This window comes from Pseudomonas entomophila L48, from assembly GCF_000026105.1.
GTDB lineage: Bacteria > Pseudomonadota > Gammaproteobacteria > Pseudomonadales > Pseudomonadaceae > Aquipseudomonas > Aquipseudomonas entomophila.
Map to the genome: position 1 here is coordinate 175172 of NC_008027.1, position 228249 is coordinate 403420.

At 65.0% G+C, this 228249-nt stretch carries 201 protein-coding genes and 1 tRNA gene (2 of these 202 only partly in view); 87 read left to right on the forward strand and 115 right to left on the reverse strand.

The genetic code is table 11. From position 1 onward, the window contains the following. Positions 1–168, reverse strand: the 5' portion of a protein-coding gene (locus PSEEN_RS00750; RefSeq protein ID WP_011531602.1) for an NfeD family protein. Its footprint begins 1176 nt before the window's first position; 168 of the gene's 1344 nt are visible here — the first part of the coding sequence; its start codon is at positions 166–168; its stop codon lies beyond the left edge, outside the window. 96 nt (positions 169–264) lie between these two features. On the opposite strand from PSEEN_RS00750, the gene PSEEN_RS00755 reads away from it, so the two are divergent. The 3 genes from PSEEN_RS00755 (at position 265) to PSEEN_RS00765 (ending at position 1734) form a co-directional block, all read left to right on the forward strand. Beyond that, positions 265–723 (forward strand): aminoacyl-tRNA deacylase, encoded by a 459-nt coding sequence (locus tag PSEEN_RS00755; RefSeq protein ID WP_011531603.1) that lies wholly within the window; start codon positions 265–267, stop codon positions 721–723. Between the two features lie 59 nt (positions 724–782). Continuing rightward, positions 783–1025 carry a DUF2789 domain-containing protein gene (locus PSEEN_RS00760; RefSeq protein WP_011531604.1) on the forward strand — a complete coding sequence of 81 codons (243 nt, stop codon included), beginning with the start codon at positions 783–785 and terminating at the stop codon, positions 1023–1025. A 70-nt stretch (positions 1026–1095) separates the two neighbouring features. After that, positions 1096–1734, forward strand: a complete 639-nt coding sequence (locus tag PSEEN_RS00765) for a hypothetical protein (RefSeq protein WP_011531605.1) — start codon at positions 1096–1098, stop codon at positions 1732–1734. A 3-nt stretch (positions 1735–1737) separates the two neighbouring features. Here PSEEN_RS00765 and PSEEN_RS00770 read toward each other — a convergent pair whose 3' ends face one another. From PSEEN_RS00770 to PSEEN_RS00785, 4 genes are all read right to left on the reverse strand, one after another. Further along, the gene (locus PSEEN_RS00770; RefSeq protein ID WP_011531606.1) at positions 1738–2175 is read right to left on the reverse strand and encodes a CBS domain-containing protein; all 438 of its coding nucleotides are present in this window, start codon (positions 2173–2175) and stop codon (positions 1738–1740) included. A 251-nt stretch (positions 2176–2426) separates the two neighbouring features. Next, positions 2427–4157, reverse strand: coding sequence for a dipeptidase (locus tag PSEEN_RS00775; RefSeq protein WP_011531607.1), 1731 nt, complete (start codon positions 4155–4157; stop codon positions 2427–2429). A 127-nt stretch (positions 4158–4284) separates the two neighbouring features. Beyond that, positions 4285–5136 carry an alpha/beta fold hydrolase gene (locus PSEEN_RS00780; RefSeq protein WP_083789142.1) on the reverse strand — a complete coding sequence of 284 codons (852 nt, stop codon included), beginning with the start codon at positions 5134–5136 and terminating at the stop codon, positions 4285–4287. A 55-nt stretch (positions 5137–5191) separates the two neighbouring features. Continuing rightward, positions 5192–5268 (reverse strand) — tRNA-Arg (locus PSEEN_RS00785). A 291-nt stretch (positions 5269–5559) separates the two neighbouring features. Here PSEEN_RS00785 and PSEEN_RS00790 point away from each other — a divergent pair. The 6 genes from PSEEN_RS00790 (at position 5560) to PSEEN_RS00810 (ending at position 12215) form a co-directional block, all read left to right on the forward strand. Continuing rightward, positions 5560–6309, forward strand: coding sequence for a GntR family transcriptional regulator (locus PSEEN_RS00790; protein WP_011531609.1), 750 nt, complete (start codon positions 5560–5562; stop codon positions 6307–6309). Beyond that, the gene (locus PSEEN_RS00795; RefSeq protein ID WP_011531610.1) at positions 6306–8057 is read left to right on the forward strand and encodes a fumarate reductase/succinate dehydrogenase flavoprotein subunit; all 1752 of its coding nucleotides are present in this window, start codon (positions 6306–6308) and stop codon (positions 8055–8057) included. The genes PSEEN_RS00790 and PSEEN_RS00795 overlap by 4 nt, the downstream gene beginning before the upstream one ends. Before the next feature lie 38 nt (positions 8058–8095). Continuing rightward, on the forward strand, positions 8096–8341 hold the full coding sequence (locus PSEEN_RS00800) for a 4Fe-4S dicluster domain-containing protein (RefSeq protein WP_011531611.1): 246 nt from the start codon (positions 8096–8098) through the stop codon (positions 8339–8341). 22 nt (positions 8342–8363) lie between these two features. Beyond that, the gene (locus PSEEN_RS00805; RefSeq protein ID WP_011531612.1) at positions 8364–9332 is read left to right on the forward strand and encodes a HEAT repeat domain-containing protein; all 969 of its coding nucleotides are present in this window, start codon (positions 8364–8366) and stop codon (positions 9330–9332) included. Then, positions 9329–9604, forward strand: coding sequence for a DUF971 domain-containing protein (locus PSEEN_RS25895; RefSeq protein WP_011531613.1), 276 nt, complete (start codon positions 9329–9331; stop codon positions 9602–9604). The genes PSEEN_RS00805 and PSEEN_RS25895 overlap by 4 nt, the downstream gene beginning before the upstream one ends. Positions 9605–9686: 82 nt before the next feature. Then, positions 9687–12215: a dermonecrotic toxin domain-containing protein gene (locus tag PSEEN_RS00810; RefSeq protein WP_011531614.1), complete on the forward strand. Its 2529-nt coding sequence runs from the start codon at positions 9687–9689 to the stop codon at positions 12213–12215. Positions 12216–12218: 3 nt separating this feature from the next. Here PSEEN_RS00810 and PSEEN_RS00815 read toward each other — a convergent pair whose 3' ends face one another. Further along, positions 12219–13082, reverse strand: coding sequence for an ABC transporter ATP-binding protein (locus PSEEN_RS00815; RefSeq protein ID WP_011531615.1), 864 nt, complete (start codon positions 13080–13082; stop codon positions 12219–12221). Then, on the reverse strand, positions 13079–14662 hold the full coding sequence (locus tag PSEEN_RS00820) for an ABC transporter permease (RefSeq protein WP_011531616.1): 1584 nt from the start codon (positions 14660–14662) through the stop codon (positions 13079–13081). The genes PSEEN_RS00815 and PSEEN_RS00820 overlap by 4 nt, the downstream gene beginning before the upstream one ends. 298 nt (positions 14663–14960) lie before the next feature. On the opposite strand from PSEEN_RS00820, the gene PSEEN_RS00825 reads away from it, so the two are divergent. Further along, the gene (locus tag PSEEN_RS00825) at positions 14961–16001 is read left to right on the forward strand and encodes an ABC transporter substrate-binding protein (protein WP_011531617.1); all 1041 of its coding nucleotides are present in this window, start codon (positions 14961–14963) and stop codon (positions 15999–16001) included. Positions 16002–16038: 37 nt separating this feature from the next. Continuing rightward, the gene (locus PSEEN_RS00830) at positions 16039–16944 is read left to right on the forward strand and encodes a TauD/TfdA dioxygenase family protein (protein ID WP_011531618.1); all 906 of its coding nucleotides are present in this window, start codon (positions 16039–16041) and stop codon (positions 16942–16944) included. A 65-nt stretch (positions 16945–17009) separates the two neighbouring features. Here PSEEN_RS00830 and PSEEN_RS00835 read toward each other — a convergent pair whose 3' ends face one another. Continuing rightward, positions 17010–17924 carry a LysR family transcriptional regulator gene (locus PSEEN_RS00835; RefSeq protein ID WP_044487552.1) on the reverse strand — a complete coding sequence of 305 codons (915 nt, stop codon included), beginning with the start codon at positions 17922–17924 and terminating at the stop codon, positions 17010–17012. A 192-nt stretch (positions 17925–18116) separates the two neighbouring features. Here PSEEN_RS00835 and PSEEN_RS00840 point away from each other — a divergent pair, with 192 nt between their 5' ends. The 6 genes from PSEEN_RS00840 (at position 18117) to PSEEN_RS26955 (ending at position 27767) form a co-directional block, all read left to right on the forward strand. Continuing rightward, positions 18117–20450, forward strand: coding sequence for a TonB-dependent receptor (locus PSEEN_RS00840; RefSeq protein ID WP_011531620.1), 2334 nt, complete (start codon positions 18117–18119; stop codon positions 20448–20450). 17 nt (positions 20451–20467) lie between these two features. Beyond that, a complete protein-coding gene (locus PSEEN_RS00845; RefSeq protein ID WP_011531621.1) occupies positions 20468–22141 on the forward strand; it encodes an aryl-sulfate sulfotransferase in 1674 nt (557 codons plus the stop codon). Between the two features lie 327 nt (positions 22142–22468). Then, on the forward strand, positions 22469–23911 hold the full coding sequence (gene gabD, locus PSEEN_RS00850; protein ID WP_011531622.1) for an NADP-dependent succinate-semialdehyde dehydrogenase: 1443 nt from the start codon (positions 22469–22471) through the stop codon (positions 23909–23911). Between the two features lie 183 nt (positions 23912–24094). Beyond that, positions 24095–25372 carry a 4-aminobutyrate--2-oxoglutarate transaminase gene (gabT, locus tag PSEEN_RS00855; RefSeq protein WP_011531623.1) on the forward strand — a complete coding sequence of 426 codons (1278 nt, stop codon included), beginning with the start codon at positions 24095–24097 and terminating at the stop codon, positions 25370–25372. Positions 25373–25509: 137 nt separating this feature from the next. Then, complete coding sequence (locus PSEEN_RS00860; protein WP_011531624.1) at positions 25510–26847, forward strand: response regulator; 1338 nt, start codon at positions 25510–25512, stop codon at positions 26845–26847. A gap of 140 nt (positions 26848–26987) precedes the next feature. After that, positions 26988–27767 carry a hypothetical protein gene (locus tag PSEEN_RS26955; protein WP_231845289.1) on the forward strand — a complete coding sequence of 260 codons (780 nt, stop codon included), beginning with the start codon at positions 26988–26990 and terminating at the stop codon, positions 27765–27767. A 39-nt stretch (positions 27768–27806) separates the two neighbouring features. Here the strand turns inward: PSEEN_RS26955 and PSEEN_RS00870 are convergent, their stop codons facing one another. Both PSEEN_RS00870 and desA read right to left on the reverse strand, forming a co-directional pair. Further along, entirely contained in the window at positions 27807–28796 is a 990-nt protein-coding gene (locus PSEEN_RS00870; protein ID WP_011531625.1) for a GGDEF domain-containing protein, read from the reverse strand. Between the two features lie 139 nt (positions 28797–28935). Further along, complete coding sequence (gene desA, locus PSEEN_RS00875) at positions 28936–30120, reverse strand: delta-9 fatty acid desaturase DesA (protein WP_011531626.1); 1185 nt, start codon at positions 30118–30120, stop codon at positions 28936–28938. 151 nt (positions 30121–30271) lie between these two features. On the opposite strand from desA, the gene dibA reads away from it, so the two are divergent. Then, positions 30272–32167, forward strand: coding sequence for a phosphodiesterase DibA (gene dibA / locus PSEEN_RS00880; protein WP_044487553.1), 1896 nt, complete (start codon positions 30272–30274; stop codon positions 32165–32167). Positions 32168–32246: 79 nt separating this feature from the next. Here the strand turns inward: dibA and PSEEN_RS00885 are convergent, their stop codons facing one another. From PSEEN_RS00885 to tcyJ, 9 genes are all read right to left on the reverse strand, one after another. After that, positions 32247–32891, reverse strand: coding sequence for a methionine ABC transporter permease (locus tag PSEEN_RS00885; protein WP_011531628.1), 645 nt, complete (start codon positions 32889–32891; stop codon positions 32247–32249). After that, positions 32881–33990, reverse strand: coding sequence for a methionine ABC transporter ATP-binding protein (locus PSEEN_RS00890; protein ID WP_011531629.1), 1110 nt, complete (start codon positions 33988–33990; stop codon positions 32881–32883). Before PSEEN_RS00890 ends, PSEEN_RS00885 begins: the two co-directional genes overlap by 11 nt. 1 nt (position 33991) lies before the next feature. Further along, on the reverse strand, positions 33992–34792 hold the full coding sequence (locus PSEEN_RS00895) for a MetQ/NlpA family ABC transporter substrate-binding protein (RefSeq protein WP_011531630.1): 801 nt from the start codon (positions 34790–34792) through the stop codon (positions 33992–33994). Next, positions 34785–36176 carry an LLM class flavin-dependent oxidoreductase gene (locus tag PSEEN_RS00900; RefSeq protein ID WP_011531631.1) on the reverse strand — a complete coding sequence of 464 codons (1392 nt, stop codon included), beginning with the start codon at positions 36174–36176 and terminating at the stop codon, positions 34785–34787. Before PSEEN_RS00900 ends, PSEEN_RS00895 begins: the two co-directional genes overlap by 8 nt. Continuing rightward, a complete protein-coding gene (locus PSEEN_RS00905) occupies positions 36176–37357 on the reverse strand; it encodes an SfnB family sulfur acquisition oxidoreductase (protein WP_011531632.1) in 1182 nt (393 codons plus the stop codon). The genes PSEEN_RS00900 and PSEEN_RS00905 overlap by 1 nt, the downstream gene beginning before the upstream one ends. A gap of 85 nt (positions 37358–37442) precedes the next feature. Beyond that, positions 37443–38684 (reverse strand): SfnB family sulfur acquisition oxidoreductase, encoded by a 1242-nt coding sequence (locus PSEEN_RS00910; protein ID WP_011531633.1) that lies wholly within the window; start codon positions 38682–38684, stop codon positions 37443–37445. 489 nt (positions 38685–39173) lie between these two features. Continuing rightward, entirely contained in the window at positions 39174–39935 is a 762-nt protein-coding gene (tcyN, locus tag PSEEN_RS00915; protein ID WP_011531634.1) for an L-cystine ABC transporter ATP-binding protein TcyN, read from the reverse strand. Position 39936: 1 nt separating this feature from the next. Next, positions 39937–40605 (reverse strand): cystine ABC transporter permease, encoded by a 669-nt coding sequence (gene tcyL, locus PSEEN_RS00920; protein ID WP_011531635.1) that lies wholly within the window; start codon positions 40603–40605, stop codon positions 39937–39939. Next, entirely contained in the window at positions 40602–41396 is a 795-nt protein-coding gene (gene tcyJ, locus PSEEN_RS00925; protein WP_011531636.1) for a cystine ABC transporter substrate-binding protein, read from the reverse strand. Before tcyJ ends, tcyL begins: the two co-directional genes overlap by 4 nt. A 350-nt stretch (positions 41397–41746) precedes the next feature. Between tcyJ and epsC the strand changes: the two genes are divergently transcribed. Both epsC and betT read left to right on the forward strand, forming a co-directional pair. Continuing rightward, on the forward strand, positions 41747–42679 hold the full coding sequence (epsC, locus tag PSEEN_RS00930; protein ID WP_011531637.1) for a serine O-acetyltransferase EpsC: 933 nt from the start codon (positions 41747–41749) through the stop codon (positions 42677–42679). Between the two features lie 330 nt (positions 42680–43009). Beyond that, entirely contained in the window at positions 43010–44971 is a 1962-nt protein-coding gene (gene betT, locus PSEEN_RS00935; protein WP_162042938.1) for a choline transporter BetT, read from the forward strand. Positions 44972–45048: 77 nt separating this feature from the next. Here betT and tauD read toward each other — a convergent pair whose 3' ends face one another. From tauD to tauA, 4 genes are read right to left on the reverse strand one after another with little or no spacing between them, the layout of a single operon-like run. Beyond that, positions 45049–45882, reverse strand: a complete 834-nt coding sequence (gene tauD / locus PSEEN_RS00940) for a taurine dioxygenase (RefSeq protein ID WP_011531639.1) — start codon at positions 45880–45882, stop codon at positions 45049–45051. 48 nt (positions 45883–45930) lie between these two features. After that, positions 45931–46770 carry a taurine ABC transporter permease TauC gene (gene tauC, locus PSEEN_RS00945; RefSeq protein ID WP_011531640.1) on the reverse strand — a complete coding sequence of 280 codons (840 nt, stop codon included), beginning with the start codon at positions 46768–46770 and terminating at the stop codon, positions 45931–45933. Beyond that, positions 46767–47546 (reverse strand): taurine ABC transporter ATP-binding subunit, encoded by a 780-nt coding sequence (tauB, locus tag PSEEN_RS00950; protein ID WP_011531641.1) that lies wholly within the window; start codon positions 47544–47546, stop codon positions 46767–46769. Before tauB ends, tauC begins: the two co-directional genes overlap by 4 nt. A gap of 13 nt (positions 47547–47559) precedes the next feature. Continuing rightward, complete coding sequence (tauA, locus tag PSEEN_RS00955) at positions 47560–48531, reverse strand: taurine ABC transporter substrate-binding protein (RefSeq protein WP_011531642.1); 972 nt, start codon at positions 48529–48531, stop codon at positions 47560–47562. Positions 48532–49150: 619 nt separating this feature from the next. Here tauA and PSEEN_RS00960 point away from each other — a divergent pair. The 8 genes from PSEEN_RS00960 (at position 49151) to PSEEN_RS00995 (ending at position 56395) form a co-directional block, all read left to right on the forward strand. Then, positions 49151–50503: an OprD family porin gene (locus PSEEN_RS00960; protein WP_011531643.1), complete on the forward strand. Its 1353-nt coding sequence runs from the start codon at positions 49151–49153 to the stop codon at positions 50501–50503. 164 nt (positions 50504–50667) lie between these two features. After that, positions 50668–51306, forward strand: coding sequence for a peroxiredoxin (locus PSEEN_RS00965; RefSeq protein ID WP_011531644.1), 639 nt, complete (start codon positions 50668–50670; stop codon positions 51304–51306). Between the two features lie 358 nt (positions 51307–51664). After that, positions 51665–52258 carry an NADPH-dependent FMN reductase gene (gene ssuE, locus PSEEN_RS00970; protein ID WP_011531645.1) on the forward strand — a complete coding sequence of 198 codons (594 nt, stop codon included), beginning with the start codon at positions 51665–51667 and terminating at the stop codon, positions 52256–52258. Between the two features lie 96 nt (positions 52259–52354). Continuing rightward, positions 52355–53320, forward strand: coding sequence for a sulfonate ABC transporter substrate-binding protein (locus tag PSEEN_RS00975; RefSeq protein ID WP_011531646.1), 966 nt, complete (start codon positions 52355–52357; stop codon positions 53318–53320). Between the two features lie 59 nt (positions 53321–53379). Next, the gene (ssuD, locus tag PSEEN_RS00980; RefSeq protein ID WP_011531647.1) at positions 53380–54528 is read left to right on the forward strand and encodes an FMNH2-dependent alkanesulfonate monooxygenase; all 1149 of its coding nucleotides are present in this window, start codon (positions 53380–53382) and stop codon (positions 54526–54528) included. Positions 54529–54539: 11 nt separating this feature from the next. Continuing rightward, positions 54540–55337 (forward strand): aliphatic sulfonate ABC transporter permease SsuC, encoded by a 798-nt coding sequence (gene ssuC, locus PSEEN_RS00985; RefSeq protein WP_011531648.1) that lies wholly within the window; start codon positions 54540–54542, stop codon positions 55335–55337. After that, a complete protein-coding gene (gene ssuB, locus PSEEN_RS00990; RefSeq protein WP_011531649.1) occupies positions 55337–56149 on the forward strand; it encodes an aliphatic sulfonates ABC transporter ATP-binding protein in 813 nt (270 codons plus the stop codon). The genes ssuC and ssuB overlap by 1 nt, the downstream gene beginning before the upstream one ends. Positions 56150–56179: 30 nt before the next feature. Then, entirely contained in the window at positions 56180–56395 is a 216-nt protein-coding gene (locus tag PSEEN_RS00995) for a TOBE domain-containing protein (protein ID WP_008095172.1), read from the forward strand. A gap of 96 nt (positions 56396–56491) precedes the next feature. On the opposite strand, the gene PSEEN_RS01000 is transcribed toward PSEEN_RS00995, so the two are convergent. The 4 genes from PSEEN_RS01000 to PSEEN_RS01015 form a co-directional block, all read right to left on the reverse strand. Continuing rightward, a complete protein-coding gene (locus tag PSEEN_RS01000; RefSeq protein ID WP_011531650.1) occupies positions 56492–57124 on the reverse strand; it encodes a TetR/AcrR family transcriptional regulator in 633 nt (210 codons plus the stop codon). Further along, positions 57124–58701 carry a glutamate--cysteine ligase gene (gene gshA / locus PSEEN_RS01005; RefSeq protein ID WP_162042903.1) on the reverse strand — a complete coding sequence of 526 codons (1578 nt, stop codon included), beginning with the start codon at positions 58699–58701 and terminating at the stop codon, positions 57124–57126. Before gshA ends, PSEEN_RS01000 begins: the two co-directional genes overlap by 1 nt. Before the next feature lie 237 nt (positions 58702–58938). Continuing rightward, a complete protein-coding gene (locus PSEEN_RS01010; RefSeq protein WP_011531652.1) occupies positions 58939–59322 on the reverse strand; it encodes a PaaI family thioesterase in 384 nt (127 codons plus the stop codon). Continuing rightward, a complete protein-coding gene (locus PSEEN_RS01015) occupies positions 59322–61649 on the reverse strand; it encodes a Tex family protein (RefSeq protein ID WP_011531653.1) in 2328 nt (775 codons plus the stop codon). Before PSEEN_RS01015 ends, PSEEN_RS01010 begins: the two co-directional genes overlap by 1 nt. 229 nt (positions 61650–61878) lie before the next feature. Between PSEEN_RS01015 and ompR the strand changes: the two genes are divergently transcribed. Further along, positions 61879–62619: an osmolarity response regulator transcription factor OmpR gene (gene ompR, locus PSEEN_RS01020; RefSeq protein ID WP_011531654.1), complete on the forward strand. Its 741-nt coding sequence runs from the start codon at positions 61879–61881 to the stop codon at positions 62617–62619. 94 nt (positions 62620–62713) lie between these two features. After that, positions 62714–64027 (forward strand): ATP-binding protein, encoded by a 1314-nt coding sequence (locus PSEEN_RS01025; RefSeq protein WP_011531655.1) that lies wholly within the window; start codon positions 62714–62716, stop codon positions 64025–64027. Between the two features lie 135 nt (positions 64028–64162). Here PSEEN_RS01025 and rimK read toward each other — a convergent pair whose 3' ends face one another. Both rimK and rimB read right to left on the reverse strand, forming a co-directional pair. Then, positions 64163–65068 carry a 30S ribosomal protein S6--L-glutamate ligase gene (gene rimK, locus PSEEN_RS01030; protein ID WP_011531656.1) on the reverse strand — a complete coding sequence of 302 codons (906 nt, stop codon included), beginning with the start codon at positions 65066–65068 and terminating at the stop codon, positions 64163–64165. Next, positions 65065–65547, reverse strand: a complete 483-nt coding sequence (gene rimB / locus PSEEN_RS01035; RefSeq protein ID WP_011531657.1) for a retropepsin-like aspartic endopeptidase RimB — start codon at positions 65545–65547, stop codon at positions 65065–65067. Before rimB ends, rimK begins: the two co-directional genes overlap by 4 nt. A 109-nt stretch (positions 65548–65656) precedes the next feature. On the opposite strand from rimB, the gene PSEEN_RS01040 reads away from it, so the two are divergent. Then, positions 65657–66058: an RNA-binding S4 domain-containing protein gene (locus tag PSEEN_RS01040; protein WP_011531658.1), complete on the forward strand. Its 402-nt coding sequence runs from the start codon at positions 65657–65659 to the stop codon at positions 66056–66058. A 68-nt stretch (positions 66059–66126) separates the two neighbouring features. Here PSEEN_RS01040 and PSEEN_RS01045 read toward each other — a convergent pair whose 3' ends face one another. Further along, on the reverse strand, positions 66127–66927 hold the full coding sequence (locus PSEEN_RS01045) for a phosphatase PAP2 family protein (protein ID WP_011531659.1): 801 nt from the start codon (positions 66925–66927) through the stop codon (positions 66127–66129). A 108-nt stretch (positions 66928–67035) separates the two neighbouring features. Between PSEEN_RS01045 and hslO the strand changes: the two genes are divergently transcribed. The 3 genes from hslO to PSEEN_RS01060 all read left to right on the forward strand — a co-directional run bounded on the left by hslO (position 67036) and on the right by PSEEN_RS01060 (position 70319). Next, positions 67036–67938, forward strand: coding sequence for an Hsp33 family molecular chaperone HslO (gene hslO, locus PSEEN_RS01050; protein WP_011531660.1), 903 nt, complete (start codon positions 67036–67038; stop codon positions 67936–67938). Positions 67939–68117: 179 nt separating this feature from the next. Then, entirely contained in the window at positions 68118–69659 is a 1542-nt protein-coding gene (locus PSEEN_RS01055) for a phosphoenolpyruvate carboxykinase (protein ID WP_011531661.1), read from the forward strand. A 225-nt stretch (positions 69660–69884) separates the two neighbouring features. Next, positions 69885–70319, forward strand: coding sequence for an acyl-CoA thioesterase (locus tag PSEEN_RS01060; protein WP_011531662.1), 435 nt, complete (start codon positions 69885–69887; stop codon positions 70317–70319). On the opposite strand, the gene PSEEN_RS01065 is transcribed toward PSEEN_RS01060, so the two are convergent. The 5 genes from PSEEN_RS01065 to fdhD all read right to left on the reverse strand — a co-directional run bounded on the left by PSEEN_RS01065 (position 70309) and on the right by fdhD (position 76005). Further along, positions 70309–70962: a response regulator gene (locus PSEEN_RS01065; protein ID WP_011531663.1), complete on the reverse strand. Its 654-nt coding sequence runs from the start codon at positions 70960–70962 to the stop codon at positions 70309–70311. The two genes, PSEEN_RS01060 and PSEEN_RS01065, sit on opposite strands and share 11 nt — an antisense overlap. A gap of 118 nt (positions 70963–71080) precedes the next feature. Continuing rightward, entirely contained in the window at positions 71081–71884 is an 804-nt protein-coding gene (locus PSEEN_RS01070; protein ID WP_011531664.1) for a CheR family methyltransferase, read from the reverse strand. 209 nt (positions 71885–72093) lie between these two features. Further along, entirely contained in the window at positions 72094–72573 is a 480-nt protein-coding gene (locus tag PSEEN_RS01075) for a glycine zipper domain-containing protein (protein WP_011531665.1), read from the reverse strand. A 250-nt stretch (positions 72574–72823) separates the two neighbouring features. Then, on the reverse strand, positions 72824–75169 hold the full coding sequence (locus PSEEN_RS01080; RefSeq protein ID WP_011531666.1) for an FdhF/YdeP family oxidoreductase: 2346 nt from the start codon (positions 75167–75169) through the stop codon (positions 72824–72826). 8 nt (positions 75170–75177) lie between these two features. Next, positions 75178–76005, reverse strand: coding sequence for a formate dehydrogenase accessory sulfurtransferase FdhD (gene fdhD / locus PSEEN_RS01085; protein ID WP_011531667.1), 828 nt, complete (start codon positions 76003–76005; stop codon positions 75178–75180). Positions 76006–76179: 174 nt separating this feature from the next. Between fdhD and lysM the strand changes: the two genes are divergently transcribed. Continuing rightward, positions 76180–76620 carry a peptidoglycan-binding protein LysM gene (gene lysM / locus PSEEN_RS01090; RefSeq protein ID WP_011531668.1) on the forward strand — a complete coding sequence of 147 codons (441 nt, stop codon included), beginning with the start codon at positions 76180–76182 and terminating at the stop codon, positions 76618–76620. Between the two features lie 109 nt (positions 76621–76729). Here lysM and yrfG read toward each other — a convergent pair whose 3' ends face one another. Then, positions 76730–77392 (reverse strand): GMP/IMP nucleotidase, encoded by a 663-nt coding sequence (gene yrfG / locus PSEEN_RS01095; protein ID WP_011531669.1) that lies wholly within the window; start codon positions 77390–77392, stop codon positions 76730–76732. Positions 77393–77456: 64 nt separating this feature from the next. On the opposite strand from yrfG, the gene nudE reads away from it, so the two are divergent. Together nudE and cysQ are read left to right on the forward strand one after the other, a co-directional pair. Next, positions 77457–78023 carry an ADP compounds hydrolase NudE gene (gene nudE / locus PSEEN_RS01100; protein ID WP_011531670.1) on the forward strand — a complete coding sequence of 189 codons (567 nt, stop codon included), beginning with the start codon at positions 77457–77459 and terminating at the stop codon, positions 78021–78023. Beyond that, positions 78020–78853, forward strand: coding sequence for a 3'(2'),5'-bisphosphate nucleotidase CysQ (gene cysQ, locus PSEEN_RS01105; protein WP_011531671.1), 834 nt, complete (start codon positions 78020–78022; stop codon positions 78851–78853). Before nudE ends, cysQ begins: the two co-directional genes overlap by 4 nt. 87 nt (positions 78854–78940) lie before the next feature. On the opposite strand, the gene PSEEN_RS01110 is transcribed toward cysQ, so the two are convergent. The 13 genes from PSEEN_RS01110 to PSEEN_RS01170 all read right to left on the reverse strand — a co-directional run bounded on the left by PSEEN_RS01110 (position 78941) and on the right by PSEEN_RS01170 (position 91208). After that, complete coding sequence (locus tag PSEEN_RS01110; protein ID WP_011531672.1) at positions 78941–79396, reverse strand: YiiD C-terminal domain-containing protein; 456 nt, start codon at positions 79394–79396, stop codon at positions 78941–78943. After that, the gene (locus PSEEN_RS01115; protein WP_011531673.1) at positions 79393–80805 is read right to left on the reverse strand and encodes a sigma-54-dependent transcriptional regulator; all 1413 of its coding nucleotides are present in this window, start codon (positions 80803–80805) and stop codon (positions 79393–79395) included. The genes PSEEN_RS01110 and PSEEN_RS01115 overlap by 4 nt, the downstream gene beginning before the upstream one ends. After that, positions 80802–82616, reverse strand: coding sequence for a sensor histidine kinase (locus PSEEN_RS01120; RefSeq protein WP_011531674.1), 1815 nt, complete (start codon positions 82614–82616; stop codon positions 80802–80804). Before PSEEN_RS01120 ends, PSEEN_RS01115 begins: the two co-directional genes overlap by 4 nt. Positions 82617–82655: 39 nt before the next feature. Further along, positions 82656–83516 carry a dTDP-4-dehydrorhamnose reductase gene (gene rfbD, locus PSEEN_RS01125; RefSeq protein WP_011531675.1) on the reverse strand — a complete coding sequence of 287 codons (861 nt, stop codon included), beginning with the start codon at positions 83514–83516 and terminating at the stop codon, positions 82656–82658. After that, a complete protein-coding gene (gene rfbC, locus PSEEN_RS01130) occupies positions 83513–84058 on the reverse strand; it encodes a dTDP-4-dehydrorhamnose 3,5-epimerase (RefSeq protein WP_011531676.1) in 546 nt (181 codons plus the stop codon). The genes rfbD and rfbC overlap by 4 nt, the downstream gene beginning before the upstream one ends. Further along, complete coding sequence (gene rfbA, locus PSEEN_RS01135) at positions 84055–84930, reverse strand: glucose-1-phosphate thymidylyltransferase RfbA (RefSeq protein ID WP_011531677.1); 876 nt, start codon at positions 84928–84930, stop codon at positions 84055–84057. The genes rfbC and rfbA overlap by 4 nt, the downstream gene beginning before the upstream one ends. After that, positions 84927–86012 carry a dTDP-glucose 4,6-dehydratase gene (gene rfbB, locus PSEEN_RS01140; RefSeq protein ID WP_011531678.1) on the reverse strand — a complete coding sequence of 362 codons (1086 nt, stop codon included), beginning with the start codon at positions 86010–86012 and terminating at the stop codon, positions 84927–84929. Before rfbB ends, rfbA begins: the two co-directional genes overlap by 4 nt. A gap of 64 nt (positions 86013–86076) precedes the next feature. Next, positions 86077–87222 (reverse strand): dTDP-4-amino-4,6-dideoxygalactose transaminase, encoded by a 1146-nt coding sequence (rffA, locus tag PSEEN_RS01145; protein WP_011531679.1) that lies wholly within the window; start codon positions 87220–87222, stop codon positions 86077–86079. After that, entirely contained in the window at positions 87219–87938 is a 720-nt protein-coding gene (locus PSEEN_RS01150) for a metallophosphoesterase family protein (protein ID WP_011531680.1), read from the reverse strand. Before PSEEN_RS01150 ends, rffA begins: the two co-directional genes overlap by 4 nt. After that, complete coding sequence (locus PSEEN_RS01155; protein WP_011531681.1) at positions 87919–88896, reverse strand: ATP-grasp domain-containing protein; 978 nt, start codon at positions 88894–88896, stop codon at positions 87919–87921. The genes PSEEN_RS01150 and PSEEN_RS01155 overlap by 20 nt, the downstream gene beginning before the upstream one ends. Continuing rightward, complete coding sequence (locus PSEEN_RS01160; RefSeq protein WP_011531682.1) at positions 88893–89744, reverse strand: NAD-dependent epimerase/dehydratase family protein; 852 nt, start codon at positions 89742–89744, stop codon at positions 88893–88895. Before PSEEN_RS01160 ends, PSEEN_RS01155 begins: the two co-directional genes overlap by 4 nt. Beyond that, positions 89744–90466 carry a class I SAM-dependent methyltransferase gene (locus PSEEN_RS01165; protein WP_011531683.1) on the reverse strand — a complete coding sequence of 241 codons (723 nt, stop codon included), beginning with the start codon at positions 90464–90466 and terminating at the stop codon, positions 89744–89746. The genes PSEEN_RS01160 and PSEEN_RS01165 overlap by 1 nt, the downstream gene beginning before the upstream one ends. Next, on the reverse strand, positions 90450–91208 hold the full coding sequence (locus PSEEN_RS01170) for a WbqC family protein (RefSeq protein ID WP_011531684.1): 759 nt from the start codon (positions 91206–91208) through the stop codon (positions 90450–90452). Before PSEEN_RS01170 ends, PSEEN_RS01165 begins: the two co-directional genes overlap by 17 nt. Positions 91209–91474: 266 nt before the next feature. Between PSEEN_RS01170 and PSEEN_RS01175 the strand changes: the two genes are divergently transcribed. Both PSEEN_RS01175 and aguA read left to right on the forward strand, forming a co-directional pair. Next, a complete protein-coding gene (locus PSEEN_RS01175) occupies positions 91475–94375 on the forward strand; it encodes an aminotransferase (RefSeq protein ID WP_011531685.1) in 2901 nt (966 codons plus the stop codon). Between the two features lie 204 nt (positions 94376–94579). Further along, positions 94580–95686, forward strand: coding sequence for an agmatine deiminase (aguA, locus tag PSEEN_RS01180; protein WP_011531686.1), 1107 nt, complete (start codon positions 94580–94582; stop codon positions 95684–95686). 556 nt (positions 95687–96242) lie between these two features. On the opposite strand, the gene PSEEN_RS01190 is transcribed toward aguA, so the two are convergent. Next, entirely contained in the window at positions 96243–98345 is a 2103-nt protein-coding gene (locus PSEEN_RS01190) for a TonB-dependent receptor (RefSeq protein WP_011531687.1), read from the reverse strand. 492 nt (positions 98346–98837) lie between these two features. On the opposite strand from PSEEN_RS01190, the gene PSEEN_RS01195 reads away from it, so the two are divergent. Beyond that, the gene (locus tag PSEEN_RS01195) at positions 98838–100157 is read left to right on the forward strand and encodes an OprD family porin (RefSeq protein ID WP_011531688.1); all 1320 of its coding nucleotides are present in this window, start codon (positions 98838–98840) and stop codon (positions 100155–100157) included. A gap of 30 nt (positions 100158–100187) precedes the next feature. On the opposite strand, the gene PSEEN_RS01200 is transcribed toward PSEEN_RS01195, so the two are convergent. Next, entirely contained in the window at positions 100188–101858 is a 1671-nt protein-coding gene (locus PSEEN_RS01200; protein ID WP_011531689.1) for an FMN-binding glutamate synthase family protein, read from the reverse strand. A gap of 351 nt (positions 101859–102209) precedes the next feature. On the opposite strand from PSEEN_RS01200, the gene PSEEN_RS01205 reads away from it, so the two are divergent. The 4 genes from PSEEN_RS01205 (at position 102210) to PSEEN_RS01220 (ending at position 106719) form a co-directional block, all read left to right on the forward strand. Further along, positions 102210–103268, forward strand: a complete 1059-nt coding sequence (locus PSEEN_RS01205; protein WP_011531690.1) for a putative 2-aminoethylphosphonate ABC transporter ATP-binding protein — start codon at positions 102210–102212, stop codon at positions 103266–103268. Between the two features lies 1 nt (position 103269). After that, complete coding sequence (locus PSEEN_RS01210) at positions 103270–104994, forward strand: putative 2-aminoethylphosphonate ABC transporter permease subunit (RefSeq protein ID WP_011531691.1); 1725 nt, start codon at positions 103270–103272, stop codon at positions 104992–104994. Positions 104995–105024: 30 nt separating this feature from the next. Next, on the forward strand, positions 105025–106047 hold the full coding sequence (locus PSEEN_RS01215; RefSeq protein ID WP_011531692.1) for a putative 2-aminoethylphosphonate ABC transporter substrate-binding protein: 1023 nt from the start codon (positions 105025–105027) through the stop codon (positions 106045–106047). A 120-nt stretch (positions 106048–106167) separates the two neighbouring features. Next, positions 106168–106719 carry a phosphonate degradation HD-domain oxygenase gene (locus PSEEN_RS01220; protein ID WP_373694283.1) on the forward strand — a complete coding sequence of 184 codons (552 nt, stop codon included), beginning with the start codon at positions 106168–106170 and terminating at the stop codon, positions 106717–106719. A gap of 66 nt (positions 106720–106785) precedes the next feature. On the opposite strand, the gene PSEEN_RS01225 is transcribed toward PSEEN_RS01220, so the two are convergent. Further along, positions 106786–108150 carry a GTPase/DUF3482 domain-containing protein gene (locus tag PSEEN_RS01225; protein WP_011531694.1) on the reverse strand — a complete coding sequence of 455 codons (1365 nt, stop codon included), beginning with the start codon at positions 108148–108150 and terminating at the stop codon, positions 106786–106788. Further along, the gene (locus PSEEN_RS01230; protein WP_044487556.1) at positions 108143–109534 is read right to left on the reverse strand and encodes a DUF2868 domain-containing protein; all 1392 of its coding nucleotides are present in this window, start codon (positions 109532–109534) and stop codon (positions 108143–108145) included. Before PSEEN_RS01230 ends, PSEEN_RS01225 begins: the two co-directional genes overlap by 8 nt. A gap of 54 nt (positions 109535–109588) precedes the next feature. Between PSEEN_RS01230 and PSEEN_RS01235 the strand changes: the two genes are divergently transcribed. From PSEEN_RS01235 to PSEEN_RS01250, 4 genes are all read left to right on the forward strand, one after another. After that, positions 109589–110104: a dihydrofolate reductase gene (locus PSEEN_RS01235; RefSeq protein ID WP_011531696.1), complete on the forward strand. Its 516-nt coding sequence runs from the start codon at positions 109589–109591 to the stop codon at positions 110102–110104. Between the two features lie 139 nt (positions 110105–110243). Beyond that, positions 110244–110771 (forward strand): RNA polymerase sigma factor, encoded by a 528-nt coding sequence (locus PSEEN_RS01240; RefSeq protein ID WP_011531697.1) that lies wholly within the window; start codon positions 110244–110246, stop codon positions 110769–110771. Then, entirely contained in the window at positions 110768–111745 is a 978-nt protein-coding gene (locus tag PSEEN_RS01245) for a FecR family protein (RefSeq protein WP_011531698.1), read from the forward strand. The genes PSEEN_RS01240 and PSEEN_RS01245 overlap by 4 nt, the downstream gene beginning before the upstream one ends. Positions 111746–111863: 118 nt before the next feature. Further along, complete coding sequence (locus tag PSEEN_RS01250; RefSeq protein ID WP_011531699.1) at positions 111864–114251, forward strand: TonB-dependent siderophore receptor; 2388 nt, start codon at positions 111864–111866, stop codon at positions 114249–114251. A gap of 109 nt (positions 114252–114360) precedes the next feature. Here the strand turns inward: PSEEN_RS01250 and PSEEN_RS01255 are convergent, their stop codons facing one another. Continuing rightward, on the reverse strand, positions 114361–115752 hold the full coding sequence (locus PSEEN_RS01255; protein WP_011531700.1) for an L-cystine transporter: 1392 nt from the start codon (positions 115750–115752) through the stop codon (positions 114361–114363). Between the two features lie 247 nt (positions 115753–115999). Here PSEEN_RS01255 and PSEEN_RS01260 point away from each other — a divergent pair, with 247 nt between their 5' ends. The 4 genes from PSEEN_RS01260 (at position 116000) to darG (ending at position 119453) form a co-directional block, all read left to right on the forward strand. Further along, complete coding sequence (locus PSEEN_RS01260) at positions 116000–117055, forward strand: HAD family hydrolase (RefSeq protein WP_162042905.1); 1056 nt, start codon at positions 116000–116002, stop codon at positions 117053–117055. 90 nt (positions 117056–117145) lie between these two features. After that, positions 117146–117727, forward strand: a complete 582-nt coding sequence (locus PSEEN_RS01265; RefSeq protein ID WP_011531702.1) for a DarT ssDNA thymidine ADP-ribosyltransferase family protein — start codon at positions 117146–117148, stop codon at positions 117725–117727. Then, positions 117724–118365: a type II toxin-antitoxin system toxin DNA ADP-ribosyl transferase DarT gene (darT, locus tag PSEEN_RS01270; protein WP_011531703.1), complete on the forward strand. Its 642-nt coding sequence runs from the start codon at positions 117724–117726 to the stop codon at positions 118363–118365. The genes PSEEN_RS01265 and darT overlap by 4 nt, the downstream gene beginning before the upstream one ends. Continuing rightward, positions 118365–119453 (forward strand): type II toxin-antitoxin system antitoxin DNA ADP-ribosyl glycohydrolase DarG, encoded by a 1089-nt coding sequence (darG, locus tag PSEEN_RS01275; protein WP_011531704.1) that lies wholly within the window; start codon positions 118365–118367, stop codon positions 119451–119453. Before darT ends, darG begins: the two co-directional genes overlap by 1 nt. A 58-nt stretch (positions 119454–119511) precedes the next feature. On the opposite strand, the gene ilvD is transcribed toward darG, so the two are convergent. Beyond that, complete coding sequence (gene ilvD / locus PSEEN_RS01280; RefSeq protein ID WP_011531705.1) at positions 119512–121353, reverse strand: dihydroxy-acid dehydratase; 1842 nt, start codon at positions 121351–121353, stop codon at positions 119512–119514. A 316-nt stretch (positions 121354–121669) separates the two neighbouring features. Here ilvD and PSEEN_RS01285 point away from each other — a divergent pair, with 316 nt between their 5' ends. Then, positions 121670–123343 (forward strand): DUF4153 domain-containing protein, encoded by a 1674-nt coding sequence (locus tag PSEEN_RS01285; RefSeq protein ID WP_044487557.1) that lies wholly within the window; start codon positions 121670–121672, stop codon positions 123341–123343. Between the two features lie 57 nt (positions 123344–123400). Here the strand turns inward: PSEEN_RS01285 and PSEEN_RS01290 are convergent, their stop codons facing one another. Then, the gene (locus tag PSEEN_RS01290) at positions 123401–124597 is read right to left on the reverse strand and encodes a class I SAM-dependent rRNA methyltransferase (protein WP_011531707.1); all 1197 of its coding nucleotides are present in this window, start codon (positions 124595–124597) and stop codon (positions 123401–123403) included. Positions 124598–124924: 327 nt separating this feature from the next. On the opposite strand from PSEEN_RS01290, the gene PSEEN_RS01295 reads away from it, so the two are divergent. Both PSEEN_RS01295 and mutM read left to right on the forward strand, forming a co-directional pair. Next, positions 124925–125743, forward strand: a complete 819-nt coding sequence (locus tag PSEEN_RS01295) for an HDOD domain-containing protein (protein ID WP_193383918.1) — start codon at positions 124925–124927, stop codon at positions 125741–125743. Between the two features lie 3 nt (positions 125744–125746). After that, positions 125747–126559: a bifunctional DNA-formamidopyrimidine glycosylase/DNA-(apurinic or apyrimidinic site) lyase gene (gene mutM / locus PSEEN_RS01300; RefSeq protein WP_011531709.1), complete on the forward strand. Its 813-nt coding sequence runs from the start codon at positions 125747–125749 to the stop codon at positions 126557–126559. 248 nt (positions 126560–126807) lie between these two features. On the opposite strand, the gene ggt is transcribed toward mutM, so the two are convergent. From ggt to PSEEN_RS01330, 6 genes are all read right to left on the reverse strand, one after another. Beyond that, positions 126808–128490: a gamma-glutamyltransferase gene (ggt, locus tag PSEEN_RS01305; RefSeq protein WP_011531710.1), complete on the reverse strand. Its 1683-nt coding sequence runs from the start codon at positions 128488–128490 to the stop codon at positions 126808–126810. Then, positions 128490–128741, reverse strand: coding sequence for a YfhL family 4Fe-4S dicluster ferredoxin (locus tag PSEEN_RS01310; protein WP_011531711.1), 252 nt, complete (start codon positions 128739–128741; stop codon positions 128490–128492). Before PSEEN_RS01310 ends, ggt begins: the two co-directional genes overlap by 1 nt. A gap of 108 nt (positions 128742–128849) precedes the next feature. Continuing rightward, entirely contained in the window at positions 128850–129329 is a 480-nt protein-coding gene (coaD, locus tag PSEEN_RS01315; RefSeq protein ID WP_011531712.1) for a pantetheine-phosphate adenylyltransferase, read from the reverse strand. Positions 129330–129440: 111 nt separating this feature from the next. After that, on the reverse strand, positions 129441–131039 hold the full coding sequence (locus tag PSEEN_RS01320; protein ID WP_011531713.1) for a GMC family oxidoreductase: 1599 nt from the start codon (positions 131037–131039) through the stop codon (positions 129441–129443). Positions 131040–131161: 122 nt separating this feature from the next. Then, positions 131162–131647: a hypothetical protein gene (locus tag PSEEN_RS01325; protein ID WP_011531714.1), complete on the reverse strand. Its 486-nt coding sequence runs from the start codon at positions 131645–131647 to the stop codon at positions 131162–131164. A gap of 13 nt (positions 131648–131660) precedes the next feature. After that, a complete protein-coding gene (locus PSEEN_RS01330; RefSeq protein ID WP_011531715.1) occupies positions 131661–133091 on the reverse strand; it encodes a coniferyl aldehyde dehydrogenase in 1431 nt (476 codons plus the stop codon). Positions 133092–133236: 145 nt separating this feature from the next. On the opposite strand from PSEEN_RS01330, the gene PSEEN_RS01335 reads away from it, so the two are divergent. Continuing rightward, positions 133237–133902, forward strand: coding sequence for a TetR/AcrR family transcriptional regulator (locus PSEEN_RS01335; protein WP_011531716.1), 666 nt, complete (start codon positions 133237–133239; stop codon positions 133900–133902). 35 nt (positions 133903–133937) lie between these two features. Beyond that, positions 133938–134792 (forward strand): sulfurtransferase, encoded by an 855-nt coding sequence (locus PSEEN_RS01340; protein ID WP_011531717.1) that lies wholly within the window; start codon positions 133938–133940, stop codon positions 134790–134792. 94 nt (positions 134793–134886) lie between these two features. Here PSEEN_RS01340 and PSEEN_RS01345 read toward each other — a convergent pair whose 3' ends face one another. From PSEEN_RS01345 to PSEEN_RS01360, 4 genes are read right to left on the reverse strand one after another with little or no spacing between them, the layout of a single operon-like run. Next, positions 134887–135879 (reverse strand): hydrolase, encoded by a 993-nt coding sequence (locus tag PSEEN_RS01345; RefSeq protein ID WP_011531718.1) that lies wholly within the window; start codon positions 135877–135879, stop codon positions 134887–134889. Positions 135880–135939: 60 nt separating this feature from the next. Next, complete coding sequence (gene rsmD / locus PSEEN_RS01350) at positions 135940–136554, reverse strand: 16S rRNA (guanine(966)-N(2))-methyltransferase RsmD (RefSeq protein ID WP_011531719.1); 615 nt, start codon at positions 136552–136554, stop codon at positions 135940–135942. Next, positions 136554–138044: a M16 family metallopeptidase gene (locus tag PSEEN_RS01355; RefSeq protein WP_011531720.1), complete on the reverse strand. Its 1491-nt coding sequence runs from the start codon at positions 138042–138044 to the stop codon at positions 136554–136556. The genes rsmD and PSEEN_RS01355 overlap by 1 nt, the downstream gene beginning before the upstream one ends. Continuing rightward, entirely contained in the window at positions 138037–139392 is a 1356-nt protein-coding gene (locus PSEEN_RS01360) for a M16 family metallopeptidase (protein WP_011531721.1), read from the reverse strand. Before PSEEN_RS01360 ends, PSEEN_RS01355 begins: the two co-directional genes overlap by 8 nt. Before the next feature lie 233 nt (positions 139393–139625). On the opposite strand from PSEEN_RS01360, the gene ftsY reads away from it, so the two are divergent. The 4 genes from ftsY (at position 139626) to rpoH (ending at position 143859) form a co-directional block, all read left to right on the forward strand. Further along, positions 139626–141200, forward strand: a complete 1575-nt coding sequence (ftsY, locus tag PSEEN_RS01365) for a signal recognition particle-docking protein FtsY (protein ID WP_011531722.1) — start codon at positions 139626–139628, stop codon at positions 141198–141200. Beyond that, a complete protein-coding gene (gene ftsE / locus PSEEN_RS01370; protein ID WP_011531723.1) occupies positions 141197–141868 on the forward strand; it encodes a cell division ATP-binding protein FtsE in 672 nt (223 codons plus the stop codon). Before ftsY ends, ftsE begins: the two co-directional genes overlap by 4 nt. Then, a complete protein-coding gene (gene ftsX / locus PSEEN_RS01375; RefSeq protein WP_011531724.1) occupies positions 141865–142893 on the forward strand; it encodes a permease-like cell division protein FtsX in 1029 nt (342 codons plus the stop codon). Before ftsE ends, ftsX begins: the two co-directional genes overlap by 4 nt. A gap of 111 nt (positions 142894–143004) precedes the next feature. Continuing rightward, the gene (gene rpoH / locus PSEEN_RS01380) at positions 143005–143859 is read left to right on the forward strand and encodes an RNA polymerase sigma factor RpoH (RefSeq protein ID WP_011531725.1); all 855 of its coding nucleotides are present in this window, start codon (positions 143005–143007) and stop codon (positions 143857–143859) included. A gap of 171 nt (positions 143860–144030) precedes the next feature. Here rpoH and mtgA read toward each other — a convergent pair whose 3' ends face one another. Beyond that, positions 144031–144741: a monofunctional biosynthetic peptidoglycan transglycosylase gene (gene mtgA, locus PSEEN_RS01385; protein ID WP_011531726.1), complete on the reverse strand. Its 711-nt coding sequence runs from the start codon at positions 144739–144741 to the stop codon at positions 144031–144033. Positions 144742–144805: 64 nt separating this feature from the next. On the opposite strand from mtgA, the gene PSEEN_RS01390 reads away from it, so the two are divergent. The 4 genes from PSEEN_RS01390 (at position 144806) to trmB (ending at position 147078) form a co-directional block, all read left to right on the forward strand. Continuing rightward, the gene (locus PSEEN_RS01390) at positions 144806–145177 is read left to right on the forward strand and encodes a DUF423 domain-containing protein (RefSeq protein ID WP_011531727.1); all 372 of its coding nucleotides are present in this window, start codon (positions 144806–144808) and stop codon (positions 145175–145177) included. A 102-nt stretch (positions 145178–145279) separates the two neighbouring features. Further along, the gene (gene thiS / locus PSEEN_RS01395) at positions 145280–145480 is read left to right on the forward strand and encodes a sulfur carrier protein ThiS (RefSeq protein ID WP_044488631.1); all 201 of its coding nucleotides are present in this window, start codon (positions 145280–145282) and stop codon (positions 145478–145480) included. A 53-nt stretch (positions 145481–145533) separates the two neighbouring features. Next, positions 145534–146346 (forward strand): thiazole synthase, encoded by an 813-nt coding sequence (locus PSEEN_RS01400; RefSeq protein WP_011531729.1) that lies wholly within the window; start codon positions 145534–145536, stop codon positions 146344–146346. 9 nt (positions 146347–146355) lie between these two features. Continuing rightward, a complete protein-coding gene (gene trmB / locus PSEEN_RS01405) occupies positions 146356–147078 on the forward strand; it encodes a tRNA (guanosine(46)-N7)-methyltransferase TrmB (RefSeq protein WP_011531730.1) in 723 nt (240 codons plus the stop codon). Positions 147079–147686: 608 nt separating this feature from the next. On the opposite strand, the gene PSEEN_RS01410 is transcribed toward trmB, so the two are convergent. From PSEEN_RS01410 to PSEEN_RS01450, 9 genes are all read right to left on the reverse strand, one after another. Beyond that, on the reverse strand, positions 147687–148013 hold the full coding sequence (locus PSEEN_RS01410; RefSeq protein ID WP_011531731.1) for a DUF3392 family protein: 327 nt from the start codon (positions 148011–148013) through the stop codon (positions 147687–147689). A 9-nt stretch (positions 148014–148022) separates the two neighbouring features. After that, positions 148023–149201 carry a radical SAM family heme chaperone HemW gene (hemW, locus tag PSEEN_RS01415; protein ID WP_044487558.1) on the reverse strand — a complete coding sequence of 393 codons (1179 nt, stop codon included), beginning with the start codon at positions 149199–149201 and terminating at the stop codon, positions 148023–148025. Further along, entirely contained in the window at positions 149198–149794 is a 597-nt protein-coding gene (rdgB, locus tag PSEEN_RS01420) for an RdgB/HAM1 family non-canonical purine NTP pyrophosphatase (protein ID WP_044487559.1), read from the reverse strand. The genes hemW and rdgB overlap by 4 nt, the downstream gene beginning before the upstream one ends. After that, a complete protein-coding gene (locus PSEEN_RS01425; RefSeq protein WP_011531734.1) occupies positions 149791–150225 on the reverse strand; it encodes a DUF4426 domain-containing protein in 435 nt (144 codons plus the stop codon). The genes rdgB and PSEEN_RS01425 overlap by 4 nt, the downstream gene beginning before the upstream one ends. A 25-nt stretch (positions 150226–150250) precedes the next feature. Further along, complete coding sequence (metW, locus tag PSEEN_RS01430) at positions 150251–150871, reverse strand: methionine biosynthesis protein MetW (protein ID WP_011531735.1); 621 nt, start codon at positions 150869–150871, stop codon at positions 150251–150253. A gap of 7 nt (positions 150872–150878) precedes the next feature. Beyond that, positions 150879–152018 (reverse strand): homoserine O-succinyltransferase MetX, encoded by a 1140-nt coding sequence (gene metX, locus PSEEN_RS01435; RefSeq protein ID WP_011531736.1) that lies wholly within the window; start codon positions 152016–152018, stop codon positions 150879–150881. A gap of 88 nt (positions 152019–152106) precedes the next feature. Then, positions 152107–152697: a YggT family protein gene (locus PSEEN_RS01440; protein WP_011531737.1), complete on the reverse strand. Its 591-nt coding sequence runs from the start codon at positions 152695–152697 to the stop codon at positions 152107–152109. A 10-nt stretch (positions 152698–152707) separates the two neighbouring features. Then, complete coding sequence (gene proC / locus PSEEN_RS01445) at positions 152708–153526, reverse strand: pyrroline-5-carboxylate reductase (protein ID WP_011531738.1); 819 nt, start codon at positions 153524–153526, stop codon at positions 152708–152710. A 38-nt stretch (positions 153527–153564) separates the two neighbouring features. Then, the gene (locus PSEEN_RS01450; protein ID WP_011531739.1) at positions 153565–154251 is read right to left on the reverse strand and encodes a YggS family pyridoxal phosphate-dependent enzyme; all 687 of its coding nucleotides are present in this window, start codon (positions 154249–154251) and stop codon (positions 153565–153567) included. A gap of 65 nt (positions 154252–154316) precedes the next feature. Between PSEEN_RS01450 and PSEEN_RS01455 the strand changes: the two genes are divergently transcribed. Further along, positions 154317–155309, forward strand: a complete 993-nt coding sequence (locus PSEEN_RS01455) for a type IV pilus twitching motility protein PilT (protein WP_011531740.1) — start codon at positions 154317–154319, stop codon at positions 155307–155309. Between the two features lie 126 nt (positions 155310–155435). On the opposite strand, the gene PSEEN_RS01460 is transcribed toward PSEEN_RS01455, so the two are convergent. Further along, on the reverse strand, positions 155436–156083 hold the full coding sequence (locus tag PSEEN_RS01460; RefSeq protein ID WP_011531741.1) for a C40 family peptidase: 648 nt from the start codon (positions 156081–156083) through the stop codon (positions 155436–155438). 158 nt (positions 156084–156241) lie between these two features. On the opposite strand from PSEEN_RS01460, the gene PSEEN_RS01465 reads away from it, so the two are divergent. Next, positions 156242–156667: an NINE protein gene (locus PSEEN_RS01465; RefSeq protein ID WP_011531742.1), complete on the forward strand. Its 426-nt coding sequence runs from the start codon at positions 156242–156244 to the stop codon at positions 156665–156667. A 38-nt stretch (positions 156668–156705) separates the two neighbouring features. On the opposite strand, the gene PSEEN_RS01470 is transcribed toward PSEEN_RS01465, so the two are convergent. From PSEEN_RS01470 to PSEEN_RS01480, 3 genes are all read right to left on the reverse strand, one after another. Then, entirely contained in the window at positions 156706–157410 is a 705-nt protein-coding gene (locus tag PSEEN_RS01470) for an SPOR domain-containing protein (protein WP_011531743.1), read from the reverse strand. Position 157411: 1 nt separating this feature from the next. After that, positions 157412–159148, reverse strand: a complete 1737-nt coding sequence (gene argS, locus PSEEN_RS01475) for an arginine--tRNA ligase (protein ID WP_011531744.1) — start codon at positions 159146–159148, stop codon at positions 157412–157414. Between the two features lie 227 nt (positions 159149–159375). Continuing rightward, positions 159376–161595 (reverse strand): primosomal protein N', encoded by a 2220-nt coding sequence (locus tag PSEEN_RS01480; RefSeq protein ID WP_011531745.1) that lies wholly within the window; start codon positions 161593–161595, stop codon positions 159376–159378. Positions 161596–161764: 169 nt separating this feature from the next. On the opposite strand from PSEEN_RS01480, the gene rpmE reads away from it, so the two are divergent. The 3 genes from rpmE (at position 161765) to PSEEN_RS01495 (ending at position 164252) form a co-directional block, all read left to right on the forward strand. After that, positions 161765–161980 carry a 50S ribosomal protein L31 gene (gene rpmE / locus PSEEN_RS01485; RefSeq protein WP_011531746.1) on the forward strand — a complete coding sequence of 72 codons (216 nt, stop codon included), beginning with the start codon at positions 161765–161767 and terminating at the stop codon, positions 161978–161980. Between the two features lie 2 nt (positions 161981–161982). Next, the gene (locus PSEEN_RS01490; RefSeq protein WP_011531747.1) at positions 161983–162804 is read left to right on the forward strand and encodes a thermonuclease family protein; all 822 of its coding nucleotides are present in this window, start codon (positions 161983–161985) and stop codon (positions 162802–162804) included. Positions 162805–162983: 179 nt separating this feature from the next. Next, the gene (locus tag PSEEN_RS01495) at positions 162984–164252 is read left to right on the forward strand and encodes a malic enzyme-like NAD(P)-binding protein (RefSeq protein ID WP_011531748.1); all 1269 of its coding nucleotides are present in this window, start codon (positions 162984–162986) and stop codon (positions 164250–164252) included. A 154-nt stretch (positions 164253–164406) separates the two neighbouring features. Here PSEEN_RS01495 and PSEEN_RS01500 read toward each other — a convergent pair whose 3' ends face one another. Then, positions 164407–166857: a penicillin-binding protein 1A gene (locus PSEEN_RS01500; protein ID WP_373694319.1), complete on the reverse strand. Its 2451-nt coding sequence runs from the start codon at positions 166855–166857 to the stop codon at positions 164407–164409. 172 nt (positions 166858–167029) lie between these two features. On the opposite strand from PSEEN_RS01500, the gene pilM reads away from it, so the two are divergent. From pilM to PSEEN_RS01555, 11 genes are all read left to right on the forward strand, one after another. Continuing rightward, complete coding sequence (gene pilM / locus PSEEN_RS01505; RefSeq protein ID WP_011531750.1) at positions 167030–167905, forward strand: type IV pilus biogenesis protein PilM; 876 nt, start codon at positions 167030–167032, stop codon at positions 167903–167905. Next, positions 167902–168441 (forward strand): PilN domain-containing protein, encoded by a 540-nt coding sequence (locus tag PSEEN_RS01510; protein WP_011531751.1) that lies wholly within the window; start codon positions 167902–167904, stop codon positions 168439–168441. Before pilM ends, PSEEN_RS01510 begins: the two co-directional genes overlap by 4 nt. A gap of 47 nt (positions 168442–168488) precedes the next feature. Further along, positions 168489–169439, forward strand: a complete 951-nt coding sequence (locus tag PSEEN_RS01515; protein WP_086009434.1) for a pilus assembly protein PilP — start codon at positions 168489–168491, stop codon at positions 169437–169439. Further along, positions 169372–170643, forward strand: coding sequence for a type IV pilus secretin PilQ (locus tag PSEEN_RS01520; RefSeq protein WP_373694282.1), 1272 nt, complete (start codon positions 169372–169374; stop codon positions 170641–170643). The genes PSEEN_RS01515 and PSEEN_RS01520 overlap by 68 nt, the downstream gene beginning before the upstream one ends. A gap of 4 nt (positions 170644–170647) precedes the next feature. Continuing rightward, the gene (aroK, locus tag PSEEN_RS01525; protein ID WP_011531754.1) at positions 170648–171166 is read left to right on the forward strand and encodes a shikimate kinase AroK; all 519 of its coding nucleotides are present in this window, start codon (positions 170648–170650) and stop codon (positions 171164–171166) included. Positions 171167–171263: 97 nt separating this feature from the next. Further along, the gene (gene aroB / locus PSEEN_RS01530) at positions 171264–172361 is read left to right on the forward strand and encodes a 3-dehydroquinate synthase (RefSeq protein ID WP_011531755.1); all 1098 of its coding nucleotides are present in this window, start codon (positions 171264–171266) and stop codon (positions 172359–172361) included. Between the two features lie 15 nt (positions 172362–172376). Then, positions 172377–173996 carry an AAA family ATPase gene (locus tag PSEEN_RS01535; protein ID WP_011531756.1) on the forward strand — a complete coding sequence of 540 codons (1620 nt, stop codon included), beginning with the start codon at positions 172377–172379 and terminating at the stop codon, positions 173994–173996. A gap of 374 nt (positions 173997–174370) precedes the next feature. Next, entirely contained in the window at positions 174371–178816 is a 4446-nt protein-coding gene (gene gltB, locus PSEEN_RS01540; protein WP_011531757.1) for a glutamate synthase large subunit, read from the forward strand. A 106-nt stretch (positions 178817–178922) separates the two neighbouring features. After that, positions 178923–180341, forward strand: a complete 1419-nt coding sequence (locus PSEEN_RS01545) for an FAD-dependent oxidoreductase (RefSeq protein ID WP_011531758.1) — start codon at positions 178923–178925, stop codon at positions 180339–180341. A 238-nt stretch (positions 180342–180579) separates the two neighbouring features. After that, positions 180580–181644, forward strand: coding sequence for a uroporphyrinogen decarboxylase (hemE, locus tag PSEEN_RS01550; RefSeq protein WP_011531759.1), 1065 nt, complete (start codon positions 180580–180582; stop codon positions 181642–181644). Between the two features lie 115 nt (positions 181645–181759). After that, positions 181760–182107: a NirD/YgiW/YdeI family stress tolerance protein gene (locus tag PSEEN_RS01555; protein ID WP_011531760.1), complete on the forward strand. Its 348-nt coding sequence runs from the start codon at positions 181760–181762 to the stop codon at positions 182105–182107. Positions 182108–182186: 79 nt separating this feature from the next. Here the strand turns inward: PSEEN_RS01555 and PSEEN_RS01560 are convergent, their stop codons facing one another. Next, positions 182187–183428: an MFS transporter gene (locus tag PSEEN_RS01560; RefSeq protein WP_044487561.1), complete on the reverse strand. Its 1242-nt coding sequence runs from the start codon at positions 183426–183428 to the stop codon at positions 182187–182189. Between the two features lie 110 nt (positions 183429–183538). Here PSEEN_RS01560 and PSEEN_RS01565 point away from each other — a divergent pair, with 110 nt between their 5' ends. Next, positions 183539–184432 carry a LysR family transcriptional regulator gene (locus tag PSEEN_RS01565; RefSeq protein WP_011531762.1) on the forward strand — a complete coding sequence of 298 codons (894 nt, stop codon included), beginning with the start codon at positions 183539–183541 and terminating at the stop codon, positions 184430–184432. A gap of 114 nt (positions 184433–184546) precedes the next feature. Here PSEEN_RS01565 and PSEEN_RS01570 read toward each other — a convergent pair whose 3' ends face one another. Genes PSEEN_RS01570 through PSEEN_RS01675 form a run of 22 tightly spaced genes read right to left on the reverse strand, consistent with a single transcriptional unit; the run spans position 184547 to position 203488 of the window. Then, positions 184547–184993, reverse strand: coding sequence for a hypothetical protein (locus PSEEN_RS01570; RefSeq protein WP_011531763.1), 447 nt, complete (start codon positions 184991–184993; stop codon positions 184547–184549). Between the two features lie 14 nt (positions 184994–185007). After that, positions 185008–185436 carry a hypothetical protein gene (locus PSEEN_RS01575; RefSeq protein ID WP_011531764.1) on the reverse strand — a complete coding sequence of 143 codons (429 nt, stop codon included), beginning with the start codon at positions 185434–185436 and terminating at the stop codon, positions 185008–185010. A 23-nt stretch (positions 185437–185459) separates the two neighbouring features. Then, the gene (locus PSEEN_RS01580; RefSeq protein WP_011531765.1) at positions 185460–186686 is read right to left on the reverse strand and encodes a beta-ketoacyl-ACP synthase; all 1227 of its coding nucleotides are present in this window, start codon (positions 186684–186686) and stop codon (positions 185460–185462) included. Then, positions 186686–187414, reverse strand: a complete 729-nt coding sequence (gene fabG / locus PSEEN_RS01585; protein ID WP_011531766.1) for a 3-oxoacyl-ACP reductase FabG — start codon at positions 187412–187414, stop codon at positions 186686–186688. The genes PSEEN_RS01580 and fabG overlap by 1 nt, the downstream gene beginning before the upstream one ends. Continuing rightward, positions 187407–187877, reverse strand: coding sequence for a hotdog family protein (locus PSEEN_RS01590; protein WP_011531767.1), 471 nt, complete (start codon positions 187875–187877; stop codon positions 187407–187409). Before PSEEN_RS01590 ends, fabG begins: the two co-directional genes overlap by 8 nt. Next, positions 187874–189067: a beta-ketoacyl-[acyl-carrier-protein] synthase family protein gene (locus PSEEN_RS01595; RefSeq protein WP_011531768.1), complete on the reverse strand. Its 1194-nt coding sequence runs from the start codon at positions 189065–189067 to the stop codon at positions 187874–187876. Before PSEEN_RS01595 ends, PSEEN_RS01590 begins: the two co-directional genes overlap by 4 nt. Next, a complete protein-coding gene (locus PSEEN_RS01600; protein WP_011531769.1) occupies positions 189064–189549 on the reverse strand; it encodes a hypothetical protein in 486 nt (161 codons plus the stop codon). Before PSEEN_RS01600 ends, PSEEN_RS01595 begins: the two co-directional genes overlap by 4 nt. Continuing rightward, positions 189546–190277 carry a class I SAM-dependent methyltransferase gene (locus PSEEN_RS01605; RefSeq protein WP_011531770.1) on the reverse strand — a complete coding sequence of 244 codons (732 nt, stop codon included), beginning with the start codon at positions 190275–190277 and terminating at the stop codon, positions 189546–189548. Before PSEEN_RS01605 ends, PSEEN_RS01600 begins: the two co-directional genes overlap by 4 nt. Further along, positions 190274–191521: an NAD(P)/FAD-dependent oxidoreductase gene (locus tag PSEEN_RS01610; RefSeq protein WP_011531771.1), complete on the reverse strand. Its 1248-nt coding sequence runs from the start codon at positions 191519–191521 to the stop codon at positions 190274–190276. Before PSEEN_RS01610 ends, PSEEN_RS01605 begins: the two co-directional genes overlap by 4 nt. Then, positions 191508–192665 (reverse strand): cation:proton antiporter, encoded by a 1158-nt coding sequence (locus PSEEN_RS01615; RefSeq protein WP_011531772.1) that lies wholly within the window; start codon positions 192663–192665, stop codon positions 191508–191510. Before PSEEN_RS01615 ends, PSEEN_RS01610 begins: the two co-directional genes overlap by 14 nt. A gap of 2 nt (positions 192666–192667) precedes the next feature. After that, on the reverse strand, positions 192668–194983 hold the full coding sequence (locus PSEEN_RS01620; RefSeq protein ID WP_011531773.1) for an MMPL family transporter: 2316 nt from the start codon (positions 194981–194983) through the stop codon (positions 192668–192670). After that, positions 194973–195605 carry an outer membrane lipoprotein carrier protein LolA gene (locus PSEEN_RS01625; protein WP_011531774.1) on the reverse strand — a complete coding sequence of 211 codons (633 nt, stop codon included), beginning with the start codon at positions 195603–195605 and terminating at the stop codon, positions 194973–194975. Before PSEEN_RS01625 ends, PSEEN_RS01620 begins: the two co-directional genes overlap by 11 nt. A gap of 47 nt (positions 195606–195652) precedes the next feature. Then, positions 195653–196078: an acyl-CoA thioesterase gene (locus PSEEN_RS01630; protein ID WP_011531775.1), complete on the reverse strand. Its 426-nt coding sequence runs from the start codon at positions 196076–196078 to the stop codon at positions 195653–195655. Further along, the gene (locus PSEEN_RS01635) at positions 196071–197615 is read right to left on the reverse strand and encodes an HAL/PAL/TAL family ammonia-lyase (RefSeq protein WP_011531776.1); all 1545 of its coding nucleotides are present in this window, start codon (positions 197613–197615) and stop codon (positions 196071–196073) included. Before PSEEN_RS01635 ends, PSEEN_RS01630 begins: the two co-directional genes overlap by 8 nt. Further along, on the reverse strand, positions 197596–198534 hold the full coding sequence (locus PSEEN_RS01640; RefSeq protein WP_011531777.1) for an LpxL/LpxP family acyltransferase: 939 nt from the start codon (positions 198532–198534) through the stop codon (positions 197596–197598). Before PSEEN_RS01640 ends, PSEEN_RS01635 begins: the two co-directional genes overlap by 20 nt. Further along, positions 198531–199265 (reverse strand): glycosyltransferase family 2 protein, encoded by a 735-nt coding sequence (locus PSEEN_RS01645; protein WP_011531778.1) that lies wholly within the window; start codon positions 199263–199265, stop codon positions 198531–198533. Before PSEEN_RS01645 ends, PSEEN_RS01640 begins: the two co-directional genes overlap by 4 nt. After that, positions 199258–200928, reverse strand: coding sequence for an acyl-CoA synthetase family protein (locus tag PSEEN_RS01650; RefSeq protein WP_011531779.1), 1671 nt, complete (start codon positions 200926–200928; stop codon positions 199258–199260). The genes PSEEN_RS01645 and PSEEN_RS01650 overlap by 8 nt, the downstream gene beginning before the upstream one ends. Beyond that, entirely contained in the window at positions 200925–201470 is a 546-nt protein-coding gene (locus PSEEN_RS01655; protein WP_011531780.1) for a COG4648 family protein, read from the reverse strand. The genes PSEEN_RS01650 and PSEEN_RS01655 overlap by 4 nt, the downstream gene beginning before the upstream one ends. After that, positions 201467–201721 (reverse strand): acyl carrier protein, encoded by a 255-nt coding sequence (locus tag PSEEN_RS01660; RefSeq protein WP_011531781.1) that lies wholly within the window; start codon positions 201719–201721, stop codon positions 201467–201469. Before PSEEN_RS01660 ends, PSEEN_RS01655 begins: the two co-directional genes overlap by 4 nt. A 9-nt stretch (positions 201722–201730) precedes the next feature. Beyond that, positions 201731–202003, reverse strand: a complete 273-nt coding sequence (locus tag PSEEN_RS01665) for a phosphopantetheine-binding protein (RefSeq protein WP_011531782.1) — start codon at positions 202001–202003, stop codon at positions 201731–201733. Continuing rightward, positions 201972–202790: a lysophospholipid acyltransferase family protein gene (locus PSEEN_RS01670; RefSeq protein WP_011531783.1), complete on the reverse strand. Its 819-nt coding sequence runs from the start codon at positions 202788–202790 to the stop codon at positions 201972–201974. The genes PSEEN_RS01665 and PSEEN_RS01670 overlap by 32 nt, the downstream gene beginning before the upstream one ends. Continuing rightward, positions 202766–203488, reverse strand: coding sequence for a beta-ketoacyl synthase chain length factor (locus PSEEN_RS01675; protein ID WP_011531784.1), 723 nt, complete (start codon positions 203486–203488; stop codon positions 202766–202768). The genes PSEEN_RS01670 and PSEEN_RS01675 overlap by 25 nt, the downstream gene beginning before the upstream one ends. A 317-nt stretch (positions 203489–203805) precedes the next feature. Between PSEEN_RS01675 and PSEEN_RS01680 the strand changes: the two genes are divergently transcribed. From PSEEN_RS01680 to PSEEN_RS01690, 3 genes are all read left to right on the forward strand, one after another. Next, positions 203806–204579: a ParA family protein gene (locus tag PSEEN_RS01680; protein ID WP_011531785.1), complete on the forward strand. Its 774-nt coding sequence runs from the start codon at positions 203806–203808 to the stop codon at positions 204577–204579. Between the two features lie 74 nt (positions 204580–204653). Beyond that, positions 204654–204962, forward strand: a complete 309-nt coding sequence (locus PSEEN_RS01685) for a type II toxin-antitoxin system HigB family toxin (RefSeq protein WP_011531786.1) — start codon at positions 204654–204656, stop codon at positions 204960–204962. Next, positions 204952–205308 (forward strand): helix-turn-helix domain-containing protein, encoded by a 357-nt coding sequence (locus PSEEN_RS01690; protein WP_011531787.1) that lies wholly within the window; start codon positions 204952–204954, stop codon positions 205306–205308. Before PSEEN_RS01685 ends, PSEEN_RS01690 begins: the two co-directional genes overlap by 11 nt. 18 nt (positions 205309–205326) lie before the next feature. Here PSEEN_RS01690 and trxC read toward each other — a convergent pair whose 3' ends face one another. From trxC to betI, 7 genes are all read right to left on the reverse strand, one after another. Continuing rightward, on the reverse strand, positions 205327–205761 hold the full coding sequence (gene trxC / locus PSEEN_RS01695; RefSeq protein WP_011531788.1) for a thioredoxin TrxC: 435 nt from the start codon (positions 205759–205761) through the stop codon (positions 205327–205329). A gap of 100 nt (positions 205762–205861) precedes the next feature. Continuing rightward, positions 205862–207322: a protein adenylyltransferase SelO gene (gene selO / locus PSEEN_RS01700; RefSeq protein WP_011531789.1), complete on the reverse strand. Its 1461-nt coding sequence runs from the start codon at positions 207320–207322 to the stop codon at positions 205862–205864. 155 nt (positions 207323–207477) lie between these two features. After that, positions 207478–210786: a mechanosensitive channel MscK gene (gene mscK / locus PSEEN_RS01705; protein WP_011531790.1), complete on the reverse strand. Its 3309-nt coding sequence runs from the start codon at positions 210784–210786 to the stop codon at positions 207478–207480. 37 nt (positions 210787–210823) lie between these two features. Continuing rightward, entirely contained in the window at positions 210824–212566 is a 1743-nt protein-coding gene (locus PSEEN_RS01710) for a potassium/proton antiporter (RefSeq protein ID WP_011531791.1), read from the reverse strand. 232 nt (positions 212567–212798) lie between these two features. After that, entirely contained in the window at positions 212799–214496 is a 1698-nt protein-coding gene (gene betA / locus PSEEN_RS01715) for a choline dehydrogenase (RefSeq protein WP_011531792.1), read from the reverse strand. 77 nt (positions 214497–214573) lie between these two features. Continuing rightward, a complete protein-coding gene (betB, locus tag PSEEN_RS01720; protein ID WP_011531793.1) occupies positions 214574–216046 on the reverse strand; it encodes a betaine-aldehyde dehydrogenase in 1473 nt (490 codons plus the stop codon). A 38-nt stretch (positions 216047–216084) separates the two neighbouring features. Further along, entirely contained in the window at positions 216085–216741 is a 657-nt protein-coding gene (gene betI, locus PSEEN_RS01725) for a transcriptional regulator BetI (protein WP_011531794.1), read from the reverse strand. A 536-nt stretch (positions 216742–217277) separates the two neighbouring features. Here betI and PSEEN_RS01730 point away from each other — a divergent pair. Together PSEEN_RS01730 and PSEEN_RS01735 are read left to right on the forward strand one after the other, a co-directional pair. Further along, complete coding sequence (locus tag PSEEN_RS01730; protein WP_231845310.1) at positions 217278–219224, forward strand: BCCT family transporter; 1947 nt, start codon at positions 217278–217280, stop codon at positions 219222–219224. 134 nt (positions 219225–219358) lie between these two features. Further along, positions 219359–224011 carry a dermonecrotic toxin domain-containing protein gene (locus PSEEN_RS01735; RefSeq protein ID WP_011531796.1) on the forward strand — a complete coding sequence of 1551 codons (4653 nt, stop codon included), beginning with the start codon at positions 219359–219361 and terminating at the stop codon, positions 224009–224011. An 87-nt stretch (positions 224012–224098) separates the two neighbouring features. Here the strand turns inward: PSEEN_RS01735 and PSEEN_RS01740 are convergent, their stop codons facing one another. The 4 genes from PSEEN_RS01740 to gpmI form a co-directional block, all read right to left on the reverse strand. Continuing rightward, positions 224099–224863 (reverse strand): divergent polysaccharide deacetylase family protein, encoded by a 765-nt coding sequence (locus PSEEN_RS01740; RefSeq protein WP_011531797.1) that lies wholly within the window; start codon positions 224861–224863, stop codon positions 224099–224101. 9 nt (positions 224864–224872) lie between these two features. Then, positions 224873–226204, reverse strand: coding sequence for a S41 family peptidase (locus tag PSEEN_RS01745; RefSeq protein WP_011531798.1), 1332 nt, complete (start codon positions 226202–226204; stop codon positions 224873–224875). Positions 226205–226292: 88 nt separating this feature from the next. Beyond that, positions 226293–227591 carry a murein hydrolase activator EnvC family protein gene (locus tag PSEEN_RS01750; protein WP_011531799.1) on the reverse strand — a complete coding sequence of 433 codons (1299 nt, stop codon included), beginning with the start codon at positions 227589–227591 and terminating at the stop codon, positions 226293–226295. Between the two features lie 186 nt (positions 227592–227777). Beyond that, a protein-coding gene (gene gpmI, locus PSEEN_RS01755; protein ID WP_011531800.1) for a 2,3-bisphosphoglycerate-independent phosphoglycerate mutase crosses the window boundary here: on the reverse strand, positions 227778–228249 show its end. The gene runs 1064 nt beyond the window's last position; only the last 472 of its 1536 coding nucleotides appear in the window; its start codon lies off the right edge, out of view; its stop codon occupies positions 227778–227780.

Genomic DNA, 228249 nt, shown 5'->3' on the forward strand with positions numbered 1-228249 from the left:
TTGTCCCTGCGCCTGCTCCAGGCCGCGCAGCAGATAATCGGCGCTGGCCGGGCCGATGGCGTCGTCGACGCTCAGCAGCCAGGCATCGGTGCCCGGCGCGGCCTGGCCGCTCGGGGCAAGACCAAGCAACAGCGACAGCAGCAACACGCGCCAGCCGTGAGCGATCACCTGTCGTCACCTCGTGCGGACCTGTTCCTGAAGTTTAGCCGTGCGTGACCGACCACGGCCTAAACTTGAGGGTGGGGGCTAAACCGGAGGTGCATCATGCGAATGGCCAAGACCCTTCAGCAGCGCCTGGACCAGGCCAACTGCGACTACGACATCGTTCCCCATCCACATTCGGCCACCAGCCTGGAGTCGGCGCGCACGGCCGGCGTGCCCGCCGAGCGGGTCGCCAAGTCGGTGATGCTCGACGACCGCCATGGCAACTACATCATGGCCGTGCTGCCGGCCAACCGGCACCTGGACATGACCGAGGTGCGCATGACCGGCGCCTGGCAGCTGACCCGCGAGAGTGCGTTGCCCAGCCTGTTCGGTGACTGCGAACGTGGCGCGATCCCGGCGCTCGGCGACGCCTACAACATCCCGATGCTGCTCGACCGCACACTGACCCGCCAGGGTGATGTCTACCTCGAGGCGGGTGACCACGATCACCTGATCCACATGAGCATGGAGCAATACTTGAAACTGGTGCCGCACGCCCAAGTGCGCGAATTGAGCTGATGCTCGCAACCAACGCCGGGCTGGCGTCGTGGACGACCGCCCGGCCAGAGGAGTGAACCATGGAAGCGCCGATCCACAAGTTTTCCGAACTGTTCAAGCAATTGGGGCTGCCGGACGATCCGCTGGGCATCGACCAGTTCATTACCAGCCATTCCCCGCTCAAGGGGGATGTGAAGCTGGTGGATGCGCCCTTCTGGAACGATGCCCAGCGGGGGTTTCTCAAGCAAAGCATCGAGGAAGATGCCGATTGGGCGGAGCTGTTCGATCAGCTCAATGAAGCCTTGCGTCGTCCACGAAAATAAAGCGCCGAGCGGCACCTGATGGGTGATCGGGCCGTTGCTATGCTCAGGAAAAACAACAGGGGATGGCGCGATGAAAGATCCCTACGCACCAGGTTTCTGGTGCTCCGTGACGATCCTGGGCACCCTGACAGCCGGCTACTTCTACGGTATCCGGCACACCCAGCAGATGAGCCAGGCCGTGCAGTTTCTGTATGCCGCCGCCGCGGTCACCGCGGCGGTGTCGTTGTGCGGGCTGGCATGGATCGCCTGGCAGCAGTTGCACCTGAACCGCCGTGAAGTGGCCCAGGGGCGAACACTGCTGACCATCTGGAACACCAAGGTCGCCCTGCGCCGGGTCGAGACGGTGTTCGACCGTTATTTCTGGGGCAGCTACTGGCATTCCGGGCGCACGTTCGAAGAGGTCATGGGCGAGCTCAAGGGCACCCCCCTGGAGCAGAGTCTGGATGCCCTCAAGCGCCAGTGCCGGGAGCTCGACCGGGAAGTGCATGATCACCATCACCATTGGCTGGCCAATGCCCGCGACCTGTCCAGCGTGGCCACGGCCATGGCCCGTGAACGCTACCAGCTGGACTTGTGCGACGCGCCGGTGCGCGACGGTGGCAACACCGCCGTGCTCAACCGTGACCTGGAAGTGCTGGTGTACACCTGGTCGGCGCGGCTGCGCAGCTTCGACCATCAGCTGGACGAGCTGGAGCGCGCCTACCACTGAGGGTCATTCGCCGCGAATGTACTGCTCCAGTTGCAGGATGAGGTTGGCCTGCTCGGCGATGGTTTCCTTCACCAGGTCGCCGATCGACAGCAGCCCGAGCAGCTTGCCGTTCTCCACCACCGGCAGGTGACGCAGGTGGCGGTTGGTCATCAGGTTCATGCAGTACTCGAGGTTCTGCTTGGGGTCCACGGTGACCACCGGCGAACTCATGATTTCGCGGACGGTCGTGAACGGTGAAGAGCGGCCCTTGAGCACCAGCTTGCGAGCGTAGTCGCGTTCGCTGACGATTCCGACCACTTGGTCGTTCTCCACCACCGGCAGGGCGCCGATGTTTTTCTCCGCCAGCATTTTCAAGGCATCAAGCACCGAATCATCAGGCGCGATGGTATAGACGGCCTGAGGTTGCGACTTGTTTTTCAGAATCTGTTCGACGTTCTTCATACGGGCCTCAGTGGGTGGGACTGCGATGTGTCGGAGTAAATAAAGCATCCGGCACGGCGCTCTGCACGGCAATGCAGGAAACGGCATGGAGGCGATTGAAAAACGTCATCAGGAAGCGGGGCTGGCGCGGCCGTTCTGAGGCCCGGACGGGCCCCAGTAGGAGCGGCTTCAGCCGCGAACACCGGCGCAGCCGGTGCTATCCATCGCGTCGTTTGTTTCGCGGCTGAAGCCGCTCCTACAGGGAGGCGCTTTCAGAGCTTCGGCATCTGACCGATCCGCGCCACCATCTCGCTGACGATCTGCAGGTCGAGCATGAACTGCTCCACGGTCTTGAACTCGTTGTCGTTGTGCCCGGTGTACTTCACGTCCGGCATGGCCAGGCCGAACTGCACGCCGTTGGGCAGGTCGTGCACCGAGGTGGCACCGGCGGAGGTACCGAACGCGTGCTTCATGCCCAGGTTCTCGCTGGCCACGGCCAGCAGGGCCTTGACCCACTCGCCCTCGGGGTTGCGATACATCGGCTCGTCGAGGGTGTAGTCGAAGGCCACCGAAGTGTGGCTGGTACGCGCCCAGTCACCGAGCTTGTCGGAGATCTCGGACTTGAGCGTCTCGAGCGACTTGCCTTTGGGAATACGCAGGTTCACCGCCAGCTTCAGCGCTTTGTCATCCAGGCCGACGAAGGTCAGCGAGGTGGTCAGCGGGCCCATGAAGTCATCCTTGAAGCCCACACCGAGCTTGTTGCCCAGGTAGTCCAGGCCCCAGTTATCAGCGGCGTAGCGGGCGGCGTCGGTGATGTGGTTGTGCTTGAGCGGCACTTGCTTCTGCACACCGTTGAGGAAGTCGAGCATGCGCGCCACCGGGTTGACCCCGGACTCAGGCTCGGAGGAGTGCGCCGACACGCCGGTCACGGTCAGCAGCACCTGCTGGCCATCAGCCTTGGCGTCGATGCTGAAGTCGCCGTTGTGTTGCTTGACGTACTCGGCACCAGCTTTCTCCAGGGCCTTGGCCACGTCAGCTGGTTTGTCAGCGATCAGCGTTGCCACCGAGCTGCCGGGGATCTGGTTGGTGGCCAGGCCACCGGTCAGCTTCACCACTTCGGCGCCTTGGCCGGTACCGGCGCGTTTGGTGAAGGTCGCCATGACGGTGCCGTAGCCTTTCTCGGCGATCACCACCGGGTAGCCGCCGTCCAGCGCCAGGTTGTAGTCGGGGGTGGCGTTGCGTGCGAAATAATAGGGGATCGCGTCGCCGGTGGTTTCCTCGGTGGTGTCCACCAGCAGCTTGAACTGGCGGGCCAGGGGCAGTTTTTCGTCCTTGGCCACTTTCAACGCGTAGAGCGCGACGACGATGCCGTTCTTGTCGTCCTCGGTGCCACGGCCGTACATGCGGTCACCCACCAGGGTGACCTTGAACGGATCGAGTTTGGTGCCGTCCTTGAGTTTCCAGTTTTCCGGGGTCACCGGCACCACGTCGGCGTGGGCGTGGATGCCGATCACTTCCTTGCCTTCGCCGAGGGAGATCTCGTAAACACGGTTGTCGACATTGCGGAACTGCAGGCCGAAGCCTTCGGCCAGGGCCTTGATCTTGTCGGCGATCTTGAGGAATTCCGGGTTCTCGTGCTGCGGCACGCCCTCTTTGCGCACCGTCGGGATCTCCACCAGTTCGCGCAGGGTCTGCTTGGCGGCCTCGCCGTACTTGATCCGGGTGTACAGGCCCAGCAGGCGGTTGACCTCGTCCTGCTGCTCGGCGCTCAGCGGCTTGCCGGCCAGGTACAGCTTGAGGGTGTCATCGAGCTTGTCGGCCTTGGCCAGGTCGCTGCTGGCGAGTTTGCCGAGGAACTGCTTGAAGTCGGCCGGGTTGCTGCCGTCGTAGGCCTTGATGATGGCGGCGGACTGTTGCTGGGAGAGGTTGGCGTGGGCCGGAATCGAGAACATCGCCAGGCTGGCCAGCATCACGGAAGCGGCGGAAAGCTTGGAAAATGGCATGGGCGTGCGCATTCCTTTGCAAGAGTGGGAGGTGCCCGTTTACGCAAACGGGAAGATGCCCACGCTAACACCAATGCACGCCTCCTTGGGAGAGGTGGCACCGTGCGGTCACGCACAATTTCGCTTGCTAGCGCCCATGCTGGCAGCGCACGGGCTCGGCGAGGAGGCCTGGCCAGCGCGCCGCCCAGTCACCACCATGACCCACCCCGGGAACCGCACGCACTTGCGTGCAGTCGCCCGCCACAGCCTGTGCGAATCGTTCGGCGATCATGCCAGGCACGACGCGGTCGGCGGTGCCATGGAAGTGAATCTGCGGCAGCGCGCGCAGCCTGGCAGCCTGGTCGATCGGGTTGAGTGACGCGGGCATGGGGGTGGTCCTGTGCAACCGGTTGAACTCGACGACATCGAGATTGCCCGCCACGGTGCGCAGGCTGGCCACGTCGCCCCGGCGCGCCGCCAGCAGTGCGGCGATGGCGCCGCCGCCGGAGTAGCCGACCAGGTGTAGGGGTTGCCCGGGCACTTGCCGGGCATAGTGATCGACCGCCTGGTTCATGGCCTGCACCACTTCTTCGGCGAAGCGCTTGCCGGTCCAGTACGCCACGGCGCAACGCGGGTTGTCGGCTGCTTGGGCGAATTGGCAGGGGCGAGCGAGGTAGAGGACGTTGGTGGTCGGATCCGCCGCGGCCAGTGCCAACCCCACCGGGTTGACGGGGGTGGGGTCGTCCGAGGGTTGCGAGCGCGTGCGGAAGGCCAGGCCGTCGCCTTCGATGTACACCGTCAACGGCAGGTCCGGGCGGTTGATGCGCGCGTAACTGGTCAGCAGGAAGGCATCGGTGCGCACCTGCTCGCGCGTCAAGTTCACGGTGCTGGCCAGCGCGTCTGCCTGTTGGCTGCGCTGCTGCGGCGAGGGCAGGGTCGCGCAGCCATGCAGGCCAAGGCAGGCAAGCAGCGCCACAGTGGTCCCGCAGTTGGCTTTCACGCTATCGGTGCCCTGAAACGAAAAAACCCCGGAAGCGATCCGGGGTTTCTGGAGATGGCGCACTCGGCGGGATTCGAACCCACGACCCCTGCCTTCGGAGGGCAGTACTCTATCCAGCTGAGCTACGAGTGCAACGGGCCGCATGATACCCATCAATGCCGATGGCGTCCATCGCCTTGATATGAGGCTGTTTTTCCCTGTGGCGAGCAATCTGCCACGATCTCTGTAGGAGCGGCTTCAGCCGCGATCATCCGCGAAGCGGATGCCAGGCAACGGGGGGGCCTGCATCGCGGCTGAAGCCGCTCCTACAGTCATCAATAATGTCTATCCATATGCAATAACGATATTTCCTCTCGCCGTGATATGCCCGTTATCGTCTAGTCACAACTTGTTATAACAAGTCAGCCAATAGCGAAGACGACCATGGCCGAACTGCTCCCCCTCTCTCCCGTACCGCTTTACACCCAGCTCAAGGAACTGCTGCGCGAGCGCATCCTCGATGGCAGCTACCCACCCCACAGCCGCATGCCTTCGGAAAACGAACTGGGCAAGGCCTTCGACGTCAGTCGCATCACCGTGCGCCAGGCGCTGGGCGACCTGCAGAAGGAAGGGCTGATCTTCAAGATCCATGGCAAGGGTACCTTCGTCGCCAAGCCCAAGGCGTTCCAGAACGTCAGCACCCTGCAGGGCCTTGGCGAATCAATGACGCAGATGGGCTATGAGGTGCTCAACCGCCTGCGCAGCTTTCGCCATGTGCCGGCCAGCGCGCTGGTGGCGGCGCGGTTGCAGGTCGAGGAGGGCGCGCTGGTCACCGAAATCCGCCGCGTGCGCCTGATCAACCGCGAGCCGGTGTCGCTGGAACTGACCTGGCTGCCGAAAAGCGTCGGCGAGAAGCTGGAGAAGGCCGACCTGGTCACCCGTGACATCTTCCTGTTGCTGGAGAACGACTGCGGCATCGCCCTGGGGCACGCAGACCTGGCCATCGACGCGGTGCTGGCCGATAGCGACCTCACGCAAGCGCTGGGCGTGGAGGAGGGCTCGCCAATCATGCGCATCGAGCGCCTGACCCATGCCGCCGATGGCACGCCGCTGGACTTCGAGCATCTCTACTACCGTGGCGACGCTTTCCAGTATCGCTTGCGCATCGATCGCCAGAGGGGCCCCAAGGCATGAGCATTCAAACCCAGGACTACGACATCGTCGTCATCGGTGGCGGAACCGCCGGGCCCATGGCGGCGATCAAGGCCAAGGAGCAGGACAAGCAACTGCGTGTGCTGGTGCTGGAGAAGGCCAACGTCAAGCGCAGCGGCGCCATCAGCATGGGCATGGATGGCCTGAACAACGCCATCGTGCCCGGCCACGCGACGCCCGAGCAGTACACCAAGGAAATCACCGTCGCCAATGACGGCATCGTCAACCAGGCCACGGTGCATGCCTATGCCACCAATAGTTTCGAGACCATCGGGCAACTCGATCGCTGGGGCGTGAAGTTCGAGAAGGACGAGACCGGCGATTATGCGGTGAAGAAAGTGCACCACATGGGTGCCTACGTACTGCCGATGCCCGAAGGCCACGACATCAAGAAGGTGCTCTACCGGCAGCTCAAGCGCGCCCGGGTCGAGATCAGCAACCGCATGGTCTGCACCCGTGTGCTGCTCGACGGCGAAGGCGCTGCGGCCGGCGTGCTCGGCTTCGACTGCCGTACCGGCGAGTTCCGGGTGATCCGCGCCAAGGCGGTGATCCTCGCCTGCGGCGCGGCCGGGCGCCTTGGCCTGCCGGCATCAGGTTACCTGATGGGCACCTACGAGAACCCCACCAACGCGGGTGACGGTTATGTCATGGCCTACCACGCCGGCGCCGAGCTGGCGAACCTGGAGTGCTTCCAGATCAACCCGCTGATCAAGGACTACAACGGCCCGGCCTGCGCCTACGTCACCGGCCCGCTCGGTGGCTATACCGCCAACAGCAAGGGCGAGCGCTTCATCGAGTGCGACTACTGGAGCGGGCAGATGATGTGGGAGTTCCACCAGGAACTGGAAGGCGGCAATGGCCCGGTGTTCCTCAAGCTCGACCACTTGGCCGAGGAAACTATCCAGAACATCGAAGAGATCCTGCACGGCAACGAGCGCCCCAGCCGTGGTCAGTTCCACGCCGGGCGCGGCACCGACTACCGCCAGCACATGGTGGAGATGCACATCTCGGAGATCGGCTTCTGTTCCGGGCATTCGGCCTCGGGGGTGTGGGTCAACGAGAAGGCCGAGACCAGCGTGAAGGGTTTGTACGCCGCAGGCGACATGGCGGCGGTACCGCACAACTACATGCTCGGCGCCTTCACCTATGGCTGGTTCGCCGGGGTGAATGCGGCGCAGTACGTGGCCGGGCGCGATTTCGCCGAAGTCGATACCGGGCAGGTCGAGCGCGAGCAGGCACGGGTGTTCGCGCCGCTGCACCGTGAGCACGGGCTGCCACCGGCCCAGGTCGAGTACAAGCTGCGGCGCATGGTCAACGACTACCTGCAACCGCCGAAGGTGACGAAGAAGATGCAGATCGGCCTGACGCGCTTCGCCGAGATCGGGCGTGACCTGGCGCAGATGAAAGCCAACAACCCTCACGAACTGATGCGGGCGATGGAGGTCGCGGTGATCCGCGATTGCGCCGAGATGGCGGCGCGGGCGTCGCTGTTCCGTGAAGAGAGCCGTTGGGGGCTTTATCACCACCGGGTCGATTTCCCTGAGCGCAACGATGGCGAATGGTTCTGCCATTGCCACCTGAAGAAAGGCGAGGACGGCGAGATGATCAGCTTCAAGAAGCCGGTCGAGCCGTACCTGATCCCGTTGGATGCCCAGGAGCAGAGCGCCTACGACCGTCTGCGGGTGAGGCCCGACGCCGCCCAGGTGCCAGCAGCGGGTATGAAAATCTGACAGAAAGGGCGCCCAGGCTGCCCCCGAGGACTCGTGAAATGGCTTACCAACCCCAGGACATCTTCTTTCGCAGCAGTGCCCCGGTCACCATCGACGAAGACAAGTGCATCGCCGAAAAAGGCTGCACGGTCTGCGTCGAGGTCTGCCCCATGGACCTGCTGGCGATCAACCCGGCCACCCAGAAGGCCTACATGGCCTTCGACGAATGCTGGTACTGCATGCCCTGCGAAAAGGATTGCCCGACCGGTGCGGTGAAGGTCGACATTCCCTACCTGCTGCGCTGAACCCTGTGCCAAGGATCGCCCCATGACTGAACGACACAGCGACAACCCCGATATCCTGGCTTTGCTGCCACGCCTGGGCGATGCCGATGCCGGCGTACGGCGCATCGCCTTGATCGCCCTGGCCGACCTGGAAGAACCGGACGGCTTGCCATGGCTGACCGATGCGGTGCTGGCCGACCCTGCCGAGGAGGTCCGCGCCGAGGCCGCGCGCCTGCTGGAAGCCTGGGAGGACGGCGAGGCGGTCCAGGCGCTCTGCGCCGCACTGGCTGACAGCGCCGAACCGGTGCGCCTGGCCGCCGCGCAGAGCCTGGCCGAGCTCAAGAGCCTGGAGGTTGGCCACCTGATATTGCCATGGGCCACCCACGCCGATGCCTTCGTGCGCGCCAGTGCCTTGCGCGCCCTGCGCGAGCTGCGCCTGGAGGAGGCCGCCACGCCTGCGTTGCTGGCGCTGCGCGACCCGGACGCCAGCGTGCGCCGTGAGGCCGTGGGCATCCTTGGGTGGCTCAAGCATGTCGCTGCCTTGCCCGAGCTGGCGCGGCTCGCCGTCGAGGAGCCGGACACCGACGTGCGCCGCGCAGCCATCGGCGCCTTGGGCCTGGCCCGCGATACCCGTGTGCTGCCGGGCTTGATCACCGCGCTGGTCGATCCTGCGTGGCAGGTGCGTGAGGAAGCCGCCACCACCTTGGGCAAGGTGGGCCAGGCCGACGCAGGCTTGGCCCTGGTCGAGGCCCTGGCGGACGACTACTGGCAGGTGCGCCTGCGCGCGGCGCGCTCGCTCGGGCGGTTGCGCCACGGCGCGGCGTTGGAACCCTTGGCTGGCCTGTTGGGGCATGCCATCGCCAACCTGCGCAAGGAGGCTGCCCTGGCCCTTGGCGAACTGGGGCTGGCGCAGGCCTTGCCGGTGTTGCAAGCGGCGCAGGCCGACGCTGACCCGGAGGTGCGCAAGGCGGTGCGTATCGCACTGGCGCAGTTGCAGGGCCAGGGCCGATGAATGTGCCGAGCGCGGTGCGTAATCTGCGGGGCGAGGGCCAACTGCACGTGCAGTGGCTGGAAGGGCCGCAGGTGCTCGACCATGTTTGCCTGCGCGGCGCCTGTCCGTGTTCGCGGTGCCGGGCGTCACGCTTGCAAGGGGCTATCGCGTGGGTTGCGCAGGACGTTCGGGTAGTGCATGTCGTACCTCAAGGCTACGGTCTGCAACTGGTGTTCAGCGACGGGCATGATCGTGGCATTTTCCCCTGGAGTTACTTGCGCGACCTAGGTTGAAACGGGTGGTATCGCCATAGCACCTGACGCTCCACGAGGCGAGGCTGAATCGAGGACTTCCACCTGACCAAGGATCCTCAGCATGCCCCTAGACCTCGACCAATTCGCACGCAGCCTGGCTTCGCTTGGCGAAGCGCGGGCCTTGATGGACAAGGCCCGCGCCTATCTCGCGGCCTGGCCCGACCCTTATCGGCTGGCGCATCAACATGCCGCCGACTACCTGCTCGAACACACGGGCAAGCCCCTGGACCCCGACAAGGTCTGGTGGCATGTGTTCGATGGTGCGGTCAATGCCGCCACCACCACCGGCTGGCGCCATTCCGGCCCGCCCCGGCATTCGATGCGCTTTACCGAGTTGCTGATCCATCGCTTCGATGGCGGCTTCCAGGCCGCGCCCGATACCCTGGCGGTGTACAGCGGCTTCTACACCCAGGGCCCAGGCGCAGGGCAGTACGGTGTCGAGAACGAGGTGGCCTTGCGCCCGGAAACGGTGATGGACTACCTCTGGAAGCTGGATTTCGCTGCCGAGGTCAGGGCCAGGGAGGAGCGTTTCTGGGGTGAGGAAGGGCTGGACTTCCCCGTCCTGGCCCGCGTCTGCTTTCTGGCCGCGATTGACCAAGGGGTGAGCGGTGGGCTGCTCGAGTCGGTCGACAAGCAGAACCTGTGGGCCTGGCTCGGCCTGGACACTGGACAACCCTTGACCTTGGCCGCGCTGTCCTTTTCCGGACATGGTCCGCAGATGAACGTGCGTCATTTCCTGGTGGGGAATGGCCATCTGGTCACCCTGCGCCATACCTCGGGACGGGTGGTGCTCTACAGCCCTTCGTTGGCAACGCCCCTGCGGGCCTTTGTCGACCGGGACGAAATGGTCCGCTGGGTCGCCAGGCGTGTGCAGGCCAGCGATGCCCAGGCATGGCTCGACGCGTTGAATCGGGCGGACCCGCAAGCGCCGATCGACATGCGCGCCGCGGCATTGCTGGCAGTGCGTGGGCGAAGCGGTTCCCACGCTCGGCCGCTGTGGCCGTTCGGTGAAGGCCAGGCGCTGCATTTGCCGGACCTGTTCGACACCTTGATGCTGTGGGCCAAGGCCGATCTCGGCCTGACCCTGCACAACCTGGTCAGCAACGCCGACCTGCGCAAGAAACTCTGGCGTGGCTACCTGGGGGCTTTCATCCACGTCTTCGGCAGTTTCTCGCTGATGGCCTGGCCCATCGGCCTGGTCATGCTGGGCGCGGGTGCCGCCCGGATGACGCTGGATGTCGAGGCGGCCGTGTGGGCGCGCACCGACCGTGAGCGCAGCCAGGCGATACTCGAATCGATTGCCGATGCGCTGGTCATCGTCTTCGCCATTATCGAGACAGGCCTTGGTCTCTGGGCCCTCAAGTACCGTGAGCCTCCTCATTTCGCCGGGATCGCATCGGCGCTGATGCAACCGGCGAGGGAAGCGCGACGGATCCGACAAGTGCTCGACGACCTGGACAGCAATTTGATTGTGAGCGAACCGATCCAGGCTAACGGCGTGTTACGGGGTATAAGCCTCGATGGCCAAGGGCGCGGCTGGATCCAGCTGGGCGAGTCGATCCTGCCCGTTCACTACAACAGCACCTGGTCCAGCTGGATGGTATTGAGGGACCTGGACGACCTCGAGATCCGTGAAAGCCTGCTGGTTCGGCGCGGGCTGGATGGCAATTGGCGGCTATACGCGCCGGACGGTGACCCGGGCGCGTTGACGACTCAGTTCTGGGATACCTACATGGAGCCTGACAGGGTACTTGGGCAACGGTTGTCCCAGGCCTTGCTCGATCGCCAGGCCCGCCTGCTGGAGGCTGCCGGCCTGCCGGAGTACACGGGGAATATGGCACCGGCCGACACCTATGGGCACCACTATGTCGATGTGAACGGCGAGCGCTTCTACACCTTCAGGCAGGAAGGCGCGCTGCATAACGACCTGGCCATGGAGTACAGCAGCCACATGGCCAAGGTGAACGACCTGTTCAGGGGCGATCGCACCCGCTTGCAGGGCTTTGCCGACGGGGAGCTGAACGACTTCGTCAACACGCTGGCCGATTCGCTGGAGCAACTGCCTGGCAGCCAGGCTTCGCTGCTCTGGCGCGGCGGGCGGGGGGAGCGTGTCTCGCTGGGTGCACGCTACCGTGAAGGGAAGATCAAGGTCGGTGATGTGCTGGTTTCGACCGACCTCACCTCATTTACCGAGAACCCCTACATTCCACGCCGCTTCATGCTGCCCAAGGACGCGGTCGATCTTCCGCTTGCGCAAGTCGCGGGGCATTTCGATGAAAACACGGTGCTCTACGAGCTGGTCGGCAGCGAGCGGCTCAGCGGGAAACCGGTGGCCCCGTTGTCGCTGAACTGGCAGGAAGCAGAAGTGCTGTTCACCCCTGGCCGTACCTTCCTGATCGATGACATCAGTGACGTGCAGGGCGAGCACTACCGATTCCTCAAGGTCAGGCTTCGTGAGGCGCCACGGCCGGCAGGAGCACCGGCCTTCGATCTGCGCGGCGGCCAGCTATTCGAGCGCGTGACCTACGCCGAGCAGGTGGGGTATGCCCCCTGGGTCGAGCGGTTTTTCCCGGCTGCGCAGTGGCGCTGACCCTTACAGCGCGATGAGTTCAGGCCGCAGCCCCTCCACCCGCAAGGGCGCTGGCTTGACATAGGCCTGGCCACCGGTGATCTGGTGCAGGACCTTCTCCCTCAGCCCATGCAACGCCACGCCGGTACGCCGGCGTGGATGCGGGAGGTCGATCGGCACCACGGCCTTGATCCGCCCGGGGCGTGGCTCCAGCACCACCACCCGGTCGGCGAGGTAGGTGGCCTCTTCGGCGTCATGGGTCACCAGCAGGGTGGTGATGCCCGAGCGCTCGCGTATGGCCAGCAACTCGTCCTGCAGTTGCTGGCGGGTTAACGCGTCAAGCGCGCCGAATGGCTCGTCCAGCAACAGGATCCGCGGGCTGGCCACCAAGCCGCGGGCGATGGCCACGCGCTGCGCCATGCCGCCGGACAACTGGTGCGGGTAGGCCGACTCGAAACCCACCAGCCCCACCAGTTGCACGTATTCATGCACGCGCCGGGCGCGCTCACCCTGGGTGAGGCGTTCGTTGACCAGGCCCAGGGCAATGTTCTGCTCGACGGTCAGCCAAGGGAACAGGCGGTGCTCCTGGAACACGATGCCCCGCTCGCCACCGATGCCGGTGACCGGCTGGCCGTCGACCCGGATGCTGCCGCTGTAGTCGCTGTCCAGCCCCACCAGCAGGCGCAGCAGGGTGGACTTGCCGCACCCCGATGCACCGACGATGGCGATGAACTCGCCCTCGTCGATCGCCAGGTTGAAGTCGCGGATGGCTTCGAAGGCCTGGCCGTCGACGCTGAAGGTCTTGCCGACCCCTTCGAAGCTGACCAGGGGCGGTGTTGCGTCGGGTTGGTTGGCCGCGTGCAGGGCCGGGGCTATGAAGGCATTCATGCGGATCTCCAGCGCGTGGCGCGCGATTCGAGGCGTTGGCCGAGGTGGCCGAGCAGGGCGCCGACCAGGCCGATCAGGACCATGGCAGCCATCACCTGGTCCATGCGGAACAACTGCTGGGCGCCGATCATCAGGCTGGCGATGCCGCCGTCCGAGGGCATGAAATATTCGGCGCCGATGGTGCCGAGCCAGGCATAGATCAGCGCCAGGCGCAGGCCGGCGAAGATGGCCGGGGCGGCGCCGGGCAGCACCAGCAGGCGCAGGCGGTGGGGCAGGCCCAGGCGCAGGGCCTGCGCCGCCTCGCCGAGTTGCGGCGAGAGGCTGGCGATGCCGCGCTGGGTGGCGATCAGCAGTGGGAAGAACGCCGCCAGCCCGACGAACACCAGCTTGGCGCCTTCGCCCAGGCCGAACCAGGCGGTGAGCAATGGTACCCAGGCAAACAGCGCCACCTGGCGCAACGCCGACAGGCTGGGGCCGAGCAGGCGTTCGCTGCTGTGCGACAGGCCCAGCAGCAAACCCAGGACAAACCCTGCGCCGCCGCCGAGCAGCAATCCGGCCAGGGTGCGCTGCAGGCTCAGGCGCAAGGCCTCGGGCAGCGACCCGTCCAGCAGCCCGGTGTACAGGCTGCGCAGCACGTCCAGCGGTGAGCTGAGGATGTTCGCATCGACCCAACCGAAGCTGTTGGCCGCCTGCCACACCACCAGCACCGCCGCAGGCAGCAGCAGGCTCTGCCAGTTGTTCGTGACGGTGCCACGCGCCTGCTCACCCGTGGCCGGTTGTGGCCAGAACAGCAGGCTGTGTTCAAGCCGCGAGAAACCGCGATCCATCAACGCGCCGACCAGGCCGACCACCAGGATGCAGAGGAACACCAGGTCGAGCATGAACAACTGTCGGCCCCAGACCATCAGGTAGCCGATGCCTTCGCTGGAGGCCAGCAGCTCTACTGCCAGCAAGGAAGTCCAGCCGGTCGCCAGGGCCAGGCGAACCCCTGCGAGGAATGCCGGCAGGGCGGCCGGCAGCAGCAGGCGCAGGAACACCAGGTGGACGGGCAGGCGCAGGGTGGCGGCGGCTTCGCGCAGCTTGGGCTGGGCGTCGCGCACGCCGACCAGGGTGTGCAGGGTGACCGGCACCACCACGGCCTTGACCAGCACCACCAGCTTGAGCCACTCGCCGATGCCGAAGAACAGCATGAACAGCGGGATCCAGGCCAGGGTCGGGATCTGCGCCAGGGCGATGAAGGTCGGCAGCACCAGCGTCCGCGCTCTGTGCGACGCACCCAGCCAGGTCCCCAGCAGCAACCCGCCGCCGATTCCCGCCAGCAGCCCCCAGGTCAGCCTTCGCACACTTATCCACAGGTGGCCCCAGAGCTCCCCGGAGCCGAATTCCAGGGCGCTCTGCCAGACCAGTGACGGTGCGGGCAGGATCTGCTCGCTCATCCAGTGCTCATGGCTGGCGATGATCCACAGTGCCACCACCGCCAACGGCACAATCCACGGTACGTAGGAGCGGCCTTGTGCCGCGAAAGGGCTGCGTAGCGGCCCCAATCGACGGCGCTGGCCTACGCTCAAGACTTCGCTCATCAAGGCACCTCTCAAACCAATCCTTGTTTATTCGCTTATGGAATTAAAAATTCTTACAAACGATATTCAAGAGATAAGAGCATGCGCCCGTTGCATGCGAAAGCCCCAAGCCATTGCGTTTTCCTCATATTTTCCATGCGCGTACTGCAAGCCATCCGCCGGCCCGCATGACGTCTGGTTTATGTCTTCTGGTTACTAAAAAATGAAGTTTTGATCTTTGTAGGTTCTAACGCGACCTGCCTAGCTTCTGGCCAAAGCGCCGGCCATCGCCGGTGGCAGCCTGCCCAGGAGCCTCGCCATGAAAACCCGATTACGCCACCTGCTCACCCCCTTGCTGGCCGGCCTGCTAAGTGCCTTGCCGTTGGCGGCCCATGCTGCCCAGCCCGAGTCGATCCGTATCGCCGTCCCGGACCTGAGCGCCGGCAGCAAGCCCAGCGCCGGCGGTGTGGTCGATGTACTGCGCGACCAGCAACTGCTGGAGAAGGAGTTTGCCAAGGACGGCATCCGCATCGACTGGCACTTCTTCAAGGGGGCGGGACCCGTGGTCAACGAAGCCTTGGCCAACGGCCAGGCCGACTTCGCCTACCTGGGTGACCTGGCGGCGATCATCGGCAAGGCCAATGGCCTGGACACCCGCGTGCTGTCTGCCGGCGTGCGTGGGGTGAAGAGTTACCTGGGCGTGGTACCTGGCTCAGGCATTCACAGCCTGCAGGATCTGAAGGGCAAGCGCGTGGCGGTATTCCGCGGCACCGCCAACCAGCTGTCGTTCGCCAGCGCCTTGGCCAGCCAGGGCTTGTCCGAGCGTGAGCTGAAGGTGATCAACCTGGACTTCAACGCCGCCAACGCCGCCTTGGCGGCCAAGCAGATCGACGCCACCTGGGGGCTTTCCAACCTGCTGTCGCTGCGTGAGCGTGGCCTGGTCGAGTTGCCGGTCAACTCCCGCGACCTCAAGGGTGCCGGTGGTACCCAGTCCGTGCTGATCGGCACCGGCGAGTTCATCCGCCAGCACCCCGACCTGGTGCAGCGCCTGGTCACCGCCCAGCAGCAGGCGGTGAAGTGGTTGCAGAACGAACAGAACCGAGACGCCTACGTGGACCTGGTATCGACCCAGGCCAACTGGCCACGGGCGATCCTGCGCGACGACCTGGCCCAGGAAAACCTGGCCCGCTACTTCGACCCACGCCTGGACGCCGAATTCGTCGGCCTGCTGCAGCAGGGTGTGGACCTGGCCGCCAGGGAGCGCCTGATCCGCCGTGGCTTCCAGGTCGCCGACTGGATCGAGCCACGCTTCCTCGAAGCCGCCTTGCAACAGGACCAGGCCACCCAGGCCGCCCGCTGAACCCGAACCCCGACAAGAAACCGTGAGGAGCACGACCATGAGCAACGCCGCACTGGCCACCGCGCCGCAAGCCCTCGAACTCGACATCCAGCCCGTTGCCGGGAGGATCGGTGCCGAGATCCGTGGTATCAAGCTGTCCGCCGACCTGGCCCCGGAAACCATCGACGCCATCCAGGCCGCGCTGGTGCAGTACAAGGTGATCTTCTTCCGCGCCCAGGAGCACCTCGACGACCAAGGCCAGGAGGCCTTCGCTCAGTTGCTTGGCGAGCCCATCGCCCACCCCACCGTACCGGTGGTCGACGGCACGAGTTATCTGCTTCAGCTCGATGGCGCCGAAGGCCAGCGGGCCAACTCCTGGCACACCGACGTGACGTTCGTCGATGCCTACCCCAAGGCGTCGATCCTCCGTAGCGTGGTCGCGCCGGCATCGGGCGGCGACACCGTCTGGGCCAACACCGCCGCCGCGTACCAGGAGCTGCCCGAGCCGCTGCGGGTGCTGGCCGACACGTTGTGGGCAGTGCACAGCAATGAGTACGACTATGCCAGCGTCAAGCCAGACGTCGACCCGGCCAAGCTCGAGCGCTACCGCAAGGTGTTCACCTCGACGGTGTACGAGACCGAGCACCCGGTGGTGCGGGTACACCCCATCAGCGGCGAGCGAGCATTGCAGTTGGGGCACTTCGTCAAACGCATCAAGGGTTATTCGCTGGCCGATTCACAGCACCTGTTCGCGCTGCTGCAAGGGCACGTGACACGCCTGGAGAACACTGTGCGCTGGCGCTGGCAGGCGGGGGACGTGGCGATCTGGGATAACCGCGCGACGCAGCATTACGCGGTGGACGACTACGGTACCCAGCCACGCATCGTGCGCCGGGTGACTTTGGCAGGCGAGGTGCCGGTCGGGGTGGATGGGCAAGTGAGCCGGACCACGCGTAAAGGCTGACCTAGGTTCGCCGGCAAGCCGGCTCCTACGACCATCCCGTAGGAGCCGGCTTGCCGGCGAACCCGTCACAACTCGGTATCACAGGCCACCAGCTGCCTGACCAACCCCTGCGCCAATGCCGACAACCCATACCCCACCCGGCTCACCACGCCATAGCGCGTGTAGAACGCCTCTTCCTGCTCCGGCGCCAAGTCCGCCAACTCTAGCGCCACCAACCCCCGCTCCCCCTGATACGGCCGCAGGTTCGCGCTGCAAGCGATGCCGATGGTGTCCGAGTGCAGCACCACATTGAGCAGGGCATAGCCATGCTCGCATTCCACGCTGGGCAGAAAGTCCTGCCGCCCGCTGAGGTCGCTGAGGATCTTGCGGATGTTCGGCGGGCGAAACGTGGTGGCCAGCGGGTAGTCGAACAGGTCCCGCGCCCGCACTTCGGCCCGTTCGGTCAGCGGATGCCCCTGGCGGCAGCAGAAGTGCCAGCGTTGTGGCTTGAATTTGAGCACCTGGTAATCCGGGTCGGCCTCGAACTGGCGGGTGTCGGCCACGAAGAACTCGATTTCCTCGGCAATCAATCGCCGGTTCAGCGCCTGCCAGTTATCCACCTGGAAGCAAGTGCGCGCCGCCGGGTACTCGGCAACGAATCGCGCCACCGCACGGGGTACCAACCCGCCTGCCGGTGCCGGCCCCGAACCGAAGCGCACCACGCCCGTGGTCGCGCCATTGAACTGGTTGATCTCGTTGGCCAGGTTATGCGCCCCGTGCACCAGCCGCCGCGCATGCTCCAGCACCAGCAGCCCCTGGCGGGTCGGCGCCAGCTCCTTGCTGGCGCGGTCGACCAGGCGGCAGCCGACGTTGTGTTCCAGCGTCTGGATGCTGCGGCTGAAGGCCGATTGCGAAAGGTTCACCGCGGCCGCCGCGGCCACGAAGCTGCGGTGCTCGACAAGGGCGATGAAGTGGCGGAGTTGGCGCAGGTCGATATGCATTTTCTACATGGAAACTTTCGGTGGAATGCAATTGCTGGGAAGGGTTGGGAACCTTATAAAGGGACTTACTTATTCCACAAAATATGAATTAAAAATATTTATATCTCTTAAAAGAATATAAGCCCATCTGACCGCGATTCGGTTCCGCCAACGGAAATGCTCGCCAGGGCCCATGCCTCAAGGAGCATTTGCATGTCCCGACTTTCCCGTTGGCCCGCGCGCGTGTCGTTGTTTGCCCTGCAACCGTTGGCAGCCGGTGTGCTGCTGGCCGCTACCGGTAGCAGTTTTGCCGAGGAACCCAGACCAGCGCCCGCCGTGGAGCAGGAAGCCAAGCTCGGAACCGTTACCGTCAATGCCCGGCGCCGTGAGGAAACCGCCCAGAGCGTGCCCACGCCGATCAGCGTGCTGAGCAGCGAAACCCTGGAAACCCAACGCATCTACCGGGTGCAGGACCTGCAGCAACTGGTGCCGAGCACCAACGTGTCCTACGTGCATGCCCGCCAGTCGAGCATTTCCATCCGTGGCCTGGGCAACAACCCGGCCAGCGATGGCCTGGAGGGCAGCGTCGGTGTGTACCTGGACAACGTCTACCTGGGGCGCCCGGGCATGGCGGTGTTCGACCTGCTCGATGTCGAGCAGCTGGAAGTGCTGCGCGGCCCGCAGGGCACGCTGTTCGGCAAGAACACTACCGCCGGGGTGCTGAACATCACCACGCGCAAACCGACTTTCCACCAGGAGGGCAGCGTGCAGTCTTCCCTGGGCGAAGATGGCTACTGGCAGACCCAGGGCAGCTTCTCCGGCCCGTTCACCGACACCCTTGCCGGGCGCATCAGTGCCTACCACACCGAAGACGACGGCTATGTGAAGAACCTCCACGACGGCCACGACCTCAACGGCGGCAAGCGCCAGGGCTTTCGCACGCAGTTGCTGTTCAAGCCCAGCGAAACCTTCAACCTGCGCTGGATCGGCGAATACAACGAAGAGAACTCCGACAATGGCATCCTCAGCCTCTACAGCACCGGCCCGACCCTCAATGGCGTGAACCGCTACGAAAGCCTGGCCGCCCAGGCCGGGGCGACCCTGGTGTCGGGCAAGGACCGCAAGGTCAACTTCGACGCCGACCAAATGGTGAAAGTGTTTCAGGGCGGTACCTCGGTGGAGGCCAACTGGACGCTGCCCAACGACTTCACCCTCACCTCCATCAGCGCCTACCGCTGGTGGGACTTCACCCCGCGCAACGACGACGGCCTCAATGTGCCGGTGTTCTACAGCGCCGGGGTGTCGGTGCGGGACAAGCAGTACTCGCAGGAAATCCGCCTGGCCTCGCCCACCGGTGGCTTCTTCGACTACGTGCTGGGCGCGTACTACTTCAAGCAGGACCTGGACAACAAATCGTTCACTTACTACGGGCCTCAGGCCGATATCTGGAACCTGACCCCGGCCGGTGCCCTGGCCAATGTGAACACCATCGGCAATGGCCACATCGACACCGACAGCTATGCGCTGTTCGCCCAAGGCACCTGGCACCTGACCGAACGCCTGGACTTCACCGCCGGGGTGCGTGGCACCTACGAAGAAAAGAGTGCCTGGGTCACCCGCGATGCGCCGTACGGCGGCGCTGCAGTAACCGGTACCGCGGCTACGGCCCGACAGGGCCGGGTGGGCGCCTACGATTCGGGCGACCTCAACCAGTACAGCTTCGCCCCGTCCGGCCTGCTCAGCCTCAGCTACCGCTTCACCGATGACCTGCTGGGCTATGCCAGCCTGTCCCACGGCGAGAAGTCCGGGGGCGTCAACCTCACGGTCGGCGCGGCTCCAAGGCTGGGTACCGATTCGTTGCTGGTGGGCACCGAGCGCGCCAACAATGCCGAGCTTGGGCTCAAGAGCACGCTGTTCGATAACCGCCTGCAGCTCAACACCAACCTGTTCTGGACCGAAGTGCACGGCTACCAGGCCAACGTCTACGACGAAGCCAACCGCGTGCAGTACCTGGCCAACGCCGGCAGCGTGCGTTCGCGTGGCCTGGAGTTCGAGGCCACGGCCTTGCCGGTCCGTGGCCTGACGGTGAACTTCAACGGGTCATGGAACGACGTGCGCTACACCGACTACAAGGACGCGCCGTGCCCGCCCGAGGTGAGCCTGGCCAACCCTGCGGCCACCTGCGACCTGTCCGGCCACCAAGTGGTGGGTGCCTCCAAGTACATCGCCAATATCAACGGCCAGTACCAATGGCCGCTGGCCGAGCGCATCGAGCCTTACGTCACCGCCAGCTACGCCTTCCGCTCCAAGGCGGTGGGCACCATCGACGACTCCGACTACGGCCAGATCCCCAGCTACGGCATCGTCAACCTGTCCACCGGGGTACGCCTGGACCAGGGCGACGGCGTGCTTGACCTGTCGTTGTGGGTGAAGAACGCCGGCGACAAGACCTATTTCACCAGCCTGTGGAACTCCGCCAACGGCGGTTATGCCGGCGTGCTAGGCACCCCGCGCACCGTAGGCGCCACCGCCCGTTACGACTTCTGAGCACAAGGAGCTTTGCCATGAATGCCAAGACCCAACCCCATGAACTGCCCGAAGGTGCCTGCCTCACCGCCAAGGTGCCGGATCGCGACGAAGCCCTGCTGGGCGACGTGGTGGTCAACCCCTACCGCCTGGCGCCGTTGACCGCGATCATCCGCGACGGCGGTCGTGCCATCGCCAGTGCCCATGTGCGGGTGCTGGGCCGGGGCGAGCGCGGTGTCGACATCACCTATGACGTCTCCGACCGCTCACTGTGGACCTACGGGGGTATCCCGGTGTTCGGCCTCTATCCGGACCACGTCAACCAGATCGAGGTCAGCTACAAGCTCGACGGTAAGCGTGTCCGCCAGCGTTACGAGATCTACGCCCCGGCCGTGCGCCTGCCGGTGGTGGCGAAACAGACTGCGGCATTGCCCGAGGTGGAGCCGATCAAGGTCGCTCCCGGTTTCGAAAAGCGCCTGTACCTGTTCAACCACCTGCTGGCCGAAATCCCCGGTGGCCGTGCCTTCAAATGGAACGGCCTGGGTGGCGCCGCCGAGTGGGACTCGGTGGGCAACAACTGGATCGCCGACAGCAATGGCGACGTGCGCTGGTACCTGGATATCGAGCAGATCCACGACGCCAATCGCCGCGACGGCCTGGGCGGTACCATGGGTTTCCACCAGACGCGCGACGGCAAGCTGATCTGGGGCCAGGGCCAGACGTATTCCAAGTACGACCTGCTTGGCCGGCAGGTGTGGCAACGCAGCCTGCCGGACAAGTTCGCCGACTTCTCCCATGAGATCCGCGAGACGGTAAACGGCACCTACCTGCTGCGGGTGGGCACCAGTGACTACCGCCGCCCCGACGGCAAGCGCGTGCGCTCCATCCGCGACCACATCATCGAGGTCAACGAAGCGGGTGACGTGCTGGACTTCTGGGACCTGAACCAGATCCTCGACCCGTATCGCGGCGAGCTGCTGGAGACCCTCGGCAAGGCGGCGGTCCAGCTGCCAGAGGGCGTGCAGAGACAGGACGAGCGTCTGGCCAACGAGCTGGCCGAAGGCAACCTGCCGTTCGGTGATACCCCCGGCGTCGGCACCGGGCGCAACTGGGCCCACGTCAATGCCATCGACTACGACGCCGATGACGACAGCATCATCGTTTCAGCTCGTCATCAGGGGGTGGTGAAGATCGGCCGCGACAAGCAGGTGAAGTGGATCCTCGCCGCGCCGCAAGGTTGGCCGGCACGCCTGCAGGACAAGGTACTCAAACCGGCAGGCGAGGGCTTCGAGTGGTCCTGGACCCAGCACACCGCCTGGCTGACCGGGCGTGGCACGCTGAACGTGTTCGACAACGGGTGGGGGCGCGACTTCGGGCCTACGAAACTGACCGGCAACTACAGCCGGGCGGTGGAATACCGGATCGACGAGGCCAAGGGCACGGTCGAGCAGGTGTGGCAGTACGGCAAGGAGCGCGGGGACGAGTGGTACAGCCCGATCACCTCGGTGGTGGCATACCGGGCGGATACCGATACCCAGTTCATCTATTCGGCTTCGGTGAACTACCTGACGCCGGAAAAGCTGACCACCACCGTGCTCAATGAAGTGCGTCGTGGTACCCAGGAGGTGGCGGTGGAGCTGAAAGTGCACAGTCGCCAGCCTGGCAGCGTGGGATACCGCGCGCTGGTGATCGACCTCGACAAGGCGTTCTGACTCAATCTTTCCTCCGACAGGTTATCGGCTAACCTGTACCGGCCTCTTCGCGGCTAAACCCGCTCCTACAGGTTCCCCGCCGATCCTGTAGGAGCGGGTTTGCCCGCGAAAGGGGCGACGCGAATTTCGGACAGGGTGTTCAACCATTCGTTCTTTTTTTCGAACAGCCTATTGTCCAACACCCCAACCCCCGCTTAGCATTCCGTTTGAGATTTCAAACGCTCAGCACCCAGGCGTCGAACACCCTGGTGCACGAATTTCTGACGGCCGCCCCCTTTTGGGGGCGCCTTTTCAACAATCAATAATTCGCAGTAAAGGGAAGCCGACATGCAGCTCAAAGACGCTCAGTTGTTCCGCCAGCAGGCCTTCATCAACGGTGAATGGCTGGATGCGGACAGCGGTCAGACCATCAAGGTGACCAACCCGGCCACCGGCGACGTGATCGGCACCGTGCCGAAGATGGGCGCCGCCGAGACCCGCCGCGCCATCGAGGCCGCCGACAAGGCCCTGCCGGCCTGGCGCGCACTGACTGCCAAAGAGCGTGCCGGCAAGCTGCGTCGCTGGTTCGAGCTGATGATCGAGCACCAGGACGACCTGGCCCGCCTGATGACCACCGAGCAAGGCAAGCCACTGGCCGAAGCCAAGGGCGAGATCGCCTACGCCGCCTCGTTCATCGAGTGGTTCGCCGAAGAAGCCAAGCGTGTGTACGGTGACGTCATCCCTGGCCACCAGCCCGACAAGCGCCTGATCGTCATCAAGCAGCCGATCGGTGTCACCGCCGCCATCACCCCGTGGAACTTCCCGGCCGCGATGATCACCCGTAAAGCCGGCCCGGCCCTGGCCGCTGGTTGCACCATGGTGCTCAAGCCCGCTTCGCAGACACCTTACTCCGCCCTGGCCCTGGTCGAGCTGGCTACCCGTGCCGGCATCCCGGCTGGTGTGCTGAGCGTGATCACTGGCAGCGCCGGCGAAGTCGGCAGCGAACTGACCGGCAACTCCCTGGTACGCAAGCTGTCCTTCACCGGCTCGACCGAAATCGGTCGCCAGCTGATGGAAGAGTGCGCCAAGGACATCAAGAAGGTTTCCCTGGAGCTGGGCGGCAACGCGCCGTTCATCGTGTTCGACGACGCCGACCTGGACAAGGCGGTCGAGGGCGCGATCATCTCCAAGTACCGCAACAACGGCCAAACCTGCGTCTGCGCCAACCGTATCTACGTGCAGGACGGTGTCTACGACGCGTTCGCCGAGAAGCTCAAGGCTGCGGTCGCCAAGCTGAAGATCGGTAACGGCCTGGAAGAAGGCACCACCACTGGCCCGCTGATCGACGGCAAGGCTGTCGCCAAGGTCCAGGAGCACATCGAGGACGCCGTTTCGAAAGGCGCCAAGGTGCTGTCCGGCGGCAAGATCATCGAAGGCAACTTCTTCGAGCCGACCATCCTGGTCGACGTACCGAAAACCGCTGCCGTGGCCAAGGAAGAGACTTTCGGCCCGCTGGCGCCGCTGTTCCGCTTCAAGGACGAGGCCGAAGTCATCGCCATGTCCAACGACACCGAGTTCGGCCTGGCCTCGTACTTCTACGCCCGTGACATGAGCCGCGTGTTCCGCGTCGCCGAGGCCCTGGAGTACGGCATGGTCGGTATCAACACCGGCCTGATCTCCAACGAAGTCGCGCCGTTCGGTGGCATCAAGGCCTCGGGCCTGGGCCGTGAAGGTTCCAAGTACGGTATCGAGGACTACCTCGAGATCAAATACCTGTGCATCAGCGTCTGATCGCCAGGTAAACGGTTTTACCTCTGCCAGCGGGGCGCGAGAGCGACGTCTCGCTGGCCTTTTTGACATAGCGGTACCTGGTGGCCAGGGCAGGCGTGACAGTCGATCAACGAATACTGTGCACGTTTGCGTCCAGCCACCCCCGAATAAAAGCGCCGCAGAACCGGCGCAATTGAGGGCACTATGAGCAAGACCAACGAATCCCTGATGCAACGCCGTGTCGCCGCCGTCCCACGTGGCGTCGGTCAAATTCACCCGATCTTCGTTGATACTGCGAAGAACTCGACGGTGATCGACGTTGAAGGCCGCGAACTGATCGACTTCGCCGGCGGCATCGCGGTACTGAACACCGGCCACCTGCACCCGAAAGTGGTCGCGGCTGTGCAAGAGCAGCTGACCAAGGTCAGCCACACCTGCTTCCAGGTGCTGGCCTATGAGCCGTACGTCGAGCTGTGCGAAAAGATCAACGCCCGTGTACCAGGCGACTTCGCCAAGAAGACCCTGCTGGTCACCACCGGCTCCGAAGCCGTTGAAAACGCCGTGAAGATCGCCCGTGCCGCCACTGGCCGTGCTGGCGTGATCGCCTTCACCGGCGGCTACCACGGCCGCACCATGATGACCCTGGGCCTGACCGGTAAGGTCGTACCGTACTCCGCGGGCATGGGCCTGATGCCAGGTGGCATCTTCCGCGCCCTGTTCCCGAGCGAACTGCACGGTATCAGCGTCGATGACGCCATCGCCTCGGTCGAGCGCATCTTCAAGAACGACGCCGAGCCGCGCGATATCGCCGCGATCATCCTTGAGCCAGTACAAGGCGAAGGCGGCTTCCTGCCAGCGCCGAAAGAACTGATGAAGCGCCTGCGCGCCCTGTGCGACCAGCACGGCATCCTGCTGATCGCCGACGAAGTGCAGACCGGCGCTGGCCGTACCGGCACCTTCTTCGCCATGGAGCAGATGGGCGTCGCGCCTGACCTGACCACCTTCGCCAAGTCCATCGCCGGCGGCTTCCCGCTGGCCGGTGTGTGCGGCAAGGCCGAGTACATGGACGCCATCGCCCCGGGCGGCCTGGGCGGCACCTATGCCGGTTCGCCGATCGCCTGCGCCGCGGCCCTGGCCGTGATCGAAGTGTTCGAGGAAGAGAAGCTGCTGGAGCGTAGCCAGGCTGTTGGCGAGCGTCTGACCGCTGGCCTCAAGCAGATCCAGGCCAAGCACCCGATCATCGGCGACGTCCGTGGTCTGGGTTCGATGATCGCGGTGGAAGTCTTCGAGAAAGGCACCCACACCCCGAACGCCGCTGCCGTTGCACAGGTCGTGGCCAAGGCGCGCGACAAGGGCCTGATCCTGCTGTCCTGCGGTACCTACGGCAACGTCCTGCGCATCCTGGTGCCGCTGACCGCCGAAGACGCACTGCTGGACAAAGGCCTGGCAATCATCGAAGAGTGCTTCGCTGAGCTGGCCTGAAAAATGTGACACGCTTCAGAAAAAAACCCGCCTAGGCGGGTTTTTTTTATGCCGCTTGTGGGCATCAGGCGCTAAGGTTGTACGAGGATTCCGAGGAAGCTGCGAAGGAACGCGCGTCATTGCCTGGAGAAAAGCCCATGAGCGCTGCCGATCCCGTCCCCCCTTGCGTGCTGATCGCCGAAGGCGACCCCTGGGTGCGTGACATGCTCCGAGAAATGCTGCTCAGCGTGCGCTGCGATGCCCGGCTGCAGGTCTGCGCCGATGGTTCCCAGGCGCTGAGTGCGTTGTCCGCCAAGCCTGACCTGATCATTGCGGCCCGTGAACTGTCCGGGCTCGATGGCCTCGACCTGCTGCGTAAAGTACGCGGCAAAGGCGGCCAGCCTGGCCTGCCGTTCATCCTCATGAGTGAGCGCACCGACAGTGCCAGTGTGCGCGAGGCGCTGCCGCTGCACCCCACCGCCTACCTGAGCAAGCCGCTCGACCTGGACAACCTGCGCAAGCGCCTGGAAAACCTGCTGCTGGAGGTGGGCGAGCAGATCGCCTGCCCGGTGCCACCGCTGCAGCCCGGTGTCCAGCTGCCGGCCTTCCTGGAGCAACGTCGCGCCACGGCCGATGGCGGCCCCTTGTTCGCCGATGTGCAGGTGGCGATCAAGCGTGCCCTCAACCCCCAGGGTCTGAACCTGCGGGTGCTGGAGGAAGAGGTGCGTGATGACCCGCAGATCACCGGCGTGCTCATTGCCGCCGCGAACAGTGCCGCGCTGCACAGCGAGTCGCCGGTGCAGACCTTGCTGCAGGCTTTGAACAAGCTAGGCAGCACCCAGAGCATGAACCTTATCCTTGGCCTTACGCTCAAGCGCAGCGCGCGATTGAGTGACCCGTTGCTGGCCCGCTACGCCACGCATTACTGGAACCTTTCCCTGCACACCGCGGATTACGCCCGCACCCTGGCGCGCATGGTCGAGGTGGACGAGGGCCTTTGCTACTGCGCTGGTCTGTTGCATTGCCTGGGCGACCTGGCCGTCCTGCGTACCCTGCAGGAATGGCGCCTGGCCGGCGGCGAGCTGGACGAGGACCAGGTGGAGCTGTCGCTCAACGAATTTGGCGCGCCCTTCGGTTCGGCCCTGCGTACCCGCTGGCGCCTGCCACTCAACCTGCGTGAGCTGATCGCTTCGGTGTATCAGTTGGGGGGTGGTGTGTACTCGCGTGAGATCCTGGCCATGAACCTGGCCGGGCAATTGGCGCGGTTGCGGCCAAGCGAGGGGCTGGAGAAAGTCGCCAGCAGCAAGACGGCGCGGCTGCTCAAGCTCGGGTTGCCGGAACTGACGCGGCTGCGCAAGGTGGACCCGGAGGCGGTGGCGCGTGAGGAGGCCGAGCGCCAGGCGGCACAGGCCACCACCGACGAAGCGGAAGCAGCCTTGCTCGATCCGGCACTGGCAGAAACTCCACCCGAAGCGGACGAGGAGCGTCAGGCTTGATCTGACCATTGCTGTAGGCGACTCAGTCTTGGGATTGGTCCTACAGGCTTTGCAGACGGTTGTTCGTATCCAGGCAAGTCTCCCAGGCGTAGCTTTCCCTCCACTCCACCAACGGAATGGCAGGAAGGTTGCGGCTGAAGATGAGTACGTACAGGCACCGTGGTCTGCGCTATCAGGTCTATCGCTCCCAGGCGCGAATGCTCGCTCACGAAGCATTCTCCACCGGTGCCTGCTCGCCGGGTACAGAGCTTGATGCTGACAAGGTACGGTTCGAACCTATCGGGCATGGTGCTATTGAAGCCCTCCAGCTCTGGGGCAGGCAAACTCACCACTTTCCCTGGGAGGAGGTGCCACGTTGGACTGATCGAGATTTCAAGGGGCTCGACGTCTCGTTGTGGTCTGCCCGCGAGCTTTGCGGTCTCTGCTATGCCAGTCCTCGAAGGAGCAGCCACTGCATCAAGATCATTCTGCTGGAGGGTAACCCAGGCCCGACGAATCCATTGAGGGGGCTGGTGGCATCGCTATCGCTGTTAGCTGTCATTGAGTACGCCAGAATGCTCAGGTGCTCGCAAATTGAAGTTCAGCAACCTGATCCGGGCGCTGAACCCTTGTATCTATCGCTTGGTTTCTCCCGTGACCCTGCTGGGCGTCTCGTAATGCCGGTAGGGGCGCTTACTCCACAAATCACTGTCCAGATATCAGAGGTGTCCATGCAATATCCGACAAGCTCGAGGAAGGCTGCATTGATCAAGCGATACACTGCCGAGGCCATCGCCCTGGCGGGTGGAATTACAGACCAGCAACGGCACATTCTTGAAGTTGCATTCAAGGAAGGTCGGGAAAAGGAGCCAGAGGGGATACTGGCCGGGCCACGTAGCGGTCCGATCGACTATGAGTGGAGTACCACCGCATCGAAGTGAACCGAGCTGCTTGCGGCGCGTGAACCGTGGGTAATCCGCTCAGCCTTTCACGATCTGGTTCTTGCCCTGGCGCTTGGCCCGATACATGGCTGCATCCGCTCGAGCGAACAGGCTGTCCAGCTTCTCGTCCTCATCGGTAAGCCCGGTCAGGCCTTGGCTCACGGTCACGCCGTAGGTCTGCTGCTCATGGCTGAAACTCAGGCGCTGGATCTCCCGCTGCAGGCGCTCGGCGATCTGCTCGGCCATCTGTGCCGTGCAGCCGGGGAACACCGCCGCGAACTCTTCACCACCAATGCGCCCGAACTGGTCGCCACGCCGCAGCACGGCCTTGCCAGCGTCGGCGATGCGTTGCAGCACCTGGTCGCCTTCCTGGTGGCCGTAGCTGTCGTTGATCTGCTTGAAGTCGTCGATATCCAGTAACAGGAAGGCTAGCGGCGTGCCGTCCTCGCGGGCGCTGTCGAAGGCTTGTTGGGCGCAGTCGAAGAAGTGCCGGCGGTTGCTGCTCTGGGTCAATACATCAGTGGTGGCCAGGCGTTGCAGCTCGCCTTCCAGCCGCTTCTTCTCGGTGATGTCCTCGGCGATGCCCACGATGATCACTCGCTGGTCACCCTCGCGCTGTTGGTTGATGTAGCACTTGTCACTGATCCAGCGCACTTCACCTGCGGCATTGAGGATGCGGTACTCGCGGTCTTCCACGGTGCCCTTGACCAGCACCTGGGCCAGGCTGCGCTCGGCGTACTCGAGGTCGTCCGGGTAGATCGCGTCGCGCCACTCGTTGTAGTCGGCAAGCACCAGGCTGGCCGGGCGACCAAAAATGCGCTCGTAGGCGGGGCTGACGTAGAGCACCTGGCGCGTCTCCCAGTCGAACGCCCACAGCACCGCGTTGACGCTGTCGAGCAGGGAGCTGTACAGCTGCTCACGTTCGCTCAGACGCGCCACTTCGCCCTGTGCGTGGAGCAGGGCCAGCAGGGTCTGGGCGGCTTCGGGGCGGGGGGCGCCGGTGTGCGTGGGTGGGAGTTCTTTGGCCATGAGCACGGAGCGGTTCTCGACGATAGGCGTGCGGCCACGGTCAGGCCCGCCACGCGGGCGATATGTCGAGTTTGAGCGGTGTGCGAAGGGTAAGTTCCGGTCGGCACGTTCCATTGCGGAACGTGCCGATCAACGGCGGTCAGGCCGTGGCGGGGCGCAGCGAGTAGGTTTTGAGCTGGGCGGCGAAGTCGCGCAGCGAATGAATGCCGCTGGCTTCCGCCTCGTGCACCCATTCTTTCATGGCGGCGAGCATGTCGTGGCCGTTGGCGCTGGTACGCGCCCAGATCTGCTGCAGTGCCAGGCGCTTTTCGTAGATGGTCTTGAGGGCCTGGCTGTGGGCGAGCATCGATTCGATACGCACGTGATGGCGGTCCTGCAGCAGGCTGGTTTCGCGCGAGAGCAGGCGTTTGGCGCGGCGGAAGCGGTGGCGTACCGACGCGTCGACCTTGTCCAGCTCCTGCTTCACCAGCGGCGCGATCACCAGCTTGCGGTACTGGGCCATGATCTGGAAGCGGTTGTTGAGGATGGCCATGGCGGTGTCCATGTCCAGCGAGGCCTTGCCCTCGACCCGGTGGGCGATGGGCGCGACCCGTTGCACCTTGGCCAGGCGCAGCAGGCTCAGCAGGCGGATCCACATCCAGCCCATGTCGAATTCCCAGCGGCGCACCGAGAGCTTCGCCGAGTTGGGGTAGGTGTGGTGGTTGTTGTGCAGCTCTTCGCCACCAATGATGATGCCCCAGGGCACCAGGTTGGTGGCGGCGTCGCGGCATTCGAAGTTGCGATAGCCCACCGCGTGGCCCAGGCCGTTGACCACGCCAGCGGCCCAGAACGGAATCCACATCATCTGGATAGCCCAGATGGTGATGCCGATGGTGCCGAACAGCAGCAGGTCGATGACTGCCATCAGGGCGATGCCGCCGAGCTTGTAGCGGGTGTAGAGGTTGCGCTCGATCCAGTCATCGGGGCAGTTCTTGCCGTAGATGCGCAGCGTCTCTTCGTTGCGTGCCTCTTCGCGGTACAGCTCCGCGCCCTTGCGCAGCACGGTGCCCAGGCCCTTGTGCACGGGGCTGTGCGGGTCGTCCGGGGTTTCGCACTTGGCGTGGTGCTTGCGGTGGATGGCGGTCCACTCGCGGGTGTTCTGCGCGGTGGTGAGCCACAGCCAGAAACGGAAGAAATGCTTGAGGCCCGCGTTCAGCTCCAGGGCCCGGTGGGCCGAGTAGCGGTGCAGGTAGATGGTGACGCTGACAATGGTCAGGTGAGTCATCAGCAAGGTGACCGCGACCAGTTGCCAGGCCGACAAGTCGAGCAGACCGTAGTACCACATAACGGGGAAGACCCTCGAAAACACAGGGGGAACAGCGCTCGCATTATCCCTTGGCGGGGAAATAAAACCAGTCGCCCTTTTTGATAGGAAGTCACAGGGTGTTTCAGCCCCTATAATGCCCCTTCCTTTTCCATGGGCTAACCCACCCGACATGTCTGTTTCCGTTCGCGACGCCTTGCGCATGGCCGGGCTCTATGTGGTGCTTTCGATCCTCTGGCTGGCGCTGTCCGAGCTGGTCCTGCATGGCATGACCGAGGATCCGCTGGCGCTGACCGTGGGGCGGCAGATCAATGTCGTGGTCTGGGTGCTGCTCAGTGCCTTGCTGATCTTCGTCTCGCGCGCCCGTCTGCTCAATTTCATCGGCATCGGTGCCCGCCTGCGCAGCGAGGACCGCGAACGCCTGCGCATGGCCGCCGCAGTGTTCGACAGCACCCTGGAAGGCGTGCTGGTGACCGATCGCAACGGCCTGATCGTGCACGTCAACCGGGCGTTCATGCGCATCACCGGTTACCAGCAGGACGAGGTGGTCGGCCAGCGCCCGAGCAAGTTCAAGTCGGGCCGCCATGACGCGCCGTTCTACCAACAGATCTACGCCGCGTTGGCGGACAAGGGCGAGTGGAGCGGAGAAATCTGGAACCGCCGCAAAAGTGGCGAGATCTACCCGCAATGGCAGACGATCTGCGCCATCCGCGACGATAGTGGTGAGCTTAGCCACTACGTGGCGGTGTTCAGCGATATCAGTGCGATCAAGCACACGGAAGAGGAACTGGCCTACCTCGCCCACCATGATCCACTCACCGGTTTGCCCAACCGCCTGCTATTCAACGACCGTGTCGAGCAGGCCCTGGCCGCAGCCCAGGCCAACAAGCGTGGCTGCGCCCTGCTGCTGCTCGACCTGGATCACTTCCAGAGCATCAATGACGGCCTCGGCCACACCATCGGCGACCAGTTGCTCAAGCTGGTCGGTGAACGCCTGCGTGAAGTGCTGGGCAACGGTGTGACCCTGGCACGCCTGGGCGGCGACGAGTTCGGGGTGCTGGCGGAGAACTGCCAGCAAGTCGGACAGGCCGGCAAGCTGGCGCAGACCATCATCGAGCAATTGAAAGAGCCGTTCGGCTTCGAGGGCAACCGGCTGTTCATCAGCGCCAGCATTGGTATAAGCCTGTTCCCCAGTGATGCGCTGAGTGCCGAGCAACTGCTGCGCAACGCCGACTCGGCGCTGTTCAAGGCCAAGGGCAATGGCCGGGCCTGCTACGCGTTGTACACCGAAGAGCTCACCGCCCATGCCCAGCAGCGGGTCGAGACCGCCGGCGAGTTGCGCCGGGCGTTGGAGCAGCAAGAGCTGCGGGTGTTCTTCCAGCCGGTGCATGACCTGTTCACCTCGAGGATGATCGGGGTGGAGACGCTGGTACGCTGGCAGCACCCCACGCGTGGGCTGGTCCCGCCAGGGGAGTTCATCCCCATTGCCGAGCGTACCGGGCTGATCGCCGAGATCGACGCCTGGGTGCTGGGGCAGGCCTGTCGGCAGATGGTGCAGTGGCAGGCCGAGGGGCGGGTGCTGGAGTTCGTCGCGGTGAACATCTCCAGCCGGCTGTTCAACCAGCGCGAACTGTACCGGCAAGTGGCCGATGTGCTGCACGACACTGGCCTGAACCCGGCCCTGCTGGAGCTCGAGGTCACCGAGAGCGCAGTGATGGAGGACCCGGAGGTGGCGCTGGAGCAGATGCACCGGTTGCGCGAACTGGGGCTGAACCTGGCCATCGATGACTTCGGTACGGGCTACTCGTCGCTGCTGCGGCTCAAGCGCCTGCCGGTGCAGAAACTGAAGATCGACCAGGGCTTCGTTGCCGGGTTGCCCCATGACGACGATGACATTGCCATCGTGCGGGTGATCATCGCCCTGGCGCGCAGCATGGGCATGCAGGTGCACGCCGAGGGGATCGAACAGGCCGAGCAGGCGCGTTTCCTGCTGGAGCAGCAATGCCAGATGGGGCAGGGGTACTGGTTTGGCAGGCCGGTGCCGGCAGGTGAACTGCACTGGGGGTGAGGGTGTTGCGGTTCGCCGGCAAGCCGGCTCCTACAGAGGCATCGCTATCGGCGTAGGAGCCGGCTTGCCGACGAAGGGCTCAACGCTTGTTCAAGCCTTTCGCCAGGCGATCCCCGCCCAGCTGGATCACCGCCACCAACGCTACCAGCATCACGATCACGGTCAGCATGATCTGGCTGTCGAAGCGCTGGTACCCATATCGATAGGCGATATCTCCCAACCCTCCGGCACCGATTGCCCCGGCCATGGCCGATGAGTTGATCAGCGTCACCAAGGTGATGGTGAACCCGCCGACGATGCCCGGCAGCGCCTCGGGCAGCAGCACGTGCCAGACGATGTGCCAGCGCCGGCAGCCCATGGCCTGCGCCGCCTCGATCAGGCCATGGTCCACCTCCCGCAGGCTCACCTCGGCAATCCGCGCAAAGAACGGCGTCGCCGCGATGGTCAACGGCACCACCGCCGCCCACACGCCATAGGTGGTGCCCACCACCAGGCGGGTGAAGGGGATCAGCGCGACCATCAGGATCAGGAACGGGATCGAGCGGAACAGGTTGATGATGGCGCCCAGCACCCGGTTCAGCGTTGGGGCCTCGAAGATCCCGCCCTTGTCGCTGGTGACCAGCAGCACCGCCATCGGCACGCCGACTATCAACGCGACCAGCGATGACACGCCAACCATCAGCAAGGTGTCGAGCAGGCCTTGTAGCAAGCGATCAATCCACATGGCCCAGCACCTCCACATCCGCAGCCCAGCCACGGGCGCGCTCCAGCAGTTGACGGGTGTCCAGCGGCGAGCCGCGCACGGACAGGATCAGTTGCCCCAGGGCATGTTCACCGATGGTCTCGATACCGCCCTGCAGCAGGCGCACCCGCCCACCCAGGTCGGCGAACAGGGCGCTCAGTTCCGGCTCGCCGACCAGGCTGAGCTTGAGCACCACGGCCGCGTCGCGGCTGGCGGGGCTTGCGCGCAGGCCGGCCTGCAATGTCTCGGGGAGACGTGTCTGCAATGGCGCCAGCAGCGTGCGGGTGACCTCATGGCGCGGTGCGCCGAACACCTGCCAGACCTCGCCCTGCTCGACTACTTCGCCACGCTCCAGCACCACTACGCGGTGGCAGATATCGCGGATCACTGCCATCTCGTGGGTGATCAGCACCACAGTAAGGCCCAGGCGCCGATTGATGTCGCGCAGCAGTTCGAGGATCGAGGCGGTGGTCTCCGGGTCCAGCGCCGAAGTGGCTTCATCGCACAACAGGATCTCAGGGTCGTGCACCAGTGCCCGGGCGATGCCGACCCGCTGCTTTTGCCCACCCGACAGTTGCGCCGGGTAGACGTGCTGCTTCTGCGAAAGCCCGACCAGCTCCAGCAGCTCGCGTACTTTGCGCTGACGCTCGGCCTTCGCCACCCCGGCCACCTTCAGCGGTAGCTCGACGTTCTGCCACACGGTCTTGGCCGACATCAGGTTGAAGTGCTGGAAGATCATGCCGATGCGCCGACGCAGGGCCACCAGACGGTCCTCGTCGAACGGCGCGATATCCACCTGGTCGATCAGCACCCGGCCCTGGCTGGGTTGCTCCAGGCGGTTGATGGTGCGCAGCAGCGACGACTTGCCAGCGCCGCTGCGGCCGATGATGCCGAAGATCTCGCCGCGGCGGATGTTCAGGTCGATCCCGTGCAAAGCGGGCTGGGCCTGGCCCGGGTAGGTCTTGCCCAGGCCGATGAAACGCACGTGGGCCTGGTTCACGTCCGGGCGCAGGGCCTGCTCCGTGGCCTTGTGCGGTTCGGCGGGCGGGATGGGCGCCCTGAGGGCGCTGGCCTGGGCCATGTCAGCCTTCCCAGCCGGCCTGGTAGAGCTTGCCGTGGGCCTTGTCCAGGGCGGCGCGCACGGCGGGTGAGTGCTGGTAGATGTCGACGAACTTGGCCAGGCGCGGGTCGTTCTTTTCCTGCGGGCGGATCACGAACTGGATCACGTATTCCTTGTTTTCCAGGCCGTCGAACAGCAGTGCCGAAGTGGCGTCGAAGCTGTTGGCCAGGCGGATGTAGGCCGGGTAGCCCTGGACCAGGTCGGCGTCGTCATAGGCGCGCACCAACTGCACCGCTTCGACCTGAAGGATCTTGATCTTCTTCGGGTTGGCGACGATGTCATCCTCGGTGGCCTTGTAGCCGACGCCCGGCTTGAGGGTGATCAGCCCGGCCTTGGCCAGCAGTTGCAAGCCGCGGCCGCTGTTGATCGGGTCGTTGGCGATGGCCACGCTGGCGCCCTCGGGCAGTTCGGCGAAGCTTTTGTATTTCTTCGAGTAGAGGCCGACGTTGTTGATGATCCCAGGCGCGTAGGGCATCAGGTTGAAACCGGCGGCGGCCTTGGCGTTTTCCAGGAAGGGGATGTGCTGGAAGTAGTTCACGTCGATGTCGCCGCTGTTGAGGCTGACGTTCGGTGCGATCCAGTCGCTGAACTCGATCAGTTTCACTTCCAGGCCTTGTTTGTGGGCCTCTTCCACGGCGGCTTCCAGTGGGATGGCGAACGCGGCAGTGGTGCCGATCTTCAGTGGCTCGGCGGCGAAGGCGGCGGCGGACAGGCCGAGGCCCAGGGCGATGGCCGCGACGGGCCGGAACAGTTTCTCAAGCATGGTGCAGGGCTCCAGTCGGGGCAGGGACAGGTGGGTTGCGGTAGGCGGCGCCGGGATGGTCGGCGGGCAGGTGGGCGTGGGGCGTGGCGAACAGCTTCTGGCGCAGGCTGCCCTCGGCGTAGGCGGTCTTGTAGCGGCCGCGGCGCTGCAGTTCGGGGATCACCAGGTCGATGAAGTCCTCGTAGCTCTCCGGGGTGACGGTGCGCGCCAGGTTGAAGCCATCCAGGCCGGTTTCGTCGATCCAGGCAATCAACTGCTCGGCTACTTGTTCCGGGGCGCCGACCAGGGTCACGTAGCGCCCGCCCAGGGCGTGCTGTTCGAGCAGGCGACGGCGGGTCCAGGCGCTGTCCTGTAGCTGGCGGGTGGCAGACTGGATGGCGTTACCCTTGGCGAAGCCGATGGGCTCGTCCAGTTCGTAGCGCGAGAAGTCGATGCCGGTGGAGCTGGCGAAGTGCGCCACGCCTGCCTCGGCACTGGCGTGGCGCAGGTACTCGGCATGCTTGGCGCGGGCCTGCTCCTCGGTCGGGGCGACGATCACGGTGAGGCCCATGAACACCTTCACCGCCTGGGGATCACGCCCGGCCGCCTTGGCCGCTGCGCGCACCTTGTCGACCTGGGCGCGGGTGGACGGCTTGTCCTGGCCGCTGATGAACACGCACTCGGCGTGATTGCCGGCGAACGCCAGGCCGCGCGCCGAACTGCCCGCCTGGAACAGCACCGGGGTGCGCTGGGGCGAGGGTTCGCACAGGTGATAGCCCTCGACCTTGTAGAACTCGCCGTGGTGCTCGACCTTGTGCACTTTGTCCGGGCGCGCATACACGCGTTGTTCGCGATCGGCGACCACGGCGTCGTCGTCCCAGCTGCCTTCGAGCAGCTTGTACAGCACCTGCAGGTACTCGTCGGCCTGGTCGTAGCGGCGGTCGTGCTCAGGTTGCTGCTCCAGGCCCATGGCCCGGGCGGCGCTGTCGAGGTAGCCGGTGACGATGTTCCAGCCGACCCGGCCGTTGCTCAGGTGGTCGAGGGTGGAGAGGCGCCGGGCGAACAGGTAGGGCGCCTCGTAGGTCAGGTTGGCGGTGAGGCCGAAGCCCAGGTGTTTCGTCACCGCAGCCATGGCCGAGACGAGCAGCAGCGGGTCGTTGACCGGCAGCTGGATGGCCTCTTTCAACGGCACGTCCACCGACTGCCCGTAGACGTCGTAGGTGCCGACGATGTCGGCGATGAACAGGCCGTCGAACAGCCCGCGCTCCAGCAGGCGGGCGAGGTCGGTCCAGTATTCCAGGGTCTTGTACTGGGTCGAGGTGTCCCGTGGGTGGGTCCACAGGCCATGGTTGATGTGCCCGATGCAGTTCATGTTGAAGGCATTGAGCAGGATCTGGCGGGCCATCAGATGGTCCCCCGGCGCGGTGGCTTCTCGTCGTTGAGGTAGTAGTTGCCGATGGCGTGGTACTTCCAGCGCACCGGGTCGTGCAGGGTGTGCACCCGAGCGTTGCGCCAGTGGCGGTCGAGGTTGTGCTCGGCCAGGGTGGCCTGGCTGCCGGCCAGCTCGAACAGAGTGGTGCCGGCGGCGAGCGAGATCTCGGTGCTGATTGCCCGGGCCTCGGCCACGGCGATTGAGGCGGCGGCCAGGGTCTCGACGTTGCTGTCGGCCTGGGCGATGTCAAGGATCTCGCCGGCGCGCTCCAGCAGGGCCTCGGTGGCGTGCAGGCGGATCGCCAGGTGGCCGAAGCTCTTCAGGGTGAGCGGGTCGTCGCTGGCCTTGTCGAGGCCCGAATCGATCCAGGGGCGGCTACGGGTGCGCACGAAGTGCAGGGCGTCCTCGAAGGCGGCGCGGGCGATGCCGGTGTCGATGGCGGCGTGGAGGATCTGCGCCAGCGGGCCGACGGTGGTCGGGCGATCGAAGGCGCTCTGGAACGGCACCACGTCCTCGGCACGGACGAACACGTTGGTGAACACCACAGAACCGCTGCCGGTGGTGCGCTGACCGAAGCCGCTCCAGTCGTCGATCACCTCGATGCCCGAGGTGTCGGCGGGTACGAAGGCCAGGTGTGAAACCCCTTGTTCGTCGATCACCAGGGTCGGGATGCGCTGGGCGTAGAGGGCGCCGGTGCAGTAGAACTTGCGGCCATCGATGCGGAAATGATCGCCGTCACGGGTCAGCCGAGTGGTGCGCTCATGGGCGTTCTTGGTACCGATCTCGGCCAGGGCGTTGCCGAAGCGGCGGCCGGCGAGCACTTCTGCGTACAGGCGCTTCTGTTGCTCCGGGGTGCCGTTCACCCGCAGCACTTCCAGGGCGTAGAAGTGGTTCTGCGGGATCTGTCCGATCGAGGCGTCGGCCTGGGCGATGCGGGCGATGACCTTGGCCAGGGTGGCGCTGGATACGCCGGCGCCGCCGTAGGCCTTGGGCACGCTGATGCCCCACAGGCCGGTCTGCACGAAGTGGTCGAGTTCGGCGTGGGGCAGGCGGCGCTCGCGGTCGCGCGCGGCGCTGTCGTGGCGCAGTGATTGGGCGATTTCTTCGGCGACGGCCAGGGCCTGGGCGTCGCTGGTGATGAGGGATGCAGTCATGGTGCTCTCCGCAGGGGCTGTTCGCCGGCAAGCCGGCTCCTACGGGGATCGCGTAGGGTCCGGTTTGACGGCGAAGGGCCTTGAATCAGATCCAGGAATGGCGGGCAGGCAGGGTGCCGTTGAGGTAGTAGGCGCCGACGGCGTGGTACTTCCAGCGCACCGGGTCGTGCAGGGTGTGCACCCGGGCGTTGCGCCAGTGCCGGTCGAGGTTGAACTCGGCCAGGCTGGCGCGGCTGCCGGCCAGCTCGAAGAGTTTCTCGCTGGCCTGCAGCGAGATCTCGGTGGTGAGCACCTTGGCTTCAGCCACGGCGATCGACGCCCGCGCGGCGGCGGCATCGTCGACGGGCCCGGCGTTGACCTCGTCGAGCACCTTCGCGGCCTTGCGCAGCAGCGCTTCGGCGGCGTGCAGGTCGAGTTTGAGGCGGCCGATGTCGGCGATCACGTAGGGGTCGTCGCTGTTGCGCTCGACCTTGGCCTCGATCCATGGCCGCGATTTCTCACGCACGAACTGGATCGCGTCGTCGATGGCCGCCTCGGCGATGCCGGCGTCGATGGCGGCCTGGATCAGTTGCGAGGCCGCACCCTGGGTGCTGGGTTGCTCCCGATGGCGCCAGTTATCGATGACCAGGTCGGCGTCCACCGGCACCTGGTCGAGCAGCACGGTACCGCTGGCGGTGGTGCGCTGGCCGAAGCCGGACCAGTCGTCGACGATGCGCAACCCCGGGCTGCCCCGGCGAACGAATGCCAGGCGCTGGCGCCCCTCGTCGTCCAGGGCCTTGACCGCCACCCAGTGGGCGTACAGGGCGCCGGTGGAATAGAACTTCTCGCCGCTGATGCGATAGCCCTCGCCGTCGCGGGTGATGCGGGCCTTGAGCGTGAGCGTGTCCTTGGTGCCACGCTCGGGGCCGGCATTACCGATGCGCCAGCCGTCGAGCACGGCACGGAAAATCGCTTCCTGCTGTGCTTCGGTGGCCGTCAGGCGCACCAGTTGGAGAATGCCGAACTGGTTTTGCGGGATCTGCCCCAATGCCGGGTCGGCGGCGCTGATCAGTCGGAAGACTTCAGCGATGGTGGCGTAGGAGACCTCGGGGCCGCCGAAGGCCTTGGGCACGCTGATGCTGCCCAGGCCGCTGCGGGTGAACTGTTCGATCTCGGCCCACGGCAGCTTGCGCTGCTGGTCACGGCGGGCGGCCTGTTGGCGGGCCACCTGGGCCAGCTCGCGGGCGGCCTGCAGGGCCTCTTCGTCGTTGCGCAGCACTTTGGCCGGCAGCAGCAGGGGCGAGCTGTCGATATCGCTGTGGAATTGGGTAGTTGGCTGGCTGGACATCAGTACCGCTCCTTGGCTGCACTCAATGCCCTGGCGTTGGCCACTGGGGTGATTGTGATCCTGACCATTCCTTACCTCACAAAGTTGAATGTGCCGCCTCAGCTGATGGCGACAGACGTTTGCTGGTCCGGTGGTCCGGTGGATATACCCTATTCGTTTATAAAAGTTTTATGAACTAACTATTTGGAATATCTATAGAAGTCGAGATTTTTTCCGGATGCGCCAACGCATTCGCGTGCAAGTCCACTCCTGCAGGTGTCTTGCTGAACCTATGGGAGCAACTGCCTAACAGAGAATTCGTAGTTTACGTTTGCCCTTGTGGGAGCGGCCTTGTGTCGCGATAGGGCCGCAAAGCGGCCCCAGCGATCATTGCATCGACACTGAGATCCTGGGGCCGCTGCGCAGCCCTATCGCGACACGAGGCCGCTCCCACAAGGATCGCGCTAGGCTTGAGGTGGGGCTTGCCCGCGAAGAGGACAACGCTGGAGTTCAGTCCTGCGCGGCAGCGGTCCCGAGGAACTTGCGCAGGAACTGCCGGGTGCGCTCTTCCTTTGGATTGGCGAACAGCGCCTTGGCCTCACCCTGCTCGACGATCACACCCTTGTCGAAGAAGATCACCCGGTTGGCCACGTCGCGAGCAAAGCTCATCTCGTGGGTGACGATGATCATCGTGCGTTTCTCCTCGGCCAGGCCGCGGATGGTCGCCAACACTTCCCCCACCAGTTCGGGGTCGAGCGCCGAGGTGGGCTCGTCGAAGAGGATCACCTCCGGCTCCATGGCCAGGGCGCGGGCGATGGCCACCCGTTGCTGCTGGCCACCGGACAGCCGCCGGGGGTAGGCGTCTTCCTTGCCCGCCAGGCCGACCTTGGCCAGCAGGCGCCTGCCCAGTTCGATGGCTTGTTCGCGTGGCGTCTTCTTGACGATCACCGGCCCTTCGATGACGTTGTCCAGGGCGGTGCGGTGGGGGAACAGGTTGAAGTTCTGGAACACGAACCCGGCCTGCTGGCGCAGGCGGCGGATCGCACTCTGCTGGCCACCCAAAGGGCGCCCGGCATCGATGGTGATGTCGCCGATCTGGATACGCCCGGCATCGGGGGTTTCCAGCAGGTTCAGGCAGCGCAGGAAGGTGGTCTTGCCCGAGCCGCTGGGGCCGATGATGGCCACCACTTCACCGGGCTGCACGGTCAGGTCGATGCCGTTGAGCACGGTCTGGCCCTTGAACCGTTTGGTCAGGCCCTCTACTACAATCATCTCAGTGCTCCTGGTCGTGCTGGTTGACCCGCGCTTCCATGCGGTTCTGGAAGTGCGCCAGGATGCTGCAGAGGATCCAGTAGACCACCGCGACAGCCAGGTACATGGTGAAGACCTCGAAGGTCCGGGCGGTGATCAACTGCGCCTGGCGGAACAGCTCGGGCACCTGGATGGTCGCCGCCAGGGCGGTGTCCTTGACCAGCGAGATGAAGCTGTTACCGAGAGGCGGCAGCGCAGTGCGCAAGGCCTGCGGCAGGATCGCCCGGCGCATGGCCTGGGTGCGGGTCATGCCGATGCTGGCCGCCGCTTCCCACTGGCCACGGTCTATCGAGGAAATCGCGGCGCGGAGGATTTCGCAGATGTACGCGGCCATGTTCAGCGAAAGGCCGATCAGCGACGCGGGGATCGGGTCGAGCTCGATACCGATCTGCGGCAGGCCGAAATAGATCACGAACAGCTGCACCAGCAGCGGCGTGCCCCGGAAGAACGACACGTAGATGCGCGCCAGCCAGTCCAGCGGCAGGATCTTCGACAGCCGCATCAGTGCCAGGGCAAAGCCCAGCACCAGGCCGAAGAACATGCCGCCGACGCTGAGCAGCACGGTATAACCCGCGCCCTTCAACAGGAAGGGCACGGAGTCGACAACGAGTTGCAGGCTTTCAGCGATCATTTGGTGACATCGGCACCGAAGTATTTCTCGGACAGCTTGGCCAGCGTGCCGTCGGCCTTGAGCTTGTCGATGGCCTTGTTCAGTGCCTCGAGCAGTTCAGGCTCGCCCTTGCGCAGGGCCACGCCGCTTTCCAGGCGCGAGAACGGGGCGCCGGCGAGTTCGGTGTCCTTGGCTTTCTGCGCGTATTCCAGCGCGGCCAGGCGGTCGATCAGGATGGCGTCGATGCGGCCGTTGCGCAGGTCGGCGAACTTGGTCGGGTCGTCTTCATAGGTGCGTACTTCGGCTTTCGGTACGTCCTGCTTCACCCATTGCTCGTAGTTGGTGCCCAGGCCCACGCCGACTTTCTTGCCGGCCAGGTCCTGCGCGGTCTTGATGTTCAGCTGCTCGGCCTTCTTCTTCAGGATCAGCGCCTGGATGCCGGAGATGGTGTAGGGCTCGGAGAAATCGTACTTCTTCTTGCGCTCTTCGGAGATGGTGACCTGGTTGATCACCACGTCCAGGCGCTTGGATTCCAGGGCGGCGAGGATGCCATCCCATTTGGTCGGCTGGACCTTGGCCTTGACCCCCAGCTCCTTGGCCAGCAGCTCGGACAGTTCGACCTCGAAACCGGCCAGCTTGCCGTTCTCGTCCTGGAAGCTGAACGGTGGGTAGGTGCCTTCCAGGCCGACGTTGATCACGCCTTTTTCCTGGATGGTCTTCAGTTGCTCGCCGGCAAAGGCCTGGCCGAGCAGGCCGGCGCCGAGCAGGAGCGCCAGGCTGGCGTTGAGAAGGGGTTTGGCGAATTTGGTCATGGCAGGCCCCGCGCTTGTTGTGGAAGTAGTGAGGTGGCGACTATAGAGGTGGGCTTTATAGGTCGGGAAATAATAAAAAATCAGGTTGTTATTCCCATTTTGCCAAATGCAATGGCTTATGCCCGACTTAGCTCAGGATGGAATAAAGCGTTGTTTTTTCCAAGAGGCAGATTTGACGTATCTTGGCTTACACCCTCCCCTGTAGGAGCGGCCTTGTGCCGCGAAAGGGCCGCGTAGTGGCCCCGTCGACAGATGCTTCCGCGCAAAGATCTGCGGCCCCTTCGCGGCACAAGGCCGCTCCTACAGGGAACGTGTGCATACCGAGAAAGCCGCCTGGCAGGAGAAACACCGTGAGCGAACAACCATCAACAGGGCATTGGCAGTTGCAGGGCATCGTCAGCGGCCTGCGCAGTGCCCGTGAACAGTGGCGCAGCCGCAATGGCCGCAGCAGTGGCGAGCAGGGCGGGCGCGAGCTGCCGTCGCGCGAGGCGATGCGGCAGATTCTCGAGCAGTTGTGCGGTGCATTGTTCCCCATGCGCCTGGGCCCGGTGGACCTGCGTGAAGAGAGCGAGGACTTCTACGTTGGCCACACCCTCGACGCCGCGCTCACCGCCCTGCTGGCCCAGGCCCGCCTGGAGCTGCGTTACGCCGCACGCCATGGCAAGACCGAGGTCACCGATGTCGACAGCCACGCCCTGCGCCTGATCCAGGATTTCGCCGCAGCCCTGCCGGCCCTGCGCGTGCTGCTCGACACCGACGTGCTGGCCGCCTACCACGGTGACCCGGCGGCGCGCAGCGTCGATGAAGTGCTGCTGTGCTATCCCGGCATCCTGGCGATCATCCACCACCGCCTGGCCCACCACCTGTACCAGGCCGGCCTGCCGTTGCTGGCGCGGATCAGCTCGGAGCTGGCGCACTCGGCCACCGGTATCGACATCCACCCCGGCGCGCGTATCGGCCAGAGCTTCTTCATCGACCATGGCACTGGCGTGGTGATCGGCGAGACCGCGATCATCGGCGAGCGGGTGCGCATCTACCAGGCCGTGACCCTGGGCGCCAAGCGCTTCCCCAGCGACGAGTCGGGCACCCTGCACAAGGGCCTGGCGCGCCACCCGATTGTCGAGGACGACGTGGTGATCTATGCCGGTGCGACCATTCTTGGGCGGATCACCATCGGCAAGGGCTCGACCATTGGCGGCAACGTGTGGCTGACCCGCAGCGTGCCGGCTGACAGCAACATCACCCAGGCCAACCTGCAGCTCGATTGCCAGGACAAGAATTGACCTAGCATTGCTGTTGGCTTTTCTGATTTGTTCGCCGGCAAGCCGGCTCCTGCGTGTAGCGTAAACCCGCCTAGACCGTAGGATCTGGCTTACCAGCGAAGGGCTGCAATGCAACCCCGCCAGGCCCCCACCCAGCGACATCGGGTCGCATTGAAGGCCGATCCATGTTTAACTTGAACGCTTGTTCAACGAAAAACGCTGGTCCATTGCCGGTGTTCAAAAGGAGGAATCGCCTTTGCTGAACCCGTTCAATCCGAACCTCACGTCCTTCGACGAGGTGCCCGTTCAATGAGTGCACCGACCCCCGAGCTTGCCAACGGCAAGATCCGCATGAACCCCCCCGTGTTCTACTTCGCGGCCAGTTTCATCCTCATTTTCGGCCTGGTGGTCATCGCCCAGCCCCAAGCGGCGGGCGAATGGTTGCTGGCGGCGCAGAACTGGGCGGCCAACACCGTCGGCTGGTACTACATGCTGGCCATGACCCTGTACCTGGTCTTCGTGGTGGTCACCGCCTTGTCCGGCTACGGCAAGCTCAAGCTCGGTGCCGACCACGACGAGCCCGAGTTCAGCTACCTGTCCTGGGCCGGCATGCTGTTCGCCGCCGGCATCAGCATCACCCTGTTCTTCTTCTGCGTCTCCGAGCCGCTGACCCATATGCTGCAGCCACCGCAAGGCGAAGCGGGCACGGCCGAGGCCGGGCGCCAGGCGATGCAGATCCTGTTCCTGCACTGGGGCCTGCATGGCTGGGGCGTGTTCGCCTTCGTCGGCATGGCGCTGGCCTACTTTGCCTACCGCCACAACCTGCCGCTGGCCCTGCGTTCGGCGCTGTACCCGTTGATCGGCAAGCGTATCAACGGCCCGATCGGCTATGCGGTGGACGGCTTCGGCATCATCGCCACGGTGTTCGGCCTGGGCGCCGACATGGGCTTTGGCGTGCTGCACCTGAACGCCGGCCTCGACTACCTGTTCGGCATCAGCCACAGCCAGTGGGTGCAGGTGCTGCTGATCGTCCTGATGATGGGCGCGGCGGTGGCCGTGGCGGTCGCCGGGGTGGAGAAGGGTGTGCGGGTGATGAGCGACATCAACCTGTTCCTGGCCTGCGCGCTGCTGCTGTTCGTGCTGTTCGCCGGCCCCACCCAGCACCTGTTCAATACCTTGATCCAGAACCTCGGCGACTACCTCGGTGCCTTGCCGCGCAAGAGCTTCGATGTGTACGCCTATGGCGAGAACCGCGACTGGCTGGGTGGCTGGACGGTGTTCTACTGGGCCTGGTGGATTGCCTGGGCGCCGTTCGTGGGGCTGTTCATCGCGCGCATCTCGCGCGGGCGCACCATCCGCGAGTTCGTCTTCGGTGTGCTGTTGATCCCGCTGGGCTTCACCCTGGCGTGGATGTCGATCTTCGGCAACAGCGCCATGACCCAGGTGCTCGACCACGGCATGACCGCCCTCGGCCAGGCGGCCCTCGACAACCCGTCGATGAGCTTGTACCTGCTGCTGGAAACCTACCCCTGGAGCAAGACGGTGATCGCCGTGACGGTGTTCATCAGCTTCGTGTTCTTCGTCACCTCGGCCGACTCCGGCACCGTGGTGCTGTCGACGCTGTCGGCCAAGGGCGGCGGCGCCGACGAGGATGGGCCGAACTGGCTGCGGATCTTCTGGGGCGCAATGACCGCGCTGATCACCGGCGGCCTCTTGTTCGCCGGCAGCATCGATTCGCTGAAGTCGGCGGTGGTGCTGACCTCGCTGCCGTTCTCGTTGATCCTGCTGTGCATGATGTGGGGGCTGCACAAGGCCTTCTACCTGGAGAGCCAGCGGCAGATCGCGCAGATGCACTCGCTGGCGCCGTTCGCCCAGTCGCGTCGCGGGCGCGGCGGCTGGCGCCAGCGCCTGAGCCAGGCGGTGCACTTCCCGTCGCGGGACGAGGTGTATCGCTTCATGGATGACGTGGTGCGCCCAGCGATCGCCGAGGTGCGCGAGGTGTTCGAGCAGAAGGGGCTGGTGCTGATCACCCAGGATGACCCGAGCCACGACAACGTCAGCTTGAAGATCGGCCATGGCGAGGAGCAGCCGTTCATCTACCTGGTGCAGATGCGTGGGTACTTCACGCCTTCGTTCGCGCTGGGTGGGTTGGGTACCCAGGAGTTGAAGAACCGCCGTTATTACAGGGCGGAAGTGCACCTGAGCGAAGGCAGCCAGAACTACGACCTGGTGGGCTACAGCAAGGAGCAGATCATCAACGACATCCTCGACCAGTACGAGCGGCACATGCAGTACCTGCATCTGGTTCGCTAGATCGGCCGTTCGCCGGCAAGCCGGCTCCTACAGGTCTCGTAGGAGCCGGCTTGCCGGCGAACGCACCCCACGGTCGGTCAGAACGGCGCATCCCCCAGGATGGTCGCCCGATGCATCACCCGCCGGCTCGGCCGGTAGTCATCCACCGCGAAATGCTGCGTCACGCGGTTGTCCCAGAACGCCACGTCGTTCTCCTGCCAACGCCAGCGAATGCTGAACTCCGGCCGCGTCGCATGGGCGAACAGCAGCTTGAGCAACGCCTCGCTCTCCTGCTCGTTCAGCTCGTTGATACGCGTGGTGAACCCTTCATTGACGAACAACGCCTTGCGCCCGCTGACCGGATGAGTGCGCACCACCGGGTGCGACAGCGGCGGGTTGTTGCGCCGGGTGGCTTCCCAGCGCGCCAGGTCTTCAGGCGTTGTGCCGAAGCGCTCCAGTGGGAAGGATTTGGTGAAGTCGTGGGTGGCGGTCAGCCCATCGAGCATCTCGCGCAGCGGCGCCGACAGTGCTTCGAAGGCGGCGATGCCGCTGGCCCACAAAGTATCGCCACCATAGGCCGGCAACTGTTTGGCACTGAGCACCGCGCCCAACGCGGGCGTCGGCAGAAAGGTCACGTCGGTGTGCCACACGGCGTTGTCGCGCACGTCGGTGACCGCCGTGTCGAGGATCAGCACCTGCGGCGTTTCCGGCACGTTGGGGTAGATCGGGTGGATGTGCAGGTCACCGAAGCGTGCGGCGAAACGCGCCTGTTGCTCGGGGGTGATCGGCTGGTCGCGGAAGAACAGCACCTGATGCTGGAGCAGCGCCTGTTCGATGGCGTCGCGCTGTTCGACGGTGATCTCGCGGCTGATGTCCACGCCGCTGATCTGCGCGCCGAGGGCCGGGCTGAGAGGGGTTACGGTCAGGCTCATGTCATTTCTCGTTCCAGGTGCCGGGTTGCCGGCGTGGTCATTCGGCTATCAATGGCTCTGCCCGTGCCAGGGCACCAGCTTGCGTTGCAGGGCGCGCAGGCCCATCTCCAGGGCAAAGGCGATAAGCGCGATCAGCAGGATCCCCAGCACCACCACATCGGTGACCAGGAACTGCGCCGCCGACTGCACCATGAAGCCCAGGCCGCTGGTGGCGGCGATCAGTTCGGCGGCGACCAGGGTCGACCAGCCCACGCCCAGCCCGATGCGGATGCCGGTGAGGATGTCGGGCAGGGCGCTGGGCAGGATCACGTGGCGAATCAGCTGGGCCTGGGTGGCGCCCAGCGACTGGGCGGCGCGCAACTTGGCCGGGTCGACGGTGCGCACGCCGGTGGCGGTGGCGATGGCGATCGGGGCGAAGATCGCCAGGTAGATCAGCAGCACTTTCGACAGCTCGCCGATGCCGCACCAGATCACGATCAGCGGCAGGTAGGCCAGCGGCGGGATCGGCCGGTAGAACTCGATCAGCGGGTCGAGGATGCCGCGGGCGACGCGGTTGTAGCCGATGGCCAGGCCTACCGGGATGGCGGTGAGCGTCGCGGCCAGCAGGGCCAGGCCGATGCGGCCGAGGCTGGCGCCCAGGTGCTGCCACAGGCTGGCGTCCATGTAGCCTTGGGTGAGCAGGGTCCAGCCCTTGGCCAGGATGTCGCCGGGCGGCGGCAGGAACAGTGGTTCGATCCAGCCGGCGGCTGTCACCAGCCACCAGGCCAGCAGCAGGGTGGCGAGGGTCAGGGTGCTGATCCAGCGGGTCGGCAAGGGTTTGCGGGGTTTCACTGCAGGTTGCGTCCGTTGTGCCTGCTTGGCGGCGGCCGGCAATTCGATGCTGCTCATGCGGACTCCTGGCGTTGCGAGAATACCCGTGCCAGCACGTGCTCGCGGGTTTCGATGAAGCGGGGATCGGACTTGATCGCTCGGGCCGACTCGCCAGCCGCATAGCGCTGGCCGAAGTCCAGTTGCAGGCGCTCGACCACACGCCCGGGGTTGGGCGCCAGGAGCACCAGCTCGGTGGCGAGGAACACCGCTTCTTCAATGTCGTGGGTGATCAGGAACACCGGCTTGGCGGTGCGCTGCCACACCTGCAACAGCAGTTCTTGCATCTGTTCACGGGTGAAAGCGTCGAGGGCACCGAAGGGCTCGTCCATCAGCAGCACCCGAGGGTCGGCGGCCAGCGCACGGGCCAGGCCCACGCGCTGTTTCTGCCCGCCCGAGAGCTGCCAGATACGCCGTTCGGCGAAGCCCGCCAGGTCGACCAGCGCCAGCATCTCGCGGGCCTTGGCTTCGCGCTGGGCGCGGGGCACGCCGGCCAGCTCCAGGCCGAAGGCGACGTTGGCCAGCACATCCTGCCAGGGCAGCAGGGCATCGTCCTGGAACACCACGCCGCGCTCGGCGCCGGGGCCTTGCACCGGCGCGCCATCGAGGGTGATGCGCCCGCCGCTGGGGGCGACGAACCCGGCGATCAGGTTGAGCAGCGAAGTCTTGCCGCTGCCGGAAGGCCCGAGGGCCACCAGCAGCTGGCGTGGCCCGAGGCTCAGGTTGATGTCGGCCAGCACCGGGGTGGAGGCGCCGGGGTACTGTGCGCTGATGCGCTCCAGTTCAAGCAAGGCCATGACAGGCTCCGGATCAGTTGGGCAGGTATTGGGCGCTGACGTAGGGCGAGTAGTCCGGCAGCACGGCTTCGACCTTGCCTTGCTGCTTGAGGAAGGTGGCGGTGTCGGTCAGTGCCTGGGTGGTCGGCGCGCCCAATGCGCTGGCCTGGTCGGCGGCCAGTGGATAGACGTTGCCTTGCAGCAGCACCGGGATGTCAGCCGGCTTGGCGCCGGACAGCTTGACCAGCTTGGCGACGTTGTCCTTGTCGGCCAACCAGGCCTGAGGATCCTTGCGGTAGTCGGCGTAGGCGTCCAGGGTCACCTTGGCGAACGACTTGACGATCTCGGGGTGCTTGGCGGCGAAGTCCTTGCGCACGATCCAGGCGTCGAAGGTCGGGGCGCCTTTCTCGGCCAGCTCGCCGGAGGTGATCAGCACCTTGCCGTTCTCCTTGGCTACGCCCAGCGCCGGGTCCCAGACGTAGGTGGCGTCGATGTCGCCACGCTTCCAGGCGGCGATGATCGCCGGTGGCGTCAGGTTGAGGATCTGCACCTTCGAGGGCTCGATGTTCCAGGCCTTCAACGCGGCCAGCAGGCTGTAGTGGCCGGTGGAGACGAAAGGCACGGCGACTTTCTTGCCGATCAGGTCCTGCGGGGTCTTGATGCTGTCGCGGGCGACCAGCGCCTCGCCGGCGCCGATCTGGGTGGCGATCAGGAAGGTCTCGACCGGCAGCTTGCGGGTGGCGGCGGCGGCCAGCGGGCTGGAGCCGAGGTAGCCGATCTGCACGTCGCCCGAGGCCACGGCGGTGATCACGTCGGCGCCGTTGTCGAACTTGCGCCAGTCGATGCTGGCCTTGCTGTCCTTTTCATAGGTGCCATCGACCTGGGCTACTTTGGCCGGGTCGACGGTGGTCTGGTAGGCGACGGTCAGGTCGGCGGCCTGGGCCAACCAGCTGGCGCTGGCGAGGGTCAGGGCGGCGAACAGGCGCAGCGGAGCATGCGGGATCATGGTTGAACCTCTCGTCAGGCAAATGGGGGTATGGATGGCGAGAAGACTAGATGATCTAAGAAATTAAAAATAAATAACCTTTTTGCATTAGCTTAAAAGCCAAATGCTCTGAGCATGGCTGGTTTCCAGGGAACAAAACCCAACCCATTGATCGGATGCGACTTCTGTAGGAGCGGCTTCAGCCGCGATCACCCGCGAAGCGGGTGCCGGATACTGCGGCGCCTGCATCGCGGCTAAAGCCGCTCCTACAGGCCGACTGGCGGAATCCGGGTTCCCTGCTAGCCTTTTTCGGCTCCGCCTGGGCTGGCAGCGGCCCGCTCTACGGCAAACGTTTGCACATAACCTAAAGGTATGATTGACAGCGTCGATACATCGAATGGCTGTAAAGGTTCCAATGTTATTCCGTAAAAATCTTACAGATTCATAAAACGGTCATTTTGGATTTATAGGATTGTCATTATCCTGTAGCGCAGGTTGCGGGTTAGACCAAAGTCGCAATTGGGCCGTCAACGATTGACTTGGCGGTCACGCTTTGGTGCTAAATCGCCAATCCGGGCGAGTGGGGCAGAAGATTCCGCCGCTTGAGACGCACAAAAATTAGAACGTAGAGGAGCAAAGCATGTACAAGTCCAGCCTGGCCCTGGCCGTGGCACTGGGGGTTCTCGCCCAACAAGCAGGCGCTGCAGGTTTCATCGAGGACAGCAAGCTGTCCGTGAGCTCGCGCACCATGTACTTCAACAACGACAACCGTGAAGCGCCTGGCAGCAAGCCACGCCCTGATGTGCGTGAGTCGGGTCAAGGTTTCAAGCTTGACTACATCTCTGGCTTCACCCAAGGCACCGTAGGCTTTGGTGTTGATGCACAGGCTCTGTGGGGCATCCACCTGGATGGTGGCAAGGGTTACCACCAGGATGGCAGTACCTTCATGCCGAGCGACAGCAATGGTTCCTCGGTGGCCCAGTGGGCCCGCTTCGGTGCCAACGCCAAGGCTCGTTTCTCGAAGACTGAAGCCCATTTCGGTAGCGCTCTCGCTCCGAACCTGCCAATCCTCGTTTCCAACGATGGCCGTCTGCTGCCGCAAACCTTCGAGGGTGGCATCGTCACCTCCAAGGAAATCGACAACCTGACCATCAATGCCGGTCAACTGACCCACGCAATGGGTCGTGCTTCGAGCAATCGTACCGGGCTGTCCGTGCAGGGCGCGTACCGCGACAGCAACAAGTTCCGTTTCGGTGGCCTGGACTACAAGCTCACGCCTGACCTGACCCTGCAGTACTACTACTCGAACCTGGAAGACTTCTACAAGCAGCACTTCCTGGGTGCTACCCACGTCTTCAAGATCGCTGACGATCAGTCGTTCAAAACCGATCTGCGCTACTTTGACAGCAGCAGCGACGGCAAGAATGGCAGCGGTAACGGCTACAACTTCGGTAACAACGGCGGCTACGCCAAGCACACCGGCGAAGTCGACAACAAGACCTGGTCGGCCATGTTCACCTACACCTTGGGTGGCCACGCGCTGATGCTGGGTCATCAGCAGGTCAGCGATGATGGCGGCTTTGTCTGGCTGAACCAAGGCAACGTGCGCAAGGACGGCTCCACCTCTCCGTTGGAAGGTAATGGCGGCGCGAGCTTCTACCTGTTCACCGACAGCATGATCAACCAGTTCGCCAAGGCCGGTGAAAACACCACCTTCGGTCAGTACTCCTACGACTTCGCTCGTCTGGGCGTGCCGGGCCTGAAAGCATCGGTTGCCTACCTGCGTGGTGAAGATGGTCGTGCCACCAATGGCCACGGCACCTTCAGTGAGTGGGAACGTGACGCGCGTGTCGATTACGTCCTGCAGGAAGGTGCCCTCAAGGGTCTGGGCTTCAGCCTGCGCCAGGGTGTCTACCGTGGTACCGGTTCGGGCTCCGCGAACGACCAGGATCAGACTCGCTTCATCGTGAACTACACTTACGCCTTCATGTAAGTCGTAGCTGCACACGAAAAGCCTCGCCTAGTGCGAGGCTTTTTTGTGCCTGCCATTTCGTATGTATTCTGGTTATAAATAAATCGATATTTATTCTTTTTATTTTTATTCGGAAGCAGGCACATTGAACCCATCAGGCCAGACACAGCACAGGAGCCGCTTACATGAGCCTCAAACTCGGCGATATCGCCCCCGATTTCGAACAGGATTCCAGCGCCGGCAAGATCCGCTTCCACGAATGGCTGGGCAACAGCTGGGGCGTGCTGTTCTCCCACCCGGCCGACTTCACCCCGGTGTGCACCACCGAGCTGGGCCTGACCGCCAAGCTCAAGGATGACTTCGCCAAGCGCGGGGTGAAAGCCATCGCCCTGTCGGTGGACCCGGTCGACTCGCACCACAAGTGGATCGATGACATCAACGAGACCCAGAACACCGTGGTCAACTTCCCGATCATCGCCGACGCCGACCGCAAGGTCTCCGACCTCTACGACCTGATCCACCCCAACGCCAGCGACACGCTTACCGTGCGCTCGCTGTTCGTCATCGACCCGAACAAGAAGGTGCGCCTGACCATCACCTATCCGGCCAGTACCGGGCGCAACTTCAACGAGATCCTGCGGGTGATCGACTCGTTGCAACTGACCGACAACTACAAGGTCGCCACCCCAGGCAACTGGCAGGACGGCGACGAAGTGGTGATCGTGCCGTCGCTGAAGGACGAAGATGAGATCAAGCAGCGCTTCCCGAAAGGGTACCGGGCGGTAAAACCCTATCTGCGCCTGACCCCGCAACCGAATCGTTAAGGAATTCCTCGTTGTATTGCTCTTAGCCAAGCAGGGATCTTCGGGCCGTTTCGACGGCCCTTTTTTATGCCCGCCGAAAAGGTCTGCACTGCCCCGTGTAGGAGCGGCCTTGTGCCGCGAAAGGGGTGTACAGCACCCCCAGGATTTCAGAGTCAATGCACATATCGCCGGGGCCGCTTTGCGGCCCTTTCGCGGCACAAGGCCGCTCCTACAGAGAAGAGCATCAAATATCTCTTAATGGAATAAACAAATAAAAAAATATGATTTATGGATATATGTGACGAGCTGTTAATGTCACTTCCATCCAGCGGGGCCAATCCCTCGCGGCCCTGCAATCGAATCGAAGGAAGCGCTTTCAATGCTGGTTGTTTCTGTCGGTGGTAGCCCCAGTCTTCGTTCACGCTCCGGCGTGCTGCTAGAGCGCTCGCGCGACTGGCTGCAGGAGCGCGGCGTCGAGGTGGTGACCTTCCAGGTGCGGGAATTCCCCGCCGAGGACCTGCTCCATGCGCGTTTCGACAGCCCGCAGGTGCGCCATTTCAACGAACTGGTGGCCCAGGCCGACGGCCTGGTGGTTGCCACCCCGGTATACAAGGCATCGTTCGCCGGCGCGCTGAAGACCCTGCTCGACCTGCTGCCCGAGCGCGCCCTGGAACACAAAGTGGTACTGCCGATCGCCACTGGCGGCAGCATCGCCCACATGCTTGCCGTGGACTACGCGCTCAAGCCCGTGCTCTCGGCCCTCAAGGCGCAGGAGACCCTGCAAGGGATCTTCGCCGACGACGGCCAGATCGCCTACGGCGAAGGCAGCAAGCCCGCGCAACTGGCGCCTGCCCTCGAGCAGCGCCTGCAGGATTCGCTGGAAACGTTCCACAGCGCCTTGGCGCGCCGGCCTCGGCCCGTCGCCCCCGGCGTGCTCAACGAACGCCTGATCAGTGCCCGCTGGAGCATCTGAACCCGGCCATCACCGCTTCATCGCTGTTCCCACCTTACTCGCCCGCCAACGAGGCAAGCAGGTGCTACCCGAACCTCACTCGCACAGGAGAGCGCCATGCGCACAGTCTTCTTGCGTCGCGGTCTGGTCGCCCTGTTTGCGGCGGCTGTGTCCTTCGGCGCCATCACCCAAGCCCAGGCCGAGAGCCTGCGCATCGGTTACCAGAAATACGGCACCCTGGTGCTGCTCAAGGCCAAGGGCTCGCTGGAGAAGCGCCTGGCCGAGCAGGGTATCCAGGTGCAATGGACCGAATTTCCCGGCGGCCCGCAACTGCTCGAAGGGCTCAACGTCGGCTCCATCGATTTCGGCGTGACTGGTGAAACACCGCCGGTGTTCGCCCAGGCCGCGGGTGCCGACCTGCTCTACGTCGCCTACGAGCCGCCGGCGCCGCACAGCGAGGCGATCCTGGTACCCAAGGGCTCGCCGATCCAGTCGGTGAAGGAGCTCAAGGGCAAGAAAGTCGCCTTCAACAAAGGCTCGAACGTCCACTACCTGCTGGTCCGCGCCCTCGAGGACGCCGGCCTCACCTACGCCGACATCCAGCCGGTCTACCTGCCGCCCGCCGACGCCCGCGCCGCCTTCGAGCGCGGCAGCGTGGATGCCTGGGTGATCTGGGACCCGTACCAGGCTGCCGCCGAACAACAGCTGCAGGCCCGCGTTCTGCGCGACGGCAAGGACTTGGTCGACAACCACCAGTTCTACCTCGCCACCCGCGGCTATGCCACCCAGCACCCGGCAGTGATCAACACCCTGGTCGAGGAAGTGCGTGCCGTGGGCCAGTGGTCCCAGGCCAACCCGCAGCAGGTCACCGACCAGGTCGCGCCGCTGCTCGGCCTGCCCGCCGAGATCACGCTCACCTCGGTGAAGCGCCAGGGTTACGGCGCCACGCCGCTGACCCCGGAAGTCATCGCCGCGCAGCAGAAGATCGCCGACACCTTCACGGCCCTGAAGCTGATCCCCAGGCCCTTGAGCATCAAGGACGTGATCTGGACTCCCCCGACCAAGGTCGCCAGCGCGCCTTGAACGATTCGCCGCGCCGGGGCGCCGCCCCGGCTTGAGCCACCCTTGAGGAGACAACTCCAATGAGCCTTAACATCTTCTGGTTCCTCCCCACCCACGGTGACGGCAAGTACCTGGGCACCACCGAAGGCGCCCGCGCCGTCGACCACGGCTACCTGAGCCAGATTGCCCAGGCCGCCGACCGCCTGGGTTTCGGCGGCGTGCTGATCCCCACCGGGCGTTCCTGCGAGGACTCCTGGCTGGTGGCGGCGTCGCTGATCCCGGTGACCGAGCGCCTGAAGTTCCTGGTCGCCCTGCGCCCGGGGATCATTTCACCCACCGTGGCGGCGCGCCAGGCGGCCACCCTGGATCGCCTGTCCAATGGCCGCGCGCTGTTCAACCTGGTAACCGGTGGCGACCCGGACGAGCTGGCCGGTGACGGCCTGCACCTGAACCATCAGGAGCGCTACGAAGCATCGGTGGAGTTCACCCGCATCTGGCGCAAGGTGCTCGAAGGCGAAGTGGTCGACTACGACGGCAAGCACCTCCAGGTGAAGGGCGCCAAGCTGCTCTATCCGCCGATCCAGCAACCGCGCCCGCCGCTGTATTTCGGTGGCTCGTCCGACGCCGCCCAGGACCTGGCCGCCGAGCAGGTCGAGCTGTACCTGACCTGGGGCGAGCCGCCGGCCGCCGTGGCCGAGAAGATCGCCCAGGTGCGCGAGAAGGCCGCAGCTCAAGGCCGTGAAGTGCGCTTCGGTATCCGCCTGCACGTGATCGTGCGGGAAACCAACGAAGAAGCCTGGGCCGCCGCCGACAAACTCATCTCGCACCTGGACGACGACACCATCGCCCGCGCCCAGGCCTCGCTGGCGCGCTTCGACTCGGTCGGCCAGCAGCGCATGGCTGCCCTGCACGGCGGCAAGCGTGACAAGCTGGAGGTCGCCCCGAACCTGTGGGCTGGCGTCGGCCTGGTGCGTGGCGGTGCCGGCACCGCGCTGGTGGGCGATGGCCCGACCGTCGCGGCGCGGGTCAAGGAGTATGCGGACCTGGGTATCGACACCTTCATCTTCTCCGGCTACCCCCACCTGGAAGAGTCGTACCGCGTCGCCGAGCTGCTGTTCCCGCACCTGGATGTGCAACGCCCGGAGCAGCCGAAAAGCGGTGGCTATGTCAGCCCGTTCGGTGAAATGGTCGCCAACGACATCCTGCCCAAGTCCGTGTCGCAGAGCTGAGGGCCGAGGCCATGAGTCGAGCAACCTCAACCACCTGGCCGAAGCGCCTGGCGCCCTGGGCCCTGCCGGTCCTGCTGGTGGCGGTGTGGCAACTGGCGGTCAGTGCCGGCTGGCTGTCGACCCGCATCCTGCCGGCCCCTAGCGCGGTGGTGAGCGCCGGGGTCGAGCTGGTGCGCAGCGGCGAGATCTGGACCCACCTGGCCATCAGCGGCTGGCGTGCGGGGCTTGGCTTTCTCATCGGCGGCAGCCTGGGGCTGTTGCTGGGCTTCATCACTGGGCTTTCGAGCTGGGGCGAACGCCTGCTCGACAGCTCGGTGCAGATGATTCGCAACGTGCCGCACCTGGCGCTGATCCCGCTGGTGATCCTGTGGTTTGGTATCGACGAGTCGGCGAAGATCTTCCTGGTGGCGCTGGGGACGCTGTTCCCCATCTACCTGAACACCTACCACGGCATTCGCAACGTCGACCCGGCGCTGGTGGAGATGGCGCGCAGCTACGGCCTGTCGGGTTTCGCGCTGTTCCGCCAGGTGATCCTGCCGGGTGCGCTGCCGTCGATCCTGGTGGGGGTGCGTTTTGCCCTCGGGTTCATGTGGCTGACGCTGATTGTCGCCGAGACCATCTCGGCCAACTCCGGCATCGGCTATCTGGCGATGAATGCCCGTGAGTTCCTGCAGACCGACGTGGTGGTGTTGGCCATTGTCCTGTACGCGGTGCTTGGCAAGTGTGCCGACCTGGCCGCCCGTGGCCTGGAGCGTGTGTGGCTGCGCTGGCACCCGGCGTACCAGGTAGCGAAGAAGGAGGGCGCATGATGACCGTGCTCAAGGAACAGCCGCCACGCCTGCTGCGTGGCATTCCCCTGGCGGCCAACGACCTGCGTCGCACCTTTGGCCAGCGTGAAGTGCTGCGCGGTGTCGATTTGCACATCCCGGCCGGTCAGTTCGTCGCCATCGTCGGGCGCAGTGGCTGCGGCAAGAGCACCTTGCTGCGCCTGTTGGCCGGGCTCGACCAACCCAGCGGCGGTGAGCTGCTGGCGGGCGCTGCGCCACTGGCCGAGGCCCGCGAGGACACCCGGCTGATGTTCCAGGATGCGCGCCTGCTGCCCTGGAAGAAGGTGATCGACAACGTTGGCCTGGGGTTGTCCGGCAACTGGCGGCCCCGCGCCCTGGAAGCGCTGGATGCGGTCGGCCTGGCCGAGCGCGCCCATGAATGGCCGGCGGCCTTGTCCGGTGGCCAGAAACAACGGGTGGCCCTGGCCCGTGCGTTGATCCACCAGCCGCGCCTGCTGCTGCTGGACGAACCGCTCGGCGCGCTGGACGCCCTGACCCGTATCGAGATGCAGCAACTGATCGAGCGCCTGTGGCGCCAGCATGGTTTCACCGTGCTGCTGGTCACCCACGACGTCAGCGAAGCCGTCGCCGTGGCCGACCGAGTGATCCTGATCGAGGATGGCGCCGTCGGCCTGGACCTGGTCGTCGACCTGCCACGGCCGCGGGTGCGTGGTTCGCACCGCCTGGCGGCGCTGGAAAGCGAAGTGCTCAACCGTGTTCTTTCCGTCCCGGGCACACCGCCCGAGCCGGAACCTGTAGCGCCTTTGCCCACGCACCTGCGTTGGGCCCACTGAACCCCTGAAACCAGCAAAAGGAAGCACGCCATGACCATCAAAGCCATCAACGTACGCAACCAGTTCAAAGGTACCGTGAAAGAAATCCTCGAAGGCCCGGTACTGTCGGAAATCGACGTGCAGACTGCCTCCGGCATTGTCACTTCGGTGATTACCACCCGTTCTGTGAAGGAGCTGGAGTTGCAGGTGGGCAGCGAAGTGATCGCCTTCGTGAAGTCGACCGAGGTGTCCATCGCCAAGCTCTGATGCCTTGCTCGGCCCCTGTAGGAGCGGCTTCAGCCGCGATCACCCGCAAGGCGGGTGCCAGGCATCGTGTCGCCTGCATCGCGGCTAAAGCCGCTCCTACAGGATCTTTTTGGCCAGGTAAGGCGGCAGGTACAGCCCCAGGTAAGCCTCGAACACCCGCATCCCTTCCTCCGCCATGCGCGGGGTGATCTGCTCATGCAACTGCATCGAGCGGGCGTACACCCGGTCGCTCAGTTCCATCGCCAAGGCGAATACATCCACGTCCCTCGGCATCGCCGGTAGCTGGAAATGCCGGTCGAACAGCCGGTGCATCAGCTCGCCCAGCTCCAGGTCGTGCTGGCGGTCGGCCTGCACCACTTCACTCAGCCCATGCTGGGCCAGGATCAACTGGCGCGCCGCAGTGTCCTCGTTGTAGATGTCGAGCATGCGTTGCTCGATCAGCCGTGACAGACCGTGCCAGGTGCTGAACGCGGCGCTGTCTATCGGCGCACTCAAGGCCTCGCGAAAGGCCCGGTGCACATCAGCGGTCAGGGCCTCGAGCAGGGCCGGGACGCTGGCGAAGAAGTGGTACACCGACGACGGTGGAATCTGCGCCCGCTGCGCAACGCTGTAGATCGACAGCGCCGCCACGCCCTGGCCGGCCAGCAGCTCGCGGGCCGCGGCCAGGATCGCCTCGATCCTGGCCTGGCTGCTGGCGCGTGGCTTGCGCGGGGTGGCGGTGCGGTTCATCAGTTGCTGATCGCCAGGATGCTGGCCTGGTAGGCGCCGACGAACAGGTCGAAGTCGCCGACTTCCTGCTGTTCCAGGCGCGACTGCTCGGCCAGGGATTCGCGGGCGAGGGTCTCGTAGGCCTGCTGGCGTTCGGCGGGCAGCGGCTGCTCACGGAAGGCTTCGGCGTGCAGGCGGCTCTGGCGCAGGGAGAACTGGACGAAGGTCTCGTCATGTTCGGTCATGCGCGCCAGCACCTGGGCCGACGGTGTCAGTTCAGGGTCGTCGACCTTGGCCTGCTGCGTTTCCAGGGCCTTGGCGTGGGCGTTGCCGCCGTGGGCGCGGTCGAGCAGCCCGGCCAGCTGGCCGATGCGTTCGATCAACTCGGTGGCCCAGGCCTTCAGGGCGACTGGCTGGCCGTCACGGCGCAGTTCCAGGCCAGGGCGACGGCCTTCCTTGACCACGGTGAGGAAGTTGTCGGTGCACTGGCCGCATTCGCCGTTGTCCAGCTGCGGGCTCTCTTCCAGCGCGCAGAACAGCAGGAAGGCGTCGAGGAAGCGCGCCTCGGGCAGGTCGATGCCCACCGGCAGGAACGGGTTGATATCCAGGCAGCGCACTTCCACGTATTGCACGCCACGGGACATCAGGGCCTGGATCGGCCGCTCGCCGGTGTAGGTGACACGCTTGGGTCGGATGTTCGAGTAGTACTCATTCTCGATCTGCAGGATGTTGGTGTTCAGCTGCACCCACTCGCCATCCTTGTGCGTGCCGACCTCGACGTAGGGCGGGTAGGGCGTGCCCACCGCCTTGCGCAGGCTGTCGGTGTAGCTGGCCAGGTTGTTGTAGCAGGGCGTGAGGCCGGCCTGGGCGTTGCTCTGGTAGCCTAGGTCGCTCATGCGCAGGCTGGTGGCGTAGGGCAGGTAGAGCGTCTGTTCATCCAGCTCTTCGAGCTGGTGCGGGCGGCCACGCAGGAAGCCTTTGTCCAGGGTCGGCGAGGCGCCGAACAGGTACATCAGCAGCCAGCTGTAGCGGCGGAAGTTGCGGATCAGCGCGATGTAGGCCGAGGACTGGTAGTCGCGGTCGTTCTGCTCACCGCCTTCGGCGTCGCGCAGCAACGGCCACAGCGCCTCGGGCAGGGAGAAATTGTAGTGGATGCCGGCGATGCACTGCATGGTGCGGCCGTAACGCAGGGCCAGGCCCTTGCGGTACACGTGCTTGAGCTTGCCGATGTTCGAGCTGCCGTATTCGGCGATCGGGATGTCTTCCTCGGCCGGCAGCGCGCAGGGCATCGACGGGCTCCACAGGTATTCGCCACCGAGCTTGGTGTAGACGAACCGGTGGATCTCCTCGAGGCTGTCGAGCACCTTGGCAGGGTCAGCCAGGGCCGGGGTGATGAACTCCAGCAGCGACTCGGAGTAGTCGGTGGTGATCTGCTCGTTGGTCAGCGCCGAACCCAGGGCTTCTGGGTGCGGGGTCTGGGCCAGGCGACCGTCGTCGGTCACGCGCAGGCATTCGCGCTCAATGCCGTGCAGGCACTGCTTGAGCAGGTCGAGATTCGCGCCGAGCAGGCTCAGGCGGCGGTTGAGGAGGTCGCTCAAGATGGATTCCTTCACGCGTCAGTCGCCCCAATATGGGGGTAGAGGTGACGGTCTACAAGGGTAGTGGGGAAAGGAACTGGCGTTGTCGCCTGGTTTACGCGGTTCCAGCTAGGCTCAGCGTCGGTTCTGCACCCTTTCGCCGGCAAGGCCGGCTCCTACCTGGACGGTGTAGGAGCCGGCCTTGCCGGCGAAAGGGTGCATATGTTGCCGAAAATACCGCAGATGGGGCTGCGTCAGCTAGAGAACCGCGAAGGTTCCCTGCGCCTTGGCCACCAGTTTGTCGCCCTGAAGCACGTCGGCGTCGACCACCAGCGTGCGCCGTCCGGCATGCAGCACGCGGGCGGTGCACAGCACCTCACCCTCGCTGACGGCGCGCATGTAGTTGATCTTGCACTCGATGGTCACGCTCTGCTGGTCGAAGCCATGGCTGGCCGAGCAGGCCAGTCCCATGGCGATGTCCACCAGGCTGAAGATCGCCCCGCCGTGCAGCTTCTGCCCGCGGTTGCGCAGGTGCGGCGCCAGCGCCAGGGCCACCTCGGCCACGCCCGTGTCCAGGCGTTGCAGGCGGCAGCCCAGAAGCTGGCTGAAGGCGCTTTCGAGGTACTCCGGCGCGACGTCCATCACTTCTTCTTCAGTTGCTTGGCGTTGGCGAACAGTGCCGCCATGGCGTTGTTGGCCGGTGCCGCAGCGGTGGTCTCGCGTGGGCGCGGGGCCTGCTGCTGGCGGTTGCCGCCATTGCCACCGCGATTACCGCCGCGGTTGCCTTCGACCTTCTCGCCCGGGGTGTCGCTCATGCGCATGGACAGGCCGACGCGCTTGCGCGGGATGTCCACTTCCATGACCTTGACCTTGACCACGTCGCCGGCCTTGACCGCTTCACGGGGATCTTTGACGAACTTCTCCGACAACGCCGAGATATGCACAAGGCCATCCTGGTGCACGCCGATGTCGACGAAGGCGCCGAAGTTGGTGACGTTGGTCACCACGCCTTCGAGGATCATGCCCGGCTCCAGGTCCTTGAGGTCCTCGACGCCGTCCTGGAAGGTGGCGGTCTTGAACTCGGGGCGCGGGTCGCGGCCGGGCTTGTCCAGTTCCTGGAGAATGTCGGTGACGGTCGGCAGGCCGAAGCTTTCGTCGGTGAACTTCTTCGGGTCCAGGCGCTTGAGGAAACCGCTGTCGCCGATCAGCGAACGGATGTCGCGGTCGGTGTCGGCGGCGATGCGTTGCACCAGCGGGTAGGCTTCCGGGTGCACCGCCGAGGCGTCCAGCGGGTTGTCACCGTTCATCACGCGCAGGAAGCCGGCGGCCTGTTCGAAGGTCTTCTCGCCGAGGCGGCTGACCTTCTTGAGGGCGGCGCGGGTGGCGAACGGGCCGTTGGCGTCGCGGTGGGCGACGATGTTCTGCGCCAGGGTGGCGTTGAGGCCGGAGATGCGGGTCAGCAGCGCCACCGAGGCGGTGTTGACGTCCACGCCGACGGCGTTCACGCAGTCCTCGACCACGGCGTCCAGACCACGGGCCAGCTTCACCTGCGACACGTCGTGCTGGTACTGGCCGACACCAATGGATTTCGGGTCGATCTTCACCAGCTCCGCCAGTGGGTCCTGCAGGCGGCGGGCGATGGACACCGCGCCACGGATCGACACGTCCAGGTCGGGGAACTCGCGGGCGGCCAGTTCCGAGGCCGAATACACCGAGGCGCCGGCCTCGGAGACCATGATCTTGGTGATCTTCAGCGCTGGATATTTCTTGACCAGCTCGGCCACCAGCTTGTCGCTCTCGCGGCTGGCGGTGCCGTTGCCGATGGCGATCAGTTCGACCGAGTGCTTGGCGCACAGCGCGGCCATGATCGAGATCGTGCGGTCCCAGTCGTTCTTCGGCGCGTGCGGGTAGACCGTAGTGTGGTCCAGCAGCTTGCCGGTGGCATCGACCACGGCAATCTTGCAGCCGGTGCGCAGGCCCGGGTCGAAGCCCAGCGTTGCGCGCGGGCCGGCAGGAGCGGCCAGCAGCAGGTCGTGCAGGTTGTGGGCGAAGACGTTGATCGCCTCGCCTTCGGCATTGTCGCGCAACTCGCCGAACAGGTCGGTTTCCAAGTGGGTGTACAGCTTGACCTTCCAGGTCCAGCGCACCACCTCGCCCAGCCACTTGTCGGCCGGGCGGTTGCGGTTCTCGATGCCGACATGGTTGCCGATCATCAGCTCGCACGGGTGCAGGGTGCCCGGCAGCTCTTCGCCGACTTTCAGCGAGGCGCTCAGCACGCCTTCGTTGCGCCCGCGGAAGATCGCCAGGGCACGGTGCGACGGCGCGGTGCGCAGCAGTTCGTCATGGGCGAAGTAATCACGGAACTTGGCGCCTTCCTCTTCCTTGCCAGCTACTACGCGGGCAGTCAGCACCGCTTCCTGCTTGAGGAAGTTGCGCAGCTTGTCGAGCAGGGCGGCGTCTTCGGCGAAGCGCTCCATGAGGATGTACTTGGCGCCTTCCAGGGCGGCCTTGACGTCGGCCACGCCCTTGGCCGTATCGACGAAGCGTGCGGCTTCGCTTTCCGGGTTCAACTGCGGGTCGTTGAACAGGCCGTCGGCCAACTCGCCCAGGCCGGCTTCCAGGGCGATCTGGCCCTTGGTGCGGCGTTTCTGCTTGTACGGCAGGTAGAGGTCTTCGAGGCGGGTCTTGGTGTCGGCCAGCTTGATCTCGCGGGCCAGCTCCGGGGTCAGCTTGCCTTGCTCCTCGATGCTGGCCAGGATGCTGGCGCGGCGCTCGTCGAGTTCGCGCAGGTAGCGCAGGCGCTCTTCCAGGTGGCGCAGTTGGGTGTCGTCCAGGCTGCCGGTCACTTCCTTGCGGTAACGGGCGATGAAGGGCACGGTCGAGCCTTCGTCCAACAGGCCCACGGCCGCTTCGACCTGTTGCGGGCGTACGCCCAGTTCCTCGGCGATACGGCTGTTGATGCTGTCCATGAAAACCACCTGACAAATAGTGAATGCAAGGCCGCGGGTGGGCGTTCAGGCCCGGCGGCGCTGGGTGAAAGGCGCGCATTATACCCATCGCGTCGGGCTTGCGGTGATGGCGCCGCGCCAGCCGACGATGGGGCGACAGTGGCATGCCGGGAAAAATCTGCTAACAATGCACACGGCACGCGCTGCAATGGCTACGCCATAATGCGCGGCGATATCAGAGGAGACATTCATGACCAGCACCGCAAACGCCGTAGAAGGCGACAAGATTCTCATCGTCGACGACGACCCGGGCCTGAGCAGCCTGCTGGACCGCTTCTTCACCAGCAAGGGCTTCCGTGTCCGCACCGTACCGAACGTCGAACAGATGGACCGCCTGCTGGCCCGTGAAGTGTTCAACCTGGTGGTGCTCGACCTGATGCTGCCGGGCGAGGACGGCCTGTCCGCCTGCAAGCGCCTGCGCGCGTCGAACAACCAGATCCCGATCATCATGCTCACCGCCAAGGGCGATGAACTCAGCCGTATCAAGGGCCTCGAACTGGGCGCCGACGACTATCTGGCCAAACCGTTCAACCCCGACGAACTGGTGGCCCGGGTCAAGGCCGTGCTGCGTCGCCAGGCCCCGAGCGTGCCGGGTGCCCCTGGCAGCGAGGAAGAGACCGTCACCTTCGGCGACTACGAGCTGTCGCTGGCCACCCGCGAACTCAAGCGCGGCGAAGAGACGCACATGCTCACCACTGGCGAGTTCGCCGTGCTCAAGGCCCTGGTGATGCACGCCCGCGAGCCGCTGACCCGCGACAAGCTGATGAACCTGGCCCGCGGCCGTGAGTGGGACGCCCTGGAGCGCTCCATCGACGTGCAGATCTCGCGCCTGCGCCGCATGATCGAGCCCGACCCGTCCAAGCCCCGCTACATCCAGACCGTGTGGGGTGTGGGTTATGTCTTCGTGCCGGATGGAAACGCCGGAAAATGAGCCTGCCGGCTCGTCCGGGTGCAACAGGGCGACTCATGCGAGTCGCCCTGTTTTCGTCTATGGCGTCCGGCCTTTTCAGCACAGTAGTTGATCGATGAAAACCCCTCTCTGGTTCCCGCAAAGCTTCTTCGCCCGCACCTTGTGGCTGGTACTGATCGTCGTGCTGTTCTCCAAGGCATTGACACTCGTCTACCTGCTGATGAACGAGGACGTGCTGGTCGATCGCCAGTACAGCCACGGCGTGGCACTGACGTTGCGCGCCTATTGGGCGGCGGACGAAGAGAACCGCGACAAGATCGCCGAGGCCGCTGGCCTGATCCGGGTCACCGGCTCCGGTGTGCCGGAGGGCGAGCAGCACTGGCCTTACAGTGAGATCTACCAACGCCAGATGCAGGCCGAACTGGGTGATGACACCGAGGTGCGGCTGCGCATCCACGCGCCGCCCGCGTTGTGGGTCAATGCACCGAGCCTGGGCCCGGGCTGGCTCAAGGTACCGCTGTACCCGCACCCGCTGCGTGGGCAGAAGATCTGGAACGTGCTCGGTTGGTTCCTGGCCATCGGCCTGTTGTCCACCGCGTCGGCGTGGATCTTCGTGCGCCAGCTCAACCAGCCGCTCAAGCGCCTGGTGTTCGCCGCCCGCCAGCTGGGCCAGGGGCGCAGTGTGCGCCTACCCATCAGCGATACCCCCAGCGAGATGACCGAGGTGTACCGCGCCTTCAACCAGATGGCCGAGGACGTCGAGCAGGCCGGGCGCGAACGTGAGCTGATGCTCGCCGGGGTGTCCCACGACTTGCGCACACCGCTTACAAGGCTGCGCTTGTCGCTGTCGCTGATGGGTAATGAAAGCGACCTCAGCGATGACATGGTCCGCGACATCGAGGACATGGACGCGATCCTCGACCAGTTCCTGGCGTTCATTCGTGATGGGCGTGACGAGCCGGTGGAAGAGGTCGATTTGAACGACCTGATCTACGAAGTGGTGGCGCCGTATAACCAGCACAAGGAACAGGTGCGCCTGTGCCTGGAGCCGATTCCGCCCTTCCCGCTGCGGCGGGTGTCGCTCAAGCGCATGCTTGGCAACCTGATCGGCAATGCCCTGCACCATGCCGGCAAAGGCGTCGAGGTGGCCGCCTACGTGTCGGGCGACCAGAGCGCGCCCTATGTGGTGCTCAGCGTGCTGGACCGTGGCGCGGGAATCGACGAGTCGGAGCTGGAGACCATCTTCAACCCGTTCATTCGCGGTGACCGGGCGCGGGGCGGCAAGGGCACCGGGCTGGGGTTGGCGATCGTCAAGCGGATCGCCGCGCAGCATGGCGGCAATGTGGAGTTGCGCAACCGCTCCGGTGGCGGAATCGAGGCACGGGTGAGGTTGCCGTTGGGGCTGTTGCTGCCGCGCAATGCCGTCTAAAGACAAGCCCAGCCCTTTGTAGGAGCCAGCTTTGCTGGCGAAGAGGCCCGCACCGGCAGCATTGGACAGTTGCCTTGCGCTGCCGCTGCTGGCCCCTTCGCCGGCAAGCCGGCTCCTACAGGGTGTAGCGTATGCTTATCCTTTGCCCTTGGTCCGCGTCTGATTCGGCCCGCTGTTCTTCTCCAGGTGCTCGATGATCATCCCGGCCACATCCTTGCCGGTAGTCACTTCGATCCCCTCAAGCCCTGGTGACGAGTTCACTTCCATCACCAGCGGTCCATGGTTCGAACGCAGGATATCCACCCCCGCCACGCTCAAGCCCATCACCTTGGCTGCGCGAATGGCGGTCATGCGCTCCTCCGGGGTGATCTTGATCAGGCTGGCCACGCCCCCGCGATGCAGGTTGGAGCGGAACTCGCCAGGCTTGGCCTGGCGCTTCATCGAGGCGATCACCTTGTCGCCCACCACGAAGCAGCGGATATCAGCACCGCCGGCCTCCTTGATGTACTCCTGAACCATGATGTTCTGCTTCAGGCCCATAAACGCCTCGATCACCGACTCGGCGGCCTTGGTGGTCTCGCACAGCACCACGCCGATGCCTTGGGTACCTTCGAGCACTTTGATCACCAGGGGTGCGCCGTTGACCATCTGGATCAGGTCGGGGATATCGTCCGGGGAGTGGGCGAAACCGGTGATGGGCAGGCCGATGCCGCGACGCGACAGCAGTTGCAGCGAGCGCAGCTTGTCCCGCGAGCGGGCGATGGCTACCGATTCATTGAGCGGGTAGACCCCCATCATCTCGAACTGGCGCAGCACCGCACAGCCGTAGAAGGTGACCGAGGCACCGATGCGCGGGATCACCGCGTCGAAACCTTCAAGCGGCTTGCCGCGGTAGTGGATCTGCGGCTTGTGGCTGGCAATGTTCATATAGGCCCGGAGCGTGTCGATCACCACCACTTCATGGCCCCGCTGGGTACCGGCCTCGACCAGGCGGCGGGTGGAATACAGACGCGGATTGCGCGAGAGCACAGCGATCTTCATGCAGCACCTGTGACAGGGGAAAGGGTGGCCGGGAAGGCCGGTTTGTCCTGGACGTACTTGAGGCCGGGGTTGACCACCAGCTGGCCGTGGATGAGCGCCTTGGAACCAAGCAACAACCGGTAGCGCATGTTCTTGCGGCAGGCCAGGGTGAACTCGACCTCCCAGACGCGATCACCCAGCGCCAGGCTGGTGCGGATCACGTAGCGGGTCTGGGCGTGGCCGTTGGAGCTCTTGATGGTCTTCATGGTCACCAGCGGCGCCTCGCAGCGGCGATGGCGCAGTTGCACCACCGAGCCCAGGTGCGCGGTGAAGCGCACCCACGGCTGGCCGTCGCGTTCGAAGGGCTCGACGTCGGTGGCATGCAGGCTGGAAGTGCTGGCGCCAGTGTCGATCTTGGCGCGCAGGCCGGCGACACCGAGGTCGGGCAGGGCGACCCACTCGCGCAGGCCGATCACAGTCAGGTGGTCAAATGTCTTCACGAAGCGTGCCCTGCGGATGAGGTGGTGAACTGTAATGACGGCACGGATTTTTTGCATCCGTCAGTCACGGTAGTACAGTTCCGTGAAAGACAGAATTCGAGGAAAAACCATGGCACAAAAGCCTGAAGACGACGACAAGGTGCGCCTGGACAAGTGGTTGTGGGCGGCGCGCTTCTACAAGACCCGCGCCCTGGCCAAGGCGGCCATCGAGAGCGGCAAGGTGCACTGCCGGGGCGAACGTTGCAAGCCGGGCAAGGAGCCGCGGGTGGGCGACGAGTTCGTGCTGCGTACAGGCTTCGACGAGCGCACCGTGGTGGTCAAGGCACTGTCGGTGGTGCGGCGTGGGGCGCCGGAGGCCCAGACACTGTATGAGGAAACGCCCGAGAGCGTGAAGCGGCGCGAGCAGGCGGCCGAAATGCGCAAGGCGGGGGCGATGGGAGTGACCACCGACGGGCGGCCGACCAAGAAGCAGCGGCGGCAGATTCACCAGCTGCATGGCAGTTTCGAGTAGGCGGCCTGTTCGCCGGCAAGCCGGCTCCTACAAGGTCTATAGGAGCCGGCTTGCCGGCGAACATTCGATCAGGCGGCGCGGATCACGCTCATCCGCCCGACCAATGGCAATCTACCGAGCAGATCAAACAACGGCGCCGTCCAGCGCACCAATGCCGCGCTGGCCTTGGCCGCCAGCGGCGTGTGGCAGCTCCAGCCCAGGGCCAGCACGGCCATCAGCAACCCGCCGATGTAGTCGTCCTGCCCCCAGTGCGCGCCTGCCACCAGGCGCGGCAGCATGAACAGGCAGGCCAGCGACCAGATCGCCAGGTGCTGCACCAGGCGCCGGCTGAACAGGCTCATGAACAGCGCCCAGATCAGCAGCACCGAGGCGTGGTCACCCGGGAAACTCTGGCTGGAACGGTCCTTGAGTTCCCACTTTTTCTCCAGGTTCGGGTAGTAGTCGCTCAGGTGCACGGCGTTGTCGAACACCATCGATGGGCTATTGTGTTGCCAGCCCATTGCACTGACCCACTTGGAAAACAGCGCGCGAATCACCACTAAGAGGAGCAGGGTCACCAGGAAGGCGAAAAACGCCTGGCGTACCTGGACCGCCTTGAACACCCAATCGCCGCGTACCAGCAGCGACAGCATGATCAACCCGACCAGGATGTCGAACGGCCGCAGGCTGCCGACCGCCCAGATGGAGCGCCAGACCACGTTGTCGGCCAGCGGGGCATTGAGGCCGTGGAACAGCCACTCGTCGAAAGTCAGGCAAAGGATCTGGCCAACGGGCCACAACCAGAAACACAGTAGGGCAATGGGCAGCAGCGTGCAGGCTGCCAGGGGGCCCCAGGACCACCTTGCTTGGAACAGTGGTCGATTATCCATAAAATACCTCGATCTCCAGCGGCAAATGAGCACCCTGCGGGCGCTCTACGACAGACCTTTCAGTCTCCTGTAATTATTTTGTAATCATTTTCAGAAAGCCAGACAACCATGAGCGACTTGCCAGATACCGATTTCACCCAACGCTTCCTGTTCGACGACCGCGATGTGCGCGGCGAGATGGTCGCGCTGGAACGCAGCTACGCCGAAGTGCTGGCCAAGCACGCTTACCCGCGCCCGGTCCAACACCTGCTGGGCGAACTGATGGCCGCCGCCGCGCTGCTGGTCGGTACCCTCAAGTTCGATGGGTTGCTGGTCCTCCAGGCGCAGTCCCAGGGCCCTGTGCCGCTGCTGGCCATCGAGTACACCAGCGAGCATGACATCCGCGGCCTGGCGCGCTTCGAGGCCGAGCAGATCAAGGATGACGCACGCCTTGCCGACCTGATGCCAGGCGGTCACCTGGTGCTGACCATCATTCCGGTCAACGGCCAGCGTTACCAAGGCACCGTCGAGCTGGACGGCCAGGACCTGTCGGAGTGCTTCACCAACTACTTCGTCATGTCCCAGCAGGTGCACACCAGCATCTCCCTGACCGCTGATGGCGTGCGCGCCCGTGGCCTTCTGGTGCAGCAACTGCCGGCCGAAATCCACAAGGATATCGAAGAGCGCGAGGAGAGCTGGGCCCACGTCAAGGCGCTTGCCAACACCGTCAAGGCCGAGGAACTGCTTGGCCTGGACAACGAAACCGTGCTGCACCGCCTGTACCACGAGGACGCAGTTCGTCTGTTCGACATCCAGCCGCTACGCTTCCGTTGCAGCTGCTCGCGCGAGCGCTCCAGCAATGCCCTGGTCAGCCTCGGCGAGCAGGATGCCAAGGCGCTGGTCGAGGAATGCGGCGGCACGGTCGAGATCGATTGCCAGTTCTGCAACGAGCGCTATCTCTTCGATGCAAGCGATGTTGCGCAATTGTTCGCTGGTGGTGGTACTGACGTACCGTCAGAAACTCAGCACTGAAACGCTTCACTACAGGACATTCTCCTGTCGAACCGCGCAAAAGCGCAGTTCTGACAGGAGGGGCCTACTTTTTTTGGGCGTTTCTGGCATAATCCGGCCACTTTTTTCGCTGTAGTAGTTTGAAACAGGCCACTACAAAACGTTTGGAGCACTCGGCCTCGGGCCGGATGGGGTATCTCATGACGCAAGCCAACAACACCGTGTACACCGACCTGAGCGTCGATGACCTGGTAAAAGAAGCGCTGCAACGCGGTGAAGGTGTGCTGGCCGATACGGGCGCACTGGTCGTCGAGACAGGCCACCGTACTGGCCGTTCGCCGGCTGACCGTTTCATCGTTGACGAACCGAGCACCTCTGCCGCCATCGCCTGGGGCCCGATCAACCGCAAGTTCCCAGCCGACAAGTTCGATGCCCTGTGGGACCGCGTCGAGGCGTTCAACAACGCCCAGGACCACTTCGTCTCCTACGTTCACGTAGGTGCGGCCGAAGAACACTACCTGCCGGTCAAGATGACCACCCAGACCGCCTGGCAGAACCTGTTCGGCCGTTGCCTGTTCATCAACCCGGCCCAGTACAACCCGGCCGGCCGTGATGAGTGGCAAGTGCTCAACGTCGCCAACTTCGAGTGCGTGCCTGAGCGTGACGGCACCAACTCCGACGGCTGCGTGATCATCAACTTCGCCCAGAAGAAGGTGCTGATCGCCGGCATGCGCTATGCCGGCGAAATGAAGAAAGCCATGTTCTCGGTGCAGAACTTCCTGCTGCCGGCCGCTGACGTGCTGCCGATGCACTGCGCCGCCAACATCGGCGAAGCGGGCGACGTGACCCTGTTCTTCGGCCTGTCCGGCACCGGCAAGACCACCCTGTCGGCCGACGAAAGCCGTTACCTGATCGGTGACGACGAGCACGGCTGGGGCGAAGGCGTTGTCTTCAACATCGAAGGCGGCTGCTACGCCAAGTGCATCGACCTGTCCGAGAAGAACGAGCCGGTCATCTGGAAAGCCATCAAGCACGGCGCGGTACTGGAGAACGTCGTCCTCGACGGCAACCAGCACGCCGATTACGCCGATGTCAGCCTGACCCAGAACAGCCGCGCCGCCTACCCGCTGGAGCACGTTGCCAAGCGTTCCGAGAAGAACCTGGGTGGCGAGCCGAACGCGGTCATCTTCCTGACCTGCGACCTGACCGGCGTGCTGCCGCCAGTGTCGATCCTGAACAACGAGCAGGCGGCCTACCACTTCCTGTCCGGCTACACCGCGCTGGTCGGTTCCACCGAGATGGGTTCGGGCGGCGGCATCAAGTCGACCTTCTCCACCTGCTTCGGCGCGCCGTTCTTCCCGCGTCCGGCCGGTGAGTACGCCGAGCTGCTGATCAAGCGCATCAAGGGCTTCGATTCCAAGGTCTACCTGGTCAACACCGGCTGGACCGGCGGTGGCTACGGCGTTGGCAAGCGCTTCAGCATCCCGACCACCCGTGGCGTGATCGCTGCCATTCAAAGCGGCGCGCTGATCGGTGCCGAGACCGAGCACCTGGACATCATCAACCTGGACGTACCGAAGGCTGTTCCAAGCGTCGAGACCGAGCTGCTCAACCCACGCAACACCTGGGCTGACAAGGCCGCCTACGACACCGCTGCCAAGGGCCTGGCTGGCCTGTTCATCGAGAACTTCAAGAAGTTCGACGTGTCCGACGCCATCAAGGCCGCGGGTCCCCAGCTGTAAGTTTGCGATCCGCATGAAAGAGCCGCCCCCCGGGGCGGCTTTTTCGTTTTGAAGGATCACCGCGTCCCTGTAGGAGCCAGCCTTGCTGGCGAACCAAGCGCTGCGGTGCATGGCACCGGCCATGCCGGTGTTCGCCGGCAAGGCCGGCTCCTACGAGGATGTAGGCGTTCTTGGCACTGTGTGGGATGCTTCACCCACACGCCAAAGACAGCCCAGGGTGCTCCCATGACTGAATCCCCTCAGCGTTCCGCCTTCTCTCATTTCCACCCCATCCTCACTCGCCCACAGGACAACGACCACAACGGCCACCTCGCCGGCTCCACCGTGCATGCTTTCTTCGAAACCGCCATCCAGGCCTTTCTCGTCGAGCAGGCCGAGCTGGACCTGCGTGACGGTGAACTGGCCGGCTTCGTGGTGAGTTCGAGTGCGGACTTCTTTGCGCTCCCAGGCTTTCCGGATGTGCTCGAGGTGGGCCTGGGCGTGACTCGCCTGGCCGGCAGCACGGTGGAGTTCCGCCTGGCACTGTTCCGCCCGGGTGAGGTCGAGGCCTGCGCGGCCGGCTCGCTGGTGCAGGTGTTCGTCGAGCGTGCGTCCGGGCGGCCGGCGGTGTTGCCGGAGACGCTGCAACTGATCCTCGCGGGGCTGTCGCTCAATCGTTGACGCGGATGATCCCCTCGCGCACGGCGAACAGTACCAGCCCGGGCACGTCGTGGATCTGCAGGCGGTGCATGATCTGCGAGCGGTGCGCTTCGACGGTCTTGACGCTCAGGCCCAGGCCATCGGCGATGGAACGGGTGGTTTCACCGCGGGCGATCAGGCGCAGGATCTCCAGCTGGCGCTTGGTCAGGGGCGCCTGTGGTGGCGCCGAGGTGCGCTTTCGGCTGTGCCTGAGGGCTTGGCCGATGACCATCGGCAGCACCGCCGATGAAAGAAACTGACCGCCGCTGCGCAGCGTCAGCAAGGCCTGCTCCAGCTCCGCCACCGTGGCGTTCTTGAGCAGGAAACCATGGGCGCCGAGCTGCAGGCAATTGAGCACATGCTCCAGCTGCGAGCGCGCCGAGAACATCAGTACACGGCTGGCCGGGGCGCGGATGAACAGCTCCTGCAGGGCCTGCTGGCTGTCCAGCTCGCCGCTCATGTCGAGTACCACGATGTCTGGCTTGAGCTTTTCCGCCAGGCTCACGGCGGCCATGGCATCGCCGGTGTCGCCCACCACGGCGAAGTCTTTCTTCTGCTCCAGCAGGGCGCGCAGGCCGGCGCGGAAGAGGGGCGAGTCGTCGGCAAGCAGGATTCGGCAAGGCATGGATAAGGGCCTGTTTCGCAAGGGAAGGGGGGCGGCAGGCCTGCTCGATCCGAAAGCGCACTGCCGCGCGGTAGCGCGATCAGTCCTTGTCTGCCGATGGGCGCGGCAGTGCCTCTCATCATAGGCGCTCGAATACCGATGGCAGTAGTGGGCGCAGGGGCAGGTCCAGGTCGTGGATGCTTTCGCTGTGGCCGATCATCAGCAGGCCGCCAGGGCGCAGGTGCTCCACCAGCTGCTGGAGCATGCCACCTCTGAAGCGTGGGGCCAGGCTCGACAGCAGGTTGCGCAGGAGGATGACGTCGAAGCGGCCCAGGTGCTCGGGCAGTGGCTGGATCAGGTTGATCGCTTCGAAGCGCACCTGTTCGCACAAGGCGGGCGCGACGCGCAGGCGCCCGGCCATCTCGCCGACGCCGCACAGGCAGTGGCGGGCCAGCCAGCCTTCGGGAAAGTAGCGAGCCTGGACGATATCGTAGATACCTGCACGGGCTTGCTCCAGGCGGTGGGTATCGAAGTCGCTGGCTATCACTTGCCAACCAGGTAGCCGGGTGTGTTCGGCGGCAACCATCGCCAGGCTCCAGGCTTCCTCGCCGGTGGCGCAGGCGGCGCTCCAGAGGCGTGCAGGGTGGCCAAGACCGGGCAGCCAGCGAGCGAGCCATTCGAAATGGCGATGCTCACGGAAGAAGTAGCTGTCGCGCGCTACCAGCAGCCGCAGCAGGTGGTCGTGCTCTTGTGTGTCCTGTTGCCGGTCGAGCAGCGCGAGATAGTGATCGAAATCGCCCAGACGCAGGGTTTTCAGGCGCTTGTGAAGGCGCGCCGCGACCACTGCTCGGCGATCATCGGCCAGGTACACGCCAGTGGCTTGTTCGACCCGCTGGCGAATGCGCGCAAAGTTAACTTCGCTGAGCAGAGGCGGGCGCGGCATCTTTCAGGCTCCCTTGGCCTTGGCTGAACTGATGGGGCCCGTGGTGATCGCGCGCATTCCCTGCGTCCTGTCTGGAGTTGATGTTGGGATGATAACTAGTGGCTACTAGCCTCCATATCGGGGGCGCCCTTAATCCTCAGGTGTGCCCACGAACGAAAAGGCCCTGCCGGTGAGGGCAGGGCCTTAGGTGTCAAGCTTAAGCCTGGCGATCAGTCGCGCCAGTGACGCTTGTGCTTGCGGTGGCCGTAGTGGTGGCCACGGTCGTAGTAGCGGCGGTCGTCGTAGTCGCGACGGTAGCGGCGCGATTCGTGGCGCTCGTCTTCGTCGGCCTTGTTGCCCATGTAGTTGCCCAGTGCGCCACCGGCGCCACCACCGGCTGCCGCGCCGATGTAGCTGCCGGTGGTGCCGCCCATGGAGCGACCCACCACGTTGCCGCCCGCCGCGCCCAGCGCGCCACCGATGGCCGCTTCGCCACGCTGGCGCTTGTCGGCGCCCAGTGCGCCGCCGGCTGCGCCGCCCAGGCCGGCACCAATGGCGCCGCCGGTGCTACCGCCGATGGAGTTGCCCACCACGGAGCCCAGTACCCCACCCAATGCGCCGCCAATGCCGGCCTCGGTGGTGCCGCCTGCCATGGCAACGCCGCTGAGCAAGCTGAAAGACAACAACAGAATCGAGGAGTACTTCTTCATCAAGAGAGCCTCAGAGGGATGACGAGGCGGAATTTGAGGCTCGGCGAGGCGCGTGGCAATTGAAATCCGACGAGTAGCACGAGTTGTACACAATTCTCTAAGTTATTGAATTATGTATGAAACTTTCTCGAATTTCGGTGGTCTGAGCTATTTATGACGAAGCCCTGATCCGTTGCGGAGCAGGGCTTTTTTGTGGGTGTCGATCAGGGCCTGTAGGAGCGGCCGCTCCTACAGGGGGGCGGCACACGGCTCAGATGATTCGCCCGTTGTCCCGCGCGCGTTCCAGCTTGATGGCGATGAACTTCGACGTCGGCGTGTGGCTGCCATCGCCGATGCTTTCCAGCGGCACCAACGGGTTCACTTCCGGATAGTACGCCGCCGCCTGGCCGGCGGGAATGTCGAACGCCAGCAGGGTGAAACCTTGCACCCGGCGTACATGCTTATCCCCCCATAGCGACACGATGTCGACCTTCTGCCCCGGCTGGAACCCCAGTCGGATGATGTCCGCTTCGTTGACGAACAGCACGTCGCGCTGGCCGCGCACGCCGCGGTAACGGTCGTCCATGCCATAGATGGTGGTGTTGTACTGATCATGCGAGCGCATCGACTGCATGATCAGGTCCGGCACCTGGCCGCTGGCACGCACGCGTTCGTCCAGCAGGCTGTCGGGCAGCAGGTTGGCCTTGAAGTTGGCGCGGCCGCTGGCGGTCTTCCACTGGCGGCTGCCGGCGCTGTTGCCCAGGTAGAAGCCGCCAGGCAGGTTCAGGCGCTCGTTGAAGTCGGCAAAGCCGGGGATGGTATCGGCGATCAGGTCGCGGATGCGGTCGTAGTCGGCCACCAGCCAGTGCCAGTCCACCGGTTGCTTGCCCAGGGTGGCGGCGGCGATGCCGGCGACCACTGCCGGCTCCGAGCGCATCTGCCTGGACAGCGGCTTGAGCTGGCCGTTGGAGGCGTGGACCATGCTGAACGAGTCCTCCACCGTTACTGCCTGCGGGCCTTCACCCTGCAGGTCGATGTCGGTGCGGCCCAGGCACGGCAGGATCAGCGCCTGCTTGCCATGGACCAGGTGGCTGCGGTTGAGCTTGGTGCTGATATGCACGGTCAGCTCGCAGTTGCGCAATGCCTGCGCGGTGCGTTCGGTGTCCGGGGTGGCCTGGGCGAAGTTACCGCCCAGCCCGATGAACACCTTGGCCCGGCCGTCGAGCATTGCGTGGATCGCCTCGACGGTGTTATGCCCGTTGTGGCGTGGCACCGGGAAGCCGAAGCGCTTTTCGAGGGCATCGAGCAGGAATACCGGCGGGCGTTCGTTGATGCCCATGGTGCGGTCGCCCTGCACGTTGCTGTGGCCGCGCACCGGGCACAGGCCGGCGCCCGGCACGCCCAGGTTGCCGCGCAGCAGCATCAGGTTGACGATTTCCTGGATGGTCGGCACCGAGTGGCGGTGCTGGGTGATGCCCATGGCCCAGCACATGATCACCCGCTTGCCCTTGCAGTACATGCGCGCCGACAGCTCGATGTCGGCCAGGGTGAGGCCCGATTGCGTCTGGATCTGTTCCCATGGGGTGGCATCGACCGCTGCCAGGTAGTCGTCCACGCCATGGCCGTGCTCGGCAATGAAGGCGTGGTCGAAAATCGCCGGTTCGCCCTTGGTCTGGGCCTCGCGCTCCCATTGCAGCAGGAACTTGGCCATGCCGCGCAGCAGCGCCATGTCGCCGCCCAGGGCTGGGCGGAAAAACGCGGTGTTGGTCGGGCGGTCGGTGTTGGTCAGCATCTCCAGCGGGTTCTGCGGGTGCTGGAAGCGCTCCAGGCCACGTTCCTTCAGCGGGTTGACGCAGACCACCTGGGCGCCGCGCTTCACTGCGTCGCGCAGCGGGTCGAGCATGCGCGGGTGGTTGGTGCCGGGGTTCTGGCCCCAGACGAAGATTGCGTCGGCGTGCTCGAAGTCGTCGTAGGTGACCGTGCCCTTGCCCACTCCCACGCTCTGCCCCAAGGCCACGCCGCTGGCTTCGTGGCACATGTTCGAGCAGTCAGGGAAGTTGTTGGTGCCGTAGGCGCGCACGAACAGTTGGTACAGGTACGCTGCTTCATTGCTGGCCCGGCCGGAGGTGTAGAACTCGGCCTGGTCAGGGCTGGCAAGGTTGTTCAGGTGCCGGGCGATCAGGGCAAAGGCGGCGTCCCAGTCGATCGGCTGGTAGCGGTCAGTGGTGGGGTCGTAGACCATCGGTTCGGTCAGGCGGCCCTGGTATTCGAGCCAGTAGTCGCTCTGTTCGCACAGCGCGCTGACGCTATAGCGGGCGAAGAACGCCGCATCGACGCGGCGCTTGGTGGCTTCCCAGTTGACCGCCTTGGCGCCGTTCTCGCAGAACTTGACCATGCCGCTCTCGGGCGAGTCGCCCCAGGCGCAGCCGGGGCAGTCGAAGCCGCCGTTCTGGTTGGTCTTGAGCAGGGCGCGGATGTTCTTCAGGGCGTTGTCGCTGCTCACCCAGGCCTTGGCCACGCTGCGCAGCGCGCCCCAACCGCCGGCGGGGCCGGGGTAGGGTTTGTAGCGGGGGGAAGAGGCGGGGGCGTTATCTGGCAGTTTTTCGTAGGAGGTCACGGCTGTTGCTACTCCGCCGCTGGGCTGAACACCCGCGGTGCGCTGTGTTTGGGCAGATGGATAAGGTTGAGGTTGTGCTTGCGCGCCCACTGCAGGGCCAGGCCTGTGGGCGCGGAGAGGCTGACCAGGGTCTGGATGCCGGCGCGCAGGACTTTCTGGATCAGTTCCAGGCTGCAGCGGCTGGTGACGATGGCCAGGCCGCCGGTGGTGTCGATGCGCTGGCGCAGCAGGGCGCCGATCAGCTTGTCCAGGGCGTTGTGCCGGCCAATGTCCTCGCGGCCCAGCAGCAGTTGGCCATCGTGGTCCATGAACAGCGCCGCATGCACGGCGCCGCAGTGTTGGCCCAACGGCTGGAAGGCATCGATGCGCTGGCGCAGGTCCTTGAGCCAGTGTGCGGGGGGCAGGAGCGCGCCGGGCAGCACGTCGAGCTCGGGCAGCGCCTGCTCCAGGGCCTCGACGCCGCACAGGCCGCAGCCGCTGGTGCCGGCCAGTTGGCGGCGCTGGTTCTTCAGGTTCCAGAAGGCGCGGCTGGAGATCTCCAGATCGGCATAGAGTGCCGAGCCGCTGCCAGACAGCTTCACGTCATAAATTTCATCGGTGCCGGCGACGATGCCGCTGCCCACGCTGAAACCCACGGCGAAGTCTTCCAGGTCGGTGGGGCTGACCAGCATCACCGCTTGGTTGAGGCCGTTGTAGACGATGGCCAGGGCCACTTCCTCGGCCAGCGGCGTGGTCTCATGCGCGGCATCGGAAAGCTGGACATAGTCGTAGGTGTTGCTGGCGGCGGGGAGGGCCAAAGGCGTGGACGCCGCGCAGACCGGGGGCTTGCTGTTCATCGGAGCGAATACCGGCGGCAGTTTGACCCTCCCAGCCTAGGCCGGTGGGCAGGTGCCGTCTAATCGCTAGCATCTATGCCGTGATAGAGCGCGTCGATCGGTCGCAGGGGGGCGAGGTGGGCGATCCTGGCCTAGACTGCTGCTTCCATGGATTCACCATCAAAGGAGCGCCACATGAGCCTGTTCAGTTTCGTGAAGGAAGCCGGCGAGAAGTTGATCGACCTGCTGACGCCGGGTAATGCCAATGCCGAGGAACAGTTGAAGAAGCACGTCCAGGAAGTCGGCCTGGGCAACCCGAACATCTCGGCCACTGTAGAGGGTGACAAGGTCATCCTCAAGGGCGAGGTGAGCAGCCAGGAGGAGAAGGAGAAGATCATCCTGGCCGCCGGCAATATCGCTGGCGTTGCCTCGGTGGATGACCAGATCACCGTGACCGGGCCGATAGCCCAGGCGGCGCGGTTCGTCACGGTGGAAAAGGGCGACACCCTCAGCGCCATCTCCAAGAAGGTGTATGGCGACGCCAACCAGTACAACAAGATCTTCGAGGCGAACAAGCCGATGCTCAAGCATCCGGACAAGATCTATCCGGGGCAGGTGCTGCGTATTCCGGATTGATGGGTTCGCCTGTAGGAGCGGCTTCAGCCGCGATGAGGGCATCGCGGTGTCTGGCACCCGCTTTACGGGTGATCGCGGCTGAAGCCGCTCCTACAAGGCGAATGGGTCGTTACAACCCTTCCAGCAATGCCCGGTAATCCTCGACCGCAGCAAACTCCTGGGTATCCCGTGGCTCGGCCCGGCTATCCGGCTGGCGCACCGCCAGCAGGTGCCCCACCCCGAACCGTCGGGCGCTGCGCAGGATTGCCAGTGTGTCGTCGATGAACAGGCTGCGCGCGGGCTCGAAGCCGATATCCGCCTGCAACGCATCCCAGAACTGCGGGCTCTCCTTCGGGTACCCATAGTCATGCGAACTGATCAGCCGTTCGAAATACGGCGCCAGTTCCACCCGCTCCAGCTTCAGTGACAGCGAATCGCGGTGCGCATTGGTGATCATCACCACCCGCTTGCCCGCCTTGCGCACGGCCGCGAGAAAGGTGTCGGCATCGGGCTTCAGGGCGATGAGGTCGGCGATCTCCTGCTTCAACTCACGGATCGGCAGGCGCAGCTCGCGGCTCCAGAAATCCAGGCAGTACCAGTTGAGCGTGCCGGCATGCTGCTCGAACAACGGGCGTAGCTCCAACTCCGCCATGGCCCGGCTCACGCCATGCAGCTCGGCATAGCGCTGGGGCAGGTGCTCCAGCCAGAAGCGGTTGTCGTAGTGCAGGTCGAGCAGGGTGCCGTCCATGTCCAGCAGGACGGTATCGATGGCGGACCAGGGAAGAACAGGCATGGGAAACTCTCGATCGGTCGGCAAGCCACGGTATAGTAACCCGTTCACGCCAAGGAGCCGCACCATGCGCCAGAAACCCACTGTCCTCAGCCGCGAAATCGTCGCCAGCAGCCGCCTGTTCCGGGTCGAAGCCGTGCAGTTGCGCTTCTCCAACGGCACCGAGCGTACCTACGAGCGCCTGGTTGGCCGTGGCAATGGCTATGGCGCGGTGATGGTTGTGGCCATGCTCGACTCGGAACACGCAGTGCTGGTCGAGGAGTACTGCGGCGGTACCGACGAATACGAACTTTCCCTGCCCAAGGGCCTGATCGAGCCGGGCGAGGACGTGCTGGCCGCCGCCGACCGGGAGCTCAAGGAAGAAGCCGGTTTCGGCGCGCGCCAGCTGGAGCACCTGACCGAGCTGTCGCTGTCGCCCGGCTACATGAGCCAGAAGATCCAGGTGGTGCTGGCCACGGACCTGTACGAAGAGCGCCTGGAGGGCGACGAGCCAGAGCCGATGCGCGTCGACAAGGTCAACCTGCGTGAACTCTCGGCCCTGGCCATGCACCCGCAGTTCACCGAAGGTCGCGCGCTGGCAGCGTTGTACCTGGCCCGTGACCTGCTGATCCAGCGCGGGGTGTTGAGCGTATGAGCGATCGGCAATTGATGCAGGACGTGGTGAGGCTCGCCTTGGCTGCGGGGGATGCGATCCTGCCGTTCTGGCGTGCGGATGTCGCCGTGACCAACAAGGCCGACGATTCGCCGGTCACGGCGGCCGACCTGGCGGCCCATCGGGTTATCGCCGAAGGGTTGCAGGCGTTGGCGCCACAGATTCCGGTGCTGTCCGAGGAGGACTGCGACATTCCGCTGGAGAGCCGGGCCGCCTGGCAGCGCTGGTGGCTGGTCGACCCGCTGGACGGCACCAAGGAGTTCATCGCCGGTAGCGAGGAATTCACCGTCAACATTGCATTGATCGAACGCGGCGAGGTGGTGTTCGGGGTGGTGGCGATGCCGACCAACGGGCGCTGCTATTTCGGTGGGCGCGAGCTGGGGGCCTGGCGTGCCGAGCGTGAGTGTGTCGCGCAGTCGATCCAGGTGCGCGAAGTGCCGCCATCTGGGACGAACTTCACGGTCGTCGCCAGCCGTCGTCATTCCAGCCCACAGCAGGAGGCCTTGCTGGCTGGCCTGAGTGGGGCGGTGGGTCAGCTGGAACTGGCCAATATCGGCAGTTCGTTGAAATTCTGCCTGCTGGCGGAAGGGAGCGCCGATTGCTATCCGCGGTTGGCGCCGACTTCGCAGTGGGATACGGCGGCCGCGCAAGGTGTGCTGGAGGGCGCCGGGGGCGAGGTGATCGGGTTGGACGGGCTGCCGTTCAGGTATCCGGCACGGGAGTCGCTGCTCAATCCGTTTTTCCTGGCCTTGCCCAAGGCTGCCGAGTGGCGCCCCGCGCTGGTTCGGCTGGCTGCCGCGATCAATTGCTGACATTGTCGGGGCCGCTTTGCGGCCCATCGCCGGCAAGCCGGCTCCTACATGAACGCCCGTAGGAGCCGGCTTGCCGGCGAAGGGATCTCAGCGATGCAGCACGTACTGCCCGCTGAACTTCACCGCAGGCTCGGCGCTACCCTCGTTGCACACCACCGTCTCCAGTGCTAGCCGCGCCCGTCCTCGGCGCTGGTACATCGTCAGGAACCGCTCCCAGGTCTTCGCGTCCGGCGCCGGGCAACTCGCCACCGCCGTGCCGGTGACCGGCAGTGGATAACTGATCTGCCCTTCCTGGATGACGATATGCCCGTCATCGATCCCCAGTTCGCGCAAACGCAAATGCAGCCAGCCCCAGCCGGCGAGCACCGCGCCGCAGTAGAGACTGCCGCCGAACATGGTGCTCTTGTGGTTGACGTTGGGCGCCAGCGGCAGCTTCAGGCGCAGGCATTGATCCTGCCAGGCGATGACCTCCATGCCCATCTCGCGGGTCAGCGGGATGTCGCCGTGCAGCACGGCCTGCAGGTACTGGCTATCGGTGCTCATTGACGGTTGTCCTCCTGGTCGTCGTGCCCGCCGCTACCGCCATCGAAGCTCAGGCCGTGCTTGCGCAGCTTGTCGTGCAAGGTCTTGCGCGGGATACCGAGCGCTTCGGCCAGGCTGCGCATCGAACCGTGGGTCTGGGTCAGTTCGGCGGCGATCAGCGAACGCTCGAAATGTTCGACCTGCTCGCTGAGGTTGCCGGTCGACACGGGGCCTTGAACGTCATGGGCGCTGGCGGGCGCCTGGCCATCCAGGGCCAGTTCCAGGCCGAGGGCGAAGCGCTCGGCGGCGTTCTGCAGCTCGCGCACGTTGCCCGGCCAGTCGTGGCGCAGCAGCAGGGCGCGTTGGGCCGGTTGCAGGGTGTGCGGCGCCAGGCCATGACGTTCGCTGGCGGCATCGGCGAAATGCTGGAACAGGATGAGGATGTCGTCGCCCCGCTCTCGCAGGGCTGGAATCCGCAGCGGCGCGACATTCAGGCGGTAGTACAGGTCGGCGCGGAAGCGCCCCTGGTCGGCGGCCTGGCGCAGGTCTTCCTTGGTCGCGGCGATGATGCGGATATCCAGCGGTATCAGCTGGTTGCCGCCCAGGCGTTCGACCACGCGCTCCTGCAGCAGGCGCAGCAGCTTGACCTGCACGTCCAGGCTCATGCTCTCGATCTCATCGAGGAACAGGGTGCCGCCGTTGGCAAATTCGAACTTGCCGATACGGCGCTTCTGCGCACCGGTGAAGGCACCGGGCTCATGGCCGAACAACTCACTCTCGACCACCGATTCCGCCAGGGCGCCGGCGTTGATCGCCACGAACGGCCCGTCACGGCGGCTCGATAGATCATGCAATGCGCGAGCGACCACCTCTTTACCGGCCCCGGTCTCACCGAGGATCAGTACGTCGGCCCGAGTTCCGGCAAGGGCGCCGATCTGCTCGCGCAGGCGCTGCATTCCGGCCGACTGGCCAACCAGGCGCGTGGCCAGTTGCTGGCGATCACTCAGGGCCAGGCGCAGGCTGCGGTTGTCCAGCACCAGGCGGCGCAGGGCCAGGGCGCGGCGCACGCTGTCGAGCAGGGCGTCGGTGGCGAAGGGTTTCTCGAGGAAGTCGTAGGCGCCGGCGCGCATGGCCTGCACGGCCAATGGCACGTCGCCGTGGCCGGTGATCAGCAGCACCGGCAGCTCGCTGTCACGGGCGTGCAGTTGTTCCAGCAATTGCAGGCCATCGATGCCGGGCATGCGGATATCGCTGACCACCACGCCCGGCCAGTCGGCCTCGATGCGTGCGGCCAGGCCTTGGGCATCGGCCAGTGGCACGACCTTGAGCCCGGCCAGGTCGAGGGTCTGGCTCAGGGCCTGGCGCAGGTGCGGGTCGTCATCGACCAGGATCACCTGGGCACGGCTGTCGATCAGTGTCTCGGTGCTCATGCCGAGGTGTCCTCCGAAGATTGCAGGTTGGCGCCGGGCTTGGCCACGCGCAGTTGCAGGGTCAGCAGGGCGCCGCCTTCCGGGTGGTTGGCCAGCAGCAGTTCACCGCCCAGGGCGCGCATCAGGCTTTCGCAGATGGCCAGCCCCAGACCCAGGCCCTGGGTACGGGTCTTGGTGGTGAAGAACGGTTCCTTGGCGTGCTCCAGTGCCTGGCGGCTGAAGCCGGGGCCGTTGTCGCGGATGTACAGGTAGACGCAGTCGTCCCGCCGTTCGGCACTCAGCCAGAGCTTGCGTGGGTTGGCTTTCTCGGTCAGGGCGTCGAGGGCGTTGGCCAGCAGGTTGCCCAGAACCTGGCGCAGGCGTGTTTCGCCCGCTTGCACCCACAGGGTGGCTTCCGGCAGGTCACGCACCAGCTCCACGGCCATGGCCCGGCGGCGCTTGGCCAGCAGCGCCAGGGCGTCGTCCAGCGCCGGTTGCAGGGCCACGCTTTCCGGGGCGTGGCGGTCGCGGCGGGCGAAGGCGCGCAGGTGGGCGATGATCGAGGCCATGCGGCCGGTCAGTTCACCGATCAGCTTGAGATTGCCGCGCACGTCCTCGGAACGTTGATGATCGAGAAGGATCTCGGCGTTTTCGGCGTAGCTGCGGATCGCCGCCAGCGGCTGGTTGAGTTCGTGGCTGATGCTCGCCGACATGGTGCCCAGCACCGACAGCTTGCCGGCCTGGACCAGCTCGTCCTGGGCGCGCACCAGCTCTTGCTGTGTATTTTCGCGCTCCAGCACCGCGCTTTTCAGCCGGGTGTTGAGGCCTTCGAGGTCGGCGGTGCGTTCGATCACGCGCTTTTCCAGCTCCTGGCGGGCACGGGCCTCGAAGTCGATGCGGTCGATGTAGTGGCGGCGGCGTTGCATCACCAGGCCCGCCAGGAGCATGGCCACCAGCAGCGCGGCGCCGCCGATGGCCATGACGGTCTGCACCGAGCGGTCGACCAGCATGCGCGGCGCGAGGATGCTGACCTGCCAACCGGTCTCCTTGATGTCGCGGGTCTGGATCAGCCAGGCAGCCTGGTCGAGGGTCAGTGGCTGTGGGGCCTGAGTCGGGTAGGGCTGGATGGCGATGATCGCCTGACGCTCGGTTTCGGTCAGCTCGCGGGTGGCGCGGAAGCGCCAGTCCGGGCGGGAGGTCAGCACCACCACGCCGTTCTGGTCGGTCAGCAGCAGCTGTTCCGGGGTGCGGCCCCAGAGGGTTTCGGTGTGGTCCAGGTCTACCTTGACCACCAGCACGCCGATCACCCGATCGCGGTCGTGCACTGCCGCGGCGAAGAAGTAGCCGCGCTTGGCCGAGGTGGTGCCCTGGCCGAAGAAGCGCCCGAGGTGGCCTTCCATTGCCTCGATGAAGTAGGGGCGGAAGGAAAAGTTGCGGCCGAGGAAACTGTCCGGCTTGTCCCAGTTGGAGGCGGCCAGGGTGTTGCCGCTGACGTCCATCAGGTACATCACTTCGGCGCCGGTCTGGTGGGTGATGTCCTTGAGCAGGCGGTTGGCGTTGGTCACTGCCTCGAGCTTGAACGGGTCGGCCAGCACGCCACGCAGGGCCGGCAGGTCGCCGAGGATCTGCGGCAGGGTCTCGTAACGGTGCAGGGTGCCGAGCAGGTTGGCCACGTAGAGGTCGAGGGTCTGGCGGTTCTGTGAGGCCAGTTCGTCCTGGTAGTAGCGTTCGGCGAGGTGGTGCAGCGGCCACAGCAGTGGCGCCAGGCACAGGGCCAGGAGCGCCAGGCTGCGCCAGCGGGGGCGGCGTGGAGGCGTGGGTCTTGGAATCATCGCGATCATTGCGCCAGAAAAGTCTGGCGCAATTATGCGCTACTTCAGGCAGTCGATCAGCGCTTCATGCCAATGCGGCTGGCTGACCTGCCATTCCCGGGCCAGGCGCGAGCAGTCCAGGCGCGAGTTGAGCGGGCGCTTGGCCGGCGTCGGGTACTCGCTGGAAGGGATCGGCAGCAGCTCGGCGCAGGGCAGGCCCCGTGCCTTGAGTTGTTCGCCGATGGCCAGGGCGAAGCCGTACCAGGAGGTCTCGCCCTGGGCGGTCAGGTGATAGGTGCCCCAGGCTCCGGCCTGGCCTTGCCGCCAACGCTCGACCAGTGCACGGGTGCTGGCGGCGATGGTGGCGGCCCAGGTGGGGGCGCCGACCTGGTCGTCAACCACCTTCAGCTGCGGTCGCTCCTGCAGCAGCTTTTGCATGGTCAGCAGGAAGTTGCGCCCCTGCAGCGAGTAGACCCAGCTGGTGCGCAGGATCAGGTGTTCACCCCCGACCTTGGCAATCGCCTGTTCGCCGGCCAGCTTGCTGCTGCCATAGACCCCCAGGGGGTTGGTCGCGTCATCTTCGTTGTAAGCGGTGGCCTTTGTGCCATCGAACACATAGTCGGTGGAGTAGTGGATCAGCGGCGCGCCAAGACGTGCGGCTTCTTCGGCGAGCACGCGCGGGGCTTCGGCGTTGATGGCGAAGGCCAGCTGCGCTTCGCTTTCGGCCTGGTCGACCGCCGTGTGGGCGGCGGCGTTGATGATCAGATCGGGTTTCAGCTGGCGCAGCGGTTCGCGCAAGGCTTCCGGCCGGGCGAGGTCGAGTCGGTCGCGGCCAAGCGACAGCACCTCGCCATGGCCGTCCAGCGCGCCTTGCAAGGCCTGGGCGACCTGGCCGTTGCGGCCACAGACGAGGATCTTCATGGGAACAGCTCGGCTTCGTGCAGGAAAGCACCGGCCTGGTCCTTGGCCGACAGGATGGGCGGCGCCTCGAGGCCCCACTCGATCCCCAGCTCAGGGTCATCCCAACGGATACAGCGTTCGGCCTTGGGGTTGTAGTAATCGGTCGTCTTGTACAGGAAGTCGGCCGTTTCGCTCAGCACCAGGAAACCATGGGCAAACCCAGGCGGAATCCAGAACTGCGTGTGGTCCTTGGCACACAGGCGCGTGGCGACCCACTTGCCGAAGGTTTTCGAACTGCGGCGGATGTCCACGGCCACATCGAGCACTTCGCCCTGCACCACCCGCACCAGTTTCCCCTGCGGGTTGTCGATCTGGTAGTGCAGGCCACGCAGCACGCCGCGTTGCGAGCGCGAGTGGTTGTCTTGCACGAAGCCTGCCTCGAAGCCGGCTTTTTCGGCAAACTCACGGGCGTTGAAGCTTTCGAAGAAGAAGCCACGGTCATCACCGAACACTTTCGGTTCGATGATCAGGACTTCGGGTATGGCAGTCTTGACGATGTTCATGGGGTCTCTTCAGCCAATTTTTGCAAATACTGGCCGTATCCTGTCTTCTTCAACTCCGCTGCCTTGGCCAGAAGGCTGTCGCGGCCGATCCATCCTTTCTGGAAGGCAATTTCCTCGAGGCAGGCGACTTTCAGGCCCTGGCGATTCTCGATGGTCTGCACGTACTGCGCCGCTTCCAGCAGGCTTTCGTGGGTGCCGGTATCGAGCCAGGCGAAGCCGCGGCCGAAGCGTTCGACACGCAGGTCGCCACGCTTGAGGTAGGCGTTGTTGACGTCGGTGATCTCCAGTTCGCCACGGGCGGAGGGACGAATATCCTTGGCGATCTTCACCACATCGTTGTCGTAGAAATACAGGCCGGTCACGGCGTAGCTGGACTTAGGCTGCGCGGGCTTCTCCTCGATCGAAAGCGCATGGCCCTGCGCGTCGTACTCGACCACGCCGAAACGTTCCGGGTCCTTGACCCAGTAGCCAAACACAGTGGCGCCCGAGGGGCGATTGACCGCCCTTTGCAACTGCTCGCTGAAGCCTTGGCCATGGAAGATGTTGTCACCGAGGATCAGGCACACCGAATCGTCGCCAATGAACTGCTCGCCGATCAGGAACGCCTGGGCCAGGCCGTCGGGCGAGGGCTGTTCGGCGTAGCTGATGTTGACACCGAACTGGCTGCCGTCGCCGAACAGCTGGCGGTACTGTGGCAGGTCACGGGGTGTCGAGATCAGCAGGATGTCGCGGATCCCGGCCAGCATCAGCACCGAGATCGGGTAGTAGATCATCGGTTTGTCGTAGATCGGCAGCAGTTGCTTCGATACACCGAGGGTGATCGGGTGCAGGCGGGTGCCGGATCCACCGGCCAGGACAATACCTTTAGTCATGCGATCAGGTCCTTGAAGTCGGAGTTGCCCAGACGCTCGCCCTGGTAGCTGCCATCCTGAACGTGTTTGCACCAGTCTAGGTTAGCGAGGTACCACTGGACGGTCTTGCGCAGCCCTGTGAAGAAAGTTTCATCCGGTTTCCAGCCTAGCTCGTGTTCGATCTTGCTGGCGTCGATGGCGTAGCGCAGGTCGTGGCCGGGGCGGTCCTGGACGAACGTGATCAGGTCTTTGTAGCGGGCCACGCCGGCCGGGCGGCACTCAGGCGCCAGCTCTTCGAGCAGGTCGCAGAGGGTGTGCACCACGTCGAGGTTCTTCTGCTCGTTGTGGCCGCCGATGTTGTAGGTTTCACCAACCTTGCCAGTGGTCACCACCGTCAGCAGGGCGCGGGCGTGGTCTTCGACGTACAGCCAGTCGCGTACCTGCTGGCCATTGCCGTAGACGGGCAGTGGCTTGCCGGCCAGGGCGTTGAGGATCATCAGCGGGATCAGCTTCTCGGGGAAGTGGTACGGGCCGTAGTTGTTCGAGCAGTTGGTGATCAGCACCGGCAGGCCATAGGTGCGATGCCAGGCGCGGACCAGGTGGTCCGAGGCGGCCTTGCTGGCCGAATAGGGCGAGCTTGGGGCATAAGGGGTGGTTTCGGTGAACAGGTCGTCGACGCCGTGCAGGTCGCCGTACACCTCGTCGGTGGAGATGTGGTGGAAGCGGAATGCCGTGCGCGCGTCGGCGGGCAGGCGGCTCCACCAGGCACGGGTGGCCTCCAGCAGGGCATAGGTGCCAACGATGTTGGTCTGGATGAACGCCGCCGGGCCGTCGATGGAACGGTCGACGTGGGACTCGGCGGCCAGGTGCATGATGGCCTGTGGCTGGAAGCGCTCCAGCAGGGCGCTGACCGTGGGCTGGTCGGCGATGTCGGCCTGGACGAACTCATAGCGGCTGTTGCTGGCGATGCCTTGCAGCGACTCCAGGTTGCCTGCGTAGGTCAGCTTGTCGAGGTTGAGGACTTCGTGCTCGGTGTTGTCGATCAGGTGGCGGACCAGCGCCGACCCTATGAAGCCGGCGCCGCCAGTGACGAGAATGCGCATGTGTTGTGTCCCTGCAGCTAGTCGATTGATGAGGTGTGGCGTGATGCTGCGCCGTCGGCCGGGTTCAACGGCGCGTCAGCGCCCGGCCGAGGCTGTCGACCACACGGTCCTGCTGGGCAGGCTTGAGCCCGCACCACAAGGGCAGGCGTACCAGGCGTTCGGACAGGCTGTCTGTCAACTGCATCGAACCGTGCACGCGGCCATAGCGCTCACCTGCTGGCGACGAGTGTAGCGGCACGTAGTGGAACACGGCGTAGATCTCTTCGGCGCGCAGGGCCTTGATCACGGCCTGGCGGTCCACCTCCGGCGCCAGCAGCACATGGTACATGTGCGCGTTGTGCTGGCAGTCGGCGGGCACGATCGGGCGTCGTAGCAGGCCCTGAGCCTCAAGCTCGGCCAGGGTGTCGTGGTAGCGGTCCCAGAGTGCCAGGCGCCGATCGGTGATGCCCCGGGCTTCCTGTAGTTGGGCCCAGAGGAAGGCGGCGATCAGTTCGCCCGGCAGGAACGAGGAGCCCACTTCCTGCCAGGTGTACTTGTCCACCTGGCCACGGAAGAAGCGACTGCGGTCGGTGCCTTTCTCGCGGATGATCTCGGCGCGCAGCACCAGCTCCGGGTCGTTGACCAGCAATGCGCCACCTTCGCCGGAGATCACGTTCTTGGTTTCATGGAAGCTGAATGCCCCCAGGTCGCCGATGCTGCCCAGGGCGCGGCCCTTGTAGGTCGACATCACGCCTTGGGCGGCGTCCTCGACGACCCGCAGGCCATGCTTGCGGGCGATGGCCATGATGGTGTCCATCTCGCACGACACACCGGCGTAGTGGACCACTGCGATGGCCTTGGTGCGCGGGGTGATGGCCGCCTCGATGAGGGTTTCGTCGAGGTTGAGGGTGTCCTCGCGGATATCGACGAACACCGGTATCGCGCCACGCAGGACGAAGGCGTTGGCGGTGGAGACGAAGGTGTAGGAGGGCATGATCACTTCATCGCCCGGCTGCAGGTCGAGCAGCAGCGCGGACATTTCCAGCGCCGCGGTGCACGAATGGGTCAGCAGGGCCTTGCCGCAGCCGGTTCGCTCTTCCAGCCAGGTGTGGCAACGCTTGGTGAAGGGACCGTCACCGGCGAGCATGTGGCCGAAGTTGGCCTCGGCGATGTAGTGGAACTCCTTGCCGGTCATGTGCGGGCGATTGAAGGGGATCTGGTCGAAGCTCATGGGCGGTTTCCTGCGGGGGCGGGGGGCGCCTGGTCGCTACGGATCGCACTGATGCGGCCGCCGATCTGGGTGCCCTTGGCAAGGTTGTCGTAGAAGTAGTCGGTGAAGCCGGCCTGGGCCATGGCGCGCTGGGCGGCTTGAATGTCGTAGGCGATGCGATGCAGGGTGAAGGCTTGGCCGTCCCAGGTGGCGAATGCCGCGCGCGGATCGCCATCGCGCGGTTGGCCCACGGAGCCTGGGTTGCACCAGGTCTTGCCGTTGCCGTGCCAGAGGTACTGCACATGGCTGTGCCCGGAGGCGAAGAAGCGCCCTGGGCGCTCGGCGAAGTAGGCGTCGGAGGGCTCCAGGTACTCATCGAGCGGGTCGTTCCAGCCACCATGAATCAGCTCCAGGCCGTGCAGGCTGGCACGTTCGGGCAGGCTTTCGAGCCAGGCGCGGTTCGCCGCGCTGATCACCTTGTGCTGGTAGTCGAGGCAGGCGTTGGCACTGTTCGAGCGCGGGCAGGGCTCGCGGCGGGCGATGTAGGCGTCGTGGTTGCCCATCAGCGAGAAGATGCCGCGGGCGCGCAGGGCGTCGCAGCAGGCGTTGATCTCGCTGTAGTAACCGGCGGTGTCACCCAGGCAGATGATCTCATCCACACCCAGCCGGTCGAGTTCGGCAAGCACGGCGGACAGCGCGGCATGGTTACCGTGGATATCAGAAATGATCCCGATCATGAACCACATAATCCTCGATGTAGCGCACGGCAAAGCCAGGGCGGATTTCCGGCTGCGCGGGTGTTTCGCCTTTCAGGTACCAGGCCAGGCACATGGCCGCCTCGTTGTAGCCGAACGCGGTGCGGATGGAGCTGGTGGAGGAGATGCGCGGGTTGATCTCCAGCAGCTTCCAGGTACCGTCCTCGGCGCGGCGGAACTGCAGGTTGGTCGGGCCGACCGGCTTGAAGTGGCGGCACAGGCGGGCCACCACGGTATCCAGAGTCGGCTCGTGGCGCACCCGGGCCTTGGCGGTGGAACCGTCCGAGGCCAGGCTGCGTTGGAAGGTGATCGAGGCGCAGGCCGCGCCATGGCCATCGCCGAACACCGCCACGGTGTATTCCTGGTTGGCGCTGCCGATGATCGGCTGGGCCATCAGCACCTCGCCCAGCAAGGGCGCCCAGGGTGTGAAGTCCCGCTCCTCGCGCACCCACACCAGGCCTTTGGAGGCGTAGCTGCGGCGAGGCTTGAGCAGGAACGGCAGGCCGAGCTCGGCGCTCAGCGAGGCAAAGTCGCCGGACAGGTGGCTGGGGATGCGACTGTCGTCCTCGACCGCCAGCAGGGCCTGATCCATGGCGTACTTGTCGCGGGTCAGTTCGATCAACCGGGCGTCGTTGACCACCACGCGGCAGCGGCTGTCGGCGAGCAGGGCACGGTGCGCGTCGAGCCAGTGCACATCCTGCTCGATTCCCGGAATCAGCAGGTCGACCTGAAAACGCTCGATCACGCCCAGCAGCCAGGCCGAATACTCCGGCGCGGCGGTCAGCGGTGCTTGCAGGAAGTGATCGCACCAGGCCTGGCCGACAGCGTCGGCATAGATATCGGTACCCACCAATATCGCGTCGGGGGCGGCGGCGCGCAGCGACTTGAGCAGCCCGTAGCCCATGATCGCGCCGACGCCGGTGACCAGAATGGTGCTCATCCGTGTTTCTCCTGGTGTTGCTTGAGGCGGGTCAGGCCCGTGTGCAGATCGGTGGCCGGCCAGTAGCCGATGCGTTGGTAGAGCGCTTCGCAGCCACTGGCCATGGGCAGGTCCGGAAGGTCTGGCTTGCTGGCGTCGAAGCTGATTCGTTCAGGCGTGGCGAACACCTCGAAGGCCGCCCGGGCGATCTGTGACAGGCGCAGGTCTTCGGGATGGGCGCAGGTGAAGGTGCCGGTGACACGCTGGGCGGCGACGCGGGTGCAGATCTCACCCAGGTCGTCGAGGTGCAGGTAGTTGCGCCGCGCGTCGAGCGTGCCGTAGAACGGCTGGGCCTGGCCCGCGCGGGCGTTGTCGGCAATGGCGTACAGCAGGGGTTGGTGGCGTCGGCAACGGGCCTGGCTGTCATAAACCTGCGACAGGCGTAGCACGGTGAGTTCCAGGCCTTGCTGGGCACAGAACAGCGCCGCGACTTCCTCGGCGTGGCGCTTGGACAAGCTATAGGCGCCGTAGTAGCGGTCACCCGGCTGGTACAGCGCCGACAGCGACGACAGCAGGATCACCCGGCGTGCGCCACAGTGCTGGGCCAGGCGGCAGGCGGCGAGGGTACCAACGCTGTTGACCAGCTCCGCACGGACCAGGTCGTCTGCACTGGGGCCACCGAAATCGGCGGCGGCCAGCACGACCAGGTCGAAGCGTTCGTTGACCTGCGCAGGTGTTTGCCAATCGCTCAGGTCGAACGGAATGTCCGCCTCGCGGCGCCCGGCGAAGCGCACCTCGCCCAGCTGCGCCAAGGCCTGGCCCAGGGCCTGGCCGAGGGTCGAAGTGCTGCCGATCACCAGGCTGCGCATCAGTTGGCAGTCGCTTCGAGCATCAGCGCGCAGCTGAGCTCGGGGTAGTCGATGCCGACGGTGCACATGGCGCCGGTGATCTGTTCGCTGAGTTCAAGCTTGACCAGCTGCGAGGTCATGAACGGCTTGAGGAACACGCCCTCCTTGCGGGTGACCTGGTAGCCGGCGTCAGTCAGCTCGCGGGTCAGGCTGTCCAGCGAGTAGACGCGCTGGTGGCCCAGCTCCAGGTCGCCCTGGCCGAGGCTCATCATGTTCCCCAGCAGGCCGGCGGCATGGCCGAAGCGGCGGTGCAGCGACTCGCCATTGGGCACCAGTACGAACAGGCGCCCACCGGGCGCCAGGAAGCGGCGGAAACGCTGCAGCACGGTCTGTGGGTCGTCGACGTGCTCGAGGACGAAGCCCATGACGATCAGGTCGAAGGTTCGCGGGCTGTCGAAATGCTCGAAGTAGCCCTCGACGATGTCCACAGGGCTTTCGGGGAACTGCTCGCGAAACTGCGCGATGACCGAGGCCGAGCCGTCGATGACGGTGTGCGAGGCAAAGAACTGCGAGAAACGATTGGTGGAGAAGCCATGGCCGACGCCCAGTTCGAGGATCGAGTCCTGCGCCTGGCACAGCTGCATGATCCGCTGGGGGTACCAGTTGAGGATGATGTCGTTGTCGAAGGCGTAGCCGAAGCGATCGCTGTAGGCGCCGATGTAGCTATCAAGCGTGTTGGTCATGGTGGGCTCGCAGGTCGGTTTCGGCGCGCGCTGGCGCGGTGGATGCGGAGGTGGGCGGGAGCACGTGCTTCATGTAGCGCGGGGCTTCCTGGCCGCAGTTGAACAGCAGGTCGAGGATGGTCACGCCATGGGCGAACGCACCCCACAGCTGCGGGTACTCGGGGTAGCCGCGGTAGTCGAACCAGGTGACGGAGATACCTTCAGTGTCGAACAGGCGTTCATCGAGGTAGTCACGCGCGGCCGGGCCGGACAGGTACTCGCTGGCGCCGGCCTGGCGGCACAGGTCGACCAGGCGCTCGGTCTTGCCTTCGCCGAGCCGGTAGTCCCAGGAGCGGCTGATGCGCGTGGTGATGCCAAGGTAGTCGCAGACCGCCTGCAGCAAGGCATGGTTGAGCGCGCTGAGGTTGCCGTGAACCTGCTCCAGGTACAGCGGTTTGAGCCATCGGGCGATCTCGGCGAAGCAGGGGGCCTTGGCGTAGTTGGCTTCCAGGGTCTTCCAGTGCTTGACCTGCCAGCGGCTGTCGCGCAGCTCGACATCGCGGATGCGCCGGTCGATGTCCTGGCCGGCGGGCACCGTCAGCCACTCGACGCCCTTGGGGGTCTTGATCTGGTTGCGGTTGCGCCAGTCGTTCTTGGTGTACTGCATGTCGTCGTAGAGGATGAACTCGTCCACGGCGGCGATCAGGTCGAAGTAGCCCTTCCAGGGGATGTAGTTCGACTGCAGGATGGCGACCCGTTTCATGGGCGTGCTCCGGTCTCGGCGCGACGAACTTCTGACGCGAACGGCGGCTTGGGCCTGGAATCGGTGTCAAGGCGCCGGGGAATAGCCAGCTGATCGTCGGGCATGTCGGGTTGCTTCCTGTTGGCCTGGGGCCGATGTGGGGCGCTCTGCGCCGTGGTTTTGCTGGGCGATACCGGAGTCTGGTCGCCTGGCGGGCCGGATCGTCCCTCTTGCTTCCGGGCAGTGGTAATGGCGATATAAGCAAAAAAGAGGCCGAGGTTCACACCATGCCGTTGCACACCCTGCTCCACCGCTCCAGCCTTTCCCGTCCCGTGGTTTCCGAAGCACAGGCTCGCCAGGTAGTCCAGACCTACTACGGCCTGCATGGCGCGCTGGTGCCCCTTGGCAGCCAGCAAGACGTGAATTTCCGGCTGGACAGCGACCAGGGCAGCTTCGTGCTGAAGGTCTGCCATGATAGCTATACCGAGTCGGAGTTGCAGGCTCAGCACGAGGCGCTGGCTTTCCTGCGCCAGCAAGGGGTGCCTGTTCCGGCTGTACGTGCGGCGCTTTCCGGTGAAGGGTTGCTGGCGCTGGAGGTCGAAGGCCAGCCGCTGCGTACGCGGTTGCTCGACTACATCGAAGGCCAGCCGTTGACCCGTCTCAGGCATCTGTCGCCACGCCTGGTAGCCGAGCTGGGGGGGCTTTGCGGCCGCGTCGATCGAGCCCTGTCCGGTTTCGAGCATCCAGGCCTGGAGCGTACGTTGCAGTGGGACCCGCGTCACGGCCAATTGCTGATCGAGCAGCTGCTGCCAACCCTCGAGCAGGGCGCGCGGCGTCAGCAAATGGAGCGTATCACCCGCCAGGCAAACGAGCGCTTGCAACCGCTGACCGGCCTGCTGCCGTACCAGGCGGTACATCTGGATATCACCGATGACAACACGGTCTGGCGTCGTGACGATGCGCGACAGTGGCAACTGCAAGGCGTCATCGATTTCGGCGACCTCTGCCGCACCTGGCGCATCGCCGACCTGTCGGTGACTTGCGCGGCGCTGCTGCACCACGCCGAAGGCGACCCGATGCGCATACTTCCGGCGATTGCCGCTTACCAGGCGGTGAATCCGCTGCAAGACGTCGAGTTGCGCGCACTTTGGCCGCTGGTGCTCAACCGTGCGGCGGTGCTCGTGCTCAGCAGCGAGCAGCAACTGGCCGTCGACCCTGGCAACCAGTACGTGCTCGACAACATCGCCCATGAGTGGGAAATCTTCGAGACCGCCTGTGCGCTTCCCATGGCGTTGATGGAGGCTGCGATCCTGCAAACGGCGGGCAGGAGGCCACAGGCGCCCGACTTCAGCGCGAGCCTGGCACTGGTGCCTGCGTTGGCGGGGCAGGTGGTCAATCGCGTCGATCTCGGCGTCCTCAGCCCGCACTGCGAGTTCGGCAACTGGGAGCAGCCGGGCTTCGACCTGCGCGTGTTGGCCGCGCAACCGGTGCCTTCCAGCAGCCTGCATGGCCAGTACCGCCTGTCACAGACCCATATCGACCGCCCCGATGAGCCTGCTACCTGCGCATTGGGGGTTGAGCTCAATCTGTTCCCCGGCACCGTGCTGCAAACCCCCGAGGCGGGCGTTTGGCACCGTAGCGGTAATAATCGCGGCTGCCTGCGCACGGCGCATTGGCAGCTGTGGCTCAACGGCCTGGAGGAGGCGCCGGCGGATGGCCAGGCGCTGGAAAAGGGCCAGGCACTGGGTGCCACTTGTGGTTTCCTCGGTGTGCAACTGTGCCTGGATGTCGACACACAGCCCCCCTGTTTCGCCATGCCCTCCCACGCTGAGGCCTGGCTGGCCCTGTGTCCCTCGCCGCGTGCGCTGCTGGGTTTCGACTGCGACGCCGAGCCGCTGGCCGACCCGCAGGCGCTGCTGGCCCGGCGCGACGCCAGCTTCGCCCGTTCGCAGAAGCACTATTACGCCCAGCCGCCGCATATCGAGCGCGGCTGGCGCAACTACCTGATCGACATGCAGGGGCGTTCGTACCTGGACATGCTCAACAACGTCGCCGTGCTGGGCCATGGCCATCCGCGCATGGTCGCCGAATCGGCGCGCCAGTGGTCGCTGGTCAATACCAACTCACGGTTCCACTACGCCGCCATCGCCGAGTTTTCCGAGCGCCTGCTGGACGTGGCGCCGGAAGGCTTCGACCGGGTGTTCCTGGTCAACAGCGGCACCGAGGCCAACGACCTGGCGATCCGCCTGGCCTGGGCCTACAGCGGTGGGCGCGACCTGCTCAGCGTGCTGGAGGCCTACCACGGCTGGTCGGTGGCCACCGACGCCATCTCCACCTCCATCGCCGACAACCCCCAGGCCCTGGAAACCCGGCCGGACTGGGTGCACCCGGTGGAGGCGCCGAACACCTTCCGTGGTCGCTTCCGAGGGGTCAACAGCGCCGCCGACTACCTGCGCGACGTCGATGCCAAGCTGGCCGACCTCGACGCCCGTGGCCGCCAGTTGGCGGGCATGATCTGCGAGCCGGTGTATGGCAACGCCGGGGGTATCTCGCTGCCGCCGGGCTATCTGCGCGAGGCATACGCCAAGGTGCGCCAGCGCGGCGGGGTGTGCATCGCCGACGAGGTGCAGGTTGGCTACGGGCGCCTGGGCGAGTACTTCTGGGGCTTCGAGGAGCAGGGCGTGGTGCCGGATATCATCACCATGGCCAAGGGGATGGGCAACGGCCAGCCGCTGGGGGCGGTGATCACCCGGCGTGAGATCGCCGAAGCGCTGGAAGCCGAGGGCTACTTCTTCTCCTCCGCAGGGGGCAGCCCGGTCAGTTGCCGCATCGGCATGGCGGTGCTGGATGTGATGTGTGACGAAGGGCTGTGGGACAACGCCCGTGACGTGGGGCGTCACTTCAAGGCGCGCCTGCAGGCGTTGGTCGACAAATACCCGCTTGCCGGTGCCACTCATGGCTCGGGCTTCTACCTGGGGCTGGAGCTGGTGCGCGATCGCCAGACCCTGGAGCCGGCCACCGAGGAGACGATGATCCTGTGCGATCGGTTGCGTGAACTGGGGATTTTCATGCAGCCGACTGGGGACTACCTGAACATTCTCAAGATCAAGCCGCCGATGTGCACCACGCGGGCGAGCGTGGACTACTTTGTCGACAGCGTGGAGCGAATCCTCGCCGAAGGGCTCTGAGTCACATCCTATGAGCCCGATAAATCGATTGTTATCGATTTATCGGGCTTTTTTATGCCTAAATATTTTGTTCAAATCTATTTAAAGTCGATATTTATCGGTTGTAATATCGACGTATTGCCAGGCTGCCTATACTGGCGAGCCCGCACCTATTTCGACCACCGACCTGGCGCCCCTGGCCCCGGGCCTTCGCAGAGGTTACCCATGAAGACCCTCAATTCGACCCCCCGCGCCGACGGTTTCCACATGCCCGCCGAATGGGCCCCGCAGACCCAGGTATGGATGGTCTGGCCAGAGCGCCCGGACAACTGGCGCCTGGGCGGTAAGCCGGCGCAGGCCGCGCATGTGACCCTGGCCAAGGCCATCGCCCGCTTCGAGCCGGTGACCGTGGCCGTGTCCGCCGGTCAGTACGAGAATGCCCGCCGCCAGCTCGACCTGCCCAACATCCGTGTGGTCGAGATCAGCAATGACGACGCCTGGGTGCGCGACACCGGCCCGACCTTCGTCATCAACGACCATGGCGAGGTGCGTGGCGTGGACTGGGGCTTCAACGCCTGGGGCGGCTTCGACGGCGGCCTGTACGCGCCGTGGAACCGTGACGAGGAACTGGCCGCCAAGGTCATGGAGATGGAGCGCGTGCAGCGCTACCACACCGAAGGCTTCGTGCTCGAGGGCGGTTCGATCCACGTCGACGGCGAAGGCACCCTGATCACCACCGAAGAGTGCCTGCTCAACCGCAACCGCAACCCGCACCTGAACCGCGAGCAGATCGAGGACATCCTGCGCGAGCACCTGGCGGTGGAGACCATCGTCTGGCTGCCGGATGGCCTGTACAACGACGAGACCGATGGCCACGTCGACAACTTCTGCTGTTACGTCAGCCCAGGCGAAGTGTTACTGGCCTGGACCGATGATTCCAATGACCCCAACTACGCACGCTGCCACGCCGCCTACGAGGTACTGAAAAACACCCGTGACGCCAAAGGGCGCGAGTTCGTGGTGCACAAGATGCCGATCCCGGGGCCGCTGTACGCCACCCAGGCAGAGTGCGACGGCGTCGATCACGTGGCTGGCAGCCAGGAGCGCGACCCGTCGGTACGCCTGGCCGGTTCCTACGTGAACTTCCTGATCGTCAACGGCGGCATCATCGCCCCGAGCTTCGACGACCCGGCCGATGCCCCGGCCAGAGCGATCCTGGCCAAGGTCTTCCCGGATCACGAAGTGGTGATGATCCCGGGCCGTGAGCTGCTGCTCGGGGGCGGCAACATCCACTGCCTGACCCAACAGCAGCCAGCGCCGGTCAAGCGCTGATCCCCCGGTAGACAAAAAGGCCCGTCATATGACGGGCCTTTTTTGTTGGCGGCGACGGTCGGGGCGGGCAGATGGCACACCTCTTGTATTGTTTTCCATTGTGTTTCAGACAGATAGGGCTACGCCGTTCTGTAACAAACCTTACGTAAGTTAGCCGCTCACGGGCCCAGGAGTGCGTGTGGAAATGAATGCAGCAAGTGAGTCGGCTTTGCCCCCATCGGCCGTGAATCACGAATCGCTCAAGATATTGGCGCAGTGGTTGAAACTCCATGGAAGCAACCGGGTCAGGAAGACCGACCCACGACGTCTGCTGGATGGGCGATACCCTCAGGGACTGATCAGCGATGCGGAGCTCGAGGCTCTGATGGCGGTCTGGCACTGATTGGGAGGGATCCCGTCGCAATAAAAAACGCCACCGCATTGCGGTGGCGTTTTCGTTTTGACCGTGTTCGTAGGAGCGACTTTAGCCGCGATGCAGGCGACGCGGTGCCTGGCACCCGCCTCGCGGGTGATCGCGGCTGAAGCCGCTCCTACAGGGGCTGCGCGAGGCTTGGGATCAGAAGCTGTAGCTGCCGGTCACCACCAGGCTGCGCGGGTCGCCGACCTGGATCTGCGCGGCGCTGGTCGCCGAGCTGTAGTAGGTCTTGTCGGTGATGTTGCTCAGCGCCGCGCGCACGTCCCAGTCATGGGTGCGGTAGCCGGCCAGCGCGTCCCAGCGGCCGTAGCCCGGCAACACCACGGTGTTCTGGTTGTCGGCGTAGCGATCGCCCACCAGGGTCAGGCCGGTCTCGGCGTACCAGCCCAGCTCCGGTTTCCAGGTCACGAACAGGCTGGCGTTGCGCTTGGCCACGTCGTTGATGCGGTTGCCTTCCTGGCCGTTGTTGTCCTTGACGATGGTCGCGTCCTGCAAACCGATACCACCGCGTACATACCAGTTGCCGACGACGTTGCCGGTGGCGGTCAGCTCGATGCCGCGCGAGCGCTGCAGGCCGGTCATCAGGGTGATGTTCGGGTCGAGCGGGTCGCGGGTGCGGCGGTTGTACAGTTCGAGCTCGTAGATTGCCAGGGTGGTGCTCAGGCGCTCGTCGAACCAGTCGCTCTTGACCCCGATCTCCTTCTGCCGGCTCTGTTCCGGGTCGGTCTCGTTGGTGTTGCCCGCTGCGCCCGGGGTGATGCCGATCAGGCCGCCGCCGACTGGCGAGTAGGTCTTGCTCCAGGAGGCATAGAACGAATGCTCGCGCCATGGCGAGTAGACCACGCCCAGGCGTGGGCTGAAGCTGTTGTCCTTCTGCTTCTCGGAAATGTTGCGCAGCTTGTTGGTGGTTTCAACCTCGAACTGGTCGAAGCGCACGCCGGCAAGGATCTGCCACTGGTCGTTGAGGCGGATCTGGTCCTGCAGGTAGACGCCACGGCTATCGACCACGGTGTGGTTGTTGCTCGATACCACCATCGGGCCGTTGTGCTGCAGCGCACGGTTGGGGTTGTTCAGGTCCAGGGACGGTACCGCCGTGCCGCCGGCGCTGACTGCCTTGGCGGTATACAGCAGCGGGTCGCGGCGCTGGTTGCCAAACTCCAGGCCCACCAGCACCTTGTGCTCCAGGCCCCAGGTGCTGACATCGCCCTCGGCCTCGAGGTTGTTGAACAGGTTGCGGGTGCTCAGGTCCTGCTGCCAGCGCTGGCGGCTGACCAGGTTGGTGCGCGGGTCGTAGCCGGTCTGGTAGGTGTTGTCGAAGTCACTGTCGAGCTTGAACAGGCCCAGGGTGTGGCGCAGCTGCCAGTTGTCGCTGAGCTGGTAGTTCAGGCGCGAGCGCAGCGACTGCGCCTTGTCGTCGATGTAGTCGCGCTGGGTGTCGCCGTAAGTGGTGCTGCGGCTGACGTCCGCCGGGCGGCCGTTGACGCCGGGGATGCCGCGGTCCGGGGTGCGGTTGTAGCGGCTGTACTCGTACTGCACCAGCCAGTTGAGATCGGGGTTCAGCTGCCAGCTCATCGACGGCGCGAACAGCTGGCGGTTGCCATCGATGCCTTTGCGGAAGCTGTTGCTGTCCTCGTTGCCCATGTTCAGGCGCAGGCTGATGTTCTCGCTCGGGTCGGCGCTGAGGTCGGCGTACAGGCTGCGCAGGTCCTGGCTGCCGCCCTGGGCTTCGATGGTCGAGCGGCGGCCGTGCTCAGGCGCCTTGCTCACCCGGTTGACGATGCCGCCCTGGCTGCCGCGGCCATACAGCACCGCCGCCGGGCCCTTGAGCACCTCGACCCGCTCGATGTTGTGCAGGTCGCGGGTGTACTGGCTGTCGTCGCGGATGCCGTCCAGGTAGAAGTCGTTGCTGGCGTCGAAACCACGGATGCGCAGGCTGTCGAAGCGGGTGTCGCCACCGGCGCTGACGTTGGGGATGCCCTCCAGCGCCTTGCCCAGGTTGCTGCTGCCGTAGTCCAGCACGTTGCTGGTCTTCACCGAATCGATGGCCTGGGGCACGTAGCGCACCGGCGTCGAGGTACGGGTCGCGGTGGTCACGTCCTTGACCCGCGGGTTGTCCTCTTCGCGCTCGTTGTCGGCGGTGATCGAGGTTTCCGGCAGGGTGGTGGTGGCGGCATTGACCAGCCCTGCGCTGAACAACAGCGACAGGCCCAGGGTCAGGGGCGAAAGGCGGCAGGGAGCAAGCATCGCGGGCGTCCGATAGGGTAGGTGAGAAACAGGGCGCGAATGGTAATGCTTGCTATTTGCTGTTGCATGCCTATTCGTAAAGGCTTGTCTTTACATTTGTATCAATTTGTTACTATCCCTTTGGATATATAAGGGCAATGCACATGCGCGTACGGGTGATAAATGACAATTGTGCGGTTGTCACCGCGTTTGCATAAAAGAGACAAAATTGCGCTGACGCAGGGCAGATATGCATGGAAATGCACCACCGCTGACCTTGTTTTTGGTTATATCAACCTGCATTTCACGTTTTTTTGACATGTATGAACAGGCAAGGCTAGGATTCGGCCTCTACGCCTGCTGGCCATGACATGGCCATGGGGCTGTAAGGGCCGTTGCAGACTCTCTGCAGGCCTTTCGGCCGGGATCCGCATAGCGTCGAACCTACGAAGGGGCGTTGGTTCTGGGCGTTCTAATGCAGCGCGTTTTTGAATACGAAATAAGGAAAATAAGATGTTGAAAACCAGGATCAGCCTGGTCGCCCTGGCGATGATCGCCGCGACCCAGGCACAGGCCAACGACCAGGCCGACAGCAAGGGCTTCGTCGAGGACAGCCACGCCAACGTTCTTCTGCGCAACGCCTTCATCAACCGTGACAAGAAGCACGGCACCAACGACCAGTCCCAATGGGGCCAAGGCGTCATTGCCAACTTCTCTTCCGGCTTCACCCAGGGCACCGTCGGTGTAGGCGTCGACGCCTTCGGCCTGTACGCCCTGCGTCTGGACGGCGGCAAAGGCCGCAACGGCGGTGGCGGCATCGACTTCTTCAAACGTGAGAACACTGTCAACGAGCGTGAGCGTAGCGACGCTGCGAACGATCTGGCTCGCGCCGGTGGTGCGATCAAGTTCCGCATCTCCAACACCGTGCTCAAGTACGGTGACCAGATGCCAGCCTTGCCGGTACTCCAGTACGACGATTCGCGCCTGCTGCCGGAAAGCTTCAGCGGCACCCTGATCACCTCCAAGGAGATCAAGGGCCTGGAGCTGAACGCCGGTCGCTTCACCAGCGAAGTGCGCAAGAGCGCCCAGGGCCATGACAGTGGTGGCCTGAAGGCGATCAACGTCTTCGGCGGCAGCTACAAGTTCACCGACAACTTCACCGCGTCGCTGTACACCGCAGACAACGAAGACGTGATGAAGAAGCATTACCTGGGCCTGAACTACGTCCACCCGATCGCGGCCGACCAGTCCCTGACCCTGGACTTCAACGGCTACAAGTCGGACATCGACAAGAAGTTCGCCGAAGGCCGTCTGACCGGTGACTCCAACACCATCTGGAGCCTGGCAGCCACCTACGCCTACGGTCCGCACTCGTTCACCCTGGCGTATCAGCGCAGCACGGGTGACACCGGATACAACTACGGTGGCTACCAGAATGATGGTGGGTTCAGTGACGGTGGCTCGACCATCTACCTGGCCAACTCCTACTGGTCCGACTTCAACGCCGAAGACGAGCGTTCCTGGCAGCTGGGTTACGGTCTGGACTTCGGCGCCTTCGGCGTGCCGGGCTTGACCTACAAGATTGCCTACGTCGTGGGTGACAATATCAACACCCGCACCCTCACCAAAGCCGACGGTTATGGCGAAGGTAAGGAACGTGAGCTGTTCAGCCAGATCCGCTACGTTGTCCAGGAAGGCCCGGCCAAGGACCTGTCGATCAAGTTGCGTGGTTCGTTCCTGCGCACCAACAACGCTGTCCAGCAGAACCGCAACTACACCGACGACGGCAACGAAGTCCGTGTATTCGTCGAGTACCCGATCAGCATCTTCTGATCCCGGTCCCGCGTCACCAGCAACCCCGGCCTATGCCGGGGTTGTTGCTTTCCGGGGCTTGGTAATCCCTGCCGGCGCCACCTCGATCTCTCCCGTCTCCGGCGCAAAGCTGTCACTGCGCGCCATTCGCCACATCCGTGCATAGAACTCACTGTCGATCGCACCGCTGAGCAGTTCCCCCGGCTTGAGGAAGGTGTGCAACTGCGAGAACAGGCGGATCTCGCTGGCACTGATGCGCCGCGCGAGGTGCTTGGGCTTGAGCTCGGACGGGTGCGCAAGGCCCGCCGCGGCGAGCATCTCGGCCAGGGCATGCAGGGTGTTGCGATGGAAGCTGGCCACCCGTTCGGCCTTCTCCGGCACCACCAGCGCCCGTTGGCGCAGCGCGTCCTGGGTGGCCACGCCGGTCGGGCACTTGTTGGTGTGGCAGCTCTGCGACTGGATGCAGCCGATGGCGAACATGAAGCCGCGTGCCGAGTTGACCCAGTCGGCGCCGATGGCCAGCACGCTGGCGATGTCGAAGGCGCTGACCAGCTTGCCCGCCGCGCCGATGCGGATGCGTTCGCGCAGGTTCAAACCCACCAAGGTGTTGTGCACGAACATCAACCCGTCGCGCAGCGGCACGCCCATGTTGTCGGAGAACTCCCGGGGCGCCGCGCCGGTGCCGCCTTCCTTGCCGTCGACGACGATGAAGTCCGGGGTGATGCCGGTGGCCAGCATGGCCTTGGCGATGCCCATGAACTCCCACGGGTGCCCCAGGCAGAACTTGAAGCCCACCGGCTTGCCGCCGGACAGCTCGCGCAGCCGGGCGATGAAGCGCAGCAGTTCCACGGGGGTGCGGAAGGCGCTGTGGGCGGCCGGCGAGATGCAGTCCTCGCCCTGGCGCACGCCCCGGGTGGCGGCGATCTCGGCGCTGACCTTGTGCCCCGGCAGGATGCCGCCATGGCCGGGCTTTGCGCCCTGGCTGAGCTTGATCTCGATCATCTTCACCTGGCCGTCGCGGGCCTGCACGGCGAAGCGTTCAGGGTCGAAGTGGCCGTCCTCGGTGCGGCAACCGAAGTAGCCGCTGCCGATCTCCCAGATCAGGTCTCCGCCGTGTTCACGGTGATGGGGGCTGATGCTGCCCTCGCCGGTGTCGTGGGCGAAGCGGCCCAGGCGCGCGCCTTTGTTCAGCGCGCCGATGGCGTTGGCGCTGAGGGCGCCGAAGCTCATGGCCGAAATATTGAAGATCGACGCCGAATACGGCTGGGTGCACTGTGGCCCGCCGATGCGGATGCGGAACGAGGCCGGGTTGGGCGTCGGTACCGGCAGCATCGAATGGCTGATGAACTCGAAGCCGGGCTTGTAGGCATCGTTGAGCGTACCGAACGCCTTCTCGGCGCTTTCGTTCTTGGCCCGGGCATAGACCAGCGAGCGCTGGGCGCGGGAGAACGGCAACTTGTCGTCGTCGCCTTCGATCAGGTACTGGCGGATTTCCGGGCGGATGGTCTCGATCAGGTAGCGGATATTGCCCAGGATCGGGTAGTTGCGCCGTACCGCGTGGTGGCTTTGGCGCAGGTCGTTGAGGCCGACCAGGCTGAGCAGGGCGCTGACCAGGGTGAACGGCCATGACCAGGGGTGCGCAGGCAGGAAGGGGGCGCTGGCGACGGTGAAGATGAGGCATGTGGCCAGGCAGGCGTAGCGGCTGGGGAGCGAGTCTTTCATGGGTCCATCGCAGGCGGGATGACCTGCGTAGGATAGGTAAAGCCATGGGCTGGAAAACCTGGGGAATCGGTAAAAGACTATTACGGGTTAGGCGGGAGAGGCGCATCGCGGATGAATCCGCTCCTACGTTCGTTGCATCGTGGCCATGCGGTTGTCCGCCTGATTTGCACGACGCGATTTTCGGCTGCCTGTAGGAGCGGATTCATCCGCGATGCGCCGCGCGCGGCGCCTGATTTCAAAAGCGCCACTATAAAATCTGCCTATACCACTATCACCCGCTTTTGCCCCAACGCCACAGAACCTTCGCATACCCTTCCTAGCATGGCCCCATCGCTTCGATGAGGACCTGCCATGAACAACGCCACCCCGGGCGCGCAGATGAAAGTGCGCGGCATCCACAAGCGCTTCGGCGCCTTCACCGCGCTCAACGACGTGTCCCTGGACATCGCCGCCGGCGAGCTGGTGTGCCTGCTCGGCCCGTCGGGTTGCGGCAAGACCACCCTGCTGCGTTGCATCGCCGGCCTCGAGCGCCAGGACCGCGGCGCGCTGTACATCGGCGAGCGCGACATCTCCGAGCTGCCGCCCCAGGCCCGTGACTACGGCATCCTGTTCCAGTCCTACGCGCTGTTCCCCAACCTCACCGTCGAAGCCAACATCGCCTATGGCCTGACCGGCGCCAGCCGCGAAGCGTCACGTCAGCGGGTCGGCGAGATGCTCGATCTAGTGGGCCTGGCGGGCAGCGAGAAGAAATACCCCGGCCAACTCTCCGGCGGCCAGCAACAACGCGTCGCCCTGGCCCGTGCCCTGGCACCGTCGCCCTCGCTGCTGCTGCTGGACGAACCGATGTCGGCACTCGATGCCCGGGTCCGTGAGCACCTGTGCACCGAGCTGCGCCAGCTGCAACGCCAGCTGGGCATCACCACGCTGATGGTCACCCACAACCAGGACGAGGCCATGCTGATGGCCGACCGCATCGCCGTGATGAACAACGGCCAGGTCGAGCAGTACGCCACGCCCCAGGAAATCTACGACCAGCCGGCCACGCCATTCGTCGCCGAGTTCGTTGGCCAGGGCAACTGGCTGCCGTTCCAGCGCCGGGGCGACAGCCTCGCTCAGGTCGGCGGCATGAACATGCGCCTGGCGCCCAACGCCGGCAGCGCCAGCAGTGGCCGGTTGTTCTGCCGCCCCGAGGCGATCACCGTCAACCCGGTGGTGCATGAAGAGAACCTGTTCCCGGCCAAGGTTCGCGAGATCACCTTCCTCGGCAACCGCTGCCGCATGAGCTTCGAGTTCAAGGCCCTGCCGGGCCATGCGCTGCTCGCCGAGCTGGCGCCGGAAGCCATGCCACGCCTGGGTTCGCAGGATATCTGGGTGGCCCTGCCGCCGCAGAGCCTGCAGGTGTTCGCCTGAGATGGCCGCGCCCATGACCCTGCCGCTCGCCCACGCCAAGGCCGTGCCGCAAAAGGGTGTCGCCCTGGGTGACCGTTTGTTTGTCGTCGGTGGTAAGAGCCTGCTGTTGATCCTGCTGATGCTGGCGGTGCTGATGCCGTTGCTGGCGATCTTCTGGCGTGGCCTGAGCGGCGATGCCGGACAGGGCGGTGGCCTGGAGGCCGCCCGTGAACTGTTCACCAGCGCCAATTTCCACTGGTTGCTGGGCAACAGCCTGTCGGTGGCCTTCACCGTCGCCGCCATCGTGGTGCCGCTGGCCTACCTGTTCGCCTACGCCTTGCAGCGCACGCTGATCCCGGCCAAGGGCCTGTGGCGGGGGATTTCGCTGCTGCCGCTGCTGGCGCCGTCGATGCTGCCGGCCATCGCGCTGGTGTACCTGTTCGGCAACCAGGGCCTGCTACGCGGGCTGCTCAGCGACAATATCTACGGCTTCTGGGGCATCGTGGTCGGCGAGGCCATCTACACCTTCCCCCATGCGCTGATGATCCTGCTCTCGGCGTTGTCGCTGGCTGACGCTCGTTTGTTCGACGCGGCATCGAGCATGGGCGCCGGCCCCGCCCGGGCCTTCTTCAGCATCACCTGGCCGGCCACGCGCCAGGCGGTGTTCGCCGCGTTCTGCCTGGTGTTCACCCTGACCATCACCGACTTTGGCGTGCCCGTGGTGGTCGGTGGCGATTACCAGGTGCTGGCGCTGGAAGCCTACAAGGCGGTGGTCGGCCAGCAGCAGTTCGGCCGTGGCGCGTTGATCGGCATGGTGCTGCTGGTGCCGGCGCTGCTGAGCTTCGCCGTCGATGCCTGGCTGCGCCGCCGCCAGGGCGAGGCCATGAGCGGCCGCGCCCAGGTGTTCGAGCCCAAGCCTTCGAAGCTGCGCGACGGTTGCTACCTGGCCCTCGTGGTACTGGTGTGCGCGGCATTGCTGGGGGTGATTGGCATGGCGGTGTACTCGTCGCTGGTCAAATTCTGGCCCTACAACCTGTCGCTGTCGTTCAAGCACTACCTGTTCGACGACACCGCCGGGGGCGGCTGGCTGGCCTACCGCAACAGCGTGACCATGGCCATCGGCACCGCGCTGATCGGCAGCGTGGTGATCTTCAGCGGTGCCTACCTGATGGAGAAGACCCAGGGCCAGCGCCTGCTCAACCAGCTGCTGCGCCTGCTCAGCTTCATCCCCATGGCGGTTCCTGGCCTGGTGCTGGGTTTGGGCTACGTGTTCTTCTTCAACCTCAACGGCAACCCGCTGCATGTGTTCTACGGCAGCATGACGATGCTGGTGGTGTGCACCATCGCTCACTACCTGACCACCGCGCAGATGACCGCCACCACCGCCCTGCGCCAGCTCGACGGTGAGTTCGAGGCCGCCGCGCTGTCGCTCAAGACGCCGCTGTACAAGCATTTCATGCGGGTCACCGTGCCGATCTGCCTGCCGGCGTTGCTGGACATCATTCGCTACCTGTTCGTCTCGGCGATGACCACCGTGTCGGCGGCGATCTTCCTCTATAGCCCCGACACCATCCTCGCCGCCGTCGCCGTGCTGAACATGGACGACGCTGGCAACGTCGGCGGCGCCGCCGCCATGTCCACCTTGATCCTGCTGACCAGCGCCGCCGCCTCGCTGCTGCTGGCCGGCGCTTCACGCGGCCTGCTGCGCCGCTCCCAGGCCTGGCGCCAACGTGCCCCCGGCCATTGACCGACTGCCCACACTGATAGGAACCGCATCATGTTCAAGCCCCTCGCACTTGCCGCTGCCGTATCCGCCGTCTTCAGCCTGCAGGCCTCGGCCGCGACCCAGCTGACCGTCTACACCGCCCTGGAGGCCGAGCAGCTCAAGAGCTACAAGCAGGCCTTCGAAAAGGCCAACCCCGACATCGAGATCAAGTGGGTGCGCGACTCCACCGGCATCATCACCGCCAAGCTGCTGGCCGAGAAGGAGCGCCCGCAGGCCGACGCGGTGTGGGGCCTGGCGGCCTCCAGCCTGGCCATCCTCGACCAGAACGGCATGCTCGAAGCCTATGCGCCGAAGGACCTGGGCAAGATCTCCGCCAACTACCGCGACGCCGCCAACCCGCCAGCGTGGGTGGGCATGGACGTGTGGGCCGCGACCATCTGCTTCAACACCGTCGAGGCCGAGAAGCAGGGCCTGAGCAAGCCGGTGAGCTGGCAGGACCTGACCAAGCCCGAGTACAAGGGCAAGATCGTCATGCCCAACCCGGCGTCGTCCGGCACCGGCTTCCTCGACGTGAGCGCCTGGTTGCAGACCTTCGGCGAGCCCCAGGGCTGGGCCTACATGGACGCCCTGCACCAGAACATCGGGCAGTACGTTCATTCCGGTTCCAAGCCGTGCAAGCTGGCGGCGGCCGGTGAGTTCCCGATTGGCATTTCGTTCGAATACCCGGCCGTGCAGCTCAAGCGCCAGGGCGCGCCGTTGGATATCGTGCTGCCGAAGGAGGGGCTAGGCTGGGAGATCGAGGCCACCGCGGTGATCAAGGGCTCACCGAAAGCCGATGCGGCCAAGCGCCTGGCCGATTTCTCCGCCAGCCCTGCGGCCATGGAGCTGTACAAGGAGAACTTCGCCGTGCTCGCCGCGCCGGGGATCGCCAAGCCGCAGACCGAACTGCCGGCCGATTACGAGCAGCGCCTGATCAAGAACGACTTTGCCTGGGCCTCGAAGAACCGCGACGAGATCCTCGGCGAGTGGCGCAAGCGCTATGACGGCAAGTCGGAGAAGGTAGCGCAGCAGTAAGACCGGCGGTCTCGATTCGCTGTAGGAGCGGCTTCAGCCGCGATGCGGTTGGCACCCGTTTCGCACGTGATCGCGGCTGAAGCCGCTCCTACAGGCGACCCTCCCATGCACATCAGGAGCATGCCAGTGACTACAACCGAGCAGATCATCCAGGACACCTTCGACCTCTATCAGCGCCACGGCAGCGCCGACTACATCGGCGAGGCCATCACCCAGCTCGAGCACATGTCCCAGGCCGCGCAGTTGGCCATGGCCGAGGGCTACGACGATGAAGTGGTCCTCGCCGCCTTCTTCCACGATATCGGCCACCTCTGCGAAGGCGAGGACATGGGCGGTTACGGCGTGGTCAGCCACGAGCGCATCGGTGCCGAATACCTGCGTCGCTGCGGCTTCGGCGAGCGCATGGCGCGGCTGGTGCAGTACCACGTCGAGGCCAAGCGCTACCTGACCTTGCGCCAGCCGGGGTACTTCGATCGGTTGAGCGAGGCGAGCCGGCGCACGCTGGCGTACCAGGGCGGGGTGATGAGCGACGCCGAGGCCGATGCGTTCGAAGGGGATCCCTTGTTTGCCGTCAGCCTGCGCATGCGTGAATGGGACGAGATGGCCAAGGAGGTCGGGGTGCCGCTGATAGATCTGCACGTGCTGAAGACCAAGGCCCGCACACTCCTGTAGGAGCCAGCCTTGCTGGCGAACAGCGCATTCGGCGTTGCCCGCGGGATTCGCCAGCAAAGCTGGCTCCTACAGGTCCGCTACCAGGCTATTCAGTTGTTCCTGTCGCTCGGGTTGGTGAACTCGCGCGCCGGGATTGAGCGTCGACCACTGCGGATGCGCCCGGGCCTTGTTCAAGGCTTCCGGCAGCTTACCCTCGCGCCAGGCTTTCTCATCCGGCGCTGCCAGGCGAATACTGTCCTGCGCCGCATGCCCACGACTTTCCAGCGCCACCATCAACTGCTGCTGACGCAGTGCCAGCAGGCGCAGCACCGTGTCATCCACCGTCAACTCGCGCTGGCCCTTGAGCTTGCCCATCAAGCGCGAGCCATAGTTGCGCGCGGTCTGCAGCGCACCCCCGGCGATGGCGCCGGCCAAGGCCGCGGCACCCAGCGTCAGGCCGCCGACCAGCAGGTCCACCCCGGCGCCGGCAGCCGCCCCGGCCGCTACGCCACTGCCCAGGCGTACCCCCAGCAGCTTCAAGGTTTCCGGATTGAACAGGTCATCGCCCCAGCGCCCATCCAGCAGCGGCAGATCACCGGCCTGGGCATCCTCCCGGCGGAAGGCGTAGAGCTTGAGCAGCGCCTCGACGCAGCGCTGCTCGCGCTGGCGCACGTCCTGGCGCAGGGCTTCGATGGCCCGCGCCTCGGCGGCGGGCTCGGTCTCGACGCTACGTCGGCAGGCGGCGCAGTCCAGCAACAGTTCGGCGATCAGGCGCTTGCCGCTGTGCTGGCGGGCCAGGCGCTGGGCCTGCTGGTCATCGATCAGCCGTTGCAGGGCCGGGCGGGCGTCTTCCAGCAGCAGGGCGAGGCTTTCGTACAGCCGGCGCTCGCCGTCTTCGGGTGGAGCCACGCTGTCGAACCGCACCAGCGCGTGAAGCCCAAGCCGGGCAAGGGCTTCGCGCCATTCCGGCTCGCGGTGCTGGCTGCTGGCGACGAAGTTGAGCACCGGCAGCAGCGGCTTGCCGCAGCCGGCCAGCACTTCCAGCTCGTCGCGGTACTTGGCCAGCACCGGCTCGCGGGCGTCGATCACATAAAGTCCGGCATTGCTCGCCAGCAACTGGCGCAACACCTTGGCTTCCTGCTCGAAGCGCTGGCGTGCCTCGCTGCCCTGAAGGAAGCGCTCCAGCCGAGCCGGGCCGTCCAGGCGTTCGCCCGGGCGCTCCAGACGCTCCAGGTAGTCGAGCAAGGCAATGGCGTCTTCCAGGCCGGGGGTGTCGTAAAGCTCCAGCAATGGCTCGCCGTCCACCGACAGGCGCGCACCCTCGACATGGCGGGTGGTACTGGGGCGATGGGAGACCTCGCCGAAGCCGACATCGCGGGTCAGGGTGCGCAGCAGCGAGGTCTTGCCGACGTTGGTATGGCCCACCACGGCCAGTTTCAGCGGCTCAGTCATGGCCATGCTCCAGCCAGGTCAGCGGCGAGGTGTCGGCGTGGGGCAGGCCCAGGCGGTCGAGCGCTTCGTGCCAGTCGCCCAGCCGTGCGGCGTCCAGTGCCTGGCCGGGTTGCGCCTGGAGCAGCCAGATGCGCGTGGCGCCGGCATTGCGCGCCAGCTCGGCGAGCAGCGCCAGGCTGCCTCGGTCCGGCGAGCGGCGTGGGTCGCAGGCGATGGCCAGGCGGGCGGGGGGGAAGCGGCTCATCTGTTCGAGCAGTTTGTTGCGCGACTCGCGGCTGTCGAGCACGCCGGCGTCGGTCACCGCCTTCGGCAGGGCTGGTGGCCAGGGCCGCTGGTCATCCAGCTCCAGGCCGACCAGCAAGGCGCCGCTGCTGCCGCTTTCCAGTTGGCCGGCCTCGAACTGCGGCAGCGCATCGGGTGCGGCATCCTGCACGCCGATGCGTTCGCTGCGGGGCATCAGGGCGTCGCGCAGTTGGGCGTAGCCGGGCAGGTTGAGGTCGAGTGACAGGCGCTCGCGGCCCTGGCGCCAGCGCCACAGGCATAGCGCAGCCAAAGCCAGGCGCGGCAGCAGACCGTAGACCAGCACCACGCCAAGCAGCCAGCTGGCCCAGGCTTGGCGAGCCGGGTCCAGGCTCGGCAGGGTGGCGCCGCTGGCGCGAATCATTGCCTCATCCGGCACGGCGAAGCCGAGCAGCGAAGGCAGGGCACCCAGGGCCTGGGTGAGGGTGATGAAAGGTTCGGCGGCGAGCAGCGTGGTTTCCCAGACGAAGCCATAGCGCCGGGTCGCCAGCAGGGCCAGCAACATCCCCAGCGCCGCGACCATCGCCAGCAGCCACAGGCCATGCACCAGCAGGCCGAGCAGCCAGCGGTTCAGGCGCTGGCGCTGCAGCAGCACCAGCAGTGCCGGGGCCAGTTGCGCGGCCTTGGCGTCGCGGGCCAAGCGCTCGCTGAGCCACAGCCACAACCGCCCCAAGGCGGCACCTTGTTCGCCGCCGAAGAAGAAACCCAGGGCCCAGCCGAGCAGCAGCAAAAGGTTGAGCCCGAGCAGGCTGCCCAAGGCCCAGAACACGTTCACCGGGCGCTGCCCATCGCCCAGGGCCGCAAGGCCCAGCCCGGCGCCGCTGACCACGGCCAGCAGCATCAACGCCAGCAGGGCCAGGCGTGCGCCTTGTTTCCAGTGGCGCAGCGCGGTGGCCATGCCATCGCGTTCGGCCAGCCACAGGGCGCGGGTTTCGATGCGTGCCGCCAGGTCGCCGCCCTGCTGGCGAGCGCGGCGGTTGGCTTCCTGGTCCTCCAGGGGGCCGGCGTGCTCTTCGCGCAGGCGCACCGCTTCGGTGAGCCAGCGTTTGTCGAGATCGGTCGGTGCAGTCACAAGGTATTCCATTGCACAGGTCAGGGCAGAAGCATAACCCACGTGCCCGGTGCTATCCTCGCCGGCATGAATACATCACTCCCCCTCAGCCTGATCGCGGCGCTCGCCGAGAACCGTGTGATCGGCATCGACAACTCCATGCCCTGGCACCTGCCGGGGGACTTCAAGTACTTCAAGGCCACTACCCTGGGCAAGCCGATCATCATGGGGCGCAAGACCTGGGACTCGCTGGGGCGGCCGTTGCCGGGGCGGTTGAATATCGTTGTCAGCCGCCAGCCCGGCCTGGAGCTGGCCGGCGCCGAGGTGTTCGCTTCGCTGGATGCGGCGCTGGTGCGCGCCGAGCAGTGGGCGCGGGAACAGGGTGTTGGTGAGCTGATGCTGATCGGTGGGGCGCAGCTGTATGGGCAGGCGTTGGAGAAGGGGCTGGTGAGCCGGATGTACCTGACCCGGGTTGAGTTGTCGCCGGAGGGGGATGCCTGGTTCCCCGAGTTCGACAAGGGACAGTGGCAATTGTCGTCCAGCGCGCCACAGGCTGAAGAGGGCAAGCCGGTCTATCACTTTGAGATCTGGGACAGGGGCTGAGGTGTTGGGGCTGCTTTGCAGCCCTTTCGCCGGCAAGCCGGCTCCTACCTTGTTTGCGGCGCGATAGCGCAGCAATTGCGAATTCATCTCATCTTCTGCTAGCGTGCGCACCTCTTGAGACTCTGAGCCAGGATGTGCCGTGTCTTCGTGGAACAAGCAGATCGCCCGCCTTTTCACCGAGCACAAGAAGGCCCTCGAAGCTTTCGTCGCCCGGCGCACTGGCAATGCCCAGGTGGCCGCCGACCTGACCCAGGAATCCTTCCTGCGCCTGGCCCGGCTGCCGGCCGACAAGCAGATCGACAACCTGCCAGCCTTTCTCTTTACCATCGCCAGCAACCTGGTTCGCGATCACCAGCGCCAGGTCATTCGCCGTGAGCGCCTGGACGCAGGCGAGCCAAGCGAGGCGATCGCCAGCGAGGCCCCCGGCGCCGACGAACAGCTCGCCTCGCAGCAGGAGCAGGCGTTGATGCAGGCGGCGATCCAGGCCCTGCCCGAGGCGACCCGGCACATCTTCCTGCTCTATCATGTCGACGGTTGCACCTACCGCGAGATCGGTGAGCGCCTGGGCGTCACGCCGCGCAGCGTCGAATACCAGCTGCGCAGGGCGCTGCTCGACTGCCGTGCCTTCATCAAGGCACGCCTGGCTGCGCGGGGGCAACGTCCATGAGCCTTGAGGATGCGGTCAAGCCGATGAGCGAAATGCCCGACAGCGAGCAGCTGTTTGCCGAGGCCACGGCCTGGTACTACCGCCTGCAAGCCGACGATGTGACGTCGGCCGAACAGCAGGCGTTCGCCGCTTGGCGAGGGCAGGGGCCGGAGCAGGCGCAGGCCTGGGACGAGGTGCTCGCCTTGCTGGGCGCGTTGCAGGCACCCGCCAGGCACCTGCGCGAACAGCAACGCCAACAGTGGCGCCGGCCTGTGCGCCGGGCCTGGCCCAAAGTGGCGAGCGCCGCGGCGGCCATGGTGTTGTTGGGGCTGCTGGTCGGCCAGACGTCCTGGCCTGACCGCTGGCGCGCCGACTACGCCACCGCCACCGGGGAGTCGCGCAGCATCCAGCTCGAGGATGGCTCGCGCATCCAGCTCAACACCGACAGCGCCCTGCAGGTCGAGCTGACCGCAGGCGAACGGCGCGTCCGGCTGCTGCGGGGCGAAGCCTGGTTCGAGGTGACGCACGATAGCGCGCGGCCGTTCCTGGTGCGCTCGGGCGACGGTTGGGTGCGGGTGGTCGGCACCCAGTTCAGCGTCGCCCGGGATGATCGCCAGACCCGTGTCCAGCTGGACCGGGGCAAGGTGGAGGTGCGTGTCGGCCAGGCGCCGAGCGTGTTCCTGCAGCCCGGGCAGGCGCTGGAGTACACGGCCAGCGGCGTCGGTGCCGTCCACCCGTTCGAACCGAGCCGCGCCTTCGCCTGGCGCCAGCGCCAGCTGGTGTTCAGCCAGCAGCCTTTGGCTGAAGTGGTCGAGGAGTTGAACCGCTACTGGCCCGGCCAGACCCTGGTGCTGGGCGATGCGCTGCGCGGGCGCAAGGTCTCCGGGGTGTTCGAGATCGACAAGCCGGAGGCCGTGCTCAAGGCCTTGACCCACACCCTGGGCGTGCGCGCCGAGCAGTACACCCCCTACCTGCGGATCCTTCGCGAAAGCTGAAAATTTTTCGGGGATTTTCGCGGGGCCGACGTCCTTGTGTGGGAAGGCGCAAATAATAAGCACTCTCAGACAGTGCGGCGCCAGTCGACGACTTGGACGATTTTGGGGAGCTCCACCGATGAAGATGACCGCCACCCGGACCGCACTCGGCTTGGCTATCGCGCTTGGCTGCGCGAGCCTGGCCGCGCCATTGCACGCCACCGCCGCCGCGCAGGCGCAGGTTTACCGTTTCCAGATCCCGGCGCAGTCGCTGGATTCGGCGCTGGCCGCGTTCAGCGCGGTGACCCGGATCCAGGTGCTGGTGCCGGGCGAGTTCACCCAGGGGCTGCGCTCGCCTGGCCTGAGCGGCAGTTATCCACAGGATCAGGCGCTGGCCCGCCTGCTGCAGGGGACCGGCCTGAGCGCCACCTACATCGATGGCGACAGCGTCACCCTGGAGCGCCAGCGCGCGGCGGGCGACCAATCGGTGCAGTTGGGCGCGGTGAACATCGGCAGCACCCAGCTGGGCGCCACCACCGAAGGCAGCGGCTCCTACACCACCGGCGCGCTGACCATCGGCAAGGGCGAGCAGAAGCTCAAGGATATCCCCCAGTCGGTCTCGGTGGTCACCCGCCAACGGCTGGACGACCAGAACATGAACAGCCTGCAGGACGCCATGCGCCAGGTGACCGGCACCACGATCAAGAGCTACAACACCGGCTCCAACCTCAATGATGTGTACATGCGCGGTTTTCCGGTCGACCTGGTGCAGGTCGATGGCGTCACCCAGCCGACCGGGCAGGGCGACATGGCCACGGCGTTCGACCTGGCCATGTACGACCGCGTTGAAGTGCTGCGTGGCCCCTCGGGCCTGTACCAGGGCGCGGGGGAGCCGGGCGGCACCATCAACCTGGTGCGCAAGCGCGCCCTCGGGCAGTTCGCCCTGTCCGGTGAGCTGTCGGCCGGCAGCTATGACCGCTACCATTCCACGGTCGACGTCACCGGGCCGCTGAACAGCGATGGCAGCCTGCGCGGGCGTTTCGTCACCGCCTACGAGAACAACCAGGCCTTCGTCGACTATGCGCAGAACGAGCGCCCGATGATGTACGGCCGTCTCGAGTATGACCTGTCGCCGGCCACCACGCTGACCCTGGGCGGCGCCTACCAGCGCAACAAGTCCGTGCCTGCCTTCGGCCTGCCGGCCTATGACAGCGGCAAGCTGCTCGACATCAAGCGCTCGACCTTCGTCGACGCGAAGTGGAACGAACTGGACGAACGCGTCTGGGAAAGCTTCTTCGAAGTCGATCACGCGCTGGACGATGGCGGCCAGTTCAAGAGCTCGCTGACCTACCGCGACGCCGAAGCCCCGACCCGCAACTTCACCTGGACTGACGGCGCCGTGGACCCGGCCACCGGTGCCAGCTCCGCCGTGGCCTACAACTACTACACCCACATCAAGACCCTCGGCCTGGACAGCTTCGTCACGCGGCCGTTCGAGGCCTTTGGGCGCACCCACGAGCTCACCGTGGGCGGCGACTACCAGCATGTGGACAAGGACTTCCGCTACGGTGGCCGTGAGTATTTCGACATCAACGTGTTCGACCCGGGCAGCATCAACATCCCCAAGATCGACTACGCGATGGACAACGGCAATGCCTCCAAGTCGAACCAGTACGGGCTGTATGCGCGCACCAAGGTCAGTGCCACCGACCGGCTGGACGTGATCCTCGGCAGCCGGGTGATCTGGTTCGACAGCGATGGCCACAACGCCAACCCGTTCTTCAACGAGTTCTCCGACCCCCACACCAGCGTCCGCCGCAAGGTCATCCCGTATGGCGCGCTGGTCGCCAAGCTGACGCCCGAGCTGTCGGCCTACGCCAGCTACACCACGGTGTACAAGCCGCAGACGCAGATGGCGGGTGGCAACAGCACGGTCGCGCCGCGCGAGGGCAAGCAGTACGAGCTGGGTTTGAAGCGCGAGTTCTTCGATGGCCGGTTGAACGGCAGCGTGTCGGTGTTCCGCATCTACGATGAGAATCGCGCCCAGCAGATCGGCCAGACGCCGTATTACGAGGCCCAGGCCAAAGTGCGCAGCCAGGGATGGGAGACCGAGCTGTCCGGCAACCTGACCGACAACTGGAGCATCAGTACCGGTTATGCCTTCACCCGATTGGAGTCGGGACGCCAGGGCGACTACCAGGGCATCAGCATCACGCCCAAGCACAACTTCAACGTGTGGACGCGCTACGCGTTCGCTGATGGTCCGTTGGAAGGGTTCAGTGTGGGTGGTGGCGTGCGGGTAGTCAGCGCCACCTACTACACGCGCAACGAAGTGGACTTCGTCCAGGGTGGCTACAGCGTGGCCACGGCGCAGGTGGGCTATCGCTTCAACAAGCACCTGTCGACCACGCTCACGGCCAACAACCTGTTCGACCGTAAGTACTACGAGCGGGTGGACAGTGCCTGGGGGTCGAACTTCTATGGCGAGCCGCGCAACCTGACGTTGTCGTTGCGCGCCACCTATTGAAGGGAAGCGGGGCTGCTTTGCAGCCCTTCGCCGGCAAGCCGGCTCCTACAACTGATCGCGATGGTGTCGATCATCCCTTGTAGGAGCCGGCTTGCCGGCGAACCTGGCCTCAGGAATGACTCAACTCGGCATGCTCATCCCCGCCCAGCACCTGCTGGTCGGTCTGCTTGAGCAGCTGGCTGGTGACCACGCCCGCGGTCATCGAGCCATTCACGTTCAACGCCGTGCGGCCCATGTCGATCAGCGGTTCCACCGAGATCAGCAAGGCCACCAGCTCGACCGGCAGGCCCATGGCCGGCAGCACGATCAACGCGGCGAAGGTCGCGCCACCACCAACACCCGCCACGCCGGCCGAGCTCAGGGTGACGATGGCCACCAGGGTGGCGATCCACAGCGGGTCGAAGGTATCGATGCCCACCGCCGGTGCGACCATCACCGCGAGCATCGCCGGGTACAGGCCGGCGCAGCCGTTCTGGCCGATGGTCGCGCCGAACGAGGCGCTGAAGCTGGCGATCGACTGCGGCACGCCCAGGCGCAGGGTCTGCGCCTCGATGTTGAGCGGGATGCTGGCGGCGCTTGAGCGGCTGGTGAAGGCGAAGGTCAGCACCGGCCACACCTTGCGGAAGAAGCGCAGCGGGCTGACGCCGGTCAGCGCCAGGATCACCCCGTGGACCACGAACATCAGGCCCAGGCCGATATACGACACCACCACGAAGCTGCCCAGCTTGAGGATGTCCTCGAGGTTGGAGCTGGCGACCACCTTGGTCATCAGTGCCAGCACACCATAGGGGGTGAGCTTCATCACCAGGCGTACCAGGCGCATCACCCAGGCCTGCAGCACGTCGATGGCCGACAACGCACGCGCGCCCTTGTCCTTGTCGTCCTTGATCAGCTGCAGGGCCGCGAGGCCCAGGAACACGGCGAAGATCACGACGCTGATGATCGAAGTCGGCTTGGCCCGGGCCAGGTCGCCCACCGGGTTGGTCGGCACGAACGACAGCAGCAGTTGCGGGATGTTGAGGTCGGCGACCTTGCCCGCGTAGTCGCTGTTGATGGCTTGCAGGCGGGCGCTTTCCTGGGCGCCGGCCACCAGCCCCTCGGCGCTCAGGCCGAACAGGTTGGTCAGGGCGATGCCGATCAGCGCGGCGATGGCGGTGGTCAGCAGCAAGGTGCCGATGCTCAGCACGCTGATGCGGCCCAGCGAGGAGGCGTTGTGCAGGCGGGCCACGGCGCTGAGGATCGAGGCGAAGATCAGCGGCATGACGATCATCTGCAGCAGGCCGACATAGCCGTTGCCGACCAGGTCGAGCCAGGCCAGGGTGGCTTTCAGCACCGGGTGGCCGGCTCCGTAGATCGAGTGCAGGGCCAGGCCGAACACCACGCCCAGCACCAGGCCCAGCAGCACCTTCTTGGCCAGGCTCCAGTCGGTGCGGCGGGTTTGCGCCAGGCCCAGCAACAGGGCCAGGAACGCCAGCAGGTTGAGTGACAGCGGCAGGTTCATTGAAGCTCCAGGAAAAGGCGGAAGAGGCATCGCCTCTGTGAGCGATTACGAACGGAAATGCTAACAGCCTGAAAACAAACGAATTTATACCTAAAAGTAATTTGCATAGTCGTTAATGGAATAACGCTATGTCGCAATTGGCAATGAACATGGCGTTTGCGGTTGCCTGAACGTCGGTCGCGAGTGCCTGCCTGTCATAAATCAGGCATAGGGTTGAGCGGCCACGTCTTTGGGAGAACCGCACATGATGTCTGCTCCGAGAATCCTTGCCGGCGGCCTGGCCCTGCTGCTGAGTGCCAGCAGCTGGGCGGCCACCGAGCTCAAGCACTGGCCGGCCGAGGCAGCCCAGAAGCTCGACGCGATGATTGCCGCCAACGCCAACAAGGGTAACTACGCGGTGTTCGACATGGACAACACCAGCTACCGCTTCGACCTCGAGGAAGCGTTGCTGCCGTTCATGGAGAACAAGGGCCTGCTGACCCGCGACAAGCTCGACCCCTCGCTCAAGCTGATCCCGTTCAAGGACACCGCCGAGCACAAGGAGAGCCTGTTCAGCTACTACTACCGCCTGTGCGAGATCGACGACATGGTCTGCTACCCCTGGGTGGCCCAGGTGTTCTCGGGGTTCACCCTCAAGGAGCTCAAGCAGCAGGTCGACGAACTGATGGCCTCGGGCAAGCCGATCCCCAGCACCTATTTCGAGGGTGACCAGGTCAAGACCATCGAGGTGCAGCCGCCCAAGGTGTTCACCGGCCAGGCCGAGCTGTACAACAAGCTGATGGAGAACGGCATCGAGGTCTATGTGATTTCCGCCGCCTCGGAAGAGCTGGTACGCATGGTCGCCGCCGATCCGAAGTACGGCTACAACGTCAAACCCGAGAACGTGATCGGCGTGAGCCTGTTGCTCAAGGACCGCGCCAACGGCCAACTGACCACCGCGCGCAAGCAGATCACCGCCGGGCACTATGATCCGAAGGCCAACGAAGGCCTGGAGCTGACGCCTTACCTGTGGACCCCGGCGACCTGGATGGCGGGCAAGCAGGCGGCCATCCTCACCTATATCGATGAGTGGAAGAAGCCGGTGCTGGTGGGTGGCGACACCCCGACCAGCGATGGCTACATGCAGTTCCACAGCGTTGATGTGGGCAAGGGCGGCATTCACCTGTGGATCAACCGCAAGGCCAAGTACATGGACCAGCTGAACGGCATGATCGCCAAGCATGCGGCGGCGCAGGCCAAGGAGGGGTTGCCGGTGACGGCGGACAAGAACTGGGTGATCGTGACGCCGGAGCAGATTCAGTAAGGGTCTTGAGTACGAATTGAGCTTGTGCCAACTGCGAGTTTGGATCCAATATCAATGGTGTCTTAATGACATTATCGGGGTCGCATTAGCATGGCAATTCGTACTCAACGATTTCTCTATCACCTCACAAGTGTTGCAAACGTCTCCTCGATTTTTCAGCGCGGGCTGCTTCCACGGACGGTGTTGGATGAGGAGGAATTTGCCGATATTGCTGACGCAGAGATCATTCTGGGCCGCCGTCAACAAGGCCTTGAGCAGTATGTGCCCTTCCATTGGTTTGCCAAGAATCCTTTTGATGGAAGGGTCTATCAGGATAGGCCTGATGAAGAGTTTGTACTGATCGCTGTGGAAAGAAGTCATGCCCAGACACAAAACTGGAGCGTCATAGCTCGGCATCCGCTGTCGGGCAGTCGATTTGAGCTGCTAGGGTATGACGAAGGTTTCGAAGCTATCGATTGGGACCTGATGGACCGACGGGATTACCATGATCAGGAATGCAAGCATGTCTGTATGGCAGAATGTCTTGCTCCTGGGCCCGTCCCGGTTTCCCAGTTCGCAAAAATCTACACACCCTCTGATGAAATCTTTGGGTACGTAAGGGCGCAAGCTGTGGCTGCCGGGTTCAGGAACCTCTGGATTGATGCCAACAGGAATATGTTCCCTGCCCGATGACGTATACCAGACTTAACCCAAGCAAAGCCCTGATCTGGCGAGTCGTCCACCGCGATAACCTCCCGTGGCTACTGGACAACGGCTTGTGTGCGGTTTCCAGAGGGAACCTCTCCAGCGGCTACGTCGGAATTGGTAATCCTGACTTGATCAGCAAGCGTTCCAGGCGAGCGGTGCCCATCCATCCCGGTGGGACGCTGGCAGACTACGTGCCGTTCTACTTCACACCGTTCTCCGTGATGATGAAAAACATCCATTCAGGACGGGGAGTACAGCAACGTCGGAACGAGGAGATCGTGATTCTTGTCTCCAGCCTGTACCATGTGCGGTCCCTGGGGCTGCCCTTTGTCTTTACTGATGCTCATGCGTATCCGGACTGGGCAGGCTACTACAGCGACCTGGAGCATCTGGACAAGATCGACTGGCAGATCTTGCAGTCCAGAGATTTCAAGCGTGACCCAGACGATCCACGAAAAATGGAGCGCTATCAGGCTGAAGCCCTGATCCACGGGCACGTTCCAGTCGCTGGCCTTCTAGGGATTGTCTGCTACAACGAAGCTTTGCAACGTCGTGTTGATCAGGAGGTCCGGCAACGTCAGCTGGATCTTCCCGTGCATGCTCGACCTGGGTGGTATTTCTGATGATTCGCTTTACGCAAGGTAACCTGCTGGAGGCCAAGGCCGAAGCGCTGGTTAACACAGTCAACACCGTTGGGGTGATGGGTAAAGGCATTGCGCTGATGTTCAAAGAGCGCTTTGTAGAGAACTATCGCCTGTATGCGGCTGCCTGCAAAGCGGACGAAGTTGTCACTGGAAAGATGTTCATCACCGAGGTTCGTGAGCTGGACGGCCCGCGCTGGGTTGTGAACTTTCCGACCAAGCGTCATTGGCGTTCTCCATCACAGCTTGCCTGGATCACAGATGGCCTTCATGACTTGCGGAGCTTCATTCTTGCCAATGACGTGAGTTCCATAGCAATCCCTCCACTGGGGGCGGGTAATGGCGGGTTGCCTTGGGCTGCTGTGCGCGAACAGATTGAAGTGGTGCTGGGGGATCTGGATGCTGACGTGCTCGTATTTGAGCCCACGAGCAAGTATCAAAATGTCTCGAAGCGCACAGGGGTCGAGAAGCTTACCCCTGCCAGAGCGCTCATAGCCGAGCTGGTGCGTCGTTATTGGGTACTTGGTATGGAGTGCAGCTTGCTGGAGATCCAGAAGCTGGCGTGGTTCCTGGAGCGCTCAATCGAGCGCTTCACTCCTGATGACAACCCGCTCAACCTGCAGTTCAGTGCTCACAAGTACGGTCCTTACACTAACCGACTGGAGCATCTACTGAATAATCTCGATGGTAGTTATCTCCATTGTGACAAGCGTATCGGTGATGCTGGCCCCTTGGATGTGATCTGGTTCGATGAGGGGCGGAAGGCTTTCGTTGATACTTACTTGCACAGTGAGGCTAAGGTCCATTTACCTGCGTTGGAGTTTACGGCTGAGCTGATTGATGGCTTTGAGTCTCCATTTGGTATGGAGCTTCTGGCCACGGTTGACTGGATGCTTCATCGGGATGGGGTGGCACCAACGGTCGATGCTATTCGGGAAGGGTTGCAAAATTGGTCAGGTGGGAAGGAAGCAGCTGCCCGTAAGAATGCCCTCTTCGATGACGACTCTTTGGCAACTGCACTAAAAAAGCTCTCGGTTTTCCAGGCTCAAGGCGTAGTGCAAGTACATTGATACACCAGAAAGAAAAAACCGGCGCACAGGGCGCCGGTTTTTTATTGCCTTCGGAGCCTCACAGCCCGTCGAGCATCGCTTTGTTGCGCACCGCGCCCTTGTCGGCGCTGGTGGCCAGCAGGGCGTAGGCCTTCAGCGCGGTGGTCACCTTGCGTGGCCGCACTTCAGCCGGCTTCCAGCCCTTCTTGTCCTGCTCGACGCGACGCGCGGCCAGCTCTTCATCGCTGACCAGCAGGTTGATCGAACGGTTGGGGATGTCGATCAGCACTTTGTCGCCATCGCGCACCAGGCCGATCGCGCCGCCCGCCGCCGCTTCCGGCGAAGCGTGGCCGATGGACAGGCCCGAGGTGCCGCCGGAGAAACGGCCGTCGGTGAGCAGGGCGCAGGCTTTGCCCAGGCCTTTCGACTTCAGGTACGAGGTCGGGTACAGCATTTCCTGCATGCCCGGCCCGCCTTTCGGGCCTTCGTAGCGAATGATGACGATGTCGCCAGCCTTCACTTCGTCGGCGAGGATGCCGCGCACGGCGCTGTCCTGGCTCTCGAAGATCTTCGCGTTGCCTTCGAACACCAGGATCGAGTCATCCACGCCGGCGGTCTTCACCACGCAGCCGTCCTGGGCGATGTTGCCGTACAGCACGGCCAGGCCGCCTTCCTGTGAGTAGGCGTGCTCGACGCTGCGGATGCAGCCTTCGGCGCGGTCGTCGTCCAGGGTTTCCCAGCGGGTCGACTGGCTGAACGCGGTCTGCGTCGGGATGCCGGCCGGGCCTGCCTTGAAGAAGGTGTGCACGGCTTCGTCATCGGTCTGGGTGATGTCCCACTTGGCGATGGCCTCTTCCATGCTGCGGCTGTGCACGGTAGGGAGGTCGGTATGCAGCAGGCCGCCACGGGCCAGCGAGCCGAGGATGCTGAAGATGCCGCCGGCGCGGTGCACGTCTTCCATGTGGTACTTCTGGATGTTCGGCGCCACCTTGCACAGCTGCGGCACCTTGCGCGACAGGCGATCGATGTCGCGCAGGTCGAAGTCCACTTCCGCTTCCTGGGCCGCGGCCAGCAGGTGCAGGATGGTGTTGGTCGAGCCACCCATGGCGATATCGAGCATCATGGCGTTCTCGAACGCCTTGAAGTTGGCGATGCTGCGCGGCAGCACCGACGCATCGTTCTCGCCGTAGTAGCGCTTGCACAGCTCGACGATGGTGCGGCCGGCGGTGAGGAACAGCTGCTCGCGGTCCGAGTGGGTGGCCAGCGTCGAGCCGTTGCCCGGCAGGGCGAGGCCCAGGGCCTCGGTCAGGCAGTTCATCGAGTTGGCGGTGAACATGCCGGAGCACGAACCGCAGGTCGGGCAGGCGCTGCGCTCGTATTCGGCGACCTTCTCGTCGGAGGCACTGGAGTCGGCGGCGATGACCATGGCGTCGACCAGGTCCAGGCCGTGGCTGGCCAGCTTGGTCTTGCCGGCTTCCATCGGGCCGCCGGAAACGAAGATCACCGGGATGTTCAGGCGCAGGGCGGCCATCAGCATGCCGGGGGTGATCTTGTCGCAGTTGGAGATGCAGACGATGGCGTCGGCGCAGTGGGCGTTGACCATGTACTCGACGGCGTCGGCGATGATCTCGCGGCTGGGCAGCGAGTACAGCATGCCGTCGTGGCCCATGGCGATGCCGTCGTCCACGGCGATGGTATTGAACTCTTTCGCCACGCCGCCGGCGCGTTCGATCTCGCGGGCGACCAGCTGGCCCAGGTCCTTCAGGTGCACGTGCCCCGGGACGAACTGGGTGAACGAGTTGGCGATGGCGATGATCGGTTTCTTGAAATCTTCGTCCTTCATCCCGGTGGCGCGCCACAGGGCACGGGCGCCGGCCATGTTGCGGCCTTGGGTGGAAGTCTTGGAACGATAATCAGGCATGGAGCGCTCCTGGCGGCTTAATCAGGTCTCTAACTAGGGGAGTGAGCTTCTCGTGTCCTGAACGCCTGGGCCGGTTGCCGCTGGCACGGATGGGGGTCGAAGGACCGCGCGGGATCGCCGCAGGCTCGACCAGAGCTCATAAACCCGCCGGGGATGTCTGGCGATGAATGGCTCGATTCTACACCGCCGCGCCCGCGAGGGAATGGCGTTGTGATAATTGGCAGTCGCCAGCCCGCAAGGTAAAGGCCTTGGCGTGGTTCGCGCCGGTTTCGGTAGACTTGCGCGCCTCCTACCTCACTGGCCAAAAGGATTTGCAATGCCAGCGCCTAGCCGCTCTTTAATGTTCTACGTTGCCATTGGCCTGATCCAAGGCCTGGTGCTACTCACCACGTTGCTCGGTAAAGGCGAGCTCCTGGGTTTGAGCCTGTCTGTGACCTTGTGCGTCGCGGTGGTAGTGGCCGGTCTGAACCTGCAATTGCTGGGCAGCGCGGTGCTGCAACGTGGCACAGGCTGGCTGGTACTGGGCCTGACCGTGCTGATCAGCGGTATCAGTGGCTGGCTCTTCCGGTTCGAGCACATGGGGTGGCTGCAGTCGACCTGGTGCCTGGCCGCCATCGTGCTGGGTTACATCGGCACTGCGTTCATTCTTGCCTGGCCGACCCGCGAAGGGCTGCGGCCACGCTATGAGGACCTGTTCCGGCATGCCTGGAACAACGTGTTCATCCTGTTCCTGGCGCAGTTGCTGATGGGCCTGTTCTGGCAACTGCTTTGGCTGTGCGCACTGTTGTTCGCCATGCTGGGTATCCCGCAGATCAAGCATGTGGTGGAGGCCCCCGAGTTCCTCTGCCTGCTGCTGCCGGTGGTGTTCTCCCTGGGGATGCGCATGGGCCGGGAAAACGAAAAGGTCATCGGGCTGCTGCGCGGTATCCTGCTGACACTGTGCCGCTTCCTGTTGCCGTTGAGTGCGGTGATCGCCGTGGTGTTCACCCTGACGCTGCCTTTCAGCGGCCTGCAACCGGTGTGGGACACTGGCTATTCGACTGCTCTGCTGTTGGTGCTGGCAGGCATCAACCTGTTCCTGACCAATGGTGTGTTCCAGGACGGCCATCACGGCCATGCCTACCCTGCGCCGCTCAAGCGCCTGGTCGAGGCCAGCCTGTTGTGCCTGCCGGTGCTGGTGGGCCTGGCGGCCTATGCCAGCTGGTTGCGCATCGACCAGTACGGTCTGACCCCGTCGCGCATCATGGCCATGCTGTTGGTGGGCGTGATGGTCGCGCACAGCCTGGCGGCGGTGTGGGCGGTGGTGAGCTCACGGCAGGCCTGGTTGCACAGCCTGCGGCTGAGCAACCCGTGGATCGCCTTGCTCAGCGCGGTGCTGGTGGTGCTGTTCTATACACCGCTACTGGATCCGATGACGCTGAGTGCGAAGAACCAGGTCGAACGCCTGGTCAGTGGGCGCACGCCAATCGATGAGTTCGATGCCAGCAACTTGTACTACCACTTGGGCGACCCGGGACGTGCTGCATTCGATGAGTTGCAGGCGCAACTTCAAGGCCCGGAGTTGTTCGACCAGGCCGGCCGCGAACGGCTTCTGCTCAATATGGCCAAGGTACATGAGCCGCCTGTCGAAGAGCCCCATGGCCCGCAGCTTGAGTGGTTGGGCGCCGCGGTGCGCAACAGCCAGGCATTCGACACGCAGGTCTTGACCGAGAGCCAGTGCGGCGGCAAAGGCTGTTTCCTGTGGGCGGTGGACATGGACGGCGATGGGCGCGACGAAGTGTTGATGATCCCGCGCCATGTCTACGCGTCCAACGTGTTCGTCTTCGCCAGTGAAGGCGGGTGGCACCAGATTGGCACCCTGTACGGTGGTTTCGAGAACACCGAGGAGCTGGTCAGGCAGATACGCCAGGGGGCGATGAAACCGGTCACGCCGAAGTACAAGACCCTGAGCCTCAATGGCGAGGAACTGTCCTTGCGGTTGGAGAAGTAGCCTTTACAGGCATGAAAAATCCCGGCGCCTGGCCGGGATTTTCTTGTTGCGGACGCCTTAGCTGTTGGGCAGCAACCGGCAGGTGATGCTCTTGATATAGCGGGTCTCGGCAATCGCCGGGTGCACCGGGTGGTCCGGGCCCTGGCCGCCGCGCTCGAGCAGCTGCAGGTTGCGGTCCAGGTGGCGGGCGCTGGTCAGCAGGATGTTGTTCAGGTCATCCTCTGGCAGGTGCATCGAGCACGAGGCGCTGACCAGGATGCCGTCCTTGTTCAGCATACGCATGGCCTGCTCGTTGAGGCGGCGGTAGGCGGCCTCGCCGTTCTTCAGGTCCTTCTTGCGTTTGATGAAGGCGGGCGGGTCGGCGATGATCACGTCGAAGCGCTCTTCGGCGGCCTTGAGTTCGCGCAGGGCTTCGAACACATCACCTTCGATGCAGGTCAGCTTCTCGCTGATGCCGTTCAGCGCGGCGTTGCGCTCCACACCGTCGAGGGCGAAGCCAGATGCGTCCACACAGAACACTTCGCTGGCGCCGAACGCGCCGGCCTGCACGCCCCAGCCACCGATGTAGCTGAACAGGTCGAGCACACGCTTGCCCTTGACGTAGGGTGCCAGGCGCGCGCGGTTCATGCGGTGGTCGTAGAACCAGCCGGTTTTCTGCCCTTCACGCACCGGGGCTTCGAACTTCACGCCGTTCTCTTCCAGCGCCACCCAGTCCGGCACTTCGCCGTAGACGGTGTCGACATAGCGCTCGAGGCCTTCGGCGTCGCGGGCGGCGGAGTCGTTCTTGAACAGGATGCCGCTCGGCTTGAGCACCTGGACCAGGGCGGCGATCACGTCGTCCTTGTGGGCTTCCATGGTGGCCGAGGCCAGCTGCACCACGAGGATGTCGAAGAAGCGGTCGACCACCAGGCCCGGGAGCAGGTCGGAGTCACCGTAGACCAGGCGGTAGCACGGCTTGTCGAACAGGCGCTCGCGCAGCGACAGGGCCACGTTCAGGCGGTGCACCAGCAGCGACTTGTCCAGCGGCAGCTTGGCGTCGCGCGACAGCAGGCGGGCGCAGATCAGGTTGTTCGGGCTCATGGCCACCACGCCCAGGGGCTTGCCGTTGGCGGCTTCGAGGATGGCCTGCTGGCCGGCCTTCAGGCCCTGCAGCGGGGTCGCGGCGACGTCGACTTCGTTGCTGTAGACCCACAGGTGGCCGGCGCGCAGGCGGCGGTCGGCATTGGCTTTGAGGCGAAGGCTGGGCAGGGACATGACGTCGCTCCGGGAAAAAAGAGCGGGAGTATACCGTGTTGGCCCCGGATTCGCTGTGGCCTGCGACCAAGCGTGGACTTATCGCGTCATCCTGTAGGAGCCAGCCTTGCTGGCGAACCAGGCGCCGCAGTGCATGGCACCGGCCTTGCCGGTGTTCGCCAGCAAGGCTGGCTCCTACAGCGCTAAAGATATTCTTGGATCCAACGATCCACTGATAGGTTGCCCTGCCGGCGTACAGGGTTAGAATCCCCCGTCCCCAGCGAGTGTGTACTTATGTCCCAGGAACTATCCGCCGAACAGATCCAGCAAGCCTTGCAAGGCATCACCATCCCGCCACAGCCGCAGATCATGGTCGACCTGCAGTTCGAGCAATACATGCCCGACCCTGATCTCGAGACCATCGCCAAGCTGATCAGCCAGGACCCGGGCCTGTCCGGCGCCCTGCTCAAACTGGTCAATTCGGCGCAGTTCGGCCTGGCGAACAAGATCGGCTCGATCCAGCGCGCGGTGAACCTGCTGGGCAGCCGCTCGATCATCAACCTGATCAACGCCCAGTCGATCAAGGGCGAGATGAGCGACGAGACCATCGTCACCCTCAACCCGTTCTGGGACACCGCCCAGGACGTGGCCATGACCTGCCTGACCCTGGCCAAGCGCACTGGCATCCAGGCGGTCGACGAGGCCTACACGCTAGGCCTGTTCCACGATTGCGGCGTGCCGCTGATGCACAAGCGCTTCCCCAACTACATGGAAGTGCTGGAAGAGTCCTACGCCAAGGCCAATGACGAAATCCGCGTGGTGGACACCGAGAACCGTGTGTTCAACACCAACCACTCGGTGGTCGGCTACTTCACCGCCAAGTCCTGGCGCCTGCCGGAGCATATCAGCGCCGCCATCGCCAACCACCACAACGCCCTGGCGGTGTTCCGCGACGAGTCCTCGCGCAACACCCAGACCCAGTTGAAGAACCTGCTGGCGGTGCTGAAGATGTCCGAGCACATCTGCGCGTCCTACCGCGTGCTGGGCAACCAGACCGTGGACCACGAGTGGGAGATGGTCGGGCCGCTGGTGCTGGACTACATCGGCTTGACCGAGTACGACTTCGAGCAGCTCAAGCAGAACATCCGCGAATTGGGCGGGCACTGAGCCATGCCGGAATTGCCAGAGGTCGAGACGACGCGGCGCGGTATTGCTCCGCATCTGGTGGGCCAGCGGGTCAGCCGCGTGGTGGTGCGTGACCGGCGCCTGCGCTGGCCGATCCCGGAAGACCTCGACGTGCGCCTGTCGGGGCAGTGCATTGTCAGCGTCGAGCGCCGCGCCAAGTACCTGCTGATCAACGCCGAGGTCGGCACCTTGATCAGCCACCTGGGCATGTCCGGCAACCTGCGCCTGGTCGAACTGGGGCTGCCGGCGGCCAAGCACGAGCATGTAGACATCGAGCTGGAGTCGGGGTTGATGCTGCGTTACACCGACCCGCGGCGCTTCGGGGCCATGCTGTGGAGCCTCGACCCGCTCAACCACGAGTTGCTGATACGCCTGGGGCCAGAGCCGTTGACCGACCTGTTCGACGGCGAGCGGCTGTTCCAGCTGTCCCGTGGCCGGTCGATGGCGGTCAAGCCGTTCATCATGGACAACGCCGTGGTGGTGGGTGTGGGCAACATCTACGCCACCGAGGCATTGTTCGCAGCGGGCATCGACCCGCGTCGCGAGGCGGGCGGGATTTCGAGGGCGCGCTACCTGAAGCTGGCGATCGAGATCAAACGGGTGCTCGCGGCGGCCATCGAGCAGGGTGGGACAACGTTGCGTGATTTCATCGGTGGCGATGGGCAGCCGGGGTATTTCCAGCAGGAACTGTTCGTCTATGGGCGGGGTGGGCAGCCGTGCAAGGTGTGCGGCACCGAATTGCGTGAGGTGAAGCTGGGGCAGCGGGCAAGCGTGTTCTGCCCGAAATGCCAGCGTTAGCGTCAGCGCGGACCCTGTGGGAGCAATTGTCTAGCAGAGTATTCGTAGTTTGCGCTTGCTCTGTGGGAGCGGCCTTTTGTCGCGAAAGGGCCGCAAAGCGGCCCCAGCGATCATTGCATCGAAACTGAGATCCTAGGGCCGCTACGCAGCCCTTTCGCGACACAAGGCCGCTCCCACAGGGACTCTGCAGCCTGATGGTGCGGCGGGGAGTCTGTAGGAGCCGGCTTGCCGGCGAAAGGGTCGAGGGCTCAGTAGCCTATTGCTGACTGCCCCACACCTCGCGGATCACTGGCGGCCTCCAGGGTCCCACCCGCCTTGTCCCAATACAGCACCTGCTGGTTCCCGTAGCTGCGCCCCATGTCCTTCAGCTGATATCCACGCGCTTGCAGCTCGGCTTTCTGCCCTGGACTGAACGCCCCCGGCTCATGCTCGACCACATCTGGCAGGTACTGATGGTGGTAGCGCGCCGTCGCCGGCCATTCGGCCACCGGCCGACCTTCCAGGAAGCCCATCACCGACAGCAGCACCATGCTCGGGATCCGGCTGCCGCCCGGCGTGCCGAAGCTGGCGAATTGGCTTGGGCTTTCGATGAACGTCGGGCTCATGCTCGACAGCGGCCGCTTGCCCGCCGCCACCGCGTTGGCCTGGCTGCCCGCCAGGCCGTAGCTGTTGCTGCCGCTGGGGTCGGCGGCAAAATCGTCCATCTCGTTGTTCAACACCACGCCGGTGCCCGGCACGCTGAACGCCGCGCCGAATGGCAGGTTGACCGACAGCGTGGCGGACACCGCGTTGCCGTCGGCGTCGATCACCGTGAAGTGGGTGGTGTGGTCGCCCTCGCGCCAGGCCGGCGAGGGCGGCAGGGCGCTGCTGGGCGTGGCCTGGTGCACATCGATGCCGTCGGCCAGCCCGGTGAGGTACTGGCGCGCCAACAGGCGGTTGATGGGGTTGGCGACGTAGTCCGGGTCGCCGAGCAGGCCGCGGTCGCGGTAGGCCCGGCGCAACACTTCGATCACGTAGTGGCTGCGCTGTACCGGTTCGGCGCTTTGCCAGGGCAGGCGCTGGAGCATGGCCAGGCTCTGGGCCAGGGCCACGCCGCCGGCCGACGGCGGCGGGCTGCTGATCAGCTCGCGCTGGTTGGCCAGCGGGTAGCGCAGAGGCTCGCGCCAGGCGGTGTGGTAGCCGGCGAGGTCGTCGAGGGTCCAGACGCCACCGGCCTGGCGCACACCGTCGACCAGGCGTTGGGCCATCGGGCCCCGGTAGAAGCCGTCACGGCCGTGGTCGGCCATGCGCTGCAAGGTGGTGGCCAGTTCCGGCTGGCGGATCAGCGTCCCCAACGCCGGCACGTCGTGGGTGCGCAGGAACAGCCGGGCACTTTCGGCGTCGTCGCGCAGGGCACTCAGGCGCATGGTCGCCCGGTCGCGGTAGATGCGGTCGACGGCAAAGCCCTGGTTGGCCAGGCGGATGGCCGGGGCCAGGGTGTCCTTCAGGGGCAGCTTGCCGTGGGTCGCGGCCAGGTCGGCCAGCGCCTGGGGCAGGCCAGGGATGGCGGCGGCCAACGGGCCGTTGATCGACAGACCTGGCTGCACCTTGCCGTCTTTGAGGTACATGTCCGCCCGGGCGGCGGCCGGCGCACGCTCACGGGCATCGAGGAAGGCGTAGCGGGGTGCGTCGCCACTTTCGCGCAGCAGGAAGAAACCGCCACCGCCCAGGCCCGAGCCGTAGGGCTCGACCACCGCCAGCGCGGCGCTGATGGCCACGGCGGCGTCGAAGGCGTTGCCGCCCTGGGCGAGAACCTGCTGGGCTGCCGCAGTGGCTGCGCCGTGCGGGCTGGCAATGGCCGCGCGACCCGGGCCATCCGCCTGGGCGGCGGTGGCCAGCAGCGCCAGGGTGGCGCCGAGGAGTGAGCGTCGAACTGCGGCGACGAACGGCATCAGGCCTTGCCGGTGATCCGGCGGTACTTGGCCATCAGCTCGTCTTCGGTTTCCGGGTGGGCTTCATCCAGGGGGATGCAGTCGACCGGGCAGACCTGCTGGCACTGTGGCTCGTCGTAGTGGCCCACGCACTGGGTGCACAGGTTCGGGTCGATCACATAGATCTCTTCGCCTTGCGAGATGGCGGCGTTCGGGCACTCGGGTTCGCAGACGTCGCAGTTGATGCAATCGTCGGTGATGATCAGGGACATGGAGACTCCGGCCGGGGCGTCGGGCCCGGGCATGTTTCAAAGCGACAAGCGCAATTGTGCCGGATTCGCGCCCGCAGTGCACGCGGGCGCGACATCCTGACCGCAGGGTTACTTGCGGAAGCGCTCGGTCAACGCGTCGGCCACGGTGGGGTGGACGAACTTGCTGATATCACCGCCCAGCGCGGCGATTTCCCGGACCAGTGTCGAGGAAATGAACGAATAGCGCTCGGACGGGGTGAGGAACAGGCTCTCGACGTCCGGTGCCAGCTGGCGGTTCATGTTGGCCAGCTGGAACTCGTATTCGAAGTCGGAAACCGCGCGCAGGCCGCGCAGGAACACGTTGGCGCCCTGTTCCTTGGCGAAATGCGCCAGCAGCGAGGAGAAGCCGATGACTTCGACATTGGGCAGGTGCTTGGTGACCTCGCGGGCCAGCTCGACCCGTTGTTCCAGCGGGAACAGGGGGTTTTTCTTGGGGCTGGCCGCCACGGCGATGATCACGTGGTCGAACAGCCGCGAGGCGCGCTCGACCAGGTCGCCATGGCCTTTGGTAATGGGGTCGAAAGTACCCGGGTACAACACTCGGTTCATCGCGTCATCCTGGCTGGAGTGCGTTGGGGAGTCGGATGGTAGCGCAGCGATTGCGCCCGGCCAAGTCGCGTGGCTGGCTGATGGCACTATAGACAGTGCGTGTATTGGCTGTCATGCGCCGTTTGCCAGGCGCCCGATCAGCGCGTCGCTGAGCCGCGCGGCCAGGGCATAGACCGACAACTGCGGGTTGGCGCCGATGCTGGTGGGGAACAGCGAGCCGTCGTGGATCGACAGGTTCTCCAGCTGGTGATGCCGGCCCAGGCTGTCGCACACCGCCTGGCGCGGGTCTTCGCCCAGGGTGCAGCCGCCCATGACATGGGCGCTGCCCAGGCGCATGCGGAACAGTTCCATAGGCAGGCTATCGATCAGTGCCTTGGCCTGGTCCGGCGTCTCGACGTAGCGGGCATCGCCATGCACCGGCAGCACCTGGCGGGCACCGGCGGCGAACTGGATCTGCGCCATGCTGTGCCAGGCCCGGCGCAGGCCATCGCGCAGGTAGTCGGTAACGGGGTAGTCGAGCACCGGTGAGCCGTCGCCGCGCAGTTCCACCTGCCCGCCCGGGCTTTCGGGGTGGAAACCATCGCGCAGCAGCGCCAGCATCACGTGGGTGTGGGGCAGCTCGGCCATGCGCAGGGCATTGTCCTGGCCGTGCCCGCCCAGCAGGGTGCTGGCCAGGGCCGGGTGCAGCGGGGGAACCTCGAGTTTGTAGCCGATCGGGCCGGCGACGCCGTCCTGCCACTGGAACTGGTCACTGTAGATCGACTGCGGCGCGCCGTAGTACGGGTCGATCTTATCGGCGAATTGCGCGGCGCTGAAGTTGACCAGGTGCAGGAAGGTGCGCTTGCCCAGGCGCTGGTGCGGGTCGGGCGCCTCCGAGCGCAGCAACAGGGCCGGGCTGTTGATACCGCCACCGGCCAACACGTAGTGACGGGCGCGCACGCAGACCTTTCGCCCCGTGGGCTGAACGCCTTTGGCATCCAGGGCTTGGCACTGCAGGTGGTCAATGCGCTGGCCGTCGTGGCTGAAACGCTCGGCCCGGGCCAGATAGAGCAGTTCGCCGCCCGTTTCCAAGGTGGCGGGGATGCTGGTGACCAGCATCGACTGCTTGGCGTTGACCGGGCAACCCATGCCGCAGTAGCCCAGGTTCCAGCAACCGCGCACATTACGCGGGATGACCGCCCAGCGATGGCCCAGCGCCTCGCAACCCCGGCGCAGCACATCGTTGTTGGCATTCGGTGGCATCGCCCATGGGGCGATCCCCAGGCGCTGCTCCATGCGTTCGAACCAGGGGCGCAGGGTTTCGCTGTCCAGGCCCTTCACCCCGTGCTCGCGGGCCCAGTGCTCCAGCGTTTGCGGTGGGGTGCGGAAGCTCGATGTCCAGTTGACCAGTGTGGTGCCGCCTACCGCGCGGCCCTGGAGGATGGTAATGGCGCCCTCTTTGCTCAGACGCCCCAGGCCCTCCTGGTAGAGGTCGGCGTAGGCTTCGTGTTCCAGCAGGTGGAAGTCACTGCTGGTCTTCAGTGGGCCCTCCTCGATCAACAGCACCTTCAGGCCGGCTGCGCTGAGCAATTCGGCCGTGGTGGCGCCGCCAGCCCCGCTGCCGATCACCGCGACATCGGTTTCGAGCGACAGGTCTTGCTCCAGGCGTGAGCCATCATGAGTTTTCCAGCCTCGTTCAAGGCCTTGGCGAAACGGATCAGGGACGGGCATGCAGTGATTCCTTCTCAACAAGGCAGCGGCGAACCCTGTAGGAGCCGGCTTTGCCGGCGAAAGGGCCGGTACAGCCAGAGCAATACCTTGGCTCCTACACCAGGTGATGTATGTGTGGCCGTTCAGATCTTTGGCGGCCCCGGATAACCACAGGCCGCCCAGGCCTCGGGGCGCTCGTACCAGGCCATCTGCAACAGCTGCAGCAATGAGGCATGCCCCTGGCGCAACAGGTTCAACGAGCTGACCCGCCAACGATCCAGGAACCGCTCCACTTCCGCCCCTGTGGCGTTGTCCCAACTGCCCCAGACGCCAGTCAGCGGCCCCCGGGTCAGGGGCAGGTTGAGCACATCGAACAACTGCCGGGTCAGCTTGAGCATGGCCGGGGAAAGCGCCGCCAGCTTGTGGTCGAGGCTCTCGAGCACCGCCTTGGTGGACGCCTGGGTCCCGGCCAGTACCACCGGGATCAGCGCCTGCAGCAGTGGCAGGTCGTCATCGCGCAGCACCTGATAGCCAGAGGAGGGCATCTCTTTCGAGCAGCCAATTAGGCTCGCGGTACCGAGGAACAGGCTGGCGCCCAGGCTGAACCTGAGCAGGTCACGACGCTGCATGGCGTGCCCCCGCTCACCGTATGAACAGCTTGTAGACCAGGCGCTGCAAGGCTTTGCCATAAGGTGGGTAGATCACCTTGGCGGCGTTGATGCGCTGCTTGGCCAGCACGGCCTTGGCCTTGCTGAAGGTGAGGAAACCTTCGTGGCCGTGGTAGTGCCCCATGCCGGACGGGCCTATGCCGCCGAAGGGCAAGTCGTCCTGGGCCACGTGCAGCAGGGTGTCGTTCAGACACACACCACCAGAGTGGGTGTCACGCAGTACCCGCGCCTGCTCGGCACGGTCGTAGCCGAAGTAGTAGAGCGCCAAGGGCCGAGGCCGTTGGTTGATATAGGCCAGGGCGTCGTCGAGCCGGTCGTAGGGCACCAGTGGCAGCAGCGGGCCGAAGATCTCGTCCTGCATCACCTGCATGCCGTCGTTCACTTCCAGCAACAGGTGGGGCGGCAGGCGCCGACCCTGGCGGGGTTCATCCGAATAGACGTCGAGTACCTTGGCGCCCTTGGCGCGGGCGTCGTCCAGCAAGTGATTCAGGCGGCCGAGCTGGCGCTCGTTGATGATCGCGCTGTAGTCGGGGTTGTCATTGAGGCGTGGATAGGCGCGGCGCACGGCGCGCTGGTAGGCCTCGGCGAAGGCACCCAGGCGTTCGCGGGGCACCAGTACGTAGTCGGGAGCGACGCAGGTTTGCCCGGCATTGAGGGTCTTGCCGAAGGCGATGCGCTCGGCGGCGGTGTCCAGCGGCACATCCGCCGAGACGATGGCCGGCGACTTGCCGCCCAGCTCCAAGGTCACCGGGGTGAGGTTCTGCGCGGCCGCCAGCATCACGTGGCGGCCGACGCTGGTGGCGCCGGTGAACAGCAGGTGGTCGAACGGCAGGCGGGCAAAGGCCTGGCCGACTTCCACCTCACCCAGCACGATGCTGACCAGGTCACTGGGGAACACCCGCTCCAGCAGGGCCTTGAGCGCCTGGCCGCTGGCGGGGGTGGACTCGCTGAGCTTGAGCATCACCCGGTTGCCGGCGGCCAGGGCGCCGGTCAGCGGGCCAATGGCGAGGAACAGCGGGTAGTTCCACGGCACGATGATCCCCACCACCCCCAGTGGCTGGTACTGCACCCGCGCACTGGCGGGCTGGAAGGCCAGGCCGACCTTGCGCCGCGACGCGCGCATCCAGCGCTGCAGATGGCGCTCGGCATCGCGCAGGCCCAGCACCGAGGGCATCAGCTCGGCAATCAGGGTTTCATCGCGGCTGCGCCCACTGAAGTCGGCATCGATGCTGGCAATCAGGGTTTCCTGGTCCGCCAGCAGCGCTTCGCGCAGGCTCTTGAGCCACTGCCGGCGCTGGGCTGCCGGGGGCATGGGGTTGCTGGCGAATGCCCGGCGCTGGGCGTCGAACGTCGCCTGCAGGTCGAGGTCAGATTGCACGGGAGGGAGAACGGCAGGCGAGGTCATGGCGGCTCCGAGGGTGGCGAATGGCTAGAGCATATACTCTAATTGGTACGATGGTGCACCTTTTTTCATGACCTTGGCGGTGCACCCGACCGGCAGGAGGCCGTAAGATGGCCCTGATCATTCACCCTGGAGACCGGAGCTGAGCATGGCCCCGCGCATGAAGACCCGAGAGCGCATCGTGCAGAACAGCCTGGAGCTGTTCAACCAGCAGGGCGAGCGTAGCGTCAGCACCAACCACATTGCCGCGCACATGGAAATCTCGCCCGGCAACCTGTACTACCACTTCCCCAACAAGCAGGCGATCATCGCCGTGCTGTTCAACCAGTACGAAGAACTGGTCGACAGCTTCCTGCGCGCGCCACAGGGGCGCGCTGCCACGGTCGAGGACAAACGCTTCTACCTGAAGGCCTTGCTGGCGGCGATGTGGAACTACCGCTTCCTCCACCGCGACCTGGAGCACCTGCTCGACAGCGACCCGGAACTGGCCGCGCGCTACCGGCGTTTTTCCCGGCGCTGCCTGCAGCATGGCCAGGCCATCTACCGGGGTTTTGTCGACGCCGGGATCCTGGCCATGGATGCGACGCAGATCGAGTCGCTGACCATCAATGCCTGGATCGTCCTGACGTCCTGGGTACGTTTCCTCAGCACCACCCGCGAGCACACCGCCCACCTGGGTGAAGAAGCCTTCAAGCGCGGCGTCTATCAGGTGGTGGTGCTGGAACTGGGCTATGTCACCCCAGCCTCGCGGGCTGCCGTGCAGGCGCTGTGCGATGAGTATCACGTTCCGTTCAACCAGGCCCTGGAGTACTGAGCCGGGGTTTTCGAGCCATTCAACAGGAGATTGTCATGCCCCTTGCGCAACTGATCACCCCGCAGCAACTGGCCGAGCGCCTGGACTCGCCCGGGCTGGTGATCCTCGACTGTCGTTTCGCCCTGGAAGATGTCGACTACGGCCAGCGCAGCTATGCCCAGGGGCATATCGCCGGGGCGCATTTCGCCGATCTGGAGCGTGACCTGAGCGGGCCGGTGGTCAAGGGGCGTACCGGGCGGCATCCGTTGCCTGATGCGCAGCGCCTGGTCGAGCGCCTGCGCGAATGGGGCCTGGACGACGACAGCGAGGTAGTGCTCTACGACGACGGCCCTGGTGCGTATGCCGCCCGTGCCTGGTGGCTGCTGGTTTGGCTGGGCAAGCGCGACGGGGTGTCGATCCTCGACGGCGGCCTGAAGGCCTGGCACGCGGCACACCTGCCCCTGAGCCTGGATCCGCCTGCGCGGCGCGAGGGCAACTTCAGCGGCGAGCCGGACATGAAGTTGCTGATCGATGCCGGGCACTTGGCCAAGCGCCTGGGCGAAGCGGACCTGACCCTGATCGATGCCCGTGCGTTACCGCGCTTCCGAGGCGAGGTCGAGCCGATCGACCCGGTGGCCGGGCACATTCCGGGTGCACAATGTGCGGCGTTCACCGAGAACCTTGGTGCCGACGGGCAGTTTCTACCAGTTGCGCAGCTCAAGCAGCGCTTCGCCGAGAAACTGGGCGACCGCTCGCCTGAACACCTGGTGGCCTACTGCGGTTCGGGCGTGACGGCCTGCCACAACCTGTTCGCCCTGGCCCTGGCGGGGTACCCGCTGGGGCGGTTGTATGCAGGCTCTTGGAGCGAGTGGATCAATGATCCGCAGCACGCAGTGGCAACCGGCGACTGACCCATACTGTAGGAGCCAGCCTTGCTGGCGATGCAAGGCGCAGCCTTGCCAGAGCGCCCATTCGCCAGCAAGGCTGGCTCCTACGGAACTACCGCTATCGTCCTTCCAGCAGCCACTGCGGAATCCGCCGCTCCAGGTAATACCCCGGATTACGCAGGCTGCCGTCGACAAACCCCACATGTCCGCCCCGGTTGTGCAACTCGAAGTGCGTTTGCGCTGCCAGCTCGCTGGCGCTTGGCAGGCTATGGTCGAACACGAATGGATCGTCGCTGGAATGGATGATCAGCGTCGGGGTGCGGTTCTCGCCCAGGTAGTAGCGGCTTGAAGCGCGCCGGTAATAGTCGTGGGCATCGCTGAAACCATTGAGCGGCGCGGTTACCCGGCCGTCGAAATCCCAGAAGGTACGCAGGTTGCGCAACGGCCCCAGGCGTTCGATCTCGGCCAGCCCTTCCTGATGGCCCTTGTCGCGAAAATGCCGCTGCTTGTCCTGCACATAGGCCAGCATCTCGCGCATGAAATGCGCCTGGTAGAGCTTCGAGAAGCCCAGCCCGATGCGATCGGCGCACTGGTCCAGGCGAAACGGCACCGACACCGCCACCGCCGCTTCCAGCTGGCTGGCCGAGCCACTCTCACCCAGGTACTTGAGCAACACGTTGCCGCCGAGCGAATAGCCCACGGCGTACAGCGGTGCCAGCGGCCGTTGGGCGCGCAGGTGGCGGATGGTTTCGGCCAGGTCTTCGCTGGCCCCGGAGTGGTAGCTGCGCGCCAGCAGGTTGGGCTCGCCCGAGCAACCGCGCCAGTTCACCGCGACACTGGCCCAGCCGCGTGCCTGCAGCGCTTGCTGCAAACCTTTGACGTACGGGGAGTTGGAAGAGCCGGTCAGCCCGTGCAGCACCAGCACCAAGGGTGCATCGGGCTGGTGCGGGCCATGCCAGTCGAGGTCGAGGAAGTCGCCGTCGGCCAGCCACAGGCGCTCGCGGTTGCGTGACAGATCGGGAAGCTTGCGCCAGAGGGGGCCCCACAGTGTCTGCAGGTGCGGGTTGGACAGGCCGGTGGCCGGGCGGAACGTGGCGGTGAGGCTGGGCATGCTGGGCGACTCGTGATGTGCCCGTCTAGAGTGCCATGAAACACCGCCACTGTATCTGCGCTATTGGTCGGCTGCCACGCGCTGCCACAACGCATAGTACACCTGGCCGGTCTTCTTCTCGCGGTGCAGGCGCCAGTTGCCGGGCATCGGTAGCGTGGATGGAGCCGCCTCGCTCTCGGTGTAGACCCACGCCTGTTCGCGCAGCCACTGGCCTTGTTCCAGCAGGTTGCAGGTGTTGGCCAGCAGGTCCTGGTGGAAGGGCGGGTCGAGGAACACCAGGTCGAACTGCTGCTTGGTCGGGCCTTGCAGGTAACGCAGGGCGTCGGTCTGCAGGATCTGCCCACGGGGGCAGCGCAGCAGTTCGAGGTTGTGCTTGAGGTTGGCGATGGCGGCCGGGTTGCTGTCCAGGGCCACGGCGTTCTCGGCGCCACGGGACAGCGCCTCGAGCACCAGGGCGCCGCTGCCGGTGAAAGCGTCCAGCACGTGGGCGCCTTCGATGTAGGGCGCCAGCCAGTTGAACAGGGTTTCGCGCACGCGGTCAGGCGTGGGGCGCAGGCCTTCGCCTTCCGGTACCGCCAGGCGGCGGCTGCGCCACTCGCCGGCGATGATGCGCAGTTGGCCGGGGCCCTTGCTGGCGCCCGGTGCCGGGCGCGCTGGGGAGGTGGGTCTTGCCATTAATGCTCCGGTACGCCAAGCGGCTGCTCGGCGGGTTTGTCAGTGGGGGCCGGCAGCGGCTTCTGCGGCACGGTCGGGCCAGCGGTGACAATCACCAGCCGGTCGGCGGCCAGGTGCTTGGCCATGGCGGCCTTGACCTGCTCGACCGTCAGCGCCTGGGACTGCTGCATGAAGTCCTCCAGCCAGCTCAGCGGCAGGTTGTAGAAGCCGATCGCGCCCAGTTGGCCGACGATGCTCGCGTTGCTGGCGTTGGACAGCGGGAAGCTGCCGGCCAGTTCACGCTTGGCGTCGTCCAACTCTTGCTGGGTCGGGCCGTTCTTCAAGTAGTCGGCGAGGATGTCCTGGACCAGCTTGAGGGTGCCTTCGCTAAGCTCGGCGCGGGTTTGCAGGTTGATCATGAACGGGCCGCGCACCTGCATCGGGCTGAACACCGAGTACACGCCATAGGTGAGGCCGCGCTTTTCGCGGACTTCGCTCATCAGGCGGGTACCGAACGCGCCACCGCCGAGGATCTGGTTGCCCAGCGACAGCGCAGGCCAGTCCGGGTCGTTACGGTCAATGCCGAGTTCGGCCAGCATCAAGTGGGTCTGCTTGGACGGAAAGTCAATGTGGGTCGCGCCCGGCTTGGGTTCGTTCGGTTGCTCAGGCTTGGCCAGTGCCGGCCCCTTGGGCAGGCCGGCGGACACCTGGGCGGCGATGGCCTCGGCTTCGCCACGGTCGAGGTCGCCGACCAGGGCGATTACCGCGTTGCCGGCGCTGTAGGCTTTTGCGTGGAAGGTGCGCAACTGCTCCAGGGTGATACCGGGAATGGTCTCGGCGGTGCCGTCACTGGGGTGGGCATAGGGATGATTGCCGTAGAGGTTGGCGAACAGCGTCTTGCCCGCAAGCTTGCCGGGGTTCTGCTTTTCGTACTCGAAACCGGCCAGTATCTGGTTCTTGATGCGCTTGAGGGCATCTTCGGGGAAGGTCGGTTTGCCGGTCACTTCCGTGAACAGCCTCAGGGCCGGCTCGCGCTTGTCCGCGGCGCTCAGGCTGCGCAGCGAGGCCACGGCCATGTCGCGGTAGGAGCCGTTGCCGAAGTCCGCGCCAAGGCCTTCGAAGCCCTCGGCGATGGCGGTCACGTCCTTGCCGGCCACACCCTCGTTGAGCATGGCGTTGGTCAGTGCGGCCAGGCCGGGGGTGCCGCCGTCCTGGCTGCTGCCGGCGGCGAAGGTGACGCGCAGGTCGAACATCGGCAGCTCGCGGGCCTCGACGAACAGTACCCGTGCACCTTCGGCGGTGGTCCAGTTCTGGATGTTCAGCTGGCGGCGGCTCGGGGCCTTGCCGTCCAGCTCGGCCAGCGACTGCAACGCATTGGCCGGGCGGGCGGCGGTGGGCTTGTCAGTGTTGTCCGATTGGGCCGGGCGCGCCAGCAGCACGGCGACGGCCACCACCAGCACGATGATCGCCAGGCCGAACAGGGTGTAGCGGGGTGCGCTGCGATCACTCATGAGCGGACTCCTCAGGCAGTACGTGGGCAACGCTCAGGCGTTCGCGGGTGAAGTAGGTGCGGGCGGCGTCCTGGATGTCCTGCGGCGTCACGCGCTTGAGGTCGTCCAGTTCGCTGTCGATCAGCTTCCACGACAGGCCGACGGTCTCGAGCATGCCGATAGTGGTGGCCTGGCTGCTGATCGAGTCGCGGTCGTAGACCAGGCCGGCGATCACCTGGGCGCGCACGCGCTCGAGTTCTTCAGTGGTCGGTGGGGTGGTCTTGAGCTCGTCGAGCAGTTGCCAGACGCCTTTCTCGACGTCGGCGAGGGTCTTGTGCTTCTGCACGTTGGGCGTGGCCGAGACCAGGAACAGGCTGTCGCCGCGGGTGAAGGCGTTGTAGCTGGACGAGGCGCCGGCCACCAGTTCCTGGCCGCGCTCCAGGCGTGCCGGCATGCGTGCGCTGTAGCCGCCGTCGAGCAGGGCGGAGATCAGGCGAAGGGCGTTGACGGTACGTGGCTCTTTGCTGGTGGCCAGGCTCGGGACGTTGAACCCGTAGATCAGGCTGGGCAGTTGCGTGCGCACGTGCAGGGTCAGCTGACGCTGGCCTGGTTCGGCCAGTTCCAGCGGCAGCTTGCTCGGTGGCACGGCGCGCTTGGGGATCGGGCCGAAATATTTCTGCGCGAGGCTCTTCACTTCGTCGGGGGTGACGTCGCCGACCACCACCAGGGTGGCATTGTTCGGCGCGTACCAGGATTCGTACCAGTGGCGCAGCTCCTCGACCTTCATGCGTTCGAGGTCGGCCATCCAGCCGATGGTCGGGGTGTGGTAGCCGCTGGCCGGGTAGGCCATGGCGCGGAACAGCTCGAAGGCCTTGGCGTTGGGCTGGTCGTCGGTGCGCAGGCGGCGTTCTTCCTTGATTACCTCGATCTCGCGGCTGAATTCGTCGGCCGGCAAACGCAGGCTGGCCAGGCGGTCGGCCTCCAGCTCGAAGGCCACCGGCAGGCGGTCGCGGGCCAGCTCTTGATAGTAGGCGGTGTAGTCATCGCTGGTGAAGGCGTTCTCTTCGGCGCCGATATCACGCAGGATGCGCGAGGCTTCGCCGGGGCCGACCTTGGCGCTGCCCTTGAACATCATGTGCTCCAGGGCATGCGAAAGGCCGGTCTGGCCTGGCGTTTCATAGCTGGAGCCGACCTTGTACCAGATCTGCGAAACCACCACCGGCGCGCGATGGTCCTCGCGCACGACGACCTTCAGGCCGTTGTCGAGGATGAATTCGTGAGTGGGTTGCACATCGGCGGCGAAGGCCACCAGCGGCAGGCACAGCGTGCCGAGCAACAGGCCTGCGGCGCGGCGGGCTAGAGCATTCATACGGTGTTCAACCTGTTCGGCGGCCCGCTTGGGTTTAGCGTCGGCGGGCCAGGAGGTGCTAGGATACTGATCCGGTTGCCTGGCGACCATGCCTGTCGCCCTTCTGGCCCGCAGGCCCTTACGACAAAACGTTGCGCATGAACCCGCTGGCTTCACAGTAGTCTGTTCTGCGTGAGTAAGAATTCCCGATGCGCCATTGCTGGCCCATCGCTACCCTGAGATAGCCGTCTTCCATGTTTGGTTCCAACGACGACAAAAAAGCGCCGGCCGCGGCTGGCGAGAAGAAAGGCCTGTTCAGCTGGTTCCGCAAGAAGCCGGAGCAACCTGTCGCCGAACAGCCTCAAGCCCCACAACCGCCGGTCGAGGCACCGGTGGTACCGCAACCCGTCGTCGAGCAGCCCGCTCCGGTGGCCGAGGTGCCCCAGCCCGTGCCGGTAACCGTGCCGGCCGAGCCTGAGCCTGCGGTAGCGCCTGAGGCTCCGCTGCCCACTCCGGTGGCCGAGGTGCCCCAGCCCGTGCCGGTAGCCGTTCCGGTCGAGCCTGAGCCTACTCCTCCTCAGGCACCACAACCTGTCCAGGTGGTCGAAGCACCCCGGCCCGAACCGGTGCAGGCTCCGTTCGAGCCGGCCCCTGTGGCCCAGTCCCCTGCGCCAGTGAGCAACCTGGTGCTGCCGGTCGCGGAAGAGCCGGTTGCCCTGGTGCCTGATCTCGAACCCAAAGCCCCGCCTGTCATTCCAGAGCGCCCGGCCCCTGAGGTGGTGGTTCCCGAACCCACCCCCGTGGTTGTCGCACCTGTGGTCGAGCCCGAGCCGGTCGCGCCTGCCGCTGCCACGCCGGTTGCCGCAGAGCCCGCGCCTGCCGCCGCCGAACCCGCCAAACCAGGCTTCTTCGCCCGGCTCAAGCAGGGCCTGTCGAAGACCAGCGCCAGTATCGGCGAAGGCATGGCCAGCCTGTTCCTGGGCAAGAAGGTCATCGACGACGACCTGCTCGACGAAATCGAAACCCGCCTGCTGACCGCCGACGTAGGCGTCGAGGCCACCTCGACCATCGTCCAGAACCTGACGCAGAAGGTTGCTCGCAAGCAACTGGCCGACGCCGACGCCCTGTACAAGTCGCTGCAGGAAGAACTGGCCGCGCTGCTGCGCCCGGTCGAGCAGCCACTGAAGATCGAAGCGCAGAACAAGCCCTACGTGATCCTGGTCGTGGGCGTGAACGGTGCCGGCAAGACCACCACCATCGGCAAACTGGCGAAAAAGCTCCAGCTCGAAGGCAAGAAGGTCATGCTCGCCGCTGGCGACACCTTCCGCGCCGCGGCGGTGGAGCAGTTGCAGGTGTGGGGCGAGCGCAACCAGATCCCGGTCATCGCCCAGCACACCGGCGCCGACTCGGCCTCGGTGATCTTCGACGCCGTGCAGGCCGCCAAGGCCCGTGGCGTCGATGTGCTGATCGCTGATACCGCCGGGCGCCTGCACACCAAGGACAACCTGATGGAAGAGCTGAAGAAGGTCCGTCGGGTAATCGGCAAGCTCGACGCCGAGGCGCCCCACGAGGTGCTGCTGGTGCTCGACGCCGGCACCGGCCAGAACGCCATCAGCCAGGCCAAGTACTTCAACCAGAGCGTCGAGCTGACCGGCCTGGCGCTGACCAAGCTCGACGGCACCGCCAAGGGCGGCGTCATCTTCGCCCTGGCCAAGCAGTTCAACATTCCGATCCGCTTCATCGGTGTGGGCGAGGGTATCGACGACCTGCGCACCTTCGAGGCCGAACCTTTCGTCAAGGCGCTGTTCGCCGAGCGGGAACCTACATGATTCGATTCGAACAGGTTGCCAAGCGCTACCCCAACGGCCACGTCGGCCTGCACGAGCTGAGCTTCCGGGCGCGCCGTGGCGAGTTCCTGTTCGTCACCGGCCACTCCGGCGCCGGCAAGAGCACCCTGCTGCGCCTGCTGCTGGCAATGGAGCGCCCGACCAGCGGCAAGCTGCTGCTGGCCGGGCAGGACCTGGGCCAGATCAGCAACGCGCAGATCCCGTTCCTGCGCCGGCAGATCGGCGTGGTGTTCCAGAACCACCAGCTGCTGTTCGACCGCACAGTGTTCAACAACATCGCCCTGCCGCTGCAGATTCTCGGGCTGTCCAAGGCCGAGATCGCCAAGCGTGTGGATTCGGCGCTGGAGCGCGTGTCGCTGAGCGACAAGGGCGAACTGTTCCCGGCCGACCTGTCCACCGGCCAGCAGCAGCGCGTGGGCATTGCCCGCGCCATCGTCCACCAACCGGCCCTGCTGCTGGCGGATGAGCCCACCGGTAACCTCGACCCGCGCCTGGCCGCCGAGATCATGGGCGTGTTCGAGGATATCAATCGTCTGGGCACCACGGTCTTGATCGCCAGCCACGACCTGGCGCTGATCGCGCGCATGCGCCACCGCATGCTGACGCTGCAACGCGGCCGCTTGATCGGCGATGGGGAGGCCGGGCAATGAGCACCACACGTACACCAAAGGTTTCCGAGCGCGTCGCGCCCAAGGCCGCCGACCCGAAACCGGCGAAGAAGAAGCGCGGCGACCACGACGACGATGGCCCGGACTTCCGCACCCTGCTGCACGCCTGGCTGGAAAGCCACCGCGCCAGCCTGGCCGACAGCCTGCGCCGCCTGGGCAAGCAGCCGATCGGCAGCTTCTTCACCTGCCTGGTGATGGCGGTGGCGCTGAGCATGCCCATGGGCCTCTCGCTGCTGCTCAAGAACGTCGAGAAGCTCGGCGGCTCATGGCAGCGTGCGGCGCAGATTTCGCTCTACCTCAAGCTTGACGCCAGCAGCCGCGACGGTGAGGCGCTGCGTGACGAGATCAAGGGCATGCCGGGTGTCGCCGAGGCCCAGTACGTCAGCCGCGAACAGGCACTGGAAGAGTTCCAGCAGCAGTCGGGGCTGGGTGAAGCGCTGCGCGAGCTGCCGGACAACCCGCTGCCCGGCGTGGTGGTGGTGACCCCGACCGAAGTCGACAAGCCCGCCCTGGAAGCCTTGCGCCAGCGCCTGTCCGAGTTGCCTCGCGTGGAAGCGGCGCAGTTGGACCTGGTGTGGGTGGAACGCCTGGCGGCCATCCTCAAACTGGGCGACCGCTTTGTGTTCGGCCTGGCGGTGATGCTGATTTCCGCCTTGCTGTTAGTAATCGGTAACACAATTCGTCTACACATTGAAAACCGCCGGGTGGAGATCGAAGTGATCAAGCTCGTCGGTGGCACCGACAGCTACGTGCGCCGGCCTTTCCTGTACATGGGGGCCTTGTATGGCCTGGGCGCGGGCGTGCTGGCCTGGGGCATCCTGGCGTTCGGCCTGAACTGGCTCAACGACGCGGTGGTCGGGCTCTCCGGCCTGTACGGCAGTGATTTCGCCCTGGGTGGCGTGCCGGCCTCGGATGGTCTTTCACTCTTGATCGGGGCGGTGCTGTTGGGGTATATCGGTGCATGGATCGCCGTCGCTCGTCACTTGAACGAGCTGGCACCGCGATAAATGTTTCATGGCCAGTATTGACAAATTTTTCATTCTGGAACTTGTACAACGGTTCCTTGTCTATGCTGGCAGTGCCCACAAGGCACGAGTCTGTAAGCCGGAGGTACTTGAATGACCACATCGTTGCAACCTGCCTATGCCCTGGTTCCTGGTGCAAACCTGGAAGCCTATGTGCACACGGTGAACAGCATTCCCTTGCTGACACCGGAGCAGGAGCGTGATCTGGGCGAGCGTCTCTACTATGAGCAGGATCTCGAGGCCGCTCGTCAAATGGTGATGGCCCACCTGCGTTTCGTTGTACACATCGCACGTAGCTACGCTGGCTACGGGTTGGCCCAGGCCGACCTGATCCAGGAAGGCAACGTCGGCCTTATGAAGGCGGTAAAGCGCTTCAACCCGGAAATGGGCGTGCGCCTGGTATCCTTTGCCGTGCACTGGATCAAGGCCGAGATCCACGAGTTCATCCTGCGCAACTGGCGCATCGTCAAGGTGGCCACCACCAAGGCCCAGCGCAAGCTGTTCTTCAACCTGCGCAGCCAGAAGAAACGCCTGGCCTGGTTGAACAACGACGAAGTGCATCGCGTGGCCGAAAGCCTTGGCGTCGAGCCCCGTGAAGTGCGCGAGATGGAAAGCCGCCTGAGCGGCCAGGACATGGCCTTCGACCCGGCATCCGAAGCCGATGACGACAGCGCTTTCCAGTCGCCCGCGCACTACCTGGAAGACCACCGCTACGACCCGGCCCTGCAGCTTGAGGACGCCGACTGGAGCGACAACTCCAGCAGCAACCTGCACGAAGCCCTGCAAGGCCTGGATGACCGCAGCCGCGACATCCTTTACCAGCGCTGGTTGGCCGAGGAAAAGGCCACGCTGCATGAGTTGGCGGAGAAGTACAGCGTTTCGGCCGAGCGGATTCGTCAGCTTGAGAAGAACGCGATGAACAAGGTCAAGGCACTGATTACCATCTGATCGGTGCCCTGGCTGGATTGAAAAGGCCGTTTGCCTTCTGGGCAAGCGGCCTTTTCATTTTGTGTTGCCTGTACCGGCCTCTTCGCCGGCAAAGCCGGCTCCTACAGGTATTGCGTAACCCTGTAGGAGCCGGCTTTGCCGGCGAAGAGGCCGGTATTGCAGTCACAACACTCAAAGCTTGCGCGAAGCGTCCAGCTGCATCAGGTAGCTCGGCCCACCCAACTGGCTCATCTGTCGACGAATCCACCCCGCCCGGCTGGCCACATAGGCGCTAGGACGGCTGGCGCTCCACTTGATCGGGCTTGGCAGCACCGCCGCGAGCTGCGCGGCCTGTTGGCGCGAAAGGCGGCTGGCATCGACCCCAAAGTGATAGCGTGCCGCAGCTTGGGCGCCGAACACCCCTTTGCCCCATTCGGCGCTGTTCAGATACACCTCGAGAATTCGCTCTTTCGACCAGAACAGCTCGATCAGCGCCGTGAACCAGGCTTCCAGCCCCTTGCGTAGCCAACTGCGACCGGACCACAGGAACATGTTCTTGGCCACCTGCTGGGTCAGCGTGCTGGCGCCACGGACCTTGCCGCCACGCTCGTTGTAGGCCAGGGCCGCCTGGATCGCCGGAATGTCGAAGCCCCAGTGGCTGGCGAACTTCTGGTCCTCACCGGCGATCACCGCCACCTTCAACTCATCGGAGATATCCTCCCATGGTGTCCAGTCGCGCTGCAGGTCGATAGGTTCGCCGTTGAACCATGATTCCACCTTGCGCTCGACCATCAGCGCCGTGCCGGGCGGCGGCACCCAGCGCAACACCAGGACGACGGCAATGCTGCCAGCAGCGAACCAGAGCAGGGCGCGAGAAAGTCGGCGGAGGAGGGATGACAGCATGGTGATGGCTTGGCCGGACCGTTGGAACGGGCCATTATACAGGCCCCTTTCGAGGAGTCGTCCCATGCTTCGCAGCTTCCTGATGCTTGCCGCCTTCTTCGGCTTTACCGGTGTCGCCCTCGGCGCCTTCGCTGCCCATGGCCTGAAGAGCCGCCTCAGCGCCGACTACCTGGCGATCTTCCACACCGGCGTCACCTACCAGCTGGTGCATGCCCTGGCGATCCTGGGCGTGGCGGTATTGTCGGTGCACTTGCCGGGGCGCTTGGTCGGTTGGGCCGGCGGTCTGTTCGCGCTGGGCATCCTGCTGTTCTCCGGTAGCCTCTACGTACTGACCCTGAGCGGCCTGGGCAAGCTCGGCATGATCACCCCGCTGGGTGGCCTGTGCTTCCTCGCCGGCTGGCTGTGCCTGGGCCTGGCCGCCTGGCGCCTGGGCTGACCGAACGGTCCACAATCGCGACTAATGGCGTGTGTCGCCCTTGGGTTGCAAGGTGGATCGGGGCTAGAATGCGGGCCCCAAAGAACAATGGTGGCCGTGCGCATGCGCATTCAACTGAACGGTGAACCTTACGACCTGCCCGAGGGCGAGAGCGTCGCGGCGCTGCTGGGCCGGCTGGAACTGGCCGGCCGCCGGGTGGCGGTGGAACTGAACCTGGACATCGTGCCGCGCAGCCAGCACGAAAGCACGCTGCTCGCAGATGGCGACCAGGTCGAAGTGGTCCATGCCATTGGCGGTGGTTGAGCAACGCCCGGCGATTCACCCGAAAGCCCCGTAACCTTCCCAGAGGAACATCGATGAGCAACGTTCGAAGCGACAAGCCTTTCGTCCTGGCCGGGCGCACTTTCCAGTCGCGCCTGCTGGTCGGCACCGGCAAATACCGTGACATGGAAGAGACCCGCCTGGCCACCGAGGCCTCGGGAGCCGAGATCGTCACCGTAGCCGTACGCCGTACCAACCTGGGCCAGAATGCGGGCGAGCCGAACCTGCTCGACGTGCTGTCGCCCGAGAAGTACACCATCCTGCCGAACACCGCCGGCTGCTTCGACGCAGTCGAGGCGGTACGGACTTGCCGCCTGGCCCGTGAACTGCTCGATGGCTACAAGTCTCACGAGAACCGTACGCTGGTGAAGCTGGAAGTGCTGGCCGACCAGAAAACCCTGTTCCCCAACGTGATCGAAACCCTCAAGGCCGCCGAAGTGCTGGTCAAGGACGGTTTTGACGTGATGGTCTACACCAGCGATGACCCGATCATCGCCCGCCAGCTGGCCGAGGCTGGCTGCATCGCCGTCATGCCGCTGGCCGGCCTGATCGGTACCGGCCTGGGAATCTGCAACCCCTACAACCTGCAGATCATCCTGGAAGAGTCCAAGGTACCGGTGCTGGTCGATGCCGGCGTGGGTACCGCCTCCGATGCCACCATCGCTATGGAGATGGGCTGCGAGGCCGTGCTGATGAACTCGGCCATCGCCCATGCGCAACAACCGGTGCTGATGGCCGAAGCCATGAAGCACGCGATCCTTGCCGGCCGCATGGCGTACCTCGCCGGGCGCATGCCGAAGAAACTCTATGCCAGCGCGTCCTCGCCGCTGGAAGGTCTGATCAAGTAAGAGCCCCCGATGACTGAATCGCAAGAAACGCCGATCACCGAAGACGGCGAAGCCCGCCCGCACCGCCGCATCAAGAGCTTCGTGATGCGCGCCGGGCGCATGACCGAAGGCCAGCAACGCGGCCTGGAGCAGGGCGGCCCGCTGTTCATCCTGCCGCTGGCCGACAGCCCGGTGGACTACGACCAGGTGTTCGGCCGTTCGGCGCCGCGTACCCTGGAGATCGGCTTCGGCATGGGCCACTCGCTGCTGGAGATGGCCGCCGCCGCGCCGGAGCTGGACTTCATCGGTGTCGAAGTGCACCGCCCAGGTGTCGGTGCGCTGCTCAACGGCGTGCTCACTCAGGGCCTGAAGAACCTGCGGGTGTACGACTGCGACGCCATCGAGGTGCTCAACCGCTGCGTGGCCGACAACAGCCTCGACCGCCTGATGCTGTTCTTCCCGGATCCATGGCACAAGGCCCGTCACCACAAGCGCCGCATCGTCCAGCCGGAGTTCGCCGAACTGGTGCGCCGCAAGCTGAAGGTGGGTGGCGTGTTCCATATGGCCACCGACTGGGAGCCCTATGCCGAGCACATGCTGGAAGTGATGAAGGTGGCACCGGGTTATCGCAACCAGGCGGCCGATGGCGCATATGTGCCGCGCCCGGAAGAGCGTCCGATTACCAAGTTCGAGCGCCGCGGCGAGCGCCTTGGGCATGGGGTGTGGGATTTGAAGTTCGAGAAGGTGGACTGAGCCCGGGTTGCCTGACCGCAAATAAAAAAACCGCCTTGTGAAAGGCGGTTTTTTTATGCGGGCTTCGGGTTACGAATCCTCAGCCTGCGCTTTCAAGCGTCACTGGAGACCACCCACAAACGCGATACTAGGAGTACGTGTGGAGTGCGTCAATCACAGAAATATCAGGCATCAAGTGTGACTGAGCTGGTAACAGCCTTGAACTCTTCGCTGTCGTAAGATTGCCCCGCTCTCATGGGGGAATTTCCAGTGGCGGGCCGGGAAACGAATTCGTTCTGTTGTCTCGGCCCCTTCGACGCGGCCTACGAACCGCGCCGGCAGAGTTTCGAAGGGCCATTTACCTGGCCACTTCACTGGAGACCACCCCACATGATCTCCGAAAGCGCCGAAGTGCCGGTCAGGCGCTGGAAGATTGGCCCAGCCAACACGGAGGCCAAGGCATATGAAGCGTTTGCTGAATACGCTGAGCCGTGTCTGGAAGCTCATCCGTATCCTGGTCGTATTCAGGACCGCGAGAGACTTCCTGCGCGATCACTTTGACGATGCCCGCTAGGGGATAGTCGGGTGAGAAGCCGCCCTGGCCCGCCAGGGCGGCTTTTAGAAAGCGCTCAACCCCGGCGATCAGCCACCACGCCAATCAACACCAGCACCACCAGCAACACCGGTGCCAGCGCATAGTTGTTGAACTGCCCCAGCCCCTTCACGATCCACGGCGTTGCATAGATCAGCGCCGCGCCGCTGCCAATCATCACCAGCAGGGCCATGAACGGCACGCGCAAGGCGCCGGCCAGGCCACCCAGGCGCCCTTCCACCCAGCCCTTGATATCGGTGCCGAACAGCACCAGCAGGCAGCCCACCAGGGCCAGCGAGATCTCCGACAGGTTGCTGCGGCTCCAGCGGGAAACGGTCGAGAGCAGGTCAAGTACCAGGTCCATGGGTCATCCTTAATTCAAGAAGTACTGCAGCAGGTCGTTGAGGAACAGCTGGCCACGGGGTGTGGCTGCCAACCGATCCGGTTCGACCCGCAAAAGGCCCTTTTGTTCGGCTTCACGGCGTGCTTCGGTCAGTTGCGCCAGGGGCAGGCCGGTGCGCAAGCTGAACAACTCGGCCTCCACGCCATCGGTGAGGCGCAGCGCGTTCATCAGGAACTCGAAGGGTAGCTCATCGGCCGGCAGCAGCTTCTCGCCTGCCTTGTAGGGCTTGGATGGATTCAGGTAGTCCTTGGGCAGGCGGGTCTTCCAGGTGCGCAGGATACGCCCGTCGGGGAACGACAGCTTGCCATGGGCACCCGCACCGATGCCGATGAAGTCGCCGAAGCGCCAGTAGTTCAGGTTGTGCCGTGCGGCACGGTCGGCCTGGGCGTAGGCCGAGACTTCGTATTGGCGGTAACCGTGTTCGGCCATCAGCGCCTGGCCGGCTTCCTGGATATCCCAGAGGATGTCGTCCTCCGGCAGCTCAGGCGGCTGGTTCCAGAACACCGTGTTCGGCTCTACCGTCAGCTGGTACCAGGACAGGTGCGTCGGCGCCAGTTCGATGGCCTGACGCAGGTCGCCCAGGGCGTCGTCGAGCGACTGATCCGGCAAGCCGTGCATCAGGTCCATGTTGAAGTTGTCGAAGCCTGCCGCGCGGGCCATGCCGGCAGCGCGAACCGCTTCATCGCCGTTATGGATGCGCCCCAGCCTTTCCAGCTTGGCCGGCTGGAAGCTCTGCACGCCGATGGACAGGCGGTTGATGCCAGTCTGGCGGTAAGCCTTGAACTTCTCCTGCTCGAAGGTGCCCGGGTTGGCTTCGAGGGTGATCTCGATATCCGGGGCGAACGGGATGCGTTGCTCGACGCCACGTAACAAGCGGTCGAGCGCATCTGCGCTGAACAGGCTGGGCGTGCCACCCCCGAAGAAGATCGTGCTGATAGGACGGCCCTGTACCGCAGGCATTTCCTGGTCGAGATCAGCAAGCAGGGCATCGATGTATTCGTCTTCCGGCAGCGACGGGCCGGCCTGGTGCGAGTTGAAGTCGCAGTATGGGCACTTGCGCACGCACCAGGGGATATGGATATACAGCGACAGCGGCGGGAGCTCGGGAAGGATCAGGCCCGCCGGCTGCAAGGACAGCTTTTCGGTCATGCCAGGCCCAGACGTTGGCGCAGCAGGGCCATGGCACGGGCGCGGTGGCTGAGCTGATTCTTGTCGACAGGGGCGAGGTCGGCGCTGGAGCACTTGCGCTCCGGGACCCAGAACAGCGGGTCGTAGCCGAAACCGTGCTCGCCGCTGGCCTCGAACAGGATGCTGCCGTGCCACAGGCCTTCGCAGAGGATTGGCAGCGGGTCGTCGGCGTGGCGCACCAGCGCCAGGACGCAGACGAACTGCGCGCCACGTTGCTCACGGGGCACATCTTTCAACGCCTCGAGGAGCTTGGCGTTGTTCGCCGCATCGCCCTTGCCGTCGGCGTAGCGCGCCGAGTAGATGCCTGGCGCGCCGCCGAGGAAGTCCACCGCCAGGCCCGAGTCGTCGGCCAGGGCCGGCAGCCCGGAGATACGGGCGGCGTTGCGGGCTTTCAGGATGGCGTTCTCGACGAACGACAGGCCGGTCTCTTCCGGCTCCACCTGGCTGAATTCACCGATCGAACGCAGGTGCACGGACTCGCCGAGCATCGCTTGCAGTTCCTTGAGCTTGCCGGCGTTGTGGCTGGCCAATACGAGTTGCTGGAAATTCATCATTCGCCTGGGAACACTTCCTGGTTGAAGCTGAGTGGATGGCTGACGCCGCCGGTTTCGACATTGAGGTCGAAGGTGACTGTTTCGGGTTGGTCGATCTTGAACTGGGCGATGTAGTACACCGCACCCTGGTCGGTGATCTGCTTGAACGACAAGGGGTTGCTGCGCCCGGTGAGGTCTTTCACCGTGCCGCTGACCACCGCCATCGCGGGTTTGCCGGCCTTGATCACGGCGATGTTGAGCACGCCCTGGTTCTTGCTGCGGGTCAGGCCCGTGGCGGCGGCAATGTCGGGTTGCAGCATGCTCGAGGTGAAGGCGCTGTAGTGGACCGTCACGTCGCCGAACACTTCCTTGCGTTCAGGCCTGGCGGCATCGGCAGCCAGTACCGGTAAGGCCAGGCACAGGCTGATCAGAAACAGTGCTAGACGACGCATGATCCCATTCCTCCGTTCGCGAGGGTCAGACCGCGAGCTGATGCTCCTGCAGGCCCGGGCTGCTGACCCGATAGATACCGATCTCACCTAGAAGATTAGGCCATAGCCGGCCGCCCAACCCGTTACGGTGCAGACGGTCGACGGCCAGGCGGTCGAGCACCTTGGCGTGGCGCTCGTGGCACAGGTTCTCGAAGTCTTCGAAGGTGCAGAAGTGAATGTTCGGGGTGTTGTACCAGGTATACGGCATGAAGTCCGAGACTGGCATGCGACCCTTGGTCGCCAGGTACCAGCGGCAACGCCAGTGGCCGAAATTGGGGAAGGTGATGATGCACTGGCGGCCCACCCGCAGCATCTCGTCGAGAATGCGGTCGGGGTACTCCACGGCCTGCAGGGCCTGGGTCATGACCACCACGTCGAAACTGTTGCTGGCGAAGTTGCCCAGGCCCTTGTCCAGGTCCTGCTCGATGACGTTGACGCCCTTGGCCACGCAGGCGGCGATGTTGTCGGCGTCGATCTCCAGGCCATAGCCGGTGACGTTCTTGCGCTCGCGCAAGGAGGCCAGCAGTTCGCCGTTGCCGCAGCCCAGGTCGAGGACCCGGCTGCCGGCGGGGATCCAGTCTTGGATGATTTCCAGGTCGGCTCTCATGCTGTCCTCAGATGACGATGCGGTTCATGTAGTTCGCGAATCCCTGCATGTAGCGAGGCGTGGGGATCAGGAAGGCGTCGTGGCCGTAGGGCGAGTCGATGTCCAGGTAGCAGACGTTCTTGCGCGCGGCCATCAGCGCATCGACGATCTCCCGCGATCGGGCCGGCGAGAAACGCCAGTCGGTGGTGAACGACATGATGCAGTAGTCCGCCGTGACATGGGCCAGGGTCGCCGCCAGGTCGCCGCCATGGGCTGCGGCCGGGTCGTAGTAGTCCAGCGCTTTGGTCATCAGCAGGTAGGTGTTGGCGTCGAAACGGCCCGAAAATTCCTCGCCCTGGTAGCGCAGGTAGCTCTCGACCTGGAACTCGACGCTGTGGAAGTCGTAGTTGAGCTTGTCGCTCTTGAGCTCGCGGCCGAATTTCTCGCCCATCGAGTCGTCGGACAGGTAGGTGATGTGGCCGACCATGCGCGCCAGCATCAGGCCGCGCTTGGGGGTCACGCCCTGGTCCTGGAACGAGCCGCCGTGGAATTCGGGGTCGGTGAGGATGGCCTGGCGCGCCACTTCGTTGAAGGCGATATTCTGCGCCGACAGCTTGGGCGCCGAGGCGATATCCACGCAGTGGCGCACGCGGTCCGGGTAGGTGATGGTCCACTGCAGGGCCTGCATGCCGCCCAGGCTGCCGCCGACGATGGCGGCCCAGGTCTGGATACCCAGGCGATCGGCCAGGCGCGCTTGGCTATGCACCCAATCTTCGACCGTCAGTACCGGGAAATCGGCGCCGTAGGGCTTGCCGGTAGCCGGGTTGACGCTGCTGGGGCCGGTGCTGCCGTTGCAGCCGCCCAGGTTGTTCAGGCTGACCACGAAGAAGCGATTGGTGTCGATGGGTTTGCCGGGGCCAATGCAGCTGTCCCACCAGCCCGGCTTGCGGTCGGTGGCGGCGTGGTAGCCGGCGGCATGGTGATGGCCGGACAACGCATGGCAGATCAGCACGGCGTTGCTGGCGCTGGCGTTGAGCTCGCCATAGGTTTCGTAGATGAGTTCGTACGCGGCCAGCGAGCGGCCACAGGCCAGGGCCAGCGGTTCATCGAACCGGGCGATTTGCGGTGTTACCAGACCGACGGAATCTTCGGGAAGGACAGTGGACATCGACCCTGCTCACGCTTGACGGAGGCGTAAGTCTAAAGAGCGCTACCCCCAGCGGCAAGCAAAGGCTTGCCGCTGGATGCAGGCCGGGTCAGATCATCCGCCACAGCTCTTGCGGCATGCCGGCGTAAGCCGCCAGCTGAGGCATGAGGAACGACTGGATCACCTGGATGGCGATGAAGGCGAAGATCGGCGAAATGTCCATGCCACCGAGGTTCGGCACCAGGCGGCGGAACGGCGCCAGCACCGGCTCGCTGATCTGGTAGGCCAGTTCGGCTGCGGGGTTGTGGCTGTTGGGCGCGACCCACGAGACGATCACCATGACGATCATCGCCACCCAGAAGATCTTCAGGAACAGCGAGGTGACGCCCAGGATCGCCCACATCAGCAGGTGCAGCACGTCACCGAAGGTGCCGTAGGTGAGCATCAGCACGAAGGCCATCAACAGCGCCTGGATGAGGATCGACAGCAGCAGCGAGGAGGTGTCCAGGCCGGCGATGCTGGGGATCACCCGACGCAGCGGCTTGAGCAGCGGCTGGGTGGCGCGCACGGCGAACTGGCTGAGCGGATTGTAGAAGTCGGCCTTGACCAGTTGCAGCACGAAGCGCAGCAGGACGATCGCCAGGTACAGGCTGACCAGGGTTTGCACCACGAAGATCGCGGCGCCGGACAGTGCATTCATCAATGGCTCCTTATTTGCCCAGTTGTTCGGCCAGTTCGGCGGAGCGTGTCGCCGCGGCTTGCAATGCCTGCTCGACGATGGCTTCGAAACCGCTGGCCTGGAACGATTTGATCGCCGCCTCGGTGGTGCCGGCCGGCGAGGTGACGCGGCGGCGCAGTTCGGCGGCATCGACGTCGCTGGCTACGGCCATGCGCGCGGCACCCAGGGCGGTCTGCAGGGTGAGTTGCGAGGCGGTTTCGCGCGGCAGGCCGAGTTTCTCGCCAGCGGCGGTCATGGCCTCGATCAGCAGGAAGAAGTAGGCCGGGCCGCTGCCGGAGACGGCGGTAACGGCATCCAGTTGTTGTTCTTCGTCCAGCCACAGGGCCGTGCCTACGGCGGACAGCAGCTGTTCGGCCTGCTGGCGTTGCTCGGCGGACACTTCCTGGGTGGCATACAGGCCGCTGACGCCCTGGCGCAGCAATGCCGGGGTGTTGGGCATGCAACGCACCACCGGGATGGCGCCCAGCCAGGCCTGCAGGCTGGCGCAGGTGATGCCGGCGGCGATGGAGACGACCAGCTGGCCGGCTTTCAGGTTCGGCTTGAGCGCCTCGCAGACGGCTTTCATGACCTGCGGCTTGACAGCGATCACGATCACGTCGGCGCCGTCGATGGCCTGGGCGTTGCTTTCGAACGCTTCGATACCGTGTTCGGCCTGGATCCGCGCGCGGGTCTCGGCACCCGGGTCGCTGGCGCGGATCTGCGAGGCATCCAGGCCCTGGGCGCGCAGGCCGCCGATCAGGCTGGCGGCCATGTTGCCGGCGCCGATAAAGGCAATACGAGTCTTGCTCATGTCAGGTCCTTGAAGGAACGAGTGGGTTAAGCATGGGTTCAGGGTTGGCCGTAGTCGCGGGCACCGAACAGGGCGGTACCGATGCGGACCCAGGTCGCTCCTTGGGAGATAGCGGCTTCCAGGTCGTGGCTCATGCCCATCGACAGGGTGTCCAGGCCGAGGTCCAGTTGTTCCTGAAGCTGGCGCAGGGTGGCAAAGGCCGCCTCTTGTTCGGTGCGGTTATCGGTCGGCTCCGGGATCGCCATCAGGCCACGCAGGCGCAGGCCGGGCAGGGCGCTCACTGCTTGGGCCAGGGCCGGTAGCTCGGCCGGTGCGCAGCCGGACTTGCTGTCTTCGCCACTGACGTTCACCTGCAGGCAGATGTTCAGCGGCGGCAGGTTGGCCGGGCGCTGTTCCGAGAGGCGTTGGGCGATCTTCAGGCGGTCCACGGAATGTACCCAGTCGAAGTGCTCGGCGATGGCCTTGGTCTTGTTTGATTGGATGGGGCCGATGAAGTGCCAGATCAAGGGCAGGTCGGAGAGTTCCTGTTGTTTCGTCAGGGCTTCCTGAAGGTAATTTTCGCCGAAGTCGCGCAGCCCGCTGGCATGCGCTTCGCGGATGGCGCTGGCCGGCTTGGTCTTGCTCACCGCCAGCAGCTGGATGCTGGCCGGGGCGCGGCCGGCAGCCTTCGCCGCGTTGTCGATGCGGGCGGAAATGGCCGAAATGTTCTCTGCTAGGGTGGACATGGTTCGTCGCCGGCGGCTTTGGGGTCTGCGGCATTCTACCTGCTTGATCGCCGTTGGGGAGTCTCATGGATGTGACCGATCTGCTGGCCCAGGCTGTGGCTGCGGGCGCAAGCGACCTGCACCTGGCCGCGGGCGAGGTACCGTTGCTGCGTTTGGACGGTGAGCTGCGGCGGATGGACATGCCGGTACTCATGCCTGCGGCGCTGGAGCAGGGCGTGGCTGGCTTGCTCGATGATGGGCAGCGCCGACAGTGGGCGTCTGGTGACGAGCTGGATCTTGCCTTGGCGGTGCCCGCCTTGGGCCGCTTCCGGGTGAACCTGTTTCGCCAACGTAATGGGCCGGGGGCGAGCATACGGCTGATTCCGGCGCGGGTGCCAAGCCTCGATGAGCTCGACCTGCATGATGTATTTCAAACTATTGCATCGAACCGGGATGGCCTGGTGCTGATTGGCGGGCCTACGGGGAGCGGCAAGTCCAGCACCCTGGCTGCGCTGGTCGATCAGCTCAATCGGGAGTACGCGCTTCACATCGTCACCTTGGAGGACCCTGTCGAATTCATTCATCAAGGCCAGCGCAGTCTGGTCAACCAACGGGAAATTGGTCGCGACAGTCGCGATTTTTCCCAGGGATTGCGCAGTGCGTTGCGCCAGGATCCCGACGTAATCATGGTCGGTGAGTTGCGTGACCTGGAGAGTATCCGTCTGGCGCTGCAAGCTGCGGAAACCGGGCACTTGGTGTTGGCCACGGTGCATACACGCTCGGCGGTCAACAGTATCGACCGCCTGGTGGAGGTGTTTGCCGCCGAGGAGAAGCCGCTGGTGCGCACGATGTTGGCGGAGTCGTTGCGGCTGGTGGTGGCGCAGAGGCTGGTCAGGCAGGTCGGTGGCGGCAGGGTCGCCGCAAGGGAGGTGCTGGTGGTGACGCCGGCGGTGCGCAACCTGATCCGCGAGGGGCGGATGGCGCAGATCTGTTCGTTGATGCAGGTCGGGGCGGCGCAGGGGATGGTGACGATGGAGGAGGCGACACGACGCCTGAGGCAGCAAGGCTTGATCGACTAGATCAGGCGCCACATGTCTCCTGTAGGAGCGGCTTTAGCCGCGAACACCGGCAATGCCGGTGCCAGGCACCGCGTCGTTCGCATCGCGGCTAAAGCCGCTCCTACAAGGAGCGTGCCGAATTTTTACTCAGCGCTTGGCCAGGCTCAGCGCCTGCTGTTGAGCCTTGGGCAGCACGCGCTTGGCCACCACGTAACGCTTCTGCCAGTAAGGTTTTTCCAGGCTGTCGATGCTCACCCGCTTGCCGGTGCGTGGCGCGTGGATGAAGCGGTCGTTGCCCAGGTAGATGGCGACATGGTTGACCCGGCGGCTCTGGATGTTGAAGAAGATCAGATCGCCCGGCTTGAGGTCGTCCCGTGCCACTTTCACGCCCTGGCCCTGGGCCATGGCGTTGGAGGTGCGCGGCAGGTCGACGTCGGCCACATCGTTGAAGGCGTACTTGACCAGGCCGCTGCAGTCGAAGCCCTTCTTCGGTGTACTGCCGCCCCAGCGATAGGGGGTGCCGAGTACGTTCACGGCGCGGCTGAGCACTTCACTGCTCTGTTTGGGCGACATGGCCGCGGCCTGCAGCGCCTGGTGCTTGGCGGCATTGCTCGGGCGGGCCTGCACGTTCAGGGTGCTTTTGCGGTACTGGACCGGGGTGCGTTTCACCGTGGCGTCGGCGTTGGTCGTATAACCGGTGAAACCGCTGGGAAGACGTTGCTCACGATTGGTGGCGTGGGCGGCCAGGGGCAATAATAGGCAGAGGGTCAGCCATGTCTTGAGGAAAGGCGGCATAGATGAAGCTCTTTATAAGTGTTGGCGCGCAACTTTATAACAGCTTTTTGATCTCATTCTGATCCACTGGTCGTTTGGTTCCGTACCATACGTCGGGTCAAAACGAAAAAGTCACATTTTTCGTTAGAAAATTTTCAGCTATCCCGCGAGGGCTTCGAATGAATGGTTATCAACAGGGGGCGCCCCTGCATGACACCCACAGCAAGGTGCTCGGCTACCTGCTGTGGATCTTCGGCTTTACCGGCGCGCACCGCTTCTACTACGGTAAGCCGATCACCGGGACGATCTGGTTCTTCACCCTTGGCTTGTTGGGTATCGGCTGGCTGATCGACCTGTTCCTGATCCCGTCGATGGACCGTGAGGCGGACATGCGCTTCGAGTCAGGCGGCGTGGACTACAACCTGGCGTGGATCTTCCTGACGTTCCTGGGCGTGTTCGGCGTGCACCGCCTGTACCAGGGCAAGTGGATCAGCGCGTTGATCTACCTGTTCACCGGCGGCGTGTTCCTGCTGGGTGTGCTGTATGACTTCTGGACGCTCAACAGCCAGATTTCGCAGGTAAACGCCGAGCGTCGGCGGGTATGAAAAAGGCCTTGTCGCCATTGGCGACAAGGCCTTTTCAGTTACTGGCGCCGCTGTTGCAGCAGCAAGTTGCTGAAGCCTGCCCCTGCCAGCTGCTTCTGCGCCACGGTCAGCTGTTCGCGGTTGCTGAACGGGCCGACCATCACGCGATACCAGGTCTCGTCCTTGACCGTGCCCGACTCCACCTTCACCGCCTGGCCGAGCAGGATGATCTGTGCGCGGACCTTGTCGGCGTCGGCCTGCTTGCGGAACGAGCCGGCCTGCAGGAAGAACTGGGTGGTGGCGGCCGGCTTGATCACGGGCGGTGCGGGCGGCGGCGTCTGCCCCAGCAATGCCGCCTGGGCACGGGCCGTGTCGATCTTCGCCGCTTCCGCCGGGGTCACGGGTGTGGACGGCACGGGCGGTTGGGCCGGCACGGGTGGGGTCTTCTCCGGCACTGCTTCGGGCGGCACGATCACTTCCGATTCCGGCAGCAGGGTGTAGAAGTCGTACTTCGGCTTCACCGGCTGCTGCAGTGCGGGCGTGGTGGCCTTGCTCGCCTCGGCGACCTTTTCCGGTTTCTGCTGCTCGGGCTTGGTGCGCTTGATGTCGTCGCCGCCGGGTTCGAGCTTCATCAGGAAGACGATGAAGGCGCCGACCGTGAGGCCGACCGCCAGCCACACCCAGCCCGGGATCGGCTGCTTGCTGGCAGGCGGCTGGGAGCGGCTGGCGCCGCGCTTGGGTGCGGGTTTCTTCTTTGCAGCCAACTTACATGCGCTCCAGGGTTTCCAGGCCGAGCAGTTCCAGGCCCTGCTTGAGGGTGCGGCCGGTCAGGGCGGCCAGGCGCAGGCGGCTCTGCTGTTGCTCGGCGGTTTCGGCGGCGAGGATCGGGCAGTTCTCGTAGAAGCTGGAGAACAGGCCGGCGAGGTCGTAGAGGTAGCTGCACAGCACGTGCGGCGTGCCCTTGTCGGCGACGTTGTTGAGGATTTCGCCGAACTGCGCCAGGCGCGCGGCCAGGTCCTGCTCGTGGGCGGCCTGCAGCACGATGTTGCCGTCGACTTCGTCGAAACCCTTGCCGAGTTTGCGGAACACGCCGGCCACACGGGTGTAGGCGTACAGCAGGTACGGCGCGGTGTTCCCTTCGAAGTTGAGCATCAGTTCGAAGTTGAAGCTGTAGTCGCTGGTGCGGTGTTTCGACAGGTCGGCGTACTTGACCGCGCCGATACCCACCACTTCACCGATCTTGCGCAGTTCGTCCTCCGCCAGGCTCGGGTTCTTCTCCTTGACCAGGGCGTAGGCACGCTCCTTGGCTTCGGTGAGCAGGTCGATCAGCTTGACGGTGCCGCCATCGCGGGTCTTGAACGGGCGACCATCGGCGCCGTTCATGGTGCCGAAGCCCATGTGCTCCATCTTCATCGGATGGCCGACGAAGCCGGCGCGGCGGGCCACTTCGAACACCTGGTTGAAGTGCAGGGCCTGACGCTGGTCGACGAAATACAGGGCGCGGTCGGCCTGGAGCGTGTTGCTGCGGTAGCGCACGGCGGCCAGGTCGGTTGTGGCGTACAGGTAGCCGCCGTCGGCCTTCTGCACGATTACCGGCAGCGGCTCGCCTTCGGTGTTCTTGAACTCCTCCAGGAACACGCACTGGGCGCCCTGGCTTTCAACCAGCAGGCCTTTGCTCTTCAGGTCGGCGACCACGTTGGCCAGGTCGTCGTTGTAGGCGCTCTCGCCCATTACGTCGGCCATGGTCAGCTTGACGTTGAGCAGCTCGTAGGTTTTCTGGCAGTGGGACAGGGAGATGTCCTTGAAGCGTGTCCACAGCGCCAGGCAGTCCGGGTCGCCGGCTTGCAGCTTGACCACCAGGCCGCGGGCGCGGGTGGCGAATTCCTCGGACTCGTCGAAGCGCTTCTTCGCCGCGCGGTAGAAGTTCTCCAGGTCCGACAGCTCGTCGCTGGTGATCGGGTTTTCTTCGAGGTAGGCCAGCAGCATGCCGAACTGGGTGCCCCAGTCGCCCACGTGGTTCTGGCGGATGACGTCATCGCCCAGGAACTCCAGCACGCGCGCGACGCTGTCGCCGATGATGGTCGAGCGCAGGTGGCCGACGTGCATCTCCTTGGCCAGGTTAGGCGCCGACATGTCGATCACGACTTTCTCGACTGGGCCGGCCTTGTGCACGCCCAGGTGGTCGTCGGCCAGGGCGGCGTCGAGGCGGTTGGCCAGGGCGTCGGTGTTCTGGAAGAAGTTCAGGAAGCCGGGGCCGGCAATCTCGGCCTTGCTGATGTCGGCGCTGGTCGGCAGGGCTGCAATGATTTTTTCAGCCAGGTCGCGCGGCTTCATGCCGGCCGGCTTGGCCAGCATCATGGCGATGTTGCTGGCGAAGTCGCCGTGGGTCTTGTCCCGGGCGTTTTCCACCTGGATCGCCGGCGTCAGCCCTTCAGGCAGCACACCTTCGGTGACGAGTTGGGTGAGGGCTTGCTGGATCAGCTGGCGAATGGTGTCTTTCATGGGATTCTCTTTTCGACCGCAAGCGCGGTGAGCGCTTCGATGCGCAGGTGGAAAAACTGGGCATTATCCGTTGCCGAGGGCGGGTTGCCAACCTTTGGGGCTGGAATGCATGGCCCAGCAGGCGGCTGCTGACCCTGTAGGAGCGGGTTTACCCGCGAACACCGACACCGTCGGTGCCATTCACCGGGTTGCCTTGTTCGCCGGCAAGCCGGCGCCTACAGGGGTTATCAATAAAGATCGACTGGGTCGACATCCAGCGACCAGCGCACCTGCCGCCCCGAAGGCATCTGCTCCAACACTAGCAACCAGGCACTGATCAGTCGATGCAGGGGTGCCCGGGCATTGGCCTGGAGCAATAGTTGCGCACGGAACCTTCCCGCCCGTCGCTCCATGGGCGCCGGGACCGGGCCCAACAGCTCGATGCCGTGCAAGCCTTGCTCGGCGAGCACACGCTCGGCGGCGGCGCAGGCCTCGTCGAGAAAGCTTTCCGCCTGGCCCGGCTTGTGGGCGTCGGCACGCAGCAGGGCTAAGTGGGCAAACGGCGGCAGGCCGGCGGCGCGGCGTTCGCTCAGGGCTTGCTCGGCGAAGGCGAAGTAGCCCTGTTCGGTGAGCTGCACCAGCAACGGATGGTCGGCCAGGTGCGTCTGCACGATGACCTTGCCCGGCTCTTCGGCACGCCCGGCGCGCCCGGCAACCTGGACGATCAGCTGGGCCATGCGCTCGCTGGCGCGGAAGTCGCCGGAGAACAGGCCGCCGTCGGCGTCGAGGATGGCCACCAGGGTGACGCGGGGGAAGTGGTGCCCCTTGGCGAGCATCTGGGTGCCCACCAGGATGCTCGGCTGCCCGCGCTGGATGGTGCTGAACAGGTTGTGCATGGCGTCCTTGCGCGAGGTGCTGTCGCGGTCGACACGCAGGATCGGATAGTCCGGGAACAGCACTTTCAGGCGTTCCTCGGCGCGCTCAGTCCCGGCACCCACCGGACGCAGGTCGACATGGGCGCATTGTGGGCACTGCAACGGCAGGCGCTCGTCGTAGCCGCAATGGTGGCAGCGCAGCACGGCGGAGCGTTGGTGCACGGTCATGCGTGCATCGCAGCGCGGGCATTCCGAGAGCCAGCCGCAGTCGTGGCACAGCAGGGTGGGGGCGAAGCCGCGACGATTGAGGAACACCAGCACCTGCTGGCCAGCTTCAAGGGTCTGGCGGATGGCCTGTTGCAACGGCCCGCTGATGCCGCTGTCCAGCGGTAGGCTGCGCACGTCCAGGCGCAGGAAGCGTGGGGCGCGAGCGCCGCCGGCGCGCTGGTTCATTCGCAGCAGGCCATAGCGGCCGCTGTGGGCGTTGTGCAGGCTTTCCAGCGAAGGGGTGGCCGAGCCCAGCAGGATCGGGATGTTCTCCTGATGCGCACGCACCACGGCCAGGTCGCGAGCGTGGTAGCGCAGGCCTTCCTGCTGTTTATAGGAGCCGTCGTGCTCCTCGTCGATGATGATCAGTCCTGGGTTCTTCATCGGCGTAAACAATGCCGAGCGAGTGCCGATGATGATGTCCGCCTCGCCATCGCGGGCCGCCAGCCAGGCGTCCAGGCGCTCACGGTCGCCAACCGCCGAGTGCAGCAGGGCGATGCGCGCGTTGAAGCGCTGCTCGAAACGTTGCAGGGTCTGCGGGCCGAGGTTGATCTCGGGGATCAGGATCAGCGCCTGCTTGCCGGCCTCCAGCGTTTCGCGGATCAGTTGCAGGTAGACCTCGGTCTTGCCGCTGCCGGTGACGCCGGCCAGGAGAAAGGCATGGAAGGCGCCGAAGCCTGAACGCACGGCCTCGAAGGCGGCGCGCTGCTCTTCGTTCAGCGGCAGTTCCGGCTGGGCCAGCCAGTGTTCGTGGCGTGGTGGCGGCAGGTGGCGGCGAACCTCAACCTGGACCAGCTCCTTGGCCAGCAGCAGGTCGAGGCTGTCCTTGTTCAACCCCATCTTGGCCAGCACGCTGTGGGCCACGCCGTGGTGATGCTGCGCCAGGGTCTTGAGCGCCTCGCGCTGGCGTGGGGCGCGGGTGATGCGTGGGTCGTCCAGGCGGGCGCCCGGCGCGACATGCCAGAAGCGTTCCTGGCGCACTTCGGCAGGCTCACCTTGGCGCAACAACGTGGGCAGCGCCCAGTTCAGGGTGTCCCCCAGGCTGTGCTGGTAGTACTGGGCGGTCCACAGGCACAGCTTGAACAGTGCTGGTGGTAGCGGTGAAACCGGATCGAGCAGGGCACTGGCCGGCTTGAGCTTGTCGGCGGGCACTTCGCTCTTGTCGGCGACCTCCACCAGCACGCCGATCATCTCGCGACGGCCGAACGGCACGCGCAGGCGCATGCCGGGGGTCAGCGCCTGGCGCGCCATGCTCGCGGGCGCCCGGTAGTCGAACAGGCGACGCAGGGGCGAGGGCAGGGCGAGGCGCAGGATGACGTCGGACACGCGGAAGGTCTCTGGAGGGCGTTTCACAAATCAGGCGAGCCTAGCAGACGACGGTCGGTGCAAGCGACAACTTGCGTTGGCTTGGCGCTCTGGTATTATTCGCCGCCTAATTACGTGCGGTATTCAACAATAGGTGTTGGGTGGCGGCACGCAGCTCGAGGAAGTGACCATGAAAGCAGATATTCATCCGAACTACGAAGTAGTTGCAGTCACCTGCAGCTGCGGCAACAAGTTTGAAACCCGTTCGACCCTGGGCAGCGTCCTGGCGATCGACGTTTGCAACCTGTGCCACCCGTTCTACACCGGTAAGCAGAAAGTCCTGGACACCGGTGGTCGCGTACAGAAGTTCGCCGATCGCTTCGGTATGTTCGGTACCAAGAAGTAATCATGCGCATGGCGAATCTCTCGAGGTTCGCGTTGCTGCAAAAGAAGGCGCCCCTTGTGGGCGCCTTTTTTGTGGGCGCGATCTGGCATTTTCCGGCCCAGGCCTTCTGCCCGCTACCTGAAAGCCTGCAGCAGGTGGCGGTGCGCAGCGTGGTCGATGGCGACACCGTGCGCCTGGTCGATGGCCGTAGCGTACGGCTCATTGGCATCAATGCGCCCGAGATCGGACGCAAGGGGCGAACCAGCGAACCCTATGCCGAGGCCGCCAAGCGGCGATTGCAGGCGCTGGTCAAGGCCAGTGACGGCCGCATCGGGCTGGTTCCGGGTATCGAAGGCAAGGACAAGTACGGTCGCACGCTGGCGCACCTGTACGGTCGGTCTGGCGACAATCTGGAAGCGCAATTGCTCAGCGAAGGGCTTGGCTACCGAGTAGCGGTCGCGCCCAATGTGGCGTTGACCAACTGTCAGCAGCAAGCGGAACACGCCGCTCGAAAGGCGAGGGTCGGGCTGTGGCGAACGTCGCCGGTGTTGCCTGCGGAGCACGTGCGGCAGTCAGGGTTCGCGGTGATTGTTGGTAAAATCACGGCCATCGAACGCAATCGTGGCGGTGTCTGGCTGGAACTCGACGACTCGGTGGTGCTGCAGATTCCCGCTCGTCTGCAGCGCAACTTCCCTGCCAGCTTCTTCGCTAACCTCAAGGGACGCCAGGTCGAGGCGCGTGGCTGGGTGCTGGATCGTTCCCGCAAGGGTGGGCTCAAGCCCGGGCAGCAACGCTGGCTGTTGCCATTGACCGATCCGAGCATGCTGGAGCCTGTTTCCGGCTAAATACTTGTAGACAGTTTGCTATTTGATTGTACACACTGGGCTCCGTAAGCCCCGTGGGTTATAGCGTAAAGTCGTAGGCCAGAGGCCTTGACACATAGTGACCGGGCAGTCTTGTCGCCCCCCGGCACTTTGCGTATCCTCGGCGGTCCGTCAGAACAGTAAATAGCGGAATGCCCATCATGTCAGACCTGAAAACCGCCGCTCTCGAATACCACGCTCAGCCTCGTCCGGGGAAACTGAGCGTCGAGCTCTCCAAGCCAACCGCCACCGCCCGTGACCTCGCCCTGGCCTACAGCCCAGGCGTCGCCGAACCCGTGCGCGAGATTGGCCGTGATCCGGAGCTGGCCTACAAGTACACCGGCAAGGGCAACCTGGTCGCGGTGATTTCCGACGGTACCGCGATCCTGGGTCTGGGTGACCTGGGCCCGCTGGCCTCGAAGCCGGTCATGGAAGGCAAGGGTGTTCTGTTCAAGCGTTTCGCCGGTATCGACGTGTTCGACATCGAAGTCGAGTCGGAAAGCCCGCAGGCCTTCATCGACACCGTGCGCCGCATCTCCATCACCTTCGGTGGCATCAACCTCGAGGACATCAAGGCACCTGAGTGCTTCGAGATCGAGCGCACCCTGATCGAGCAGTGCGACATCCCGGTATTCCACGATGACCAGCATGGCACCGCCATCGTCACCGCGGCCGGCATGATCAACGCCCTGGAAATCGCCGGCAAGAAGCTCGAAGACGCCAAGATCGTCTGCCTGGGCGCCGGCGCCGCGGCCATCTCCTGCATGAAACTGCTGGTGAGCATGGGCGCCAAGGTCGAGAACATCTTCATGATCGACCGCAGCGGCGTCATCCACGCTGGCCGCGACGACCTGAACCAGTACAAGGCCCAGTTCGCCCACGCTACCGACAAGCGCACCCTGGCTGATGCCCTCGACGGCGCTGACGTGTTCGTCGGTCTGTCCGGCCCGAACCTGCTGAGCGCCGAAGGCCTGAAGTCGATGGCGGCCAACCCGATCGTGTTCGCCTGCTCGAACCCGGATCCGGAAATCGCCCCGGAACTGGCCCACGCCACCCGCAGCGACGTGATCATGGCCACCGGTCGTTCCGACTACCCGAACCAGGTCAACAACGTGCTGGGCTTCCCGTTCATCTTCCGTGGTGCCCTGGACGTTCGCGCCAAGCGCATCAACGAAGAAATGAAGATTGCCGCCGCCATCGCCCTGAAGGACCTGGCCAAGCTGCCGGTACCGAAGGAAGTCTGCGATGCGTACGGTGTGCAAGCCCTGGAATTCGGCCGCGAATACATCATTCCGAAGCCGCTGGATGCCCGCCTGATCACCGTGGTTTCCGATGCCGTGGCCAAGGCCGCCATCGAATCCGGTGTGGCGACCCTGCCGTATCCGAAGCACTACCCGCTGAAAAGCGTGGATGACGTGTTCAACGGCTGATCCTGCCGTAGCGTCATGAAAAAGCCCCGGCTCGTGAGAGCCGGGGCTTTTTGTTTGTCTCGGATTCATGTGTTGATTGCTCGATCTGTTCGCCGGCAAGCCGGCTCCTACCTGACCGTGTAGGAGCCGGCTTGCCGGCGAACAGGTCGATGGATCAGAACAGGTCCATCGGTGCCGACTCATCCGCTGGCAGCGGGCTGCCAGGTGCCGCGCCATTGCCCAGCTCATCCACCGACGGTGGCGAGTCCTCGGCCTTGAACAGCTCGAAGTAGGCGTTCGGCGTGCTTGGCGTGGCCGCACGGCCGCTGACCGGGTCGACGCGCAAGCTGAGAATGCCCTCAGGCTCGGCTGGCGCATGCTCGGGTTTGTCCTTGAGCGCCTGGCCCATGAGGCTCATCCAGATCGGCAGCGCCACGGTGCCACCATACTCACGGCGGCCCAGGGTCTCGGGCTGGTCGAAGCCTACCCAGACGGTGGTGACGTAGTCGGCGTTGTAGCCGGAGAACCAGGCATCCTTGGACTCGTTGGTGGTGCCGGTCTTGCCCGCCAGGTCGCCACGGCCCAGGGCCAGGGCGCGGCGGCCGGTGCCGCGCTTGATCACGTCCTGCAGCATGCTGGTGAGGATGTAGGTGGTGCGACCGTCGATGATCTGCTCGGCGATAGCCGGCGCCTGAGGTGCCGGGGCCACCTGGCCGAAGGCCGAGGGGGATTCCCCTGGCATCGGCGCGACACTGATCGGCTGCTCCGGCGCGGCAAGGCCGGCCTGGTCCTGGCTGCCCTGGGGTACACGCGCCGGGTTGGCAGTGAACAGGGTTTCACCATTGCGGCTCTCGACGCGGTCGATCAGGTATGGGCTGATCTTGTAGCCGCCGTTGGCGAAGGTGCTCCAGCCGGTGGCGATTTCCATGGGCGTCAAGGTCGCGGTGCCGAGCGCCAGCGACAGGTTGCGCGGCAGGTCCTGCTTGTTGAAGCCGAACTTGGCGATGTAGTCGATGGTGCGGTCAACGCCCATCGCTTGCAGCAGGCGGATCGAGACCAGGTTGCGCGACTTGTACAGCGCCTCGCGCATGCGGATCGGGCCGAGGAAGGTGTTGGTGTCGTTCTTCGGGCGCCAGACCTTGTCCAGGTACTCGTCGACGAACACGATCGGTGCGTCGTTGACCAGGCTGGCGGCGGTGTAGCCATTGTCCAGCGCGGCGCTGTAGACGAACGGCTTGAAGCTGGAACCCGGCTGGCGCTTGGCCTGCATGGCGCGGTTGTAGTTGCTCTGCTCGAAGGAGAAACCACCGACCAGTGCACGGATCGCGCCATTATAAGGGTCGAGGGTAACCAGTGCGCTCTGGGCGCCTGGCACCTGGCTGAACTTGAGCTTGCCGTTCTCCAGGCGTTGCAGGCGCACCAGGTCGCCGACCTGGGCGACATCGGCAGGCGACTGCGGCGAACGGCCCTGCGAGTTGCTGTTCAGGTAAGGGCGGGCCCACTTCATGGTGTCCCAGGCCACGTCTTCTTCCAGGCCGGCGCGGGTCATCACCTTCAGGCCGCTTTTCTCGACATGAGTGACGATGGCCGGTTCCAGCCCGCCCAGGGTGCGCTGTTTGCCCAGTTCCTGCAGCCAGGCGGCGCGGGTCTTGCCCGGGAAGCGTGCATCGGGGCCGCGATAGCCATGGCGCTCGTCGTACTCGGAGAGCCCGTTGAGCACGGCATTGTTGGCCATCTGCTGCATGTCGCTGGGCACGGTGGTGGTGACGCGGAAGCCTTCGGTGTAGGCATCGCTGCCGTAGCGCCCGACCATCTCGGCGCGAGCCATCTCGGCGACGTAGGGGGCGTTCACTTCCGGGGTTGGCACGTGGTAGCTGGCGTTCAGCGGTTCGGCCAGGGCGGCCTGGTAGCTGCTTTCATCGATCTTGCCGAGCTTGTACATGCGGCCGAGGATCCAGTCGCGGCGCTCCTTGGCGCGCACCGGGTTGGCCAGCGGGTTGAAGCGCGACGGTGCCTTGGGCAGGCCGGCGATCATGGCCATCTGCGCCAGGCTGACGTCGCGGATCGACTTGCCGTAGTACACCTGCGCGGCGGCGTCGATGCCGTAGGCGCGGTTGCCCAGGTAGATCTTGTTGACGTACAGCTCGAGGATCTCGTCCTTGGTCAGCTCGCGTTCGATCTGCAGCGCCAGGAGGATCTCGTTGGTCTTGCGCGAGAAACTGCGCTCGCTGCTCAGGAAGAAGTTCTTCGCCACCTGCATGGTGATGGTGCTGCCGCCAGTCTGGATATGCCCGGACTTGAGCAGTTGCGTGGCTGCACGCATCAGGCTGCTGGGGTCGACACCGTAGTGGTTGAGGAAGTTGTCGTCTTCAGCGGACAGAAGCGCCTGGATGAACTGTGGGGGAATTTCCTGGAACTTGATCGGCGAGCGCCGCATTTCGCCGAACTCGGCAATCAGCTTGCCGTCGCTGCTGTACACCCTCAGGGGGATTTGCAACTGGACGCTTCGCAGCGAATCGACCGAGGGCAGGCTGGGGCTAAGATACAGGAACGCACCGCTCACACCGAGTACGAGCGCGCAGATGACTGCGACGAAAGACCACCAGAAGAACTTCAGCAGGCGTATCAAGGCTTTTGGGTGTCCAGGTTGAGGAGTGGAGGGCGCGCAGGGCCAGCGGACGGGAAAATTCGCTGGGCATTATAAGCACTTTTCGCCCCATCGGGTGACCGGTCGGGGCCTGGCGATGACCGCTGGCGCCGCAATCGCGCCGGCTCGCCATGATCAGGAAGGGACAGCCATGCTTGGACGCTTTGGCAGGGATGCCGGTTCACTGCTGGGGGTTGAAATCGCCTCCGACACCATACGAATGCTGCAATTGCGCCGCCAACGCGGGCATTGGCGAGTCGCGGCCTGGGCTTGCGAGCCGATCACGAGGCCGATGGGCCATTCGCAACTGCCTGAAGCCTTGCGCGAGGCGCACCGACGCTGTGGGACACCACAACGGAGGGTCGCGCTGGCTTTGCCGTCGTCACAGGTGATCTGCAAGGTCTGTCAGTTGCCTGCCGAAACAGCCCGATTCGACGCCGAGGTGCGGTTGCTGGCCCAGGCCGAACAATTGTTTCCCTTCCCGCTGGATGACCTGGCCCTGGACTTCCAGGTGTTGGGGGTGTCTGCCGGGAGCCCTGCTCACATCGATGTCCTGGTGGCCGCCTGCAGGCAGAGCCAGCTTGACCCTCTTGAGCACATGTTCAACCAGGCGGGGATGCAGGTGGCGGCCATGGAGGTCGACAGCTTCGCCCTGCTGCGTGCAATGGGGGTCGAAGCGCCGGCCGATCTGGCGCTATTGCAGTTGGAGGCTGGCGAAATCGTGCTGCATGGTTGGCAGCGTGATCTTGTCCCCCTGCGTCAGCACCTGGCTCTGGATGCATCGGGGCGATGGCTCGAGAGCGTCGAGCGTCTCTGGTCGTTGCATGGCGCGCAGGAGCGAGTAGCACAAGTGATGCTTGCAGGGGGCGCCGCGGACGCCGAGCGAGCCGGGCAATTGACTGACCGGCTGGCGGTGCGCTGCAGCCTCGCTTGCCCCTCACCGCTAGCTGGCAGCGCCGTATCCGAAAGTTTGGTGGCATCCATGGCATTGGCTTGCGGGCTGGCGCTGGGAGGCGAGCAGGCATGAGGGTACGCCTGAACTTGATGCCTTGGCGTGAACTGCGCCGGGTCGCGGTTGTACGGCAGTTCCGGGCTGTGCTGATGGCCTGCCTGGTGATGGCGGTAGTTGCGGTGATGTTGCTAGATGAGGTCATGCAGTCACGTGTGGCTCGGCAGCAAGCGGTGAATACTGCTTTGCAGCGCGAACTGGAAGGGGTCGATACCGCCATGGCACAAGTTGAACATCTGCGCGCTTCGCGTAACGCCTTGCTTGCGCAGTACATGGCGTTGTCCAGGCTCAGAGGCGCGCAGGCCTTGCTGCCGGCGCTCTTCTCAGACCTGGAGATGGCCATGCCTGAGGGGGCACGATTGCACGAGCTGGATGTGCAGGGTAGTCGAGTGCAACTGACGGGAATGGCTGCTTCGGCATCCGTGGTGGCTTTGCTGTTGCGCAGGATGGAGCAGGCAGATGTGCTTCAGGATCTGGAACTTGTACACCTCAGGCACGGGGCGGGTGGCGACGAATTTGTCGTGACGGCGCGCTTGTCGGCGAGTTGGTCGTGACTGGCAGGTGGGCGTTCGATTGGCAGGGGGTGGTGTATCGATCTCCCTTGTTAAGGTTCATCGTCGTGTTGTCGCTGGTACTGATGGTAGGCGTCGTGGGTTACCTGGGCCGCTTGCGTGAGGTGTATCAGGATTATCAGTTCGCGGTGTCGACGGAGCACCGCTTGCGTCAGGTGCGCGAAGCCAGGGCCGCCCAGACCTTCGACGTCGATGCCGAACGCAGGGCGCTGGAAGAAATGGCGCTGCGCTTGCGCGCGGAGCGATGGCGGCTGGCGGCTGGCGAGGGCATGAGTGATTTACTCGAGCAGTTGGCGGTCTCGGGGCACGAGCATGGCTTGCTGTTCGAGCGGCTGGAAGTGCTTGAGGAACAGCAAGAGGCCGGATACCGCAGGCTGCCCCTCGATATCCAGGTAAAGGGCAGCTACCCGGCGCTCCATGCATGGCTGGTGCAATGGCTTGGCCAACTGCGTCTTTTGTCTGTTCCTCGCCTGAACGTGGTCGGGGGTGATGAGCGAGCTGGGATAGTCAGTGCACGGCTCCAGGTAGATCTCCATCACCCAGGAGAGCCGCTTGAGCCTCCCGACAGTCTGGCTGACGAGCCCGCTCGGGCGAGCCTCCCTGTCGTGTCACTCGATCCGTTCCAGGCCTGGCGTGGCGGCTCGGCTGATCCTGGGCTCGGGCGGATACCTCTGGAGCAGCTGGAAATGGTGGGTAGTCTGTCCGGCGCTGGCGGTCGCCAGGCATTGCTGCGTTCAGCTGGCCGCCTGTACCGGGTGGCGGCCGGGGAGCCTCTGGGGCGTGACGAGGGTGTTGTGGTGAGCATAGAAGCCGAGCAGGTCGAGGTGCGTGAGCGTTTGTACATCGGTGGTGCTTGGCAGGAGCGTTCAAGGTATCTGGCACTCAGGAAGAGTGCGCGTGGGGAGGTCAAGGATGAGATTGACGGGGCTGGCGAGCGCGATGCTGGTGCTGTCGGGCGTGCGGGCAGCGCTGGCGGCTGAGTTTCAGGGTGAACCGATGTCGTTGAACTTCCAGGATGTGGAAGTGCGTGGGGTGTTGCAGGTCATGGCCGACTACGCCGGTATCAACCTGGTGGCCAGCGATGCCGTCCAGGGGCGGATCACCCTCAGGCTGGAGGAGGTGCCTTGGGATCAGGCGCTCGACCTTGTGTTACGCAGCAAGGGGTTGGGGCGCCGGCAGGAGGGGAATGTACTGTTGATCGCGCCCATCGCCGAACTCGCCGAGCAGTCGCGCGGTGCTCACCTGGAGCAGGCGCTGGACGCTCGACTTGAGCCGTTGCGGCGGGAGCTGATACCGGTCTATCACGCCAAGGCGTCGGACCTGGCCGAATTGCTGCTGGCGAGCCTGGCTGACGACGGCATCCTGGCCGGGCGCGGTAGCCTGAGCGTGGATGCACGCACCAATACGCTGGTGGTTGCCCAGCCCGCTGATCGGCTGGGTGAAATCCGCCGGCTGGTGGCCCAGCTCGATGTGCCAGTGCGCCAGGTCATGATCGAGGCTCGCATTGTCGAGGCCAACATTGATTATGAAAAGGCCTTGGGCGTGCGCTGGGGTGGCCCGCTGTATGGCCAGGACAACCGTCTGGGCAGCGAGCTGTTCGTCGACCTGGGTGTGGAACGAGCGACCTCGGCGCTTGGTGTCGGGTTGTTGCGCAGTGACGTCCTGCTCGACCTGGAGCTCAGCGCGATGGAGAAAAGCGGTAATGGCGAGATCATCTCCCAGCCCAGGGTCGTCACCGCCGACAAGGAGACGGCGCGCATTCTCAAGGGTACCGAGGTCCCCTACCAGGAGACTACCAAGAGCGGTGCCACCTCCATCTCGTTTCGCGAAGCCTCCCTGTCGCTGGAGGTGACACCGCAGATCACCCCCGATGGCAAGGTGATCATGGAGGTGCGGGTGACCAAGGACGAGCCGGACTTTGTCAACGCCCTGAACAACGTGCCCCCCATCCGCAAGAACGAAGTCAACGCCAAGGTGCGGGTCACCAACGGAGAAACCATTGTGATTGGTGGGGTGTACTCGACGTCGCAGAACAATGTGGTCGACAAGGTGCCATTTTTCGGCGATCTGCCGTATGTTGGGCGGCTGTTTCGACGCGATGCATTACAAGAGAAAAAATCCGAGCTGCTGGTCTTCCTGACTCCGCGTATCATGAGTGACCAGGCGATTGCTGTGAGTCGTTGATTCTGTGCGAAATTTGATACTTGTGGGGCCCATGGGCGCTGGTAAGAGCACCATCGGGCGCCTGTTGGCCAAAGAGCTGCGCCTGCTGTTCAAGGATTCCGACAAGGAAATCGAACTGCGAACCGGCGCCAACATCCCGTGGATCTTCGACAAGGAAGGCGAGCCGGGCTTTCGTGAGCGTGAGCAGGCGATGATCGCCGAACTCTGCGCACTCGACGGCGTGGTCCTGGCCACCGGCGGCGGCGCGGTGATGCGTGACGCCAACCGTGCCGCATTGCGAGCGGGCGGCCGGGTGGTCTACTTGCATGCTTCGGTGGAGCAGCAGGTCGGGCGCACCTCGCGGGACCGCAACCGCCCCTTGCTGCGCACCGCCAACCCGGAAGCGACCCTGCGTGCCTTGTTCGAAGCGCGTGACCCGCTCTATCGCGAGATTGCCGACCTGGTGGTGGAAACCGACGAACGGCCGCCACGCATGGTGGTGCTCGACATTCTGGAGCGCCTGCAGCAGTTGCCGCCCCGATAAGCGGGGTCTATCCTCGGCCTCCATCGCCGAGGCGGGGTTCAACCTGATCGCGTGGCTCGCTCGATAGGCGCCGCGCCCAAGTACATTGTGGGGATACATGCAGACACTAAAGGTCGACCTGGGCGAACGCAGCTACCCGATCTACATTGGCGAGGGCCTTCTGGACCAGCCTGAACTGCTGGCGCCCCATATCGCCGGCCGGCAGGTCGCCATCGTTTCCAACGAGACCGTCGCACCCTTGTATCTCGAACGCCTGAGCAAGACGTTGGGCGCCTACTCGGTGCTGCCGGTGGTGCTGCCCGACGGCGAAAAATACAAAAACTGGGAAACCCTGCAACTGGTCTTCGATGCCCTGCTGAGCGCGCGTCACGACCGTCGTACTACCGTGGTGGCGCTCGGCGGCGGCGTGATCGGCGACATGGCCGGCTTCGCCGCGGCCTGTTATCAGCGTGGCGTGGACTTCATCCAGGTCCCGACCACCCTGCTGTCCCAGGTGGATTCTTCGGTCGGTGGCAAGACCGGTATCAACCACCCGCTGGGCAAGAACATGGTCGGTGCTTTCTATCAGCCCAATGCCGTGCTGATCGACACCACCAGCCTGAAGACGCTGCCCCAGCGCGAGCTGTCCGCGGGGCTGGCTGAAATCATCAAGTACGGCCTGATTTGTGACGAGCCCTTCCTCGGTTGGCTCGAAGACAACATGCAGGCCTTGCGCGCCCTGGAGCCTGTGGCCCTGACCGAAGCCATCCGCCGCTCCTGCGCGGCCAAGGCGGCCGTTGTCGGCGCAGACGAGCGCGAATCGGGCGTGCGCGCCACGCTCAACCTCGGCCATACCTTCGGCCATGCCATCGAAACCCACATGGGCTACGGTGTATGGCTGCACGGTGAAGCCGTGGCGGCCGGCACAGTGATGGCCCTGGAAATGTCCATGCGCCTGGGCTGGATCGACCAGCCGGCGCGTGATCGCGGTATTCGCCTGCTGCAGGACGCAGGATTGCCGGTGGTGCCACCACAGGAAATGACCCCGGCGCATTTCATGGAGCACATGGCGGTCGACAAGAAAGTGCTCGACGGGCGCCTGCGCCTGGTGCTGTTGCGCCAGATGGGCGAGGCCGTCGTCACCGACGACTATCCGAAAGAGATTCTTCAGGCCACGCTGGCGGCGGATTACCGCGCGATCGTGGCCCAGCTTTGAGGTTGTGACAACGCAATGAGCACTTTGCATGCCGATGAGGCGTTCCTCGATCATTTCCAGTTGAGCCACGATCCGTTCGCGCCCCGCGTGCCCGGCTTCAAGTTCTTCCCTGCCCAGCGCAAGCCGGTGCTGGGCCAGTTGCACCACCTGGCGCGCTACAGCCAGTTGATGCTGGTGGTCACCGGCCCCGTGGGCAGCGGCAAGACCTTGCTGCGCCAGGCGCTGGTGGCCAGCACCAACAAACAGTCGGTGCAGAGCGTGGTGGTCTCCGCCCGTGGCGCCAGCGACGCGGCCAGCGTGCTGGGCCAGGTGGCCCAGTCGCTGAACGTGGCACAGCCGGAAGTGCAGGCCATTCTTACGCAGGTGGTGCAACTGGCGCTGACCGGTCAGGAAGTCTACCTGCTGGTGGATGATGCGGAACAACTCGACGAGTCGGCACTCCAAGCGTTGCTGGAGTTGGCGGCAGGTACCTCCGAAGGGCGCCCGCACGTGTTCCTGTTCGGCGAGCCGTCGCTGATCGCCGGGCTGGAAGAGATCAACATCGATGAGGAGCGTTTCCATATCATCGAGCTGGCCCCGTACAGCGAGGAAGAGACCCGCGAGTACCTGGAGCAGCGCCTGGAAGGCGCTGGCCGGGGCATCGAGGTGTTCACTCGCGAGCAGATCGTCGACATCCACGAAAACTCCGACGGTTGGCCTGGAAACATCAACCAGGTCGCCCGCGATACCTTGATCGAAACCATGATCGCCAGCCGTACCACGGCCAAGCGACCATCCATGGGGTTCAAAATGCCTAAGAAACACGTGCTCGCGTTGTCCGCTGTGGTCGTGGTCGCCGTCGGTGCGGCGGTCATGATGCCCAAGAAAGGCGACAAGGCCCCGGCCGAAGCGCCTACCGGCCAGGCCCAACTGCCGTTGGGGCAGGGTGGCAATGGTGCGCCGGCCATCGAGTTCTCCGGCTCCTCCCAGCCTATGCCGCTGCCGCTGGTCGGCCAGTCGCAGCCAGTGATGCGCGAGCCGCTGGCTCAGGCCGCGGGCATGGGCGAAGGCGAAGAGAGCGGCCCGGCGGGCAATACCGCGCTGCAGCCGTCCGCGCCTTCGGCTGCCGTGCCGCCGACCGTGACTACCATCGCCCCGCCGCAAGGCGCCACAGCCAGCCCGGCGCCAGCACCCGCACAGCCGGTCACCCCTGCACCGGTTCAGCCGGTTGCGCCGGCGCCAAAACCTGTCGCAACCCAGCCGGCAAAACCGGTTGCACCTGCCAAGCCTGCCCCAGCCCCGACCCAGGTTGCCAGCGCCAAGCCAGCGGCCAAGCCCGTGGAGAAACCGGCAGTGGGTGGTGCGGGTAACAGTGGCTGGTATGCCGGCCAGAAACCGGGCAATTACGTGGTGCAGATCTTCGGTACCAGCTCCGAGGCGTCGGCCCAGTCGTTCGTCAAGGAACAGGGTGGCGACTATCGCTACTTCAAGAAAAACCTGCAGGGCAAGCCGCTGTACGTCGTCACCTACGGCAACTTCGCCAGCCGCGACGCCGCTGCTGCGGCAATCAAGAACTTGCCAGCCAAGGTCCAGGCTGGTAAACCTTGGCCACGTACCGTCGGCAGCGTCCAACAAGAGCTGGCCACGGCCCGCTGATACCTTCCGGGCGGCACCACCCCGCCGCCCAGTTGCTGAGCGACTTCTAGCTTTCGACTAGCCTGCTGCGCCCGAGCGCGGCAGGCTTTTCTGTCCCAGACTGCCGGCCACAAGCCCTTCCTTGCAGTCCTGGCTGAAACGCTTCAGACTCGAGCCAAGCCGCTACCACGGCGCATGGCGCAAAAACATTCAAAATTGCGACATAAATTTTCAATGGTGAGACATGAAAATTTGTGGGCGTCGCTGTCGCTGTGCAACAATGGTTTTCCATGACCACCGCAAAAAAGCTGGCGTTTGATCGGCGTGGATGGTAAGTGGTTGTTAAAAAAGAGATTTGCCTCCGGTTGAGAGGTGAACCTGGTGAGAAAGTGTCTATGAAAACAGGTCTGTACCATCCCGAAGAATTCAAGGACAACTGTGGTTTCGGCCTGATCGCCCATATGACGGGGCAGCCGAGTCACCACCTTCTGCAAACCGCCATGCAGGCGCTGACCTGCATGACCCACCGCGGCGGCATCAACGCCGACGGCAAGACCGGCGACGGTTGCGGTCTGCTCATGCAGAAGCCCGATCAATTCCTGCGTGCCGTGGCCCGGGAACACTTCGCCGCCGAGCTGCCCAGGCAGTACGCCGTCGGCATGGTGTTCTTCAACCAAGACCCGGTGAAAGCCGAAGCCGCCCGCCAGAACATGGACCGCGAGATCGTCAACGCCGGTCTCAAGCTGGTCGGCTGGCGTAAAGTGCCGATCGACACCCGTGTACTGGGGCGCCTGGCCCTGGAGCGCCTGCCGCAGATCGAGCAGGTGTTCATCGGCGGCGAAGGCCTGAGCGACCAGGAATTCGCCATCAAGCTGTTCAGTGCCCGTCGCCGCTCGTCCGTGGCCAACGCCCATGACGCCGACCACTACATCTGCAGCTTCTCGCACAAGACCATCATCTACAAAGGCCTGATGATGCCGCGCGATCTTGCGGCGTTTTATCCGGACCTGGGTGACGAGCGCCTGCAGACCGCGATCTGCGTGTTCCACCAGCGCTTCTCCACCAACACTCTACCGAAGTGGCCGCTGGCCCAGCCCTTCCGCTTCCTCGCCCACAACGGCGAGATCAACACCATCACCGGTAACCGCAACTGGGCCATGGCCCGTCGCACCAAATTCGCCAACGACCTGATCCCCGACCTCGAAGAGCTCGGCCCGCTGGTCAACCGCGTCGGTTCCGACTCCTCGAGCATGGACAACATGCTGGAGCTGATGGTCACCGGCGGCATCGACCTGTTCCGCGGCGTGCGCATGCTGGTTCCGCCGGCCTGGCAGAACGTCGAGACCATGGACGCCGACCTGCGCGCCTTCTACGAATACAACTCCATGCACATGGAGCCGTGGGATGGCCCGGCCGGCATCGTCATGACCGAAGGCCGCCACGCGGTGTGCCTGCTCGACCGCAATGGCCTGCGCCCGGCGCGCTGGGTGACCACCACCAACGGCTACATCACCATCGCCTCGGAAATCGGCGTATGGGGTTACCAGCCTGAGGAAGTCCTGGCCAAGGGCCGTGTCGGCCCGGGCCAGATCCTCGCCGTGGACACCGAGACCGGCCAGATCCTCGACACCGACGCCATCGACAACCGCCTGAAGTCGCGCCACCCGTACAAGCGCTGGCTGCGTCAGCATGCCACGCGCATCCAGGCGACGCTGACCGACGACCAGGGCGTGGCCAGCTACGACGCCGACCAGCTCAAGCAATACATGAAGATGTTCCAGGTCACCTTCGAGGAGCGTGACCAGGTGCTGCGCCCGCTGGGTGAGCAGGGCCAGGAAGCGGTCGGCTCGATGGGCGACGACACGCCGATGGCCGTGCTGTCGCAGCGCGTGCGCTCGCCGTACGACTTCTTCCGCCAGCAGTTCGCCCAGGTGACCAACCCGCCGATCGACCCGCTGCGCGAGGCGATCGTGATGTCCCTGGAAATCTGCCTGGGCGCCGAGCGCAATATCTTCCAGGAATCCCCCGAGCACGCCTCGCGGGTGATCCTCAGCTCGCCGGTCATCTCACCCGCCAAGTGGCGTTCGCTGATGAACCTGGAGCGCGAAGGCTTCGACCGCCAGCTGATCGACCTCAACTACGACGAAAGCGTCGGCCTCGAAGCAGCGATCCGCAACATCGCCGATCAGGCAGAAGAAGCCGTGCGCGGCGGCAAGACCCAGCTGGTGCTTAGCGACCGCTACATCGCCCCGGGCAAGCTGCCGGTGCATGCTTCGCTGGCTGTCGGCGCGGTGCACCATCGTCTGACCGAACAAGGCCTGCGTTGCGACAGCAACATCCTGGTCGAGACCGCCACTGCCCGTGACCCGCACCACTTCGCCGTGCTGCTGGGCTTCGGTGCCTCGGCCGTCTACCCGTACCTGGCCTATGAAGTACTGGCCGACCTGATTCGCACCGGCGAAGTACTGGGCGACCTGGATGAAGTCTTCAAGTACTACCGCAAAGGCATCTCCAAGGGCCTGCTGAAGATCCTTTCGAAGATGGGCATCTCCACCATCACCTCGTACCGTGGCGCGCAGCTGTTCGAAGCGATCGGCCTGTCCGAGGAAGTGGTTGGCCTGAGCTTCAAGGGCGTGTCCAGCCGCATCAAGGGGGCGCGCTTCGTCGACCTCGAAGGCGACCAGAAGCTGCTGGCCGCCGAAGCCTGGAGCGCGCGCAAGCCAATCCAGCAAGGTGGCCTGCTGAAGTTTGTCCACGGCGGCGAATACCACGCCTACAACCCGGATGTGGTCAACACCCTGCAGGCCGCCGTGCAACAGGGCGACTACAACAAGTTCAAGGAATACACCACGCTGGTAGACCAGCGACCGGTGTCGATGATCCGCGACCTGCTCAAGGTCAAGGTCGCCGAACAGCCGCTGGCGCTGGACCAGATCGAGCCACTGGAGGCCATCCTCAAGCGTTTCGACTCCGCCGGCATCTCGCTCGGCGCACTGTCGCCTGAAGCCCACGAAGCGCTGGCCGAGGCGATGAACCGCCTGGGCGCGCGCTCCAACTCCGGCGAGGGCGGCGAAGACCCGGCCCGCTACGGCACCATCAAGAGCTCCAAGATCAAGCAGGTAGCCACCGGCCGTTTTGGCGTGACCCCGGAATACCTGGTCAATGCCGAGGTGCTGCAGATCAAGGTTGCCCAGGGCGCCAAGCCCGGTGAGGGCGGCCAGCTGCCGGGCGGCAAGGTCAACGGCCTGATTGCCAAGCTGCGCTATGCGGTACCGGGCGTGACCCTGATCTCGCCACCGCCGCACCACGACATCTATTCGATCGAAGACCTGGCCCAGCTGATCTACGACCTCAAGCAGGTCAACCCGCAGGCCCTGGTGTCGGTCAAACTGGTGGCCGAAGCCGGCGTGGGCACCATCGCCGCCGGCGTGGCCAAGGCCTACGCCGACCTGATCACCATTTCCGGTTACGACGGTGGTACCGGCGCTTCGCCGCTGACCTCGATCAAGTACGCCGGTGCCCCGTGGGAACTGGGCCTGGCCGAAACCCACCAGACCCTGCGCGGCAACGACCTGCGCGGCAAGGTGCGGGTGCAGACCGACGGCGGCCTGAAAACCGGCCTGGACGTGATCAAGGCGGCCATCCTCGGCGCCGAGAGCTTCGGCTTCGGCACCGCGCCGATGATCGCCCTGGGCTGCAAGTACCTGCGCATCTGCCACCTGAACAACTGCGCCACCGGCGTGGCCACCCAGAACGACAAGCTGCGCAAGGACCACTACATCGGCACCGTCGACATGGTGATCAACTTCTTCACCTTCGTCGCCGAGGAGACCCGCGAGTGGCTGGCCAAGCTGGGTGTGCGCAGCCTGGGCGAGCTGATCGGCCGCACCGACCTGCTCGACGTGCTGCCGGGCGACACCGAACGCCAGCAATACCTCGACTTGTCGCCGTTGCTGGGCAGCTCGCACATCCCGGCCGACAAGCCGCAGTTCTGCGAAGTCGACAAGAACCCGCCGTTCGACCAGGGCGAATTGGCCGAGAAGATGGTGGCCATGGCCCTGCCGGCCATCCGTGACCTGGCCGGTGGCGAGTTCAGCCTCGACATCTGCAACTGCGACCGTTCCATCGGTGCGCGCATCTCCGGCGAAATCGCCAAGCTGCACGGCAACCAGGGCATGGCCGCGGCGCCGATCACCTTCCGCTTCAAGGGCACCGCGGGCCAGAGCTTCGGCGTGTGGAACGCCGGGGGCCTGAACCTGCACCTGGAAGGCGACGCCAACGACTACGTCGGCAAGGGCATGACCGGTGGCAAGGTCACCATCGTGCCGCCAGCCGGCAGCCCGTTCGAAACCCAGCACAGCGCCATTGTCGGCAACACCTGCCTGTACGGCGCCACCGGCGGCAAGCTGTTCGCCGCGGGTACCGCGGGCGAGCGCTTCGCTGTGCGTAACTCCGGCGCCCATGCTGTGGTCGAGGGCACCGGCGATCACTGCTGTGAATACATGACCGGCGGCTTTGTCTGCGTATTGGGCAAGACCGGTTACAACTTCGGTTCTGGCATGACGGGCGGTTTCGCCTACGTGCTCGACATGGACAACACCTTCGTCGACAAACTCAACCACGAGCTGGTGGAAATCCAGCGTATCAGTGGCGAGGCGATGGAGGCCTACCGCAGCCATCTGGCGCGGGTCCTGGGCGAGTACGTGGACGAGACCGGCAGCGAGTGGGGGCGTGAGCTCTCCGAGAACCTGGACGACTACGTGCGGCGCTTCTGGCTGGTCAAGCCGAAGGCGGCCAACCTCAAGCACCTGCTGTCCAGCACCCGTGCCAACCCGCAGTAACAACAGCTGCAAGTGGCGGGCCCCGTGCGCGGGGCTTGCCTGGCTCAAGTGATCGTCTTGCAGCTTGCGGCTGAAGCCGGCAACTGCGGTAAAGAGGTTTTGAAAAATGGCTGAACGTCTGAACAACGACTTCCAGTTCATCGAAGTGGGCCGCAAGGACCCGAAGAAAAAGCTGCTGCGCCAGCGCAAGAAAGAGTTCGTCGAGATCTACGAACCCTTCAAGCCGCAGCAGTCGGTCGAGCAGGCACACCGTTGCCTGGGCTGCGGCAACCCGTACTGCGAGTGGAAGTGCCCGGTGCACAACTTCATCCCCAACTGGCTGAAGCTGGTTTCCGAAGGCAATATCCTGGCCGCGGCGGAACTGTCGCACCAGACCAACACCCTGCCGGAAGTGTGCGGCCGCGTGTGCCCGCAGGACCGTCTGTGCGAGGGGGCCTGCACGCTCAATGACGGCTTCGGCGCGGTGACCATCGGCTCGGTGGAGAAGTACATCACCGACACCGCTTTCGCCATGGGCTGGCGCCCGGACATGTCCAAGGTCAAGCCCACCGGCAAGCGCGTCGCCATCATCGGCGCCGGCCCGGCCGGCCTGGGCTGCGCCGATGTGCTGGTGCGTGCCGGCGTCACCCCGGTGGTATTCGACAAGAACCCGGAGATCGGTGGCCTGCTGACCTTCGGCATCCCTGAGTTCAAGCTGGAAAAGACCGTGCTGAGCAACCGCCGCGAAGTCTTCACCGGCATGGGCATCGAATTCCGCCTGAACACCGAGGTGGGCAGGGACATCACCATGGAACAGCTGCTCGCCGAGTACGACGCGGTGTTCATGGGCATGGGCACCTATACCTACATGAAGGGTGGCTTCCCGGGCGAGGACCTGCCGGGCGTACACGACGCGCTGGATTTCCTGATCGCCAACGTCAACCGCAACCTGGGCTTCGAAAAGTCGCCGGAAGACTTCGTCGACATGCAGGGCAAGAAGGTCGTGGTGCTGGGCGGTGGCGACACCGCGATGGACTGCAACCGCACCTCGATTCGCCAGGGCGCCAAGTCGGTGACCTGTGCTTATCGTCGTGACGAAGCCAACATGCCGGGTTCGCGCAAAGAGGTGAAGAACGCCAAGGAAGAAGGCGTCAAGTTCCTCTATAACCGCCAGCCCATCGCCATCGTCGGCGAGGACAAGGTCGAAGGTGTGAAGGTGGTCGAGACCCGCCTCGGCGAGCCGGATGCCCGTGGCCGCCGCAGCCCCGAACCGATCCCGGGTTCCGAGGAGATCCTGCCGGCCGACGCCGTGGTGATCGCCTTCGGCTTCCGCCCGAGCCCGGCGCCGTGGTTCGAGCAGTTCGATATCCAGACCGACAGCCAGGGCCGTGTGGTGGCGCCGGAGAAGGGCAAGTTCAAGCACCAGACCAGCAACCCGAAAGTGTTTGCCGGTGGCGACATGGTGCGGGGGTCGGACCTGGTGGTGACGGCGATCTTCGAAGGGCGTACTGCCGCCGAAGGGATTCTGGACTACCTCGAAGTCTGATTGATCGTCGGGGCCGCTTTGCGGCCCTTTCGCGACGCAAGGCCGCTCCTACAGGTGAACGCGATCTTCTGTAGGAGCGGCCTTGTGCCGCGAAAGGGCTGCGGAGCAGCCCCCCGGTTCAGTTTTGTATACAAAAACGTTTGATCCATGGCACCCGATAGACAAAACGCATGGCCATGGCCGTGCCTTTTGCGTCCGCGTCTGAGAAAATGCCCGCACTTTTTTTCCGGATGCCGACATGACTGCCCTGAAGAACGATCGTTTCCTGCGTGCACTGCTCAAGCAACCCGTAGACGTCACCCCGGTCTGGATGATGCGCCAGGCTGGCCGCTACCTCCCGGAGTACCGCGCCAGCCGCGCCAAGGCCGGCGACTTCATGAGCCTGTGCATGAACCCGCAGTTCGCCTGCGAGGTGACGCTGCAGCCGCTGGACCGCTACCCGCTGGACGCGGCGATCCTCTTCTCGGACATCCTCACCATCCCCGACGCCATGGGTCAGGGCCTGTACTTCGAAACCGGCGAAGGCCCGCGCTTCAAGAAGGTCATCAGCACCCTGGCGGACATCGAAGCCCTGCCGATCCCCGACCCGCAGAAGGACCTGGGCTATGTGATGGATGCCGTCAGCACCATCCGTCGCGAGCTCAACGGCCGCGTGCCGCTGATCGGTTTCTCCGGCAGCCCGTGGACCTTGGCCACCTACATGGTCGAGGGCGGTTCGTCGAAAGACTTCCGCAAGACCAAGGCCATGGCCTATGACAACCCGCAAGCCCTGCACCTGCTGCTGGACAAGCTGGCGCAGTCGGTCACCAGCTACCTCAACGGCCAGATCCTGGCCGGCGCCCAAGCCGTGCAGATCTTCGACACCTGGGGCGGCAACCTCTCGGCGGCGGCCTACCAGGAATTCTCGTTGGCCTACATGCGCAAGATCGTCAGCGGCCTGATCCGCGAGCACGAGGGGCGCAAAGTGCCGGTCATTCTCTTCACCAAGAACGGCGGCCTGTGGCTGGAAAGCATCGCTGAAGCCGGCGCCGACGCGCTGGGCCTGGACTGGACCTGCGAAATCGGCGACGCCCGCCGCCGCGTGGGTGACAAGGTGGCGTTGCAGGGCAACATGGACCCGACCGTGCTGTACGCCAAGCCCGAGGCCATCCGCAAGGAAGTGGCGCGCATCCTGGCCAGCTATGGCAAGGGCAGCGGCCATGTGTTCAACCTGGGCCACGGCATCACTCCAGAGGTCGATCCGGAGCATGCGGGCGTGTTCATCAACGCGGTGCACGAACTGTCGGCGCAGTACCATCAGTAATCGGCGCGTTATGCGAGAAGCCCGGCCATGTGCCGGGCTTTTTGTTGCATTAAGTTTGAATTCAGCGATCGTCGGTAATCTGGGGCCATCAAAACGCAAACAGGACCCGATCACCATGAAAGCCCGTTACCTGCCCCTGATCCTCGCCCCACTGTTCAGCACTGCCGCCCTGGCCGCTGGCTACACCGGCCCAGGTGCCCAGGCCGTGACCAGTGTCGCCGCCGCCAAGGAAGCTGCCGATGACACCCCGGTGGTGCTGCAGGGCTTCGTGACCAAGAAGCTCGACAACGACGACAAGTACGAATTCAAGGACAACACCGGCACCATCACCGTCGAGATCGACAACGAAGACCTGCCGCCGACGCCGTTCAACGAGAAGACCCGGGTCAAGCTGACCGGCGAGGTGGAGAAGCACCTGATGAGCCGCGAAGTGGATGTGGATATCGTCGAGATCATCAACTGATCAGCGATTGTTCGCCGGCAAGCCGGCCCCTACAGGATGGATGCACTCCCTGTAGGAGCCGGCTTGCCGGCGAAGAAGCTCACGCGGACTTGGGCACCAGCCTGCTCAGGTGCAGCGCCACTAGCAACGCCACCGCCAGCAGGCTGCCGATGAACAGCCCGATCCCATTCCATCCGGCCATGTGCCAGAACACCCCGCCCGCCGTCCCGGCGACACTCGACCCGGCGTAATAGCAGAACAGGTACAGCGACGACGCCTGCCCCTTGGCCTTCAATGCCCGGCGCCCGATCCAGCTGCTGGCCACCGAGTGCGCGCCAAAGAAGCCGAAGGTGAACACCAGCATACCGACGATGATCATCGCCAGCGGGCTGGCCAGGGTCATCAGCAGGCCGCCGGCCATCACCAGGATACTGGCCCAGAACACCTTGCGCCGGCCCAGCTTGTCAGCCAGGGCACCGACCTGCGCCGAGCTGTAGATCCCCGACAGGTACACCACCGAGAGCAGCCCGACCAGCGCCTGGTTCATGTGGTAGGGCCCGGCCAGCAGGCGGTAGCCGATGTAGTTGAACAGGGTGACGAAGGCACCCATCAGCAGGAAGGCTTCGAGGAACAGCCAGGGTAGCCCGGCATCCTTGAAGTGCAGGGTGAAGCCGTCCAGCAGGTTGCGCGGGTTCATTGCCTGGGGGCGGAAGTTGCGCGATTCGGGCAGCACCTTCCAGAACACCAGCGCCGCCACCAGCGCCAGGCCACCGATGGTCAACATCGCCGTGTGCCAGCTGACGAAGTCGATCAGCACGCCCGTGATCAACCGCCCGCTCATGCCACCGATGGCGTTGCCACCGATGTACAGCCCCATGGCCAGGCCGATGTGCTGTGGGTGGATCTCTTCGCTCAGGTAGGTCATCGCCACCGCCGCCAGACCGCTCAACGACAAACCCACCAGGGCGCGAGTCGCCAGCACCAGCTCCCAGCTTGGCATTACCGCGCTGGCCAGGGTCGACAGGGCGGCGCAGAGCAGGGCGAAGACCATCACCGGCTTGCGCCCGACACGGTCGGAAATCGGCCCGGTGATCAGCAGCCCGAAGGCCAGCATCGCGGTGGACACCGACAGCACCAGGCTGCTCTGCGCCGCATTGATGGAAAACTCCTGCGACAGCAGCGGCATCATCGGCTGCACGCAGTAGAGCAGGGCGAAGGTGGCGAAGCCGCCGCTGAACAGGGCCAGCACGGTCTTCATGAAGGCAGGGGTGCCTTTTTCGATCCAGATGTCGCTGAAGGCAGGGTCGGGTTCGACAGGCAGGGGGGCTACGGCGGATCTCACGGGCGGGTACCTCAGGTGCTGCGGTGAAAAAAGCATATAGCTGGCTAATGATTAGATCCAATATATTGTTCGACCTGTTTGATACGTATTGCGACCTATTGGAGTGGATCATGGAGCTGCGTCACCTGCGCTATTTCATCGCCGTGGCCGAAGAGCTGCATTTCGGCCGCGCGGCCCAGCAACTGGGGATCTCGCAACCGCCCTTGAGCCAGCAGATCCAGGCCTTGGAACAGGAGCTGGGGGCGCGCCTGTTCGAGCGCACCAACCGTCGGGTCGAGCTCAGCGAGGCGGGGCGGCTGTTCCTGGAGGAGGCTCGGCAGGTACTCGCTCAAGTGGAAAAGGCCGCCGATGTTGCCCGGCGCGCGCAACTGGGCGAGCTGGGCGAGATGAAGATCGGGTTCACCTCCTCGGCACCGTTCACCTCGAAGATCCCCAAGGCGTTGCATGCTTTTCGCCAGCGCTTCCCGGCAGTGCACCTGAACCTCAAGGAGATGAGCAGCCGGGACGTGGCCGAAGGAGTGTTCGACGAGTCGATCGAGGTGGGCCTGATGCGGCCGATGCCGCTGCCCGACGGCCTGGTGGTCACCGAGCTGTTGCGCGAACCGCTGGTGGCGGTGATCAACGCCTCGCATCCGTTGGCCCAGAGCGGCGGGGCGGGGGTGTACATGGCGGACCTGGCGCAGGAGCCGTTCGTGTTCTTTCCCCGCAGCTATGGCAGCGGGCTGCATGCGCAGTTGCTGAGTTTGGCGCGTCAGGCGGGTTTCAGCCCGCATTTTGCCCAGGAGGCAGGTGAGGCGATGACCATCATCGGCCTGGTGTCGGCGGGGTTGGGGGTGTCGGTGTTGCCGGCGTCGTTCCAGCGCATGCGCATCGATGGGGTGGTGTACCGCACGTTGCTGGATGAAGAGGCGATGACGGCGGTGTGGCTGGTGCAGCGTGAGCGGGGTGGTTCGGCAATGGCCAAGGCCTTTGCCGAACTGCTCACCGGAAAGCTATGCGGCTGACCGGCCGATACCTGTAGGAGCCGGCCTTGCCGGCGAACACTGGCAAAGCCAGTGCCATTCACCTTGGCCCATTCGCCGGCAAAGCCGGCTCCTACAGGGAGATGCGCTGCAGCGTCAATCGATGCGCGACAGGTCACCCTTGACCGCGACACCCGCGACCACCGCGCCGGCATGGCACTCATAGGTCGCGGCGTCCTTGCGCTCGTTCTTCTTGTAGTAGCTGACAATGTTGGTCACCGCGTTGGCGTTGGCCTTGCGCGCGGCATCCTGCAGGGTCAGCAGGGCCGACTGCAGGGCCCACTCGCAGGCCGCTTCGTCGCTCTTGTTGAAGGCGTTGGTCTTCTTGTTGGTCACCGCGTTCGGGCTGAGCACGCTGACCTTGCCGCGCGGCTGCACGCCGGCCAGGTAGAACTTCACCGAGCCATCGAGCTTCTTCTCGGCCAGCATCTGCTGCACCACTTTCTCGAACGGCAGGTACAGCGCGGTGTCGCGGGCCTGGCTGATGCCCGGCAGGGCGCAGAGCAGCAGGGCGGTGGCGGCGGTCCAGGTTTTAAGGCGCATGGGTCGGTCCTTGATCAGTTGAGGGCGTTGCTTTGCGGTTGCACCAGGCTCTGGGTGTGCGCGGCGTTCAGCTCGCGCACGATGCTGCGGTCCAGGTTGTAGACCCAACGGTTGTAGTTGCGGTGGATCTTGCCGTCGTTGTAGCCCAGCTCGCGGCTGTCGCGGTAGGCGATGCGGAACTGGCTGGGGCTGTAGTGGATGTCCACGGCGGCGAAGAAGGTGTTGCGCACGGTGATGTCGGCCTGGATCACGCTGGGGCCGACGTTGCGCGCGGTCCAGCCGCGCTCGGCGATGGCCTTGAGGATCGCCTGCTGCACTTGCGGCTGGCTGTAGGCATGGCTGGCGGTCAACTGCTCGGTGGGGTTCAACACAGGTTTCGAGGTGCAGCCGGCCAGGCCGGCCAGCGCCAGGCCCAGGGCCACGGCGCGGATGGATGGGGACATTCCTTGCTCTCCAGTAGGGGATCTCAGGGCCAGCGACGGAAGATCAACGACGTGTTGACCCCGCCGAAGGCGAAGTTGTTGTTCATCACATGTTCATGGTTCATCGCACGGAACTCGCCGCGCAGGTAGTCCAGCTCGCCGCAACGCGGGTCGACATGATCGAGGTTGAGGGTGGGCACGTAGCGGTCGCTGTTCAGCATTTCGATGCTGAACCACGACTCCAGCGCGCCGCAGGCACCCAGGGTGTGGCCCAGGAAGCTCTTCTGCGAGCTGATCGGCATGCGTGGGCCGAACAGGCTGCTGGTGGCCTGGGTCTCGGCGATGTCGCCCTGCTCGGTGGCGGTGCCGTGGCCGTTGACGTAGCCGATCGCCTCGGGGGCCAGGCCGGCGTCTTCCAGGGCCAGCTCCATGGCCCGGCGCATGGTGGCCTGCTCCGGGCGGGTGGTGTGCTGGCCGTCGGCATTGCTGCCGAAGCCGACGATCTCGGCGTGGATTCGCGCACCGCGGGCCAGGGCGTGCTCCAGCTCCTCGAGCACCAGCATGCCGCCGCCTTCACCGATCACCAGGCCATCGCGGTCGATGTCGTAGGGGCGCGGGCTCAGGTGCGGGGTATCGTTCTTCAGGCTGGTGGCGTAGAGCGCGTCGAACACCATGGCCTCGGTGGGGCACAGCTCTTCGGCGCCACCGGCGAGCATCATCGGCAGGCGGCCGAACTTGATCGCCTCGTAGGCGTAGCCGATGCCCTGGCTGCCGCTGGTGCAGGCGCTGGAGGTGGGGATCAGGCGCCCGGTGAGGCCGAAGAAGATGCTGATGTTGGCCGCCGTGGTGTGGGGCATCATACGCACGTAGGAGTTGGCATTCAGGCCGTCGGCCACCGAGTTGAGCAGCATGTTGCCGAAGGCCTTGATCTCGTCGGTGCTGCCGGTGGACGAGCCGCAGGCCACGCCCATGCGGCCGTCGCGGATGCTCGGGTCGTCGAGCAGGCCGGCGTCGGCCAGGGCGCGCTCGGCGGCGGCGACCGCCAGGCGCGACACCCGGCCCATGCTGCGCAGCTGCTTGCGGGTCCAGTGGCCGGGCACCTGGAAGTCATCGATGGGGCCGGCCAGGCGGGTGTTGAGTTCCGCGAAGCGGTCCCATTCGTCCATGCGGCGGATGCCGCTGCGGCGCTGGGCGAAATGCCCGGCGATGGTGGCCCAGTCATTGCCCAGGGCGGTGAGGCCGGCCATGCCGGTGACGACGACGCGGCGCATCAGCACAGCCCTCCGTTGACCGCCAGCACCTGGCGGGTGATGTAGGCCGCCTCGGGCGACATGAGGAAATTCACCGCGCCGGCCACTTCTTCCGGCGTGCCCATGCGCCCGGCGGGGATCATCTTCAGCAGTTCGTCCACCGGTACGTGCTCGTCGAGCATGGCGGTGTCGATCAGCCCCGGGGCCACGCAGTTGACGGTGATGCGGCGCTTGCCCAGCTCGATCGCCAGGGCCTTGGCGGCGCCGATCAGTCCGGCCTTGGAGGCGCTGTAGTTGACCTGGCCGCGGTTGCCGATCAGCCCGGACACCGAGGTGACGCAGACGATGCGGCCCGGCGCGCGGCGACGAATCATCGGCATCGTCAGCGGGTGCAGGACGTTGTAGAAGCCGTCCAGGTTGGTACGCATGACCTGGTCCCAATCGTCCTCGGTCAACGCCGGGAAGGCGCCGTCGCGGGTCAGGCCGGCATTGCACACCACGCCGTAGTAGGCGCCGTAAGTCTCCACGTCGGCCTCCAGGATGGCCTTGCAGGCTTCGCGGTCGGCGACATCGAACTGCAGCACCCGTGCCTGCTGGCCCAGGGCCTGGACCTCGGCGGCGACGGCGTCGGCCTCGGCGCGGCCGCTACGGCAGTGCAGGACCAGGTCGAAACCGGCGCGTGCCAGGCGCAGGGCGATGGCCCGGCCAATGCCACGGCTGGAGCCGGTGACCAGGATGGTGTCAGTCATGGGGGGACTCCTCAGGGCCCGCCTCGGCCAGGTAGCTGGCCACTTGCGGCGGGCGGTAGACATTCAGGCGGGCGCTGGCATGGATGCCGGGGCCACGCAGGTGACATTCGAACACGCCCATGCCGTTGTCGTCTTCCAGCGAGCGCAGCGCGTGGATGTGCAACTCGGCGCCGGCCGGGAACTGCTCGACATCGCATTCGAACTTGCGGGTGCCAAGCAGGAAGCCCAGCTCCACGGGCTGGCCGAGGCGGCGGGCGCGGCAGCCGGCGTAGGCCGCCACGCTCTGGGCCATCAGCTCCAGGCCCAGCCACGCCGGCAGGCTGCCGTCGGCGCGGTTGAACAGGCCGCCGGGGCGCACGGTGGTACGGGTGTGGATCTGCTCCTCGTCGCAGCTGTCGACCTGATCGATCAGGATCATGTCGCCGGCGTGGGGCAGCAGTTCGGCCAAAGGCCAGGCAATCATGGGGTGTCTCCGAGAATCAGGCTCACGTTGTTGCCGCCGAAGGCGAACGAATTGCTCATCAATCGGCGCGGGCGTTCCTGGGGCAGGCGCTGGTCGCTGTCGGCCAGGGCCAGGTTCGCCAGTTGCGGGTCGCGCTGGCCGTCCCACACATGGGGGGGCAGCCGGTTGTCCGGGTTGTGTTCGCTCAGGGCCAGCCAGCAGAACGCCGCTTCCAGCGCACCGGCCGCGCCGAGGGTATGGCCGGTCATCGGCTTGCTCGACGAGCAGGGCGTGCTGGCACCGAACAGAGCATGCACGGCCAGGCTTTCCATGGCGTCGTTGTGCTGGGTGGCGGTGCCGTGCAGGTTCACGTAGTCGATCTGCGCCGCGGCCAGCCCGGCATTGTCCAGGGCCTTGGCCATGGCTTGCAAGGCGCCCTTGCCGGTGGGGTCCGGAGCCGAAATGTGGTGGGCGTCGGAGCTGGCGCCGGCACCCAGCAAGGCGATTGAAGGGCCCTGCGTCGGACGCGTGCGGGTCATGACGAACAGCGCCGCGCCTTCGCCGATGTTGATGCCGTCGCGGTTGACCGAGAACGGGTTGCAGCGTTGTTCGCTGACTGCGTCCAGGGCGCTGAAGCCGTTGAGGGTCAGCCCGCACAGGCTGTCGACGCCACCGCACAGCACCGCGTCGCACAGGCCCAGGTCGAGCAGGCGGCGCGCGCTCAGCAGCGCCCGGCCACTGGAAGTGCAGGCGGTGGAAATCACATAGGCCGGGCCGCTCAGTTGCAGCCAGTCGGCCAGGAACTCGGCAGGGGCGCTCAGCGCTTGCTGGTCGTAGCGGTAGCTGTCGGGCAGGGCCCCTTCGCGCAGGTAATGGGCGATGCCGGCGCTGGCTTCGGCGATGCCCGACGTGCTGGTGCCCAGCACTACGCCGACCCGCTGTGGGCCGAATTCGGTGATCGCCTGGCGGATCGCCGGTTCGATCTGCAGGGCCGCGCAGTAGAGCAGCTGGTTGTTGCGGCTGTGCTGTTCGGGCAGTGGCACGGCGGGTAGTTCGCCGCTCACCGCGCCCACGGGAGGGCGCCGGTCCGGTACCCAGCCGTCCTGGGGCTGCATGCCGGAGCAGTCACCGGCGAACAGGCGCGCGGCCACCTCGGCCTGGCCGCGACCGAGGGCGCAGACCAGGCCCAAGGCATTGAGGTAGGCGGTCATGGTGTGTTCTCGCTGGGCAATGGGCTGACTTCATAGCGCAGGCCCTGGCCCAGGTTCAAGGTGAAAAGGTCGCTGGCCCGATAGCTGACTTGCCAGCGGTCGCCCAGCCAGCGTTGCTGGCCCTGCTGGCGAGCCTGTGGGTACAGGCGCTGCAGTTGCTCGGCGGGTGTCAGGGCGAACAGTACGGCGGCGAACAGCTCGCGCGCGGCCGGGTTGGGCGGCAGCAGGCCGTCGGCCTGCCAGCGTGTGCCATCGAGCAACTGGCGGGCCTGGGGGATACCCAGCAGGTCGAGCAGCGACCAGCGCAGGCGGTGGTCTTCGTTCTGGATCACCAGCAGCCAGTCCTGGCGTTGGCCGTCCTGCTCGCGCTGCACGTGCAGCTGGCGCGGCAGCGTCAGCGAGGGCAGCGTTTCAGGCAGCGGCGGGTGCGCGGCGCAGGCGCCGAGCAACAGGCACAGGCACAGCGCCAGCAGGTGTTTCATGGTTGCTCCAGTGGCTTGCGCGCCACCACGTTGACCAGGGTTTCCTCGCGCTGGCCAACGGGTGGCGGCTTGCGCAGGCCCAGGCGTTCGAGCAGGCCGAAATCCTTCGAGCGGCTCCACCATAGATAAGGGTAGGACACGTTGCGCGCGGTGAATTCGAAGCCCTGGGCGCGCAGCATCTGCAGGTAGCCTTCGGCGCTCTTCTGCACGTGCATGGGGTGGCGGAACAGCCAGCGGATCACCCAGGTGTCGATGTAGGCCTCGGTGGACTCGGCGAACAGCAGGTAGCCACCCGGCTTGAGCACCCGGTAGAACTCGGCCAGGGCTTTCTCCTGCTCCACCAGGTGGTGGAAGGTCTGGTGGCAGAACAGGATGTCGACGCTGGCGTCGGGGAACTGCAGCGCCGCGCAGTCGCTGCCCTGCAGCTCCACCTCAACACCCAGCCGCTGCGCCTCGGCGGCGCTCAGCGCCAGGCTGTGCGGGTCGGCGTCGGTGCCCAGCAGGCGCGACGGGGCGAACACCTGCAGCAGGTGCTTGAACGACTTGCCCTGGCCGCAGCCGGCGTCCAACAGCACCGGCGCCTGGGGCAGCTCGCCATCGAACAGCCCGCGCAGGTCGTTGATCGCCACGCGCAGCACATGGTGTTGCCAGGTGTGGCTGCGCAGGAACCAGAAGCCGATGCGGGTCTCTTCGACGTAGGTGTCGCTCAGGTAGGGCTGTTGGCTCATGCCGGCGTCCTCGCGCACAGCTCGGCGAGGGTACGCAGGCGGCGCTTGGGCTCGGCGACGAACGGGTTGCGCAGGTCCCAGGCGTAGCCGGCCAGGATCGAGCTGATCATGGCGCGGATTTCCGGCGAGCTGCCGGGGTGGTAGATCACGTCCTGGAAGCTGCCGTCGTACCAGCCTTCGACATAGGCGCGGAAGGTGTCGACGCCACGCTTGAGCGGCGTGGCGAACTCGGCCTGCCAGTCCACCACCTCGCCTTCCAGCTGACGGTGCAGCAGGTTGGCGGCCATGCTCGCCGAGCGCATGGCGATGGTCACGCCCGAGGAGAATACCGGGTCGAGGAACTCGGCGGCGTTGCCCAGCAGGGCGAAGCCCGGGCCGTGCAGGGTGCTGACATTGGCCGAGTAGCCGCCGATGGTGCGCGCCGGGGTGTCCCACACGGCATTGGCCAGCACAGTGGACAGGCTCGGGGTCTGTGCCACGAAGTGCTTGAGGCAGGCGTCCAGGTCGGCCGGCGCCTCGGCGAAGCGCTCGGCGGCGGCGACCACGCCGAGGGAGGTGCGGCCGTTGCTGAACGGGATGGTCCAGAACCAGATGTCACGGTGTTCGGGGTGGGTGGTGATGAGGATCTTGTCGCGGTCGAAACCGGGGTGGTCGATGCGGTCCTCGATATGGGTGAACACCGCCTGGCGCACCGGGAAGTTCGACGGTGCTTCCAGTTCCAGCAGGCGCGGCAGCACGCGGCCGTAGCCGCTGGCGTCGAGCACGAAGGCGCTTTCCACTTCGTATTCATCACCCTCGGGGCGGCGTACCCGCACACGCGGGCAGTCACCGCCCATGTCGACGCTGACGATTTCGTGCTCGTAGCGGATCTCCACGCCCTGGGCTTGCGCCTGGTCGGCGAGCAACTGGTCGAACTGCGCGCGTTGCACCTGGAAGGTGCTCGGCTTGCCCTGGGAGAAGGTCAGGCCGAAGTCGAACGCGCTGTATTCCTCGCCCCAGGCGAAGGCGGCGCCGTTCTTGTGCTGGAAGCCCGCAGCCTCGACGGCCTCGAGCATCCCGGCCTCTTCGACGAAGTCCAGGCAGTGGGACAGCAGGCTCTCGCCGATGGAAAAGCGCGGAAAGCGCTGGCGCTCGATCACCAGCACATCGTGGCCCTTGCGCTTGAGCAGGGCGGCGGCGATGGCGCCGGAAGGCCCGGCGCCGATCACCAGCACCTGGCGTTGTTGCAGTTCACAGTTCGGCATGAGGGCTCCTTGCCGTCGGGGCAGTATTCAGGGGAATCCGGTGCAGGCCGGCCAATGCCGGCATCAGGGTGGCAACCAGGCTCATCAGCATCAGGGCGAAGTACAGCGCCGGGCCGATCAGCCCCTGTTGCAGCAGCAGGTTGAGAAAGACGATTTCGCTCAGGCCGCGGATGTTCAGCAGCAGGCTTTCGCGCCACTTGCTCGCGCCGGCGAACGACGGGGCGGCCCAGCACAGGCCCAGCCAGTTGCCCAGCAGCTTGCTGGCGATCGGCAGGGCCAGCAGGGCGGCCAGTTGCAGCGCATCGAAGCCTTGCAGGGTGTGGTGCACATCGATCTGCACCACGCCGTAGGTGAGGATCAGCGGCACCGCCACGCCCTGTTGCAGGCGGCGGCTCCAGGTGGCCGACAGTGGCAGGCGCACCGGGACCTTGAGCCCGGCCAGGCAGGCCAGGTAGCCGATACCGAAGACCAGGGCGTTGAGCCGGTAGTGCTCGGCGACGAACAACAGTGCCAGGAACAGTGCCCCGTAGGCCTTGGGCGCCCGCAGGCCGATGAAGTGCAGCGGCACGGGCAGGGCCGCGGCCAGCAGCGGCCAGGCCAGGCTGCCTGGTTGCAGGCTGCCCTGGCCGAGGCCCAGCAGCAGCCAGCAGGCCAGGTCGATGAGGATCGCCGCCTGCAGCAGCCGTCGGCTGGCCGCGGGTGGATAGTCGATGGCGCGCAGGTACAGGTACAGCACCGGGATTGCGGTGATGGCGAACACCAGGCCCAGGGCCAGCGCGGTGAGGCCGCCCTGATCCAGCAGCCACAGCGCGCAGGCCAGGCCGCAGGCGAAGGGCACCAGGAAACTGGGCACGGCGAGCTTCAGCGCCTCGCGGTCGACGCGCAGCTCGGCGACGTCGGCGAGGATGTGCCCCAGCAGCAGGGCGAAGCTGCAGCCATACAGGGTCTTGAGCCAGCTCGGCGCGACCAGCGTGGCGCCGTCGAGCTGCCAGTGCGGCTCGACCCACAGCAGCATCAGCAGCGGCAGCGCCAGGGTCGCCAGCAGCAGCTGGCTGACGATCGGGATCAGCCCCACGCGCTTGCCGAGCGCGCAGGCCAGCGCGAACAGCAGCAGGGCCAGGGCCCAGAACAACAACACGGTCATGATCAGCTGTGCGCTCCTTCGCGCGACGCGGCCCAGGGGGCCAGGATGAAGCTCATTGCCAGGCCCAGGCTCACCGCCAGGCCGAAGTTGCTTACCGCCGGTGTGCTCGACAGGGCCAGCAGGCCGAACGACAGCCAGGTGGTCAGTGCCGCCAGCAGGGTGCCCAGCAGGCTCACCGCCTCGCCGCCGACGCGCTCATGCATGAGGATCGCGTAGTCGACGCCGATGGCGGTCACCAGCAGCAGGCCGAACAGGCTGAACAACGTCAGCGGCTGGCCGAACCAACCCAGCAGGGCCAGGCTGCACAGCGCGGCGAGCAGGGGCAGGGCGACGATGCGCAAGGCACCGCGCAGGCCGAACGGCAGCACCAGCAGCACCAGGATCAGCGCGCACGACAGCAGCTTGAGCTCGGCGGCGCTGATCTGGGTGGCGGCGAACAGCTGGTTCAACTCACCCAGCCGGTCCACCAGTTGCACGCCGGGCAGGCCATCGGCTTGCAGGCGCAGCAAGGCGGTGTCGTTCAACCCCTGGAGACTGACGACGGCGGCCACGCCCTGGTCCACCTGGCCCAGCCACAAGGCGCGCCAGGGTTCGCCCAAGGGGCCGGCGAGGACATCGTCGATGGACTGGATCGGCAGTTGGTGCAATTGCTTGAGCTCGGCCTGCAGCGCGGTTTCCGGCACGCCTTGGGCCAGCAGCGGTTGCCAGTGTTCGGGCAGCCGCTCCAGGGCCTGGAGCGTGCGCGCCTGCTCGGCGGGGCTGGCAACCAGGCGGTCGAGGGACATGTAGCCCTTGAGCTTGCCCAGGTCGACCAGCTCGTCGAGTTTTTCCGACAACGCCCGCAGGCGCTCCAGCAGTTGCTGCGGGTCGGTGCCGCGCACCAGGTAGAACTGGCTGGTGGGCTGGTATCCGGTGACGCGCGCCACCGCCTGGGCTTCTTCCAGCAGCTGGGGTGGGCTGCCGACCCACTGGCGCACGTCGTTGCGGCTGTCCAGGCGCCACAGCCCGGCGGCGCAGAACAGCACCAGCAGGGCCAGCAGTGCGGCGCTGGGGACACGGCGCAGCAGGCCGGCGCGCAGCGCGGTCAGCCATTGCGCCACCCGCAGCGGCCATTGGGCCGGGCGCAGCTCGACGCCACCGAGCAAGGCCGGCAGCAGGCACACGGCGCTGAGGTAGGCGCCGACCAGGCCGGCGGCCGAGAACGCGGCGATCTGGGTCAGCGCGGGGAACGGCGTGAAGGCCAGGGCCAGGTAGCCGATGCAACTGGTCGCCAGGCTCAGGCTCAACCCCGGCAGCGTGAGGCGCACGGCCGGCCAGCTGCGCCAGGGTTGCAGGCTCCAGCTCTTGGACAGGTAGTGCAGCGGGTAGTCGACGGCCACGCCGATCAGGCTGGAGCCGAGCACCAGGGTCATCACGTGCATCTGCCCGAACAGCGCCACGCACACCACCGAGCCGAACAGCATGCCCACCAGCACCGGCACGAAGGCCAGCAACACGCGCCAGCGGCGGAAGGCCAGCAGCAACAGCAGCAGGATGCCCACGGTGGCGCCGCCGCCGACCCAGGTGATCTCGCGACTGGCCTGTTGCTGGCCGGCAGCAGCGTACAGCAGGCCGCTGGCCGCCAGCAGCTGGGCGCCTTGCTGGCTGGCCTCGACGCGGGCGTGGGCCAGCAGGTCGGCCACCTGCAAGGGCAGGTGCATGTCGAAGGCGTTGCCCAGGGTGCGAGCGCGCAGCAGCACCCACTGCTGGCCGTCGGCCTCGGCCATCAGCGCGCCGCTGGCGGTGTCCAGTTGCACGTTGACCGGCTTGGGCTGGCTCTGCTGGATGCGACCGGTCAGGCCGAGCCAGTCATCCTGGCTCGCCACCAGGCTGAAGCCGGCGAAGGGGTCGAACAGGCTTTGCAGGCGTTGTTCGACAAAGGCGTCGGGTTGCTCGGCCAGCAGTTGCCGGTCACGGGCCGAGAGCATCGCCAGGCGCCCTTGCAGCAGTTGCCCGCGCAGGGCCTGCAGGTCGGTCTGGACACTCCACTGCACCTTTTCGAACAGGCCGCTGGCTTGCCACTGACCGGCCAGGTGCTCGGCGAGGGCGACGGCCTGTTCACGTTGGGGATGGCCGACCAGCACCAGCAGCTCGCGGTTGAGCGGCTCTTGCATACGCTGCTCGGCTTGCTTGACCAGCGGGTCCTGGGTGGCGCCCGGTACCAGGGTCATCAGGTCGGCCGACAGCGGCGCGCCCCGATGCCATTGCCAGCCAGCCACGGCGAGCATGATCAGCAGCAGGCCCGCGAACAGGCGCGGCAACAGGCGTTCAGTCGGCAAAATCGCTGCGCTCCGCGTCGCTGAGGGCGCTGGCGCCTTGGCTCTCGGGCATGCGCAGCACGGTGCTGTCGCCCTGGGTCTCGCTCAGCTCGATGCGCTCGACGTAGCGCCCGCCGGCGATGTCGATGCGGGTGAACACTTGCTTGAGCAGCAGCGAACGCGGGGTCAGGCGCAGTTGCCAGTGCATGGCGTCGCCTGACAGCGCCAGGTCGAAGTCGCGTTGCAGGCCGCTGCTGTCGCCTTGCAGTACGGCGAAGAACAGGCGGTTCTGCTCGGCGCCGGCACTGCGGGCGGGCAGCGTTTGCCAGCCACTCGGGTCGCGGCGGGCGATGCCCTGGGCGTCGATGCGGTAGTCCTGGCGCAGCGGGGTTTGCAGCAGCCAGAGCAGGCCATGGTCGCGGGCCAGGACGAAGCGGCCCTTGCTGGTCAGTGGCTGGGGCAGGGCGCGCAGGTGTTTTTCCTGGATGAACGGGCCGCTGACCACGGCGGGTTCGCTGAGCTGTTTTTGCAGGTCGTCGAGGGTGAAGGCCAGGGTCAGGGGGCTGGCGAGCAGTAGCAGGAGCGCGGCCAATGCGCGTGATGCGCGGTGCCAGGGCGAGCATGGGACCGCGTTGCGGTCCATCGCCGGCAAGCCGGCTCCTACAGGTTTTGCGGTGCCTTTGGGGTGGGTCATGGCAGCACCTTGGCGACGGCGTCGAGCATGGCCTGGGGGGAGGCCAGCTGCATCTCGCCGCTTTCGATGTGCACGGCCACCTGCACGGTGCTGGCGCGGGTCATGCGCTCGCCGGTGGTGGCATCGCTGATCAGGTAGTGGATCTTCAAGCGGTTCTCCCACTCCACCAGGCTGGCGCGCACGCTCAGGCGCTGGCCGAAGGTGGCGCCGCGGATGTAGCGCAGCTGCAGGTCGATTACCGGCCACGCATAGCCGCTGGCCTGCATGCGCAGGTAGTCGTGCTCCAGGCGGTCGAGCAGCGCGCAGCGGGCGACTTCCAGGTACTTCACATAGTGGCCGTGCCAGACGATGTGCATGCTGTCGACGTCGAAGAACGGCACGACGATCTCGCTGTCGACGTGAAACACCCCGGGGTTACGCATGCAGCCCCCAGTGGCGCTGGCCGATACGGGCCAGGCACAGGCGCAGGTCGTGCTCGAGGGCACGGTCCTCGGTGACCGGCGCGAAGTCCTCCAGCAGTGCCGCGTGCATCTGCGCCAGGGCCGGCGGCAGGGCGTGCGCGTCGGCCTGGCGCTGGCGCAGCCAGACGCCCTGGTTGGCGGCCAGCAGGGTGGCGGCGGCGACCTGTTCGGTCAGCTCCAGCACGCGCAGGGCGTCGCGGGCGGCGATGGTGCCCATGCTCACCTTGTCCTGGTTGTGGCATTCGGTGGAGCGGGAGAACACGCTGGCAGGCATGGTCTGCTTGAGGGCCTCGGCGGTCCAGGCGCTGGCGCCGATCTGCACGGCCTTGAAACCGTGGTTGAGCATGGCGCGCTCGGCCTCGGCGCCCGAGAGGTTGCTCGGCAGGCCATGGTTGTAGCGTACGTCCACCAGCAGGGCGAGCTGGCGGTCGAGCAGGTCGGCGACGTTGGCCACCAGGTTTTTCAGGCTGTCCATGGCGAAGGCGATGTGCCCGCCATAGAAGTGCCCGCCATGCAGCACGCGCTCGGCGTCGCCGTCGATGATCGGGTTGTCGTTGGCGCTGTTGAGTTCGGTTTCGATGAACCCGCGCAGCCAGCCCAGGCTGTCAGCCAGCACGCCCAGCACGTGGGGCGCGCAGCGCAGCGAGTAGCGGTCCTGCAAACGGTGCAGTGGTGGCAGCGGGGCGTCGATGGCCAGGTCCTGACGCAGCCAGGCGGCGACCTGGGTCTGGCCGGGGTGCGGCTTGGCGGCGAACAGGCGCTCGTCGAAGTGCTCGGGGTTGCCCTGCAGGGCGATGACATTGAGCGCGGTGATGCGCGTGGCCAGCTTGAGCAGGTAGTCGGCGCGGGCGAAAGCCAGGCAGGCCAGGCCGGTCATCACCGCGGTGCCGTTCATCAGCGCCAGGGCTTCCTTGGGGCGCAGCACCAGGGGCTGCCAGCCCAGTTCGCGGTGCACGTCGGCGCTGGTGCGACGCTCGCCGTTGTACATGACTTCGCGCTCGCCCGACAGGGCCGCCGCCACGTACGACAGCGGCGTCAGGTCGCCGCTGGCGCCGACCGACCCTTCCTCGGGGATCAGCGGCAGGATGTCGTGCTCGATGAAGGCCTGCAGGCGTTCCAGCAGTTCCAGGCGCACGCCGGACACGCCATGGCTCAGCGAGCGCAGGCGCGCCGCCAGCACGGCGCGGGTGGCCGGGGCGTCGAGCAACCGGCCCAGGCCGCAGCCGTGGAAGGTGTAGAGGTGGCGGGGCAGGGCCTCGACATGCTCCAGCGGCACGGCCACCACGCAGGAGTCGCCGTAGCCGGTGGTCACGCCGTAGATCACCCCTTCCTTGTCCAGCAAGGTGTCGAGGAAGCGCGCGCCACGGGCGATGCGCTCGCGGTAGGCGGCGTCGGCCTGCAGGCGCGACGGCGCGCGGCGCTCGGCCAGGGCCAGGACGTCTTCGATCGCCAGCGGCGCTTCGCCGAAGGTTACAGGCTCATGCGGATGCATCGTCATCGGTCTTCCAGAAGGGGTAGAAATTGAACCATTGCAGCGGGGCCTGGGCGCAGTAGTGGCCCAGGCGTTCGGCGTAGCGGGCGGCCCATTCGGCGATCACCGCGTCGCGCTGGCCACGGCGCCAGTGCAGGCGCTCGACGAACGGCTCGAGGGTGACCTGGTAACGGCCCTGTTGCTTGAGGCAGAACAGCAGGTTGAGCGGGCAACCCAGCAGCCCGGCCAGCAGCCACGGCCCCTGGGGGAATGCCGCCGGGTGGCCGAGAAAGTCCACCTCCACGGTGCGCCCGCCGTGCAGCGGCACGCGGTCGCCGGCAATCGCCAGCCACTCGCCGCGCTCCAGGCGTTCGGACAGTTGCAGCATCACTGCCGGGTCCAGCTCGCTGACCTGGATCAGCCGCAGGTGGCTGGCGCCGGCTTCGCCCAGCAGGCGGTTGAAGTGTTCGGCATGGCGGGTATGCACCAGCACGTTCATGGTCACTTTTTCGCCGATCTCGGCCAGGGCCCGGCACACTTCCAGGTTGCCCAGGTGCGCGCCCACCAGCATCTGGCCGCGCTCTCCACGCAACTGCTGGCGCAGGTTGGCCGGGTCGACGATATCGATCTGCGAAAGCGCCAGCCGGCCGTTCCACACGTCGAGCTTGTCCAGCAGGGCCTCGGCGAAGGCCATGAACTGGCGGAACACGCGCCACTGGCCGGGGGCCTGGACCTGGCCGGCGCTCCAGCGATGCAGGCGCTGCTGGTACTGCCAGGCGCTGCGCCGGGCGCGGCCGCCGAAGATGAAGAAGTAGGCGACGATCACGTGGATCAGCGGGCTGAGCACGCGCCGCCCGAGCAGGCGGGCGAGGGTGGCGGTGAGCTTCATAAGCCAGAAGCTGCCGCGTTCCTGGTGCTCGGCCCAGTGCTCGGGGCGTTCGCTCATGCTCGCCACCTGCGCCAGAGGATCAGCGGGGCGCGCAGGAGCATGCCGAAGAACAGCTTGGCGTGCATCTTCGAGATCAGCGCGTTGTCGTGGAACAGGCGGAAGTGCGACAGGCCGTCCTGGGGGTAGTGGACCTTGGTCGGCAGCCAGCGCATCGGCTGGTTGCGCCACGACAGGCGCACCAGGATCTCCGGGTCGAAGTCCATGCGCCGGCCGAGGTTGACGCTGTCGATCATCGCCAGGGTCGCGGGCAGCGGGTAGACGCGAAAGCCGCACATCGAATCGGGGATGCGCAGCGACAGGCTGTTGATCCACACCCACACGTGGGTCAGGTAGCGGGCATACAGCCGACCCTTGGGCACGCTGGCGTCGTACTGTGGATAACCACACACCAGGGCTTGCGGGTAAGCCTGCGACTGTTCCAGGAAACGGCTGACATCGGCCAGGTCATGCTGGCCGTCGGCGTCCACTTGCAGGGCGTGGCTGAAGCCCAGGCGCGCGGCTTCGCGCAGGCCGGCCATCACCGCGCCGCCCTTGCCCTGGTTGACCGCCAGGGTGACCAGGTGAACGTCGTCGCGCTCGGCCAGTTGGCCCAGTACCTGGGCGCAGGGAGCATGGCTGGCGTCATCGACCAGCACGCAGGGCAGGCCGGCGCGCAGCAGGTCGTCGACCACCTGGGGCACCGCTTGTTCGTGGTTGTACACCGGGATCACCGCGCAGGGCTTATGCATGGGCGGTCTCCAGCACGATGCGGCCGCTGGAGCAGGGTTGCCCGGCGCAGGTGTAAACGAAGTAGAGCTTCCCGCGTGTCGCGTCGAAGCGCAGGGTCAGCAGCAGCTCGTCGCCGGGGCGCACCAGCTGCTGGAACTTGAGCACTTCCATGCCGGCGAAGCGTTGGGCCAGTTGCAGGTGCGAGGCGGCCAGGGCGATCGCCCAGTCGAGCTGGACAACGCCTGGCAGCACCGGCGTTTGCGGGAAGTGCCCGGAGAAGCAGGCCAGGTCCAGGGGGACGGCCAGGCGCAGGTGCAGTTCCTCGCCCGCTTGCCGGTGCCCCAGCACCTCCGGCGCCATGCTGCGTGGGGCCAACAGCAATGCCTGCAGCTCGGCGTGGGGCAGCTTGCCTTGGGGGTTGAGCGGCAACTGGCGCGCCAGGCGCCAGCGCCGTGGCAGGGCCAGCGCCTCGCAGTGGCCGGCCAGGTGCTGGCGCAGGCCATCGACCACGGCGCGGCGGCCCTGGTTGCGCAGGGCGTGCAAGCCGGCCGGGGTCAGGGCCACCAGGGCGCCGAGGTAGGCGCGACCTTCCTCGATCACCCCCAGGCGCGCCTCGGCGACCCAGGCATGGGCGCAAAGGGCCTGTTCGAGCATGGGCAGCGAGATGCGTTTTTCTTCGAGCTTGACGATGCGGTCCAGCCGGCCAAGCAGGCGGAAGCGCCCGTCGTCGCTGAACTCGGCGGCATCGGCGCTCTGCTCGATGTGCCCGGCGGGCAGGTAGGGCGAGGCGATGCGCAGGGCGCCGTGTTCATCCTGGCTCAAGCGCACGTCGGCGAACGGTTGCCACAGGGGTTGGCCCTGGCGCCAGGCGATGCCACCGGTCTCGGAGCTGCCGAGAATCTCGGTCGGCCACTGGCCCAGGCGCTGATGCAGGCGTTCGGCGGCGATAGACGGCAGCTCGCCGCCCGAGGAAAACATCCGACGTACCGGGCTCAGGGCTGGCCAGTCGAGGTTGTCGCCCATGCGCTTGAGCAGCGCCGGGCTGGCCACCCAGGCAAACGCTGCGTGTTCGCGGCTGGCGCGCTGCAGGTCCTCGGGGAACGGCAGTTGCCGGCGCTCGAAGCCGCGCCCGGCGCACAGTGGCCAGAGCACGCGAAACAGCAGGCCGTAGATGTGTTGGGTGGCGACGCTACCGATGATCCAGGCGTTGCCCAGGTCCTGGCCCCAGAGCTGTTCCAGGGCGTTCACTTCGTTGGCCAGCTGGCGCAGTTGCTTGTCGATGCGCTTGGGCTCGCCGCTGGAACCGGAGGTGCACAGGCTGATGCGGCAGGTGTCGACGTCGAGGTCGGCGGGGGCGAGTGCTTCGCCCAGCAGGTCGTCGAGCTGCTCGTCAGTGGTCAGCCACAGGTCGACCTGGGTGTGCCAGCGCTCGCGGGTGGCGGGTTGCAGGTCGGCGGGCAGCAACACTTCGACGCCCGCGCGCCAGGCGCCGAGCAGGGCGATGGCCAGCGACGCAGCGTCTTCGAGGTGCACGGCCAGGCGCCGGATCCCGCGTTGGCGCAGGCCTCCAGCCAGGCACAGGGCCTGGCGGCACAGCTCGGCGTGGTCCAGTGCTGGCGCGTGGGTCACCAGGCGCGGCGCGTCCAGCGGGCGCAACAGGTGTTCGAGGTTGATCCAGTTCATGAGCGTCCTCGCACACGTTGTCTTATCAGCCATTCGATGGCGAACAGCAGGCCCATCGCGGCGTAGGCGATCAGGCCGTTGTACAGGGTCCACCAGGCCAGCGGCGCCCACAGGGTTAGGCTGGCGGCGATCAGGCCGTTGCCCAGGAAGAACAGGCACCACACCTGGGTCACGCGGCGGGTGTAACGCACGGCGTGGGGCGGCAGGTCGGGGTCGCGCAGGCGCGCCAGGCGTTCGGCCACCGGCATGCCGCGCAGCAGGCTGGCGCCGAACAGGGCCAGCATGAAGGCGCTGATCAGCACCGGGTACCAGCGCAGCAGTTGCGGGCTGTCGGACAGCCCCAGCAGGGCGCAGAACGCCAGGGCCACCAGCGCCATCCACAGGTTGCCCGGGCGGCGCGGCGTGCTCAGGGCACGGGCCAGCCACAGGCCACCGAGCAGCAGGCCGAATTGCCAGGGGGCGAAATGGGCCATGCCGAAATGCACCGCGAAGGGGTACAACAGCCCGGCCAGCAGCAGGCCGAGGCCGATCAGACGCTTCATGCCGCCGGGCTGACCAGGCGGTGTACCGCCTCTACCACATCATTGACGGTGCGTACCGACTTGAAGTCGTCGGCGGCGATCTTCTTGCCGGTCTGGCGCTTGATATGGTCGATCAGGTCGACGGCGTCGATGCTGTCGATTTCCAGGTCCTGGTACAGGTTGGCGTCCAGGGTCACGCGCTCGGGTTCCAGTTCGAACAGCTCGACCAGGGCGTCGCGCAGGATGTTGAAGATGTCTTCACGGGTTTGCATGGTGCGGTCTCAGGCTGCCTGGCGAGCGGTGACGAACGCCGCCAGGGTGGCGACGTTGGCGAAATGGTTGCGTGTGTCCTTGGCGTCGGCGTCGATCTTGATGCCGTAGCGCTTCTGGATCGCCAGGCCGAGCTCGAGGGCATCCACCGAGTCCAGGCCCAGGCCTTCGCCGAACAGGGTCTGCTGGTCGTCGATGTCCTGCACGCTGATGTCTTCCAGGCCCAGGGCGTCGATGATCAGTTGCTTGAGGTCATGGTGCAGGTGTTGCTGTGCATCGCTCATCGGCGGCGAGCTCCTTTATGTAGTGCTGGTGCAGAAAGTCGTTGAGGCGGCGCGAGGCGATCGGCGCCGGGCCCATGGCGGCGTAGGCCTGGGGGTCGATATCGGCGCCGACGCGCAGGCTGAAGTGCACGCGGCGGCAGGGGATGCGGTACCAGGGCTCGTGCTTGGTCAGGGTGGTGGGGCTGACCCGGATGGTCACCGGTGTGATGATCTTCGCACCGCGCAGGGCGATGGCCGCGGCGCCGCGATGAAAGGCGGGGGCCTGGCCGGGCGCGGTGCGCGTGCCCTCGGGGAAGATGATCAGCGGCTGGCCTTGCTGCAGTGCGGCGACGGCGTTGTCGAGCATGTCCATGCTGCCGTCGTTGCCGATGTACTGGGCCTCGCTCACCGGGCCACGGGTGAACGGGTTGGCGAACAGGCTGTGCTTGACCACGCAGTTGGCCTGACGCACCAGGCCGATGAGGAACACCACGTCGATCAGTGACGGATGGTTGGCGATGATCATCTGCCCGGGCCGGCCCAGGCGCTCGGCACCTTCGACCGTGTAGGTGAGCACACCGGCGGTGTGCATGAAACGGATGAAGCGCCAGAACAGCCAGCCGATGGTGCGCCGGGCACGCTGGCGGTGGCGCGCGGCGTCACCCGGCAGGCAGGCGAGCAGGGGGAACACCAGTAGACGCAGGCACAGGCCGCCCAGGCCGAACAGGCCAAAGCTCAGGGCGGTGGCCAGCAGGCGCCAGTAATAGGCGTCCCGCGGGCGCTCTATGGCTGTCGTTGCCAGTTCCATGTGCGGCGGTTCCAGGTGTGGGTAAAGGAGGGGGTGTTGCCCAGCAAGGCTTTCAACCAGCTCAGGGCATGGGGCTGCGGGGTGCGCGGCACGTCCGACGAAGATTGATGGCTTAGTGCCAGCTCCCATTGTCGCCCAGCCGTGAGGCGTAAAGCCAGTGCATAGGCAAACGGCACGTCGTCGATCCAGGGGCCATACACCGGTGGTGGCAGTTCCTCGGCGATGATCAACAGCACTGCCGGGGCGCCTTCCTGCAACAGGCCGGCGGCTTCGAGCAGGCCTTGTTCAAAGCCGTCGCCGGCTGCGGCCAGGGCGGTCATCTCGCAGGTTTCGCCGCGCAGGATCGACCACAGACCGATCACGGCGTTGTGCACCGAAAGGCTGAACTGGGTGGGCGACAGCGGCTGTTGTTCGGCCAGGTCGCTGAGGATCGAGAAGGTGCGCGGGGTTTCACCGTGGCGCGAGACGAACACCAGTGGCATCGGCGCGCAGCCTTCGGCCAGCGGCCAGCCCACGGCGAACGCCATGCGCGCCAGCTGGCTGAGGCGACGCCGCTGCATGGCGGGCAGGAACGACACGTCCGGCACCTGCGCCTCGGCAGAGGGGCATTCGCCGGTGGCGGCCCAGGTCTGCCAGTCGGCGGGCGTCTGCAGGCCGGGGGCCCAGGCGCGCCATTGGCTGATATCAAAGGTGATCACGGTGCTTGTTACTTCCCGCTCTGTGGGACTTCCTTGCCTTGGGAATGACTCGGAACACAGACCTTGCAGGGGCGCTTTGCCGAGTGGCGCGCATTATCCCGGTGACGGAGGTGTGTAGCAATTAGTCGTTACATTCTTGCCAGTCAGACATTGCATTCTCGAAGAAGTATCGAGTTGGATGATCCGGGTAGGCATTTTCCGACGGCTGGTCAGAGACAGGTTGTCGGTCGCACACGCTGCAACTTGAGCGAAGAGTGCTGGCCATTAGCGGTGTAGCGCCACATACTCGGGCATTCGTTGATACACGGAGGTCTGTCATGCGGCGCGTGGTGTTCAATCAGAAAGGTGGCGTGGGCAAGTCGAGCATTGCCTGCAATCTGGCGGCGGTGAGCGCCAGTGAAGGCTACCGGACCCTGCTGATCGACCTGGATGCCCAGGCCAACTCGACCCAGTACCTGACCGGCCTGACCGGCGACGACATTCCCATGGGCATCGCCGACTTCTTCAAGCAGTCGCTGTCCAGCGGGCCGTTCGCCAAGAAGAACAAGGTCGATATCTATGAAACCCCCTTCGACAACCTGCACGTGGTCACCGCCACGGCGGAGCTGGCCGACCTGCAGCCCAAGCTCGAGGCCAAGCACAAGATCAACAAGCTGAGAAAACTGCTGGAAGAGCTGGACGAGGACTACGACCGTATCTACATCGATACCCCGCCGGCCTTGAATTTCTATGCGGTTTCCGCGTTGATCGCCGCTGATCGCGTGCTCATTCCCTTCGATTGCGACAGTTTCTCGCGTCAGGCGCTGTATGGCCTTCTGGCCGAGATCGACGAATTAAAGGACGACCACAACGAAGAGCTGGTGGTCGAAGGCATCGTGGTCAACCAGTTCCAGTCGCGCGCCAGCCTGCCGCAGCAGATGCTCGACGAGCTGCTGGCCGAAGGCCTGCCGGTGCTGCCGGTTTACCTCGGCAGCTCGGTGAAGATGCGCGAGTCCCACCACGCCAGCCTGCCACTGATCCATCTTGAGCCACGGCACAAGCTGACCCAGCAGTTCGTCGAATTGCATGACTTGCTGGAGCGCTCTGCCTGATTCGGGCACGGTAGCGTGCTTGCGATTTTGCCCTCGGATGCCTAGTATTCTCCCAAAAAGGGAGATCCAGGCGGGTGCGAGTCATTGCGAAGCGAACGCTGGTCAGGTTTTGGGAGGTCCCGGGGTGCGAAGATGCCAAGGCACCCTTGGAAAGTTGGCATGATCTGGTGCTCAAGGCGGATTGGCGCTCCCCTCAGGACGTGAAAGCGCAGATCGGTAATGCAAGCATCTGCGCCAACAATCGCGTTGTCTTCAACATCGGGGGTAACAAGTACCGGCTCGTTGTGGAAATGCAGTACCGGGCCGGTATCGCCTGGGTGAAGTTCGTCGGCACGCACAAGCGGTATGACGAGATCGACGTGGAGACGATCAATGAATATTAAGCCCATCCGCAATGATGATGACCTTCAAGCCGCGTTCCGGCGTTTGGAAGCCATTTTTCAGGCTGAACCCGGGACGCCGGAAGCAGATGAAATGGAAGTGCTTGTGACATTGATCGAGGTCTACGAGAACAGGCACTACCCTATTCACCCAGCCAACCCGATTGACGCCATCAAGTTCTGCATGGACCAGCAAGGTCTTACACCACGTGATCTTGAGCGGTATATCGGGCCGAGTGGGCGCGTTTCCGAGGTGTTGAACGGCAAGCGCGGCCTGAGCCTCTCAATGATCAAGCGTCTGCATGATGGTTTGAGAATTCCTTACGAGTCGCTCTTGGCCAGTGCCTGATTCCCTTCGTAAGCACGTCTAGACACCCTGGCCGCGCAACCATTCCAACAGCGATTGGAGCGGGAAGGCGCCGGCTTGGCGTGCCATTTCGCGGCCATTCCTGAACAGGATCAGGCTGGGGATCGAGCGGATGCCCAGCTGCCCGGCGAGGTTGCGATTGGCCTCGCTGTCGAGCTTGGCCAGGCGGCAGCGGCCGGCCAACTGGCGCGCAGCCTGCTCGAAGGTCGGGGCGAAGCTTTTGCACGGGCCGCACCAGTCGGCCCAGACATCCAGCAGCAACGGCAGGTCGCCCTTGATCTGGGCGGCGTAGGTGCTTTCGGTCAGTTCGAAGGGGCGGGTGAGCAGCACTGCCTGCTTGCAGCGGCCGCATTTAGGATCGTCGCCCAGGCGCTCGGCGGGCAAGCGGTTGAGGCCGTTGCAGTGGGGGCAGGGGATGACCAGGGGGTCGGACATGAGGGCTCCAGTTGATTTGGGCGTGTGGCCCGTTCGCCGGCAAGCTGGCTCCTACCGGGAATTGTAGGAGCCGGCTTGCCGGCGAACCGGGGTTGCAAATTCATGAAGAGCAACTGATCTCCAGGTGCTTGCCCCACTCCGGCGGTCGCTCGGCATAGGCCTGCATCCCAGGCTGTTCCTCGAACGGTCTGCTCAGCACCTGGTGCAGGCGCCGCACCTCACTGTAGTCACCCGCTTCAGCCGCCTCGATGGCTTTCTGCGCCAGATAGTTGCGCAACACATACAGCGGGTTGACCGCCTGCATCCGCTCGCGCCGGCCCTCGGCATTGCCGGGCTCGCGTTCGCAACGGGCCAGGTACTCGACGCCCCAGGCATCGAAACCGGCCAGATCGACGAAATCATCGCGCACCACCTTCAGTGCCTCAGCCACCGGACGCTCACCCAGCTTGCGGAAGAACAGCGTGTAGTCCACGCCGCCACTTTGCATGCGCTGCAGCAGGCGCTCCACCAGCGCCATGTCGTCGTCTTCGGCCGTGGTCAAACCCAGGCGGCGGCGCATCAGGTCCAGGTAGTGCGCCTGGTACAACGGCAGGAACAAGCCCAGCGCCTCTTTAAGCGGCTCCACCTCGATAACCGTGGTCAGGGCCTGGGCCAGGGCGCTCAGGTTCCAATGGGCGATCGGCACCTGGTTGGCGTAGCTGTAGCGGCCCCGGTCGTCGGAGTGGTTGCAGATGAAGTTGGCATCGAAGTCGTCGAGGAAGGCGTAGGGGCCGAAGTCGAAGGTGATGCCGAGGATCGACATGTTGTCGGTGTTCATCACCCCATGGCAGAAACCATACGCCTGCCAACGGGCGATCAGCTCGGCGTTGCGTTCGACGATGGTGCGGAACATCGCCAGGTACGGCTGTTCGGCTTCCCGGCACTCGGGGTAGTGCTGTTCGAGCACATGGTCGATCAGCAGGCGCTGCTGTTCCGGCTGCTGGGTGTAGTAGAAGTACTCGAAGTGGCCGAAGCGCACATGGCTGTGGGCCAGGCGCAGCAGCATGGCGGCGGTTTCGCGGGTTTCGCGCCACACCGTGGCGCTGGAGCCGATCACGCACAGCGCGCGGCTGCTGGGAATGCCCAGGGCGTGCAGGGCTTCGGAAGCGAGAAATTCGCGGATCGACGAGCGCAGCACGGCACGGCCGTCACCCATGCGCGAATAGGGCGTCTGGCCGGCGCCCTTGAGGTGCAGGTCCCAGTGCTCGCCGGCGTCGTTGACCACCTCGCCCAGCAGCAGGCCGCGGCCATCGCCCAGGCGCGGGTTGTAGGAGCCGAACTGATGGCCGGAGTAGACCATGGCGCGCGGGTCGGCCTCTTCCCAGAGCTTGTGGCCGCTGAACAACTCGGCGAACACCGGCAGGTCGGCCTGGGCCGGGTCGAGGTCGAGCAGGGCCATGGCCGCTTCGCTGGCCACGACCAGGCGCGGGTCGGCGATCGGGTCGGGCAGGACCTGGGTGGAGAAGGCGTCGCCGAGGCGGGCGAAGCGGTTGTCGAAGACGAGTTGGTCGAGGGACTTCACGGGGCCTGCTCCTGGGTGGCGGTGCCTGGGGCCGCTTTGCGGCCCTTCGCCGGCAAGCCGGCTCCTACCGGTGGGCGGTGTAGGAGCCGGCTTGCCGGCGAACGAGGGCAAAGCCCTCGCAGCGAATGTGCACAGGATAAAGTATTCGGGCGTTCTCAGGCCGACGCCGTGCCATCCCGCTTCGGCTGCTCCATCGGGATCAGCTGTTGCTTGCCGCCCTTCTGGTCCATCAGGAACACCTCCACCTGGCGCACCGAGATCTTGATGTCGTGCGCCTTGAACTCGCGGTTGATGTAGCGGTTCAACTCGTCCAGGGTCGGGTTGCGGTCGCCAAGGTCGCGCACATGCATGCGCAACTCGTGGTCCAGCGAACTCTCGCCGAAGTTGAGGAAGTACACCAGCGGCTCGGGGTCTTTCAGTACCCGTGGGTTGTCGTGGGCGCCCTTGAGCAGGATATCGCGCACCAGGTCCAGGTCCGAACCGTAGTCGATCCCCAGCTTGAGCGTCACCCGGGTGACCGTGTCGGTCAGCGACCAGTTGATCAGCTGGCCGGTGATGAAGGTCTTGTTGGGGACGATGATGTCCTTGCGGTCGAAGTCGGTGATGGTGGTGGCACGGATGCGGATCTTGCTCACCGTGCCGGACAGGTTGCCGATGGTGATGGTGTCGCCGATGCGCACTGGGCGCTCGAACAGGATCATGATGCCGGAGATGAAGTTGGCGAAGATCTCCTGCATACCAAAGCCCAGGCCCACCGACAGCGCCGCCACCAGCCACTGCAGCTTGTCCCAGCTGACGCCAAGGGTCGACAGGGTACTGACGATACCCACGCCGACGATGGTGTACGACAGCAGCGTGGTGGTGGCATAGGCGCTGCCCTGGGCCAGGTTAAGGCGCGACAGCACCAGCACCTCCAGCAGGCCGGGCAGGTTGCCGGCCAGGGCGAAGGTGATGCCGACGATCACCAGTGCGCCAAGCAGGTCGCCGAGGCTGATCGGCACCATGCTGGCGGCGGCGCCGGTGCCGCTGGTGTATTCGTAGAGGGTGAAGTTGTTGAGGTAGGAGAACACGCTGATCAGGTCTGCCCACACCCAGTACAGGCCAGCGATGAAGCCACCCAGCAGGGCCAGGCGGATCAGGCGCAGGGACTGCTGGTTGACCTGCTCGATGTCCAGGGTCGGCTCTTCGGTGACCACTTCACCGTCCAGCCCTTCCTTGGCCGCCTGGCGTTTGCTCAGGGCGCGCTGGTAGGCCAGGCGCCGCGCCGCCACCGACAGGCCACGCACGAATGCGGCCTCGATCACCAGCCAGAACAGCAGCAGGTAAAGGGTGTAGATCAGCCGGTCGGTGAGCTTGAGGGCGGTGTAGTAGTAGCCGAAGCACACCGCCACGAACAGGGCGATGGGCAGGGCGGTGAAGGCCACCCCGACCGCTTTGCGGAACAGCGAGGTATTGCGGTGCGCCGGGCTGCTCAGCAGCAGGCGGCTGAGCAGCCAGGCCATCAGTGCATAGCAGGTCAGCACCACGCCGATGCCCAGCACGTCGTCGGCCAGCGCCGACGGCTGGTGCTCGGCCACCGCCACCACGCCCACCAGGGCCAGCACCACGGTGCCCAGGCGGCGCACCCAGCCGCGCAGGAATTCAACCTGCGGCTTGTGCCAGCGGAAGTGGATCTCCGCCACGCCACCGGGGGCGAGGATACGGTAGGCGGTGTAGAACACCAGCCAGGCCTGGGCGATCTGCCACAGCGCGGCGCCCAGGTTGGCGTTCTGGCCGCGGGCGTCGATCTGCAGCGCATAGCTGCCCAGGGCCAGGGCCAGGGCCACTGGCATGGCCAGGAGGATGTTGATCAGGATTGCCTGGGGCGTGTGCCACTGGCTGTCACGCTTGAAGTGGCCGATGTCCTGATGGACCTTGCCCAGGCGCTGGTACAGGTACTTGCGTCGCCACAGCAGCGCGCCGATCACCAGTAGCAAAGGCAGGAACAGCAGTGGGCGCTGGCTCAGGCCGTCGCCCAGTTCCTTGACCCCCGAGCCCCAGGGCAGGCTGGCGACCTGTTCGGCCAGGCGCTCGGGCACGTAGCGCAGCCACTCCCAGTCCAGCGGCTTGTTGCTGGGGATCCAGAACATCTGCTCTTCGAGGGTGGTGCGCAGGTTCTGCGCGGTGCCCAGCAGTTGCTTCTGGTTCAACTGCAGGGTGATCGATTCATTGAGCAACGCCGAGAGTTCGCGGTTCAGGCGCTCGAGCAGGTCCGCGCGGGTAATCGCCACTTCCAGCAAGGCCTTGCGCAGCACCGGGGTGACGTCTTCCTGGGGTTGGCTGGCCAACAGCCGATCCACGTAGCTGGACGGGCTGCTCATCTGCTCGCGCTGCTGGTTGATCTCGAACTGGTACAGGCGGATGTCGGCGATCTGGTCGGCCAGGTCGCGGTCGACCTTCAGGTGCGGCAGGGCCTGCTTCTGCTTGTAGAGGATCTTCGACAGCAACAGGCTGCCCTTGAGCACGTTGATCTGCTCGTCGAGGGCCTGGTCGGCCTGGGTGAGGCTGTCGAGCTGCTGTTTGGTGCGCAGGTTCTGTTGCGTGAGTTCGTTGAGGCGGTCGGTGCTCTTGAGCAGGTAGTCGGACAGCTTGAGGTTGGCCGAACTTTCGTTGGCCAGCAGCGTGCTGCCGCCGGCCTTCTGCGCTTCGATCGACTGCTGGGTGACGGCCTGCTGGGACTGGGCCAGGCGTTTGTCGTTGATCAGCGTCTGCAGGTCCTGGATTTCCTGCTCCAGGCGGGCGGCGCGCTCGATCAGCAGGTCATGCTGGGCATTGCCCAGGTCCTGCAGCAGGCTGTTGCCGGCCAGTTCCTGGCGGCGCAGCAGGGTGAGGGCGTTGAGCGAGGCGAGTTCGGCGTTGAGCTGGTTGCGCTGGTCGGTGTTGAGGGTCTTGCCGTTGTCTTTGCCAGCCTTGAGCGCGTTGTTGATCTGCTGGGCGCGGGTCTGGTTGTTGCTGATCTCGGCCTGGGCCCGCTCGGGGCGGGTCTGCGAGTTGATGATCAGGCTGTTGGCCTCGGACAGCGCCTTCTGCAGCTCGCCTTGCTGTGTGCTGCGCTCGCTGAGCATCTGCTCCAGCTGCGGTACGCCCAGGTTGGCGAAGCGCTGGGCCACGGGCGGCGCCTTGCTGTCCTTGAGCTTGGCCAGGTCGCGCTGGCTGTCGCGGGTCTGTTGCGGGGCGTCGGCCAGCTGCTGCTTGAGCGCGGCCAGCTTCTTCTCGCTGTCGTCCTTGTTGGCGAGCAGCGCCAGGGTTTGCTCGAGCACCTGCTGCAGGGCTTTCTGCTCGGTTTCGGGCAGCTTGCGCTCGGCAATCTTGTCGAGGCTGTTCTGGATGCTGGCGGTGGTCGGGGTCTCGGCGGCCGTGGCGGCGAACGAGAGGGCGAAGCACAACCCGATCAGGGCTGTGCGCAAATACACGCGCAGGGACATAGGCAGACTACTTGCAAACCAAGGCAGAGAACGGAGTTTAGAGGAACAACCCGGGGCCGGGTCGAGTACCTTCGGGGAATCTGACGCCCACTTTCTGGATCTTGTTCCCGTCCATGACCGCGACGGTCCAGATCGTGCCGTGCCATTCGATCTGGTCGCCTACTACTGGCGCGCCTCCGACCTTCTGTCGGATGAACTGCGCCAGCGGCATTTTCGCGTCCAGGCCATCGAGTTTCAGGCCATAAAGCGCGGCCACCGCACCCAGCTCGGCATCGCCTTCGAGGACGAAATCGCCGAAGAAGCGCAGGTCCAGGCCACGCTGCGGTGCCTGGCTGAACAGTTTGCCCAGGGCTGGCAGGTTGTGTTCGTGGCCGATCACGCAGAGCATGTCGCCGACTTCAAGCACGGTACTGCCCGAAGGGTGCAGCAGCTGCTCTTTGCGAAACAGCGCGGCGATGCGCGTGCCTTCTGGCATCTTCAGCTCCCGCAGGGCCGCGCCGATGCACCATTTCTCGGCGCCCAGGCGGTAGACGAACAGTTCCCACTCGCTGGTGACATGCACTTCGAGCGCCGAGCGGGAGATCGGTGCCGGATCCGGTGGCACGGTAACCTTCAGCAGCTTGGCCATCCACGGCAGGCTGGTGCCCTGCACCAGCAGCGACACCAGCACGATGAAGAACGCCAGGTTGAAGAACAACTGGGCGTCCGGCAGGCCGGCCATCAGCGGGAACACCGCGAGGATGATCGGTACCGCGCCGCGCAGGCCGACCCAGCTGATGAAGCCCTTCTCGCGGCCATGGAAGGCCTTGAACGGCAGCAGGGCGGCGACCACCGACAGCGGCCGGGCGAACAGGATCATCCACAGCGCCAGGCCCAGCGCCGGCAGGGCGATGGGCAGCAGGTCGTGGGGCGTGACCAGCAGGCCCAGCACCAGGAACATGCCGATCTGCGCCAGCCAGGCCATGCCGTCGAGCATGTGCAGGATGCCGTGGCGGCTGCGGATCGGCTTGTTGCCCAGCACCAGGCCGCACAGGTAGACGGCGAGGAAGCCGCTGCCGTGCAGGGCATTGGTCAGGGAGAACACCACCAGGCCGCCAGCCACCACCAGGATCGGGTACAGGCCGCCGGCCAGGTTGATACGGTTGACCAGTTGCAGCATCAGCCAGCCGCCGCCCAGGCCCATCAGCCCGCCGATACCGAACTCGCGCAGCAGGTGGGTGAGCAGGCTCCAGTGCAGGCCGGTCTGGCCGCTGGCGATCATGTCGATCAGGGTGACGGTGAGGAACACCGCCATGGGGTCGTTGCTGCCCGACTCGATCTCCAGCGTGGCGGTGACCCGTTCGTTCAGGCCTTTGCCGCCGAGCAGCGAGAACACCGCCGCGGCGTCGGTGGAGCCGACGATGGCGCCGATCAGCAGGCCTTGGATCAGGCTCAGGTCGAACAGCCAGGCGGCGACCATGCCGGTCAGCCCGGTGGTGATCAGCACGCCCACGGTGGCCAGCGACAACGCCGGCCACAGGGCCACGCGAAAACTCGCCACCCGCGTGCGCAAGCCGCCGTCGAGCAGGATCACCGCCAGTGCCAGGTTGCCCACCAGGTAGGCGGTCGGGTAGTTGTTGAAGATGATGCCACCACCATCGACCCCGGCAAGCATGCCGACGGCGAGGATGATGACCAGAATGGGGATGCCCAGGCGCGATGACAGCGAGCTGACCAGAATACTTGCCCCCACCAGCAAAGCGCCGATCAGGAACAGGCTGTTGATGGTGCTCGCATCCAAAGGCGGTACTCCGGGACATCGCAGAGAAAAGGGACCTGCTGCGTGAACTAGCAGGTCGCGTGCCAATTGATTCTAACCTGATGAATTGGCAGGCTGTAAAGCGTTTCCGCATATGAAAAAAGGCACCTCGAGAGGTGCCTTTTCTTGTGCTGGTCAGTGCTGGCCCTTCGCGGATGAATCCGCTCCTACAGTCTGTAGGAGCGGATTTATCCGCGATTGAGCCGGCGCAGGTTCAGGCCTGCTTCACTTCACGCAGCGCCTTGCCCTTGACCGGTGCATCGCCCGCCACATAGTACTTGGCGGTGCTGCGCGGCAGCGGCTTGCGGCCACGGATCTTGTCCGAGATCTTCTCGGCGATCATGATCGTGGTGGCGTTCAGGTTGCCGGTGATGATCAGCGGCATGATCGACGCGTCGACCACACGCAGGCCCTGCATGCCGTGCACACGGCCTTCGCCGTCTACCACCGCCATGTCGTCGGTGCCCATCTTGCACGAGCAGGACGGGTGGAAGGCGGTTTCGGCGTGCTCGCGGATGAACTTGTCCAGTTCTTCGTCGGTTTGCACGTGGGCGCCCGGGCTGATCTCGCGGCCGCGGAACGCGTCCAGCGCCGGCTGGGCCATGATTTCACGGGTCAGGCGGATGCCGTCGCGGAATTCCTGCCAGTCCTGCTCGGTGGACATGTAGTTGAACAGGATGCTTGGGTGCTGGCGCGGGTCTTTCGACTTGGCCTGGATGCGACCACGGGCTGGCGAGCGCATGGAGCCCATGTGCGCCTGGAAGCCGTGCTCTTTCACACCGTTGGAGCCGTTGTAGTTAATCGCTACCGGCAGGAAGTGGTACTGGATGTTCGGCCACTTGAACTCAGGACGGGTGCGGATGAAGCCGCCGGCCTCGAACTGGTTGCTGGCGCCGATGCCGGTACCGTTGAACAGCCACTCGGCACCGATGGCCGGCTGGTTCCACCACAGCAGCGATGGGTACAGCGACACCGGCTGGGTGCAGGCGTACTGCAGGTACAGTTCCAGGTGGTCCTGCAGGTTCTCGCCGACGCCCGGCAGGTCGTGGACCACCGGGATGTCGAGGCTTTCCAGCAGGGCGCGTGGGCCGACGCCGGAGCGCTGCAGCAACTGCGGCGAGGCGATGGCGCCGGAAGAAACGATGACTTCCTTGCGGGCGCGGGCTTCGACGCGCTCTTCGCTGTCACCCACCAGGTAGGTCACGCCAACGGCACGCTTGCCGTCGAACAGCACGCGGTCGCTCAGGGCGTGGGTGACGATGGTCAGGTTCGGGCGCTTCTTGGCCTGGTCCAGGTAACCGCGGGCGGTGCTGGAGCGACGGCCTTTCTTGGTAACCGAACGGTCCATCGGGCCGAAGCCTTCCTGCTGGTAGCCGTTGAGGTCTTCGGTGCGCGGGTAACCGGCCTGCACGCCGGCTTCGACCATGGCGTGGAACAGCGGGTTGTTGCCGGCTTTCGGCGTGGCCACGCTGACCGGGCCTTCACCACCGTGGTAGTCGTTCGGGCCGATGTCCCGAGTTTCAGCTTTTCTGAAATAGGGCAGGCAGTCCAGATACGTCCAGTCCTCAAGGCCTGGCAGTTCCGCCCAGCCGTCGAAGTCCATGGCGTTACCACGGATGTAGCACATGCCGTTGATCAGCGAGGAGCCACCCAGGCCCTTGCCGCGGCCACATTCCATGCGGCGGCCGTCCATGAACGGCTCCGGGTCGGTCTCGTAGGCCCAGTTGTAGCGGCGGCCCTGCAGCGGGAAGGCCAGGGCGGCCGGCATCTGGGTGCGGAAGTCGAAGCGGTAGTCGGGGCCACCGGCTTCCAGCAGCAGCACGGAGACGCTGGCGTCTTCGGTCAGGCGGGTGGCCAGGGTGTTACCGGCCGAGCCGGCACCGACGATGATGTAGTCGAATTCTTTGGACATGAAAGTACCCTCGTGTTGGCGGTGATCAGGGAGCGGAAACGCCCGTGCGCGAAGGCACGGGCGTGGCTAGACAGGGTTTAGAAAACCGAGTTGTAGCCGCCCAGCTCGACCTGGACCGACTTGATGCGAGTGTATTGAGCCAGCGAGCTGACGCCGTTCTCACGGCCGACGCCCGACTGCTTGTAGCCGCCGACCGGCATCTCTGCTGGCGATTCGCCCCAGGCGTTGATCCAGCAGATACCGGCTTCGAGCTTGTGGATGATGCGGTGGGCGCGGCTGATGTCGTTGGTGCACACGCCGGCGGCCAGGCCGTATTCGGTGTCGTTGGCGCGACGGATGACTTCTTCTTCGGTCTCGTAGCTGAGGATGCTCATCACCGGGCCGAAGATCTCTTCCTTGACGATGGTCATGTCGTCGGTGCAGTCGGTGAACACGGTCGGGGCTACGAAGGCGCCCTTGGCGAAGTCACCGGCAGTCAGACGCTCACCGCCGCACAGAACGCGGGCGCCTTCTTCTTTACCCTTGGCGATGTACGAGAGCACGCTTTCCATGTGCTGGAAGCTGACCAGCGGGCCGAAGTTGGTGTTCTCGTCTTCCGGGTTGCCGGCACGGATGCGGGCGACGCGCTCGGCGATCTTGGCTTCGAACGCGGCTTTCATCGCGGCAGGCACGAACACGCGGGTGCCGTTGGTGCAGACCTGACCGGAGCTGTAGAAGTTGGCCATCATGGCGATGTCGGCGGCCTTGTCCAGGTCGGCGTCGTCGCAGATGATCAGCGGCGACTTGCCGCCCAGTTCCATGGTCACTTCCTTCAGCGACGAGCTGGAGGCGCTGGCCATGACTTTCTTGCCGGTGGTGGTGCCGCCGGTGAACGAGACTTTCTCGATGCGCGGGTGCTCGGTCAGCCAGGTGCCGACTTCGCGGCCGCTGCCGGTCAGGACGTTGAACACGCCGTTCGGCAGGCCGGCTTCGGTGAAGATCTCGGCCAGTTTCAGGGTGGTCAGCGAGGTGACTTCCGACGGCTTGAAGATCATCGCGTTGCCGGCGGCCAGGGCCGGGGCGGATTTCCACAGGGCGATCTGGATCGGGTAGTTCCAGGCGCCGATACCGACGGTCACGCCCAGCGGCTCGCGGCGGGTGTAGACGAAGGACGATTCGCGCAGCGGGATCTGCTCACCTTCGATGGCCGGTACCAGGCCTGCGTAGTATTCCAGCACGTCGGCGCCGGTGACGATGTCGACGTAACGGGTTTCCGAGTACGACTTGCCGGTGTCCAGGGTTTCCAGCATGGCCAGCTCGTCGTTGCGCTCACGCAGGATGTCGACGGCGCGGCGCAGGATGCGCGAACGCTGCATGGCGGTCATCGCGGCCCAGACTTTCTGGCCGCGCTCGGCGCTTTCGACGGCTTTTTCGACGTCGGCTTGGGTCGCGCGCTGCACATGGGCGAGGACTTCGCCGGTGGCCGGGTTGATGGCTTCGAAGGTGGCGTCGCTGCCAGCGTCGACGTAAGCGCCATCAATGTAGAGTTTTTGCGTTCCGAAACGGGCCATAGTGTCCTCGCAAGTGCAGTGTGTGGTTGGCTGCCGCGTCACGCTCCTGCCGGTTGGCTGGTCGCTGCGCGCGGCTGTTCAGAGGCCTGGTCGGTTGTGCCCAGGGACTGCTGTTTAGCCAGTTGTAGATCCATGTATTCGTAAGCGATGCGTACCGCCTGGTCGGTGTCGAATGCATCTCCCGACAGGGCGCCACGCAACCACAGGCCGTCGATCAAGGCTGCCAGCCCGCGGGCGGCCTTGCGCGCATGGTAGAGCGGCAGGACGCGGCGGAACTGACAGCACAGGTTGGAGTACAGGCGGTGATCGTTGATCCGCTGCAACCTGTGCAAAGACGGCTGGTGCATGCTGGAGGCCCAGAAGGCCAGCCAGGTTTTCATTGCCGGGCCATTCACCTGGCTCGCATCGAAGTTGCCTTCGATGATCACCTTCAGGTGGGCACGCGGGCTGTCGTCCGTGAGTGCCTGACGACGCGCGATCACACCCTCGTTGAGCATGTTCATGATGTGGCGCATCGTCGCTGCGATCAGGCCGTTCTTGTCCTGAAAGTAGTGACTGATGATGCCGTTCGACACACCGGCCAAACGGGCAATCAGCGCAATGCTGGCATCGCCCAGTCCGACCTGATCGACCGCCTGTAACGTGGCTTCGATCAACTGCTGGCGGCGGATGGGTTGCATACCGACCTTGGGCATCTTGCTATCTCCTCAGGCCTGCGGGCAGACGACGAGCGGCTGCCTCGGCGAAGGCCAGTCTATTTTGTTTTGATTGAACGTTCAATCAATAAAGAATAAGCTCTGCGACAATTTGTGCCATTGACAGTTTTCAGGACGGTCAAGAGGACACGAATCGACACCCCAGGAAATCGTGTAACCCCCGGAATACAAGGCGTTGACGGGCATGAGCGATGCAAAGGACAGATTCTGCCGAGCGGTCATGGACTGCGCGGTCGGCCCTTGGAGCGGGCCAGGTGGTCTGTGGCGAATGCGCGCACCTTCTGCTGAGTGCGTGGCAAGGCGACAGGCGGCCGGTCTGTTTTTTTTGCAGCGTTTCGATTCGGGATCACGGTTTCCAGGGTGCTTTTATAACACCTTGCGCAGTAGGGCTATTGCACCAATTGCGTGGGAAATAACTGTTTAGCCTCCACTGCCGCACTGCCCGGAGCATTCGAGCAATGAGTTCTGCTTCCCTGACAAAGCCTCCCGCCGAGCGGGTACGGGTCAATCGCGTGGTGTTCTTCACCTCGGCGATGATGATCCTCGTTCTGACTGCCTTGCTGATCGCTGTACCCGAAACCGCCGGCCAGGTGTTGGGCGTCGCCCAGAAATGGCTGACCCGTACCTTCGGCTGGTACTACATGCTGGTGATCTGCGGTTACCTGCTGTTCGTCGTCTACCTGGCCTTCTCCGACTTCGGCAAGCTCAAGCTGGGCGGCAAGGACGACACCCCCGACTTCAGCTACGGCGCCTGGGCCGGCATGCTGTTCTCCTCGGGCATCGGTATCTCGCTGCTGTACTTCGGTGCCTCCGAGCCGCTGGACCACTACTTCAACCCACCGGAAGGTACCCCTGCCAGCCTCGCGGCCGCGCGCCAGGGCCTGCAACTGACCTTCCTGCACTGGGGCCTGCATGGCTGGGCAATCTACGCCCTGGTCGGCCTGGCCGTGGGTTACTTCGCCTACCGCCACAACCAGCCGCTGGCACTGCGCTCGGCGCTGTACCCGCTGGTCGGTGAGCGTTGGGTCAAGGGCGGTGCCGGCCATGCCGTGGACATCTTCGGCATGTTCGTCACCCTGCTGGGCTTGGTGACCAACCTCGGTATCGGTTCGATGCAGGTGGCCTCGGGCCTTGAGTACCTGTTCGGCATGGATCACAGCAAGACCAACCTGCTGGTGGTGATCCTGGTCATGGCGGGCGTTGCCACCGTGGCCGCGGTGTCGGGCGTGGAGAACGGCATCCGCCGCCTGTCCAACCTGAACATCCTGCTGTTCAGCGGCCTGCTGATCTTCGTGCTGCTGGCCGGCAATACCCTGCACCTGCTCAACGGCTTCGTGCAGAACATCGGCGACTACCTCAACGGTGTCGTGCTGAAGACCTTCGACCTGTATGTCTATGAAGGCGATGGCGACAAGTCCGAGCGCTGGCTGGGCCTATGGACCGTGTTCTACTGGGCCTGGTGGATCTCCTGGGGCCCGTTCGTCGGCATGTTCATCGCCCGTATCTCCAAGGGCCGCACCGTGCGCCAGCTGGTCAGCGGCGTGCTGCTGATCCCGCTGGGCTTCACCCTGGCCTGGCTGTCGATCTTCGGTAACACCGCATTGGACCTGGTGATCAACCAGGGGGCGGTGGAGCTGGGCAAGACCGCGCTCGAACAGCCGTCGATGTCGATCTACCAACTGCTGGAATTCTTCCCGGCCGCCAAGGTCGTCATCGGTGTGGCAGTGTTCGTCGGCTTCGTGCTGTTCCTGACCCCCGCCGACTCCGGCGCGGTGATGATGGCCAACCTGTCGTGCAAAGGCGGCAAGGTCGACGAAGACGCCCCGCACTGGATGGTGGTGTTCTGGTCGGTGGTCATCACCCTGGTCACCATCGGCCTGATGTTCGCCGGTAACTTCGAGGCGATGCAGACCATGGTGGTGCTGGCCGGCCTGCCGTTCTCGGTGGTTCTGGTGCTGTTCATGTTCGGCCTGATGAAGGCCATGAAGCAGGACGTCGCGGTCGAGAGCGAGCGCGCCGAGCTGGCCGCCCGTGGCCGTCGCGGCTTCAGCGAGCGCCTGAGCCAGCTGGACCTGCAGCCGACCCAGGCCGTGGTGCAGCGCTTCATGGACAAGCAGGTCAGCCCGGCGCTCAAAGAAGCCGCCGAGCAGCTGCGCACCCTGGGCTTCGAAGTCGAGACCCGTGTTGGCCAGTCGCGCAACATGATGGGCCTGCGGGTGATGATGGACGAGGGCAACCCCTTCGTCTACGAAGCCAGCCTGGACGGCTACATGGCCGCGCCGAGCGAGGCGCCGGTCGAGGGCGAGCCGGAAGTGCGCCAGCGCTTCTACCGTGCCGAGGTGTACCTGCATGATGGCAGCCAGGAATACGACCTGATGGGCTTCACCCGCGAGCAGATCGTGCGTGACGTGCTGGATCAGTTCGAAAGCCACCGCCAGTTGCTGGGGCGCGTGTACAGCTGATCACGGCTGAAGTGAACAAGGGGCCCGGCGCGCAAGCGTCGGGCCTTTTGTCGTTTCAGGGGCGAAATATGTAGTGCCTGCGGTGTGCGGGTGCGGGGGCATGGTGGCGGTTCATCAACGAACGGGCCTTTCCCATGACCATGACATCGACACCGATATTTGACTTCAAGAGCGCCGTTACCAGGCAGTTCGCCGACCGTCCGACCCTGCGCCAGGTGCTGAGCGAACACTTGCTGCAGGTGCTGCTCGAGGAATTGCCCTGGCTGACCTTCGTTCAGCCAGGGCTGACATCCGCCGACCCACTGACCCTGGACAGTCCCGACCCCGACACCGAGTACTGGACGACAGCCCCGCTGGTGGATGTCATGTTGCAGGCCATGCTGGACGGTGCACCGCTGGATCTTGAAGCGGTCGGCGAGCGCCACTACAACTTGGGCTTGGCGCAACCCCATCGCTTCGCCGGTTCGCACGATCCACTGGATACGCGCCGTCTGGTGGGCATTTCGCCGGCACTCAACACCTTGCTGGCGAAACTGATTGACCTGCTGCGCCAGGCCCAGGTGGCGTACTGGCGTGGGCAGGGCAGTTCAGGCAAGAGTCGTGACCGCTGGCTGCAATTGCTGTTGAAGATGGCGCTGCTGCGCAACCTGCCGCTGCAGGGGTTGGATGACCAGCAGCAGGCCCTTGTCCGTGGGTTGATCCAGGGCGGCGACGATCAACCTTCGGTGTTCGTGGTGGAGGCCAAGCTGACCGCGGATGGGCAGCAATACGACGTCCTGCAGCCAGGTTTGCTGGTGGTGGGCGAGTGGGACGAGCGCGAGATCGTGCTCTGGTGCGCGCCGTCGAGCCAGGTCAGGCCTTTCGATTCGGTGGACGACTTCGCCCTGTCGCTGCGTGATGAGCTGGCGCTGAGCTACCGGTTCACCGCCATGGCCTGGGACCGTCACCAGCTCGAGGGGAATGTGTTCGCGCAGTGGGTTGCGTTGCTGCTCGAGGGCATGCTCGAGCGCATCGGGCAACTGCGCTTGCAGGGGCTGACCCTGGCCGAGCTGGAGGCGCATTGCGCGGCGCTGAGCGACCCTGCGCAGTGGTTCGTGGACGGGTACTTCGTCGAAGAGGACGGTTCGCCAGCGGTCCCTCCAGGCATAGGCTTTGCGTCGGCACGCGACAGCTTCGCCTATCAGTCGGGGTTGTTGGCCTTGGCGCTGGATCAGGCAGACGCCGAGGGTGTGGCGGCGCTGGACGGGATCCTGGACCTGCAGGCCTATGCCCGCCAGCAATTGCGCGCACAGATGCTCAAGGACTACCCGGTGGAGGCCAATTACTTTCCCGATGAGCTGGTCCTGGCGCTACGGGTCGCCAAGGGCATGCCGGGAGGTACGGGTACCGGCAGCGGTGGCGGCGAACCTCTTGAGTCGGTGGGCGAGAAGACCCTGACCGAGTTTGCCATCGCCAATCTCAGCGGTTTGGGGGACGCCTTCATCAGCGAGATCCGGCACACCAACGATCAACTGATCGAGCCATGGATGAATGCCGAGTATGTGAAAGAGCTGGTGCGCAAGGTCGATATCGGTGGCCGTTACCCCGCGTATGTAGCGGATGCCTTGGACGACCCGGCGACCCGTTCCGAGCGTACACGGCGCTTCGCCCGGGAGTGGCGCCAGTCGCTGCGCTTCAGTGCGCTGCAGGCGAAACTTGACCGCAAGCTCACTGAAGCGGGGCTGCAGTGTGTCGTCGACCTGTGCGATGGGCATGTCGATGCAGCGTCGAAGACCAGCGGCTTGGTCCCGCTGGCCTTCAAGCGTCAGCCGACGTCCGGCCAGCACGACCTGGTGCGCGGCATGTTCGTGCTGTTCTCGACCGAGCCCGCGGTGGTGTTGCTCTATCGCCCTCTGCATGCGCAGGACCCATTGCGGCAATTTTCCAGCGTGGCCGACATGATGGCGGCCATTCGCGCATCGTCCCTGCTGCAAGAGAGCATCCTCGCCTGGATGGATGAACGCGTTCGGCCCATCTACGCCAACGGTGGCTTCAGCGAGCCCCATGTCGCTTACATTGGCATCGACCCGTTCCAGTTGCCTGACAAGCCGGAACCGGCCCAGTTCGATGCGCAGTTGTGGCTGAGCGATGTGGATGAAAAGCTGTACACGGCCAACCGGGCCATGCTCATGGCACTGGCTGATGAGCAGAGCACGTCGAATGCCGAAAGCCGCTGGGCGATGCTCGCCAAAGGTGCATGGCTGTTGTTCGATACCGCCACCGTGCTGGTGCGGGGGCCGGTGGCCTCGGTGGCTTGGCTGGTGCAGAGCCTGGCCAGCCTGCAGGGCGACGGTGAGGCGCTCGAGCAAGGCACTGAGTTCCAGCGCTCCTTGGCGACTGTTGACCTGATCATCAACCTGGGCATGGCGATGCTGCATGCCCGGCTGCCAACGGCCGGTGTGAAGGGGCCGAGGCCGCTGCCCCAGGGGATTGCGTTCGAAGGCGCTCCTGCCCAGGATGGTGGCTACGCGGCAGCGAGGGTCGAGCCGATCGCAGGTAAGGTCGGCATGCCAGGTCCACTTGGCTTGGCAAAGCACTTGCACCTCGATCTCACCTGGCGCGGCAACCAGGGCTTCAACTGGTTGGCGCCGGAGCAGCGCAAGGTGTTGCTGGCAATGCGTTCGAGTATCGAGTTGAAGGGCCGGCGACCTACTCAGGCTGGACTGTATGAGGTTGGCGCAGGCCACTATGTCTCGATGTCGGGCGAAACCTTTGCCGTGAGCGTGACGGGTGATCAGACCCGTGTGGTCGATAGCGCGGGCAAGGCAGGGCCGTGGCTCGTCTTCGAGCAGGGGGCCTGGCGAATCGATACCCGGCTGCGCCTTGATGCAGGCATGCCCAAAGTGCGTCTGGAGCAGCAGTTCACAAAGCTGAGGGTATCCACTGATAGCTACACCGATAATGCCAATCTGGAACTGGCAGCGTTTGCCCGTTGCAGTGCGCAAGTCGCCCAGACTCACGGGCGCATCGAGCATGTAGAGAAGCTGAAAAGCCAGGAGCAAGGTCGGCGTCTCGAGGCTGAAAATGCCGAGGATGCTTCGTTCGACTGGCAGAGCTCCGACCGGATCATGGGCTCTTACGAGCAACGCATCGCCACACTTGATGTGCAGTTGGACACCGAGCGCCTGCAGGCAGTCGCCCAGGCCGAGAGCCTCGTGCGGTTTGACCGCAAGCACTGCGCCATCTTGCAGACGATGCTCGAACCCAAGTACGGCAGCTATCGAAAAGCAGGGTTCGAGCAGACTATTGAGTTGCAGCGAAGCATGCTCGTGGCCGGGCTGATCCGTAACAGCGATTTCATCCTGAGCGAGTTGCAACATCTGGCGAACTTCCCACGGATGAGCGAGCTGGCGGCGCAGTTCGATGACGGAGTCGGGCCCCATGTGCGAAAGGAGTACCAGCAATTTCGCGAGGCGCTTCGGACGGTCATTGAAATCCAGGAGCGCATGCTCGTCGCCCAAGGTGGCATGGACGAGTTGCTGGCGCAGGTGAGTGATGAGCTGGACATTGGTGTGGGTGGAATGTCGCGCACGGTCGGCCAACTGATCGCCGAGCGTACCTTCACCACGGTCGACCTGCGCTTCCATCATGCCCTGAACCTGGCTGACCTGGCCCTGCATCTGGACGCAGGGCAACCCCAGCTGTTCAGGTACCGCGACGACCTGGCCGGCATCACCCTCAGGAGCGCCGCCACCGCACATGGCGAATCGCAGATGTCCAATCTGAGCGTGGCGGATCGGATCAGCATCCTACAGGAGGCGTGGGATGCCTATGCGGCGGCGATCATCAATGCGCTTCACCTCGAGCGTACGGGCGGCGCCCTGGTCGAGGTCGACATGCTGCAGCGCTACCGCACCCATATGCAGCTGCTCAAGGACGACGCCGGGCGTCGGCTGGTCGAAGCCCTTGCCGAACAGGATGGCGTGACGCAGGTGCCCAGGCGCGTGCCGTATCCGCAAACCACTGCGCCGCAGAAAGCGATTCGCAACCGGGACGGTCTCCTGGTCATCGCCACCCAGGTTCAGGGCAAGGCCGAGCTCGAGGTGCTGGACCCACTCAGCAAGCGTGCCCTGCAGGTCTTCGACTTCAAGGAGGGAGAGTGGGTGCAGCGTGACGACACGCAGGAAGTGCAGCCCAGCGAGGGGTTGGCCGAGGATATCGACACCATGTTGCAGGCCTTGTCCAAGGACAATGAAGATGTGCTCGTCATCGCCGCCGCCTATGTGAAGGATGATGTCAGCGGCGTAACGCTGGAGCGCCTGCTCAAGCGCCAGATCAACAAGCTCAAGGGCGTGCGTGCAGTGCTGCTGGACCAAGGCGTGAGCGAGGAGCGCATCGCGCCGTTGACGGTGGCGGTGAACGACCTGGAGGCACGCAAGACAGTGCTGTTGACGGAGTTGTACGGCAAGAGCCGTTATCCGACCGCCCACGGCCTGCGCTTCCTTCATGACCAGGGGCTGCTCAAGGTGGACTATGTCCGGCGTGAGACTTCGATCACCACCAGTCCGTTCGATGAGTTCCGGATCTCTCGCCTGAGCACGCCGGAGCAGACCAAGGGCCGTCCCATCTGGGCGGCGCACTTCCACCTGAGCTCGCAATCGGCGCCGCTCGATACGTTTACCCAAGGGCATCTGAAACTCTGGAGCCAGCGCTTCCTGGGCAGGCAGTACGAGGCAGCCAGTGGTGAGCGTGTGCACCGCGGGCGTCTGACCAGCGCCGACGTGGAGGGCATCATTCCCTTGGCCTGAGCAAAGGTCAGCAGGCACCCGCTTTGCGGGTGATCGTGGCTGAAGCCGCGCCTACAGCGGTCGCTTCAAATCAATGGAGCTGGGCTTTCAGCGATTGCTGTAGCGGCCGTGCTTGCCGTGGGCGGGCATGGCTTGATTGCCGCGCTCGGCGATCATCTGGCGCAGGCTGACCAGCTCGATGCCCTGGGCCTTGAGCTTGGGGATCTCGCGGCTCAACACGTCCAGTGTCTGCGGGTAGGGGTGCCCGATCAGCACCGCCGAGCCCTGCTTGCGGGCCAGGTCAATACCCTGCTGCAACTGGCCATTGATCGCTTCCACGGTGCGTACGTCATCGAGGAACACATCCCGTGAGACATGGGCCAGGCCGACTGCCTGTGCCTCTGCCGCCGCGACGGTGGCGGCGCTGGTGCGGCTGTCGACGAAGAACAGGTGGCGGCGCTGCAGCTCCGCCATCAGCCAGTGCATCGGCTCACGCTGGGCGGTCATGCGGCTGCCCATGTGGTTGTTGATGCCGGCGGCGTAGGGCACTTTGGCCAATGCGGCGTCCAGGCGCCGGGCCAGCTCCTCGATCGCTGTGCCGGGGTGCCAGGCATAGGGGCCGGTGGCCGGGTCCATGGGCATGTGCAGGATCACCGTGCGCCCGGCCTTGTGGGCCTGGCGGGCGAAGTCGGTGGCGTGGGGCGTGTCGGGCATGATAGCCATCGTGACCGGGCCGGGCAGGGCGAGGGTGCGGCTGTCGCGCTCGTCGCTCTGGCCCAGGTCGTCGATGATGATGCTCATGTAGGCCTTGCCCGGCGCCGCCTGGGCGGCACCGAGCATGAGGCAGAACAGCGTGCACAGCAGATAACGCATGGGAAGCGGTCAGTTGCCCTTGGTGATGTTCAGGCCCTTGAGCAGGCTGAGGGCCTGGCTGAGCTGGAAGTCGTTGTCCTGCGGGCGTTCCTTGCGCTTGCTGCTGCCGGTCGGGCGGTCGGCGCCGCCGTTGCCGTTGCCCAGGTGGCCTTGCAGGTCGGCTTCCTTGAAGTTGTCGTTGTCGGCTTCCGTGGTCAGCTTGGCTGGACGCACTTCGATGTCGGGGACGATGCCCTGGGCCTGGATCGAGCGGCCGTTGGGGGTGAAGTACAGCGCGGTGGTGAGCTTGAGCGCACGGTCGTTGGCCAGCGGCAGCACGGTCTGCACCGAGCCCTTGCCGAAGCTGTCGGTGCCCATCAGCACGGCGCGTTTCTGGTCCTGCAGGGCGCCGGCGACGATCTCCGAAGCCGAGGCGCTGCCGCCGTTGATCAGCACCACCAGTGGCACGCCTTCGCTGGCGTCGGCCGGGTCGGCGGAGAAGCGCAGCTCGGAGTTGGCGATGCGGCCTTTGGTGTAGACGATCAGGCCTTTGGTGAGGAAGTGGTCGGCCACTTCCACCGCGGCCTGCAGCACGCCACCGGGGTTGTTGCGCAGGTCCAGCACCACGCCGCGCAGCTTCTTGCCGTTGTCCTTGCGCAGCTTGGCCAGGGCCTTGCCCACCTCGTCGCCGGTCTTGACCTGGAACTGGGTGATGCGGATGTAGCCGTAGTCGTTCTCCAGCAGCTGGCTCTTCACGCTCTTGACCTGGATCACCGCACGGGCGAGGGTCACGTCGAAGGGCGTGCCGCCATCGCGAACCAGCGTCAGGGTGATCTTCTCGCCGACCTTGCCACGCATCTTGTCGACCGCTTCGGTCATGGTCTGGCCACGGGTCGGGGCGCCATTGATCTTGACGATCAGGTCGCCCGCCTGCACGCCAGCGCGGGAGGCCGGGGTGTCGTCGATGGGTGAGACCACCTTGATGAAACCGTCTTCCTGGCCGACTTCGATCCCTAGGCCGCCGAATTCGCCGCTGGTGCTTTCCTGCAGCTCCTGGAAATCCTCGGGGCCGAGGTACGCCGAATGCGGGTCGAGGTTGCTGAGCATGCCCTTGATGGCGTTTTCCAGCAGCGTCTTGTCATCCACTGGCTCGACATAGGCGGCCTTGATACGGTCCATGACCTCGGCGAAGGTGCGTAGCTCCTCGAGCGGCAGCGGCGCCTTGGCGGTCACCTCTGTGGCTGGCACCGTGGCCGGCTTGGCGGCGACTGGCTTGGCCGGCTCGGCGGCAATGGCCAGGGGCGCGCCGACGACCAGGGCGATGGTCAGGGCCAGTTGAGAGAGGCGAGGCGAGTGCAGCATGTCGAACGAACTCCTGATCCTGTTGGCGCTCCTGCGGGGAGCATCGGTGCGTCACATTGGATGTGCCGCGCCGTAAAAATAGTCGAACCTAGCCTCGGCACCATTGCGCGGGGTCGGAGGGGCGGCCCTGCTGGCGAATCGCGAAGTACAACCCGGCGCTGTCCTGGCCGCCGCTGTCGCCGACGGTCGAGATGGCTTCGCCGGCCTTGACGATGTCGCCGGCGCTCTTGAGCAGGCTCTGGTTGTGGCCGTACAGGCTCAGGTAACCGTTGCCATGGTCGAGGATGACCAGAAGTCCGGCGCCACGCAACCAGTCGGCGAACACCACACGCCCGCCGTGCACGGCGCGTACCTGGGTGCCGGCGCTGGCGCCGATCATCACGCCGTCCCACTTGGCCCGGGCATCGCCACCACGGGCATCGCCAAAGCGTGCCAACAGTCGACCATTGACCGGCCACGGAAGTTTTCCCCGGGCCGCAGAAAATGCGCCGCCATAGCTGGCTCCGTCACTGGAAACCACCGGCCCCAACGTGGTGCGGGCCTTTTTCGGGGCTTCCTCGGGCGTGTTGTCGCGGGCGGCGGCCAGGGCTTGTTCCTTGAGCCGCTTTTCTTCTTCCTGCTTGGCCAGCAGGGCGCGCTGGCGGGCTTCTTCAGCCTCGCGGGCCTGGCGGGCGAGGGTTTCCTCGATGGTCTTGAGCACCTTGCCCAGGTCGGCCTGGTCCTGCTCACGGGCCTGGAGCTTCTGGTCGCGCTCCTTCATGTCGCTGTTGAGCTTGGCCAGCACCTGCTGGCGCTTGCCGCGCTCGCTTTCGAGGGCCTGGCGCTGGCTGTCGAGGTCGGCGCGTTGGGCCAGCAGTTGCTCCTGCTGGCGGCCGATATCCTGTTCGACGTTGGCCAACTGGCGCAGCGTCTCGTTGAAGGTGCGCAGCTGTTCGGTGCGCGCCTTGCTCAGGTAGTCGTAGTAAGTGAGGGTGCGGGCGAACTTTTCCGGGTTCTGCTGGTTGAGCAGCAGCTTGAGGTATTCCTCGCGGCCGTTGTTCTGGTAGGCGGAACGGGCCTGGATGGCGATCAGTCGCTGTTGTTCACTGCGGGCGCTCTGGAGTTTTTTTTTCTCGTGGTCAAGGCGCTCCAGCTCGCCCTCGGTCTTTTTTAGTTCTTGCTGCAGTGCCTCCACCTGCTTTTCGAGGTTGCCGATGTCGGTCTCGGTAGCCTTGAGGTCTTTCTGCACGCCGGATTTCTCCTCCTGGAGTTTGCCCAGCATTTTCTTCAGCTCGGCAATGTCCTGGCGGGTGGCGTCCAGCTGTTGCTGGGTCTGCGCGCGCTCGTCGGCAGCGAAGGCCGGGGCGAGCAGGCATGACAGGGCTAGTAAGAGAAAGGCGCGGAGCATGGGGTTTGGCGTACCGGGGATGGAGACTGGCCTAGTATGCCCGCGCGGGCCTGTAAAAAAAACGCCCCGCAGCGTGTGCGGCGGGGCGTTGGTCTGGAATTCATGTGTTTTGCCGGTCCCGTTCGCCGGCAAGCCGGCTCCTACGCGTCATTTGTAGGAGCCGGCTTGCGGGCGAACAGGTTTTGATCAGGCATCGACCAGAATAGAGGTACCGGTCATTTCCGCAGGCTTTTCCAGCCCCAGCAGCTTGAGCATGGTCGGTGCGACATCGGCCAGCACGCCACCTTCGCGGACGGTGACTTTGCGCTTGCCGACATAGATGAACGGCACCGGCTCGCTGGTATGGGCGGTGTGCGCCTGGCCGGTGCACTCGTCTTCCATCTGCTCGACGTTGCCGTGGTCGGCGGTGATCAGTGCTTCGCCGCCCACCTTGCCCAGCGCCTCGACGATGCGCCCGACACAGCTGTCCAACGCTTCGACGGCCTTGACCGCTGCCTCGAACACGCCGGTATGGCCGACCATGTCACCGTTGGCGTAGTTGACCACGATCACGTCAAAGCGCTGCTGCTCGATGGCCTCGACGATGCGGTCGGTCACTTCCGGGGCGTTCATTTCCGGCTGCAGGTCGTAGGTGGCGACCTTCGGCGATGGGATCAGG

Coding starts and splice junctions, on each gene's coding strand:
- PSEEN_RS00755 (WP_011531603.1), top strand. CDS start 265: ATGCGAATGGCCAAGACCCTTCAGCAGCGCCTGGACCAGGCCAACTGC.
- PSEEN_RS00760 (WP_011531604.1), top strand. CDS start 783: ATGGAAGCGCCGATCCACAAGTTTTCCGAACTGTTCAAGCAATTGGGG.
- PSEEN_RS00765 (WP_011531605.1), top strand. CDS start 1,096: ATGAAAGATCCCTACGCACCAGGTTTCTGGTGCTCCGTGACGATCCTG.
- PSEEN_RS00770 (WP_011531606.1), bottom strand. CDS start 2,175: ATGAAGAACGTCGAACAGATTCTGAAAAACAAGTCGCAACCTCAGGCC.
- PSEEN_RS00775 (WP_011531607.1), bottom strand. CDS start 4,157: ATGCCATTTTCCAAGCTTTCCGCCGCTTCCGTGATGCTGGCCAGCCTG.
- PSEEN_RS00790 (WP_011531609.1), top strand. CDS start 5,560: ATGGCCGAACTGCTCCCCCTCTCTCCCGTACCGCTTTACACCCAGCTC.
- PSEEN_RS00795 (WP_011531610.1), top strand. CDS start 6,306: ATGAGCATTCAAACCCAGGACTACGACATCGTCGTCATCGGTGGCGGA.
- PSEEN_RS00800 (WP_011531611.1), top strand. CDS start 8,096: ATGGCTTACCAACCCCAGGACATCTTCTTTCGCAGCAGTGCCCCGGTC.
- PSEEN_RS00805 (WP_011531612.1), top strand. CDS start 8,364: ATGACTGAACGACACAGCGACAACCCCGATATCCTGGCTTTGCTGCCA.
- PSEEN_RS25895 (WP_011531613.1), top strand. CDS start 9,329: ATGAATGTGCCGAGCGCGGTGCGTAATCTGCGGGGCGAGGGCCAACTG.
- PSEEN_RS00810 (WP_011531614.1), top strand. CDS start 9,687: ATGCCCCTAGACCTCGACCAATTCGCACGCAGCCTGGCTTCGCTTGGC.
- PSEEN_RS00815 (WP_011531615.1), bottom strand. CDS start 13,082: ATGAATGCCTTCATAGCCCCGGCCCTGCACGCGGCCAACCAACCCGAC.
- PSEEN_RS00820 (WP_011531616.1), bottom strand. CDS start 14,662: ATGAGCGAAGTCTTGAGCGTAGGCCAGCGCCGTCGATTGGGGCCGCTA.
- PSEEN_RS00825 (WP_011531617.1), top strand. CDS start 14,961: ATGAAAACCCGATTACGCCACCTGCTCACCCCCTTGCTGGCCGGCCTG.
- PSEEN_RS00830 (WP_011531618.1), top strand. CDS start 16,039: ATGAGCAACGCCGCACTGGCCACCGCGCCGCAAGCCCTCGAACTCGAC.
- PSEEN_RS00835 (WP_044487552.1), bottom strand. CDS start 17,924: ATGCATATCGACCTGCGCCAACTCCGCCACTTCATCGCCCTTGTCGAG.
- PSEEN_RS00840 (WP_011531620.1), top strand. CDS start 18,117: ATGTCCCGACTTTCCCGTTGGCCCGCGCGCGTGTCGTTGTTTGCCCTG.
- PSEEN_RS00845 (WP_011531621.1), top strand. CDS start 20,468: ATGAATGCCAAGACCCAACCCCATGAACTGCCCGAAGGTGCCTGCCTC.
- gabD (WP_011531622.1), top strand. CDS start 22,469: ATGCAGCTCAAAGACGCTCAGTTGTTCCGCCAGCAGGCCTTCATCAAC.
- gabT (WP_011531623.1), top strand. CDS start 24,095: ATGAGCAAGACCAACGAATCCCTGATGCAACGCCGTGTCGCCGCCGTC.
- PSEEN_RS00860 (WP_011531624.1), top strand. CDS start 25,510: ATGAGCGCTGCCGATCCCGTCCCCCCTTGCGTGCTGATCGCCGAAGGC.
- PSEEN_RS26955 (WP_231845289.1), top strand. CDS start 26,988: ATGAGTACGTACAGGCACCGTGGTCTGCGCTATCAGGTCTATCGCTCC.
- PSEEN_RS00870 (WP_011531625.1), bottom strand. CDS start 28,796: ATGGCCAAAGAACTCCCACCCACGCACACCGGCGCCCCCCGCCCCGAA.
- desA (WP_011531626.1), bottom strand. CDS start 30,120: ATGTGGTACTACGGTCTGCTCGACTTGTCGGCCTGGCAACTGGTCGCG.
- dibA (WP_044487553.1), top strand. CDS start 30,272: ATGTCTGTTTCCGTTCGCGACGCCTTGCGCATGGCCGGGCTCTATGTG.
- PSEEN_RS00885 (WP_011531628.1), bottom strand. CDS start 32,891: ATGTGGATTGATCGCTTGCTACAAGGCCTGCTCGACACCTTGCTGATG.
- PSEEN_RS00890 (WP_011531629.1), bottom strand. CDS start 33,990: ATGGCCCAGGCCAGCGCCCTCAGGGCGCCCATCCCGCCCGCCGAACCG.
- PSEEN_RS00895 (WP_011531630.1), bottom strand. CDS start 34,792: ATGCTTGAGAAACTGTTCCGGCCCGTCGCGGCCATCGCCCTGGGCCTC.
- PSEEN_RS00900 (WP_011531631.1), bottom strand. CDS start 36,176: ATGGCCCGCCAGATCCTGCTCAATGCCTTCAACATGAACTGCATCGGG.
- PSEEN_RS00905 (WP_011531632.1), bottom strand. CDS start 37,357: ATGACTGCATCCCTCATCACCAGCGACGCCCAGGCCCTGGCCGTCGCC.
- PSEEN_RS00910 (WP_011531633.1), bottom strand. CDS start 38,684: ATGTCCAGCCAGCCAACTACCCAATTCCACAGCGATATCGACAGCTCG.
- tcyN (WP_011531634.1), bottom strand. CDS start 39,935: ATGATTGTAGTAGAGGGCCTGACCAAACGGTTCAAGGGCCAGACCGTG.
- tcyL (WP_011531635.1), bottom strand. CDS start 40,605: ATGATCGCTGAAAGCCTGCAACTCGTTGTCGACTCCGTGCCCTTCCTG.
- tcyJ (WP_011531636.1), bottom strand. CDS start 41,396: ATGACCAAATTCGCCAAACCCCTTCTCAACGCCAGCCTGGCGCTCCTG.
- betT (WP_162042938.1), top strand. CDS start 43,010: ATGAACCCCCCCGTGTTCTACTTCGCGGCCAGTTTCATCCTCATTTTC.
- tauD (WP_011531639.1), bottom strand. CDS start 45,882: ATGAGCCTGACCGTAACCCCTCTCAGCCCGGCCCTCGGCGCGCAGATC.
- tauC (WP_011531640.1), bottom strand. CDS start 46,770: ATGAGCAGCATCGAATTGCCGGCCGCCGCCAAGCAGGCACAACGGACG.
- tauB (WP_011531641.1), bottom strand. CDS start 47,546: ATGGCCTTGCTTGAACTGGAGCGCATCAGCGCACAGTACCCCGGCGCC.
- tauA (WP_011531642.1), bottom strand. CDS start 48,531: ATGATCCCGCATGCTCCGCTGCGCCTGTTCGCCGCCCTGACCCTCGCC.
- PSEEN_RS00960 (WP_011531643.1), top strand. CDS start 49,151: ATGTACAAGTCCAGCCTGGCCCTGGCCGTGGCACTGGGGGTTCTCGCC.
- PSEEN_RS00965 (WP_011531644.1), top strand. CDS start 50,668: ATGAGCCTCAAACTCGGCGATATCGCCCCCGATTTCGAACAGGATTCC.
- ssuE (WP_011531645.1), top strand. CDS start 51,665: ATGCTGGTTGTTTCTGTCGGTGGTAGCCCCAGTCTTCGTTCACGCTCC.
- PSEEN_RS00975 (WP_011531646.1), top strand. CDS start 52,355: ATGCGCACAGTCTTCTTGCGTCGCGGTCTGGTCGCCCTGTTTGCGGCG.
- ssuD (WP_011531647.1), top strand. CDS start 53,380: ATGAGCCTTAACATCTTCTGGTTCCTCCCCACCCACGGTGACGGCAAG.
- ssuC (WP_011531648.1), top strand. CDS start 54,540: ATGAGTCGAGCAACCTCAACCACCTGGCCGAAGCGCCTGGCGCCCTGG.
- ssuB (WP_011531649.1), top strand. CDS start 55,337: ATGACCGTGCTCAAGGAACAGCCGCCACGCCTGCTGCGTGGCATTCCC.
- PSEEN_RS00995 (WP_008095172.1), top strand. CDS start 56,180: ATGACCATCAAAGCCATCAACGTACGCAACCAGTTCAAAGGTACCGTG.
- PSEEN_RS01000 (WP_011531650.1), bottom strand. CDS start 57,124: ATGAACCGCACCGCCACCCCGCGCAAGCCACGCGCCAGCAGCCAGGCC.
- PSEEN_RS01010 (WP_011531652.1), bottom strand. CDS start 59,322: ATGGACGTCGCGCCGGAGTACCTCGAAAGCGCCTTCAGCCAGCTTCTG.
- PSEEN_RS01015 (WP_011531653.1), bottom strand. CDS start 61,649: ATGGACAGCATCAACAGCCGTATCGCCGAGGAACTGGGCGTACGCCCG.
- ompR (WP_011531654.1), top strand. CDS start 61,879: ATGACCAGCACCGCAAACGCCGTAGAAGGCGACAAGATTCTCATCGTC.
- PSEEN_RS01025 (WP_011531655.1), top strand. CDS start 62,714: ATGAAAACCCCTCTCTGGTTCCCGCAAAGCTTCTTCGCCCGCACCTTG.
- rimK (WP_011531656.1), bottom strand. CDS start 65,068: ATGAAGATCGCTGTGCTCTCGCGCAATCCGCGTCTGTATTCCACCCGC.
- PSEEN_RS01040 (WP_011531658.1), top strand. CDS start 65,657: ATGGCACAAAAGCCTGAAGACGACGACAAGGTGCGCCTGGACAAGTGG.
- PSEEN_RS01045 (WP_011531659.1), bottom strand. CDS start 66,927: ATGGATAATCGACCACTGTTCCAAGCAAGGTGGTCCTGGGGCCCCCTG.
- hslO (WP_011531660.1), top strand. CDS start 67,036: ATGAGCGACTTGCCAGATACCGATTTCACCCAACGCTTCCTGTTCGAC.
- PSEEN_RS01055 (WP_011531661.1), top strand. CDS start 68,118: ATGACGCAAGCCAACAACACCGTGTACACCGACCTGAGCGTCGATGAC.
- PSEEN_RS01060 (WP_011531662.1), top strand. CDS start 69,885: ATGACTGAATCCCCTCAGCGTTCCGCCTTCTCTCATTTCCACCCCATC.
- PSEEN_RS01065 (WP_011531663.1), bottom strand. CDS start 70,962: ATGCCTTGCCGAATCCTGCTTGCCGACGACTCGCCCCTCTTCCGCGCC.
- PSEEN_RS01070 (WP_011531664.1), bottom strand. CDS start 71,884: ATGCCGCGCCCGCCTCTGCTCAGCGAAGTTAACTTTGCGCGCATTCGC.
- PSEEN_RS01075 (WP_011531665.1), bottom strand. CDS start 72,573: ATGAAGAAGTACTCCTCGATTCTGTTGTTGTCTTTCAGCTTGCTCAGC.
- fdhD (WP_011531667.1), bottom strand. CDS start 76,005: ATGAACAGCAAGCCCCCGGTCTGCGCGGCGTCCACGCCTTTGGCCCTC.
- lysM (WP_011531668.1), top strand. CDS start 76,180: ATGAGCCTGTTCAGTTTCGTGAAGGAAGCCGGCGAGAAGTTGATCGAC.
- yrfG (WP_011531669.1), bottom strand. CDS start 77,392: ATGCCTGTTCTTCCCTGGTCCGCCATCGATACCGTCCTGCTGGACATG.
- nudE (WP_011531670.1), top strand. CDS start 77,457: ATGCGCCAGAAACCCACTGTCCTCAGCCGCGAAATCGTCGCCAGCAGC.
- cysQ (WP_011531671.1), top strand. CDS start 78,020: ATGAGCGATCGGCAATTGATGCAGGACGTGGTGAGGCTCGCCTTGGCT.
- PSEEN_RS01110 (WP_011531672.1), bottom strand. CDS start 79,396: ATGAGCACCGATAGCCAGTACCTGCAGGCCGTGCTGCACGGCGACATC.
- PSEEN_RS01115 (WP_011531673.1), bottom strand. CDS start 80,805: ATGAGCACCGAGACACTGATCGACAGCCGTGCCCAGGTGATCCTGGTC.
- PSEEN_RS01120 (WP_011531674.1), bottom strand. CDS start 82,616: ATGATTCCAAGACCCACGCCTCCACGCCGCCCCCGCTGGCGCAGCCTG.
- rfbD (WP_011531675.1), bottom strand. CDS start 83,516: ATGAAGATCCTCGTCTGTGGCCGCAACGGCCAGGTCGCCCAGGCCTTG.
- rfbC (WP_011531676.1), bottom strand. CDS start 84,058: ATGAACATCGTCAAGACTGCCATACCCGAAGTCCTGATCATCGAACCG.
- rfbA (WP_011531677.1), bottom strand. CDS start 84,930: ATGACTAAAGGTATTGTCCTGGCCGGTGGATCCGGCACCCGCCTGCAC.
- rfbB (WP_011531678.1), bottom strand. CDS start 86,012: ATGCGCATTCTCGTCACTGGCGGCGCCGGCTTCATAGGGTCGGCGCTG.
- rffA (WP_011531679.1), bottom strand. CDS start 87,222: ATGAGCTTCGACCAGATCCCCTTCAATCGCCCGCACATGACCGGCAAG.
- PSEEN_RS01150 (WP_011531680.1), bottom strand. CDS start 87,938: ATGATCGGGATCATTTCTGATATCCACGGTAACCATGCCGCGCTGTCC.
- PSEEN_RS01155 (WP_011531681.1), bottom strand. CDS start 88,896: ATGAGCACCATTCTGGTCACCGGCGTCGGCGCGATCATGGGCTACGGG.
- PSEEN_RS01160 (WP_011531682.1), bottom strand. CDS start 89,744: ATGCGCAGCCTGGTGATCGGCAGCACTTCGACCCTCGGCCAGGCCCTG.
- PSEEN_RS01165 (WP_011531683.1), bottom strand. CDS start 90,466: ATGACCAACACGCTTGATAGCTACATCGGCGCCTACAGCGATCGCTTC.
- PSEEN_RS01170 (WP_011531684.1), bottom strand. CDS start 91,208: ATGAAACGGGTCGCCATCCTGCAGTCGAACTACATCCCCTGGAAGGGC.
- PSEEN_RS01175 (WP_011531685.1), top strand. CDS start 91,475: ATGCCGTTGCACACCCTGCTCCACCGCTCCAGCCTTTCCCGTCCCGTG.
- aguA (WP_011531686.1), top strand. CDS start 94,580: ATGAAGACCCTCAATTCGACCCCCCGCGCCGACGGTTTCCACATGCCC.
- PSEEN_RS01190 (WP_011531687.1), bottom strand. CDS start 98,345: ATGCTTGCTCCCTGCCGCCTTTCGCCCCTGACCCTGGGCCTGTCGCTG.
- PSEEN_RS01195 (WP_011531688.1), top strand. CDS start 98,838: ATGTTGAAAACCAGGATCAGCCTGGTCGCCCTGGCGATGATCGCCGCG.
- PSEEN_RS01200 (WP_011531689.1), bottom strand. CDS start 101,858: ATGAAAGACTCGCTCCCCAGCCGCTACGCCTGCCTGGCCACATGCCTC.
- PSEEN_RS01205 (WP_011531690.1), top strand. CDS start 102,210: ATGAACAACGCCACCCCGGGCGCGCAGATGAAAGTGCGCGGCATCCAC.
- PSEEN_RS01210 (WP_011531691.1), top strand. CDS start 103,270: ATGGCCGCGCCCATGACCCTGCCGCTCGCCCACGCCAAGGCCGTGCCG.
- PSEEN_RS01215 (WP_011531692.1), top strand. CDS start 105,025: ATGTTCAAGCCCCTCGCACTTGCCGCTGCCGTATCCGCCGTCTTCAGC.
- PSEEN_RS01220 (WP_373694283.1), top strand. CDS start 106,168: ATGCCAGTGACTACAACCGAGCAGATCATCCAGGACACCTTCGACCTC.
- PSEEN_RS01225 (WP_011531694.1), bottom strand. CDS start 108,150: ATGACTGAGCCGCTGAAACTGGCCGTGGTGGGCCATACCAACGTCGGC.
- PSEEN_RS01230 (WP_044487556.1), bottom strand. CDS start 109,534: ATGGAATACCTTGTGACTGCACCGACCGATCTCGACAAACGCTGGCTC.
- PSEEN_RS01235 (WP_011531696.1), top strand. CDS start 109,589: ATGAATACATCACTCCCCCTCAGCCTGATCGCGGCGCTCGCCGAGAAC.
- PSEEN_RS01245 (WP_011531698.1), top strand. CDS start 110,768: ATGAGCCTTGAGGATGCGGTCAAGCCGATGAGCGAAATGCCCGACAGC.
- PSEEN_RS01250 (WP_011531699.1), top strand. CDS start 111,864: ATGAAGATGACCGCCACCCGGACCGCACTCGGCTTGGCTATCGCGCTT.
- PSEEN_RS01255 (WP_011531700.1), bottom strand. CDS start 115,752: ATGAACCTGCCGCTGTCACTCAACCTGCTGGCGTTCCTGGCCCTGTTG.
- PSEEN_RS01260 (WP_162042905.1), top strand. CDS start 116,000: ATGTCTGCTCCGAGAATCCTTGCCGGCGGCCTGGCCCTGCTGCTGAGT.
- PSEEN_RS01265 (WP_011531702.1), top strand. CDS start 117,146: ATGGCAATTCGTACTCAACGATTTCTCTATCACCTCACAAGTGTTGCA.
- darT (WP_011531703.1), top strand. CDS start 117,724: ATGACGTATACCAGACTTAACCCAAGCAAAGCCCTGATCTGGCGAGTC.
- darG (WP_011531704.1), top strand. CDS start 118,365: ATGATTCGCTTTACGCAAGGTAACCTGCTGGAGGCCAAGGCCGAAGCG.
- ilvD (WP_011531705.1), bottom strand. CDS start 121,353: ATGCCTGATTATCGTTCCAAGACTTCCACCCAAGGCCGCAACATGGCC.
- PSEEN_RS01285 (WP_044487557.1), top strand. CDS start 121,670: ATGCCAGCGCCTAGCCGCTCTTTAATGTTCTACGTTGCCATTGGCCTG.
- PSEEN_RS01290 (WP_011531707.1), bottom strand. CDS start 124,597: ATGTCCCTGCCCAGCCTTCGCCTCAAAGCCAATGCCGACCGCCGCCTG.
- mutM (WP_011531709.1), top strand. CDS start 125,747: ATGCCGGAATTGCCAGAGGTCGAGACGACGCGGCGCGGTATTGCTCCG.
- ggt (WP_011531710.1), bottom strand. CDS start 128,490: ATGCCGTTCGTCGCCGCAGTTCGACGCTCACTCCTCGGCGCCACCCTG.
- PSEEN_RS01310 (WP_011531711.1), bottom strand. CDS start 128,741: ATGTCCCTGATCATCACCGACGATTGCATCAACTGCGACGTCTGCGAA.
- coaD (WP_011531712.1), bottom strand. CDS start 129,329: ATGAACCGAGTGTTGTACCCGGGTACTTTCGACCCCATTACCAAAGGC.
- PSEEN_RS01320 (WP_011531713.1), bottom strand. CDS start 131,039: ATGCCCGTCCCTGATCCGTTTCGCCAAGGCCTTGAACGAGGCTGGAAA.
- PSEEN_RS01325 (WP_011531714.1), bottom strand. CDS start 131,647: ATGCAGCGTCGTGACCTGCTCAGGTTCAGCCTGGGCGCCAGCCTGTTC.
- PSEEN_RS01330 (WP_011531715.1), bottom strand. CDS start 133,091: ATGACCTCGCCTGCCGTTCTCCCTCCCGTGCAATCTGACCTCGACCTG.
- PSEEN_RS01335 (WP_011531716.1), top strand. CDS start 133,237: ATGGCCCCGCGCATGAAGACCCGAGAGCGCATCGTGCAGAACAGCCTG.
- PSEEN_RS01340 (WP_011531717.1), top strand. CDS start 133,938: ATGCCCCTTGCGCAACTGATCACCCCGCAGCAACTGGCCGAGCGCCTG.
- PSEEN_RS01345 (WP_011531718.1), bottom strand. CDS start 135,879: ATGCCCAGCCTCACCGCCACGTTCCGCCCGGCCACCGGCCTGTCCAAC.
- rsmD (WP_011531719.1), bottom strand. CDS start 136,554: ATGGCAAGACCCACCTCCCCAGCGCGCCCGGCACCGGGCGCCAGCAAG.
- PSEEN_RS01355 (WP_011531720.1), bottom strand. CDS start 138,044: ATGAGTGATCGCAGCGCACCCCGCTACACCCTGTTCGGCCTGGCGATC.
- PSEEN_RS01360 (WP_011531721.1), bottom strand. CDS start 139,392: ATGAATGCTCTAGCCCGCCGCGCCGCAGGCCTGTTGCTCGGCACGCTG.
- ftsY (WP_011531722.1), top strand. CDS start 139,626: ATGTTTGGTTCCAACGACGACAAAAAAGCGCCGGCCGCGGCTGGCGAG.
- ftsE (WP_011531723.1), top strand. CDS start 141,197: ATGATTCGATTCGAACAGGTTGCCAAGCGCTACCCCAACGGCCACGTC.
- ftsX (WP_011531724.1), top strand. CDS start 141,865: ATGAGCACCACACGTACACCAAAGGTTTCCGAGCGCGTCGCGCCCAAG.
- rpoH (WP_011531725.1), top strand. CDS start 143,005: ATGACCACATCGTTGCAACCTGCCTATGCCCTGGTTCCTGGTGCAAAC.
- mtgA (WP_011531726.1), bottom strand. CDS start 144,741: ATGCTGTCATCCCTCCTCCGCCGACTTTCTCGCGCCCTGCTCTGGTTC.
- PSEEN_RS01390 (WP_011531727.1), top strand. CDS start 144,806: ATGCTTCGCAGCTTCCTGATGCTTGCCGCCTTCTTCGGCTTTACCGGT.
- thiS (WP_044488631.1), top strand. CDS start 145,280: ATGCGCATTCAACTGAACGGTGAACCTTACGACCTGCCCGAGGGCGAG.
- PSEEN_RS01400 (WP_011531729.1), top strand. CDS start 145,534: ATGAGCAACGTTCGAAGCGACAAGCCTTTCGTCCTGGCCGGGCGCACT.
- trmB (WP_011531730.1), top strand. CDS start 146,356: ATGACTGAATCGCAAGAAACGCCGATCACCGAAGACGGCGAAGCCCGC.
- PSEEN_RS01410 (WP_011531731.1), bottom strand. CDS start 148,013: ATGGACCTGGTACTTGACCTGCTCTCGACCGTTTCCCGCTGGAGCCGC.
- hemW (WP_044487558.1), bottom strand. CDS start 149,201: ATGACCGAAAAGCTGTCCTTGCAGCCGGCGGGCCTGATCCTTCCCGAG.
- rdgB (WP_044487559.1), bottom strand. CDS start 149,794: ATGATGAATTTCCAGCAACTCGTATTGGCCAGCCACAACGCCGGCAAG.
- PSEEN_RS01425 (WP_011531734.1), bottom strand. CDS start 150,225: ATGCGTCGTCTAGCACTGTTTCTGATCAGCCTGTGCCTGGCCTTACCG.
- metW (WP_011531735.1), bottom strand. CDS start 150,871: ATGAGAGCCGACCTGGAAATCATCCAAGACTGGATCCCCGCCGGCAGC.
- metX (WP_011531736.1), bottom strand. CDS start 152,018: ATGTCCACTGTCCTTCCCGAAGATTCCGTCGGTCTGGTAACACCGCAA.
- PSEEN_RS01440 (WP_011531737.1), bottom strand. CDS start 152,697: ATGAATGCACTGTCCGGCGCCGCGATCTTCGTGGTGCAAACCCTGGTC.
- proC (WP_011531738.1), bottom strand. CDS start 153,526: ATGAGCAAGACTCGTATTGCCTTTATCGGCGCCGGCAACATGGCCGCC.
- PSEEN_RS01450 (WP_011531739.1), bottom strand. CDS start 154,251: ATGTCCACCCTAGCAGAGAACATTTCGGCCATTTCCGCCCGCATCGAC.
- PSEEN_RS01455 (WP_011531740.1), top strand. CDS start 154,317: ATGGATGTGACCGATCTGCTGGCCCAGGCTGTGGCTGCGGGCGCAAGC.
- PSEEN_RS01460 (WP_011531741.1), bottom strand. CDS start 156,083: ATGCCGCCTTTCCTCAAGACATGGCTGACCCTCTGCCTATTATTGCCC.
- PSEEN_RS01465 (WP_011531742.1), top strand. CDS start 156,242: ATGAATGGTTATCAACAGGGGGCGCCCCTGCATGACACCCACAGCAAG.
- argS (WP_011531744.1), bottom strand. CDS start 159,148: ATGAAAGACACCATTCGCCAGCTGATCCAGCAAGCCCTCACCCAACTC.
- rpmE (WP_011531746.1), top strand. CDS start 161,765: ATGAAAGCAGATATTCATCCGAACTACGAAGTAGTTGCAGTCACCTGC.
- PSEEN_RS01490 (WP_011531747.1), top strand. CDS start 161,983: ATGCGCATGGCGAATCTCTCGAGGTTCGCGTTGCTGCAAAAGAAGGCG.
- PSEEN_RS01495 (WP_011531748.1), top strand. CDS start 162,984: ATGTCAGACCTGAAAACCGCCGCTCTCGAATACCACGCTCAGCCTCGT.
- pilM (WP_011531750.1), top strand. CDS start 167,030: ATGCTTGGACGCTTTGGCAGGGATGCCGGTTCACTGCTGGGGGTTGAA.
- PSEEN_RS01510 (WP_011531751.1), top strand. CDS start 167,902: ATGAGGGTACGCCTGAACTTGATGCCTTGGCGTGAACTGCGCCGGGTC.
- PSEEN_RS01520 (WP_373694282.1), top strand. CDS start 169,372: ATGAGATTGACGGGGCTGGCGAGCGCGATGCTGGTGCTGTCGGGCGTG.
- aroB (WP_011531755.1), top strand. CDS start 171,264: ATGCAGACACTAAAGGTCGACCTGGGCGAACGCAGCTACCCGATCTAC.
- PSEEN_RS01535 (WP_011531756.1), top strand. CDS start 172,377: ATGAGCACTTTGCATGCCGATGAGGCGTTCCTCGATCATTTCCAGTTG.
- gltB (WP_011531757.1), top strand. CDS start 174,371: ATGAAAACAGGTCTGTACCATCCCGAAGAATTCAAGGACAACTGTGGT.
- PSEEN_RS01545 (WP_011531758.1), top strand. CDS start 178,923: ATGGCTGAACGTCTGAACAACGACTTCCAGTTCATCGAAGTGGGCCGC.
- hemE (WP_011531759.1), top strand. CDS start 180,580: ATGACTGCCCTGAAGAACGATCGTTTCCTGCGTGCACTGCTCAAGCAA.
- PSEEN_RS01555 (WP_011531760.1), top strand. CDS start 181,760: ATGAAAGCCCGTTACCTGCCCCTGATCCTCGCCCCACTGTTCAGCACT.
- PSEEN_RS01565 (WP_011531762.1), top strand. CDS start 183,539: ATGGAGCTGCGTCACCTGCGCTATTTCATCGCCGTGGCCGAAGAGCTG.
- PSEEN_RS01570 (WP_011531763.1), bottom strand. CDS start 184,993: ATGCGCCTTAAAACCTGGACCGCCGCCACCGCCCTGCTGCTCTGCGCC.
- PSEEN_RS01575 (WP_011531764.1), bottom strand. CDS start 185,436: ATGTCCCCATCCATCCGCGCCGTGGCCCTGGGCCTGGCGCTGGCCGGC.
- PSEEN_RS01580 (WP_011531765.1), bottom strand. CDS start 186,686: ATGCGCCGCGTCGTCGTCACCGGCATGGCCGGCCTCACCGCCCTGGGC.
- fabG (WP_011531766.1), bottom strand. CDS start 187,414: ATGACTGACACCATCCTGGTCACCGGCTCCAGCCGTGGCATTGGCCGG.
- PSEEN_RS01590 (WP_011531767.1), bottom strand. CDS start 187,877: ATGATTGCCTGGCCTTTGGCCGAACTGCTGCCCCACGCCGGCGACATG.
- PSEEN_RS01595 (WP_011531768.1), bottom strand. CDS start 189,067: ATGACCGCCTACCTCAATGCCTTGGGCCTGGTCTGCGCCCTCGGTCGC.
- PSEEN_RS01600 (WP_011531769.1), bottom strand. CDS start 189,549: ATGAAACACCTGCTGGCGCTGTGCCTGTGCCTGTTGCTCGGCGCCTGC.
- PSEEN_RS01605 (WP_011531770.1), bottom strand. CDS start 190,277: ATGAGCCAACAGCCCTACCTGAGCGACACCTACGTCGAAGAGACCCGC.
- PSEEN_RS01610 (WP_011531771.1), bottom strand. CDS start 191,521: ATGCCGAACTGTGAACTGCAACAACGCCAGGTGCTGGTGATCGGCGCC.
- PSEEN_RS01615 (WP_011531772.1), bottom strand. CDS start 192,665: ATGACCGTGTTGTTGTTCTGGGCCCTGGCCCTGCTGCTGTTCGCGCTG.
- PSEEN_RS01625 (WP_011531774.1), bottom strand. CDS start 195,605: ATGGACCGCAACGCGGTCCCATGCTCGCCCTGGCACCGCGCATCACGC.
- PSEEN_RS01630 (WP_011531775.1), bottom strand. CDS start 196,078: ATGCGTAACCCCGGGGTGTTTCACGTCGACAGCGAGATCGTCGTGCCG.
- PSEEN_RS01635 (WP_011531776.1), bottom strand. CDS start 197,615: ATGACGATGCATCCGCATGAGCCTGTAACCTTCGGCGAAGCGCCGCTG.
- PSEEN_RS01640 (WP_011531777.1), bottom strand. CDS start 198,534: ATGAGCGAACGCCCCGAGCACTGGGCCGAGCACCAGGAACGCGGCAGC.
- PSEEN_RS01645 (WP_011531778.1), bottom strand. CDS start 199,265: ATGCATAAGCCCTGCGCGGTGATCCCGGTGTACAACCACGAACAAGCG.
- PSEEN_RS01650 (WP_011531779.1), bottom strand. CDS start 200,928: ATGAACTGGATCAACCTCGAACACCTGTTGCGCCCGCTGGACGCGCCG.
- PSEEN_RS01655 (WP_011531780.1), bottom strand. CDS start 201,470: ATGAAGCGTCTGATCGGCCTCGGCCTGCTGCTGGCCGGGCTGTTGTAC.
- PSEEN_RS01660 (WP_011531781.1), bottom strand. CDS start 201,721: ATGCAAACCCGTGAAGACATCTTCAACATCCTGCGCGACGCCCTGGTC.
- PSEEN_RS01665 (WP_011531782.1), bottom strand. CDS start 202,003: ATGAGCGATGCACAGCAACACCTGCACCATGACCTCAAGCAACTGATC.
- PSEEN_RS01670 (WP_011531783.1), bottom strand. CDS start 202,790: ATGGAACTGGCAACGACAGCCATAGAGCGCCCGCGGGACGCCTATTAC.
- PSEEN_RS01680 (WP_011531785.1), top strand. CDS start 203,806: ATGCGGCGCGTGGTGTTCAATCAGAAAGGTGGCGTGGGCAAGTCGAGC.
- PSEEN_RS01690 (WP_011531787.1), top strand. CDS start 204,952: ATGAATATTAAGCCCATCCGCAATGATGATGACCTTCAAGCCGCGTTC.
- trxC (WP_011531788.1), bottom strand. CDS start 205,761: ATGTCCGACCCCCTGGTCATCCCCTGCCCCCACTGCAACGGCCTCAAC.
- mscK (WP_011531790.1), bottom strand. CDS start 210,786: ATGTCCCTGCGCGTGTATTTGCGCACAGCCCTGATCGGGTTGTGCTTC.
- betA (WP_011531792.1), bottom strand. CDS start 214,496: ATGTCCAAAGAATTCGACTACATCATCGTCGGTGCCGGCTCGGCCGGT.
- betB (WP_011531793.1), bottom strand. CDS start 216,046: ATGGCCCGTTTCGGAACGCAAAAACTCTACATTGATGGCGCTTACGTC.
- betI (WP_011531794.1), bottom strand. CDS start 216,741: ATGCCCAAGGTCGGTATGCAACCCATCCGCCGCCAGCAGTTGATCGAA.
- PSEEN_RS01735 (WP_011531796.1), top strand. CDS start 219,359: ATGACCATGACATCGACACCGATATTTGACTTCAAGAGCGCCGTTACC.
- PSEEN_RS01740 (WP_011531797.1), bottom strand. CDS start 224,863: ATGCGTTATCTGCTGTGCACGCTGTTCTGCCTCATGCTCGGTGCCGCC.
- PSEEN_RS01745 (WP_011531798.1), bottom strand. CDS start 226,204: ATGCTGCACTCGCCTCGCCTCTCTCAACTGGCCCTGACCATCGCCCTG.
- PSEEN_RS01750 (WP_011531799.1), bottom strand. CDS start 227,591: ATGCTCCGCGCCTTTCTCTTACTAGCCCTGTCATGCCTGCTCGCCCCG.